We start from the raw sequence: 225,101 nt of genomic DNA, 5'->3' as shown, positions 1-225,101 counted from the left end.
GCGCGTACCATATCCTTCTGGGCGCGCACCTCCTGGGGGCTCAACGGCATCGTCGCCTTCAGCCGGTTCTCGGTGTACCAGACGATACGGCGATGGACGGCGGGCGAGACCAGAAAGACGAGGAAGGCCGCGGTCAGGAAGCCCAATCCGAACAAGAGAGCATATTCGATCACGGCGCGGCCATCGATTAAGGTTGATAAGGGTCAGCCGCGATGATTAAGCAGGCCTGGCATGCATGGCAAGGCCGCCGATGCGAGCGGCGGCCGATTCCTGCGGTTTTGCCGTCTCAGAAGGGGTTCCAGGTCGGCGCATTGGTGATTTTGAGATAACCGACATTGACGCCGAGGCGGGCGCCGACGCCGGTGCGGATCGGCACGATGAGCACGTCGTTGTTTTTAAGCAGCGTCATGCCGAAGCCCGCAATCACATAGGCCGAGCCGCTGACGCCGCCGAACCGGGCGTAGATGCCGTTGACAGAGGGCAGGTCGTAGACCAGCATCATCACGCGTGAACCCTGGCCGCCGTAATCGATGCCGAGGGAAGGCCCCTGCCAGTAGAGCGGATGTTCGCCGGCATTCTTGGTGTTCAGCTGGCCTTCGCCATAGGTAAGGCCGGCGATGAAGGCGCCGCCGCCTTCCTGTCCGAGAATATAGCCGTTCGGCAGGCCGTATTTCTGGAAAGCGCTCTCGACCACCTTGGCCAGACCACCGCTGGCGGAGCCGAAGAAGGAGTGGCCGGCATCGACGATTTCCTGCATCGTATACTTGCTGTTGTCCTGGGCGGCGGCCGGCCCGGCAACGATCAGAGAGGAGAAGACGAGGGCCGAAAGCAGCCTGCAGAAGCCGATGAATCGGCGCGGGAATCGAGGGCGCATGGTGTCATCCGTTCGTCGTTTGGCTGTGAGCGGCAAGCGCTCGCGGCGATTGATGCATTTTGCCCCGATGATCTTAACAATCGGTTTACCAAATATGGTGTCATTATGGCACCGAATACGATCGCAAACTTCGCGCAATTTCGAAGAAGCATATTACCGGGCGCGATGAACTTGCCGCCCCTCAGGAGACGATGATGTCCAAGAACCCCAATCTTACCCTGTCCGGCCCGGATCTGGCCGCGCTTCTCTGCAGCCGCGTTTGCCACGACGTCATCTCGCCCGTCGGCGCGATCAACAACGGCCTGGAACTGCTGGATGAGGGCGGCGCCGATTCCGATGCGATGGATCTGATCCGCACCAGCGCACTCAACGCTTCCGTCCGCCTGAAATTCGCACGCCTTGCTTTCGGCGCCTCCGGCTCCGTCGGCGCCTCGATCGATACCGGCGAGGCCGAGCGGGCCGCCAAGGATTTCGCGATCGCCGAAAAGAAGACCGAGGTGATCTGGAACGGGCCGCGCGCCATCGTCGCCAAGAACCGCGTCAAGCTGCTGCTCAATCTCTTCCTCGTCGCCTATTCCTCCATTCCGCGCGGCGGCGTGCTCGAGGTGACGCTCGAAAATCCCGAATTCGACGCTAAGTTCAAGCTCACGGCGAAAGGCAAGCTGATGCGCCTGCCGCCGAAATTCGTCGAGATCTCGACCGGCACGATCGAAGAGGCGATCGATGCTCATTCGATCCAGCCTTATTACACGGTGCTTCTGGCCGAGGAGTGCGGAATGACGCTCGATCACAGCGCAAGCCCGGACGAACTGGTGTTCACGGCGGTGGTTGCCGCGGTTTGATTTTGGTGCGCCGAAGGGCGCTTGGCGCCCGTCTGGTAACGATTCTTTAGCCTGATGGACCTATTCTCTTAGGTTGTAAGAGGCCCCTCGCTGCGACGAATGCGGGGGAAAAGGAGCGGCCATGCAAAGGTTCATGATCACCGATAATTCGGACATCGTCCGCAAGGTCGGCAAACGCATTCTCTCCGAACTCGACTTTCTCGTCAGCGAGGCCTCCACTGCCGCCGAGGCGTTGCAGCACTGCCAGACGGAGCTGCCGGAATATCTGCTCGTCGATTCCGGCATGGAAGGCGCGCTCGAACTCATCGCGGCCATCCGCGCCATGGACGGCGGCAAAGAGGTCAAGATCTATTACTGCGTCATCGAGGCCGATCTGAAGAAGCTGATGGCGGGCAAACGCGCCGGCGCCACCGATTTCCTGCTGAAGCCGTTCGATCGCAAGATCCTGACCGCCGTTTTCGGAAACCGCGCGATCGCTGCCTGAGCCCAGGCTTTTTCCTGCCGACCCTGGTTTGTTTTGGGAACCGATGCCGAAGGTGCAATCGGTTCGCGTGGCGCTACGCTCAATTTCCCGATCGACACAAGATAACGTCGGCCCGGTCCGAAAATCGTCTGCGTGATCATTGCGCATATGAAAACGAAAAATCCCGCCGAAAGGGGCGGGATCTTCGTCATCCGATAAGGGGGATCGGAAAATCAGGCGGTCTCGGCGTATTCGGTACCGTCAGGCTCGCGAAGAACGTAACCGCGGCCCCAGACCGTCTCGATGTAGTTGGCGCCGCCGGCGGCGTTGGCGAGCTTCTTGCGCAGCTTGCAGATGAAGACGTCGATGATCTTCAGTTCCGGTTCGTCCATGCCGCCGTAGAGGTGGTTCAGGAACATTTCCTTGGTGAGGGTGGTGCCCTTGCGGAGCGAAAGCAGCTCCAGCATCTGGTATTCCTTGCCCGTCAGGTGGACGCGCTGGCCGCCGACTTCGACGGTCTTGGCGTCGAGGTTGACGATGAGCTCGCCGGTCATGATGACCGACTGGGCGTGACCCTTGGAGCGGCGAACGATAGCGTGGATGCGGGCGACGAGCTCGTCCTTGTGGAACGGCTTGGTCATGTAGTCGTCGGCGCCGAAGCCGAGGCCGCGAACCTTGTCTTCGATGCCTGCCATGCCCGACAGGATGAGGATCGGTGTCTTGACCTTGGACAGCCGGAGAGTGCGGAGCACTTCATATCCGGACATGTCGGGCAGGTTCAGATCGAGAAGGATGATGTCGTAATCATACAGCTTGCCCAGATCGACGCCTTCTTCACCGAGATCGGTGGTATAAACATTAAAACTCTCTGATTTGAGCATCAATTCGATGCTCTGCGCCGTAGCGCTGTCATCCTCGATGAGAAGTACCCGCATAATTATCCCCTTTACCGCCGCCGAAAGGTGGTCTGGCCCCCTACACGCTACCCGAACAAGCTACGTGATTTGGAAGCTGCCACGAAATGGTTAACAAATTCTAATTCACTCTGGCAAGGAGTATCGAATTTATTAAATAATTTTTCCATTTCTCTGTTTTCCAATAGGAATCTCAAAAAGGCTTTCCTCAACTTTAACATTAGGAAACAGCGCTAAGTGATTCATCCGACTCGCCAATGAAAAGGTTCGAACTTCATGCCGTGGCATTTACCGACCCTTAAATCATCCGCTCTATCATTAACGATGCCCGTAAACGAAAGGTTACCAGCGGTAGGTTTTTGTTAATATCGCAGGAAATTTTTCAGCAAACCGTGTCAAAGCGGCGCGCAAGGGCGGTTTCAAGTTGAGCCGGGGTCTCGCATCACGGGAGTAATGCGTATGAAGTCGCGAGAAAGTCTCGTTCGTCTGAAAGAGTTTCAGGTGAACGAAAAACGACGTCAATTGCAGCAATTGCAGATGATGATGTCCGAATTCGAACGGATGACGAAGGATCTGGAGAGCCAGATCGTCGTCGAGGAAAAGAAGTCCGGTATATCAGACCCGAATCACTTCGCTTATCCGACCTTCGCCAAAGCCGCGCGTCAGCGGGCCGACAACCTGCAGGTTTCGATCAAGGAACTGAAGATGCAGGAAGAGGCGCTGGAACTGGCGCTCGAGGAGATGCAGGCGGAATATGCAAGGGCGACGGCGCTGGAAGAGCGTGACGGCAGCGCCCGGGCAAGGGCCTGAGACAAAAGACGGGCGCCGGCTTCGGCGCCTCGGGGATCGCCGTTGAAAAGCCATGTATGATGGGCGCGTTGTCCGTCATACATGGCTTTTGGTGTTTCCCGTGTTTTGCGCCTGTATGTCGCCGCTCCGCACGGCGACCGCTTCCGGCATCGCGAATCAGTTCACGACATCCTGCCATTCCGGGTGGCGTTGCGCCTGCGCTTTGAAGAAAGGGCAGAGCGGAATGATCTTCCAGCCGCCGGTGCGGGCAGCTTCCACCGCATGACGCGCCAATGCCTGGCCGACGCCCCTGCCGCGCAAGGCATCGGGCACCGCCGTATGGTCGATGATGACCAGCTTGGGAGAGGTGCGTGAATAGGTCATCTCCGCCTCGTGCCCCTCGACCTCGGCGGCATAACGGCCGCCGGAGGCGCCTTCCTCATTTCGAATGTCCATCGTCTTGCCTCGTACACAGATATTGTCGGCGCCGACGGTGACACGGCGGCGCGGCCATGCCAAGCCGGTGGAACAATTCCCGGGGGAGACGCAGTGTTCATGAAAAATGTCGGATCGGCGCGAGGTTCGCAGCAATGAGCGCGCTTTCGATCATCCGCCCCGCTCTTCTCGTGGCTGCGCCCTTTCTCCTGGCGCTCGGCCTCATCTTGCCGCTGGTCCGTTTCGAAACGCTGTATTTCTTCGATCAGACCCCGTCGCTCATCGAAATCGTCGTCTCGCTCTGGCAAGGCGGGGATGGGCTGCTGGCGGCGATCGTCGCGCTGGTCTCGATCGTGCTGCCGTTTCTGAAGATGATCGGGATTGCCGCGGAAGCGACGGCTGCCGGCGGCGGGGCCGGGAGCCTGTTTTATCGTCGCGTCGTGCCGCATTTGTCCAAGTGGTCAATGATGGACGTGCTGCTGGTCGCGATCGTCATTGCTGCGGCGAAGACAACGGGGTTGGCGGATGCCTTCACGCAGCCCGGCCTCTGGTGCTACGCGGCCTCGTCAATGATTTCGGGCCTTCTTCATTCCCTGATGGGAGATGCGTCCGGCCCGAAATAAATGTCGAGGATGGCGTGCGATCAGTGGCGGTATTGCTGGATGCGCGTGGTGCGCAGGCCGGCGAGGCCATGGCTGTTGATCGACGACTGCCAGGAAAGGAATTCTTCGACCGTGAGCGTATAACGCTCGCAGGCCTCTTCCAAGCTCAACAGGCCACCGCGAACAGCCGCGACAACCTCTGCCTTGCGGCGGATCACCCAGCGCCGCGTATTGGGCGGCGGAAGATCCGCGATCGTCAGGGGGCTGCCATCGGGGCCGATGACATATTTTACTCGGGGACGTATCATTTCGGTCATGGGACTCTCTACACAACGCAAGACCACGGAGGCCACTCTAGCCTGCCACATTTAAAAATTGCCTAAGCCCATCGTAAGACTTTGATAACAACTTTAGATGCCCCAGCGGCGATTTGGGACGATCGCCTGCCACTACGTCAATTTGTGACGGCTGCATGGGAGCCATGCGGAATAAATATTACCCGACCTTCCCGGAAAATTTTATAAGTCGCGCAAAATAAAAATGAGCGCCAGGCCTCGTCCCCGTTCCTCCCGCTGCATCAGTCCAGTTCGTGCCTTTGACGCTTCCCGTTCTTGGGAGGCGGGGCAAAAGCCGTTTCTGCCGATGCTCCCCGGCGCGAGCTTCCCGTCGCCGGCAGCGAGGCCGAACCGAGGCTCGCTCGGCAAGGATATGGAGATGAAGAAAAGTAAGCGTACAATCGACGATTGCGCTTGTGATGCTGGGTTTTCGCCCTTGCAGACCAATGCCGGCATGTCGGTGAACGACGGCAAGGCGCTGCTCGGGGATATGGCAAAGCTTGCCGGTTTCGATTTCTATCTGCTCTCAGCTTTCCCGCGCGGCGACCGCACGGCCTTCATCGAAAACCGCTTGATCAGCAACTGGCCGCAAAGCCTTTCCGGCGTGTATGAAGCGGCCGACCTCTTCTATTGCAGCAGGCTGGTGACGGCGATGAAACGGACCGTCATGCCGGTTTTCTGCGAGGAGGGCTCGTTTGCGGGCAGCGCCGCCAATCAGGAAAACCGCGGTCTCGACACGCTCTTTCAGATGCACGGGCTGAAGAATACCTTCGCGTTCACGCTGCACGACGCTGACCTGAAACAATACATTTTTGCCTTCTCAGGCTGCTCCCCCATGCCGACACGAGAGCAGGCAATGGCGCTGCTTTACGGCTGCACGGACCTTCTGGACAAGATCTCGCGCAGCCGCGGTCCGGAGGAAGGGCCGTCGGAGACACTCACGCGGCGCGAAATCGAATGCCTGCGCTGGTCGGCGGCGGGCAAGAGCAGCGATGAGATCGCGATCATTCTCGATCTCTTGCCGCATACGGTGGCGGGCTATTTGAAGAGCGCGATGCGCAAGCTCGATTCGGTCAACCGGATGCAGGCGGTCGCTAGGGCATTTCGCTACAGGTTGCTGTGAAGAGCGCGGGAGCGCTCGCAAATTTCTTATCTAAAAATGCATTTCGCCCAAACCGCTCAGCGGTTTGGGCGAAATGCATAAGACGACCGGTCATTCCGGAAAGTTTAGAAGCCTTTTCCGCGGGTCAGTTCCGACACGACGGTTCCGACAATGATGCGCATATCCATCATGATCGAAAAATTCTCGACGTAATAGAGATCGCTGGCGATACGGGCACGGGCCTTGGCCGGACGATCGGTCGGGCCGCGCAGGCCGCGCATCTGGGCGAGACCCGTCATGCCGGGACGCATGGCGTGGCGCTGGTGATATTCCGGTACGAGCTCTTCATAGAGCATGTCGCTGGCGCGCATGCCGATGGCATGGCAGCGCGGGCCGACGACCGACATGTCGCCCAGCAGCACGTTCAGGAGTTGCGGCAGCTCATCGATATTCGTGCGGCGCAGGATGGCGCCGATGCGGGTGATGCGCGGATCGTTCCTCACCGTCTGGGCAACGCCCGTGGCGTCGCAGAGGTCGGTGCGCATGGAGCGGAACTTGTAGACCTTGATGGCCTTGCAGTTCTTACCCCAGCGGGTCTGCTTGAAGAGCACCGGTCCCGGGCTGTCGAGCTTGATCAGCAAGGCGACGAGCAGGAGGAAAGGCGCGAGGACGAGGAGGGCGCTCAACGACGAAACGATGTCGAACGCCCGCTTCAGGGCAAGATCCATCCACGGCGCCTGCGGCGCATCGCTATGGATCACAGGGGTCTGGATCTTCAGGCTCGGCAGCTGGCGGCGGCTCGGCCGGAAGGACTCATTCGAAATGGTGTTGTTTAGTTCCGTGATGCTCAAGGATCGTACTCTGTTGTCTTCGAGGGGCGCGGCGGCAATAGGCGATCAATGGTTAACCCTGTCACCAGGGCTGCACTCAGGTGTTGGTAACCCTACTAAAACGGAAAAATGCGACAATTGTGTAATGGTGTCCAGTGAAATATCGCATCGCAACAAATCTTTCGCATCTGCGTTAAGTTGAGGCAAACTCATGATATTCCGTTAAGAATTGGAATTTCGTCAAGGTTTCTAGGCTCTTGGCGAGGGCTCCCGGGGGTGGTTCGACGTGCTGTTTCGGCACGTGACCGATACACGTTAACCGATATTTTTAACCGAATCCTAAGCGAAATTTTTTTGGCGAAGATGTCCGGTCGCCATCAACCTGTGTCACAATATGACAAAATCAAGGCGGATCGATAGCGTTCGGGGCGGAAGACGGAGCGAATCGCTTTCGCGCCGGGAATCACCCGGTTCATCCAGGCGTTGTAGATCACACTTTACGGCTGTCCGCGCTTCGAGCCGGCGAACAGCGGCTTCGAAGCGCGCGGAGGTCGGCAGCGCATCTACGAAGCATCGTGCGATGCGAGGCATTTGCCTGTTGTCGGTATTCAGCGTCTGCTCCGGGTGATTACGCCGGTTCGAGCACGCGTTTCCTGCCGCCCCAGGAAATGAAGTTCGGGTTGGCGAAGTCGAAATCGGCCGCCGGTCCCGTCTTGCCGTAGGTCAGCGGTGCGCCGTCGAGCGTCACCGTCGAGCCGCCGGCGGCGCGCAGCACGGCATCGCCGGCCGCGGTGTCCCATTCCATCGTGCGGGTGAAGCGGGGATAGACGTCGGCCTTGCCTTCCGCCAGCAGGCAGAATTTCAGCGAGGAGCCGATATTGGTGCATTTGGAGATCGCGTGGTGCGCAAGGAAGCTGCCGGTCTCCGGGCTGTTGTGGCGAAGGCTTGCGAGCGCCAGCCTGTCGTCCGGCTGTTCGCGCACGGTGATCGCCGCGCGCAGGCCGACCGTGAAATCCTCGGTGACGACAAGTCTTTCGGCGCGGCCGCATTCCCCGGAGAAGGCCAGCCCGAGCGCCGGGGCATAGACGATGCCGGCCACCGGGGCGCCGTTTTCGATATAGGCGATGTTGACGGTGAATTCCTGCCGTCCGTCGACGAATTCGCGCGTGCCGTCGAGAGGGTCGACCAGAAAGAAGCCACGGCCGCCGATATCGGGCACTTTGCCGGCGGCGACCGATTCTTCCGCGACGACCGGAATTTCGGGATAATCTCTCGCAAGATGGGTAAGGATGATGCGCTCGGCCTCCTCGTCGGCGACCGTGACCGGACTTGCGTCCGCCTTCATGGTAACGGGAAAGCCCTCGCGCAAGACCGTGATGATGGCCTTACCGGCTTCCAGCGCCGCCTTTTCGAATGTCCTGAGCATTGTCCTTTTGCCGTTTGCCACGCGGGCCGAGCACCCCGCTGTCGCTCGTCCGCAAACCATCCCTGTCACACCATATACTTGCCAGTCGTTTATATGGTGTTTCCCGTCGCGCTCCGCATCCCCACTCACGCACCCACGATGCTACCATAAGATCCCAGTCTTGTCAGACGAAGATGGCAGGCATTTGCTCGTGAAATGGCATTCGCAAAAGTCGCGGCTGCAGGGTCTGAATTTGCGCCATCTTCCAATTCAGTGGAATAGCTTACGCAGTAGACTGGCGGTGGAATCAGCGGCGACTTTTCGAAACGGTTAATCCGGTGGTCGTTTCTGGCTAAAAATACGCCCAACTTTGCTGTTTTTCTGTGGATTTTGATCCAAAATGCGCCATGTCGGCCTGTTTCAGCAAGAATCTGGCGGAGTAAATCCTTTTTGTCTTCACATTTTCAACGAAACCGCTATGCATGCGGCTTATGAGGTTGCCTGAAACGGGCAACTGAAGAACCAAAAAGAGATGCAGCATTTTCCGCTCGCATCCAGGGGAAAACGACATATGGAGTATTTCGTCCAGCAGCTCTTCAATGGGCTGACGCTTGGATCCATCTATGGCCTTGTGGCTATCGGCTATACGATGGTTTATGGCATTATCGGCATGATCAACTTCGCCCATGGCGACATCTTCATGCTCGGTGGTTTCGCCGCTCTTATCGTCTTCCTCGTCCTCACATCCATCTTCGCAGGTCTCCCGGTGGCAATTCTGCTGCTGGCGATGCTTGTCGTCGCGATGCTGATGACGAGTTTGTGGAATTGGACGATCGAGCGTATCGCATATCGTCCGCTGCGCGGTTCGTTCCGCCTGGCGCCGCTGATCACGGCCATCGGCATGTCGATCGTGCTGTCGAACTTCATCCAGGTGACGCAGGGTCCGCGCAACAAGCCGATCCCGCCGATGGTAAGCACGGTCTACCAGTTCGGCAACATCTCGGTGTCGCTGAAGCAGATCATCATCATCGTCATTACCGCGGTGCTGCTTGCGGCCTTCTGGTACATCGTCAATCGTACCGCGCTCGGCCGCGCCCAGCGTGCCACCGAACAGGATCGCAAGATGGCGGCGCTGCTCGGCGTCAATGTCGACCAGACGATCTCGATCACCTTCGTGATGGGTGCGGCACTGGCTGCCGTCGCCGGCACGATGTATCTGATGTATTATGGCGTCGCTTCGTTCGCCGACGGCTTCACCCCGGGCGTGAAGGCCTTTACCGCAGCCGTACTCGGCGGCATCGGCTCGCTGCCGGGCGCCGTTCTCGGCGGGCTGATGATCGGCCTCATCGAATCGCTGTGGTCGGCCTATTTCACCATCGCGTACAAGGATGTCGCGACCTTCGCGATCCTCGCTTTCGTGCTGATCTTCAAGCCGACGGGTATCCTCGGGCGGCCGGAAGTCGAGAAGGTATAACGTCATGGCAAACATCGAGAATTCTGCAGGCGAGCTCGACGCCGGGCTTGTCCGCAAAGGTCTTATGGAAGCGCTTTTTGCCGCTCTCCTGTCGCTCGGCATGTTCGTTCTCTATGTCGGCCTCAAGACCGACCAGAACATCAATAACGAGCTGATCATCGTCCAGCGCTGGGGACTGCTTGCGATCTTCGTCGCCGTCGCTGCGGTCGGCCGGTTCGTGATGGTCGTCTTCATCAAGCCGAATATCGACCGCCGCAAGCTCAGCAAGGCGCGAGAGGGCGATCTTCCCCTCTCGACCGAAAAGAACTTCTTCCATCAGCATTTCCTGAAGTTCGCGTTGCTCGCGCTGGTGCTTTATCCTGTCGTGATCGTGGCGCTCGTCGGTGCTCAGGGTTCGCTGAAGTGGGTCGACAATTTCGGGATCCAGATCCTGATTTACGTGATGCTTGCCTGGGGGCTGAACATCGTCGTGGGCCTCGCCGGCCTGCTCGATCTCGGTTACGTCGCGTTCTATGCCGTCGGCGCTTATTCCTATGCACTGCTGTCGAGCTATTTCGGCCTGTCCTTCTGGGTGCTGTTGCCGCTTTCCGGTATCTTCGCCGCGCTCTGGGGCGTCATCCTCGGCTTCCCGGTCCTGCGCCTGCGCGGCGATTACCTCGCCATCGTGACGCTTGCCTTCGGTGAAATCATCCGTCTTGTCCTCATCAACTGGACAGATGTCACCAAGGGAACGTTCGGGATCTCGAGCATTCCCAAGGCAACGCTTTTCGGCATTCCCTTCGATGCGACGGCCGGTGGCTTTGCCAAGCTCTTCCACCTGCCGATGTCTTCGGCCTATTACAAGATCTTCCTGTTCTATCTCATTCTGGCGCTCTGCATGCTGACGGCTTACGTCACCATCCGTCTGCGCCGGATGCCGATCGGCCGTGCCTGGGAAGCGCTGCGCGAAGATGAAATTGCCTGCCGTTCGCTCGGTATCAACACCGTGACGACCAAGCTCACCGCCTTCGCGACGGGGGCTATGTTCGGCGGCTTCGCCGGCTCGTTCTTCGCAGCGCGCCAGGGCTTCGTTTCGCCGGAATCCTTCGTCTTCCTGGAATCGGCCGTCATTCTCGCCATCGTCGTTCTCGGTGGCATGGGCTCGCTGACCGGGATCGCGATCGCTGCGATCGTCATGGTCGGCGGCACCGAGGCGCTACGCGAAATGGATTTCCTGAAAGAGATCTTCGGGCCTGACTTTACGCCGGAACTCTACCGCATGCTGCTTTTCGGCCTCGCCATGGTCGTCGTCATGCTGTTCAAGCCGCGCGGTTTTGTCGGCTCGCGTGAACCGACCGCCTTCCTCAAGGAGCGTAAGGCGGTATCCGGAAGCTTTACCAAGGAGGGCCACGGTTGATGAGCCCCGTTACCAACGCGATGTCGAGCGACACGCTTCTCAAAGTCGAGCACCTGTCGATGAAGTTCGGCGGCCTGATGGCCATCAACGACTTCTCTTTCGAGGCCAAGCGCGGCGATATCACCGCGCTGATCGGCCCGAACGGCGCCGGCAAAACCACCGTCTTCAACTGCATCACCGGCTTCTACAAGCCGACGATGGGCATGATCACGCTCAACCAGAAGAGCGGCAAGCAGTATCTGCTGGAGCGTCTGCCGGACTTTCGCATCACCAAGGAAGCGAAGGTGGCGCGCACCTTCCAGAACATCCGGCTGTTCTCCGGCCTGACGGTTCTCGAAAATCTGCTCGTCGCCCAGCACAACAAGCTGATGCAGGCATCGGGCTTTACCATCCTCGGCCTCCTCGGCATTGGTCCTTACAAGCGGGAGGCCGCAGGCGCAGTCGAACTCGCGCGTCATTGGCTTGAAAAGGCCGAATTGATCGACCGTGCCGATGATCCGGCGGGCGATCTGCCTTACGGCGCCCAGCGACGTCTCGAGATCGCGCGCGCCATGTGCACCGGGCCGGAATTGCTATGCCTGGACGAGCCGGCCGCGGGTCTCAACCCGCGGGAATCGGCCAAGCTCAATGAGCTTCTGCAAAGCATTCGCGCCGAAACCGGAACATCCATTCTGCTCATCGAGCACGACATGTCGGTGGTCATGGAAATCTCCGACCACGTCGTCGTCCTCGAATACGGGCAGAAGATTTCGGATGGCACGCCGGATCATGTGAAAAACGATCCGAAGGTCATCGCGGCCTATCTCGGTGTCGAGGATGAGGAAGTGGAAGAGGTGATCGCAACCGTCGAGCAGCTCGAAGGAGGCGCAAACTGATGGGCGATGCAGTAATGACGGGTCAACCGCTCCTTCAGGTGAATGGCGTCGAAACCTATTATGGCAACATTCGCGCGCTGGCCGGCATCGATGTCCAGGTCAACAAGGGTGAGATCGTCAGCCTCATCGGCGCCAACGGCGCCGGCAAGTCGACGCTGATGATGACGATCTGCGGCAGCCCGCAGGCCCGTACCGGCTCGGTCGTCTTCGAGGGCCGCGACATCACCAAGCTGCCGACCCACGAAATCGCCCGCCTGCGCATCGCGCAGTCGCCGGAAGGGCGCCGCATCTTCCCGCGCATGACGGTCATGGAAAACCTCCAGATGGGCGCGGGCCTCGACAACCTCAAATATTTTGCCGAGGACGTCGAAAAGATCTTCACGCTCTTCCCGCGTCTCAAGGAACGCCACGCCCAGCGCGGCGGAACGCTTTCGGGCGGCGAGCAGCAGATGCTGTCGATCGGCCGCGCGCTGATGGCCCGCCCGAAGCTGCTGCTTCTCGACGAACCCTCGCTCGGCCTTGCGCCGCTGATCGTCAAGGGCATTTTCGAGGCGATCCGAAAGCTCAACGAACAGGAAGGGCTCACCGTATTCCTCGTCGAGCAGAACGCATTCGCCGCCTTGAGGCTTTCGCATCGCGCTTATGTGATGGTGAACGGCAAGGTGACGATGAGCGGCTCCGGTAAGGAACTGCTCGCCAATCCGGAAGTCCGCGCCGCCTATCTCGAAGGCGGAAGACACTAGGTCGAAGGAGGAGTTTGATATGCAGGGACTTTTCTTCGAAAGTGACGACGGTGTGCGAGTGATCATTCGTGCTCTCGTCGTGCTCATCGGCTTCTGGACCGCCTGGCGGGCCGGCAAGGCGGTTGCTGACGGCTGGAACAATTATCCGCTGGTCGTCGTCTACACCTTCCTCCTGGCCTGGGCGATGCAGTTTCTGCACCACGCCCTGTTCAACGGGCCGATGCTCAGCGCTCTCTATTACACCATCGATTTCGTGACGCTGCTGGTCTTCTCGACTGCCGGCTTCCGCTTTCGCCGCACCAATCAGATGGTCAACAACTATTACTGGCTGTACGAAAAAACTTCCGCGTTTTCGTGGAAGGACAAACATTGACAGTCCGTTGAAACTAGGCATGAATTGCCTTCAGAGTGGAACAGCTTTCCTGGCGCAGTCAATGGTGGGTAATGCGCCGGGTCTTGGACCGGAACCCGCCCAAAAATTGGGAGTAACAATATGAAGAAGTCTCTTCTGTCGGCAGTGGCTCTGACGGCGATGGTCGCCTTCAGCGGCAACGCTTGGGCCGACGTCCTCATCGCTGTCGCCGGTCCGCTGACCGGCCCGAACGCCGCTTTCGGCGCTCAGCTTCAGAAGGGCGCCGAGCAGGCGGCCGCCGACATCAACGCTGCTGGCGGCATCAACGGCGAGCAGATCAAGATCGAGCTCGGCGACGACGTCTCCGACCCGAAGCAGGGTATTTCGGTCGCTAACAAATTCGTTGCCGACGGCGTCAAGTTCGTCATCGGTCACTTCAACTCGGGCGTTTCCATCCCGGCTTCGGAAGTTTATGCCGAAAACGGCATTCTCGAAATCACCCCGGCCGCTACCAACCCGAAGTTCACCGAGCGCGGCCTCTGGAACACGTTCCGCACCTGCGGCCGTGACGACCAGCAGGGCGCCATTGCCGGCAAGTATCTTGCCGACCACTTCAAGGACGCGAAGATCGCCGTCGTTCATGACAAGACCCCCTACGGTCAGGGCCTTGCCGACGAAACCAAGAAGGCCATGAATGCCGCTGGTCTCACGGAAGCCATGTACGAAGGCATCAATGTCGGCGACAAGGACTTCTCGGCCCTCATCGCCAAGATGAAGGAAGCCGGCGTCTCGATCATCTATTGGGGCGGCCTGCACACCGAAGCCGGCCTCATCATCCGTCAGGCTGCCGACCAGGGCCTGAAGGCAACGCTGGTTTCGGGCGATGGCATCGTTTCGAACGAACTGGCATCGATCGCCGGCGACGCCGTTGCCGGCACGCTGAACACCTTCGGCCCCGATCCGACGCTGAACCCGGCCAACAAGGAACTCGTCGAAAAGTTCAAGGCCGCCGGTTTCAATCCTGAAGCCTACACGCTCTATTCCTACGCTGCGATGCAGGCGATCGCCGGTGCCGCCAAGGCTGCCGGTTCGCTCGATCCTGAAGCCGTTGCTGCGGCCATGAAGGAAAAGGGTCCGTTCCCGACCGTTCTCGGCGACATCTCGTTCGACGAAAAGGGCGACCCGAAGATTCCTGGTTACATCATGTACGAATGGAAGAAGGGCGCGGACGGCAAGTACACCTACGTCCCGCAGGGCATGTAAGCCTTACTTCCTTTCCAGGAATATGATCATTGAAGCCCGGTTTCGACCGGGCTTCTTTTTTGGCGGCACTTCACCACCGCGCGGTGAGACGGCGCCGGCTTACACGGATGGCCAAGTGGATTCCGCTGCCTGATGTCGGCCGTGCGGCGGAGGTGACGCGAACCACGGAAGATCTTCCGCTATCCCTCACATCTCATGCAGAACATGCGTCGCCTTCACCGCGGCTGACGCCCGGTTTTCGACGCCGAGCTTCACGTAGATCTGCTCGAGGTGCTTGTTCACGGTGCGCGCCGACAGTCCCAGTATTTCGCCGATATCGCGGTTGGCTTTGCCCTTGGCGATCCAGAGCAGCACTTCGGATTCCCGTTGGGTGAGCGAGAAGCGCTGGCGCAGCACCTCGTCGTCGCTGCGCTGGCTGGCGGCGGTAAGGCGGAAGAGATATTCGTCCGGGCCGATCGCGCCGAGGAAGGCGAGTTGGAGCGCCGCCTGGCCGGCATGGGTGATCGAGATGATGCCGTCGCGCGCCGCTGCCATACGGTCGCGCATCCAGCCGGCGATATGGCGGACGACGATCTCCATGCCGTCGTCGCTGCCCATGGCGGCGTTGACCAGCCGTGTCGCCTGCGGCGTCGACCAGTGGATAGCGCCGTCGCCCTTGACCGCAAGCAGGTGGCGGCCGGCGGCGTCGAGCGCGACGCGGGCGCTCTGGGTCGAGCGGGCATTGCGCAGGTGAACGCGGATGCGCGCGCGCAGTTCGTCGATGTTGATCGGCTTGCTGAGGTAATCGACACCGCCGGATTCCAACGCATGCACGACATGCTCGGTCTCCGTCAGGCCGGTCATGAAGATGACCGGCACTTGGGCGACGGCGGCATTCGCCTTCAGCCTGCGGCAGGTCTCGAAGCCGTCCATGGCGGGCATGACGGCGTCGAGCAGAATGAGATCGGGCGTGATCCGCTCGACGATGCCAAGTGCTGCCGTGCCCGACGTGGCGATCAGCACGGAGAAGCCGGACTGTTCGAGCGCATCGGTCAGGAAACCCAGCGCCTCCGGCGAGTCGTCGACGAGCAGAACGATGTCGCGAGGGAGGGCCGGCTCAGCCAATGGATTCCACCTTTTCGTCGAAGTCGTGCAGGAAGGTCATGAAGCCGGCCAGATCGAAGGCGGCGACATAGGGTCGAAGAGCCTCGGTGAATGGCCGATTTGCCTCCACCTTGGCAAGGTCCGAAAGCTTGGCGTCGATGCCCCTGATGTAACCGATCTCGCCGAGCCGCAGCAATTCCTGCACATGGGCGGCACCCGGGCTCAGCATCGGCGCCTCGGTTTTTGCTGGAGGGGCGGGGGCGTCATCGGCATAGACCCAGTTCAGGCCGAGATGCAAGGCGAGCTTGTCGCGCAGCCGGCGGATGTCGACGGGTTTGCCGATCGCGTCATTATGGCTGTCGTCGCTGTCACTCAAAACCGTCGCATCGCCGATATTGGCGGAAAGCATCAGCACCGGCGCCGCCTGGCCGGCTTCCCGCAGGCGCGAGACGAGTTGCCAGCCGCTCATGCCGGGCATCAGGATATCGACGAGGAAAAGATCGGGCATGATGCCGTCGATCAGCGTCAGGCATTCGGCGCCGCCTGCCGCCGTCAGCACGATGAAATCGAGCGGCGCCAGGATTTCCCGCATCATCTCGCGGTGATCCTCGTTGTCGTCGACGACGACGATCGTGCGGCGTGGGCCGTCGTAACCGACGATGCGCTTTTCCTGCGGCGGGGCGGCGGCGCGCATGACGGCGGACAGCATCAGCCGCACACGGAAGGTCGAGCCTTCGTCCTTGGTGCTCGAAACCGCAATCTCACCGCCGAGCGTATTGGTCAGAAGCCGGGTGATGGTGAGGCCGAGACCGAGGCCCGGCATCGGCCGCACGCTGTCTGCCTCGCCGCGCTGGAAAGGCTCGTAGATGCGCGTCAGGTCCTTCTCGGCGATGCCGCGGCCGGTGTCGGCGACGGTGAAGGTCGCCACCTGGCTGCGATAGCCGACATCGAAGGTGACGCTGCCCCCGTCGGTGAATTTGATGGCGTTGGAGAGCAGGTTGACGAGGATCTGACGCAGGCGCTTCTCGTCGGTGCGGACGAATTGCGGCAAGGCCGGTGAGCGCTGATGGATGAAGGCAATCCCCTTGGCCTGTGCCTGCGGGCGGAAAAGCTCGACGATCTGGTCGAGGAAGTCCTGGATGTTGATCTCGTTGGAATAGACCTGCAGGCGGCCGGCCTCGATCTTGGAAATGTCGAGCAGACCGTCGATCAGGCCGGAGAGATGTTCGGCGCTGCGGCGGATGACCTTGATCGAGGATTGGCGCGGCGCCGGGATTGTCTCGTCGCGTTCGAGGATCTGGGCGTAGCCGAGCACGGCATTCAAAGGTGTACGCAGTTCATGGCTGAGGCCGACGACATAGCGGCTCTTGGCGCGGTTGGCGGCCTCGGCCGTCTCCTTGGCGTTCTGCAGGGCAGTGTCGGTCTTCTTATGGGCGGCGATTTCCTTGAGCAGCAGCGTGTTCTGGCGCGAGGATTCTTCCTCGGCGACGACGCGGCTGTCATGGGCGAGCACATAGAACCAGCAGACCACACCTGAAATCACCGAGAAGACGAAGAAGACGATGAGGATGGTGCGATTGACCACCTCCGCCGTCTCGGGAGAGGCGGAGGCGACTTGATGGGCGATCATCGCCAGGATTGCGCCGATGGCGGTCAGCGCCAGGGCGACGGCGATGCCGTAGCGGCCCAGGCGCGTCGTCAGCTTGCCGACCACGCTTTCCGGCAGCAGCGTCCTGGCGACGGTGCCGACCTGGGCGTTGAAGCGGGCCGCCGGCTTGCACATGTCATGGCAGCGGCTGTCGAGCGAGCAACAAAGCGAGCAGATCGGCGCGGCATAGGCCGGACACCACGCCATATCCTCCGGCTCGAAGGGATGCTCGCAGACGGAGCAGGTGATAGCAGTCAGGTTCTTCCAGCTCTGGCGCGGCTTGCGGGCGAGGTAGAATTTCCCTTTCGTCGCCCAGGCGAGCGCCGGCGTGGCGATGAGCGCGATGACGAGAGTGATATAAGGAGCGAGCGAGGCGGCCGTCTCGCCGAGGGCGCCGAAATGGGCGATCAGCGACACCGTCGCCGACAGCGTCATGGCGCCGAGGCCGACCGGGTTGATGTCGTAGAGATGGGCGCGCTTGAATTCGATGCCGGGAGGGGCGAGCCCGAGCGGCTTGTTGATGAAGAGATCGGCCGAGATGGTGCAGAGCCAGGCCATGGCGACGATCGAGAAGATGCCGAGCGTCTCCTCCAGCAGCCGGTAGATGCCGAGTTCCATCAGGAGCAGGGCGATTGCGACGTTGAAGACCAGCCAGATGACGCGGCCGGGATGGCTGTGGGTCAGCCGCGAGAAGAAGTTCGACCATGCGAGCGAGCCAGCATAGGCGTTCATCACGTTGATCTTGAGCTGCGAGACGACGACGAAGGCGGCCATCAGCAGCAGCGCCGCATTGTGCCAGGGAACCATGTAGCCGAAGGCGGTCAGATACATCTGCGCCGGGTCGGCGGCGCGGTCGAGAGGCACGCCCGAGGTGAAGGTCAGCACGACGAGAAACGAGCCGGCCAGCAGCTTCGGTGCGCCGATGATGACCCAGCCCGGCCCGGCGAGGAAAACGGCCAGGCGATGGCGCCATTTGCGCTGCGGGACCGGCGGCAGGAAGCGCAGGAAATCGGCCTGTTCGCCGATCTGCGACATCAGCGCCAGGATGACGGCGGAGGCGGCGCCGAATTCGAGCAGATCGAAGCCCGCGACGGTGCCGGGCGGACCCGAAGCGTGATGGATGCCGGCGAAGGCGCGCCAGAGATCGAACTTTTCCCAGTCCATGAAGGCGATGAAGATGAAGGGCAGGATGTTCAGTACGATCCAGAAGGGCTGGGTCATCAGCTGGAACTTGCTGATCAGCCGCACGCCATGCGTCACCAGCGGGATCACCATGACGGCGCTGATGATGTAGCCGATCCAGAGCGGAATGCCGAGGGTGAGCTCCAATGCGCCGGACATGATCGATGCCTCGATCGCAAACAGCATGAAGGTGAAGCTCGCATAGATCAGCGAGGTGATGGTCGAACCGATATAGCCGAAGCCGGCGCCGCGCGTCAGGAGATCGATGTCGACGCCGTGACGGATGGCGTATCGGCTGATCGGCAGGCCGATCGCCAGCATGGCGATCGAGGCGACGATGATCGCGTAGAAGGCGTTGGTGGTGCCGTAGGAAAGGGTGATCGCGGCGCCGATCGCTTCGAGCGCCAGGAAGGAGATCGCGCCGATCGCCGTCTGCGAGATGCGCTCGGAGGAGAAATGCCGGGCGCTCTTCGCGGTGAAGCGCAGCGCATAGTCTTCAAGCGTCTGGTTGGCGACCCAGCGATTATATTCGCGTCTCACCGGAATGATGCGTTGGCGCGCTGTCATGCCCTCTTTCCGGCACTCTCGTTGGGCTCATCTTCTGCACGGCAGTTTTGGCGGGATAAGCGGGAAAGGCAAGAGGTGGGGCACTGGCGGATTCGCAGAACAGTAATATTTTTGATACGGCTCTGTCACATGAGCGCTCTAACCCTCCCGCCGTTCGTTCAACCATTTCGGGTGCACACATGTCTGTTTCAAAACTTTGCCGCCTCAGCACAGCTCTCGTCTGCCTCCTTTCGATCGTGCCGTCGTTCGCCGCCGCCGAGCAGGCCGCGAAAGCGCCTTACGCCGAAACCGGAAATACCAACAAGCGCGGCGACGCCTGCTTCTCGACGGTGGACACCAACGCCGCCGTTCATCTTCTCTCCGGCTTCCTCGAAGTCTGGACCCCGCGCACGCCTTTCGTCGATGCCGGCGTAGAAGCCCCGGCCAAGGATAATTGCCCCGCCGTTGCCAAGACGGATTGGGACGGCATTCCCTTCAGCAAGACTGACGGCCAGATCGTCAACAAGCCAGTTCACGATGCGAACATCGCCTATGTCGTCAAGGCGACGCAGGCGCGGACGGCCGAGCAGGCGGTCGCCGCCTATCTCGACGATCGCCGCGGCAAGAATGCCAGCATCGTAGATGGCCTCGGCCCGCTGACGGACGCCTGGAAGGCCGGCTCCAAGCAGACGACCACGATCACCGAAGTGGCGGCCGATGCGACCACCGTCAAATATGACGACAAGGGCAACAATCGCGGTGCCGGCAGCAAGCCGGACACGGAAAACAAGACCGATGCCAACCCGGACATGGGCCTTGCCATCGACTTCATCAATGCGGCGAGCGGTGACGGCTCGACCGAGCCCGCCAAGCGCTATTTCAAATATGGCCGCCCCTACCGCTGGAGCCAGGACGTCTCGGTCGTTCCGACGCTGGAGCCCGCCAAGAGCGGCAAGCCGGTCGAAGACGGCGGTTTCCCGAGCGGACATACGGCGGAAGCCTGGCGTGATGCGCTCGCCATGGCCTATCTCGTGCCGCAGCGTTTCCAGGAAATGCTCACGCGCGCCAGCGAACTGGGCGAAGACCGCATCCTTGCCGGCATGCATTCTCCTCTCGACGTGATGGGCGGCCGCATGCTCGGCACCGCCACGGTCGTCTATAATCTCAACAAGGCCGACAATGCTGCCCTGAAGAGCGATGCTTACGCCCAGGCGCAGTCATGGCTGATCGCCAAGTCGGGTGTTGCGGATGCGGGTGCGCTCGAAGTCGCCGCCCATGCAGCGCCGCTTGCCGCAGACCGTTTCGCCGATCATGAGGCCAACCGCGCTTACGTGTTGCAGCGCCTGACCTACGGCCTGCCGACGATACATGCGACCGACCAGCCGGCCCGCGTGCCGCAGGGCGCCGAAGCGCTTCTCGAAACCCGTCTGCCTTATCTCGACGGCGAACAGCGCCGTGCGGTGCTCGGCACGACGGAGATCGCCTCGGGCTATCCGCTCCTCGACGACGCGGAAGGTTATGGCCGCCTCAACCTGTTTGCCGCCGCCGACGGCTACGGCGCCTTCGAACAGGATGTGACCGTGACGATGGATGCGGCAAAGGGCGGCTTCAATGCCATCGATACCTGGCGCAACGACATCGGCGGCAAGGGCAAACTGGTGAAGCGCGGCAGCGGCATTCTCGGGCTTTCGGGCGCCAACAGCTATGCCGGCGGCACCGTGCTGGAAGAGGGCGTGCTGGTGGCCGGCTCGCCTTCGGCCTTCGGGGCCGGCGGGCTGACGGTCAATGGCGGTTCGCTCATCGTGGCGGCCGACAAGCCGCTGACCGTGGGCGGCGACTATCAGCAGCTCGCCGGCGCCACGGCGAAGCCGACGCTCAATGCTGACGGCGCAGGCACGCTGTTCGTTGCAGGCAAGGCGACGCTCGCCGGCGATCTCGACGTGACGCTTGCCGATGATTTTGCCCCGGCACCCGGAACGAAGATCGAGATCGTGAAGGCAACGGCCGTGACCGGCACGTTCGGCAAGCTCACCGTCTCCGGCCGCAAGGCGACGCTCTCCTACGGCCCGACCTCGGTCACTCTGACGATCGACGAATAATTTCCGCCTCGAACCGGAAGGGCATCCTCTGCTGCGGGGGTGCCCTTCTTCTCTGCCTGCCCATTCGACCCCCGCGCCTACGTCATTTTGCGTATGTGTTTTTGCGCTGCAGCACCCGATAGTCCCCTCGGCAACAGTTAATTTCCGTTTCCGGCCTGTTGCGGAACAAAGAGGGGATCAACCATATGAATCTCAAATCCAGCTTTACCGGCGCCGCACTTGGCGCCGTCATGGCGGCTTCGGCCGTCTTCCACGGCGCGGTGGCCGCCGAAGACACGATCAAGGTCGGCGTGCTGCATTCGCTCTCGGGCACGATGGCGATTTCCGAAACCACGCTGAAAGACGCCATGCTGATGCTCATCGACGAGCAGAACAAGAAGGGCGGCCTTCTGGGCAAGAAGCTCGAAGCCGTCGTCGTCGATCCGGCCTCCGATTGGCCGCTCTTCGCCGAAAAGGCCCGCGAGCTGATCGAAAAGGACAAGGTCGCCGCCGTCTTCGGCTGCTGGACCTCGTCCTCGCGCAAATCCGTCCTGCCGGTTTTCGAAGAGCTGAACTCGCTGCTCTTCTACCCCGTGCAGTATGAAGGCGAAGAATCCTCGCGCAACATCTTCTATACGGGTGCTGCTCCGAACCAGCAGGCGATCCCGGCCGTCGACTACCTGATGAAGACCGAGGGCGTGAAGCGCTTCGTGCTCGAAGGCACCGACTACGTCTATCCCCGCACGACCAACAAGATCCTCGCGGCCTATCTCGAATCCAAGGGCATTCCGAAGGAAGACATTCTCGTCAACTACACGCCGTTCGGCTTCTCCGACTGGCAGACCGAGGTCGCCAAGATCAAGGAATTCGGCTCGGCCGGCAAGAAGACCGCCGTCGTCTCCACCATCAACGGTGACGCCAACGTTCCCTTCTACAAGGAACTCGGCAACCAGGGCATCAAGGCGACCGACATTCCCGTCGTTGCCTTCTCGGTCGGCGAAGAAGAGCTTGCCGGTCTCGATACCAAGCCGCTGGTCGGCCATCTCGCCGCCTGGAACTACTTCGAGTCTGTCGAAAGCCCGGCCAACAAGAAGTTCATCAAGGAATGGCATGCGTTCACCAAGAACGACAAGCGCGTGACGAACGACCCGATGGAAGCTGCCTATATCGGCTTCAACGCCTGGGTGAAGGCCGTGCAGGCCGCCGGCACCACGGATACCGATGCCGTTCTCGACAACATCATCGGCGTCACCGTTCCGAACCTCTCTGGCGGCTATGCCACCGTCATGCCGAACCACCACATCACCAAGCCGGTGCTGATCGGTGAAATCCAGGCCGACGGCCAGTTCGAAATCGTCCAGCAGACGCCCGCCGTCGTCGGTGACGAATGGTCCGACTACCTGCCCGACTCCAAGGACCTGATCTCCGATTGGCGCAAGCCTCTCTCCTGCGGCAACTTCAACGTTGCCACCGGCAAGTGCGGCGGCAAGGGTTCCTGAGGACCCGATCCGTTTGACAGCCTGAAGACTTCCGTCCGGAGCTGATCCGGGCGGAAGCTCCGTCCTTACCGCTGCGCCGCAAGGCCGACGACACTCGAGGCGAGAGAGCCGATGTTTCGCGCCATCAAGATTTTTCTTCTGACATTTTGCCTGATGCTTTCGGGCCTGACGTTTTCGGTGACCGGCCTGCGCGCCGAGGGCGACGTGCACGCTCTCGTCGATGCGCTCGGCGTCGGCGGCTTTCCCGAGCGCGATGCGGCCATCCGGGCGCTTGCTGCTTCCGGGGATTCGCATGTCAGCCAGATCCTGCAGCGCTTGAGCGACGGCCAGCTCTACGTCAATTCAGAGGGCGGTCCCGTTCTCGTTCAGGGCGGCACGGAGGACGAGCCCACCTATTCCGATCCGATCACCGGCGAGGCGGCTGCCGATGTCGACCCCGACATGATGTCTAAGGTCAAGATCAACAATTCCCTGCGCACCACGATCACGACGGTGATGAGCCAACTGACGCTTCTGAGCCCGGATCGCTCCGCGCGGCTCGCGGCGGCCGAGGGCATGCTGAGGGATGCCGATCCCGCCAATCTCGAACTCCTGAATTCGGCTCTTTCAGCCGAGAAGGACGGCGAGATCAAAAACACGATGGAAGCAGCGCGGGCCGTGATGGTGCTGAAGAGCGATGCCGGCATCGAGGAGAAGAGGGCCGCCATCGACATGATCGCCGCCCGCGGCGGCCGCGATGCGCTGACGATCCTGACGACGGCGATGGCGAATGCCCCTGACGATCTGAAGCCCGCGATCCAGACGGAAATCAATTCGATCAACCGCGACCTGGCGCTCTGGGACGTCGTCCAGAACGTCTGGTACGGCCTGTCGCTCGGCTCGGTGCTGCTGCTCGCCGCGATCGGCCTTGCCATCACCTTCGGCGTCATGGGCGTGATCAACATGGCGCATGGCGAGATGGTGATGATCGGCGCCTATACGACCTATGTCGTGCAGGAATATATCACCTCGGCCTTTCCGTCGCTTGCCGATTATTCGCTTGTTTTCGCGGTGCCGGCCGCCTTCGTCTTTACCGGTTTCGTCGGCCTCGTCATCGAGCGCGTCGTCATCCGTTATCTCTACGGCCGTCCGCTGGAAACGCTGCTCGCCACTTGGGGCGTGTCGCTGATCCTGCAACAGGCGATCCGCAGCTATTTCGGCCCGACCAACCGCGAGGTCCGCAATCCGAGCTGGATGTCCGGCGCCTTCGATTTCGGCGGGCTCGTCATTACCTGGAACCGGCTCTGGATCATCGTCTTCTCGATGGTGGTATTCGTGACGCTCCTGATGCTGCTCAAGCGCTCCGCCTTCGGCCTGCAGATGCGGGCGGTGACGCAGAACCGACGCATGGCCTCGTCTATGGGCATCCGCACCGGCTGGGTCGATGCCTTCACCTTCGCGCTCGGCTCCGGCATCGCCGGCATGGCCGGCGTGGCGCTCTCGCAGATCGACAACGTCTCGCCGAACCTCGGGCAGAATTACATCATCGACAGCTTCATGGTCGTCGTCTTCGGCGGTGTCGGCAATCTCTGGGGCACGCTGGTCGGCGCGCTGTCGCTCGGCGTCGTCAACAAGTTCCTCGAGCCCTTTGCCGGCGCCGTGCTCGGCAAGATCCTGGTGCTCGTCCTCATCATTCTCTTCATCCAGAAGCGTCCGCGCGGACTCTTCGCACTCAAAGGAAGGGCGGTGGAAGCATGATAACGGCCTTCCTTCTCCGGTCTCTCGATCGCAGGATCTCCATCGCCGTCGCCCTGCTGCTGGCGGTCGCCATTCTCGTGCCGGTGCTGAACCTTGCCACCGGCCCGACGCACCCGCTGCACGTGCCGACCTATATCATGGCGCTGTTCGGCAAGTACCTGACCTATGCGCTGCTGGCGCTGGCGCTCGATCTCGTCTGGGGCTTCTGCGGCATCCTTTCGCTCGGCCACGGCGCCTTCTTCGCGCTCGGCGGCTATGCGATGGGCATGTATCTGATGCGCCAGATCGGCTCGCGCGGCGTCTACGGCGATCCCATCCTGCCCGACTTCATGGTGTTCCTGAACTGGAAGGAACTGCCCTGGTTCTGGTACGGCTTCGACCAGTTCTGGTTCGCGGCGCTGATGGTGCTCGCCGTGCCCGGCCTGCTCGCCTTCGTCTTCGGCTGGTTCGCCTTCCGCTCGCGCGTCAACGGCGTCTATCTCTCGATCATCACCCAGGCGATGACCTATGCGCTGCTGCTTGCCTTCTTCCGCAACGACATGGGGTTCGGCGGCAATAACGGCATGACCGATTTCAAGGACATCCTCGGCTTCAACATCCAGGCCGATGGTACGCGCGCCAGCCTCTTTGCCGCGACCGCGATCTTCCTGGCGCTGTCGCTGACGATCGCCTCGGCAATCGTACGTTCGAAATTCGGCAAGGTGCTCGTCGGCGTGCGCGATGCGGAAAGCCGCACGCGCTTCCTCGGCTACCGCGTCGAGCATTTCAAGCTCTTCACCTTCGTCGTCTCGGCGATGATGGCGGGCATTGCAGGCGCGCTCTACGTGCCGCAGGTCGGCATCATCAATCCCGGCGAATTCGCGCCCGCCAACTCGATCGAAGTCGTCATCTGGACGGCGGTCGGCGGGCGCGGCACGCTGATTGGGCCGATCATCGGCGCGATCCTCGTCAACGGCGGCAAGACGATCTTTACCGGCCTCTTTCCGGAGTTCTGGCTGTTTGCGCTCGGCGGCCTCTTCGTCGCCGTGACGCTGCTCCTGCCGAAGGGCGTCGTCGGCACGATTTCGCACTATCTCGGCCGACGGAAGGCCGTCTCCGAGCCCGCGCCGTCACCTGCGCAGGAAGATAGCATCGAGCCGAAAATCCAGGCAGCGGAGTGAGCCCATGATCCCCGACGTCAAACCGACCAGCGTGCTCTATCTCAGCGGGGTCTCCGTTTCCTTCGACGGCTTCAAGGCGCTGAATTCGCTCTCGATCGTCATCGAGCCCGGCGAGCTTCGCGCCATCATCGGCCCGAACGGTGCCGGCAAGACGACGATGATGGATATCATCACCGGCAAGACCAGGCCCGACGAGGGCGAGGTGTTCTTCAACGGCACCGTTGACCTCACCAAGAAGGACGAGGCCGACATCGCCCAGCTCGGCATCGGCCGCAAATTCCAGAAGCCGACGGTCTTCGAAAGCCATACGGTCTGGGACAATCTGGAGCTGGCGCTGAACCGCCGCCGCTCGGTGTTCTCGACACTGTTCTACCGGCTTTCGGGGGAGGACAGGGCGCGCATCGAGGAAATCCTGGAAACCGTGAGGCTGACGCACCGGCGCGACGAACTGGCGGCCAATCTCTCGCACGGGCAGAAGCAGTGGCTGGAGATCGGCATGCTGCTCGCGCAGGAACCGAAACTCCTGCTCGTCGACGAGCCGGTGGCCGGCATGACGGATGCCGAGACGGCGGAAACGGCGATCCTGCTGAAGGATATCGCCAAGACCCGGTCTGTCGTGGTCGTCGAGCATGACATGGGCTTCATCCGCGACCTCGGCGTCAAGGTGACGTGCCTGGCGGAAGGCTCTGTGCTGGCGGAAGGCTCGATCGATTTCGTCAGCTCCGATCCGAAGGTGATCGAGAACTATCTGGGGCGGTGAGGGGATGATTGAACTCTTTGTTATCTCTGCGGGTTCGACCCCTCCCCAACCCCTCCCCACAAGGGGGAGGGGCTTAACCGAGCGGCTCGCTCACCGCCATAATTATCGGTTTTCCCGCGGTTGGATGGGAGGCAAGGCGGCAGCTCCGGGTCAGCCCCTCCCCCTTGTGGGGAGGGGTCGGGGAGGGGTTTTTGCAGCCGCAACGCGCCAGGAGACGGCATCATGCTGACAGTCGAAAACGCAAATCTGCATTATGGCGCTGCGCAGGCGCTGCGCGGTATCTCCATCAAGGCGGAGATGGGCAAGATCACCTGCGTGCTGGGCCGCAACGGCGTCGGCAAGAGTTCGCTTCTGCGCGCCGTCACCGGCCAGCATCCGCTGTCGGCCGGCACCGTCACCTTCAACGATACGAAGCTGAACGGCCTGCCGCCCTTTGCCCGCGCCAAGCAGGGCATCGGCTACGTGCCGCAGGGGCGTGAAATCTTTCCGCTGCTGACCGTCAAGGAAAATCTCGAAACCGGCTTCGCGCCGCTTGCCCGCCGCGACCGCAATATTCCCGACGATATCTTCAGTCTCTTTCCAGTGCTGAAGTCGATGCTGTCGCGTCGGGGCGGCGATCTTTCCGGCGGGCAGCAGCAACAGCTGGCGATCGGGCGCGCCATGGTGACGCGGCCGAAGATCCTCGTGCTCGACGAGCCGACCGAGGGCATCCAGCCGTCGATCATCAAGGATATCGGCCGGGCGATCCGTTATCTCCGCGATTCCACCGGCATGGCGATCCTGCTCGTCGAACAATATCTGGATTTCTGCCGGGAGCTTGCCGACTATGTCTACATCATGGATCGCGGCGAGATCGTGCATGAAGGGCTGGCGGAGACGCTGGATACGCCGGAAGCCCGCCGTCATCTGACCGTATGACGGGCAGATGCCGTATTTTGCGGCAGAGGCTGCGGCGGTTCGCCCATCTCCTGCACCTTCCAGGCGGCATGGGAATTGCTTGCTTTCCGTGATTCGCGCGATGAAATGAAAAGCGGTGGCGCGACCGAAAGGGACGATATGACGATTGCGGCGGCCAGCACGAGACCGCAAAGAGCGGAGGGGCGCGGGCATCTGGCGGCAAGGCTGCTCGACGGCCGCACGCGCCTCCGTGAACTCTATCAGGAGGGCGCGGCGAAGATCCGTCTGCCCGATACGTTCGATGCCTCGATGGAAGCCGTCATCATCAATACCGCGGGCGGGCTGACCGGTGGCGACCGGATGGATTGGAGCGTCGTTGCCGGCGCCGGCACGAAGATCGACGTGACCACCCAGGCCTGCGAGAAGATCTACAAGGCATCGGCTGGCACCGCCGAGGTGACGACCCGCATCGAAGTTGGGGCGGGAGCGCGCGTCGACTGGCTGCCGCAGGAAACGATCCTCTTCGACCGCGCCTCACTTTTCCGCCGGCTCGATGTCGATCTCGACGAGAGCGCCGAATTCCTGGCCGTCGAGGCGGTGCTGCTCGGCCGCAAGGCGATGGGCGAGGCGGTGGAGACGGGGCTTTTCCGCGACCGCTGGCGCATCCGCCGTTCGGGCCGGCTGATCCATGCCGAGGAACTGAAGCTTTCGGAAGGTATTTCGGCGCTGGCTGCGCGCCAGGCCGTGCTCGGCGGGCAGGTCGCCTTTGCGACGCTGCTCTATGCCGGGCCGCTTGCAGAGGCCTATCTCGGCAAAGTGCGGCCGTTCGTCGAAGGGCCGATGGGTGGCGCCAGCGCCTGGAACGACAAGCTCGTCGTGCGCCTTGCGGCAGCCGATGGCTTCTCGCTCAGAAAAATCCTGATCCCGGTCATTTCCACCTTGCGCAATGGTGCGCCTGTGCCGAAAGTCTGGAATCTATGAATTTAAGCACGAAGCAGATGGGTACGTAATGAACCTCACTCCGAGAGAAAAAGACAAGCTGCTGATATCGATGGCGGCGATGGTGGCGCGGCGGCGGCTGGAGCGTGGCGTCAAGCTGAACTATCCCGAGGCGATCGCGCTGATCAGCGATTTCGTCGTCGAAGGCGCCCGCGACGGCCGTCCGGTCGCCGAGCTGATGGAGGCCGGCGCCCATGTGATCGGCCGCGACCAGGTGATGGAAGGCGTTGCCGAGATGATCCATGACGTGCAGGTGGAGGCGACCTTCCCCGACGGCACCAAGCTCGTCACCGTGCACGAACCGATCCGGTAAGGAGAGAAAATGCTGGAACTCAGGCCCAATTGTGAGTGCTGCGATAGGGATTTGCCGCCGGAGAGTGCGGACGCGCGGATCTGCACCTATGAATGCACCTTCTGCGCCGATTGCGTGGACGGCGTGCTGAAAGGTCTCTGCCCGAATTGCGGCGGCAATCTCGTCGCCAGGCCCATCCGGCCGGCCGCCATGCTTGCCAAACATCCGGCATCGACAAAACGTGTGCTGAAGGCCGAGGGCTGCGCGCCCAAGGCGGCTTAAGGAGAATGAGATGATTCCGGGCGAAATCATTGCCGCAAGCGGCGACATCGAACTCAATGCCGGCGCGCCGACGGTGACGCTGGAGGTTTCCAATACCGGCGACCGGCCGGTGCAGGTCGGCAGCCACTATCACTTCGCCGAAACCAATGCCGGGCTTTCCTTCGACCGTGCGGCGGCGCAGGGCAAGCGGCTCGATATTCCGGCGGGAACGGCGGTGCGCTTCGAGCCGGGGCAGACGCGCTCGGTGACGCTGATCCCGCTTTCCGGCAAGCGTGAGGTCTATGGCTTCCGTCAGCTGGTGATGGGCAAGCTTTAACGGGAGGAACGCATGCGTTTGAAGATCTGCCTCTTCGGGGCGGCGATGCTGCTGGCTTCAAGTGCGGCCTCCGCCCAGGATATCGATTGCCAGAATCCGAAGACGCAGTCGGACATGACGTCCTGCGAGGTCGCGCGCCATGAGACTGCCGACAAGGCGCTGAACGAGCAATACAAGAAGACGCGCGCGGCCATGGTGGCGATCGACAAGGATCTCGACGGCGACATGAAGGGCGCGGAAAAGGCGCTGGTCAAGGCGCAGCGCGCCTGGATCGATTATCGCGACGCCCAATGCGACGCCTTCGGCTTCCAGGCCCGCGGCGGCACGATGGAGCCGATGCTGGTTGCCGGATGCCTGGCCGAAGAGACGGATAAACGCACGAAAGAGCTGAAAGAGCTCGCAGACACGATGGGCAACTAAGGTGATCAAAAAGATCGTAATCGTCGGCAATGGCGAGGTCGGGGAAGGGCAGGCAGGCATCATCGATGCCGCCGATTTCGTCATCCGCTTCAACGATTGCCGCTCCTACGGCGCCGGCGGCAGCCGCACGGATGCCGTTGCGGTCTGCAATACCGGCCGGCCTGCCAAGGCGATGCTCGGTTCGCCCGCGTGGCGCGCCCATCCCGGCATCGTCGCGGCGCGCGAAATCTGGAGCGTGCGCGACCCGAAAAAATTTGCCGCGATGCGGGCGCCGCTTGCCGTCTCGCATCCGGAGCTCGACGATTTCTGCGACGACTATACGGACGCGTTCGGCGCTTTCTGCGCTGATGCCGGCAAGACGCATGTCGTCATCGGCAAGACGGTCCACGAGGCCGTCGACGCCTCGCTTTCGGCCTTTGCGCCGGCGTCCTATGTGGTGCCGAGCAGCGGCATGATCGTCATCGCCGAGGTGCTGGACAAATATGCTGAGGCCGAGGTGATGCTGGCCGGCTTCGGTCACGCCGGCTGGGAATGGCACCCGTTTGCGGCCGAACGGCAGCTTGTCGACACCTATGTTGCCGCCGGCCGTCTCTCGCGGCTTGGCGAAAAAATGCTTTTCTCTTCCTCCCATGGAGCCTGATGGATGCCCTACAAGATCTCCCGCGCCGCTTATGCCGGCATGTTCGGACCGACCACCGGCGACAAGGTGCGCCTTGCCGATACGGAGCTTTTCATCGAGATCGAGAAGGATTTCACCACCTATGGCGAGGAGGTGAAGTTCGGCGGCGGCAAGGTGATCCGTGACGGCATGGGCCAGAGCCAGGTGACACGCGCGGACGGCGCGGTCGATACCGTCATCACCAATGCGGTAATCGTCGATCATTCGGGCATCTACAAGGCCGATATCGGGCTGAAGAACGGCCGCATCGTTGCGATCGGCAAGGCGGGCAATCCGGATATGCAGCCCGGCGTCAACATTATCGTCGGCCCGGGCACGGAGGCGATCGCCGCCGAAGGCAAGATCGTGACCGCAGGCGGCATGGACAGCCATATCCACTTCATCGCGCCGCAGCAGATCGAAGAAGCGCTGATGTCCGGCATGACCTGCATGCTCGGCGGCGGCACGGGGCCGGCGCATGGCACGCTCGCCACCACCTGCACGCCAGGCCCCTGGCATCTCGCCCGCATGATCGAGGCAGCGGACGCCTTCCCGATGAACCTTGCCTTTGCCGGCAAGGGCAACGCCTCGCTGCCGGGTGCGCTCACCGAAATGGTGCTGGCCGGCGCCACCTCGCTGAAACTGCACGAGGATTGGGGCACGACGCCTGGCGCCATCGATTGCTGCCTGTCGGTCGCCGACGAATACGACGTGCAGGTGATGATCCACACCGATACGCTGAACGAAAGCGGATTCGTCGAGGATACGATCGGCGCCATCAAGGGCCGCACCATCCATGCCTTCCACACGGAAGGGGCAGGCGGCGGCCATGCGCCCGATATCATCAAGATCTGCGGCCAGCCGAACGTCATTCCGTCGTCGACCAATCCGACGCGGCCCTATACGGTCAATACCATCGCCGAGCATCTCGACATGCTGATGGTCTGCCATCACTTGTCGCCGTCGATCCCCGAGGATATCGCCTTTGCCGAAAGCCGTATCCGCAAGGAGACGATCGCGGCGGAAGACATTCTCCACGATATCGGCGCGTTCTCGATCATCTCGTCGGACAGCCAGGCCATGGGTCGCGTCGGCGAGGTGGCGATCCGCACCTGGCAGACGGCCGACAAGATGAAACGCCAGCGCGGCCGGCTGAAAGAGGAAAAGGGCGATAACGACAATTTCCGTGTTCGCCGCTATATCGCCAAATACACGATCAATCCGGCGATCGCCCATGGCCTCAGCCATGAGATCGGTTCGGTCGAGATCGGCAAGCGCGCCGACCTCGTGCTCTGGAACCCGGCCTTCTTCGGCGTGAAGCCCGACATGGTGCTGCTCGGCGGCTCGATCGCGGCGGCCCCGATGGGCGATCCGAACGCCTCGATCCCGACGCCGCAGCCGGTGCACTACCGGCCGATGTTTGCCTCCTATGGCAAGAGCCTCACTAATTCCTCCGTCACCTTCGTCAGCCAGGCCTCGCTCGATGCCGGGCTGAAGGGCCGGCTCGGGGTCGCGAAGGAACTCGTCGCTGTGAAAAATACGCGCGGCGGCATCTCCAAGGCGTCGATGATCCACAATGACCTGACGCCGGAGATCGAAGTCGATCCGGAGACCTACGAAGTGAGGGCGAACGGCGAATTGCTGACCTGCGAACCGGCGACGGTGCTGCCGATGGCGCAGCGCTACTTCCTGTTCTAGGCGCTCGTTCCGTGCGCGTGGTCATGCGCTGGCTGTTGCGGATCGTGGTTCTGCTCGTGGTTCTGGCCGCGGGCGGGACCTTCATTCCCCGGCCGCTGATCGCCCCCGTGAAGGCGTCGTCCGAGGAGACGACGCACCGGATTCTGCTGCTGTCGGGATCGATCCATACCGATATTGCCATTCCGCTCGACGAAGAAACGCGCGCGGCCTTTTCCTTCCTCCATGGCAGCGGTTTTCCGCTCGGCCATCCGAATGCGGAATGGCTCGTCATCGGCTGGGGCGGCCGCGCCTTCTATCTGGAAACACCGAACTGGGCGGAGCTGAAGCCGCTGCCGGTGCTGCGGGCGCTGACGATCGATCGTTCGGTGCTGCATGTGGATCTTGCCGGTCATATCACCGAGCCGCAGCCCGGCATTGCGGCATTCGATATTGATGACGATCAGCTGGCGCGGCTGCGCAACTTCATCCTGGACAGCTTCATCCGCAATGAGGGCGAGATCGCGCCGATTCCGAATGCGGGTTACGGGGAGATCGACCGGTTTTTCGAAGCCAAGGGATACTTCAACGCCCTCTTCGGCTGCAACACCTGGACTGCCGCCGCGCTCCGCTCGGCGGGGCTCCGGACGGGTCTGTGGAATCCGCTTCCACAATCATTGCGATTATCTGTTGGTGTCTACAATTGATGCAGCCGCCGGCCGGTCTGCGCATAAACGAAATTGTGAACGGTACTCTCCATTCGGTTGTAAAAATCAGTGGGAAACCCCGTGTTTTCCCCAGGTAATCCATTCTGAAACAGCCTCACGGGCGAGGTTGAAAAAGATAATCAATATCAATTACCTAGATACTCCCATGCCCTGTTCGATTCAGGGATTGGACGTTTGCAGCCCCTGCTAGAAAAAATCTTCCAGCCGAATCGTCCAAAACCGCTCGAATTTTAACGAGTCGATTAAGACACCCGCAGCAATTGGGCTTCTATCAATGCCTCGAAGCGCCGGGCAGGAAGGTTGATTCTCATGAAAAACTGGATGTCACTGCAGGCCGATTTCGGCAATTTTCAATATCGCAGGAACGTCTATGTCTTTGCGTTGAAGATGAGCTTTCTTGCCGTCATTCTCTCCGGCGCCGTCATCGGGCTGACGATACCGCCGCTCGGCCTTCTCGGGCTGCTGCCGGTGACGCTTTCGCATGCGATCGGCTTCGGCGCCATTTTTTCCTGGTTGGTCGGCGGCACGGTTTCCGGCGTGCTGTCGCTGGCGGCCGGTTTTACGATGCGTGAGCTGACGCTGTCGCGGGCGGAGTTCGAAAAGCTCAGCCGCACCGATACGCTCTCCGGTCTCCTCAACCGGCGCGCCTTCACCGAGGCGCTCGATAATACCGAGGGCAACGCCTCGCTCGTCATTTTCGACGTCGACCGCTTCAAGACGATCAACGATCGCTTCGGCCATGCCTGTGGCGATGCCGTCATCACGGCGGTCTCATCCGTGCTGACCTCGGCCTTCGACGAATTGTGCGTCGTCGCGCGGCTTGGCGGCGAGGAATTCGGCGTCATCATCTCCGGCGAACCGCTGGAGGCGCGGCTGGAGCGGATCGAGGCCGTGCAGGCTGATATCGCCGGCAGGCCGATCGTGGCGGAGGGGCACCAGATCGCCATCACCATATCAGGCGGAGTGGCCGATCTCATCCCCGGACGTAACAAACAGCAGGTCTATGCTTCGGCAGACCGGGCGCTCTATCTCGCCAAGGCGCTCGGGCGCAATCGCGTCGTGCACGAGCGGGAAGGCTTGCATCATGCCTGGCACGGACTTGCCGAAAACGGTCAAGATGCCGAGGGCAGGGGGCTGGGCAGCGACAACGTGATGCAGGCCTACGGAATATAAAAGCCGACCTCCCAAACGGAAAACCATTGGTGCTTGCATCGGGAAAGGCTATTTTGCATGGTCGTCGTCTCATCAAAACGGACATATCATGCAGCGCGTCACCTCTTATCTTCCCGCCGGCACCCCTTCCTCCCATCCGACCGCCCAGGTCAAGCTGCCGCATGATCTGCGGCATCTGCGCCGCAAGCTCTTGCATCTGGAAAATGGCGAGATGGTCATGCTCGACCTCAAGGATCCGGTGCTTTTCGCCAATGGCGACCTGCTGGTGCGCGAAGACGGCGAACTGATTGAGATCCTTGCGGCCGACGAGAAGCTTTTCGAAATTCGCGGCCGTGACCGCACGCATCTGGTCGAGCTTGCCTGGCATCTCGGCAACCGCCATCTCGCGGCACAGATCGAGGAAGACCGCATCGTCATCCTGCGCGATCACGTCATCCGCAGCATGCTGCAGGGATTGGGCGCCACTGTCCTCGATATCGAGGAGCCCTTCCAGCCGGCACGCGGAGCCTATCATTCCCATGGCGGGCATTCACATGATCACGGGCATGCGGCTCATGACCACGGGCACAATCATAACGATGATCACGCACATGGCCATGACCACAAACATGATCACGGCCATGACCATGTGCATGGGCCGGGATGCAACCATGATCACGGGCGCGATCATGATCATGATCACGGGCATCACGGCCACAAGCACGACTGAGGCTCGATGACCGGGGATTCTGAGTTGCAGGCATTGCTGCGCCTGACGGCATGGCTCTCGCCAGCCTTTCCGATCGGCAGTTTTGCCTATTCGGGCGGGCTGGAGCGGGCGGTGGCCGATGAGCTCGTCACCGATGCGGCCTCGCTTGCGGGGTGGATCGGCACGCTGATCGGCCATGGCTCCGTCTGGAACGATGCCGTGCTTCTGGCTGAGAGCCACAGGCGCCAGGCGGATCCCGCGCGCCTAGCAGAGGTCATCGCACTCGCCGAGGCGCTTGCCGGATCGCGCGAGCGCCATCAGGAAACGATGCTGCTCGGTGAGGCCTTCCTGGCGGCGGCGCGGGCCTGGCCGGACGAGGTTTTCGAGAGGCTGCCCGGCAAGACCGCCTATCCCATCGCTGTCGGAGCGGTTGCAGGTGCGCATGGCATAAGGCCCGAGAAGGTGCTCGCGGTCTTTCTGCACGCCTATGCTTCGCAGGCGGTTTCGTCGGGCATCCGCCTCGGCGTCGCCGGTCAGAAGGACGGTGTTGCCGTGCTTGCCGGCCTTGAAGAGCAAATTGCGGAGGTCGCCCGGCAGGCGGCAGGCTCGACGCTCGACGATCTCGGTTCGGCGACGGTCCAGGCCGATATCGCCAGCCTGCGCCACGAGACCCAGGCGACGCGGCTTTTTCGGTCTTAAAGAACCAAATTATCCGCGCGGCTGCGTCATTTGACGGTGGCGCGCGCTGTCAGCGCCGCTATCATCGGTTCGATTGGAGTAACCACACATGAAATCAAGAAACGGACCCTTGCGTGTCGGCATCGGCGGGCCGGTCGGCTCGGGCAAGACGGCGCTGACCGAAAAGCTCTGCAAGGCGATGCGCGACGATTATTCCGTCGCCGTCGTCACCAACGACATCTACACGACCGAGGATGCCGAGGCGCTGGTGCGCATGCAGGCATTGCCTTCCGACCGTATCGTCGGCGTCGAGACGGGCGGCTGCCCGCATACCGCCATCCGCGAGGACGCGACGATCAATCTTCAGGCGATCGCCGGCCTCAACGAGCGTATCCCCGATCTCGACGTCGTCTTCATCGAATCCGGCGGAGACAATCTGGCGGCGACCTTTTCGCCCGACCTTGCCGACATCACCATCTATGTCATCTCGGTCTGCCAGGGCGAGGAAATCCCGCGCAAGGGCGGGCCCGGCATCACCCGCTCCGACCTGCTCGTCATCAATAAGAAAGACCTGGCGCCCCATGTCGGCGCCGATCTCGAGGTGATGGACCGGGACGCAACCCGCATGCGCGCAAGCCGCCCCTTCGTCTTTTCCGACATGAAGCGCGGCGACGGCGTCAGCTCGATCGTCAGTTTCCTGAGAGAGCAGGGTGGGCTCTAGATTTGTATGAACTTGGCCGGACTTGACCTCGTGCGGGCTAATTTTTCGGTCGGATAGGATTCCCCGATTTGAGGCACGTCTCCACGAAGACCGGCGCGGGCTGCGGGCGTATTTCCTTAACGAGCGCGTCATGACGTGAGGCGCTTCCCTCCCCCGCCATGGCGGAAAGCAGCATGAGGCAGCCGCGACAATCGCCGCGGCGCGGACACCCGGCCGAAATGCCGGTCTTGCCGTTCGGTTTGCACATGGTTCTTCTCCGGAAATGCTCGGCGATGCCGCGGGCGGAGCCTCGATCCTCCGCACGCAGCAACCTTTTCAGGCGGCCAGCTTCAGCGCGTCGGCAAGCTTGGCGAAGTCGCCGGCCGAAAGTCCGGGACGGACGGCGAAGTCAATGACGGCTTGGAAGATTTCCGGCGGCGCATTCTTCTTCATGCCGCCCAAGAGTGCCGCACGCTCCGCCGGATTGATCGCCGGAATCATGATGCGCATGAAAGCCATGCTCTTTTCCGGCGGCAGGGAGCCGATGATGTTCATCTCGATGCCGAGTATTTCCTCGTCGTTGAAGTAGCGCCACAGAAGAGGGCCGGTCACCGCCTCCTCCTCGTGCATATGTGCGAAATCGTCGGCGATGTAGGCAGCAAAGGCGAGATAGAGCTTGCGGCCGCAGGCGGACTTGTGCAGCGGCCAGGCCTTTTCCCAGGCCACGATCAATTCTTCCAGCTCGCGGAAGGCGGTGCGGTGGTCGTCGTGCTGCTCGTCCAGCGTGACGGTCGAGACGCATTTGGCGGCGAGCGCCACATGGATGTGGTCATCCTCGTGACTGACGTGGGAGGCGGCAAGCATCAGATAATGGCGCAGGTCGCCGATCAGGAAGACCGTCTCCTCGACATTCTGGAAATCGGCCGTGCCGAGGCGTCCGAGCAAGTCGCAGCCGGCCTTGCGCAGGCCCTTGTGTATTGCGCCATAGATGTCGTAACGGCCGTTGAGATCGGGGATGCTGGTAAGCGAGAATTCATGGCTCATGATGGTTTTCCTCTCGTTGGCCGGCGCCTCTCCATGTGCGCCGGGCTGATAGCAGTGAGATAACCGAGGCCTCTGCGAAGCGCTTCCTAAAACCATCCTAAGCACTTGGAACGATTGCTAAGAATATCCTAACTAACTATCATCGCCTGACATCGGGGGGACAAGCATTGCTGGGGCCGGAACTTGCGGAATTTATAGAGAGTCCCGTCATGATCCTGTTCGCGACGCGCGACGAGGCCGGCCGGCCGATGATCGGCCGCGGCTCGGGCGTGTGCGTCGACCGGCAGAGCGGGCATTTGCACTTTCTGGCCTCCCGCAGCCAATGGCCTGATGCCGTGGGCGAGGCGCTGGTGGGCCGGCCGATTGCCATGACCTATGTGCGGGCCGCCGATTACAAAGCCTGCCAGATCAAGGGCCGGATCCTCGCGGCGGGGCTGGCGGATGAGGCCCACCGGGCACGGGGCAAGGCCTATGTCGCAGAACAGCTCGCGCGGATGATGGCGCTTGGTGTCACCCGCATGCAGCTCTCCAGCACACTGTCGGACCGGGAGCTCGTCTGCCTGACGATCGAGCCGCAGGCGATCTTCGAGCAGACGCCGGGGCCGGGCGCGGGGCGCAGGCTGACGCCGGAAACTGCCGCATGATCCCGCTCGAAGGGCTGCGCGACAGTTTCGAGGGAGTCATTCCCTCCATCATCGCCACCGCCGATGCAGACGGAATGCCCAATATTTCCTATCTCTCGCACGTGCATTACGTCGACGAGACGCATGTCGCGCTATCCGACCAGTTCTTCTCCAAGACCGCTGCCAATGTGGCGCGCAACGGGCTTGCGACCGTGATGGTGGTCGACGGCTATAGCGGCCAGCAACACGTGCTCGACCTGGTATTCCTGCGTTCCGAGACGGAGGGCGAGATATTCGAGCGTGTGGCGGTCCATCTGGCAATCCTGGAAAGCCGGTTGAGCGGGATTATGAGGTTGCGCGCCGTCGACATCTACCGGGTGGAGGACTGCCGGGCCGTGCCGGCCGCCAATCCGCTGGTAGAGCCGGAGCCACTCTTTCTGCCCGACCTGATGGGCAAGGTGGCAAGGCTGACGACACGGATGTCGGACTGCAGCGATCCGGAAACGTTGCTTGACGTGACGCTTGAGGGTCTCGGCAAGCTCTTCGGCTATAACCATTCCATGGTGCTGGTGCCGGACGGCGAACGCGGCGGGCTGACGACGATCGCCAGCCGCGGCTACGACCAGTTCGGCTTCGGCGCCGAGGTTCCGGCTGGATGCGGCATTATCGGGCTTGCGGCCGAGCGGCGGCGCAATATGCGAATCACCGACTTGAGTCGCGGCCAGCGCTACATCCAGGCGGTGCGGGCCATGGCGGGCGTCGAGGATGCGGCGCCGATCCCCCTTCCGATGCTCGACAAGCCGCTCAGCCAGATTGCGCTGCCGCTCGTCGCGCGGGGAAGGCTCGTCGGCGTGCTGTTTTCGGAATCGACAGAGCGGTTCACCTTCCGCCATCGCGACGAGGAGGCGCTGATCGCCATCGCAGCGCATCTGGCGACCGCGCTCTCCTTCCTTTCGGAGGAACGCGAGCGGGCGGAGACAAACGGGCGCGAAAAGGTTGATGCATACGCTGGCCAGGCCGACAGCGTGCCCGCCGGCCGGCGCATCGCCGTGCGCTTCTATCCGCGCGACGGCTCGCTCTTCGTCGATGATGACTATCTCATCCGCGGCGTGCCGGGGCGGCTGCTCCTGCATTTCCTCGAGGACTATGTGCGTAGCGGCAAGCAGGATTTTCTCAACCGCGAGGTCCGCCGCGACCGGCGCCTGCAACTGCCGGATTTCAAGGACAATCTGGAGACTCGGCTGATCTTGCTGCGCCGACGACTGGAGGAAAAGGCAGGCCCGATCATGCTCGAGCGCGCCGACCGCGGCCGCCTGCGGCTCATCCTTGCCGGCCGTCCCGAGATTGAGGTGGTGGAAGACTGACCACGGCAGGCTTCCCATCCGCTCACAGTTTTCGGCATCATGCTCTGATGGTCAGACCTGCCGCAGCACATCGACGTTGCTGATTGCGATGGCCCGGCCGCGCACGGTGACCCCTGCCGTCTTCAATGTCGAAAAGGCCCGCGAGAGCGCTTCCGGAGCCAGGCCGAGCTTACGGGCAAGCAAGTCTTTCGGAAAGGGCAGTCGCAGCGAGGCGGCCTTCTCACCCTCCTCGAAAAAGGATCTCGTGCGGATCGCAAAGGCGGACGGTGGCGCAGGCACGCAAGGCTGCGACTTCGTCATGACTGAGCCCAGCCATGATGTCAGCCCCGGCAAGCATGGTCATTTCACGCGCGCCGAAAGTCGGCGTTCTCTCCATCCTCCGGCGATAGCGTGTCGTTCCGATTTCCCGTGCATGCCGGCTAAGACAAGGGAAAGAGAAAGCGGCGGGATTGATTTCGCTCAAATGCGGAGATGATCGATAAAACGAAACGGGCCGGGAGATCGTCTCGACCCGTTCGATTACTCGGCTTTGCTTACTCCGCCGCGAAGGGCGGCAGGCGCAGCACATTAGTGTCTTTAGCGCTCTTGCGCTTGCTTTCCGGCTTTTCGATCGCGGTCAGGCGCTCGTCCAGCGCGTCGATATCGCTGCTGTTCTCGCGGGTCACGCGGGTGAGATCCTCGCGCGACAGCGGCAGGTCTTCCTGGTCCTTTCTGCCGACCAGGCGGCCGAACATCCAGCCGAGCAGGCGGGAGAGATCGTCCATGATCAGGAAGAAGGAGGGCACGACGACGAGCGACAGCACGGTGGAGACGATGATGCCGCCGATCACGGCGATTGCCATCGGCGCGCGGAACGAGCCGCCTTCGCCGACGCCGAGCGCCGACGGCAGCATGCCGGCCGACATGGCGATCGAAGTCATGATGATCGGCCGGGCGCGCTTGCGGCCGGCTTCGACCATGGCTTCCACCCGGGGCATGCCCTGATGGCGCATCTCGATCGCGAAATCCACGAGCAGGATGGCGTTCTTGGTGACGATGCCCATCAGCATCAGAATGCCGATCATGACAGGCATGGACAGCGGGTTGCTGGTGATGATCAGGCCGGCCGCGACGCCGCCGATGGCAAGCGGCAGCGAGAACAGGATGGTGAAGGGCTGGATCACGTCCTTGAAGAGCAGGATCAGCACCGTCAGCACCAGCAGCAAGCCCATCAACATGGCGTTGACGAAGCTCTGCTGCATCTCGGTCTGCACCTTGGTATCGCCGCTTTCGGCAAGATGCACCGTCGCCGGGATCTTGGCGTCGTTGACGATCTGCCGGAACCGGGCCGAGGCCGTATCGAGCGCCACGCCCTGCGGCAGGTCGGAACCGATCGATACGACGCGGTAGCGATTGTTGCGCTTGATCGAGCTTACGCCTTCCGAATAATCGATATTGGCGACGCTCGAGAGCGGAACGGTGCCGCCGCTGGCGGTCTGGATCTTCAGCGCCCGGATGGCCGCAAGGTCGCGGCGCATGTCGAGCGCGGCCTGGACGCGGATCGGGATCTGGCGATCGTCGAGCGAGATCTTGGCGAGAGCCGCATCGACATCGCCGATGGTGGCGACGCGGATCGTCTCGGAGATCTGCTGCGGCGTGATGCCGAGGCGGGCGGCCTCGTCCTTGCGCGGGTAGACCTGCAGTTCCGGACGGGGCAGGGCGCCGTCGGCGCTGACATTGGCGAGCAGCGGATCGGCGCGGAGTTTCGATTCCAGAATGCCGACGGCGTCGTTCAGGTCCTTCTCGTTCTTGGAAAGGAAGTTGAAGGAGAGGTCGCGTTCGCCGCGGTCGTTGAGCTTCAGGATGTGGACGTCGGGAATGTCGCGCAGCTTGGCGAAGACTTCCTTTTCGATGTCCCATTGCGGGCGTTCACGGCCGTGGACTTCCACCTTCGGCAGCATCGGCCCGATGATGGGGATATCGCCGAGCACGTCGTTGACCACCTTCTTGACCAGCGACTGGTCGAGCTTGTGGAGCGCGAGCGTGATGGTCGCGCGGCGCAGCTCGAGGTCGCCCTTCGGCGACGCACCGCCGAGGACGAAGACGCTTTCGACGCCGTTGATGTCCTTGACCCTGTCGTAGATTGCATCGGTCGTCTTTTCGGTGTCGTCGAGCCGGGCATTGGGCGGCAGCTCGACGGAGAGAACGATGCGCGAGGCGTCTTCCGGCGGCAGGAAGCTGCCGGGAACCTTCATCAGCAGGAAAACGGAGCCGACGAGGAAGCCGATCGCGGCGAGCAGCGTCAGGTATCGCGAATATTTGTGCCCGGTCGTGCCGCGTATCAGGCGGGTGTAACCCTTCATCAGCAGGCTATCATTGTCGTGATGGTCTTCCATGCCGTCTTCGGCGCGCATGAGATAGGCGGCCATCATCGGGGTGATGAGGCGCGCCACCATCAGCGAGAAGAAGACGGAGAAGGCGACGGTCAGGCCGAACTGGATGAAGTATTGGCCCGGAATGCCCGGCATGAAGGAAACCGGCACGAAGACGGCGATGATCGTGAAGGTCGTGGCGATGACGGCGAGGCCGATTTCGTCGGCCGCCTCGATCGCCGCCCGATAGGGCGTCTTGCCCATCTTGATGTGGCGGGCGATGTTTTCGATTTCCACGATGGCGTCGTCGACGAGGATACCTGTCGCGAGCGTCAAGGCGAGGAAGCTGACGAGGTTCAGCGAGAAGCCCATCATGTCCATGACCCAGAAGGTCGGGATCGCGGAGAGCGGCAAGGCGATCGCCGAGATCAGCGTCGCGCGCCAGTTTCTCAGGAACAAGAGGACGACGATGACGGCGAGCAGCGCGCCTTCCAGCAGCGTGTGGATGGCGGCTTCGTAGTTGCCGTAGGTGAAATAGACCGAATCGTCGATCATCTCGATCTTCACGTTCGGATTTTCGCCCCGCACCTTGTCGAGGCTCTGCGCCACGGTTTCGGCGACGCTGACTTCGCTGGCGCCCTTCGAGCGGAAGACGCCGAAAGTGACGACGGGTGTATCGTTGAAGCGCGAGAAGGATTTCGGCTCCTCGTAAGTATCCTTGATGACGCCGAGATCAGACAGCTTGACGAAGCGGCCGTTCGGCAGCGCAATCGTCGTGTCTGCAAGTTCGGCGACGTTGCGGGCGTCGCCGAGAACGCGGATCGCCTGCTCGCTGCCCGCCACCTGGCCGCGGCCGGAGCCGAGATCGACGTTGGTGCCGCGCAATTGCTGGTTCACGCTTGCGGCGGTGATGCCGTAAGCGTCGAGCTTGCCGGGGGTGAGCTCGATGCGCACTTCGCGCTCCGCGCCGCCGTAACGGTCGACGCGGCCGATGCCGGCCTGGCCCTGCAGGGCGCGCTTGATCGTGTCGTCGACGAACCAGGAGAGTTCTTCGAGCGACATGTCGGGCGAGGAAACGGCGAAGGTCTGGATCGCCTGGCCCTCGACATCGACCTTGGTGACGATCGGTGCTTCGGCCGTCGCCGGCAGATCGCTGCGAATGCGGTCGATCGCATCCTTGACGTCCTGCACGGCCTGTTCCGTCGGCACTTCCATCCGGAACATGACGTTGGTCTGCGAACTGCCGTCCGTCACCGTCGACTGGATTTCATCGATGCCGGTGATGGAGGCGATCGCATCTTCGATCTCCTTCGTTACCTGCATTTCGAGTTCGGCCGGCGAAGCGCCGCTCTGCGTCACGCTGATCGAGACGAGCGGCACGTCGATGTTGGGGAAGCGCGTGATCGGCAGCTTGTCGAACGACTGCATGCCGATGAAGATCAGCAGGCAGAAGGCCAGGAGCGGCGCGATGGGATTTCGAATGGACCAGGCTGAAAAATTCATCGGATGGTCTCTTTAGTTGGAAGCCGCTGGCTGTTCACGCACCGGCGTGATGCGGTCGCCATCGCGGACATAGGCGCCCGCCTTGGCGACGACCTCGTCGCCGCTCTTCAATCCCTTGACGATCTCGACATAGCCGCCGTCCTGGATGCCGGTCTCGATCTTGGCGAATTTCACCACGCCATCCTCGACCTTGCGGGCCGACGAGCCTTCATTGCCCGTCAGCACCGCGGTCAAAGGCAGCGATACGCCCTCGGTCTCGCGGACGATGATTTCGGCGCTGCCATACATGCCGGAACGCGCCTTGCTGTCGTCGTCGATCGAGATATGGACGAGGCCGAGCCGGGTCGTCGGATCGACGGTCGGAGACACCAGGCGGACGGCGCCGGAAAGCTTTTCGCGGCTGCCGGAAAGCGAGATCGTCGCCTTCTGGCCGGCCATGATCCGGACGATGTCGCTCTCGGCGACTTCGGCCACGAGCTCGATATCGCCGTCGCGGATGATGGTGAACAGCGGATCGCCGGTGCCGGCGGCGATGGCGCCGACCTTGGCGTTCTTTGCCGCGACCGTGCCGGCAACCGGCGTCTTTACATCGGTGCGCGCGAGTTTCAGATCCGCATCGGCGATCTGGCTGTCGAAGACCTTGAGATCGGCTTCGGCGACCTCGATCGCCTGTTCGGCGGAGACGACGCGGGCATTGGCGGCGGCGGCGGTCGCATCAGCCTGTTCGACCTGGGCGGTGGAAACGGTGCCCTTCTTGCCCATTTCCTGGGAGCGGGCCTGCTGCTGCCTTGCCTGTTCGGCATTGGCCTGCGCTTCGATGAGCTGGGCGCGCAGCTGGGCGAGGCTTGCCTCGCCCTTGGCCTTCGTCGCCATCATCTGGCTCTTCTCCAGGACCAGCGCGTCGTCGTTCAGCGTCGCCAGCGTGCTTTCGGCCTGAACCTTGTCGCCGACATCGGCCTTCAGCACGCGGATCGACAGGCCTTCGACCTGAGGCTGGATATAGACTTCCTCGACGGGCCTGACCGTTCCCGTGCCGATGACACGGTCGACGAGAGTGCGATTGACAGCCGTGGTGACGACGATTGCCGGCAGGTTCTGCTGCGGCTGCGCCACCGGCGCTTCCTGCGAAAACGCGGTTGATGCAGCGAGGAACGCTGCGAAAAGGGTGGATACGCCTAGAATTCCGTTCGGCTTGCGTGCCATGCGTCTTGGTCCAATCTCGTCACAAGGTTAGCCGAACTCGCGCGTCTGTCATTCAGCTCGCGACCAGGCCACTGCCTTTACTGCATTCTCAGGGGTATCCGCACATCATTTGCCGCCTTCATCCCTCGCCGGCAAATCGGCTTCTAGTTGGTATCGATTTGCTCGATATGCAAGCCCGGCAGAAAACAATTCCCCATGAGCCGATAATAATTACCATCAGAACCTGAATCAATCATCGCCGGATGATGCGAACATGACGATGATTGATGCCGCTTCTCTCCCAATGACGTTTGACGCCGGATAAATGCGACAGCGACGACGCGTTTTTTCATTGCATTGGCAAGAAACGAGAAACGCGCGGAAAATCTCCCCGCGCGTTTCGCTTCGCATCCTGCCGTGCTTACTTGGAAGCGGCGTCGGTGATCTCGTGCGTCCAGGCGCCCGAGGGCTCCTTGCTGATGATCTTCTGGTCGAGCAGCGCCTTCGCCGTGCGGGCATAGAGCGCCTCGTCCAGCTTGCCGGAGCCGTCGCCGACCAGCTTGGCGACTTCGCCCATCATGCGCTTCTGGTGGTTCTCGTCCTGGCCGCCATTGTCCATGACGATCTCGGCGGCTTCATCGGGGTTTTCGGTCGCGTATTTCCAGCCCTTCATCGAGGCGCGGACGAACTTGACCATCTTTTCCTTGAAGGCCGGGTCCTTCAGCTTGTCCTCCATGGCGTAGAGGCCGTCTTCCAGCAGGTCGTTGCCCATCTCGGTGTAGTTGAAAACCGTCAGTTCTTCCGGCTTGAAGCCGGCATCGATTGCCTGCCAATATTCGTTATAGGTCATGACGGAGATGCAATCGGCCTGCTTCTGGACGAGCGGCTGCACGTCGAAGCTCTGCTTCAGCACGGTGACGCCGTTTGCGCCGCCGTCCGTGGAGAGGCCGAGCTTGTTCATCCAGGCGAAGAAGGGATATTCGTTGCCGAAGAACCAGACGCCGAGCGTGTGGCCCTTGAAGTCGGCCTCGGTTTTGACAGGGCCGTCCTTGCGGCAGATCATTTCCAGGCCGGACTTCTGGTAGGGCTGGGCGATGTTGACGAGCGGAACGCCCTTTTCGCGGGCAACCAGCGCGCCGCCCATCCAGTCGACGATGACATCGGCGCCGCCGCCGGCGATCACCTGCTCGGGAGCGATATCGGGGCCGCCCGGCTTGATCTCGACGTCGAGGCCTTCCTCCTTGTAAAAGCCCTTGTCCTTGGCGACATAGTAACCGCCGAACTGGCCCTGCGTGACCCACTTCAACTGCAGAACCACCTTGTCGGCAGCCATCGCATGGGCTGCGGCCAGCGACATCGCGCTTGCCATCATTGCAACCATCAATTTTTTCATTTTCTTGTCCTTACCCTCTGAAGTTATGCCCGGACCCCATTTGCGAAGCCCGCGCGCGCCTAGCCACCACGGATAGACGGATGCCAGAACGTCACCGCCCGTTCGGTCAGGGCGATGACGCCGTAGAAGATCGAGCCGGCCAGCGCCGCGACGGCGATTTCCGCCCAGACCATATCGACATTCATGCGGCCGATCTCGGTGGAGATGCGGAAGCCCATGCCGACGATCGGCGTCCCGAAGAATTCCGCAACGATGGCACCAATCAGCGCCAGCGTCGAGTTGATCTTCAGTGCGTTAAAAATGAAAGGCATGGCTGCCGGAAGCTTGAGCTTGAGCAGCGTCTGCCAGTCGCTCGATGCATAGGTGCGCATCAGGTCGCGCTCCATGCTGCCGGAGGCGGCAAGGCCGGCGACGGTGTTCACCAGCATCGGGAAGAAGGTCATGATGATGACGACGGCGGCCTTGGACGGCCAGTCGAAGCCGAACCACATGACCATGACCGGGGCGATGCCGATGATCGGCAGGGCCGACACCATGTTGCCGATCGGCAGGAGGCCGCGCCGCAGGAAGGCGATGCGGTCGGCCAGCACGGCGACGACGAAGCCGCTCAGGCAGCCGACGATATAACCGATCAGCACCGCCTTGAAGATCGTCTGCCTGACGTCGTCGCCGAGGATGGGCAAAGAGGCCATGATGCGCGTGCCGATGGCGCTGGGCGGCGGCAGCAGGATGAAGGGGACGCCGGCGCCGCGCGTGATCGCCTCCCAGAGGATGAGGATCCAGGCGCCGAAGATCGCCGGGATCAAGAGCTGGAGCGCCGACTTGCCGAAGGTGGTCGACGGCTGCAGTTTCGACAGTTCCGTAACGCATCGCCAGGCAAGCAGCCAGCAGGCGAAGAGCAGCAGGAAGAAAGCCCGCGTTGCCGTCGCCTCGTTGCCGGAAAGAGCCGAAAGCAGCATCCAGGCGGCGCCATGCGCGCCGATGAACAGCACGGTGGCGCGGTAGGCCGGCGGCTGCGGAGCAAAGGACAGGAGAGCCGCGGCCGCGACGATGATGAAAATCAGGCTCACTGTGCCGTCGTTCAAGGGGTGGGCCGCGCCCTCGGCCAGAAGCGGCAGGGCCATCAGAGCCGCGAGACAGAGAAGCAGGGCGGCCGTCGCCTGCCAGGAGAAAGTCAGATGTTTCATGCCGGCCTCCCGCCCATGGCGCGGTCGACGATCTTCGCCGCAAGGCCGACGATCGCAACCAGGATGCCCGCAAGCAGCGAGCCGGCGACGAGGGCCGCCCAGATATCGATGGTCTGGCTGTAATAGGAGCCGGCGAGCAGCTTCGAGCCGATTCCGGCAACGGCGCCGGTCGGCAGTTCGCCGACGATGGCGCCGACGAGACTTGCGGCGATCGCCACCTTCATCGAGGTGAAGAGGAAGGGGATCGAGGCCGGAACGCGCAGCTTCCAGAAGGTCTGCACTGGGCTGGCATTATAGGTGCGCATGAGGTCGAGATACATGATTTCGGGCGACCGCAGCCCCTTCACCATGCCGACGGCGACGGGAAAGAAGGAGAGGTAGGTGGAGATCAGCGCCTTGGAGACGAGGCGGGAGGCATCGGAATCGAGGTTCAGCAGATGCGCCAGCGCATTATCGCCGGTCAGCACATTGTAGGAGATGATGACGATCATCGGCGCGATGGCGAGGATCGGTATCGTCTGGCTGGCCACCAGCCAGGGCATCAGCGAGCGGTCCATGGCGCGGTTGTGGACAATCAGCACGGCAAGAAGAATGCCGAGCAGCATGCCGAAACCGAAGCCGAGCAGGGTGGAGGAGAGCGTCACCCAGCTGTGATAGACGAGGCTGCGATTGCTCGAAAGGCCGCGCAGGAACGTGTTCTCATAGACGTTCTGTGCGACCTGATGCGGCGCCGGCAGGATCGGCTTCGGCTGCGCGAGCGTCTTGCCGACGAATTCCATCGTCGTGGGCGTGACGCCGGCGCGGCTGTCCATGTCGCGCTGGAAGGGCGCGTTCATCAGCACGGCAGCGACATACCAGATGGCGATGAGGGCGAGCAGGATGGTGGTGACGGGGACGATCTTGTCCTTGAAAGTGTCTGGTTTCATGCTGCACGCTCCCTCAAGAATGGAGCGGCATGTTTCTCGATGGTGATGAATACGTAGTCAGGTCCATCAAGCACTTGGGCATTGTCGAAGCGGAGCACGTCGAAACCTTGGTTGCGCAAAAATGCGTCCCGGGCGAGATCATGCCGGCGACCGGCGGTCGTTTCGTGGCTGTCGCCGTCAACTTCGACGATGAGACGTGCCGACAGCCAGGCAAAGTCAGCGATATAGGGGCCGATCGGCGTTTCGCGCCGGAACCGGGCACCGTAGGGCCTGAGATCGCGAAGCATGTTCCACATCGCAGCCTCTGCCTTTGTGAGTTCACGGCGGAGGCGTTTTGCCCTTTCGCGGGTTTTAGGGGTGATGTTGGAATGTGGCATCTAAACCCCTCCCCAACCCCTCCCCACAAGGGGGAGGGGCAAGCCTGCGGCCCGCTTTGTCTTCCATAGCAAGGTCACAGCTTGTTGTAGCGTTGCGCCAGAAGATGAGGGATTGCTGCGAGCGCCAAAGCCCCTCCCCCTTGTGGGGAGGGGTTGGGGAGGGGTCTTTTCCAACAACACGCGCCTAAACCTCATGGCTATGCCCCGTCCTCAGCCCCTCGCGGACGCGATGGGCGATTTCCAGGAATTCGGGGGTGTCGCGGATGTCGAGCGGGCGTTCGGCCGGCAGGGTCGAGTCGATCACGTCGGTGACGCGGCCCGGGCGTGGCGACATCACCACGATCTTGGTCGAGAGGTAGACGGCCTCGGGAATGGAGTGAGTGACGAAGCAGATCGTCTTGTTGGTGCGGGCCCAGAGCTTCAGCAGCTCTTCGTTCAGATGGTCGCGGACGATTTCGTCCAATGCGCCGAAGGGCTCGTCCATCAGGAGCAGGTCGGCGTCGAAGGCGAGCGCGCGGGCGATCGAGGCGCGCTGCTGCATGCCGCCGGAAAGCTGCCAGGGGAATTTCTTCTCGAAGCCGGAGAGGCCGACCAGGTCGAGCGCTTCGGCGATCCGCCTCGTGCGGTCGGCGCCGCCATAACCCATGATTTCCAGCGGCAGGGCGATGTTGTTTTCGATGGTGCGCCAGGGATAGAGCGCCGGCGCCTGGAAGACATAACCGTAGGCGCGGGCCTTGCGGGCCTGCTCCGGCGTCATGCCGTTGATCAGAATCTCGCCCGACGTGCTCTTTTCGAGATCGGCGATGACCCGCAGGAAGGTCGTCTTGCCGCAGCCGGACGGGCCGATGAAAGAGACGAAATCGCCCTTGCGCACATCGAGATTGACATCGCTCAGCGCCTGCACCGGGCCGTCATTCGCCTGGTAGGTGAGACAGAGGTCCTTGGCGGATACGACGGAGGGTGCTTGCATCAATGCGACCGATCTTGTTTTCGCCGCCGGAAGGCGGATTGCATGGTACCATTGCCGCAGGCCCTGCCGGCGGCACAATTCATGGAGGAAGAGAATGGACGCGACATCAAAGCCCACCTGCCACATCGTTCGCCCCAATCACGCTTATGACGGCAAGCAGGGGCTCAGCTATTTCGAAGGGATCGCGGCCGAAACGGTCGGCGCCAAGGGCATCTGCATGCACCTCCTGACGATCCCGCCCGGCGTGCGGGCCAAGGCGCATCTGCATGAGGCGCATGAGACGGCGATCTACGTGCTCTCCGGCGAGGCCCATACCTGGTACGGCGACCGGCTGGAACATCACGTCATCACCCATGCCGGGGAACTGTTCTACATCCCGGCCGGCGTGCCGCATATGCCGGCGAACCTCAGCAGCACGCCCTGCACGGCGGTCATCGCGCGCACCGATCCGCACGAGCAGGAAAGCGTCGTGCTTCTGCCTGATTTGGACGCGCTGGTGCCGGCGTGAGGTCATTCGCATGGAGGCGTCGTTCCCCCGTTGATGGCCGTATCGTTACGCTCCATCGTCATACGCCGGTTGCCGGAATACCCGTGCGTTCCACCTTGCGCGGAGAAGTGATCTCCTTCCAGGTGGACAGCGCCTTGCTGACGGCCGTCACCGGTTCGCGCCTGACGAATTCGCCGTGGCCCTCGCGGGTCTTGATCGTGCTTTCCTCGATCGCGACGACGCCGCGCGTCAGCGTGTAGCGCGGCAGGCCGGTTACTTCCTTGCCTTCGAAGACGTTGTAGTCGATCGCCGACTGCTGGCTCTTGGACGAGATAACCTTCGAACGGTTCGGGTCCCAGACGACGATATCGGCGTCGGCGCCGACGAGGATCGCGCCCTTCTTCGGATAGATATTGAGGATCTTGGCGATGTTGGTCGAGGTGACGGCGACGAATTCGTTCATCGTCAGCCGGCCGGTGTTGACGCCGTTCGTCCACAGCATCGGCATGCGGTCTTCGAGGCCGCCGGTGCCGTTCGGGATCTTGGTGAAATCGCCGACGCCGAAACGCTTCTGCGCCGTCGTGAAAGCGCAATGGTCGGTCGCGACCACCTGCAGCGAGCCGGAAGCAAGACCGGCCCAGAGGCTGTCCTGATGCTGCTTGTTGCGGAAGGGAGGCGACATCACCCGGCGGGCGGCATGATCCCAGTCGGGATTGGAATATTCGCTCTCGTCGAGCGTCAGATGCTGGATCAGCGGTTCGCCATAGACGCGCATGCCCTTGGCGCGGGCGCGGCGGATCGCCTCGTGCGCCTGTTCGCAGGAAGTGTGGACGATATAGACGGGGCAGCCGGCCATGTCGGCGATCATGATGGCGCGGTTGGTAGCCTCGCCTTCGACTTCGGCCGGGCGGGAATAGGCATGCGCCTCGGGGCCGTTATTGCCTGCGGCCAGCAGCTTTGCCGACATCGAGGCGACGACGTCGCCGTTTTCGGCATGCACCAGCGGCAGCGCGCCGAGTTCGGCGCAGCGCTGGAACGAGGCAAACATCTCGTCATCGTCGACCATCAACGCGCCCTTATAGGCCATGAAGTGCTTGAAGGTATTGATGCCCTTGTCGCGGACGATAGTCTCCATCTCCTTGAAGACCTGCTCGCTCCACCAGGTAACCGCCATGTGGAAGGAATAGTCGCAATTGGCCCGCGTCGATTTGTTGTCCCACATGGTCAGCGCTTCGAGCAGCGACTGGCCGGGGGCGGGAAGGGCGAAATCGACGACCATGGTCGTGCCGCCGGAAAGCGCCGCACGCGTGCCGCTCTCGAAATCGTCGGAGGAATAGGTGCCCATGAAGGGCATTTCGAGATGGGTATGGGGGTCGATGCCGCCGGGCATGATGTAACAGCCGGAGGCGTCCAAGGTCTCGTCGCCCGAGAGGTTCGGACCGATCTCGACGATCTTGCCGCCGTCGATCTTGACGTCAGCCTTATAGGTGAGGTCGGCCGTGACGATGGTGCCGTTCTTGATGACTGTGGTCATGGCTGCTGCTCCTTTTCCTAGCTGTTATTGCTCAACTGCCATCGTGGGCGTGCCACTTCGCAGGAGCGCTGCGCCTTTGGCGACGAGGTCGTAAACCGCCTCCTCACTGAGTTCATCGGGCGTGTCATGCTCTTCCTCGTAATGCCAGTCGGGTTGGCCAATGACGTCAGCGCCGCCGACCGACAACGACCAAAAACCATCGCTTTCGCGAAAGTAGAAATCCTTGCCGTCGATCAGCCCGGTTGACTGTACGGGGCGGCTGCCTTTGGGGCGTTCGATCAATATGCCGGGCATGGAAGGGCCTAGTTCGATACGAACGATATCAATGGCTCCGGGCCGCCCAGCGACATAGTAGGTTTGGCGGTGGTCGCGGTCATCTGAAGCCAGCTGAACACCAGAGGGTTTATATCGCCAAAGGTTCGATATTTGCGGAAGCCTGATCCGCTCGCCTGCCGTGTTGATGCCGATGTAGCAGACCTGCGCGGCAGGAACGTCACCCCACGGACCTTCGTTCACCGGCGTCACATTGGCACTGGCCCATGCAAGGTCGTCGGCAGTTCGCTGATTGTTGAACTTAAAAGCATCAGCACAATCGATATAGGTCGTTGGCAGGTCTGACGCCATCACGCCACGATCTCCGCCGTCTCGACCACCGCATGGAACAGCACGTCGGCGCCCGCCGTCGCCCATTCCTTGGAGATTTCTTCCGCCTCGTTGTGGCTGAGGCCGCCGACGCAGGGGCACATGACCATCGTCGCAGGCGCCACCTTGGCGGCCCAGCAGGCGTCGTGGCCGGCGCCGGAGATGAGGTTCATGTGGCTGTAGCCGAGGCGTTCGGCGGCGGAGCGGACCGAGGTGACGAGTTTTTCGTCGAAGGTGACGGGGGCGAAATGGCCGATCGCCTCGATGGAACAGCCGACACCCAGCGCGTCGCAGATGCCAGGGGCCTCGGCCTCGATCTTTGCCCGCATGCGGTCGAGCTTGGCCTTGTCGGGCGAACGGATGTCGACCGTGAAGACGACCTTGCCCGGCAGCACGTTGCGGGAGTTCGGCGAGAAGAAGACCTGGCCGACGCCGCCGACGGCGCCCGGCTGTTCGCCCATGGCGACAGCCTGGACCATTTCCAGGATGCGCGACATGGCGAGACCGGCATTGACGCGCATGTTCATCGGTGTCGAGCCGGTATGGGCTTCCTTGCCGGTCAGCGTGAATTCCAGCCACCACAGCCCCTGACAGTGGGTGACGACGCCGATCTGCTTGTTCTCGGCTTCGAGGATCGGACCCTGCTCGATATGATATTCGAAATAGGCATGCATCTTGCGGGCGCCGACCTCTTCGTCGCCGACCCAGCCGATGCGCTTCAACTCGTCGCCGAAGAGGTTGCCCTCGGGGTCCCTGCGGTTATAGGCGAAGTCCAGGCTGTGCACGCCGGCAAAGACGCCCGACGCCAGCATGGCGGGCGCGAAGCGCGCGCCTTCCTCGTTCGTCCAGTTGGTGACGACGATCGGGTGCTTGGTCCTGATGCCGAGATCGTTCATCGTGCGCACGACTTCGAGCGCCGAAAGCACACCGAGAACGCCGTCATATTTGCCGCCGGTCGGCTGGGTGTCGAGATGGGAGCCGACATAGACCGGCAGGGCATCGGGATCGGTGCCGGGACGGGTGGCGAACATCGTGCCCATTTGGTCGACGCCCATCGTCAGGCCGGCTTCGTCGCACCATGTCTTGAAAAGGCTGCGGCCTTCGGCATCCGAATCCGTCAGCGTCTGGCGATTGTTGCCGCCGGCAACGCCGGGGCCGATCTTGGCCATGTCCATGAGACTGTCCCAGAGACGGTCGCCATTGACGCGCATGTTCTCGCCTGGTGCTGCCACCATTTTTTATGCCCTCACCTGTTTGCGGCAGTCATGCAAAGGGCATGCCCGCCTGTTCCCGTGGTCCATTCCCGCGCCTCTTATTGGTTTTGTCGAGCGCCGGAAAATCGCCAGTTGCCTTTGTTTTTCATCTGGCGGATATTTGACCGATTGGTAAACATTACAACTTCCACCGCCGGGCTCAAGACGAAAATCACGAAAATTGCCGATAAAAATGCGGGCAGTTGCTCAAGAAAACGGCAGAGGCCGCTTCTGCTGAAACTTGAGGGAAGAAGTTGAATTTCAAGGGGAAACAATAGCCGATGGCTATTCCGAGAGCAGCGAAGACCCTGAGGCGAACGCGAATCCAGGAGGAGAAGGAAGAGCAGATTCTGGAGGCGGCGCTCGACGTGTTTTCGGCACGCGGTTTTCGCGGCTCGACGATCGATCAGATCGCGGAAGTGGCCGGCATGTCGAAGCCCAATCTGCTCTATTATTTCCGCACCAAGGAAGCCATGCACCGGGCGCTGATCGACCGGGTGCTCTACACCTGGCTGGAGCCGCTGCGCGCCTTCGACGCCGAGGGCAATCCGGAAGAGGAAATCCGCAGCTACATCAGGCGCAAGCTGGAGATGGCGCGCGATTTTCCGCGCGAGAGCAGGCTTTTCGCCAATGAGGTGCTGCAGGGCGCGCCCCATATCGAGGACGAGCTGAAGGGGCCGCTGAAGGAATTGGTCGACGAGAAGGCGGAGGTCATCCGCGCCTGGACGAAATCAGGCAAGATCGCCGAATGCGACCCCTACCACCTGATTTTCTCGATCTGGTCGACGACGCAGCATTATGCGGATTTCGACGTCCAGGTGCGCGCCGTGCTGGGGCAGGAGCATGCCGGCGAAGGGCGCTTCGAGGATGCGGCGCGGTTTTTGGAGCAGCTCTTCATCGGCGGGCTGCGGCCGGAGGGCAGCTGACCGTTCTACCCTCTCTTGGGAAGCTGCACCCGGGCAAGGAGATCGGTGATGCCTTCGGTGGTATAGGGCTTCTGCAAGACCGGCGCGCCCGAGTGGCTGTTGGCCTGGGCGATGCCCTCGCCATAACCCGTGGCAAAAACGAAGGGCACGCCTGCGGCGGCCAATCGGTCGGCAATCCCAAAACTCGTCTCGTCTCCCAGATTGACATCGAGAAGCGCGAAATCGAAGGACTGGCCGGCCAGGATCTCCATCGCCTCGGCGACACTGGGCGCCGTCGTCACTTCGGCACCCAGGCGGCGCAGGATATCCTCCCCGTCCATGGCGATGATCAGGTTGTTTTCCACCAGCAGGATCTTCAAGCCCGAAAGCGGCTCCCGGTCGGCGGGAGCAGCCTTGCGTTCCGCAACGCCGGCAGGCGTCGCCTCCGGCAATAGGCTTGGGTCGACGGCGTTCACGTAGCGAGCCGGAATCAGGAAGTCCGCTTCCAGCCCTTCCTTGATGTAGCGGACTTCGGCCTTGCCGCCGAGGTCGTAGGGAATGGAGCGCCGGATGATCGTAGACCCGAATCCGTGGCGTTTCGGCTCGGAAACGGGCGGGCCGTCCTTTTCGCGCCAGCCGATGCGCAGATTGCCTTCATCGTCGCGATGCCAGCCGAGCGCGACCGTGCCGCTGCCGGCGCCGGAGAGGCTGCCGTATTTGGCGCTGTTGGTCATCAGCTCATGGAAGACGAGGGCGGCAGTGGAAAAGGCCTGCGGCTCCAGCAGCACGTCTTCGCCGGTCATCCGGAAGCGCTGCGCGTTTCTTCCGAGATAGGCCGCGGTTTCGGCCGATAATAATTGCCGCAGCGAAGCGGGCGCCCAGTGATCCCTCGTGATCTGGTCATGGGCACGGGCGAGCGATTGAATGCGGCCCTCGAGCTGGCGGACATAGTCGCCAAGGCCGACAGACGTCGTCTGCGACTGCCGGATGATGCCGGTGATGAGGCTCAATATGTTGCGGACACGATGATTGAGCTCGGCGATCAGCAGTTCCTGCCGCTCGTTCGCCATCTGGCGCGCCATGCTGGCTTCGTCGGTGAGGCGCAGCACCACCTCGATCAGCGTGACGCGGATGGTTTCCGCGACCCGGCGCTCCGCCTCGGTAAAGGGCAGGGAGCGGCCGCGCACCAGTTCAGACCAGGCTTCGAAACTCTTGCGCGGCGTCAGCCGCGGCCCGTTGGGGCCATATTCCACCGGCTTGTGCGGATCGCCGCCCCAGCGCACGGTGCGCACCAGTTCCTGACGGAACAGCACGACGTAATCGCGCGGCGAACGCGAGATCGGTATGGCGAGCATGCCTGCCACCGCATCGTCGATCTCGATATCCGGATAGGTTTCGCCGAGCCTGTCCACGGCATAGATGCGCCCACCGGCGTTGCGGTTGAGATGGCGGACGAGGGCCGAAAAGCCCCTCTCGTCCGGTCCGATGCCGGCAAGCGCCATCCGGCCGTTGATCCAGACGCCGATCCCGTCGGCGGGAACGGCGTCGGCGAGCGCTTCGATCAGCCAGGCCGGATCGTCGAGCAGGCTGGCATTATCAGCGACGGAGGTCAGAAGCCGGTCGGCGATGCGGCGCGCCTTGGTCTCGTAATCGAGCGCCAGCCGCCGCTCGCGGCTTTCCAGGCGCGAAGCGAACATCTGGCCGAAGAGCTCGGCGGTGGAGCGGCTTTGCGCCGACGGCAGGCGCGGGCCGTAATGATGGCAGGCAAACAGGCCCCAGAGCTTGCCGTCCACGACGATCGATATGGAGAGCGAGGCGCCGACCCCCATATTCTTCAGATATTCGATGTGGATCGGCGAGACCGAACGCAGGACCGACATGGAGAGATCGAGCGGCTGGCCCTGTTCGTCGAGCTGCGGAAGAACAGGCACGGGCACCGCCTCGATATCGGCGATGATGCGGAACAGGTTGCGCAGGTAAAGCGCGCGCGCCTGAACCGGAATGTCGGAGGCCGGGTAGTGCAGCCCGAGGAACGAGCCGATGCCGCTGCGGGCGGCTTCCGCCACGACCTCGCCTGAGCCGGCTTCATCGAAACGATAGACCATCACCCGGTCGAAGCCGGTCAGCGCGCGTGCCTGCCTCGCGCCCTCGCGGAAGAAAGCCTCCATCGTTTCCGTCTGGTCGAGGCGGGACATCATGCTGCGCATGGAGAGCGAGGGGGCGTTGCGCTTCTCTTCCTGGCAGCGTTCGCCTTCGAGGATGACCTGATTTTCGTTGAAATGCACCGCAAGGTCGAAGCGCGACTGATCGGGCATCAGGGCAATGTCGAAAATGCGTTCGACGACATCGGGACCGCGCAGCGTGGTCAGCTTGTTGCGGATCGTATGGAGCGCCTCCGGCGTGATCACGGAGGAAACGGGACGGCCGAGAGCGTCGGCCTGTTCCACCCCGAGAAACTCCGCGAGGTTGGTCGAGGCCCGCGTGACGATCCAGTCCGAAGATATCGCCAGCAGGAAGCCGAAGGGCTGGATGGCGCCGAGCTGGTGGATCGGCTCACGGTCGCAATTGGTGAGATCGACGGGTTCGCGCGCGCCGCTCATGGGACCGCTTCCAATTCGAGCTGCCCGGCCTTGAGGAAAAGATCGAAGATGCCGCGGGCGGCCGAAATGGCGGCGGAATCGTCGACGCCGCTTGCGTCAAGACGATCCATGAAGGTCCGCATCGCGCCTTTCGGTGCCTGCGGCGTGAGATAGCGGCTGGGCAGGTGATCGGGCACGGATCTGGTGAGCACGGCGCCGCCGAGTTTGGAGCCTTCGAGGACGTAGAGGGCGCCCCAGAGTGCTGCTTCGCCGTGTAGTGCCGGCGGCGGAAGGAGTTCGGGCAATCGGTCCCCAAGTTCGTGGATGTCGGCAAAGAGCAGCTGCGTGCGTTTTCGTTCCGGCCAGTCCGGCAGCAGGCGGATGATTCCGGCGTCTTCGAGCGCATTTTCCGCCGCCGGCACGACTCGGGCATGCGCGCGCAGGAATGTCCTATACTGGCCCGGGATGGAAAGGTCGAAAGTGCCGAAGAGCTTATCGACCTCGGCGTGGCAATCTGCCGTTTGTGCGCGGAGCACGCTGCGAAGGGACATACGGACCGTGTTCTAAGTCATAGGGCACAGGATGCCGGTGAAGCGGGGCGACAAACAAGCGATATATTGCAGAACTTCGGCTTTTCCAGAGAAACCCATAGAAAAACATGGGTTTCTCTTTTGTTTTTGTCTTGCTCGACGATGAAAGGAGCCTTCTCATTCGGCGGCGATGGTTTCGCTTTCGAGGGCGAAGCCCTCGTCGGCCCAGCCGGTCATCCCGCCGATCATCAGCTTGGCCTGGAGGCCGAGCTTGGCGAGGCGGAAAGCGGCCTTGTCGGCGCCGTTGCAGTGAGGGCCGGCGCAATAGACGACGAAGAGCGTATCGCTTGCCCATTCCGACATGCGGTGCGCCGTCATCTTGCCGTGCGGCAGGTTGATGGCGCCGGGCACATGCGACTGTGCAAACAGCGCCGGCGAGCGCACGTCGAGGAGAACGAAATCGACCTTGCCGGCGGCAAAGGCGGCGCGGACATCCGAGCAATCGGTTTCGAAGGCGAGCTTGGCGGCGTAATGGGCGACGGCGAGATCGGGTGTGGCGGCTGGGATTTCGGCGACGGGGCTTGGCATCGGTCTTTCCTTTCGTGCTGGATTGCCGCCTGGTATCGCCGATGCTAGAGCTTTGTGAAATTGGCCATTATGACTGACAGCGTAAAGATCATGCCAAACGCATCTCCGCCCCAGAAAGGACCGCTGGTCGCAGTGCTTGCCTATGACGGGCTCTGCACCTTCGAGTTCGGCATCGCCTATGAGGTCTTCGGCCTGCCGCGTCCGGAAATGGGCGAGGGTTGGTATCGCTTCTCGGTCTGCGGCATCGAGCCGGGGCCGCTTCGCGCCGCCGGCGGGTTGACGGTCGCGGTCGACAAGGGGCTTGAGGTGCTGGATGCGGCGGACCTGATCGTCGTGCCCGGCTGGCGGTCGATCGATGCGCCGGTGCCGGAGCCGCTCACTGAGGCGCTCCGGGCAGCGCATCAGCGGGGCGCGCGTATCATGTCGCTCTGCTCCGGCGTTGCGGTTCTCGCTGCGTCCGGATTGCTTGCCAACCGCAGGGCGACGACGCATTGGCGCTATGTCGCCTCGGTCGCCGCGCGTTATCCCGACATCACGCTCGATGCCGACGTTCTCTACATCGACGAGGGCAGCCTGCTGACGGCGGCCGGCAGTGCCGCCGGCATCGATCTCTGCCTGCATGTCGTGCGCGGCGATTTCGGCCCGGAGGCCGCCAACAGCGTCGCCCGCCGCCTCGTCGTGCCGCCGCATCGCGAAGGCGGGCAGGCGCAATTCATCAGCGCCCCGGTTCCGGAGGAGCGCGAGGGCATTCGCCTCGGCCCGCTGATCGAATGGATGCGCCAAAGCCTTTCGCAGGAACAGCCGATCAGCCTGCTTGCCAAAAGAGCGGGCATGAGCATGCGCACCTTCCAGCGCCGCTTCGAAGCGACGACCGGTCTCAGCGTCGGCGAATGGCTGCTGAAGGAGCGGCTGCGTCATGCCCGCGACCTGCTCGAAAAGGAACTTGCCGTCTCGCTCGACGACATCGCGATATCAAGCGGCTTCGGCACGCTGGCAACGATGCGACACCATTTCCGCAGGCGGCTGGGCACGAGCCCGCATGCCTATCGGAAGTCATTCGGCGGCTAGCGTCTGGAATTTTGATTCCAGTTATTGTTAGATGCATACTTAATTGGATCTGCGCCGATCCTCGGCACAAGGCCGAGGATGATGTCGCGGGTTTTGCGACGTTTGTCAGTTGCTTGAGGGCCCTTCCGTAAAAAGGGCGCCGCCACCTTCCGTCATGGACCCTAAAAACAGTAATCCCGTTCGATGCCGTCATAGCGGCCGGATTCCAGGCAGTAGTTCTAAAAAGCCGCCTCCTGAGCAGCAGAGGCAGGAATCGTTGCGGCCGAGTTTTTCGATCAGTTCGACATCGCCGTGAACGGTTCGCGAACCGGCTTGCCCCCCGGGATGCCGGTGGTTCCCGAGGAATGAGACCTGCCTGCCCATTCCTGCGACGCCCTATGGACCTCACGGATTCCGGAACTTGGTGCTTCCGGAACAGTTAGAGATTTCCAACAGGGACTGACAGGAGATCGTCGCGGTGCCAGACCGAAGCAGCAGCTGGTATGAAGAGGCCGTGATCTACAGCATCGATGTCGAGAAATTCGCCGATGGCAATGGCGACGGGATCGGCGACTTCATCGGCTTGGCCGACAAGCTGACTTATCTTTCAGAACTCGGGATCACGTGTATCTGGCTCCTGCCGTTTTATAGCAGCCCGGACCGCGACAACGGCTATGACGTCAGCGATTTTTATTCGGTCAACCCGAAGGTCGGAACGCTCGACGACTTCCTGACATTCCTGCACAGCGCCGGTGAACACGGCATTCGGGTGATCATCGATCTTGTAGTCAATCACACATCCGATCGGCATCCGTGGTTCCAGGCCGCCCGGCGGGACGACATGACGCGCTACCGGAATTACTATGTCTGGAGCGCTGATCCTCCACCCGTCGCCCCCGGCGCGAAATCGATTTTTCCGGGTGAAGTGAACAGCCTCTGGACCTATGACGAGGTGGCGAGAGCCTATTACTTTCATAGTTTCTATGAGTTTCAGCCCGAACTGAATGCTGCAAATCCGCACGTCCGCGAAGAAATATTGCGCATCGTGGACTACTGGATTGCGTTCGGCGTCAGCGGGTTCAGGCTCGATGCCGCCCCGCTCATCATAGCCGACAAAGGACTTGAACATGCCAATCCTCGAGATCCTCACGGCATCCTGAGGCAGATCGGCAGCTATTTACAAGGCCGACGGCCGGGCGGCGTACTGCTCGGAGAAGTCAATCTTCCGCCGGAGACTTCCGACGCTTTTTTTGGAGAAGGGGACCAGCTCCAGCTTCTGCTCAACTTCATGCTCGCCTGCTATCTCTTTGCCGGTTTTGCCAGGGAAGACGCGGCCTCGATCAATCAGGGACTGAGCTTGCTTCCGGAGCCGCCGCCGGGGTGCGGCTGGGTCAACTTCCTGCGCAATCTCGACGAACTCGATTTTTCCCGGGTCGCCGAGGATCTGAAGAAGAAGGTCTTCGACGTCTTCGCGCCGAAGGAAGAGATGCAGGTTTTCGGCCGCGGCATCCGGCGTCGCGTGGCGCCGATGCTGGAAGGCGACCAGCGGCGTATCGAACTTGCTTTCAGTATCATCTTTTCGTTGCGCGGCCCGCCTCTCATCGTCTACGGAGACGAGATCGGCATCGGCGAGGACCTTTCCCAGGCGGGACGCAACACGGTGCGAGTGCCGATGCAATGGTCGGCGGAGAAGAACGCCGGGTTCTCCAGCGCCAACGGCGGAAAACTGTGCCAGCCGGTCGTCACCGAGGGGCCGTTCTCCTACAAGAAGGTGAATGTCGCCGATCAATCGGGCGATCCCAACTCTCTGTTGAACAGGATCAAGCGCTTCATTTCTCTGCGCAGGAAACAGCCGATTTTCACCAGGGGCCGGCTGGTGCGGTTGAGCGCCGACGACCCGGCGGTTTTGGTCCATGGTTTTGAAGACGCGGGATCGCTCCTGTTGCTCGTCCATAATCTGGCAGATCGGCGGATCAAGACGGAAATCAATTTTGGCGGCATGCAGCCCAAGGGGTTTCGAGATTTGATCGGTAATGTCGAATACGAAGGGGTCGGCGAACCGTGTCTCGAGCTTGAACCCTATGCCTACCGCTGGTTCATCTCGGAGGGCAACGGATCATGACGCTCATCGGCTATCACGCGTCCCACGAACAATTTTCGCCCAGCGAGCTTCTGGAATATGTGCAGGCCGCAGAGGCTGCCGGTTTCAAGGCGATCATGTCGTCCGACCATCTGACGCCTTGGAGCGGGAAGCAGGGCCAGTCGGGCTTTGCCTGGGCTTGGCTGGGGGCAGCGCTCCAGGCCACGCCGTCTATTCCGTTCGGCATCATCACCGTTCCGATGGCGTGGCGTTATCACCCGGCAATTACCGCACAGGCGGGAGCCACGGTCGCGCAGATGTTCCCCGGGCGATTGCCGTGGATCGCTGTCGGCACCGGTCAGGCCATGAATGAGCACGTCACCGGCGAACGCTGGCCCTCCAAGCCGGAAAGAAACGAACGCCTGCGGGCGGCGGTCGAAATCATCCGCGACCTGTGGTCGGGGAAGCTCGTCAGCCGGATGGAGCCCATCAAAGTCGATCAGGCGCGGGTGCATACTCTTCCCCATGAGATTCCGCGGATCGTCGCCGGCGCGCTTTCTCCGAGTACGGCGGAGTGGGCGGGAGGTTGGGCGGATGCGCTCATCACCATCAATCAACCGCGCGACAAGCTCGGTGAAGTCGTCGATGCCTTTCGGCGCGGCGGCGGGGAGGGAAAGCCGCTCTACTTGCAGACACATATCTCCATTGCCGGCTCCGAAGAGGAAGCGAGGGCGAACGCCTTCGACCAGTGGCGCAGCAACGCGATTTCCGCCGCGATCTCGGAAACGCTTCGTTTACCGGAGGAGTTCGACGAAGCCTGTCTAAAGGTTCGGCCGGAAGATATGGACGAGCATGTGCGTATCTCGGCCGATCCGCAGCGGCATGTCGAATGGTTGAAGGCCGACGCCGCGATGGGGTTCGAGCAGATCTACGTTCACAATGTCGGGCGTAACCAGCGCGAGTTCATCGAAGTCTTTGGGCGCGAGGTATTGCCTTCCTTTCAGACCGGCGAGCCGAGTGCTTCATCCGATATCTCAGCGCGAGATGACTTGAAGGGCAGGCCGGATAGCTGACGAGGGCCTCAGCGCATGCTGCCGGCCGCCGCGCTCTCGCCGGAATATGGCTGCACCTTAAGGAGGTATCATGTTCAAGAAATATGCCTATGCCTGGATCACCGTCGGCTTCTTTCTATTCTCGCTCGCCGGCCATTGGCTGTTTGGCTGGTTCGCGTTCGTCGGCGAGCAGCAAAGCCACGGCCAGGCGCCCGATATCAATGCGTACCTGATGGAAATGAGCCGGGACACCTTTGAAAACTGGCAGTCCGAGTTCCTGCAATTGCTCTGGCAGGTCGTCGGTCTTGCCTATTTTCTCTATGTCGGCTCTCCCTCATCGAAGGAAAACGATGACCGCACGGAAGCCAAACTGGACGCGCTCATCCGACTGAATGGCGGAGAGAAGGCCGAAGCGATCATCGCCGAGATAGACAAACACTTCATGCGGACGGGTGGACATGCGGGACCACACGCCCATGAACTGGAGACGCGCAGAGGGCCTCAGAGGATTGGCGGCGCCAGCTGAATCGACGCCCCTGAGTTGCCGATCAAGTTCCGCTTGATAGCCATTCTGAGTGAGAGGCCAGCTCTTCAGCTCGCGAAATGCCGGCTTGCCAGTCCTTCATGGGCGCTGTTCGAGTTATCGCGGATGGCTCTGTCGTGGAGATCGCCTGCGCTACTCGGCGGCCGTGCGATGTTCCGAAGCGCTGCGGCCAAGCGACCCGGCACGCGCATTGATACCTGCCGGCAAAAGCGACGCCGCGGATCGAGTTTCTCCGCGGCGTTGAATTTCGTTACTCCGCCGCCTGGCGGGCCATCGGGTTGTTCGGGTGCGTCGTCCAGTTGGCATAGTTGGGGTCGACGGTGCGGCCGGTGCGTTTGTCCAGGGTGCCGGCGGCGAGCGGTTCCATGGTGATGCAGTTTTCGACCGGGCAGACGTTGACGCAGAGATTGCAGCCGACGCATTCCTCTTCGATCACCTCGAAATGGCGCAGGCCATTGACGACGTTGGTGATTGCCTGGTGAGAGGTGTCCTCGCAGGCGATGTGGCAGCGGCCGCATTTGATGCAGGCGTCCTGGTCGATCTTCGCCTTGGCGATGTAGTTGAGGTTCAGATACTGCCAGTCGGTGACGTTGGAGACGGCGCGGCCGGTGATGTCGTCGAGGCTGCGGTGGCCCTTTTCGTCCATCCAGTCGGAGAGGCCCGTTATCATCTCCTGCACGATCTTGAAGCCGTAGGTCATCGCCGCGGTGCAGACCTGGACGTTGCCGGCGCCGAGAACGAGGAATTCGGCCGCGTCCCGCCAGGTGGTGATGCCGCCGATGCCGGAGATCGGCAGGCCGTAGGTTTCGGGATCACGGGCGATCTCGGCCACCATGTTGAGCGCGATCGGCTTGACCGCCGGGCCGCAATAGCCGCCATGGCTGCCCTTGCCGCCGACCGTCGGGTTGGGGGCGAAGTTGTCGAGATCGACGGAGACGATCGAATTGATCGTGTTGATCAACGAGACGGCGTCGGTGCCGCCGGCCTTGGCGGCCCGCGCTGGGCGGCGGATATCGGTGATGTTGGGCGTCAGCTTGGTGATGACGGGCATGCGGGTGTATTGCTTGCACCAGCGCACGACCATTTCGATATATTCCGGCACCTGGCCGACGGCCGAGCCCATGCCGCGTTCAGACATGCCGTGCGGACAGCCGAAATTGAGTTCGATGCCGTCGGCGCCAGTCTCCTCGACCAGAGGCAGGATCGACTTCCACGCCTCTTCCTCGCAGGGCACCATGATCGAGGCGATCAGCGCCCGGTCCGGCCAGTTCATCTTCGCCTGCTTCATTTCGCGCAGGTTGGTGTAGAGGTCGCGGTCGGTGATGAGCTCGATATTGTTGAGGCCCAGCAGGCGGCGGTCGGCGCCGAAGATCGCGCCGTAGCGTGGGCCGTTGACGTTGACGACCGGCGGGCCTTCCTCGCCGAGCGTCTTCCAGACCACGCCGCCCCAGCCGGCCTTGAAGGCGCGCTCGACGTTATAGGCCTTGTCGGTCGGCGGCGCGGAGGCCAGCCAGAACGGGTTCGGGGATTTGATGCCGACGAAATTATTGCGGAGATCAGCCATTGTTCTCTCTCCCCTTCAAGCAACCGCGACAGCCGGAGCGGCGGCTGCGGTGAGGGTGCGATGGATGGATTCGGCCGCGTCGCGGCCATGGGCGACGGCCGAGACCGTGAGATCCTCGCCGCCGAAGACGCAGTCGCCGCCGGCCCAGACGTTGTCCAGCGAGGTGTGGCCTTCGGTGTCGACGGCGATGCGGCCGGATTCCATGCGCAGCGAACCGAGGCCCGCGGCGTCGAAGGTCTGGCCGATCGCCTTGAAGATCTGGTCGGCGGCGATCACGCCGGTTTCGCCGGTGCCGACGAGGCGGCCTTCGACGAGCTTGGTATATTCCACTTCGATCGCGGCGACCTTGCCGTCCTGCGACAGGATCGATTTCGGCGCCAGCCAGTGGCGGATGATCACGCCCTTGGAGCTTGCGAGATCCTGCTCGTATTCGGAGGCGTTCATGTGCTCCTTGCCGCGGCGGTAACAGATCGTCACCTCCTCGGCACCGAGAAGCTTTGCCTGCACCGCGGCGTCGATCGCCGTCATGCCGCCGCCGAGGACGACGACGCGCCGCCCGATGGCGATGTCGCCCTTGTCTTCGGCCTGGCGCAGCGTGGCGATGAAATCGACGGCATCGTCGACGCCGGCAAGGTTCTCGCCCTCGATGCGCAGCGCGTTGACGCCGGCAAGGCCGATGCCGAGGAAGACGGCGTCATATTGCGCCTGCAGGTCGGACAGCGAAAAATCGCGGCCGAGAAGGACGCCGTGCTTAACCTCGATGCCGCCGATCGAAAGCACATAGTCAACTTCCTGCTGGGCGAAATCGTCGACCGCCTTATAGGTGGCGATGCCGTATTCGTTGAGGCCGCCGGATTTTTCCCTGCCGTCATAAATCGTGACGCAATGACCCTTCACCGCCAGGCGATGGGCGGCGGCAAGGCCGGCCGGGCCGGCGCCGACGACGGCGATGTTCTTTCCGGTCGCCTCGGCCCTGACATAGAATTGCTTGCCGGCCTGCATGGCGGCATCGGTCGCATAACGCTGCAGGCGGCCGATCTCGACGGGCCGCTCTTCGGCCGTGTTGCGCACACAGGCCTGCTCGCAGAGATCTTCGGTGGGACAGACGCGGGCGCACATGCCGCCGAGAATGTTCTGATCGAAGATCGTCTTCGCCGAACCGATCGGATTGCCGGTCGAAATCTGGCGGATGAAGAGCGGAATGTCGATCGAGGTGGGACAGGCCGTCATGCACGGCGCGTCATAACAGAAATAACAGCGGTCGGCGGCGACCAGCGCCTCGTGATTGTCGAGGCGCGGATGAAGATCGGAAAAATTAGCCTCATACTCGGCGGGCGAAAGCCGGCCGGCATGAATCCCAGTTTCCAGTCGTTCCATTGAAGTTCCCTCATTTTTGGTAAACGGCCTGTGAGGGAAAGCGTAACTCAGGTTTAAAAATTTATCAAACGGTAAAATTTTGCCGATTCACTCTTGTTGTCGTTCATATAAGTATTTGTTTTCGTACGTGAAATTTATTCGATCCGGATCGATGGGAGAGCGGAGCGCGCGGCAGTGGGACGGCATCCGAAAAAAGATTCAAAAAAGTCGAATTTTTTTCCGCTCCGAGGGAACCAAATTCGGGCGTCGTCGTTATTGCGGTATCCGGATGGTGATCGCATCGACCCAACATGCGCGCCCCCAACCCACCATTCGGACGTACTCACGGTCCCCTCCCGGTGAGTGAAGACAGCCGGTGCGCCGCCCTCGCACCGGCTGTTTTTCATTGTCGTCCGTCTGCTCTCGAGGTTTTACACCCGCTTGAGAATCTCGAACTCGGTTTCGGGAATGGTCAGGCGATACTCGATGCGGCCCGGTACGAGGTTCAATTCCGCCTTGCCGTTGACCGAGGAGGGCACGACACGCTCCAGCACGGTGCGGCCGAAGCTGTTTTCGCTGAACTCGTGGACCTCGGACTGATCCCGCAGCACTTCGGCCCAAGCGACCTCGATCGCCCTCCTGTCGCCGATCATGGCTTCGCGGCAATTCAGCGTGATGGAAGCCGCACCGCCCGATATCGCGCCATAGGAGGCGGAGTTGACGATGAGTTCATGCAGGGCGAGCCCGAGATGCACGGCGGCATTCGGCGTCAGATGGGCGTTGATGCCGTAGATCGGCATGGAACCCGCCGTCTCCGGCCAATAGGGGGCGAACTGCTTTTCCGCGAGTTCGAAGAGGAAGGCGCCGCGCCAGCTCGAATCCGTAATCAGGTCCTGCGAGTTGGAGAGCGATTGCAGCCGTCCGCGGAACTTGAGGAGAAAGCTGTCGAGGGAGAGCGTGTTGCGCGCCGTTTGCGTGGCAATGCCCTGAATGATGGCGAGAAGGTTCTTCGAGCGGTGCGAGAGCTCGCGCAGCAGCGATTTCAGCACTTTCTCGCGATGCCGGCTTTCGGTGACCTCAGCCATGACCGACAGCAGCCCGTAAGTGCCGCTTTCGCCGGTGCGCTGGATCTTCAGCTCATAGGTACGCATTTCGCCGTCGACGTCGATCTCGACCTCGGCATTGTTGGGAATGCCGGTTTCCAGAACCTTGTGTTTTAGCACCGTCAGATATTGGCCATGGGCATTGCCGAACAGGGCGGCGTCGCTGCCGCCGGGCGCAAAGAGGGCTGCGAAATACGACGGCAGATTTTCGGCGTAGAAGATCGACAGCCGCGCGTCCTGGCAGAGGATCGATATCCCGGCGCTGCCGAGCGCACGCTCCATCATTGCGGCTTTGCCTTCGAATGCGAGAGGCATGCCGGACAACGGTTCAGTCGTACTCACTCGGCCGCCTTTCCTGTGACATCTCGAACGCCGCTGAAGGGAGCGCCATTCCAGAAACCGTCTGCCAAATCTAGAACAAAGCGCTGCAAAAACCGTTAAAGCCGCCGGAGCGTCCCGGCTGCACCGGAACGCCTGTCCTGGCGATTTGGTTCCGAAGGCCGGAAAATTGCGTTCAGGCGGCTACTTTGGTCGATTCATTGAAGAAAAGAGCCTGACTGATCAGTGCCTTGACCATGTCGGGGTTGAAGGGCTTGGTGACAAGGAAAGTGGGTTCGGGGCGCTCGCCGGTCAGAAGCCGTTCCGGGAAAGCCGTGATGAAGATCACCGGCACGCTCGACGTCTTGAGAATGTCGTTGACGGCGTCGATGCCGGAGCTGCCGTCGGCAAGCTGGATATCGGCCAGCACCATGCTCGGCTTGGTCTTGTTGTAGAGCGCAACGGCCTCGGCATGGGTGCGGGCGATGCCGGTGACGCGATGGCCGAGGCTTTCCACCATCTGCTCGATATCCATGGCGATCAGCGGTTCGTCTTCGATGATCATGATATCGGTTGCGACCTGGCGTGAAATTTCCTGCGAGGCCTTGTCGAGCAGGCGCATGACGTCCTGTTCGTCGAGTTCCAGGATTTCCGAGATTTCGGCGATGCGGAAATTCTCCACGGCGGCGAGGAGGAAGGCCTGGCGGGCGCCGGCCGATACCTTGGAAAGGTTGAGCGTGGCGCGCTGCTCCCAGGCATAGGGCGAAGTCGGCTCTGGAATCTGGATAGCGGTGGAACCAAACAGTTGCGTAAACAGTTTGTAGAGTGCGACCCGGTCATTCGCCGTATCCGGGAAAATCGACAGATCGGCGATGATGGCTTCAAGAACGGCGGCGACATAAGCGTCGCCTGAGGTTTGCGTTCCGGTCAGGGCGCGGGAATAGCGACGCAGATAAGGAAGGTGCGGCGCAATTCGAGTAGAAAGTGTCATAAAGGGCTCCCGTATGCAGGCCGGTCTTGGCTTCAATGAGCGGTTAACGCCGCCTTGATAAAAAAGTTCCGGAACGGCAGGAACTTTTTTTGTCGCGCCGCATTATCCCAGCCGACATAGAAAGAGCGTAGCATTTTGACCCATGCAGCGGTAGATGCCGGCGAGATTGATAGTAATATACTCAGTATCGATGGCATTGGCGGTGGCTGGAGACATGATTATTCCATGCGCGCCCTGCAACAGACAACGGTGAGAAGACGAGTTGATGACGACACGCAATAAAGAAGCAGCGGATCAGCGGAAGCTGGAGCTGCGGGCAAGCGATATCCTGGACCCGAACAACCAGATCGGCGTCAAGCTGCGGTCGCTCTATGCCGCCGCGCAGGATGAGGCGATCCCCGATCGTTTTCTCGATCTTCTCGAAAAGCTCGACCATGCCGAAATGATGGCTTCTGCCAAGATGGCCGAATAGGATCGCCCGCATGGAAGAAAAACTGCAACCCAGCTTCAAGCGGGAATTGCTGGCGGCCCTCCCTAGCCTTCGCGCTTTCGCCATTTCGCTGATCGGGCGGCACGATCGTGCCGACGATCTCGTCCAGGACACCATCATGAAGGCCTGGGCCAAGCAGGATCATTTCGAGATGGGCACCAATATGAAGGCCTGGCTCTTCACCATCCTGCGCAACGAACTCTACAGCCAGATGCGCAAGAGCGGCCGCGAGGTGCAGGACAGCGACGGGCTGTTCACGGAATCGATGGCGATGCACCCGTCGCAATACGGCGCCCTCGACCTGCAGGATTTCAAGAAGGCGCTCGACCAGTTGCCGCCGGACCAGCGCGAAGCGATCATCCTCGTCGGGGCCTCGGGCTTCTCCTATGAAGAGGCCGCCGAAATCTGCGGCTGCGCCGTCGGCACCATCAAGAGCCGCGTGAACCGCGCCCGGCAAAGGCTGCAGGAATTGCTGCAGATTTCAGGCGAGGCCGATTTCGGGCCGGATGCAACCTCGGCGCCGCTGACGTCGAAGGCTTTTGCGTTCTGAGAAGCGATTTTGCTTGTAAGGGAAGCCGGCTGCCTCTTGGCGCGCGCCGGCTTTTTCTTCATTGCACGGGGACGACGCTGTACGGCGGTCGTTATTCGAGGCACTACCTCTCCTCCCTCATTCCTGTGCCTGTCACAGGAATCCAGTGCGCCCAAGTCCTTGGGCGCGATAGACTTTTCCTTTGAAAGCATTTTCATTCACGGCGCAGACGCGCCGTGGCTGGATTCCTGTGACGAGCACAGGAATGAGGGAGGGTGGAGTCGACCTCATGCCCCCACTTTCCGCTGGTACGAACTCACGGCTTCTCATTCCGTGCAAGCACGAGGAGAGGTCGTGCCCTTCAATCCTCCTCGCGCTTAGACCCCACCAGATTGGCCGCGACGATGGCTGCCAGCACGCCAGCAGTCAGCAGCGGCTGGGCGCGGATGAGGCCGAGGCCGACCGTCGCCATGGATTCCAGCGCGGCGCGGCGATCGCGGGCGCGGCGGGCCTCGCGGGCGTTCATGATCGACATCACCACCAGCACGATGATTGCGAGCAGCAGCGCGCAGGCGGCGAGGAAGAGGGCGGCGCCGACCGGGCCGTAAATGCCGGCGAGCCAGATGGCGCCAGCGGCAACTGCCAGCGCATAGGCGGTGAGGAGGAAGAGCACGGCAATCGCGATGAACATGCCGTTGCGCTTGGTGCGTGCGATGGTTCGGTGCACGCTTGCCCCTGTCAGCAGGCTGATGATCGAAAAGAGCATCGCGTTTCCTCAGCGGCGGGCGAGGAAGGCGATAGCCAGGCCGACGGCGGCTGCGGCGCCGATCGTGGCGAGTGGATGCTTGCGCACGGTCTCGCGCATTTCGGTCGCGCCGCGCTCATAGCCGTGCTGCAATTCGCGCAGCAGCTCCTCACTGCGGCCGAGCAGGTCCTCGTAGCCGGCGCTTGCCTGGCTGCGGATCTTATCGCCCTGGTGGCGCGAGTTCTTGCCGACGAGGCGCGAGAGTTCGGCGAGCTCGCCGCGCAGCGCCTCGATCTGTTCCTCGATGCCGGCTTCGAAATTGTGGAAGGTGCCGTTGCGGCGGCTGCGGCTCGACTGGAAGATGGAATAGGTCATGGTTGTCTCCATTGGCTGGGGCGCGCGCAAGCCCGCCTCTTGTGCTCCAGGGGTCATGACCGTTGGTTGCATAGATAAGACCGCCCGGCATTGACCCAAATCACTGGCGACAACGTGTTGAGCGAGTAAAAAGTTCCGCTTGGGCGGCGGTCAGGGCCGGGAAAGAGCGCTGTGGGCGAGCACGAAAGGCGTGCCGTCGGCCGGCGCTTGATTGATGCGCAGCGCGCAGCCGAAGACCGAGAGCATGGTCTCGTCGGTCAGCACCTCACGAACGTTGCCGGCGGCGGCGAGCCGGCCGGATTTCATCAGCACGATGCGGTCGGCAAAAAGCGCCGTCAGGTTGAGATCGTGCATGACGGCGATGACGCCGCCGCCGCGTTCGCAGAAATCGCGGGCGAGCGTCATGATGGTCAGCTGGTGGCTGATATCGAGGCTCGAAACCGGCTCGTCGAGCAGCAACCAGCAGGGCTTGCCGTCGACGACGGGTTCGGAGATCTGGCAGAGCACGCGGGCCAGCTGCACGCGCTGTTGCTCGCCGCCGGAGAGTTCCTGGTAGAAACGGCCTTCGAAGCCGACGAGATCGACCGAGGCGAGAGCGGCGGCCGCGGTCTCATCGGCCTTGTCGGGATGCAGGTTCAGGCCCGAGGTCAGGCCAATGCGGACGATCTCGCGCACGGTGAAGGGAAAGGAGATGGTGCTTGCCTGCGGCAGCACGCCGCGAATGGCGGCAAGTTGCCAGGGTTTCAGTGCCTTTACCTCGCCTCCGCCGATGCGCACCGAGCCGTCATAGGCGAGCTCGCCCGATATCGCCTTCATCGTCGTCGTCTTGCCGGAGCCGTTCGGCCCCGCAATCGCCGTCAGCTCTCCGGCCCTTGCGGTGAAAGCGACGTCGCTGATGATCGATTTGCCGGAAAGGCGCACGGAGAGGCCGGACACTTCGATCATCTCAGTCACTCACAAGGTTGCTCAGAAGGCAAGGCGCGAACGCTGCTTCAGCAGGATCCACAGGAAGAACGGCCCGCCGACCGCCGCGGTGATGATGCCGATCGGCAGCTCGGCCGGGGCAACGAGGGTGCGGGCGAGCACGTCGGCGAAGATCAGCAGCGAGCCGCCGAGAAGGGCTGCGGCCGGCAGCAGGAAACGATGGTCCGGGCCGATCGCCATGCGCAGGATGTGCGGCACGACGATGCCGACGAAGCCGATGCCGCCGCTGACGGCGACGGAAGCGCCGGTCGCAGCCGCGACGCCTGTTATCGCGACATTCTTCAGCCGCTGCACCGGCACGCCCATATGAAAGGCAGCCGCTTCGCCGAGCGTGATGGCATTGAGGCCGCGCGCCATGAAGGGCAGGGCGGTGAAGGACAGGAGGATGATCGGGCTGGCGGCGGCGATCTTCGTCCATGTGGCGCCGGCAAGCGAGCCCATGCTCCAGAAGGTCAGGTCGCGCAGCTGCTGGTCGTTCGCCATGTAGATCAAGAGGCCGGTGAGCGCCAGCGCCAGCGCGCCGAGCGCGATGCCGGCAAGCAGCATCGTCGCCACCGAGGTCTGGCCATGCCGCGTCGCGATCCTGTAGAGCAGCAGCGTCGTGGCGAGACCGCCGCCGAAGGCGGCCGCCGGCAGGGCATAGATGCCGAAAAATGCCTGGAGGGGCGCTGCGAGACCGCCGCCGAGCACGATCATGGCGACCGCGCCGAAGCTTGCGCCGGAGGAGACGCCGACGAGGCCGGGATCGGCCAGCGGATTGCGGAACAGGCCCTGCATCACCGTGCCGGAAACGGCAAGCGAGGCGCCGATCAGGAAGCCGAGGATCGCGCGGGGCAGGCGGATATCGAAGATGATGATCCGGTCGCGGGTGCTGAGCGCGGTCTCGGAGCCGGCCATATTGGCGATGACGTCGAGGATCGAGGCATCCGAGGCGCCCGTCGTCACCGAAAACAGCATCGCGAAAATGGAGCCGGCCGCAAGCAGGGCAATCGCCAGCAGAGCGAGCCGCGTCCTGTCTCCTGCCTGCCTGATTTCACGCATCTTAGCCGCCCGGAATGGTCGCCTTTGCTCCGTCATGGCTTGCGGCAGGGCCATGATCAGCCCCCGTAGATCGCCGTGTTGAGGTCACGCACCGCGCTTGCCGTGCGCGGGCCGAAGCCGAGCAGGTAGACGCCGTCCATGTGGATGATCGCTTTCTTCTCGCCGGCTGGCGTCAGCGCGATTGCCGGCTGCGCCAGCAGATCCTCGTTCTTGGTGCCGGCGCCATCGCCGCGGTTCATCATCAGGATGATGTCGGGCTTGGCTTCGATGATCGCCTCATCCGTCAGCGGCTTATAGCCCGGAAATACGCCGACTGCGTTGACGGCGCCGGCAAGCTTGATCACGCCGTCGGCCGCCGTGCCGGTGCCCGATGCCATGATCCGGCCGTTCTGGGCGCTGAGGATGAAGAGAACGCGCTTGCGTTCGGCCTCCGGGCGCTTTTCGGCATCGGCGATCGCCGCGTCGAGATCGGCGGCGACCTTTTCTTCGAGCGCCTTCGCCTTGTCCGGCACGCCGAGCAGCGTGCCGACGCGGTCGATCTTGGCGATGATGCCGTCGCGGGTGAAGGTGTTCGGCACGGTCTCGAAAGGCACGCTGGCGTTCTTCAGCACGGCAAGCGCTTCCGGCGGGCCGGACCCTTCGACGGCGATGATCGCCGTCGGGTTCATGGCAAGAATGCCTTCCGGCGAGAGCGCGCGCATGTATCCGACGTTCGGCAGCTTCAGCGCCGCCTCCGGATAAAGGCTCGTGGTGTCGCGGGCGATCAGCCGGCTTTCCTCGCCGAGCGCATAGATGATCTCGGTAACGTCACCGCCGACCGAAACCAGGCGCGAGGTGTCGAGCTTCTTCTCCTCGGCATGGGCGGCGCTAGCGAAGGCAAAGCTTTTGCCGGCCGGCGCAGTCGGGATCAGCGGCAGCGCCATGACGGCTGCCGTCAGGGCCAGTTCCCAAAGGCGGACCCGGCGCAGGTTGTTACGCATCGTCATCGCTGTGATCCTTATGCGGCGGCACTTGTTGCCCGCGGCAGGTTTTCCATGATCTCGCGCCATTCGGCGCGCTCGTCGGAGCCTTCCTTCCGCTTGCCGAAGAACTGGATGATCATCTCGCCTTCGGCATTGTAAGCTTCCAGCGAGGTGACGTGGCCGTCCTTGGTCGGCTTGCGCACGGCCCAGGTCTCGGCGATGTGATCCTGGCGCAGATGCAGGTGGAAGGTCGGGTCCATGATGTTGATCCACGGTCCCATCGACTGCACGTTGAAGATCGGCCCGGAATGGATCTGGACGATGCCGTCATTGGCGACGAAGCACATGATCGGCAGGCCCGATTTGACCGAGGCATGCATCATCTCGGCCGTCGCGGTGCCGTCGAGCTTCCAGGCATAGTCGTCGCCGACTGTGCGGATGGCCGCCTGGCGGCCGATCTTCAGGCGCTTCAGCATGCCGAAGAATTCGTGGGTATCGGTGAGCTTGCTCCAGTTGTCGCGCAGTTCGTCGCGGCTGACATCGGCGGCTTCATCGGCTGTATTCGAGACCTCGGCCTCGACGAATTCCTGCGACTGGTCTTCGAGCTTCAGCTCGGCGACGATCGCGTGATAGGCCTCGATATCAGAGTTTGGGCGCAGGTGAATCTTGTGCACCGCGTTGCCTGCCTTGTCGAAATATTGCAGGCTGAGGCGCTCCTGGTCGCCATCCTTCTTGGAGACGGCGAAGCCATGCTGCCAGCGGCTCGGGAAGATGCGCAGGTCGATATTCTCGCCGAGAACGATCGCGCTCTGCACGCCTGATTTGATGTTTTCGAAGATGCCGATCTTTTCGTGCACGGCGCTTTCATTGCGCGACAGCGCCATCACCTCGCCGAGGCGTTCCACGCGCTCGAGAAGTTTCGCGGCGCTGCCGTCGATGCGGATGACGCTGATGCCGGTCTCGGCCGCGACGAGGGCTGCTTCGGAAATCTTCAGCTGGGCGGCGATATCGCGCTCGCGCATCTTCGGATTTTCGGCCCGAAACGCGCGGATTTCTGCTGGCGCCGGTCTTTTCTGCTCGGTCATGTCTTACCTACTTATTGGCCCTATTTATTGAGAATGAGTTTGCCCTGGCGGGTGATCTTCAGGCGGTAAACCAGCCCGTCGTGTCTGATCATGATCTCGTTCGTGCCGCGGAAAAGATCCGCGCTTTCGACGATCCGGTGCTGCGCCGCCGGCTCGGAGGGCAGCGGCGCATGCTTAAAAGTGTCTGGCTTTTCAACCATCATTTCGGCTGGCAATTCCGTGAGGCCGGGGATCAGAAGGTCTCCGGCTGCGTTTACAATTAACTTGACTTTCTTACTCATAGTTTTTTAAAGACGCAATAGAAGACTAACGCAGTCAAGTTTTTGAGATTGCTGATACGAAGCCGTCCGCCGACGGCTCGCGACAATGCGGAGAAGATGATGACGGGTAGGTTTGCGGCCGTTGCGGCCGGCTTGGTGATGACGGCTGCACGCGTAGCCCAGGCGCAGGAGGCGGCGCCCGCAGCCTCCCTCGATGTCGAACTCAACGCGCTGGCGCCCTCGCAGAAGGGCTGCATGATGACTTTCGTGGCGCTCAACAAGCTGCCCGCCGCCATCAACAAGGTTTCCTTCGAGCTTGCCTTCTTCAACGACAAGAATGCCGTCGACCGCATCACCGTCCTCGACTTCCGCGATCTGCCGCAGGGCAAGAAGCGCGTGCGCCAGTTCGACATGCCGAATGTCAAATGCGAGAGCGTGACCCGCATCCTCATCAACGACACGCCGGTCTGCGACGGGCCGGTCGCTGGCGAATGCATGAAGGGTCTCGTCACCCGCTCGCAGATCTCCGTTCCTTTCGAAGGATGAGAAGACGCCGGGGATGAACCCCGGCCGACATGTTTCCGGCTGTCCGAGGCGTAAAGAATGGCGATTTCAGCGAAATCCAGATCGAGACATGTGCTCATCGGGGAGGAGAGCGCCGACACCAGCCTGAACGACAACATGCCCGGCATGCACCCCGGCCACGAGCTTCCCGAACTGCGAAACGCGCAGCGGCAGCCGGCCGGCGAGACGGTCATCCACTACACGCGTTCTGCGCAGATATCCTCCTTTCCCGACCATCCGGAAGCCGAACCGGCCGCCCCCGCTTCCGCGCCGCCGATGGATGCGGCGGTGGAGAAGCAGGAGGATGAGAAGAAGCCGGTACGGCGGCGGGTGGCGCTGACGTGTGTCGGTTCGTTCTTTTTTCATGTCGCGCTGGCCGTAGTGCTGATCGTTGCCTTCCCGTACGTCCCGGAAGAAGCAATCGAGGAGGCCGGCGAAGCCGTCAGCGTCGTCATGTATGGTAATGCCGACGTCGACCAGACCGCTGCCGGCGAGACCGATGTGACAGTACAGGAAGAAATCATTCCAGAGGCGGTAGAGCCGGAGACAATCCAGCCGACCGAAGTCTCGCCCGCAGAAACTCAGGATCCGATCCAGCAAGCCCCGTCTCCAGAGGTAACGCGCGTTTCGCCGGAGACTGCGGCAGCGGTCGAGCCGGAGGTTCTCGTTTCGGAAGCTCCAGCGGAAACCGCTGTCGTACAGCCAATGTCGACGGTCGTTCCCGAGGAGCAGAAGCCTGCTGACGAGATGCCCCCGGAAGTTCAACCATCTGAGACGCTTCCTGTCGCCGCAGTCGAACCCGAGGAGGTCAAGCCCGTTGAGACGGCCGAACTGCAGCCGGAGCCGGACGTGCCGCAGGAAGTCGTGACGCCGAAGCCCAAACCGAAAGTGGTGACGCAGGAAAAGCAGAAGCCGGTGGAGAAAAAGCGTCCGCCGAAAAAGACATCGGGTTCGCAAGGCGAGGCCCAGCAGGATTCCGAGCGGGGCGTTATCGAGGGCGATCGTTCGGTTCAATCCGATCGTAATTCACCCGCCGCCGGCAACAACAATGGAATCGGAACTGCGGCCTTGGCCAATTATGACGGGAAGGTCCGCAGTCGCATTCGACGTGCGATCAGAAGCCCCGGTGGGGCCAAGGGAACTGTGGTCGTCAATTTTTCCGTGAATGGCAGCGGCGGCCTGACTTCCGTTCGCGTCGTAGGCGGATCCGGCATTGCTGAAATCGATCAGCTTGCCGTCAATGCTATCAGACGCGCCGCACCATTTGGCCCAACGCCCGGTGGGAATGGAAGGAATTTCAACTCGGTTGCGATCGAGGTTCAATAATATGATAAAAACAATCAACTTTATACTTTACTACAAAAATCAAGTTTAATAAGGTCCGTCCGCACACGCAGGAATCGTGTGACGATCAACCAGCGAACGGGTGGCATATGGCTCGCAAGGGCAAGAAGGGATCGAACCGGGAGGTCCGCGACAGCGCGGGCGAGGAGGCCAGCCAGGCATCCAACGGACGATCCAAACTGGGTGGCCGCAGTTTCCTCTATGTCGGCGGGCGTGACTGCCAGGTGGCGCATCTGCGCCAGATCGCCAGCAATTTCGGCGCCGAGCTCATTCATCACGATGGCGGCCTGCGCGAGGCGGTCTCCCGCATCGACACGCTGCTTCCCTCCGTCGACTGCGTGTTCTGCCCCATCGACTGTATCAGCCACGATGCCTGCCTGCGCGTGAAGACCGGCTGCAAGAAGTTCAGCAAGGCCTTCATCCCGCTTCGAAACGGCAGCAAGTCCAGCCTGGAACGTGCGCTGCAGACGATGAACGAACGAGACACTTCCCGATGAACGACCAGCGCCCCGACGGCTTCACCATGATCGGCCTGCACAAGCTCGCCGCCCATAGCGGCGACGGCCTCGTGCCCGAACTCTACGAACTGTTCCAGCAGCACACCGCACGCCAGCAGATCTATCAGAATGTGACGCTGTTCCCGACCTGGGAGGCGCGCATGCCTGGGGAGGCGGCCACGAGACCGCTTGGCGCGGCGGCGGCAAACGGCAATAATGTTCTCGCCTTTCCCTCGCCTGCTGCGAAGGCGGTCAAGAAGGCGTAAGGAGATTTCATGTATATCGCAATGAACCGCTTCAAGGTCGTAACCGGGACCGAGGGCGATTTCGAAACGGTCTGGCGCAATCGCGATTCCAGCCTGGCCGAGGTGCCCGGTTTCGTCGAATTCCGCCTGCTGCGCGGCAAGGCCAACGAAGAAGAGGGCTACACGCTCTATTCCTCGCACACGGTCTGGAAGAGCGATGAAGATTTTCAGAACTGGACGAAGTCCGAGAACTTTCGCGCGGCGCACCGCAATGCCGGAGACCGCAAGGCGATGTACAAGGGGCCGCCGGTTTTTGAGGGTTTTAACGTGGTCGAGGGCATATGAACGAAGTCCCCGATCGCATCGAGGTTCTGCCGGTCCTGCCGTCACTCGATATCGCCGAGACGCTCTCCTTCTATCGCGACAAACTCGGCTTTGCCAATGTCGTCTATGAGGCGCCGGATTATCTCATCCTGCGGCGCGACGATATGGAGCTGCATTTCTGGCGTACCGAGGATGTTAGTCTCTGCGAGAAGACCTCCGTCTATCTCCGCGGCGGCGGCATCGGCGCGCTTCATGCGGAATATCGGGAAAAGGGCGTCGAGCGCCTGACCGAAATGGAGGTGCGGCCGTGGAACATGGAGGAATTCTACATCCATGATCCGCATGGAAATCTCCTGCGCTTCGGCCGCATACCGCAGCCGCGCGGTTAGGTTCTGACGCGGAAGGCCGTACCTGCCGCCACGGCGAGCCAGCCGAGCATCATCGCCCAGCCGCCGGTCGGTGCGGCGTAGGGGAAGAGGCCGGAGCCGGAGAAGCGGAGCGTGACGAGATCGCCGGCAAAGAGCAGTGTTCCCACGATCATCAGGAAACCGGCCAGCCAGGCGGTTTTGAGCTTGGCGGTGCCGAGAGCCAAGGCCAGCAGGGCAGGGGCGTGGGCAAGGCACATGGCGGAGGCGGATGCCGCAAGATTGGCCTCGCCGCCGCCATGGGCGGCAAGGGCGGCGAGCGCCACGCCGGCGACACCGAACAGGCCGGCAAAGAGATAGAGCATCGGCTCCAGTCGCGCGTTGAGGCTCATGGTTCTTCCTTGTTCTGCATGTGATGGGCGAGGCGTTCGACCGGCGCCCAGATGAGATCGCGCAGTGCCTGGCTTGATATCGTCTCGTCGAGCGCGCGGCGGAAGCAGAGCAGCCATTCGTCCCGTTCGACGGGCCCGATCTCGGCAACGAAATGGCGGCTGCGCAGGCGCGGATGGCCGCGTTTGTCGGTATAGAGCGGCGGGCCGCCGAGATAACCGCTCATATATTCGTAGAATTTCTCTTCGCTGCCTTCCAGGCTCGGCGGGTGCACGGCGCGCACGTTGCTTGCCTCCGGCAGCGTATCCATCAGCGCATAGAAGCGGTGCGTCAGCGCCCGCACGGTGGGATCGCCGCCGATCGCTTCATATAGAGTGGTGACCTTCTCCGTCACGAAACCATCCCCGATATCATTCCCAGTCCTCGGCCTCTTCATGCACCTGATGGAAAATGATCGCAACTGTCATCAAGGCGCCGCGGCATTTCGCGCATAATGCCCGCGAGGCAGGGGTTCCAGCGATTCTTCTTGACAAAACCGTCCGGACGGTATCTTTTATCTCTCATGTCAAACGCTCACCATCGCAAGAAACAACCGGCTCTCGTGCGCCAGCAGTTGCTGGAGGTCGCCGCGCGTCTTGCCGCCAGCGAAGGCATGGCGGCTGTGACGCTCGATGCGGTCTCCGCCGCCTCCAGCGTCAGCAAGGGCGGCTTGCTGCATCACTTCCCGACGAAGAATGCGCTGCTCGACGCGCTGTTCGAGAGCCTGCTTGAAAGGTTCGATGCCGATATCGAGGAGTTGATGCGTGGCGATCCCGTGCCGCAGGGCCGTTTCACCCGCGCCTATCTCAGGGCGGTGTCCGGCCTCAAGGATCGTCCCGACGATTCCAGGGGTTGGACGCAGGTGACGATCGCGCTTCTCGCCGAACCCCGGCTCCGCCTTCGCTGGCGCCAATGGGTGCAGGCGCGGGCCGAGGAATATGTCGGCACCGATTCCTCGCTCGATGCGCAGATCGTGCGCTTCGCTGCCGACGGGCTGTGGTTCGCGGATACGCTGGAGAGCCATGATATCGCCGATGCGCTGAGGCGGAATCTCATCGACCGCCTCGTCGAATTGACCGGAAAGTAATCCAGGGGATACCGCCATGAGCCAGGCCGCCATCTACGGGCTGCTCTTTGCAGCCATCGTGCTCGAGGTCATCGGCACGACCGCGCTGCAATTGTCGCAGCAGTTCACCCGCATCGGGCCGACGGCACTCGTCGTCGCCTGCTATGCGGCGGCCTTCTATTGCCTGTCGCTTACGCTGAAGAGCATTCCCGTCGGCATCGCCTATGCGATTTGGAGCGCTTTGGGAATCGTGCTGATTTCCTCGGTCGGCCTGATTTTCTTCAAGCAGCGCCTCGACCTGCCGGCGATCGTCGGCCTCGGGCTGATCATATCGGGCGTTGTCGTGGTCAATCTGTTCTCGAAATCCGTTTCGCATTGATTTAATTGCGAAATTTTAGAGCGCGCCTCCGAAACTCACGAGAGAAATTTTCCCCTTTGTCAAACTCCTGACAAAGGGCTATGTGTTGCTTTGACGTGGAGGAGATCGAGGCGCACCCAGCGCCTTTTTCCAAAGCGCTTTGAATTCTGCTTTTCCCGCCTGCCGATACTTCCAGCTTCCAGAGGAGCACATCATGGCCATACGCACCGTCGTCTGGGGAGAGAATATCCACGAGACTACCAATGAGATCGTCCGGGGCATCTATCCCGAAGGCATGCACACGACGATCGCCAACGCGCTGAATACCGATCCCGCGATTTCCGCGACGACGGCGACGCTGCAGGAGCCGGAGCATGGGCTGAGCGAGGCCCGCCTTGCCGAAACCGACGTGCTGACCTGGTGGGGCCATAAGGATCACGGCGCCGTGTCCGACGACGTCGTCGAGCGCGTCGCCAAGCGCGTCTGGGAGGGCATGGGCCTTCTCATTCTGCATTCCGGCCATTTCTCGAAGATCTTCAAGCGGCTGATGGGCACGCCCTGCGCGCTGAAATGGCGCGAGGCGGGTGAGCGCGAGCGGCTGTGGACCATCAATCCGCGCCATCCGATCGCCGCCGGCATCGGCGAACATTTCGAGCTTGAGAACGAGGAAATGTATGGCGAGCAGTTTTCGGTGCCGGAGCCGCTCGAAACGGTGTTCATCTCCTGGTTCCAGGGCGGGGAAGTGTTCCGCTCGGGCCTGACGTGGCGGCGCGGCGCCGGCAACATCTTCTATTTCCGCCCCGGCCACGAGACCTATCCGACCTATCACGACGCCACGGTGCAGAAGGTGCTGATCAACGGCGTCAAGTGGGCCTATAACCCCGAGGGATCGTTGACTGGCATTACCGACGCTCCAAATGTGCCGGTAGAAAAGGCACTGGAGCCGATTGTCGAACGCGGCCCGAAACTGCACCAGGCCGGCGAAGCCGGTTACCGCTGAGGAGCATCCATGCGACTACTCGTTCTTGGCACGGGCGTGATGGCGAAAAACCAGCTCACCCACTTCAGCAAAATCGACGGCGTGACGGTGGTCGGCGCCGTCGACACCGATCCCGACCGGCTTTCCGCCTTTGCCGACAAGTTCGGCATCGAGAAGCGGTTCCTTTCTCTGGAGGAGGCGATCGCCTGGGGCGAATTCGATGCGGCGACGAACATCACGCCCGACCGCATCCATCATCCGACGACGCTGGCGCTGATTGCCGCCGGCAAGCATGTGCTCTGCGAGAAGCCGCTGGCGGAAAACTATGCGAAGGCGCTTGAGATGACGGAAGCGGCCGAAAAGGCCGGCGTCATCAACATGGTGAACCTCACCTACCGCAATGTCGCACCGCTGCAGCGCGCCCGTGAAATGGTGCTTGCCGGTGAGCTCGGTACGATCAAGCACGTCGAAGCCTCCTATCTGCAAAGCTGGCTCGTCTCACGTGCCTGGGGCGACTGGCGCACGGAATCGACCTGGCTGTGGCGGCTTTCCACCGGCCATGGCTCGAACGGCGTGCTCGGCGATGTCGGCATCCACATCCTCGATTTCGCCGCCTATGGCGCCGCCACCGACATCGATCATGTCTTTGCGCGGCTGAAGACCTTCAACAAGGCGCCGGGCGGCCAGATCGGCGAATATATGCTCGACGCCAATGACAGCTTCACCATGTCGGTCGATTTCGCCAACGGCGCGCTCGGCGTCATCCATGCCAGCCGCTGGGCGACGGGCCACCTGAACGAGCTGAAGCTGCGCATCTACGGCGAAAAGGGCAGCCTCGAGGTCATCCACCGCCCGGCCGGATCGGAACTGCGCGGCTGCCTTGGCGACGATGCCGAGACCGCCACCTGGAAGGAGATCGAGGTGGCGCCGGTGCCGACCAACTACCAGCGCTTCGCCGAAGCAGTGGCAAGCGGCATCCAGCCCGACCCGAACTTCCGTCACGCCGCCAACCTGCAGAAGGTGCTCGATCTCGCTATGGAGACCGAGCGCGAGCGACGCGAGCTGAAGGTCTGATGCGACGCTTGGGATAAGTGAACCGGGCTTCCGGCTGGCATGCGAAATGAAAGTATGATGATGTCGAACTGCCCACGGATCTCGTGGGCGGTTTTCTTTAAGCGGCGAGGTGGCTCCATGATTTGGATAGCGGGTGTGGTCGGACTGGCGATCGCTTATCTGATCGGCGCCATTCCCACGGGCTATCTGGCGGGAAAGCTGCTCAAAGGCATTGACATCCGGGAACATGGCTCCAAATCCACTGGCGCAACGAATGTGTTGCGGACTCTGGGCAAATGGCCGGCCTTGGTCGTGTTGCTGGTGGATGTGCTGAAAGGCGCGGCGGCGGTGGTCTTCGCCCGCTGGTTTTATCCCTGGTCTTATGGATGGCGGTACGAGATGTCGTCGACAGCGCTTGATTTGACGGGCTGGGTGTCTTGGGCCGTTTGTGCGGCCGGACTTGCCGTCTTGTTAGGTCACGGCCGTTCGATCTGGTTGAATTTCACAGGTGGCAAATCTGCTGCGACAGGGCTCGGCGTGCTGCTCGCCATATCATGGCCGGTCGGTTTAGGTGCGGCGACGGTTTTCGGCATCGGGCTTGCTGTGTTTCGGATTGTGTCGCTGAGTTCGATGCTGGCGGCGTTGACGGCGATCGTCCTCATTTTCAGCCTGGAGCAGCCGTTGGCCTACCGGTTTCTGGTGATGGCAGGCGGCCTTTATGTCGTCGTGCGTCATCATGCCAATATCAAGCGGCTGCTGGCGGGGATGGAGCCGCGAATAGGGCAAAGCAGTCCGGCAGCGAAAACGGGGTCGCAAGTTTAAGCCGCTCCTGCGCCTCCGCGGTGAGCGGAGCCGCTTCGGTCTGCGATGTTTTCGCGTTATGCTTCGGCATGGGCAGTTCGACGCTCTCCTTCGGTCCGTTCCTTTACGGTGACAGGAAGCCTGTGGCGGGAGGGCAAAGCCGTTGCGGCCGAGCGTAAGCGGCGCGAGTGAAGGTCTGATTTCGGCGTTTGAAACAACGAAGCCGCCATTCCGGCGGCTTTTTCGTATGTTGGATTTGCTTCAAAGATTTTCACGCTGATCAATACAAGAGGGCGAAGGCAAATCACATGAAAAGTCTTCTCACAAGCTGGCCGCTTTGGGCGCTTCTTTCCGCCTGCTTTGCAGCGCTCACTGCGATTTTTGCCAAGGTCGGCGTCGAGAATGTGAATTCCGACTTCGCAACCTTCGTTCGCACCATCGTCATTCTGCTGGCGGCAGGGATGATGGTCTATGTGACGGGCAATTGGCAGGAGCCGTCTTCGGTGTCGAGCAGGAGCTGGCTGTTTCTCATCCTCTCCGGCCTTGCCACCGGCGCATCCTGGATTTGCTATTTCCGGGCTTTGAAGCTCGGTGATGCGGCTCGTGTCGCACCGATCGACAAGCTCTCCGTCGTATTCGTGTCCGTCTTTGCCGTGCTGTTCCTGGGCGAACGTCTGTCGCTTCCGAACTGGCTTGGCGTCATCATGATCGCCGGAGGCGCCGTGCTCGTCGCCTACAGAGCCTAAACCGGCGAAAAAGGCCCCACCGAGGTGGGGCCGGAGGTGGCCGAGCCGCCGCAAGTGGTCCCGGCCGCTTGTTTATTCAATCACCTGCACGACGCGGTGGGTGCGGGGTTCGACGATCACACGGCGGTCGTTGATGACCGTGTAGGCGTATTTCGGGTTGTCAGGCACCGGTGTAACGACGACATCGGCCGGGAGCGGCTTGCCGACGACGATCGGCTGCTCGACGACCACGCGGGAGGTCGGGGCCGGCTGCTGCTGGACATAGGTAACGACCTCGCGCGGCGGCGGATCGACGACGGCGCCGGCGACACCGCCGGCCACGCCGCCAATGGCGGCACCCACGGGACCACCGACGATCGCGCCGGTGATGGCGCCGCCGGCGGCACCGGTAACAGCGCCGTCAGCCAGCGCGTTGGTGGCAAGCGATGAAAGCGCAAGAGCGCTGGAGACAAGTAGAATCTTGTACATTTTGCTTCTCCTTTGTTGGATTGCGTTTGGGTAACGACAACGCAAATCCGATGTTCCAGCTGGAGAATCACGCTTTGGAAGGCCGGTTCATATTCTGTGAGGCGGCTGAAGCATGCGTAGGGATGGGATTATTCCAGGCGCCGGCGGAAGAGCCAGGCGGCAGCGCTGAGGGTGACGGTGGCGATCAGCGCCAGCGGGATCGTCTGGTTCACCACCTCGCTCAAAGGGATATCCTTGAGGAAGACGCCTTTGACGATCACCAGGAAATAGCGCAGCGGGTTGATGAGCGTTATCGGTTGCAGCCAGGCCGGCATATTCTCGATCGGCGTGGCGAAGCCCGACAGCAGCATGGCCGGGACCATGAACAGGAAGGCGCCGAGGATCGCCTGCTGCTGTGTCATCGACAGTGCCGAGATGAACAGGCCGAGACCAGCGACCGAGCCGAGATAGAAGATCGCGCTGCCATAAAGCAGGAAGAGCGAGCCGCGCAGCGGCACTTCGAAGAGGAAGACGGCGGCGAGGATATAGACGGTGATGTGGAAGAGGCCGATCATCATCGGCGGGATCAGCTTGCCGATCAGGATCTCGTGCATGCGCAGCGGCGAGACCATCAGTTGGTCGAAGGTGCCGAGCTCGCGCTCGCGGGCGATCGACAAAGCCGTAACGATCAGGCCGATCAGCAGCGCGATGCTGGCGATCAGGTTCGGCACCATGAACCATTGATAGGTGAGGTTCGGGTTGAACCAGTTGCGCGGCACCGTCGAAACCATTTCGGCGCCCGTTCGCTTGCCGGCCGGGGTCTCGGCGGCAAGGGTGCCGCTGATCTGCGAGAGGTAGCCCGCGACGATCTGCGAGGCGTTGGAGCGGCGGCCGTCGAGCACGACCTGCAGGTCGGCCGGCGTTCCCGCCTCGATATTGCGCGAGAAATCCGGGCCGATCTCGACGGCGGCGATCACGGTCTGATTGTCGATTGCCACCTGGACCTGCGCCTGGCTCGCGGCGACTTCGATGTTGCGGAAAGTCGGCGAGCCGTCGATGCGCTCGATCAGTTCCTGGCCCCAATGGCCGCTGTCGCGGTTGAGGATCATGATGTCGACATTGCGGACTTCGAGCGTCGCGGCATAGGAAAAGACGAGAAGCTGGACGATCGGCGGGCCGATGAGGATGGCGCGGCCCTTGGGGTCGCGCAACACGGCGAGCAGTTCCTTGACGATCAGGGCGTAGAGCCTTGTCCATCCCATCTCAGCCGATCCTCTTTCTGGTGCTGCGGGCGGCCAGCACGAACATGATAGCGCCGATCGTCAGCATGACGGAGATTGCCTTCGCGAACATCGGCCAGATGTCGCCGGCGAGGAACACCGTCTGCAGGCTGGGGATCAGGTAGCGCGCCGGCACGATGAAGGTGATCCACTGGATGACCGCAGGCATGGAATTGATCTCGAACAGGAAGCCCGACAGCAGGAAGGCCGGCAGGAAGGCGGTGATCAGCGCCAGTTGCGAGGCGAGGAACTGGTTTTTCGTCGCCGTCGAGATCAACAGGCCCTGGCCGAGCGCCGGGATCAGGAAAGCGGCCGACAAGGCGTAAAGAGCCGCGACCGAGCCGCGGAACGGCACGCCGAAGAGAAAGACCGCCAGCAGCACGCAGAGCGTCATCGAGGTGAGGCCGAGCAGGAAATAGGGCAGGATCTTGCCGGCGAGCAGTTCGACCGCCGTCACCGGCGTCGCCATCATCGCCTCCATCGTGCCGCGCTCCCATTCACGGGCGACGACGAGCGAGGTGAGCAGCGTGCCGACAAGCGTCATGACGATGGCGATAGAGCCCGGCACGAGGAAATTGCGGCTGGTGAGTTCCGGATTGAACCAGAAACGCTGCTCGACCGTGATGGCAGGGCTGTGCGAGGCGACATCCGCCTGTCTCTGCTGTTCCCAGTTGGCGACGGCACCTTGCGCATAATTCTGCACGAAATTCGCCGTGTTCGGGTCGGAGCCGTCGACGATCACCTGGAGAGTGGGACGGTTGCCGGCGGTGTAGCGCGTGGTGAAATCGGCCGGGATGATGACGATGCCGCGCACCTTGCCGATCACGAGATCATCCTCGAACAGGCGCCGGTCACGGCTGATCGTCACATCGAAATAGCGCGAGGCCTGGAAACTCGCCGACAGGTCCTGCGTCAGCGGCGTCATCTCCTCGGTCACGAGGCCGATGCGGGTGCGGCTGGTATCGAGCGAGACGCCGTAGCCGAAGAGAAAGAGCAGGATCAGCGGCAGCACGAAGGCGATGAGGATGCTGCTCGGATCGCGGACCGCCTGGAAGCTTTCCTTGCGCACGAGGGCAAACAAACGCCGTAACCGGCCTGATGAGGCGCTCATGCCGCATCCTCCGCTTCCGACTGCTGCACCAGCGCGATGAAGGCATCCTCCATCGTCGGGTCCGGCTGCTCCCTGGTCGCGACCCGGGCCTTCAATTCGTCGGGCGAACCGAGCGCAATCGAGCGGCCGCGATAAATCAGCGAGATACGGTCGCAATATTCCGCCTCGTCCATGAAATGAGTGGTGACGAGCACGGTGACGCCTTTTTCCACCAGCGCGTTGATATGCGTCCAGAATTCGCGCCGGGTGATCGGATCGACGCCTGATGTCGGCTCGTCCAGGAAGAGGGCGCGCGGCTCGTGCATGACGGCGCAGGCAAGCGCCAGGCGCTGTTTGAGGCCGAGCGGCAGGTCCTTGGCGGCCTCGTTGGCATGGCGGCCGAAATCGAAGATCTCGGCCATCAGCTCGATGCGCTTGCGCTTATGCTGGCCGCGAAGGCCATAGACGCCGGCGAAGAATTCGAGGTTCTGCATGACGGTGAGATCGCCGTAGAGCGAGAATTTCTGCGCCATGTAGCCGAGCTGGTTGCGGGCTTCGGCGGCATCACGGCGGAGATCGAAACCGGCGACGCGGCCTTCGCCGCCGGTCGGCTTCAATAGGCCGCAGAGCATCTTGAAGGTGGTGGACTTGCCGGCGCCGTTCGGGCCGAGCAGGCCGAAGATCTCGCCGCGGCGGATATCGAAGCTGATGTCGTCGGCGGCGGTGAAATCGCCGAAGCGCTTGGTCAGGCCCCTGGCTTCGATCACCGGGCGGTCGCCCTCGGCCTTCGGCGGCTCCTGCGCCTCGGCGAGCCTGGAGCGGCCGCCGGGGCCACCGCCGAGCATGTCGACGAAGGCATCCTCGAAACGGGGCGGGGCCGGGGAAAGCGAGGCGCCATTGCCGGCCTTGCCGATATCGGGTGTCTTGCCGCTGGCTGCGACCAGGCGGATCGCCTCGCCCTGGATCACGCCGTCGATGACGCCATCGGCCTGCAGCAGCTCGGCGAGAACCTGCCGGCGGCGGCCGGTGACATCGGAGACCCGGAAGACGCGGCCGTCGACGCGCTCCGTCATCTCCTCCGGTTTTCCCGAGAAGAGCAGTTTCCCCTGGTTCAAGAGCAGCACATGGTCGCAGGCTTCGGCCTCGTCGAGATAGGCGGTCGACCAGAGCACGCCGATGCCTTCCTTCGTCAGGTTCTCGACCATCTTCCAGAGGTCGCGGCGCGAGATCGGGTCGACGCCGACGCCCGGCTCGTCGAGCAGCAGCAGGCGCGGCTTCTTCAGCAGCGCGCAGGCGAGGCCGAGCTTCTGTTTCATGCCGCCGGAAAGCTTTCCGGCGAGCCGGCCGGTGAAACGCTTGAGGTCGGTGAAGGTGAGCAATTCGTCGAAGGCGCCGGCGCGTTCGCTCTTCGGCAGGCCGCGCAGATCCGCATAGAGATCGAGGTTTTCCTGCACCGAGAGGTCCTCGTAGAGGCCGAAGCGCTGCGGCATGTAGCCGATCGCCGCCTGGATGCCGGCGGCATTCTTCCGGGTGTCGAAGCCCAGAACCTCCACCGTGCCGGCGTCCGGCAGCATCAGGCCGGTCATCAGGCGGATCAGCGTCGTCTTGCCGGCGCCGTCGGGGCCGACGAGGCCGGTGATCGCGCCGCCGCCGATGACGCCGGAGACGGCGTCGAGGGCCGGAGGCGCGTCGCTGAAACGCTTGGTGACGCCGTCGATCCGGACGAGCGGCTTGTCGTCCCGGCTGGTTTCGACGGTCGTCATTGTCCGCCTGCTGGCGCGGAAAGCCGCACGGTGACAGGCATGCCCTGGCGCAGGTCCGGGCCGGGCTTGTCGATGACGATCCTCAGGCGATAGACGAGATCGGTTCTCAGTTCCGGCGTCTCCACCGATTTCGGAGTGAATTCGGCGACGGGAGATATGAAGCCGATCGTGCCTTCATAGGGCTTGTCAGGCGCCATATCGGAGGCGACGGAGACCTTCATGCCCGGATGGATGCGGCCGAGATCGGGTTCGGCGACGTAGCTGCGCACCCAGACGGGCTCGGTGAGCGAGAGCACGAAGACGGTATCGGCCGGCGAGACGATCGCGCCGTTTTCCCGCACGCGCGAGAGGATGACGCCGTCGTTCGGCGCGCGCAGTTCGGTGTCGGCGAGCGAGGTGCGGGCCGAGGCGAGTGTGGCCTCGGCCGCCTTCAGCTGGGCATCGGCGGCGGCGATATCCTCGATGCGGGAGCCTTCCTGCAGCAGCTTCAGCGCCTCGCTGGCGGATTGCGAGCGGGCGGCGGCCATCGCCTTTGCGGCGGTCGCCTGATCGAGGCTCGCTTCGGAAATCGTGCCCTGCGGGCGAAGCTGGCGGGCGCGGTCATAAGCGAGGTTGGCATTCTGCAGATCCGCGAGGCTTTCGTCATAGGCGGCGCGCGCCTGGGCGATCTCGGTCGGCCGCGGGCCGGCCTTCAGTTTGTCGAGCGTTGCGCGAAGGGCTGCGGCATTGGCCTCGCCGGAGCGCATGGCAAATTCATAGGGCGCGGCGTCGAGCTTTGCCAAAACCGTTCCGCTCTTGACGACATCGCCCTCGTCGACACGGAGTTCGGAGAGGCGGCCGCTGACGCGAAAGCCGAGCGAGACTTGGCGGATATCGACATTGCCGTAGAGCACGAATTCACGCCGCGCCTCGGGCAGCCAGCCGAACCGCTCGGGCAGGCCGTACCACCAGGCGGCGCCCGCCGCAGCGAGGAGAAGGACGAGGAGGGGAAGGATGCGTTTCATGCCGCACCTCCTTTCGGCGGGCCGATGACATCGGCCAGTTCGGCGGCAAGGCCCCGCAGGATTTCCACCTGTTCCGGGCCGAATGTGTCCCATTCCATCTGGGCGAGCACGGAGGCATGGGCAAAGCGGAAGATGAGAATGCTGCCGACGAGATTGAAGGTGCGCAGGCGCACATGTTCCGACGCCGGGTCCTCGCTAAGGATGGCGCCGACCAGCCGCCGGCCCATTTCGATCATCGGCCGCATGATGCCCTGATAGACCCGCTTGAATGCCTCGGTCGGTTCCATCTGCTCGCGGATGAGGAAGCGGGCCCAGGGCTCGGATTCCTTGGCGACGAAGAGCGTTACCATGGTCTGGAGAATTTCGGTGAGGAAGAGGCGGGCCTCTGCCTCGCCGAGCGGCTCGCCGGCCGCGTCGAGCGCCATGAGATGTGCGCCGATGCGCGCCCTCATGCCGCTGACATGCGCGTCGATCTGCATCATCAGATATTCGGCGGTGGCGATGTAGAGGCCTTCCTTGCTGCCGAAATAATAAGGGATCGCCTGCAGGTTGACGCCGGCGGCTTCGGTCAGCTGGCGCGTCGAGGCGCCGTCGAAGCCGTAGCGCCCGAAGACGTCGAGGGCGGCGGTCAGCATCTTCTGGCGCGCGATCTCGGCGCGGGCGGAGGCTGGTGGGGTTTGGTTGTCGTTTTGCTTGGTCATGACGGTTTTATAGCACTGATCGATAAATCAGTCAATCGAATGATATATTGTAGTACAAGCCATCATTTGAACGAATGAAGAGGATCTCTTCGTTCGCACTCCGTTGCCTTTTGACGTTCTGGTTCTTTGCCTGGCGTCATCCTCGGCCTTGTGCCGAGGATCTGCTCCGGTCAATTAAGTGGCTGAAAATAAATGGGTTCCCCCAAACAATTATTGTGGTTAGATGCTCGGCACAAGGCCGAGCATGACGGAGGAAACTTCGTCAACAAACTAAAGGCGTCCGTCGGCCGGACGCCCTCTCTTCAATCGGTGCAATCGTGAAGTCTTCTCAAAGACCGAGAAAATAATCCCGGCTCGACGGGGCCTTGGCCGGAGCGAACCAGCGGCCCTGCCAGGTGGCCTTGGTATTGAGGAAGCCGCCGCCGGAATCTGCCTTTGGCGGCCGGCCCGTCTCGATCAGCGACTGGCGCAACTCCTCCTGCAGCTTGGCGCGCAGGACGTAGTGGTCGTAGATGTCGAGGATATGGATCGCATAGGCGACGGCGAGCGACTGGTTGCCGCGGATGACCAGCAGGTTCTCGTCGTTCTGGTAAGAAGCCTTGTAACCGAGATTGTGGCTGCCGGTGATGACGGTGCAGTTGTCGGGATGGAGCGGATCGATGACGACGATCTTGTCGTGGATGATCGCGTGGCCGGCGCTGAGCAGTTCTGGACGAAGGTCGCCGAACTGGGCGGAGATCGCCGCGGCCCGCACCATGGCGACGCGGCTGGCATCGCCGCCCGGCCACCAGATCGCCCGTTGGGGCAGATCCTCGGTCGTGCCGTCGGGCTTGGTATAGGTCGTGGGTTCGCCGGGTTTTGCCGGCGGCAGGGCTGCCGGATTGCTGATCGCGCCCTGGACGAGCAGTTCCGGCCGCTTGGCGGCAAGATCGGCCGCCTGGCCGATGACGTTCTGTTCGCCGCGCACACCGGGATAGAAGGTAAGGAACAGGATGGCGTCGTCGGCATGTTCCATCAGCGAATAGACGCGGCTGAGATCGACTGGTGTCGGTGAGGTCTTGTTCTTGGTCGGCGCCTTGGTGTTGGGCGAAAACAGGATTTCGACGGTGGTCTTGCCGTCCGCCAGCTTCACCGGCACGCTTAATGCGGCATTGGCCTGGCGCAGGGCCGTGCCCTGCACGCCTTTGCTCGGCGCAAAACCCTCGGCGGTCTTGCCATGGTTGGAAACGGTCAAGGGAACGCCCGGAGGCTGCGGATCGTCCCGCAGCAGCTTCCAATAGGCGAGGAAGCAGTCTGCGACCTTCTTGTCGTCGATCAGGATGACATTGTTGGACTGCGTGCAGAGGCCGGTTTCGGTCCAGTTGGTGCTGCCGGTCATGACGGTGCGGGCGACGCCGCCTTCGACATAGACGGCGAATTTATTGTGGCCGATGTGGCTGTTGTTGTTGAAGAGGCGATCCTGCACGCGGTCGGCAGAAGGCGCGGCGGCATGGAGGCCGATGCGCGCATCGTGATTGCCGGTATCCCAGACGACCGGTTTCCTCGGCGGCGCGTCGCCCTTCCTGTTGAGGTCGGTGGAGCCCGAGGTTGAGAGGATGACATGCGCCTTGCCCGCTTCGACGAGCGCCGTCAGCCGCCTGACCAGTTCCGGATCGTGCAGCTCGTAAAGCGCCAGATAGAGTTCGCCATTTCCCTTTTCGGCGCGGTCGATCAGCATCGTCAGGAAGCTCAGCACATCGGCCGTCAGGAACAGGCGGATCGGATCGTTCTCCTTGGGGATGTGCTCCTTCAGCGTCTTCAGCAGGCCTTCGGTGACGCGCATCGTCGGGCCGGGCGCGACATTCTCGGGCTTGACGCCCTGCACCTTTTCCAGCTGGCGCAGCAGGTTCTGCGTCGAAAGGATGCCGTTGGTATAGGTCGCCTTGATGGCGCCACCGCCCGGGAAATCATGGGTGACGTCGATGCTCCCCGTCTTGAAGGGCTCGTCCAGGATGAAGAGCTGCCGCTGCGGCCCATCGTATCGCGGCTTGCCGTTCTCGTCGCGATAGGGGGCGGTGCCGGAGGCGGGAACCTCTGCCCGGCCAGGCCCTGCCAGGCCGACCGGCGTAATCTCGTAATGGATTTTGAAATCGATCGGCCGAACGGTCGCCTCGTCGCGTGAGCGGCGCAGCGTCAGGTCGCGCCATTGATATTGCTGGATCGGCCAGACCGAGCTGTCCTGTTCCAGCCAGTCGGGATTGGACTGATCGGTGAAAGCGATCCAGGTCGGCAGGATTCGCCGGGCGCCGGCGTCCGGCCCGGTCTCGTGCACACGGGTGATCATGAAGCCGAGACAATCGGCAATCGGCCCATCCGCCGCCCAGGCGAGATAGGCGACTTCGCCATTGCACCATGCACCTGCCTTGGTAATCCTTCCCATGCACGCCTCCCCTCGTTGTTGCTGAGATCACGATTGCAGCCGCGGCAGCGACGAGTCCTCCACTCGCTGCGCACCGCGGACGAACCGACTCTATCGTCGGTTGCGCATGTCTTCGAATATATAGGCTGGCGATACTAAAGTAACGTGACATCGGTTACGCAGGCAGGACGAAAAAGATAAGCCTGGCGCCGATCGATGCGGAACGAAAAGCGCGCCATTTTTCTCGTTATGCGCTCATTTTTTGACACAAAACTGCCCAGCTCTTTCCGTATTGCCAGTTCGATGCGTATCCAAATCTATATTATCGCGCTCCTGCTGAGCGCCATCATGTGGTCGATCTCGTTCGATGCGGCGCGAGAATCCTATCATGCCGCCCAAAGCGCGGGATTGGTGCCGAACCTGCATATCAACAAGAAGCTGGATCGCATTCTCTAGACTGCGATCAGTGCCTAAAGCGCGTCGCTATCTTTCAGATTCGCTCCTTGCGCTTTAGGTCCTTGTTTTACGCATGTCGTTGCCGCAAAACCGCTGCACACTTTTGCGCGACATGCTTTAGTTATAGGGCGTCTCAAGCCCTTCCGGACAGAAAATCAAATTTCCTAAAATTTGACCGATCCGCTTAAAAGCCCTGCAAATACTGACGTGTAGAGTGTTCTCATGAAGGCGGCCGAAGCGTGGACAGACGCGGCGACCGCTTGGAGCTGGGCGGACCATATGCCCGCCGATCCGAAAACGGGGACTTCGACATGCAGAAAACTCTTGCCGCCATCGCCTTGACCTTGAGCATCACCGCGGCCGCCGGTCCGGCCTTCGCCATCGGGCCGGCGAGCCTTGGCCGCGACCTGATGTACACCTCGGCCATCGGCCATTCGCCGGAGGTTCCCCTGACGACGCGCGCCGGCTTCGTTCGCCCAGGCGTTCCCTTCGTGCTGCGCAGCCCGGCTGCGGTCGAGGGGGAGGGTTACAAGATCAATGCCTATTCGAAGAGCCTGACCATTGCCATCGACTATGTGCTTTCGAAGGCGGTCGGCGCTGTGCAGGCGGTCACGTTTCTCCGCTGACGCTCCGCGTCGACGGGAAGCAGTTCGAGAGATAAGCTAAGCGTTGAGCTCGGCATGGACGTCGAGATACCACTCGACGAAGGCCTTGACGCCGACATCCAGCGTCGTATCCGGCTTATATCCAGTCAGTGCCACGAGCAGATCGGGAGCGGCAAAGGTGCGCGGCACGTCGCCCTTCTGCATGGCCAGCATCTTGCGGATGGCAGGACGGCCGAGCGCCTTTTCCACCGTTTCGACGAAATCCATCAGGCTGACCGGCTGGCCGCCGCCGATATTGACGACGCGGAAGGGTGCCTGGCGCGACAGCGTTTCGACAGCGGCGTTATCGAGGCGGTTCTCCTCGCTGGGCGCAATGGCCGACAATCTGACGATCGCTTCGATAAGATCGTCGATATAGGTGAAGTCACGGCTCATATTGCCTTCGCCGTAGATCTCGATCGGCTGACCTTCGAGCATGTTCTTGGCGAATTTGAACAGCGCCATATCGGGCCGGCCCCACGGACCGTAGACAGTGAAGAAACGAAAGGCCGTCGTCGGAATCTTGTGCAGATGGGCGTAGCTGTGCGCCATCAGTTCCATCGATTTCTTCGTTGCGGCATAGATCGTCAGCGGCTCGTCGGCGCGGTCGGTCTCGTGGAAGGGAACGGTCGCATTGGCGCCATAGATCGATGATGTCGAGGCGAGCATCAGGTGGCGGATTTCGACGCGCCGCGCGATCTCCATGATGTTCCAGGAGCCTTCGACATTCGAATGAATATAGGCCTCGGGATTTTCCAGGCTGTAGCGCACGCCGGCCTGCGCGGCGAGATGGATCAGGATGTCGGGTTTGGCGGCGATGACTGCCGCCTCCAGCGCTTTGCGATCCTCGAGCATTGCGATGACGGGTTTGAAGGTCGGAAACTGGGAGAGTGCGGCATGGCGCATCTCCTTGAGCTTGACGTTGTAGTAGGGGGTCAGGCCGTCGAAGCCGGTGACCTCATGCCCTTCCTGCAGCAGGCGCCTGGCGAGATGAAAACCGATGAAGCCGGCCGTGCCTGTAATGAAGTAGCGCATTCCCACCTTTTTCTCGGCTCCCTGCCGACGGCAAAAAGCCGATTCCGTCTAAAGTGGCCCCCACTTACAAGATAAAAAGAGGGCGAGTCGATAGGCCGTTGAAAGATAGGGCCTGGAGCGCCGCCGCTGTCGTGGTTTCCGGACATTATGCTGCGTTGCACCATATGGGCTCGCATGTTATGGCGGCTGGTCTTATGCGAGCGGAACCAGGATCGATGAGAAACATAATTTATTGGGTTCTCTCGGCGTTTCTGACTGCGGCCATCGCGATCGTGTCGCTGCGCTATGTCACGAACTTCTGGCTGCTCTCCTTCATCTACAGCTTTCAGATTCACCTCGGCGTCATCTTCGTCGCCGCCGGCCTCGTCATCCTGGCCGTCAGGAGGCACGTTTACGGCCTTGCCCTTCTGCTCGCAGCCCTTCTTCTCACCGCCCACGGCATCATCATGCTGCGGGAATTTGCCGGGGAAGACAGGGGAGCGGACACGGCGCCGCTTTTCCGGCTGATGTCGTTCAACGTCGCGATCGACAATTGGAAAAACTCGACCGCCATCGCCGACATGGTGATCGCTTCGAATGCCGATGTCGTCAATCTGCTCGAAGCCAAGCCGCTGACATTCCATCTGCAACGATTGTTCAAGGTCTATCCCTATCATATCGGCTGCGATCACGGCAAAGACAGCTGTGATACGCTGTTGCTGTCGAAGCGACCCTTCGTGACCCGGCAGGTCGCCAGCATCGGCAGTCTCAGGAAAGACAGGCTGGCCGTCGCAAGCGTCGATTTCGGCGGGCAGACCGTCAATCTCGTGTCGGCGCACCTGACCAAGCCCTATTTCGACGATTACCAGGCGGAAGAGTTGGGAGATCTCGACAAGGCGCTTGGCTCGATCTCAGGTCCGCTGGTGCTGGCCGGCGATTTCAACGCGTCGTCGATCGCTCCCGGCATTCAGGCTTTCCTGCGCAAGCAGGATCTGAAGACGATGGCGCCGGAGCCGGCGACATGGCCGATCGCCGCCGGCCGGTTCGGGATCGCCATCGATCACATATTCGCGCGCACGCCGCTTCATCTGACGTCGCTGAAACGTCTCGATGACAATCTCGGCTCGAACCATTCAGGCCTGATCGCAGAATTCGTTCTCGATGGCGAAACGGCGTCGGCGCAATAAGCGAGCAAGTCAGAATCTGGTTCGGCCGCCCTTCCGGTCGATCATCTGAAAGTTCTTGCCGTCGGTCTTCACGCTGACGCAATCGGTCGACTTGTTGGGAAACCGGACGCACACCTGGCCATTGCTGATCTTGTAGCCATTCTTGTTGCCCTGGCGATATTCGTAGCCGTTGCTGCTTTCTTTCAGCTCCGACGTGCCGGGCAGGTGCTGGCGGATTTCCGACTCGCTGGCGGCTCGCATATTCGCCGTCTGGGCAAAGGCCATTGCCGGCAGCAGGATCGAAAGGCATCCGGCAAGGGCGGGCAGGGTACGCATCAGAGGACATCTCCTGTCAGGTCTGTCGGCATATTCATTCTATGAGAATCCCGAGAGGGAATTCAACAGGGATGGTGGCCATGCCGGAAGCTGTGGCGGACTGTCTCAGCCCGCCGGCCGTTCCGGCGCCTGGTTCACGTTCTTCCGAATTCGTCGACGATGCGGATGATATCGTCCTCGCCGAGATAGGAGCCTGTCTGCACCTCGATGAGTTCGAGGAGAATCTTGCCGGGATTGGCGAGGCGGTGAACTTCGCCGAGCGGGATATAGACGCTTTCGTTCTCGCGCAGCATCCGAACGGTCTCGCCGACCGTCACCTCGGCCGTCCCCTTGACGACGATCCAGTGCTCGGAGCGATGGTGGTGCTTCTGCAGCGAAAGCTTCTTGCCCGGCGTGACGAAGATGCGCTTCACCTGGAAGCGGTCGCCGTTGAGGATCGAGGTATAGCCGCCCCAGGGGCGGTAGGACGTCGGATGGGTTTCGGCGAATTTCGCGGTAGCGGAGGAAGAGGCCAGCATCTTGACCAATTGCCCGACATTCTGGCTGTCCTTGAGCGGTCCGACATAGACGGCGTCCTCGCTGGCGATGACGGCGACGTCTTCCATGCCCTGGACGGCCAGATGCACGCCATGGGTCATGACCAGCGAATTGCGGGTGTTGACGACGGTCGTGTTGGCTGCCGCGACATTGCCGTTGTCGTCGCGTTTGCCCGATTTCCAGACGGCGTCCCAGCTTCCCATGTCCGACCACCGGAATGGCGAGGGGACGACGGCGGCTTTGGAGGTCTTCTCCATGATTGCATAGTCGATGGAGATGTCGGGGCTCTTGGCGAAATGGTCGGCATCGAGGCGGGTGAAGTCGAGGTCGCGGCTTGCCTTGGAAACCGCCTTGCTTGCCGCCTTCAGCACATCGGGCGCATATTCCTGCAACTCGGCGATGAGTTCCGTCACCGGGAACATGAAGATGCCAGAATTCCAGTAGAAGCCGCCATCGGCGAGCATCTGCTCGGCTTTCTCAAGGGCAGGCTTCTCCACGAAGCGGGTGACCTTGTGGGCGCCGTTTTTGAGCGCCTCGCCGATCTCGATATAGCCATAACCGGTCGCCGGCTCGGTCGGGTTGATGCCGAAGGTGACGAGCTTGCCGTCGGCCGCGGCATCACGGGCGATGCGGATGCAATCGAAATAGCTCTTGTCGGCCAGGATCTCGTGGTCCGAGGCGAGCATCTGGATGATCGCATCCTTGCCGAAAAGCTCGGTGGCGAGCGTGGCTGCCGCGGCTACCGCCGCGGCGGTGTTGCGGGCCACCGGCTCGAGCAGCACAGCGGCGAGCGGAACGGCAAGCGCGCGGGCCTGCTCGGCCACCAGGAAGCGGAATTCCTCATTGGTGACGACGATCGGGGCTTCATAGAGCGCGGGATCGGACACGCGTTCGAGGGTGTCCTGGAACAGCGTCTTGTCGCCGACGAACTGGATGAATTGCTTCGGCGCAGTGGCACGGGAAAGCGGCCAGAGCCGCGTGCCTTTGCCGCCGGCCATGATCACGGGAACGATTTTCTGCGTCATAGGCGGTTTCCTCGAAATACGTGTTCGTCGCATGATTATTGGGCGCCTGCCCAGTCTCTTATTCGATTGAGCCCTGCATTCAGCAGGTCCAGGGCTGCGGTTTCGCTGCCGGCTTCCACGTAGCAGCGCATTTCAGGCGCATTGCCGGAAGGGCGGAAATGGATGATCCGGCCATCTCCGAGCGTGACCCTGAGGCCATCGATGTCGGATTTTGTCCCTAGCTTGCCTATCGGCCGCAGGAAAGCGGAAAGATTTTCATCCGAGGCGCGCAGATGCGCCATCAGCGCCGCGCTGGTCTCGACGGGGAAATTTTCCAGGCGGTCGGCGGCGGCAAAGGGCAGGCGATAGGAAGCGGCAATGGCGGAGAGCGGCTCTCCGCGAATGGCGGCGAGCGACAGGATCGCCAGCATCGGGATGAAGCAGTCGCGCGTCGGCAAGGCGCGAACGTTCCGGCCGTTGATGTCGAAGGAGGTGGCCGTCAGCAGCCCGCCATTGGCTTCGAAGCCCATGACATGATCTTGGCCCCCGGCCACGGCCTCTTCCATGCCCGCGATGACGAAGGGCGAGCCGACGCGGGTGCGCGTAACGGTAAAGGAGCCTGCGGCCTCGATGCCGGAATTGGAGGTGACGGGTGTCACCACCGTGCCGGCGCCAAGAAACTTGGCCGCCACGAGGCCGAGAAGATCGCCGCGCAGCGGCGTGCCGGTTTCGTCGGCGACCAGCGGCCGGTCGCCGTCGCCATCGGTCGAGACGATCGCATCGAACTTGTGATCGGAGACCCAGCGCTTCATCAGCGTGATGGTCTCCTCGGAAACGGCTTCGGTATCGACCGGGATGAAGCTTTCCGAACGGCCGAGAGCGGTGACTTCGGCGCCGTAATGGGAAAGAACATCGACCAGGAGATCACGGGCGACGGTGCTGTGCTGGTAGACGCCGATCCTCAGGCCCGACAGCGCGCCTTGCGGAAGCAGGGCCGTATTGCGTTCGAAAAAGAGCTGCCGGCAGATCGCCTCATGATCTTCCATCGCTGCCGGCGTCTGGACCACGGCTTCGCCGCTTTTCTCGATTTCGGCCGCCAAGGCGGTAATCGCAGCCTCGTCCGATTTGTCGATCTCGCCGTCGGGGCGGTAGAACTTGATTCCGTTGCGGTCCGCCGGAATATGAGAGCCTGTTATCATCAGGCAGGCGGCATTGCTTTCAAGGCCGTAAAGGGCAAGCGCCGGCGTCGGGACATTGCCGCAATCGAAGACCCGGAAGCCGAGCGCGGCAAGCGCGCCTGCGCAATTGCCCGAAATTTCGGGGCTGGAATCGCGAAAGTCGCGGCCGATCAGAATGACGTCGCCGGTCTGCGCCTTGCCGGTCTGCAGCAGATATTTGCCGAACGCCGTCGCATAAAGCGCAGAGGCGCGTCCCTTGAGATCGACTGAAAGTCCGCGAAGGCCGCTCGTGCCGAATTTCATTTGAAGAGATGTCTCCCGGTTTACAATCAAGGTTCTACTCAGGCCGCCTGCCGGCGTAAATACCGAAGCCGTCATATAGTTAAACACGAACGACGATGCCTCGGACAGCCTCTCGCAGTCTTCTCCCGCCGATCCTAAAGACGTAGACCCATTGCCGACAGGCATTGCAGCGTAAATCGATTTTGTTAGAACCGTATGTCCGTTGTTTCGTCATATGCGAAGGATTTGCCGGATGAGCGATACGTCAGTCAGTCTCGAAGAGAGCTGGAAGGCCGCCTTGGCGGGGGAGTTCTCAAGCCCCTACATGCAGCAGCTCAAATCCTTCCTCGTCGCGCAGAAGGAGATCGGCAAGCGGATATTCCCGAAAGGAAGCGAATATTTCCGCGCCCTCGATCTGACGCCGGTCTCCAAGGTCAAGGTCGTCATTCTCGGCCAGGACCCCTATCATGGGCTCGGGCAAGCCCATGGCTTGTGCTTCAGCGTGCGGCCGGGCGTGCGCATACCGCCCTCGCTCGTCAATATCTACAAGGAGATGGAGACGGACCTCGGTGTTGCGCCGGCGCGTCACGGTTTTCTCGAACATTGGGCACGGCAGGGCGTGCTGTTGCTGAACAGCGTGCTGACCGTCGAGGAGGGCCAGGCGGCCGCCCATCAAGGCAAGGGGTGGGAGCGCTTCACCGACGCCGTCATCCGCAAGGTCAACGACGAATGCGAATCCGTCGTCTTCATGCTCTGGGGCTCCTATGCCCAGCGCAAGGCCGCCTTCGTCGATACGGCGCGGCATCTGGTGCTCAAGGCGCCGCATCCTTCGCCGCTTTCGGCCCATAACGGCTTCTTCGGCTGCGGGCATTTCTCCAAAGCGAACGCCTTCCTGCAATCGCGCGGGCGCGAGCCGATCGACTGGCAACTGCCGGCCGATCCCCATACTTCCTAGTGAACGCAGATCGATCTTCGTTCACTAAAAGAAGACAATGCGTTTTGGTCCGCGGCTCTATCCGCAGGGGCTCGGAGCGCGCATTTATGATCCATCGAAAGCCCGCGAACGGCGGGCAAGAAAGGGGTCTCACATGCTCGATCAGATCAAGGGCCTGCACCACGTCACGTCGATGGCGGAGGACGCCCGTACCAACAACCAGTTCTTCACCCATGCGCTCGGCCTGCGCCGCGTCAAGAAGACGGTGAATTTCGACGCGCCCGATGTCTATCACCTCTACTACGGTGACGAGACCGGCGCGCCCGGCACGATCATGACCTATTTCCCGTTCCCGAAGATGGCGCAGGGCCGTCCCGGCACCGGCGAGGTCGGCACGACGGTGTTTTCCGTCCCGCAGGGCTCGCTCGGCTTCTGGAGCGACCGCTTCGCCGCGCTCGGCCTCGGCGGACTGAAGGCCGAGGAAAGCTTCGGCGAAAAGCGCCTGAACTTCTCCGGCCCGGATGGCGACGGCTTCGCCCTCGTCGAGGTCAAGGATGATGGCCGCCAGCCCTGGACGCATGGTGGCATCAGCGAGGACCACGCCATTCGCGGCTTCCACTCCGTCGCCATGCGGCTGAGAGACGAGGGCGCGACGGCCGAACTCCTGAAATTCATGGGGTACGAGGTGGGCGAGGAAAGGGATGGCGTCAAGCGGCTGATCAAGCCTGACGGCAACGGCGCGCATCTCATCGATCTCGAGACGATGCCGAATGTCGCTCGCGCGCTGCCCGGCGCCGGCTCCGTCCACCACGTCGCCTTCGCCGTCGAAAACCGCGCAAAGCAACTCGAAGTGCGCAAGGCGCTGATGGATACCGGTTATCAGGTCACGCCCGTCATCGACCGCGATTATTTCTGGGCGATCTATTTCCGCACGCCGGGCGGCGTGCTGTTCGAGGTCGCGACGAATGAACCCGGCTTCGACCGCGATGAGGATACGGCTCATCTCGGCGAAGCGCTGAGGCTGCCGCAGCAGCACGCTCATCTTCGCGCGCTGCTCGAGCAGCACCTGCAGCCGCTCGAGGGCTAGAGCGGTTCGATTTTCATTGAAGCGTAGAACCGCTCTACCTTTTGTTTTGACGCAATTCCCGGCAAAAGCGCTTCGCGCTTTGCCTGGAATTGCTCTAAGGAGAACCGACATGACCGAAACAGGATATGTGCACCTGCTGCATGCCGGTGCACCTGATAAACCCATGCTGGTCGTGCTGCACGGCACCGGCGGCGACGAGAACCAGTTCTTCGAATTCGGCCGGCGCCTGCTGCCGGAAGCGACTGTTCTCTCGCCGCGCGGCGATGTTTCAGAATACGGTGCGGCGCGCTTTTTCCGCCGGACGGGAGAGGGGGTCTACGATATGCCCGACCTTTCCCGCGCGACGGAGAAGATGGCCGCCTATGTCGAGGCGTTTGCCGGGGAATACCGGGCTTCCGCCATTCTCGGCCTCGGCTTTTCGAACGGCGCAAACATCCTCGCCAATGTGCTGATCGAGAAGGGTATCTTCGACGCCGCGGTTCTGATGCATCCGCTCATTCCGTTTCAACCCGAAGCCCGCTCGACGCTTGCGGGAAGAAAGGTACTGGTGACGGCCGGTGAGCGGGACCCGATCGCTCCCGTCCCGGTGACCGAGGCCCTGTCGCAACATCTGAAAGATCGCGGCGCGGAGGTCCGGACGGTTTGGCATCCCGGCGGCCATGAGATTGCGCCGCTCGAAATCGATGCGGTGCGCGAATTCTTCAGCGGCTATTGATGGAAGCGCGCCCATCGGCGTGAAATGATTGTGGGGCCGGCAAATGCCGGTCCCACAGCCTTTCTCGAATGATGGTCCTGCCGGCGGTCATCGACAGGACGCAGGCGCTCTAACCTTTTGGATTTACGCAATTCCCGGCAAAAGCGCTTCGCGCTTTGCCTGAGAAAACCGCTTCGCACTTTTCCTGGAATTGCTCTAAGGACGGGGAGGATATTTGCCCCTGATTGCCTTCATGTAAAAATTACCGGGCGATTCCGCCATCGTCAGACCGACGACGACCCCCTTTGGAACGCCTTCATATTCTCGTCTCTGACCGTTTGTCAGATAGACCCGTAGATGCCGGCTGTCTTCGTCGTAGGTAATCGCCTCGATCATTTTCGAATCAACCGCAGTTTCCACTTTGCACCCCGCAATTTTGGACCTGAGATTCTTGAATGCGGACGTGGTTCACGCTCGCAACGCAGCATCATTATGCGCCGCCACAGGGGCGTCAAGCACGATAAGCTTAAACGTTCATTTTTTTGTGATGGCTCTCTTTATAGTTGATTTTTGCAGCTTTTTCGCTGGCATCATCTGTGGAAATCCGATTGCCGGCAATTCTTCAAGCCGGAGAGCTAGTCGCCGGTACAGCTGCCGGCGGAACGGACAATATGGTTTAACCCCGGATTAACCAGCATATACCAAAATACAGCGCAATATTGACGGTGAAACCTTTCCGGAATGAACGAAGACAAGGGCGTTTCTCGGAGCATCGGTATCACCGTCACTGGCGGGTTTGCCCGAGCGCGCTTTCAGGCGGGAATGACAAGGATGGATGATTCTCGCGCCCCGGCAGCCGGACGCGCAGTGCCTGCGGCGAGCCTGACGCAGGTGGTGCAGCATGGCCAGGGATGAGCTTGTTCCGATGCGGCGGCGTTGCGGGTACAATGTCGATGGGGCCGTGATCAGGCCAATTTCTTCCTGAACACTGAGCCTCATGCCGGAATGGACAAGAAATGGATCGCTTCCGAAGAACCTCGCGTTCGGTCGGATCTCGTAAATGGGTTACATGTTTAACTATCTAGGGCCGTGGCGACAACAGATACCGATACTGGCCGGTAACCGAAAAGGACGCGCTCGGCTGACCTTTGCCGAGGGGGAATTCGCTGCGGTCTACGCAATGAGCGATATTCACGGCTGCTACAACGAACTCGTCGAGGTGCATCGCCGCATCGAGGAGGATGCCGCGCGCATAGCGGGGCCGAAACTCATCGTCACGCTCGGCGACTACGTCGATCGCGGGCCGGATTCGAGCGCGGTGCTGGAGTTCCTGAGCAAGGGGCCGCCGCCGGGGTTTCAGCGTTTGGTCCTCTGCGGCAATCACGATGCGGAACTGGTGAAGCTCTATCGCAAACCGGCGCGTATTTTCGAATGGCTGAGCTTTGCCGGAACCGAGACGCTGCAGTCATACGGCATCGACATCGAGCATCTGCTGCAGTCGGCGGCAGGAAACGAGGCGATCGCCCGCGTCATCCACAACATGATACCCGAGCGGCACATCCAGTTTCTGGAATCGCTGCCGATCATGCTGCGGATGGGAAGGGTCCTCTTCGTCCATGCGGGCGTCAAGCCGGGCATCGATCTCAAGAAACAGAAGGACGGCGACCTCATGTGGATCCGCCAGCCCTTCCTGGATGAAGGACCGCAGCTTCCTTTCCTGGTGATCCACGGGCACACGCCGGCGCGAATCCCGACATTCGGGCCGCAGCGCATCGGGATCGACACGGCAGTGTCGGCGACAGGCCGCTTGACCGTGCTGACGATCAAGGGCACGCGGGTCGGCATTCTTTAAAGCGCCTTGGAAACCACCGCCGTTTCTGCCGGCACGTTCCAAAAACGAACGCCGCGGGATTGATGCCCCGCGGCGTCCGAAAGTTCACGTATTGAAGCGGCTCTATCAGGCGTCCTGGTAGAGATTGGTGCCGATACCGGTATAGGTAAAGCCGTGTTTGCGGATCTCGTCGCTGCGATAGATGTTGCGCAGATCGACGAGGATCGGAGCGCGCATCGACTGCTTCAGGCGATTGAAATCAAGCGCACGGAACTGGTTCCATTCGGTGACGATGACGAGGGCATCGGCGTCGGCAGCGGCTTCGTAAGGGCCGTTCGCATATTCGATGTTCTCGATGACCTTGCGGGCATTGTCCATGCCCTCGGGATCATAGCCGACGACCTGGGCGCCGGCGTCCTGCAGCGTCTGGATGATGGCGATGGCCGGGCTGTCGCGCATGTCGTCGGTGTTCGGCTTGAAGGTCAGTCCGAGGATGGCGACCTTCTTGCCGCGAATGTCTCCGCCGACGGCCGAAATGACCTTGCGGCCCATCGCCCGCTTGCGGTTGTCGTTGATCGAAATCGTCGTTTCGATGAGACGGACCGGTGCGTCATAGTCCTGCGCCGTCTTGGCAAGGGCGAGCGTATCCTTGGGGAAGCACGAACCGCCGTAACCCGGACCGGCGTGCAGGAACTTGGAGCCGATACGGCCGTCGAGGCCGATGCCGCGCGAAACGTCCTGGACGTTTGCATCCACCCTTTCGCAGAGATCGGCGATCTCGTTGATGAAGGTGATCTTCATGGCCAGGAAGGCGTTGGCCGCATATTTGATGAGCTCGGAAGTGCGGCGGCTCGTGAAGACCAGGGGAGCCTGGTTGAGGTAAAGCGGACGATAGACTTCGGTCATGGTTTCGCGCGCCCGGTCGTCGTTCAGTCCGACGACGATGCGGTCGGGACGCTTGAAATCCTCGATCGCAGCGCCTTCGCGCAGGAATTCGGGATTGGAGACGACGGCGACGTCAGCCGAAGGATTGGTTTCCCGCACGATGCGCTCGACCTCGTCTCCGGTGCCGACCGGAACCGTCGACTTGGTGACGATCACGGTGAAGCCTTCCACATAGGTGGCGATCTCGCGTGCCGCCGCGTAGACGTAGGACAGGTCCGCATGGCCGTCGCCGCGCCGGGACGGCGTGCCGACAGCGATGAACACAACGTCGGCGCTACGCACGCTTTCGCCGACATCGGTCGAAAAGGACAGCCGGCCGGTGCTGGTGTTTTCGGCGACGAGTTGATCGAGACCCGGCTCATAGATCGGAATGCGGCCTTCGCGAAGGGCTTCGATCTTACTCAGATCCTTGTCCACGCAGATGACGTCGTGGCCGAAATCCGCAAAGCAAACGCCTGAAACGAGGCCGACATAGCCTGATCCAATCATCGTGATGCGCATAATTCCCTCAAATCATTAGAGTAGAACGTCATGCTGCGTCGCAGCATGGGGTCCGTCATACTGAATCTGGGCCAAAAGACAATATCGAAGATCGCTTGGTACCCACATCGGAAGTCGAGCTTTGGGCGTCGCTGCACGCTGCAGGCTATCCCGTCGACAGCAAAAACATAGGTTTGTGTGGGCGATATGACAAGTCGAGCCGTTCGTCAGAGCCGGCTCGACTTCAATCCCGGGAGGGGAGGAATCTGTGTATGGCTGCCTCGGCTGCTACAGCCGGTACCAGACGTAGGGGTCCGTTCCCGATTGAATCTTGTCCCAGCGCAGATCGGTATCGCGCCAGTTCTTGATGCTGCTTTGCCTGTTGTCGAGCACGAGGTCGCCCTTGTCGGTTCTGACCACGAGCACCGCATGTCCTTCGCCGGAGGGCGTATATGCCGTGGCGATCCGCAACGCGCGCGACGACCAGCCCATCGCCATCAGCCGGCTGCGCTTGGTCAATGCGAAATCTTCGCAGTCGCCGCTGCGCACGTTCACCTTCCAGACGTCGCCGTTCAGTTCGCTGCGGGAATCGTTCCGGCCGATCATCGTGCGGTTGACGGCGCTGTTCACGTCCTTCAGCTGCAGCATTTCCTTGTCCGTCAGCGCGACGACCGCCAAACCATTGTTGTCGCGGCATTCGGCAGGGTTCTGGGCGCAGAAGAGGACCTGGGCGAAGGGCGGGATGATCTTGCTTTTTTCGGAGATATAGCTGACCGCCGAATTGCCGTTCAGGCCGCGGGCAAGACCTGCGGGGCCGGCGGCAAATGCCGAGCAGGCATTCCCTGCCGTAAAGGCCAGGGTCAGAAGTGTAACAAATGTTTTCTTCATCTCTTAAATCCCCGTTCAGAACAACCGGTTGAGATCAGGCTTGCCTTTTTTCCCAGTCAATGGCATGGCGATTTAGTGATCTGCCAAGTATTGGCCGCAGAACGTCTGTCCCGTTTCTGCTGCTTGGAGGGAGCATAGACAGGCCTTGTCTCGATTGGCTTAAACCTTTCGCGACAATTTTAAACGATGTGGAATTCTGTTACACTTTAGCACGCAAGCGCTTGATATGCAATTTATGTTAGTACGTGCAAATTAACCGCTTTGGTTGCGCTGCTCCGATTGTCGCCTGTTCCGGTAAACGAAATCCGATGTTATCCAACCTCATCAACAGGCGGGTCTTGCGAGAGGTTCTCCTCTTCGTCTTCATCGGCCTCGTTATACTGACACTCATTCCGTTTGGCAGCGTTACGCCCTTTCCCTTCGCCTTCGCAGCGATCGCGATGTTTGCCCTCGCGATCATCTCGGCGCTGATCTTCGGGGAGCCGGAGCAAAGCAGGTGGGTTTTCAGTATCGCTTTGCTCGTGCTCGTCGTGGTGACGGGCTGGACGTTCGTCCAGACCATCGATCTGCCTTCGGATTGGCTGGCCAATCCCGCCTGGCGTGCCGCGCGTGATCTGGCGGGCGTGCAGTACGCCGCAATCTCTGTCGAGCCGGCCGACACGCTGGCGTCGATCCTCTGGGTGGCGCTGCCTTTCGTCACGTTCCTGACCGGCCTTCTCCTCTGCGACAACGACCAGCGCGCGAGGAAACTATTGGCCGCCCTCGGGCTTTCGGCGGGTGTGATCGCGGTTTTCGGTCTGCTGCAGTTTTCGATGTTTCCCAAGATCCTGATCGTCATCGAGAAACACGCCTACCTCGACAGCCTGACGGCGGTCTTCGTCAACCGCAATACCGCCGCGACCTTCCTTGGCGTTGGGACGCTGCTCATGCTGACCCTGGTGCGGGATATCTCGCGTTCGCTCTCGCATTATCCGGCTGGAGAGCCGGGCCGGAACACGCTTTTCGTGCGGTCGTGGATCTACATCCTGCTTTTGTGCGCCTGCTTCACCGCGCTGATGCTGAGCCGCTCGCGCGCCGGGATATTCGCGACCTTCGTCGCCGCGCTCATCTATGTCCCATGGCTTGTGGTCAATTGGAACGGCTCGACGCGTCGTCTGAAGCCAACGCCGAAATGGCGTTCGGTGTTGAAGCTCCTCTCGGCCGCCGGTTTGGTCGTGGTGTTGCCGGCGGTCTTTGCGGGCCAGGCGATTTTGCGGGCGCAGGAGCGGAGTCTCGCAGACGATGATCGATTCTGCATTCTGCCCGGCATATGGCGTGCCATTTCGGATCACTGGCTGACGGGAACGGGCCTCGGAACCTTCCGGACCGTCTTCTCGGCCTACCGCGATCCGGCTTGCGGAATTTTCGGGATATTCGACCGCGCGCACAATTTTTATCTCGAAGGATTTCTGGGTCTGGGAATCGTGTTCCCGGTCGCGGCACTGCTTGTCTTCACGGTGCTTGCAAGGGTGTTCCGGCGTGGGCTCGCTGACCGCCGGCGGCTGCGGCATTATGTTCTTCTCGGCATCGCGGCGACGGTGCTGGTCGCCCTCCACGCAGCAGTTGATTTCTCTCTGCAAATACCGGGGTTCGCCGTATTTTTCTCCGCCTTCCTCAGCGCGGTCGTCACGATAAGTCTGGGCCGCAGCCAGAAGGAGACGGACCGGCAATATTCGTGATTGCTAAGTAAAGCATTGGTTAAATGAATGGATTTTATGAAGGTTTTTCGAAAACGCCGATTGTTGCGGCGCAGCGGTGTTGACTCTCAAACGCAAGAGATTTTATAGCGAAGGGAGCCTTTAGATTATTTCCGGCATCAGCAGAGTCGGGTTGAGGCGGTTTTCGTTTGCTACAGGGCTCGGCGTTGCCGGGCTGCCACAGTTGGGGAAATGTTAATCGGCCTCCAGTGATTATTGATCGGGGATTGTCTTGTATTTTGTCAGATTGCGGGGCAGTAGCTTCGAGGGCGTCAACACGGGATATTCTATGAGTTGTTTTCCTGTCGGTAGTACACGCGTAGCCATTGTTGTAGCGCTAACCACTATATTGGCAAGCTGCACGGCCTTGCCAAGATCCGGTCCTGATCACAAAGACGTTGATCGAGATGCAGCGGTAAAGGTGACCACGGAGAAGCGGCGCGTCGGTATCGACTACGCTCTCGTCGATCTCAGCAAGAACGTCCTGCCGCATTTCACTTCTCCCCAGCCGACTTCCTTCAAAGGTTTCGGCGGCGGTCGAGGCGGAGCGCCTGAAATTCCGCTCGGTTACGGCGACGTCGTTCAGGTCGCCATCTTCGAAGCGCAGTCCGGCGGTCTCTTTATTCCCTCGGACGCTGGTAGCCGACCCGGCAATTACATCTCCCTGCCGGAGCAGACTATCGATAGAAACGGAACGATTACCATTCCTTATGCGGGCCGCGTTCCGGCCGCTGGTCGCCTGAAGGAGACCGTGGAGCAGGACGTCGAGGATCGCCTGGCGAGCCGCGCGATCGAGCCGCAGGTGGTCATCACGACGACGACGAACCGATCCAGTCAGGTTGCCGTGCTCGGCGATGTCAACAATCCCCAGAGGATCCAGATCAGCCCGGCCGGTGAGCGTGTTCTCGATGTCATTTCGGCCGCGGGCGGCTTGACGACCAACAATATCGAAACGAACGTGACGCTGCAGCGCCGCGGCAAGACGGCAACCGTCGCCTACAACACGCTGCTGAAAAACCCGGCGGAAAACATCTATGTCGCGCCGGATGATACGGTCTCCGTCGATCATGAGCGCCGCACATACCTGGCGCTGGGGGCTGCGGGCGTCAGCGGCCGCTTCGATTTCGAAGAGTCCGACCTCACCCTCGGGGAGGCGATCGCCAAGGCCGGCGGCCTGCGCGACGACCGTGCGGATCCGGCTCAGGTTCTGCTCTATCGCCTTGTTCCCAAGAAGACGCTTGCCGCGATGCATGTGGACACGACGAAGTTTGCAGGCGAGACGGTCCCGGTGATCATCCGCGCGAACCTTCGCGATCCGGCGACCTTGTTCGCCGCCCAGCAATTCAAGATGGAAGACAAGGATATTATCTATATTTCCAATTCGGACTCTGTTGAACTGGTCAAGTTCCTTGACATCGTGAACTCCGTATCGTCCACTGTTTCCGGAGTAACAGACGATGCCAACGATACCCGTAACGCGATACAGGATCTTGGAAATTGATTGAGATGGACGGCGTTGATCGCAACCGATCAACGCCGTCAAACTTATATTGATCAGCGGATTTGATGAAGGAAATCACTGATATGGCAAGGTCAAGTGTTTATCGTAAGCTTGCATATGGCGGGGTTTTCGTCGCGATGTTTTCCGGCATGACGTCGAGCGCCTTTGCGGCTGCTTGCCTTGGTCCGGCAAACCTGACTTCGGTCGATGTCAGCGGGTTTACGGCCAATCCTGCCGTTCTGCTGGATATGTCCGATCCGTTGGTTCTGTCATCACGTGTTCGCGCCCTGGTCGGGAGCAGCAACGATGCTCTGTCGCCGGTGATCGAGCAGGCCAAGAAAGCTGATGCCGCGCAGATGGCGGCGATCGGCTCCGGTCTCGGACGGGCGGCGAACAGTTGTCAGGTGTCGGACCCGCAATTCAAGCTGGCGATCGAAAAGGCGGTTGCTGAAGCTGCGAGCGCCGATCCCAATCTGGCGCCGCTGCTTGCGGCCTTTGCGAAGGTCCTTGCCGAAGGTGGGACCGCGGCGCTCGGCCCGGGTAGAAGCGCTGCCGCCGCCGCGCCCGGTATCGGCAATGATGGCTCAATTGGCCGGACGGGACCCGGATCGGACGACGGCACGCCATTCGATGGCGCCGAGACGACCGCGGGTACGCTGAAGGTTTCGAATGCGGGTGCCGATTCCGACTCGTCTTCGAGCACCACGACGGTTGTCAGCACGAATGGGGGAGGCCAGTCGTCCACTGACACCACGGAGTCAACGAGTCAGAGCGTGCCGGTCACACAATAGCTGGAATTGCCTGTAGATCTTAGCGCTTGACGCCTTTGTTGGAGATCGAAATTGCTATCGCCAGATAAACTTACGCCGCGTATCGACCCCTCCCGCGATACCGGAAACGATGCTGATTTCATCGATTTCGACAAGCTCATCGCAATTGCCCGCCGCCAGTGGCGGGTCGTTGCTGCGAGTGCTTTCGCCTTCGCCATTCTCGGCGTGGTTTATGTCCTGACATCGGTTCCGGTCTATACCGCCGACACGAGCGTGCTGATCGACCGCAGCGACAATCAGGTGATCAATCAGCTTGCGGCTTTCGGTCAGCTCGACGACGATGAGGGCACCGTCCTCAGCCAGGTCGAGCTTTTGAAGTCCGACACGATCGCCTATGCCGTGGTCGATAAGCTGAAGCTCGTCGACGATCCGGTATTCAACGCACAGCAGAATTCGCTTTTCTCAGTCGCGACACTGAAATCCCTGGTGAATTTCAAGTCGTGGTTTGCCGATGACGCCGCCGTCGCGCCCGATGCGGAGTTGAAGCGACGCTGGGCCGCGGAAACCGTGGCAGGCAACATCGATGTCGAACGTGTTGGCAAATCCTACGTTCTCGATGTCAGCTATACCTCGCAATCACCCGACATGGCGCGGCAGATTGCAGCTGCCATCGCCGATGTTTATCTGGTTGACAAGCTCAATTCGAAATATGAGGCGACACGCCGGGCCGGCGAATGGCTGCAGCAGCGTATCGAAGAGCTCCGTCAGCAGGCGCTGGACACCGACCTCGCCGTTCAGAAGTTCCGCAGCGAACACGGACTTGTCGAGGCCGGATCCGGTACGTTGCTCAGCGAGCAGCAGCTTTCCGAGCTGAACAGCCAGTTGATCAATGCGCAGGCCGCAACGGCGCAGTCCGAGGCAAAATATGCGCGCATCAAGTCGATCATCGATGCGAAGCAGACCGATGCGATCGTCACCGACGTGCTCGACAGCTCCATTTCGAACGATCTGCGCAAGAAATATCTGGAAGCTTCGAAGCTGGAGACGGAAATCGAAGCGCGGCTTGGTCCCGATCACGTTCAGGCGGTTCGCCTTCGCGCGGAAATGGCGGAATATCGGCGGCTCATGTTCGATGAGCTGAACCGTATCGCCGAGAGCTATCAAAGCGAGCTGCAGGTCGCGAGATCGCGGGAAGACTCGCTGCGGGCGAGTGTCGACCAGGCGACGGGTGTGGCCGCGTCGGCCGGTGAAACGCAGGTACAGCTTCGCGAACTCGAGCGGACGCGCGATACTTACAAGAACCTCTATCAGAGTTTCCTGACGCGCTACCAAGAGGCCATTCAGCAGCAGAGCTTCCCGATTACAGCTGCTCGTATCATCACGATGGCGGAGACGCCGACGAAGCCGAGCGCTCCGAAGAGAAGTCTCGTCGTCGCTTTTGCGATGTTCCTTGGATGCGCCTTCGGAAGCGGGATTGCAGCTTTCCGGGAGTTCCGGGATCGCTTCTTCCGCACGGGTGATGACGTCAAGGAAGTGCTCGACGTCGAATCTCTCGGTGTCATGCCGCTGGTCGAGAATAACTTCGATGACCCGTCGCTCGTCGATCCAAACAATCCGCGAAGCATAGCGAGGGGTGGCAAGACCACGACCTATGTCGAGGAGCATCCGCTGTCGGCATTTGCCGAGACGCTTCGAAGCGCGAAAATCGCGATCGATATCAGCGCGGCCGACCAGCGTTGCAAGGTCATCGGTGTCGTGTCGAGTTTGCCCGGCGAGGGCAAATCGACGACGGCTATTAATTTTGCCAAGCTTTTGGCAATGCAGGGCGCGCGTTGCCTGCTGATCGACGGGGATATGCGAAACCCCGGCGCGACGCGAGCCATTGGCCGCCATGCGGAAGCCGGCTTGCTCGAAGCAATCGTCGACAACCGCCCGCTCAAGGATCTCATCCTTCTCGATCCGAAGACGAAGCTCGCATTCCTGCCGACGGTGGCACGCTATCGCGTTCCACATTCTTCGGAACTGCTTGCATCACGTGGCATGGAACTGCTGCTTGAAACGGCGCGTCAGAGCTTCGACTACATTATCGTCGACTTGCCTCCTTTGGCTCCCGTCGTCGATGCGCGTGCCATCAATTCGAGGCTCGATGCGGTTGTCTTCGTGATCGAGTGGGGTAAGACGTCTCGAAAAGTGGTTCAATCGACATTGTTGTCCGAGCCGGACCTTTATACGAAATGCGTCGGTGCAATCCTGACCAAGGTCGATCCAGCGCAGATGAAGCTTTATCGGACATTCGGCTCGAGCGAGTATTATTATAAGCGCTATTCGCGCTACTACACCGAAAGCTGATGTTCGGCAGCCGGTCCGTTTCGGTCACCAGGATCGTTTTCGTTGTCGCCACCGCCGTCTTTGCGGTATTGGCCGGTAGGGAACTGTACGCTTCTATAAGAGCGGCCAGCATCTCGATCGTCGCCGAAAGGATCGAGCGCGGCGAGACCGTGGCGGATGACGTGACGGCCAAATATGCGGTGCGGACCATCGGCATGGTCGAGGGGCATTATTGCCGATCCGACATTGTCGGCGCCGGCGTAACGCTCGTTCTGGCGCAGCTCGACCGACAGAATGTCAATGTCAACTACGACGCCTGGGCTGCTGCTGCATCGGGCGCCCGCCGCTATCTACAGCATGCGCTTTCCTGCATGCCGACAAACAGCAATTTTTGGCTTCGTCTGGCGGCCGTTCAGTCTGTGATTGCCGAAGAGCCGCTTTCGGTTGCGAACATGATGAAACGTTCCGTGGCACTCGCGCCCTACGACGAGTCGATGGTTCTCACCCGGTTTTATTTCTGGAACGATTTCACAGGTGGAACGCTGTCGGCAGCAAAGAGCGCGCTCGACAGCGATCTCACGGCGATGCTGAAGCTTGGCGATCGTTGCAGGGTTAACGCCGCCATCAAAGAGGTCAGCCCGCAGCTTCGTCCAATCTTCGATAGAACCTGGGCGAGTGTTGGAACAGGAGCGACGGCGCGATTCCAGCAACGCTGCGGCAAGTGAGCATTTCCAGCGGCACTTCCTTAACTCTCAAGAGCAACGCCCGCCGTCTGTGCGGCGGGCGTTGCCTCATGATCGCTCTTGCTGATTAGACGCTGGCGCCGGAGACGACGTCCGTGCCGGTGATGTTGAGCGTCAGAACGCCGACATCCGTATGGCCTTCGCCATCGGAGATCTTGTAGTATTCGATGGTCTCCTTGACCTGGGCGCCCGGAGCGATGTCCGACGTCAGTTCGTAGGTGAATTCGCCATTCGCCTGAACGTGGAAGGTGCCATAGGTGCCGGCAATGTCGGTGACGGCGCCGGCGGCGGCAGCGACGCTCGTGCCGTCGAACTGACGCAGGAACAGATGGCCGTTATCGCCGGGAATGTCGTTGTCGAGAACATTGCCGCCGATGGGGCTGCCTTCGGTGAAGCTGTAGGCATCGTCGACTGCGATCGGCTTGACCTGGGTGACGCCCTGAATATTGAGGGTGAACAGGCCGACGTCGGTGTGACCGGCTCCGTCCGAGATCTTGTAGGAGACCTTCTCCTGGAGGATTTCGCCATTGGTGAAGCCCACCTTGGCAGCCTCGCTCAGAACGTAGGTGTAGCTGCCGTCCGGCTTGACGAAGAAGGTGCCGTAGTCGCCCTGGATCTGGGTGACCTGGCTGTTGCCCTGCTTGGCGCCAACGCTCTGTTGGTCGAAGAAACGAAGGAACAGGTTGCCGTCAGATGTATCATTGGCAAGCAGATTTCCAGAAATAACATCGGTTTCCAGAAATGTTGCTGTATCGTCGGTTGCGTGAATAGCCATTGTTCTCTCTCCGTGAATTGTTATTCGCTGGTCAATACTGACCCGGGCGAGATGGCCGATTAAGGATACGTTAATACATCGAGTCAAGGAGATAATTAACAATGAGTGAACATTTTTGGGTATGTTGTGTAATAATTACACACCCTGAATGCGTATAAGGTGATGAACCGCTTGGATATTATTGCATTAATAATAAGTGAATATGCAGAAGCGTAGATGCAGGAACGCTTTTCTTTAGGCGGAAGGGTTTTTATTCATGTGACATTTATAAGAATATAGATGTTCGCCTTTAGGAGGATGGAGATTGAGCATAACCACTTTGGGTTATCGCTTTTTTGGAACAGGCTTCTATCCGTCGCGCCGGTCGTGTCAAAATAATCGGCCGAGTTCCGTGGTTCCAAAAACAAGGTAAACGTTTCCGTTTCCGCAATTGCGGCGGCTGAACCTGATTGAGAAACGTGGAGATTAGATGGGCGCGTTCTTCTTGAGAAGAAATTGCTGCACTGCGAAATGTCCCGTCTATTATAATTTTATGCTCGAGACCCAAGAATTACGACGAGATATCATGCATTTTAGTGTTTCATTTTAGTAGGCAGAGAGAGGTCCGCGGTTAGAAGCTTTTCCAATATCTATGGAGAGCGCCCGCATGACCGTCTACTACGTGAATTCAGCAACGGGATCCGACCACAATAACGGAACCAGCGAGGGTTCGGCTTTTGCGACGCTGTCCGCCGTGGAATCCTTGAGGCTGAACCCGGGTGACAGCGTGCTGCTTGCTGCGGGAAGCGTGTTCAACGAACAATTCGACTTGAAATACTCCGGTAGTGTCACTGCTCCAATCACGATCGGCAGCTACGGTGTCGGCGATGCACCGGTCATTCACAGCAGCAATGACGGCATCCACGGGTCGAAGGCTTCCAATATCGTTATCGAGAACATCAAGATCGCGGATACCGGCGCAAATGCGATATATGCAGGCAATGTATCGAACTGGGTCGTGCGCAATGTCGAGGTGACGAATACCGGCCTCGCCGGTAAGCCCGGTTCGGTCAGCTTCCAAAGCAGCTGGAACATCACGATCGAGAACAGCACGCTTACCGGCGTGCGTTCCGACGGGATCTGGATGGATAAGGTCAACGGCGTCACCCTGATCAACAATACCATCACCAATAGTCGCGGCAGTGCAGCGGATGCCGTCCAACTCAACGACAGCAGCAATATCCTGATCCAGGGCAACCACCTGGACCAGACGGAAAGCAACAGCGCCAAGGGCGTGCTGGTGTTGGTGCGCGCCCAGAATGCTGTCATCGAGGACAATACGTTGGTCGGCGGCGGTTTCGGGTTGAGCGCCCAGGCCGGCACTAATATCGCCATCCATGACAATGATATCTCGGGATACGGTGGCTACACCTGGTCCTACGGCATCGGACTCGGCGATCAAGGCGACGCTAAGAATTACGATATCAGTGGAAACTATCTTCACGACGGCGTGTACGGCGTTCTGGTCAGCGCTGTCGGTAATCCCGGCTACGTCCGCGAGAATATCGACATCCATGATAACGTTTTCGATGATCTGTCCTCGTCGGCGCTGAAGGTGGACAAGCCTGCATCGGGCTCCTTCTATGACAATATCATCGACAGCGACGTAGCGACCCTGACGATGCCTGCGACGATTGCTGCTCAGAACACCTTCTCCATCGGCGAAAACAAGACGCTCGAACAAGCGCAGGCCGAACTCGACAGTGCGACCGGCGGCACGCCATCAGGCTCGGAGCAAACACCTGCTGCACCGACCCCCGAGTTGTCTGTCGAAACGCCGGCGCAGCCGCAGGTAAGCGCCCCGGCGCCCACGACCGAAGTGCAGACCCCGGCCGTACCCGCCGTCGTCGGTCCTAAAATCGTCGCAGCCCATGACAGCCTGAGGATCGCGAGCGATACGGGCGGCGCCTATCATGGCAATCTTCTCGAAAACGACAGTGCGAGCAACGGAACGGTGCTGCTTCGCCGCTTCGGCGACAGTGCGGTGGACAAGCATGGCCTGACGCTGACCGGGAAATACGGCGTCATCCACGTGGAGAGCGACGGCGATTACACCTACACGCTCGATGCGGCGAAACTCGACGGTCTCAGCGGCAAAGTCAGCGAGTCCTTCCAGTACAAGATCTCCGATGGCGCTTCGCACATCGATACGGACAGCTTGAGTGTGTTCATCAATGTGGATGCATTCCACAGCAGCCAGACGTCGCATCTGCTGGTTTGAAGCAGGGCATGCCAGGCGGGCTATCGTAGGTCGCCCGGAAGCGTGCCGCGGTTCCGGGATGACGGCATACGAAAAACAAAGAGCTGAAGCGCATCGCCGGAATCAAGTTTGACGCGACGTGCTTTCGCCGGTCGTCTTCGGCCGGCCATCGTCTCATTTTTGCCACTTGATGGCCGGGGTTGCCGCCCGGTCGGCGCCGAAAGGTGGAAGAGGGGCTGGATGACGAAATGTTTCCGTCATCACACGCGCCCAAACTATAGATTGAAACTATAGTTAACACCCCAGTAAACGCCGTGTCCGTGCACGTCATGCGTTTAAACTTGTGAACCGTTATTGGGCGATTTTGCGATTTTCACTTGCTTGGATCGGTCTGTTTAGCGTAGCGTTAATCTCGGACCCCCTGAAATCGCTCGCTATAAATTTGTATTTTTGGTCATTTTTCAGTGGGATTCATGTAATAAAGCTGTGGGCTTGTACGCGGAGATCCGGCACCGCTGCCGGGGTCCGAGGGCAACTGTGTCAATGAGCCGGGCTTGACGAACCCGTAGCTGCAACGTTTGCAGGCGTATTGGCTTGTGTGCGATGCCGCAGGAGAGGATTAATTGGTGTTTCAGAATTCAGCAGCTGATATCAGCGAGCCATCCAAAGCCTTGCGCAAATGCAAGGGTGGTCTTGTCTTCATCGGAATAGCAAGCGCGCTCGTCAATATCCTTTATCTCACAAGTTCATTTTTTATGCTTGAGGTATATGACCGGGTCATCCCCAGCAAAAGCATACCCACGCTGGCGGCCTTGGCTATACTTGCGTTAACGCTCTATGCCTTTCAGGGCGCGTTCGAAGTCCTGCGCAGCAGGATGCTCGTGCGCGTGGCGGGTGCGCTCGACGAGATGATGAACGGGCGCGTGTTCCGGGCGCTGATCAGGGCGCCGCTGAAGGTCAAGATCGGGGGCGACGGGCTTCAGCCGCTGCGCGATTTCGATCAGATCAGAACCTTCCTGTCCGGCATGGGCCCGACGGCGATGTTCGACCTGCCCTGGCTGCCCTTCTATCTCGTGATCTGCTTCCTGTTCCATCCGGCGATCGGCTATATCGCCATCGGCGGCGCGCTCATTCTCGCCATCCTGACCTTCCTCACCAATCAGGGAACGCGGACGCTTTCGAAAAAGCAATCCGAAGCCGCCAACATGCGCAATGCCTTCGCGCAGACCTCGATCCGCAATTCCGAGGTCATTCATGCCATGGGCATGGCGGGCACCATGTCTGAAATCTGGGACCGCAAGAACCAGGAATACCGGACTATCAACCGGCAGGCATCGGATGTCGGCAACGGATATGCGACCCTGTCGAAGATTTTCCGTATCGCGCTCCAGTCGGCGACGCTCGCAACCGGGGCGATCCTGGTCATTCAGGGGCAGGCTTCCTCCGGCATCATCATTGCCGGCTCCATCCTGACGTCTCGCGCTCTGGCGCCCGTGGAAGCAGCGATTGGAAACTGGCGCGGCTTCGTGTCCGCCCAGCAGAGCTGGGCACGGCTTTCGAACCTCTTGAAAACCATTCCTGAGGTTCCGGCTCCGCTGGCGCTTGCCGCACCCTCCAAGCAGGTCACGGTCGAGGGACTGGCGAGCGGACCGCCGGCCGGTCAGCGCCTCGTCATTTCCGACATCAGCTTCGGCCTGAGGGCAGGGAGCGCGCTTGGGGTCATCGGTTACAGCGCCTCGGGCAAATCCTCCTTGGCGCGGGCGATGATGGGCGTCTGGCCGACCTTCAGAGGCTCCATCCGTCTCGACGGCGCCGCGCTGGACCAGTGGGATGGCGATGCGCTCGGCCGCCATATCGGTTATCTCCCGCAGGACGTGGAGCTTTTCTCGGGCACTGTTGCGCAGAACATCTGCCGTTTCGCCAAGGAGATGTCGCCCGAGGCCGTCGTTGCCGCGGCGCGTGCGGCGCGGGTTCACGATCTCATCCTGCGGCTGCCGAACGGTTATGAAACCGAAATCGGCGACGGGGGGGCGGCGCTTTCGGCTGGCCAGAGACAGCGTATTGCGCTTGCAAGAGCGCTTTACGGCGAGCCCTTCCTCGTCGTGCTCGACGAACCGAACTCCAATCTCGACGAAGAAGGCGAACGGGCGCTGAGCGCCGCGATCATGAGCGTGCGCGCGCGTGGCGGCATCGTCGTCGTCATCGCCCATCGATCCGGCGTTCTGGCGGTGTGCGACTTCGTGCTGATGATGCAGGAGGGCCGGATGATCGCCTTCGGTCCCAAGGAGGAAGTTCTCGCGCGGGTCAGCCGGCCGGAACCGGCGGCAGCGGCGGCGGCCGCAGCACGCACGCCGATTGCCGATCGCGTCGCTCAGCTCAAGGTCGTCGTCGACGGCATGAATGCGGCCGAATAGGCCGGAAGGAGTCTCTTGAACAAAGTCATCAGTGAATCGAAACGCTCCCTCAACCGCCATGTCGCGATTGTCGGTGCCCTGTCCATCGCCCTCGTATGCGGTATCGGCGGTTGGGCGGCAACGACGGAGCTTTCGAGCGCCGTCATCGGCGAAGGCGTGGTCGTCGTCGATGGCGATGTCAAGAAGGTCCAGCATCTCACGGGCGGCATCGTCTCGGAACTCCTCGTCGCCGAGAATGATCATGTGTCGGCCGGACAGGTGCTGATACGGCTCGATGGAACGAAGACGAAAGCCGAGCTTTCGATCGTCGAGAGCACGCTCGCGCAGCTCTACGCCCGCCGCGCACGGCTGAAGGCGGAGCGGATCGGCGCCGATTCCTTCAAGGTCCAGGAAGATATCGGCGACCTGACATCCAGGGCGGCCGCACGGGATCTGCTCGATGGCGAGACGAAACTGTTCGACAGCCGCAGATCGGCGCTGATCGGAATGAAGAGCCAGCTGGCATCACGCAAGGATCAGCTGGCCGAGCAGATCAAGGGATTGGTCGTTCAGATCAACGCGACCAATGACTCCCTCGGCCTGATCGAGCAGGAGCTCGAGGGCATCGATGCTCTCTACAAGAAGGGGCTGGTCACGCTGCAGCGTCTGAACAACCTCAAGCGTGCACGCGCCGACCTCCAGGGCAATAGCGGCCAGCAGATCGCCGCGAAGGCGGAGGCCGAGGGCAAAGCGATCGAGATCGATCGCCAGTCGATTCAGCTGGACGAGGATCGTCGTTCGGAGATCGCAAAGGACCTGACCGACGTCGAGGCGCAGATCGCCGAATATGAAGAGCGGCGCGGAACGGCGGTCGACCAGCTCCGCCGTCTCGATATTACCGCACCGCTCAGCGGACGTATTCACGAGCTTGCGATTCACACGGTCAACGGCGTCGTCAATCCCGGCGAGACGCTGATGCTGGTCGTTCCGGAAAACGAGGATCTTACGGTCGAGGCGAAAGTTGCGACCCGCGATATCGACCAGGTTCACGTCGGCCAATCCGTCGATGTCCGCTTCAGCGCCTTCGATCAGCGCACGACGCCCGATGTGGCCGGCGAGATCACGTCCATCGCGCCCGATATCGTCAAGGATGAGCGCTCGGGCATCAGCTATTATCCTCTTCGGGTCAAGCCGAAGGCTGAAAGCATCGCCAAGCTGAAGTCGATCAAGCTCTACCCGGGCATGCCGGCCGAAGTCTTCATCAAGATCGGCGACAGGACTGTCATTTCCTATCTGACGAAACCGCTGACCGACCAGATGCAGCACGTCTTCCGCGAGGAGTGACCCGGCTGCGTTGATCCGTCGGATTGGAGCACGAGGTTCTTTGGCCGCTTAAGTTTTGTTTTTACGCAATTCCAGGAAAACCGCTTCACACTTTTCCTGGAATTGCTCTCAAGAAACACGAGCGGCCATTTCCATGACATTGTCTCAAGCCTGCCGTAAGCTGGCTTGGATCGAGCGGTACGTCCTTGCTGCCGCGTGACGTATCGGTTCCACCGAGATATGGTCTCTCCATGAGATGTTTGAGGTTTTGGCGCGCCGTGCCGGTTGAGAGATGGCAGGCTTATGGACTTGTTCTGTTTTTGGCATGTCTCGTGGCGCTCTCGATGCCCAAGAGCGGCTCCGCGGAGAACCTTCCGCCATTGAAGATCGTCGCCTTCGGAACATCCCTGACGGCGCGCGGCGGATGGCAGCCTGCTCTTCAGGCGCAGCTCGCAGCCTGCCTGCAAAGGCCGGTGGAGGTCGACAGCGTTGCGAAAAGCGGCGAAACGACGCTATGGGCGATGACTGAGGTCGACCGCGTCGTTGCGGGGCTGCCGGATATCGTCCTGATCGAGCTTTACGCCAACGACGCGACGCTGCATCGGTTCGTCTCGCTTGCGCAAAGCCGAAAAAATATCGGCCAGATCCTCGACACGCTTCGCCAGCGCCTGCCGCGCGCACGGATTATCGTCATGGCGATGAATCCGTTTTCAGGAATGCGGGGACTGATCCGGCCCTTTGTCGGAAGCTATATCTCGGCGCATCGGGAGGAAGCGGAAAAACGCGGCCTGGAATTTATCGACCACCGGCCGAACTGGGAGCGCCTGACGTCGGACGATCTGGCTGCGGCCATTCCCGATGGCGCTCATCCCCAGCCTGAGATTGCGTCCAAAATCATCGTGCCCGAACTTGTCGAACGGATCGCCGGGCGCAAATGCGGAGAATGAAATCCATCTCTCCTGCCGGTGGCTTCTAGAGCAATTCCGGACGTAAAACCGCTGCACACTTTTGCTGGAATTGCTTTAGCTCAGACTTCGGCGAGATAGCCTTTCAGGTAGTTGACCAGTGAAGCTCTTCCGGCTTCCGACGGATCTTCCTCGGCGGGGCTGTTCAGGTCTTCGAGGAGGTAGTTTTTGAGTTCCTCATCGGTATGGGCGATATAGATGCCCGGCCGGCCCTCGAGCTGGCTTACCGTGGCAAGCTGATGATCGTTGCGGTGTTCGCCGAGGGACGCCTGGCGGGGAACGAGAATGATGGGTTTGCCGAACCGCTTTGCCGTGAGGACGGTTCCGATGCCGGCATGGGAGACGATGACCGTGGCGTCGCGAAAGACCTTGTCGAAGTCCGCGGGCTCGATGTTCTTGATCCATTTCATGTTCTGCGGCGTGTAACTGCCCTTGCCGATCTGGGCCAGAACCGGTTTGGTCAATTCCTTGGCGAAGGCGTCGACGGCCTTGATGAGACGATCGAAGGGCAGCTGCGTTCCGACGGTAACGAGGATCAAAGGACGGCTCCTGCATAGTGGGGGCCATCGGGCCGGGACAGATGTTGCCATTGCGTGAGCCAGAGCGTGGCGATATGGCCGGCCAGTTTTCCCGACAGGGAGAGTTTTTCGACATTGGCGACGCTGTCGATCCAGATCGTCCGCTTGCCCATCAGCTTGCCGGCGAGCAGGCAAAAGAGCCCGGGTGCGGCACCCGTCGAGATGACGACATCGGGCCTCTGTTTGATGACGATCGCGAAGGCGCTGAAAAAGCAGCGGATCGACATGGTGATCGAGTCACGGCTGCAGTCGGGAAGGACCAGTCCATCCCGAATGTCATATTTGGCAAGCAGCCCAGGGATGGTCGTTGCGAAGACGATATCGCAGCCCTCGAATGCACCGCGCATGGCCATCAGTTGCTCCCAATGGCCGCCTCCCGAGGAGGCCGCGAGAACCTTCAATTTCTTCTCAGCCATATCAAGGCATCCCCCATGTTGTACCGACGATAAGAGCGTAAGACCGTTCCACCGAAACCGTGGCTCCATCGTGGCAGTTCAATGGATTTCCAATATTACCGACCGATACCCGAAGCTTGAGGATCATGTGGAAACTCTCGATTCGAAACAATGTTTCATCCGACATATTCACGCATGCCTGGCCGCAGGCCGATTTTTAATGGGCCGCATTGGGCTTATATTCCTGGTAGGCATGTCCGAGAATCCCGTTGACCATGCCGGCGCCGCGCAGCAGATGGGTGAGGGCGCGCATGCCCCAGTAGGGTGAAATCAGGATTGCGGGCAGCATGGCGACGCCGAGCATCACTCTCGTGGCGCCATAGGCCGCGCGATAGATCCGGCGCTTGAGGTTGCCATGCAGGACCTCGCTGACCGCGAAGGTATTGCCGAGCCGGTATTGTCTCTGCAGCACCCATTTCCAGGTCATCCGGCTGGCGGGAACGATATCATGGACCAGCGCCTTGTCAGCCCAGAAGACCTTCATGCCGCGGCGCACAGCCTGGTTGAAGAAAAGATAGTCAGTACCGCCAGTGTAGCGCATTTTCTCTTCGAAACGCAGGTTCCATGAGCGGATCAGGGGATAATCGAACATGACGTTGTTGGAGGCGGCGTAATAAATGCGTTGCCCGTCACTGTTCTTCTTGCGTTCGAAAACCCTCGCCTTGATGAAATATTCCGGCGGGTTTTCGGGATAGACAGGTTGAACGGGGCCGTAGACGCAATCGGCGCGGTTCTTCTCACGGGTCTCCAGCATCGCATCCAGCCAGCCATCGACCGGCCATTCATCATCGTCGAGAAAGCAGAAGAGGTCGGTGCCGGGAGGCGCCGAATCCATCGCGCGGTTGCGCGCAAAGGGTATGCCCTGGTTCTGCTCGACGACGTAGATCAGGTCGTAGGCGCCGGTCTGCCCGAAGCTTTCCACCGTGGCCCTTGCGCTGCCGGCCGCATCATTGTCGACGATCACCATGGTGAGACGATAGGGGCGGGCGGGATGCCTGATCTGGCGCGTCATCACGTCGAGCAGCTTGGCGATCCCGTCCAGGCGCCGGTAGGTCAGCACGCCGACGGCGATGTTCAATGGTGCCGTGCCCGCCTGGCCGGCGCCGGACTGCGCGAAACTATCCTGCTGGTTCATGACTGGCCCTTCCGCAGCATATTTCCCAGGCGCTTGCGCGCCGCCATCAAGGCCACTTCGGTCGCGGCATCCTCGCCGAACGGGCCGCCGGCGACCGTGTTGCGCGCTTCGCTGTGAAGCTTGAACAGCGACGTGGTCTGGGCAATGCCGCCGGCCACCAGGCTCTTGCCAAGCGCCTGCAGACCGTCATAGCGACGGGCCAGTTCCAGCCCGGTCGCGATCATGATCCGCGGACGCAGCGTCTTGGCCCTGTTCGTGCCGGTGTAGCGGTTCGATGCATGAATGCGTTGAAACGTCAGCGGCGTCTCGATGATCGCGCCGCGACCGAGATAGGCGGCGGCGAATTTGATATAATTGTCGCTGAGAACGACATCCCTAGCGACCGACATCGGCAGGATTTGAGCCAGCAGATCGCGGCGGAAGCTCAAGCCCGACGTCGGCACCGGAAGCGAGGGGAAACCGCCCTTGCGCAGCGTTTCCCGCTTGTCGAACAGCGTCACCTGCAGCTCGGTGGCAGGCTGATCGGCTTCATTTGTCGTCACGCGGTCGAAGCACCAGTCGATCTCGTTGCGATCGTAGATCTCGGCGATGCGCTCGAGTTTGCCGGGCAGAAACGCGTCGTCGGCATCGAGGAGGAAAAGGATATCGCCGCTCGCGGCGGCAAAGCCGGCATTGAAGCTTGAGGCCTGGCCGCCGTTTTCCTTCAGCACGGAACGGATCTGCTCGCCGTAGGAAGCAAGGATTTCCCTGGAATCATCCGTGGAGCCATCGTCGACGACGATCACTTCGAAGTCGGGATAGGTCTGCGACAGAACGCTGTCGATGCATGGGCGCAGGAACTGCCCATAGTTGAAATTGTTGATCAGCACCGAGAGTTTCAAATTACCGCCTCCTGGGCCAATCGATCACCGCGCCAGCGGCGCGTATCGGCGAATCCCGGCGCGATAGCCGCGCATGTAGTAGTATTTCCAAATCGCCCAGAAACGCTTCTTCGATTGCGGCAGGAGATAAAGCATGGCTGCCCGCAGCGCCCATTGTGCGCTTTCGATCCAGGTCGGTAAAGGAACACCGCTGATCCTCACGCCTTCCGGCACTTCGTCCGGAAAGAGCGCCGGCATGCCGTAGCCGAGCCGCTCGCCGCGTTTCTGCACCCAATCCTCGGTCACGCTCGACGCCGGAATCCAGTGGTGAACCACGGCTTCAGCGCATCGATAGGATTTGGCGCCGCTCGCGGCCAGACGGATGATGATTTCAGCATCTTCACCCATGGCGAACATCTTTCCCGGGAGAGGGCCGATATCCTCCCGGTAGCGTACGCTGGTTCCAAGCAGTTCTCGCCGAACGATCGTGTTCGGGCCCCAGACCTTCGTCGGGTCGCACGGCCCGCTTTGTGTTTCATCGACGATCGCAAAGGTGGAGCCCATCGGGATCCAGTCGATGAAGCGGTCCTTCGGCTCCTTTTCCCAATCGGGGACGATCCTGCCGCCGAAGACGCCAAAACCCGGATGGGCGACGGCGCAGTCGACGATTGCTTGCAGCCAGTTCGGCTCGGCACGGATATCGTCGTCGGTGAAGACGATGAGATCACCCTTGACCCGATCCAGAGCCATGTTCAGCGCGCCCGATTTTCCCGGCTTGCGCTGCTGCAGGACGATGATCGGAAGCTTCTCGCTGTAGGAGTTCAAAAGATCGAACGTATCGTCATTGCTGTTGTTGTCGACAGCGATCAATTCCCATCGATCATAGGGAAGCTCCTGGCTCACCAAGGAATCCAGCGTATGGCGCAGCCGGCGGCTCGCGCCATTATAGGATGAAAAGAGCACGCTGACGAATAGATCCGACATCAGTGACCAACCCTCTTGGTGAAGTCGAAAGCGAAAAGCCTCATGTTTTGACTGCCTGTGCGATGTTCGAGCGGATCGGGTTTACGCGGGGTTAGACCGCGTCTTGCCAAAGAATTCGCGCCTGTGACCGTCGCCGAGCATCCTCAGCTTACGAAAATTGCGCAACCAGCGCCGCGGCTTGGAAAGCGCGCCGCGATTGAGGAAATACTGCCGCAGCAGGCTCGGCGCCCGGCTGTGCGAGCCGCCATGGGCGACCCGGTAGACGGCGCCCCGGAAGGGGAGTTTCGTCAGCGGCGCTCCGCGCTGGGCAAGAATGTTGGCAATGCGGACATGGCTGCCCAGCATCGACTTGATCCAGTCGAGCGACGCGTCTTCGAAGCGCTGCGGCAGTTGATAAAGATCGGCGCGAATGATCAGCGAGGTGCCGCAGAGATGGCTGAAGTCATCGTGACCCAGCAGGAAATTGCCGCCATCGTCCCAGATGTAGCCGTGGTCGATGGTCCAGCCGTTGGCGTTCTGGTTTTCCGAAACGTACTGGACGATCCGGGAGCTGACGAAATCATCATCGTCGACGATCATGAAAAAGCGGCTGTCGGCAGCGGCCAACATCCCGCTCAGGACGCGTCGGCCCTTGTCGGCGCGGAAGGCGTCGAGGAAGTCTTCCTTGCTGCCCTTACCGAGCTCATGCATGTCGTTCGGCGGAAAGGTCACACGCACTGCGGAGAATTTCTCCGGCAGATCCGGCAGGTCAGCCCCTTCGTTCGCCACGATGATGCCGCGCCAATCGCCATTGGTCTGATTGGAGATGGAGGCCACGGTCTGGCTGAGATTTGCCTTCAGCTTGCTCCAATCGCGCGCGTTGTCCTGATGTCGGACCGGGATGATGAAGGTGACAAGTGGCATCGAATTCCCCCTCAAGCCCGCAGGCCCACAGCTTCTTTCTCAGCGACACGCCCCTTGGACGCCTGCTGACGCGCCCACTCGATCCCGTCTTCGAGCGAGGTCGCCTTGTAGGAAAGGTCCGTTCCGCCGGAAAACGCATTCATGAAGCGGCGGATCTTTCCATAGCTGTTGTCGAGCACCGCATGCGGGCGGCCGAGCAGCAGTGAGCAGATATGGACGTGCAGGCGATCGGTCACGATCGCGCGGGCACGTGAGATCTGGCTGATGCCGCGCTCGAAGCGGTTGTGCGCTGCGGCGTCCAGCCTGCGCAAGGCGACTTCGCTCGGCTTCAATGCGAGATAGGCCGAAGCGACGCCCAGCTTCTTGGCAATATCCACCTTCCGTTTCGACTCGGTAATCCAGTCTTCCACAGGAATATCGGAAGGGATCTTGCGATCGCCGCCGCCGACCCGTTCCGCATCCTCACGCAGCATGGCGAGGACGGGGATCTGCGTCGCCCTTTCGGCAAGCGGGCCGATGGCGAAAGCCATGTCGGGGCATAGCCGAACGGTGCAGTCGAAGTGCTTTTCGGAAAACTCCTTCGACTCTTCGTCGCGCACGAGCAGCACGAAATTCTTGTGGCGCCCGATGGCCCGCTTGGACTGCTCGATCCGCTCGGCCGAGCTGTAGTGGATCGACTGCGGGAACTGGACGATCTGCCGATCCGGGAAACGCTCCATGATCATTTCGCGGAAATCCTGGTGGGCAACCCAGATATCGCCGAAATTGCCGCCGCCGTGAATGAAGATCGGGCCCGTGGGAACCCGCCGCTTCAGTTCGTCGGCGGAGAAGTCGTAGAGCCTGGAAACATAGTCCGGGCGTTTGCCGAAGCGATCCTTGAGATAGGCCATCTCACCCAGCCAGATTGCCGAGTCGCCGCAATTTCGGATGTCGGGGAAGTCGAGAATCGCAAGCGGTTCATCGCGCGAGACATAGTCCTTCAGGCAATCATGGATCATGCCGTTGAGTTTTGAGATCAGCTCCGATCTGGATTGGCTGGTCATTCTGCCTCTCTTGTTGATGTTCGTTTCGCTTCAGGCCGATTTGGGTACGGCAATACGTTTTGCTTTTGACAGGAACTTGACAACGATACGCTGAACTTCGGTTTCCGGGCCGCTGGGCCTCTTCATCGCAACCCAGAGAACAAAGCTCGAGCCGACATAGATGATGCCGCCGGTGACGACGAGGAAGCCAAGATACACCGCCAGGTGCAGCTTGTCGGCAGGCATGCTGACGACATGCGACAATCCCCAGACGCTGGCGGCCATCAAGGCGACGCTGGCAAGCGCGCGGAAGTTGGCTGCGAGCTGCTGGAAGAACGGCAGATCGATCAGGCGCTTGACGAGAAGCATGTTGACCACGGTGGAAATCAGGCCCGTCAACACGCGTGCATAAACGACGCCCGGAAGCCCGGCCATCATAAGACCGGCGATGATGATGGGAATGCGGACCACCAGCATCTGCGTGTCGCGGATGAAAAGCATCTTGGTATGGCCCTTCGCCATGCCGAGCGGCTGGACGAGCGAGCCGAGGGTCTGCAGGGCGAAGACCGAGGCAAGCGCCTGGACGATGAAGATCGCCGGAACCCACTTCTCTCCCAGGGCAAGCCTCATCATCGGATCGGCCACGACAGCCATGCCGATCCCGGCCGGGAGCGCTACGGCCGCCAGCAGCGCCTGCGCGCGCTGATAGGCTGCGATCAGCCGGACCGGGTCGTTGCGGACCTTGGAAAAGCCCGGATAAATCGTCTGGTTCAACGGCGCGGTGGCTTCGCGCGTCGGCAGCGTCGAGAGCGTGTTGCCGACCGTATAATGACCAAGCTGCGTGGCGCCGAGCATCTTGCCGATCAGCAGATATTCGATCCGCCAGTTCAGGGTGTTGACGATCTGTCCGGCCGTCAGCCACACCGAGAACGAAAACAGTTCACGTGCATGCCGAAAGGTGATGCGTGGCCAGAACGGCAGGACGGTGTAGGAAACGATGATATTGGTCACCTGATAGGCGAGGGTGCCGATCACGAGGGCCCAATAACTCTGATAGATCGCCGCAATTCCCACCGTGACGATGAAGCCGACCAGCTTCTGCGAGACGTTGAGGACGAATTCCTGCCAAAAGATCAGATCGCGCTGGAGCATGACACGGCGCGGATTGGCAAGACCGCTCAAGAGCAGGCTGAAACTCAAGGCGAGCATGACGCTCGTCAGCCGCGGCTCGTTGTAAAACTCGGCGATCGGATAGGACGCGGCGGCAAACAGCAGCGCCAATATCGCGCTTCTCGTCACGCTCAACGTCCAGACCGCGCTGAAGTGCGTTTCGCTGGGGGACTCGTGGCGGATGAGCGCCTGATTGAGCGAGAGTTCTGTGACCGAACTCAGGATGACCTGGATCGTCGTTGCAATGGCGACGAGACCGAAATCAGCCGGTACGAGATACCAGGCGAGCACAAAGGTGCTGAGTGCCGAGAGCCCGTTGACGATGGCGCGGGACAGGCTCAGCCACATGCTGCCCTGGATCAGTCGATCGGTAACACTGCTCATGGGCGAACGGCTCCTGAGGTCCGGGATGTTGACCATTCAAGCGGGCCGCAGGCCCAACCAGAGTGATACTTGCCCTTGCGGGAGCAGAGAGTGTTGGTAGCGTCGGAAAGCATCATGCCTTCTTGCCTCGTCAGGAACCCGGTTAGCGTCATCAAAGGGCGCTTGCCGCTTTCTTGGAAAAATCTTGCTTCAGCCGATCCAGTTCGACCAGCATTTTCTCGTGCGCTCTTACCATCGACGCGTCGGAGCTGAGCTGTCCCGGCTTTTCAGCCACCCGCTGCAGGGTCTTGACCGTCGAGCCGAAGACATAGTTGCCGGTCAGCTGCCGGATGCGGCGGTGACGGAACGTGATGTTCTTCAGCAGGTATGTGTTTTTCCGCACCAGCGACGCGCCTGCTTCGACGAGGTTGGACGGGCCGATCGGATCGAAATCGATTTCCAGATCGAGCGCACTCGCCCAATCATACCACTTGGCGCGGTTGCCCGGCGCGATCGGCCGGATCGCCCGCCACGGAACGCGCAGCGCATCCGATATGATGCAGCCATGCATCGCTTCGGAGACGACCTTCTGCGATGCGCTGATTTCGGTCAGAACCTTTTCCACCGACCAGCGGGGATCGATATAGTGGATGCCGGCGAGGTCGCAGACCTTGTCCCAGCTGCCGTACATGGCGCTTTCATAATGCGGCATGAAGGAGACGGGGTAGCGCTTCTCGACGCTTTTCGCATCCCAGCAGCTGCGCGTGAGGATGCCCGAATCACCGATAGCATAACTCGGGTCGATGCCGAGGACTTCGGCGGTCTTCTTTCCGCGCACGAAATAGAAGGTCCAGTTGCCGTCGACCTTCGGCGGGTTGGTGTAGCCGCCATAACCCGAGCCGAAGACGATCTTCTGCATTTTCGGGTCGAAATTGTCGTAGAGGATCGAGCCGATGCCGAGAAACAGCTGGCTTTCGTCCTCGTCGAAGAAGCCGGGCAGCAGGCGCTCCCAAAGCCAATGGTTCAGCTCGTCGCCGAAATTCTCGTGTTTCCCACGATAGGCAAACATCTTCATCGTGCTTCTCCAGTCGGCAAATGCGTCACGATCTGCGTGACCGTTTCGTCCTCGCGGGCCATGCGTCCGTAACGCGAAATGATCTTGATATCGCTGCGGATTATCTTTGCCGGGTTGCCGGCCACGAGCGAGCGCGCGGGCACGCTCTTGGTCACCACCGAGCCGGAGCCGATGACGCATTCGTCGCCGATTTCGACGCCGGGCAGGATGATGCTGCGCGCGCCGATGAAGCAGCGCTTGCCGATCCTGGTGTGAAGGTAGAGCCCGCGTGTGAGGTCGTGGGTCAGGATGGCGGCTTCAAAGGCGACATAGGTTTCGGCGCCGATGTGCAATCCCTTCGGATTGGTCTTGTCGAAGCGCACGCTCAAGGAAAAGCTGGCGGTGGGATCGATGTCCATACCCCAGAATTTCGTGTAATAGAGCCACTTGGCCTTAACGATCCCGTTCCGCAGCGGCCGAAATACGTTCAGCCCCCACTTCGGCTTCTTTCCTGTCTGCACCATCAAGTCCGACCCCGGCTGGCAAATTCGTCTAGAACGGAACTGTAATAGTCCTCTAGCATCCCCGTTTGACGACGTATGTCGAAACGCTCGGCCACCAGAAGCGGTGCCCGCGCGCTGAAGGCTGTCCACAGAGCCTGGTCGTTGAGCAGCTTTCCAACCGCTTCCGCCATGCCCGCGACATCCCGCTCCTCCACGAGATAACCAGTTTTCCCCTCTTCGATCGCTTCGCCCACGCCTCCCGAGCGAAATGCGACAACCGGAGTACCGACGGCTTCGGCTTCCAGATTGGCGAGGCCGAATGCTTCCGCGTGACCATTGTCGAGGGTCACGCTGCCATGAAGATAGAGTTCCGCACTGGCGAGCAGATCTCTGATCTCAGTCTGAGACAGATTTTCATGGATCGTGACGCTTGGCAAGGAACGGCGCGCCAAGGCCTCGATTTCCTCCTTCAATGGTCCCTGTCCGACCATGACGAATTCAACCGGGGTGCCGGCGGCCGCCACGCGTGAAAGCGCGTCGATCATGAAGCGGTGGCCCTTATAGTCGACGAAACGGGCGATGGAAACCACCAATCCCTTTTTTCGGGGACGAGGCTCCATTTTGAAGAGATCGAGATCGATGCCGATATGATGGCGATAGACGCGATCGGCGCGGAAGCCGAGCGCCAGCAGCCGGTCGCGGATGAAGTCGGAAACGGCGATATTCCAGCTGTTCCAGCCGGCCATTTCGCTGCGGCCCTTGGCGAAGAAACGCACCTGATTGAAGCCGCCCGGCTTTTTCGGATCGCCGCGATAGGTGGCGTCGAAGCCGTGGAAGGTCGTGACCAGCGGCTTGCCGGCGGCGCGCGCGAGCGGACCGATGACATAGCCGTTCTTGCCGAAATGGGCATGGACGAGATCGGCGTTGCCAATCGCGGGAAACAGGAAGGGCAGGCCGATCTGCGGGATTTTCAGAAGCAGTTCGCCGGCCCGCGCGACCGGAGACCGGCGGATGTCATGAACCGGGACAGTGGATTTTTTCGTATGGGCGGAAGAGATTCGCGAACCGGCAAGAATTTCAGCTTCGAACGAACGAAATGCCACCGCCTGGTTGAGAACAAATGCCTGGCTGGCAGGCAAAAATTTTTCCACATAAATAACGGCTTTTCTCATGAATCTGTTCGCGTCTCCGCTTTCTTGGCGATCACATTGCCTCTATTGCCCGCTTGATGCCATCAACCGAACTTCTCGGATCGTTGTTTTCGTCGTAAAGATTTACGCGCTTCGTGCATGCCGCGCCGGGATCGGTGTCCTTCTCGTCAAGCTCGCCATATTTCTCCGACATGCCCCAAACGGTGGCACCTTTCAAGTCACCGCGCTCGGCGGCGACGGTGATGACGTCGCCGAAAACCTCGGCATAGGAGGCCGGCGTGAAGCCTTTGTCGCGTTTCAGGAAGTGGCAGGACGCATCGAGTTCGGTGATGAAAACGCCGACACCCATATCCTTCAGCGCCGCGCAGAAACGGCCCATTCCTTCCGGATCGATCCGGTCGAGGCCGGGGCGGAAATGCGATTGCAGCCCGACGGCGCCGATCGGCGTCTTCCTGGCGACCAGATCCTCGACGATCTTCAAAACGCGCGTGCGCTTCTGTTCGAACACGTCGGATTTTTTCTCCAGATGCGTTTCGTTGAGCACCAGCGTCGCGCCGGGATTGGCCTCGTGCGCCATGTCGAAGCTCATACGAATGTAGTCGTCGCCAAGAAGGCGTCGGAAAACACAATCCCGCAGGTCCGGCGCATCATATTCCAACGGCTCGTTCACCACATCCCAAGCATCGATCGACCTCTTATAGCGAGTGACAACCTGTTTTATGTGACGGTTCATCGCCGTCCGAATCGTCTGCGCATCGGTGATGGCGGACACCCAGTCCGGGACGCGATACCAGATCAGCGTGTGTCCATAAACCCGCATATTGTTTTTGCGTGCAAAGGCGACGATCCGGTCGGCGGGGCCGAAGGAGAAAACGCCGGGCCGCTTTTCCGTCGCATTCCACTTCAGCTCGTTTCGCGGCGTGATCGAATTGACGTTGGCGATGTAGATCTGCGACGCGACCGGATCGTTGATATCCCCGGCATCGATCGCCGAGCCGAATCGGAAGGATTTCCCGTCGGCAAGGGCGCGCAGCCCGGCAGGCGGCGCCATTTGCGCCAGCGCCTGGCCCGCGCGAGCATACAACAGGGCGAGCGGAACGGAGGCGAGGAAACGTCTTCTATTCACTCTTTCTCTCACTGTTTGCTGTTTTCACGTCTGCGGTGGCGTGCGAGGGGCCGGTTCGCCGGCGCCGATCCATCCGCGGTTCGAGTTCAAATCAATGGAATAATGCAACTTCAAATATACTTCTGCCGTGAGCGGCAAAGGCAGTATTTTCTAGACTTTTCAATATATTCCAAGATATAAACCGCTGCGTAGGGAGCTCGTAATGGAAGATTGGTTCAGCTATCTCATGAGCTATTTTCATATCGCATTTCAAAATGCCGCTTTTTTTATGGCGATTGCCCGAAACGACTTATCCCATCTCGACGATCGCCAGTTCGCGGGCCTCGTTTTCGGCGTCGCCGGCATCATTCTCGTCCTGCTCGTCGCGCTCGTCAGAGCCTCGCGGCGGTTGCAGCGATCGGCTGCCGTCATTCGCTCGCTGAACGACGATCTTGCGCAGGTCACGCAGGACCTCAATGTCGAGCGTGTCTGGCGCCTGGCGGGCGGCGACGCCACCGAGCGGCCGGATCCCGACAGTTTGACGGAGCTTTATAAGATCCTCGCCAGGCATCACAACGATGCGAGCCGCATGGCCTGATCGCCAGGACTATGGCCTCGGTTCCGGGTTTTTCGCCTCTGCCGCGCCGGGAGGCTCGGCCGTCGGTTCCGATTGGGCTTCGGCGGTCTCGCCTTTGGGGTCCGGCGAGGGAAGCCATATTCTCTCGGAGAAATAATTTCTCGTCCTTTTCTGCGGGGGCGAGGTCGGGTCCAGCGAGAGGGTGAAGTTGTAGCGCCCTTCATTCAGCACTTCGCGGGTGAAGCTGATATTGGCGCCGAAACCGTCTTCCTTGACGTCCCTCAGATTCTTGATCGCGTTCAGCGTTTCGTGGAAATCGAGCCATTGCGGCTGGCGCAGCATGATTTCGAAAATCCGCAGGATGGCGGGATCGAGCTGGCCGTTTTGATCGGTCTGAGGATTGATGATCTTCACGCGCATATTGTTGATCGTGCCGCTGGCGTCGCCGCGGACGATGACGAAGGTGGAATTGGCAAGCTGATCCTTCTCCCGCTTGCCGCTGTGCTCGAAAAAGCATTCGTAGGTATCGGCGTTGAAGCTTGCCGCCGCCCAATCGCTGGTTTGAATGCCCGCATCGCGCAACGCCGCGCACATTGCCGGCCCGGAGATCCGCCATGTGCGCAGAAAGGCCGACGCGGTCTGCACCATCGGCGCTTCGGTCGCGTGCAGCGGAAGCTTGAAGGCGGCCGGCGGCGCCGGGCGGGGAAAGGCCTTGGGGGGAGGCGGCTTCACCTCTTCCGGGAAGAGATCGAAGCCGAAGTAATGTCCGGCCTCCTTCAGGTGTTTCATGTCGTTGGAAAGAAGTACCGTTCCCATGACCAGCGAGAGGGAAATCGCCAGCAGCAGCCAGAAAACCACGGGAATCCGCGGTTTTTTCACCGGCTGTTTCGCATATGCGGGCGATGTATCGGGCAAGCTTGTCTTCTCCGGTACGCGAGAAGGGTTTCGATCGGCTGTCTAAATCCAGCAGTATACAGTTATCCGTTAAATATCTTTGGTTTCGTGTCGGCAATTGGGCATCTTTTCCCCTCGCGATCGGGCAGGACGCGCTACAGATTGCCGTGGCGAGGCTTCAGCACCATTTCAATCAAGAATCTTCAATACCGCTGCCGACAATTGCAACGGGAGATAGAGGATACCCCGAACTTCCTGGCGGCGAGCAGTCAGCCATTGCGATGGTTTTGATTGTCGTTCCCATAGATTTCGCTCGAATATTATTGTATTTGTTTCAGATATATAAAGGTCATCTCCCGATTTTAGATGAATAGCGCATCACAGATTCCGTTCTAAATTCCATTAAAACTCCAGTTTCGCGTAATAGGTTTGTTTTTTCGCGACGTAACTATAGATTATATTTTGATTTCTTTGTCGCTTGGGCGGTTTTATCGATTTTCATCAAATTTTCGACGTATTTTTCTATAGGGTCCGGTGCAATCGCAGAGCAGAAAGGAGAGGCATATTGTCTATCGAGTTAGACGCAACCACCTACGTTCACGCCAAACCGACGACCGCGCACTCCTACATTTTGCCGACGGTGCTGGATGTGTTGGAGACCCATTTCGACGGTACTCTGGAAAATGACGTTTTTGATTTGGGATGCGGGACCGGCGGGGCGGCGGCGGCTCTTTCGGAAAAAGGGTATGATGTCGTCGGCGTCGATCCTTCCAACGACGGCATCACCAAGGCCAATATCAACTATCCCCAGCTGCCGCTGAATGTCGGCTCGGCCTATGACGATCTTTCCAGCGAATACGGCAAATTCAATGCCGTCATCAGTCTCGAGGTCGTCGAGCATGTCTACGATCCAAAGGCATTCACCTCGACCATGTACGATCTCGTCAAGCCGGGCGGTATCGCCGTGATGTCGACGCCCTATCACGGCTACCTGAAGAATCTCGCTTTGGCTGCGGTGGGGAAAATGGACGATCACTTCATGCCGTTGAAGGATCACGGACATATCAAGTTCTGGTCGAAAAGCACCTTGAGCACGCTGCTGATGGACAGCGGCTTCGACAATATCCGTTTCGAATATGTCGGCAGGATTCCCGCCTTCGCCAAGTCGATGATCGCTATCGCCCAAAGGCCTGTTTAGGTCGGCATCCGATTACGCGCAGCGCGGCGTCGCTGCGAGGGGTGCCAGTGCATCTGGCGCCTGAAGCCTGTCGCGATCTTCGCCTGTTACGCTTTAGTCTTTGGTTTTGCGCAGGTCTTCGGCGCAAAACGCCCGGCATGCTTCGGGCTGAAGTGACCTCCACTGTAATAATCCACAGGTTGTTTTTTACTGTGTTGAGCGGTGAAAAAATTCCTTACTAAAATATTTACTTTTAGTTGCATTATCGCTTAAACTCTCCATTATACAGCGGGGCGTGCTGATACAGCGGGAGAGTTGTTCACATGAAGGCTAAATCGCCGAATTCAATCGACGTCTATGTTGGCAACCGCGTGCGCGTTCGGCGAAAGACGCTCGGGATGACCCAGCACGGTCTGGCCGAACTTCTCGGTATTACCTTCCAGCAGATCCAGAAATATGAAAAGGGAACGAACCGGATAGGCGCCAGCCGATTGCAGCGCATATCCGAGATCCTTCGCGTGCCGATCGGCTTCTTCTTCGAGAACAGCGGCTCCGGGCCGATCGAAGGCGAAACGAGCGAGTTGAACAAGTTCTTGTCCTCCAAGGAGGGCCTGGCGCTCAACAAGGCTTTCATCGCGATCGAGGACCCGAACATCCGGCAAAAGCTGGTGGCGCTGGCCAAGAGCCTGGCGGTGGCGGGATTGTCCGACATCGACGGTGAATTGCAGGATCCGGTTGTGAACGGCTGAGGATGGATCGTGCTTCACCTGCAGACATTTGGCGATCTGCGGTTGATCGAGACGAATGGCGATCCGGTTCGCTATCCGATCAAGGGCCTGTTGATGATGGCCCATCTCTATACCGGCCCGAGCCGCGAACTCAGCCGTTATGAACTGGCCCAGTTCCTGTGGAACGATGTCGAGCCCGAGCAGGCGCGGCTCAACTTGCGCAAACTGCTTTCGCGCATTCGCGAGACAGATGGCGGCCGCGCCGAGATAGCCTTCGATTTCACGGCCGCCACCGTTCGTCTCAATACGCAGGCGGTTTCCAGCGACCTCGATATCTTCCGCGCCGGCGGTGTGCCTCTTGAGAGGCTGAACGCGATCGCCGAACTGACGCAGCGCGGCTTCATTGGAAACATCAAGCCGGCGACCAAGCCGATCGATGCCTGGATCAGGGCGCAGCGGGACATCCAGGCGCTGCAATTGCGGCAGGCTTTGCTGGATGCGCTGCCTGATATGCATAATCCCGGGGACGCGCGCATCATTTCCAGCGCCGCCCTGCAGATCCTCGAACGCGACCCGAATGACGAGCAGGTCAGGGCATTGCTGCACCAGCTGTCGGGCGGATCTTCGGTCAGCGAGCGGCTTCGCAACGGCGAGGCCACTGCAAGAGTAGAGGTGAAGCGTTCCGAGTCCGGCGGCGAGGCGCCCGGCGATGCGTCCGGCGATACTGGGCGCATATCGGCGCTGCCCCTGATCCTGCCTCGCCTTGTGCTGCTTCCCCCGACATCGAAACATGCCGATGCCGGGCTTGCTCTTGCGAACGCGCTCATCGAAGACGTCACGATCGAACTCTGCGCGCTGCGGAACGTTTCCATCGTCGCGCCGCATACGGCAGGACAGATCCGCCGCGACTCCGAGAAGGCGGCCGTCGTCGCCCGGCATTCGATCACCTATCTCCTGGATACACGCTTCTCCGAAGAGGGATTGTTCGCCCAACTGATCTACTTCCCGACGGACGAGATCATCTGGGCCAACCGCTTTGCGATGACGCCCAATACGCTGCCGCGGCAGAGACGGCTGATCGCGCAGCAGCTGACCTTGTCGGTGGCGAGCGAACTGGCAGAAAACGAGGAGGAACGGCTCCGTTTCGAAGCCAACCCGCAAGCCTATCATTCCTATCTCGTCGGCTCGAGCCTGATGAGCAAGCTGACCTTGCCGCATATCCGGCGGGCAAGGAAGGCGTTCAAACAATCGCTGTCGCACAAGCCGGATTTTTCGCCGTCCTTCACCGGGCTGGCGAGAACCTTCACCAGCGAATGGCTGGTGACGGCGCAGGGCAACGATGAGCTGCTGCATCTGGCCGAGCAGCATGCGCTTCGCGCCATCGAGCGGGATCCGTCATCGGCGGCGGGGCATCGCGAGCTCGGCGTCACCAAACTCTATCTCGGCGATGTCGATGCGAGCGTCGCGGCATTGGATCTGGCGGAAGAACTCAGCCCGCATTTCGCCGATGTCATCTACAGCCATGCCGACACGCTCGTGCATGCATCGCGCCCCGGCGATGCGCTCGACAAGATCACGAGAGCGATTTCGCTCAATCCGATCGCACCCGACGCCTATCTCTGGTGTGCGGCAGGAGCGAGCTTCTTCCTGGAGCAATACGAGCAGGCCATCGCCTATGTCGAGGCGATGAAAGACAAGGCGCCGGCCCACCGCATCGCGGCGGCCAGTTGCGCAATGATCGGCGATCGAAAGCGGGCGCTATTCCATCGGCAGCGCGCCGAAAGCATCAACCCGGTGTTCGACGTCGAGAAGTGGCTCGCCATCGTTCCTTTCAAGGAACAGTGGCAAAAAGAGCTTTATCGGGAGGGCCTGTTGAGGGCTGGTTTTTAACAATCACTTAGGGGCATTACATGGCAAAGGCAGTCATTATCGGAATACCCGGCGAGACAGGGCTCTGGCTTGCCGATCTCGATGCGGGCACGATCAAGCCTCTCAATCCGACGGGAGATCTGGCGACCGTGAACGACCTGCGCAAAACGGGCGGCACCTTCGTCAACAACGTCGACCTCGCGGTCGCCGTTTCGTCGGTGCAGGTCGCCCTTTCCGGCCATGTCGACGGCTGAGCCGGCGTTCTGACACATCGGCAGCGGATCATATATTCCGACAGGATCATTTCGCCGCGGGAAACCCTTTCCCGCGTCGAGCCCTTGTTGGCCGGGTTCGGCATCACGAGGGTCGCGCGCCATACCGGACTGGACGATATCGGCATCCCCGTCTGGTGCGCCTATGCCCCGAACTCCCGGTCGATCGTGATCGCCCAGGGAAAGGGCCTGACCGATCTCGACGCCAAGGTATCCACGATCATGGAAGCCCTCGAGCGGGCCGTTGCCGGCGAACCCTCCGTCGAGCGCGTCCGCGGCTCGGCTTCCGCTCTGCAGGAGAGGGGCTCTTCGGTCGACAGGCTGGATTGCCTGATCGCGCTCCATAAGCCCGATCTCGGGCCGGACGAGGAGACCGAATGGGTTGCCGGCCGCAATATCCTCACGGGCGACACGATCCATATCCCCTTCGAAGCGGTGGTGCTCGACCGCACGCGCGACGCGCGGTACTGGATGTCGTCGGATGGGCTGGCGTCGGGAAACAATCTCGAAGAGGCGATCTTTCATGGCGTGCTGGAGCGCATCGAGCGTGACGCCCATGTGCTGTGGCAGGTGGGTGCTGAGGCGCATCGTTATTCCCGCTGCGTCGATCCCCGAGGTTTCGAGGATAGCGCGCTGACCGGGCTGATCGACAAGATCGAAGCGTCGGGCTTGGCGCTCAGGCTTTTCGACATCACCAGCGACATTGCGATCCCGTGTTTCACCGCCATGCTCGGCCCTGGTGATATCCATGGCGAAAGGGATATCCGCCTGGTCGAGGTGACAGGCGGCACGGGCGCGCATCCCTCTCCCGTTCGGGCGGCCATCCGGGCGGTGACGGAGGCGGTGCAGTCGCGGCTCACCTATATCAGCGGCGCCCGGGACGATATTTCTCCGGCCACTTTCACGGGATGCTTGCCGCTGTCCTTGCGGCGGGCTTTCGATGCGGTTGCCGTGCCGCCCGCCGCCGGCGATAGCGGGAGCCGGCAGGATTTGCCGCTCCTGTTGCAGCATGTGCTCGAGACCCTGCGAAACAGGGGAATCGCTTCGGTCGTGGTCGTGCGCCTCAGCGACGAGACGCTTCCCTTCAGCGTCGTAAAGGTCGTCATTCCCGAGCTCGAAAATCCGGAGGGTGAGCGCGCCCGGCGTTTTGGAACGAGGGCGTTTGCGAGGGCGATCGGGTTTTGAAGATCATTTTTGCAGGTCCCAGTCTTCCCGACGCGGCTTTGCTTGCCGGCGAGGGAATAGCCGTGCTGCCGCCAGCCACGCAGGGCGACGTGCTGGCCGCGGTGGAAGAGGGCGCCAACGTCATCGGCCTGATCGACGGCGGCTTCGAATATGTGGCGCCGGTCTGGCACAAGGAAATTCTCCACGCCCTGTCGCTCGGGGTGATCGTCATGGGGGCGGCGAGCATGGGGGCGCTGCGGGCGGCCGAATGCCATCCGTTCGGCATGATCGGGATCGGCCGGATCTTCGAAGACTATCGCACCGGCCGGCTCGTCGACGATGCCGCCGTCGCGCTCACGCATGCCCCGAGTGCGCTCGGCAGCAAGCCGCTGACGATCCCGCTCGTCAATGTCAACGCGACGCTCGATGCGATGGAGGGCAGCGGGCTGCTGACACGCGGAGCGCGCGAGCGCATCGAGCAGGCGGCAGCCGCGATTTTCTTCAAGAAACGGACGTGGCGGGCGATCGTCGAGCAATGCGCCGATCTGGCCGAGCCGGAGCGCCCGCGGCTGCTGGCGTCCCTCGTGGCGCATTCCGTCGATCAAAAGCGCATCGATGCCCTGGAATTGCTGAAAGCCGTACAGGAGGCCGAGGACGCCCGCTCCACGGCCGTTCCGCGCTGGAAGCTCCGCGAAACCTCGTTCCGGACTCGACCTGTGCTTTGAGCCCGAATGTGACAATCGTCACCGAGGGTTGTGTCACGCTTTTTTCACGGGCTGGAACGTGTCCGCCGGCGTATTGTGCCTTGAATTCGTGGGAGAATGGGGCATGGGCGTGACATCGGCTGCTAGGATAGACACAGACCAAGGGGCGGAAGATGGTCTGGACGAACTCGTCGCGCTTGCGCGGATGATCGCGTATGCGCGGCAGGTCGCTCAGGACGTTAAACTGCAGTTCGCGACGCATTGCCTCGATCTCGCGCTCGAGGCGGTGAAACAGGAAGTGGGGGAGGGCTTGACCCGGGATCTGGCCGAGTTGAGCTCCCCCGTTCCGCAAATGAGCGTGAGAAGCCACTAAACGGTTGCTGCCATCGATCTGAACAACCCCGAAGGTCGTCCGACTTTCGGGGTTTTTCGTGCGTGGAGATAAGCGGGCTGGTGAGAGATGTCGGTCGAATGAGCCGCGCTGGCGGCGGAGCCGTCTCTGCGCGGGTTCAAGCGGCTGTGGTGCTTCCCTCAGCGACGCCTCCATCAGGGAAGCGGTTGCGGGATCACCGTCCGCCCGTCCCCTGGACGAGCGGCTGCCTTGCCGCGGATCGGCGACCTCAGTGGGTCAGGTTGCGCTTCTGCGCCAGAAGCAAAATGTAATCGTCGGCGATATCCGCGATGGCCATTGCGACTTCCGCCGGATCGCACCCATCGACCTTGGTGTTTGCAATGAACTGATAAACCGCCTTCTCGATCTGCTTGCGGCAGATCATGACGCGCTCATCGTAACCAAATTCCGGAATCTGCGATGCTAAATCACTCATCTGGTCGGCTCCCTCACTACTTACAGTGACCATGACACAAATTATAAGTTGAGCAAGCAAATGCTTTATGACGGATTGATTCGGCTGCCGAGTGCGACCATTTCGACACAGGTTGGATCCCGGTGCGGAGCATGCCGGCGTGCTGAATTGGCAGGGCCTAACGCCGCTGAGATATATCGGTCGTCTCAAGTGCATGGATCGTCGAAAGAGGGCGGGTCGTATCGGCGTCCCGGTCGAGCCCGGCGCGATCGTATCCGAGGGTGGTGCAACGCACCGAATACTGCCTGGCGGATCGCCGATACCTCTGGTGTAACGATTTGATTTATCTCGACATCTCTGCGGCGTCATGCTGACGGTGCCTGCCCTGGATCGATGTCCTTCGGCGTGCGAGCCCCGGAGGCCGTTCACCGGCCCGCCGTGATGCCGTCGTCACCAATGCCGGCGGCCTGCTGGCAGCGCCGTGAGGCCGATGCGGAAAAGGGTTTTTGGCGGGTATTTTCGCTCTCGGGAAGGAGACGATTGGCCTCTTCCAAACGGCAGTAAATCTGAGCAAAAATTGTGCATGGAGATAAAAATTTTATCAAAAGGTAAAATTAACGATTTCATATAGAAGTTGTATTTAAATATCAATTATAAGATGATTAAACTTTAGACACTTGATGATCAGTATATGTATTTCAGTCGAATATTGGATAGATATTCATCTGCATTAACGATCAATAATATCCATATGATGACAGTGACTGCGGTCACAACTTCAAATCTGGATTTTGACTCTCTGGGTTACGAATGATATGGTGGGAGATATTTCACTATGTCTGATGTACTTCAGCTCCGTGCCTGATGGCGAGGGATCGCATCGCCGCAATCTGCCTTGAAACAAAATGAGGACCCGCCGGGGTGGTTGGCGGGTCCTCAATTAGGAATTTTGCACTGTGCACATGTGTGATGACAGTAAAAATCCACTTTGTCGAACATCATTATTGGTGTGATTGCAGTTTATTGTGCATAACTTCTGTTTATTCGATATTCATTTCCGTGTTGCTTCCTGATTTCGAGCGGTTGCCAACATCACTCTGCGGAGAGTGCAGCCAATATTTCGTAGGCCGCGGAGACGCGCTCTTCGTTGGGATAGTTCTTGTTGGCGAGCATGACGATGCCGAGACGCTTTTCGGGGATGAAGGCGACATAGGCGCCGAAGCCGTTGGTCGAGCCGGTTTTGTTGATCCATACGTCTTCGCGCGGTTTCATCGCCGGCTTCAGCTCGGAGACGGAAGTCGTCTTGAGCATCGCGGGTGAATTGCCCTCCAGCAGGGTCTTCAGGGCAGGCGGATAGGAATATTGCTCCCAGATGAGATCCTGGGTCATCGCGCCGGCATTGAAATAGCCGGTATGGGTATGGGCGATCGCCTGCTCAAGTTTCCCGTCGAGCTTGACCAGGCCCATATTCGCACCGACGAAGCGGATCATGTCCCTTGCGGTGGATCTGACGCCGTAGGCTTCCGATGAAAGCAAGCCGGGGCCCATGCGGGCCGGCTCGCCGCTGCGTTTGTAGCCCTGGGCATAGTCCGCCATCCGCGATTTCGGCACATCGATGAAGGTGCTTTTCAGGCCGAGCGAGGGGAAGAGTTGCTTTTCCACCAGGCTCGTGAAATCGCCGCCCATGCTTTTTGCCGTGATATAGCCGAGCATGCCGATGCTTGGATTGGCGTAGCTCCGGTGGCTTCCCGCCTCATAGGAGGGTTGCCAGGCCTGGAAATAGGCCATCAGCTGTTTTTCGTTTGTGACCTCGTCGGGAACCTGCAGCGGAAATCCGCCCGCCGTGTGGGTGCCGAGGTTCATCAGGAGGACATCGCCGAACGGCTTTCCCTTCATCGCGGGAAGATATTTGCTCACCCTGTCGGACAGGGAAAGATCGCCGTTCGCTTCCGCGAAGGTTGTCAGCGTCACCGTGAAGGTCTTGCTGATCGAGCCGAGTTCGAACAGGGTTTCCGGCCCGACGGGTTTGCCCGTATCCTTCGACGCGACGCCGTAATTGACGATGTGATCCTGCCCGTCGACGGTGATGGCGACGGCCATGCCCGGTATGGCGTGTTTTTTCATGAGCGGCTTGATCGCGGCGTCCGTGATCGCCCTCACTTTCGCCTCGTCGGCGGCAAGGCCGCTCGCGCAAGCACATGCGGAGATCAGAACGGTCGATAAAATTTTTATCCCAAGGCTTTTCATTTCGTCATCCTCCAGATCAGCAGTGCGCAAGGCGCATGTGGATGGCGTTTATCGGCGCTGTTTTGCGATCACAAACGATGATATCTCGCAGCAGATACAAGAAATTCTAGGGCTCGATATGGTCCGGCAATTCCTCCCGTTGAACGGCTTGAGGGCCTTCGAAGCTTCGGCACGGCATCTGAGCTTCACCCGCGCGGCGATCGAGCTGTGCGTGACCCAGGCTGCCGTCAGCCAGCAGGTGAAGGGTCTCGAGAAGCGACTGGGAGTATCGCTGTTCCAGCGTCTTCCCCGCGGCCTGAAGATCACGGCGGAAGGCGAAGCGCTGCTGCCGACGGTGACCGCTTCCTTCGATCAGATGGCGACGACGCTTGACAGGATCGAGGCCGGGCAGGTCAGGGAATTGCTGTTTCTCGGCGTGGTCGGCACCTTCGCGGTCGGCTGGCTGCTGCCGCGGCTCTCGGATTTCCAGGGCCGCCACCCCTTCATCGATGTCAGGGTTTCCACCAACAACAACCGCGTCGATCCGGCCGCAGAGGGACTGGATTTCGCCATCCGCTTCGGCAGCGGCTCGTGGCACGGCACGGAGGCGACGCGCCTGTTCGACGCTCCGCTCTCGCCTCTTTGCGTTCCCAAGCTCGCGGAGGATATCCGGTCGCCGGCGGATCTTGCCGGGGTGACGCTTCTTCGCAGCTATCGGGCGGATGAGTGGAGCGCATGGTTTCGGGCGGCCGGTGTGCCGCCGGCCGCACAGGTGAATGCCGGCATCGTCTTCGATTCCTCGGTCGGCATGATGGAGGCCGCACTCCAGGGGCTGGGGATCGCGCTCGCGCCGCCGTCGATGTTCTCAAGGCACCTTGCCTCGGGCGCGATCGTGCAGCCGTTTCCGACGACCATATCGCTCGGAAGCTATTGGCTGACGCGCCTGCAATCGCGGCCGGTCACGGCTGGTATGCGCGCGTTTTCGGACTGGTTATTTTCCAACCTCTGATGAAGGTGGCGTGTCGGAGCGCCCGCTCGCGTGAGCGCTCCGATGGGCATCCTATTTCTGAATGCAGGTGTCGACGGTATCCTTGGTGCATTCGTCGAGCCCGGTGAAGACGGGGTCTTCGACCGGCTTGCCGGCGATCAGGTCCATCATGACCGAGGGAGCCTTGTAGCCCATTTCGAACGGCCGCTGGCCGACGAGCGCGGTAACGAGGCCCTCCTTGGCGATGGCCACTTCGTCGCCGATCGTATCGGCGGCGCCGATGACGAACTCGTTCTTGCCGATCTTGTCTGCCATCGGCTTGAACAGGTCGCGATAGGGCTGGGGTGCGCCGAACAGCGGCCAGCCGCCCATGATGCCGAAGGCGTCGAGATCGGGGTTGGCGGCGAGGATGTCGGTCATCGCCTGAACGCCCTTGGCGCCGTCGTCATTGGTGAAGACGGGGCAGCCGGCGACCTCAGTCCAGCCGCCTTCGCCCTTCAGCGCGGGGAGATCCTTCTGGCCGCTCAGCGTGTCACGCATGCCTTGCGCGCGGCGCAGAATGTTGTCTGCGCCGGGGTTGCCTTCGATGGTGCAGATCTTGCCGCCGTTCGGCTTGGCCTTCTTGATGTATTCGCCGATCTTCGCACCCATCAGGTAATTGTCCGTGCCGAGATAGGTCTTGCGCAGCGCCGCATCCTCCGCCGCAAGATCGGCATCGAGCGTCATGACCGGAACGCTCGGATTGGCCGTCTTCAGCGTCTGGGCGATCAGCTTGGCGTTAGACGGCGAGATGGCGATGGCGGCTGTATCCGCTTTGCCGAGCATATCCTGGACGATCTGCGCCTCGCCGGCTTCATCGGAGGTCGATGCCGGGCCGGTGTAGAAGCATTCATATTCGGCGGATGCGTTTTCCTTGTTCCACTTCTGGCAGCCCTGGTTGATCGCCTCGAAGAACGGGTTGTCGAGGCCCTTCACGACGATGACCAGCTGCTTCTTGGCGGCCATGGCCTCACCTGCCGTAATCGCCAGCACTGCAGCGGCTGTAAGCAATAATGCCTTCCTCATAGCTTCCTCCCTTGTGAAAGACGGGCGCCTTCGCCCGCCTGCAATCAACCGGGATACCAGACGATGCGAGGCTCCTCCCCTGAACGCCGGTATTCCCAGGCTGAATCGATGAGCTTTTCCAAATCGTAGACGGGGCGCCAGTCCAGCAGGTATTTCGCCTTGCTGTTGTCAATCCAGTTCGAGTGATACTGGCTTGGTATGTCGACGGAGCCGAGCCCGCGCGTGCGGGCGAGATAGGCGGCGACTTCGCCATAATCCACGGGGCGATCCATCGAGATGTTGAAGAGCTGCCCCTTGGCGCGCGGATTGTCGATCGCCTTGAGGATCGCCGAGACGAGATCGTCGACATGAACGAAATTGCGCTTCAGCGGGCGCCCGTCGGCGTCGCGCAGCAGCGGCACTGTGCCGTCACGCGCATAACGCTCGGCATCGGCCGGCGGGACGAGGGTTTTCCAGTCCGGTCCGCCGAAGACATCGTCGCCGAAGGAGAGCGTGAACTTGAAATCGTCCTTCTCCATGATCCAGGGCGCGCGCAGGCAGCAGGTGTCGATGCCGTATTGGATGGCGAACTGCTCGAGCATCACCTCTTCGAGCACCTTGGAGAGCGCGTAGCAGCCGGGATAGGCGCGGTGCGGCGTGGCTTCCGTGATTGGCCCGTCATGCCGATAGAAGAAATGGCCGATGCCGGCATCGCCGCCGATGAGGATGAACTGGCTGGCCGTCGGGCTCGTGCGGAAGGCTTCGAGCAGCCAGAAGAGGCCCTTGACGGTGACATCCATGACGTCATCGGGCGTTTCCTTGCAGGTGGCGAGATGCAGGACGTGGGTAACGCCTTCCATCGCGGCTGCGACGACGCCGCTGTCTGCGATCGAGCCTTTGATCACTTCGATGCGGTCGGTCTCATCGAGCACACGGTTATGGCAAAGCGCGCGAATGCGCGCTTTGGAAAACCCCGGCTCGTCAAGCAGCCCAGCCACGAAGCGCCGCCCGACCTTGCCCGTAGCCCCGGTGACAAGGATCAGCATGCTCTTTCTCCCAGTAACAGCTAATATCCACCCGTTTCCGGCGTCAATCCGTATTTTCCCGAGAAAGTAGATTTTCGCGTCGGCGGGCCGGTTGCGCGGACAATTGATTGACGGTTCTTCAAGCTTTTGCGTAAATGAGCACAATCGCTTTTCCGGGAGGAGATCGGCAAAGCGGGATCGCAGGCGTCTGGCGGCCAGCGGGCCGCGACGGCAAGCCTGCGGATTCCTGGGAGGGTGGTCGGCTGGTTGCGGTTCTCGAACTCACCAATATCTCGAAACACTTCGGCGCCATCCAGGCCGTGAACGACGTGTCGTTTTCGCTCGAAGCCGGCCAGGTCGTCGGCCTGATGGGCGATAACGGCGCAGGAAAAAGCACGCTGGTCAAGATGATCGCCGGCAACTTCCGGCCGAGCGAAGGCACGATGCGCCTCGACGGCAAGGAAATCGTCATGCACCGCCCGGTCGAGGCGCGCCAGCACGGCATAGAAATCGTCCATCAGGATCTGGCGCTCTGCAACAATCTGACGGCGGCGGCGAACGTCTTCCTCGGGCGGGAGCTGCGCCGCGGCATCGGCCCTCTGAAGGTGCTCGATTACAAGACGATGTATCGCCGCGCCGGCGAGATCTTCAAGGAGCTGAAATCGGAAACGCGCCCACGCGATCTCGTCAAGCAGATGTCGGGCGGCCAGCGGCAGGCGGTGGCGATCGCCCGCACCATGCTCTCGGAAGCGAAGATCGTGCTGATGGATGAGCCGACGGCCGCGATTTCCGTCCGCCAGGTGGCGGAGGTGCTCAACCTGATCCGCGAGCTGCGCGACCGGGGCATCGCGGTCGTCTTGATCAGCCACCGCATGCCCGACGTGTTCACCGTCGCCGACCGGGTCATCGTCATGCGCCGGGGCAGGAAAGTTGCCGACAAATCGATCGCGGCGAGTTCGCCGGAGGAAGTCACGGGTCTCATAACAGGCGCCATCGAACAGGTTTGATCGGCGCCGCTGTTTCTATCAGGAGAATGCCCCTAGCGGGAGAAACGAAGGTCGACGATGGCAACTACCCTTGAGCAGACGATTGCACAGAGAGAGCGAAGCCGGCTTTCGGAATTTGTCGGCAGCCAGACTTTCTGGGTGCTGATCGCCGTCGTGCTTGCCTGCATCTTCCTCTCCTTCGCCACCGATTCCTTTGCGACGGCGAAGAACCTCTACAACATCACCCGCAACGTCACCTTCGTCGCGATCATCGCGCTCGGCATGACGCTCGTCATCATCACCGGCGGCATCGACCTCTCGGTGGGATCGGTGCTCTGCCTCTGCAGCATGGTGCTGGCGGTGACCATGAATGCCGGCTACAGCATCGAAATCGGCATTGCGGCGGCGATCGGCACCGCACTCGTGGTCGGCGCCTTCAACGGCGTGATGATCGCCTATCTCGATTTCCCGCCCTTCGTGGTGACGCTCGGCATGCTGTCGATTGCGCGAAGCCTCGCCATGGTCGCATCGAACAACACCGTCGTCTTCCAGTTCGGTCCCGACCACGACCAGCTGCTGGCGCTCGGCGGCGGCGCCTGGTTCCTCGGCATCGCCAATCCGGTTCTCTACATGATCATCCTGGCGCTCCTGACCGGCTTCGTGCTGCGCTGGACGCGCTTCGGCCGCTATATCTTTGCCATCGGCGGCAATGAACACGCCGCGACGCTGACCGGCGTGCCCGTGCGCACCATCAAGGTCGTCGTCTACATGATCTCGGCGCTGTCTGCCGGCATTGCCGGCATCGTGCAGACCGGCTGGCTCGGCGCCGTCACCACCAATATCGGCGCCGGCATGGAGCTCCAGGTCATCGCCGCCGCCGTCATCGGCGGCGCCAACCTCGCCGGCGGCGTCGGCACCGCCTTCGGGGCGCTGGTGGGAGCGGCGCTGATCGAGGTGATCCGCAACAGCCTCGGCCTGCTCGGCATCAACGCTTTCTGGCAGGGGACATTTATCGGCGGGGCGATCGTGCTGGCGGTGCTGTTCGATCGCATACGGAATTTTAGGCAGAGCGAGTAGGCGACGGCTCGCCGAAAGCGGTCGCGGCGCCCGATCGTTTCGGTCAAACGACGTATATTGTCTTGCGCAGACTGGCCTTATAAGCAGTTCATATTTTGGGGGCAGGGCCATTCGATCGCGCAATGTGCGGCGATCGCCCGTTTGGGTTTGGACTGAGATGATTTCATTTGCGGATGCCGGAAAGGCGGACAATCTCCGTTTTGGAGATCTGGTCATTGATGAAGCCTGCATGTTCGCCCATCGCAATGGACAGACGATCCAGTTCACCAGAAACGAACGCGCTTTGCTGCTGGCTTTCACCGGCAATCCGCGCCGTCTCATGAGCCGCAACCGTCTGCTGGATGAGATCGCCCAGCCGGGATCGGATGCGTCCGACCGCAATATCGATTTTCTGGTCAACAGATTGCGGTTGAAGCTCGGCGACAACGCCAAGTCCCCCATCTACATCGCGACCCAATATGGCGAGGGCTATGTCTGGATCGCCACCCCGTCCCGACCCGGCCCGATCGATGCCTTCCTGATCATCGCCCCCAGCTTCGAGCTGCAGAAACATCCGCTGCGCCAGCAAGGCCTGTCGCTGATGGACAGGCTGCGGGACAGGATCGCGCCGGCGATCGGCGCCGGCCGCAAGGTCGTCGTTACGGAGAGAAACATTCTCGCCGCCTATGACAAGGCGCGCTATCTCTTGCAGGTGAGCTTTCATGCCGATGCCGGTTTGCATGGAGATAGCGGCCGTCTCAATTGTGCGGCCACGCTGCGGGAAATGCCCTCGAAGCGCATCGTTAAAGCTTTTCGCCTGCATCTCGATGCCGGGGACGATATGTCCTTCATCAACGAGGCGGCGCGCCTCTCCGAAGGCCTTGCCGCAGCCTTGCAGCAGGCCCTGAAAGATGCTTCCGACGGGCTCGGCGTACCCAGCGATGAAACGCCTGAGGTACGGCTCAAAAGCGCCTCACGCCTGCTGTCCACCTCGAATCCGAAATGGCTGGCCAGCGGCGAGCGGCTTGCCAGCAGCCGCGAGCAGGATCCCTTCGATGCCGACGCCGCGATCCAGTGGTGCATGCACCTCTTCGCGCGCCTTGTCCTGACCAATCCGTTCGGGGATCGCATCAGCCTGGAAGAGCGCGATCGCATCGAAAGCGAGATCGAAGACACCGTGCTGGAGTGCCTGCCCGAAATCGATGACAAGCCGCTGTTGATGCTGGGGGCCGCCAAGCTTCTTTATTTCATCAATCGCGGCCATCTCGAACTTGCCGCGGAACTTGCCGAACGTGCCCTGACCCGCACGCAGGATTCCACCCCGGGCCTGCCCATTCTCGGGCAGCTCAGCTATGCACGCGGACGTTTCGACGAAGCGGTCGCCTTCTTCGATCAGGGCATCAGAACGGCCGAGGCGGGCACGGAGTTCCATCGCCATCTCAGGGTCTTGAAGTGCATCGCCATGCTGGCTGCGGGCCATAGCCCCTCTTCGGCGGCCGAGGCCACCGACATATCAAACCTCGGATCGGACTGCCCGCCGCAGATCGCTCTCATGATCGGTTGGATGGCGGCTCAGCCGGATCGGAAACTGCTGGAAGCCTCGGAACGGGTGCTTGCCGGCCTCGGGCCTGATCACGCTGCCGCGGCGATCGAATATCTCTACTTTACCTCCGCGCGCCACGTTACCTCGCAAGAGGGGCGCGCAAACGTCATGCGCAACATGATCGCGCATGTCTCGCGCCTGTACGGCAGACGGGTCATTCCTGATTTCGTCCTGCGCAGCATCGGTTCCGCCGCCGGCGCCTGACCGTTATCTCTCCTTTCAGCCTTTCCCGCGCCGACCGGCGCGCTCGCACCCATGCCGGTTTTTGCGGCCTCAAATATTGAACAAACAATCCTCTGATAGCAGCGACCGCCGTTGCCCCTGACGGTCACGTCCCTCCTGAAGACGAGGACCAAGGGCAACGGCTGATTGAATGATCAACAGCGCGGCGCGTTCAGCCAGACGCCGCGCGCAATCTTTATTGAGGGGGCCATACTCACATGCCAATTCCAGTCAGTCGTATTCGACACGGTGCCGTTCTCTGCGCGGTGCTCCTGACAGCAGGAAGCCTCCTGCAGGGGTGCGAGCAAATGTATCGGGATATTGAGCTGAGAAAGCAGGACGAAAAATTCATGAAAGACATGATGAACCAGGCATTTGGGCAGAGTGAATCAAATGGGAGTTCGATGAAGACCTCCACACCGGCGCCCACATCGAAGCCGACGCCCGCACCTGCACCCACACCCGCAACGCCGGTTGACCCGAACGCCATACCGCTCTGAAACCGGTGTCGTTGAACAGCGCGAGGCAGCGGTTCTTTGAACGGCTCGCCTTGCGCGATAAGTGACTGAACAGCCGGAATTGTACGGCGGCCTACGCTCCCGGCGGGCGATACCGGATCGACTTCGCCTTTTCCAAGGCCTGGATCGTCTCCTCGACGTCGAGCAGGACGGTGGTCTCGAAAGAGCTGAGCGCGCCGCCTGCGCCGATGGCAAGGGCGACGGCCGCCATCGATACGTTGTCGGGCGCCTCCCACAGGTTCCACCCGTCATGCTCGCCGAAGGCGTACCAGAACCCATGGAGTTTGCCGCCGACGGATTCGATGTAGCTGCGCGCCGCCTCCCGGCGATCCTCGGGGCTTTCGATCATGCGCGCCCAGGTCTCGGGCGTGTAACTGAAGCGTGTGAGATACATGGCCATGGTCTGCTTCCTCCGCCAGACCAATCCAGTAAACGCTGAAGCCGGGAGGAAGGCCAGTCATTCAATGTGCGTATCAGGCTCATTTGCCTCAGGTCGCCAGCGGCTGTTCCACCACGGTTTCCGGCGCTCCTGACCACACGTTGATGATCGAGGTCAGCCCTCCGGGGGCGATGCAAACCGGCTGGCATCGAACGGGCCTGCGGCGGCGACCGGAACGTCCTCACCTGAGGTCGCGACACGAGCCTCACGATGAACCGTGCGGGGGGAAACGCGCGGCGCGCTCAACTCCATCGTCGCGCCGGGAGAATGCAGCGCCCATTTCATCAGCGCCGCGTCGGACGTCGATTCAAGGAAATCGGCTTCCTCCCAGGAAGCGGTCATGGGCAGGGAGGCGATCATATCGGCGCCCTGCCTGGATGCCTCCCGTTCAACGATGAGGGGATGGAAGCGGGCGTGGGCTGGCAATGCAGGCGGCCGTCTCTCCGGAAGTGCTGAAATCGGGTCGATCGAGGCCGTCTGCAGTTTGTCATCCGTGCCCGCGTCGCTGCCAAGGGCAGGCGGGCGCATCGCCGGTATCGGAATCGGCAAGGATGACAGTTCGGGAGCGGAGGGTTTCTCATCCCGCTCGGCCGCGCCGGTCTGCAGCGCCAGCGCATTCAATGCCCGGCTTTTCGGCGTCGGCAGAAGCGCTGTCACGAGCTTGCTGTCTGCGGTGCCGGCGCTCGGCGTGGCCGGCGCTCCCGCGTCTTCGTCTTCTCCGGCAGTGCTGGCGATCTGGATCGAGGTGGAGCTGACGCGCTTCTTGTGGCTGGCAACCGCCTGATTGTATCCCGGCAGCGGCCGGCCATCGGCCGGAAGATGCATCGTCTGCCCATTCGGGAATATGCGCGCGAGCTCCTGCCTGCTCATGCGGGGCCAGGCCCGGACATTGCCGACGTCGAGATGCACGAAGGGCGATCCCGAGGTCGGATAATATCCGACACCGCCGACCTGCATCTGCATGGCCGTTGCCCGCAGCGTCGCAAGCTTCACGCCGGGGACGTAAAAATCCATCGCCTTGCCCAGCATGTGCTGGCTCTTCTTGGCGACGCCGGTGCTGCGCGAGCGGTTGCGGAGCATGTTGTTGGTGGCAGGGGAACGATAGGCGGAGACGACGTGGATGTAATCCCTGCCGCCGCTCTTCTTATACACTTCCCAGACCAGGTCGAGCAGCCGTGGATCCATCCGGGTCGGCTCGTTCCTTCGCCAGTCGCGCAGAAACCGATTGATCTGGGCAAGACCTTTTGGATCGAACTTTCCATTGCGCTTGTAGGTAATCGTGGCCTTCTCGCCCGTATGGGTAAAGAACAGCTTGAGGGCGCGATCTTCGGCTGAGGCGAGGGAGGCAGAGCCGACGAGGGCCGGGAGTGCAATCAGAGCCGGGAGAATGGCCTGCGCTGCAAAACGTTTTGTGCGCGAGAGGAGCGTGGCAACTCGGCCCGACAAACTTTGCACTGGATACTTCAACACGAACACACCCGTCCTACACGAAACGTTTGGCGACGGGCGGGTACGCCGCATCCATCAGGTTTAGTAAAGCCAGCTTATGGTCAATAAATTGCTAACGAGGGGATGTGGAAGCGGGCCAAGCGTCCGGTTTCAAGATAACCTGCCAGATCGAACCGTAACGGTGATTGATGGCGGCGGTTACATTGGAAGTGCGCGCAATCTCGTGCCCTTGTTGATGGGCACCTCATGCATTGAGGGTGGTGCAAGCAAACGAGTGATCTGCAGGATCTCAGGCCATCGCCAGACGAGCACGGAAGCTACCTGGTTCATAGGCGTTTTCTGATAGGCGGGCGCCAATATGAAACCATGCAGCCCAGCCGATCTTAGCGCCGCACGTTCCGCCGGGTTCTTGAGGACACGGCCATCGCCTGAAACGAACATCCATTCGTCGTTAGAGCGGCGCAAGAAATCGATCCACATCCTTCGAGTGGCGGCCATTTGGGAGGCCAGATACATCGCGAATGTGAATCGCGTTATGGCCGTCGTGATGAATGAACCCGTGCAGGGTGCTGGCTAAAATCGGAGACGTGCAATTGTCGAAGAAGACGTTCACGCCGCTAGCCGCTGCTCCATCATGGCTTCGAATTCCACCGCATGCCGAACGGAAGCCTCGCTCACGTCGTAGGCTTTCGCTGCACCACGGATGCCGCCTTCTTGTTCCGCAGCTGCTGCGAGCACAGCGGTTGGCACACTGGAGGCGGCGTCGATCGGCTGGCCGAACGAGCGCGTGGGATCTACGATGACGTTGAGCCGCCGTCCGCCGGGCCACCAGATAAGCGGATTTCCATCGGAGCCGAAGTCGACGGTTTTCAGGATCGGATCAAGAATGCCATTGAATACGAATTGGCGCCGGAAGAGGTTCAGCAGATGCTCACGCTGCTCACCATCCTCGTCCTTCTGAATGATGTGAAGGAAGATTTCCCGGCCATCTGTGCGAAAGCGATTTGTCGATAGCGGTCGGGCCTCGCCAATTACCTCTTTGGCTGTGTCGATCGCCGCCCGCACCTTGATTGCCGACACGCCGGCCGCGATGAAAGCATCGGCAACACGAGCCTCCATGAGATCGCGAAAACCAAGGAAAACGCGCTCGTCTCCGAGCGAGATTTCCGGCGTCCATAGAGGCGGATAGAACTTGTTTCCAATGCGGTGGCCGCGCAGCCACCGTGAGAGCTTGCCGGGCGAGATGCGCAACAGCCTGCCAGCTTCCGCTGGGGTGTAGAGGCCGACACCGATCAAGTTCTCTGTTTCCATGGCGCTATAGTCCATTCAGTTGATTCCCTGTCAACGCCTTCAGAGAAGATGTTCGTCTAATTTGGTTGTAGGGGTCGCGTTTCATCAGGGCCGCAACTTTCGTTACTGGGACGAACGGGCTGAGGGAAGAGCAGCCTACAGACACAGAAAGACCTCGATGCCCGGATAAGTTAGGTCGTGTTTGTGAGCGACATAAATAAATGCAGACGCGCAGGCTGAAAATTTCATCGCTTGAATCCCGCACTCTCTGATAGGCCGGTGCCGTTATAGAGGGCAACAATTACGTCGCCCCGCGCTGGCTCTGCATGATCCAGCTGTCGTTCTCACTACCGATCAACTAGGATTCCCAACTTTCGCTCATGCCCGAAATGGCTTAGCAACTACAACGGCGCCATCGAGCTTTCAGATCCTAATAGGAGGACGCGTTGATACTCTCCTTTGTCGTCATTGCTCGGAATACTTCTTCGCGGTTACGCGCAACCGATCGCTGAACTCGTAAATCTGATCTAGGCTATCGACAATCAGTCGCTCTTCATTGTCACCGTCGAATAGCCCGATATACTTGACCGAGCGATTAAACCATAAACGGGCGAGCGGCTTTCGATTGTTATTGTCGATGAGTATGCCGCAGTACGTTTTCTGGTCACGCATCACCACGCGCTTTGGGCTGATCGTATCTCGAACAATGGCTTTGACGATCATATAGCCTTCACGTTCCTCTTCTGTGGTGACGACCTCAGGTTCGTCTTCAACAGGAGTATCTATTTTTTCAATCACTTCTTCGGTATCGGCAAGCGCGCTGGAAAGGCGACTCTTCACGGTATCCATGATGACTTCACGGAATGCCGTTCTCACCACTCCGCTGAGCATCTCCTTCACCTGCGCAGTCATTCGTCCTTCGTAGACGCCGCCGGATGCGATTCGCACGAATTCCTCGGTGGGCTCTTCGATGAGTTTGGCTATCACCTGCTTGACGCCGGAGGTATACTTGAGGCGTTCGGCCGTCGCGAGGATGGCGGCCACGTCGAAGGCAGACTTCTCGAATTTGCGGAGTTCCGTGACGATGCCGGCGTTAAAATCCGTCACGTCGAAAATGAAAAATGGCCTCGTATCGAGTTTGTTAGGCGCCTCCAGATCGGTGTAGAAGTTGAATGTCCGTCCGTTGGTAAGGATAGCGAATTTCGCGTTGGTAACGCTGAAATAGCGGTAGAGCTGATCCAAATGTTTCTTATCGAGCGCCACCGATATCGGCTTGCATTCGATTAGGATGCGAATTTCGTTGTCGATCTTGATGGCGTAATCGACCTTTTCACCCTTCTTTCCGACGGCGTCAGCAGTAAATTCGGGCACAACTTCTGTTGGGTCGAAGACGTCATATCCAAGGGCTCGCAAGAATGGTAACACAACAGCAGTCTTGACTGCCTCCTCGGTTGCCATTGTGCTCGAATGCGACTTTATGCGCTCCGATATGGCGCGCAGGCTTTCTTCAATTGTGTTCATGAGTCCCTCACCCGTTATTCGAGCAGATTTGCCGAAGCGTAGGCATTCGTCAATCGTCGGTCAGAATGAAATCTCCGATTCATTAATTTATAGATGATGCACCCCAGCCCATCAGGTTTACCGCGTTACGTGCGCGTGCCGGCAGCCGTACGCGGAGAAGTGGCCTTCGATCCTGTTTGGAATGAATTTGGTTGGCGTTTCAGGAGGGCAGGGTGATGCGGAGCGAAGCCGAAAAGAGTGGCGGTGCCGGCGTTATCTCATGACGCTTCGCGAAAGTTTTGAGCAATAGGATCGTTGTTTTCGTACCCGGTGAATACTGACGCACGGGTGTTAGACAGATCGAGGTATTTTGTCGCTGTTGTTGAGCGTGCTCAAGGCCTTCTCGACCTATGAAATATGGCGCACCCGACAGGATTCGAACCTGTGACCTTTGGAATCGGAATCCAACACTCTATCCAGCTGAGCTACGGGTGCATGCCGAGGGCGGTTTGAATCGCCTGTCCGATGGGTGGTTCTTAGCCTAGCTTGCGGCTGGCTTCAATCGGGAAATTCTCAGAAATACGGGTGCTTGCGGTTTGGCGGGGATTTTTGTCCGTCAGGCCGGCGGCCGAGGGCTTGGCGCGTCGTTCGGTTTGCGGGTTGGAGCGTGTTTGCGCTCCGGCTTTGGCTTGATGCGGCTGCGAAAGCAGATCCTGTATACAAAACAGAAGAGCCGATTTTCGGTCGCTTAAAAACCTCTCTTCCACTGGAGATGAGAGAAATCAGTCAGTTATCTCTGACAAGGAGGTTTTTAAGAAGGGTCAACATTTTAAAAAATGGATGGGAGGGGCAAAGGGCTTCGTCGGTTTGCGCATTTTTGAAAATGTTGGGCCTCCTTAAAAACGTCCTTCCAAACCTCCTTGCCGGGCGAAATCATCGGGTGGAGAGCCCACAGGCACAAAAAACTCCGCCGGCCTTGCGGGCGGCGGAGTGGGGTTTTCGTAGGCGATGACCTTGCTGCGGTCAGATCTGCATGGCGCCGGGGCCGGGGATGGCTTTGGGCGGCACCTTGCCGAGGATGATCATGCCGAGCACCTCGTCCTTGGTCACGTCCTCGGTGCGGGCGTGGCCGACGACCTGGCCGTTCTTCATCACCGAGACGCGGTCGGCGAGGTCGAAGACGTCGTGGATGTCGTGGCTGATGAGGAAGATGCCGATGCCTTCCTTCTTCAGCTGCTTGATCAGCTCGCCGACCTGCGCCGTCTCCTGGGGGCCGAGTGCCGCCGTCGGCTCGTCCATGATCAGGATGCGGGCGTTGAAGAGGATCGCGCGGGCGATCGCCACCGATTGCCGCTGTCCGCCCGAGAGCGCCTTCACCGGCTCCTTGAAGCGCTTGAAGTTGGGGTTGAGCCGCCCCATCACTTCGCGGGCCGAGGCTTCCATCGCGACGTCGTCGAGCGTGCCCCAGCGGGTCTTCAGCTCGCGGCCGAGATAGAGGTTGGCGGCGGCGTCGACATTATCGGCGACGGCGAGGGTCTGGTAGATCGTCTCGATGCCGTATTTCTTGGCATCGCGCGGATTGCGAATGTCGGCCGGCTCGCCATTGATCAGGATATCGCCCGAGTCGCGCTTGTAGGCGCCGGAGAGGATCTTGATCAGCGTCGACTTGCCGGCGCCGTTATGGCCGAGAAGGGCGACGACTTCGCCGGGGTAGAGATCGACCGAGGCATTGTCCACGGCATGGATGCCGCCGAAGGAGATCGAGATGTTTTTCAGTTCCACGAGGGGAGTGCGTTGATCAGCCATGTCTAGGGCTCCTCTCACTTGGCACGGGAGCGGTATACGGTGTCGAGCCAGACCGCGACGACGAGGACGGTGCCGACGACGACGCTCTGCAGCGGCGTATCGACATGGGCGAGAACCATGCCCGACTGCAGCGACTGCATGACGAGCGCGCCGAGCATGGCGCCGGCGATGGTGCCGGTGCCGCCTGCGAGCGACGTTCCGCCGATGACGGCGGCGGCGATGGTGTAGAGCTCGTCGAGCGTGCCCTGCGCATTGGTGGCGGCGTTGAGGCGGGCGGTGGAGATCGCCGCCGCGACGGCTGCCAGAATGCCCATCAGCGCGAAGATGCGCACCGTGACCCAGCGGGTCTTGATGCCGGCGAGTTCGGCCGCCTCAGGGTTGCCGCCGATCGCGAAGACGTAGCGGCCGAAGCGCAGGCGGGTGGCGATGAAGGTCATGATGATGCCGACGATGATGGCGATCAGCACCGGCACGGCGATGCCGTAGGGAATGTCCAGGCCGGTTTCGGGCCAGGGGATATTGTTGGTCTCGGCATATTTCTTGGCGATGTTGATCGGCCAGTAATAGCTGTTGGCGATCCAGACGGCGCCGAGGATCAGCACGCAGCTGAGTGTCGCGAGGAAATATTCGGCCCACATTGGCCGGCGCGGGAAGCCGAAGCGGCGGCGCTGGCGGCGCGAGCCGACGATGCTGGCGACGACGAAGAGGCAGGCGGCGATGCCGACGACCCAGCTCCAGGTGGCGCCGATCGAGCCCTCTGCGCCTCCGCCCATGATGCGGAAGGTCTGGTCCATGGGCGCCACCGTCTGGCCGCTGGTGACGAGCCAGGTGGCGCCGCGCCAGACGAGCAGGCCGCCGAGGGTGACGATGAAGGAGGGAACGTTCAGGAAGGCGATGATGATGCCCTGGAAGGCGCCGATCAGGCAGCCGGCGATGATGCCGACCAGCAGCGTGATCGCCCAGGTGAAGGGGCTGTCGAAGCCGAGATATTGCGGCAGGATCTGCGCCTGGGTGACGCCCATGATCATGCCGCAGAGGCCGAGCACGGAGCCGACCGACAGGTCGATGTTGCGGGTGACGATGATCAGCACCATGCCCGTCGTCATGATCGCGATGTCAGTCGTCTGGACCGAGAGGTTCCAGAGATTGCGCGGGGTCAGGAACAGGCCGCCGGTGATGATGTGGAAACCGATCCAGATGATGATGAGCGCGCCGATCATGCCGAGCAGACGCGTATCGATCTCCGTTGCGCGGAAGAAGCGGGCCACCGGATTGGCTTCCGCCGTTCGCGGTCCGCTCGAAGTCGTTGATTTTACCATTTCGGCCATGGGTTTGCCGTTCCCCAATTTTGTTTGGACGGGTGCGCCGGCGTGCCAGAGGCCGCCATCGGCGTCATTCGTCTGTCTTCAACTGACCATCGCGATGCTTCCGGAAGCCGGCCGCATCGCTTTGCGGCATCGGTCCGGCAGGGAATGAAAGGCCGCGATGGTGCGGCGAGGCGGCGAAAACCTGGTCGTCGGAGTTCTCGTCCGCACCCGGCGCCGCAGCGGTGTTTCGCTGCGGCGCCGGTCATTTCAGTTCAGTCCTGGTTTACTTGCAGGCAGCGACCGTGTCGGCCTTGACGCCCTGGCAAGCTTCAGCCTTGGAGATCCAGCCGGCGTCGATGACGACGTTCAGGTTGTCCTTGGTGATCGCCAGCGGCTTCAGGAAGACCGAGTTCATTTCGACGCCCTTCGGGCCGCCCTTGAAGGTCTGGGCGCCGTCGATCTTGCTCATGTCCTTGCCGCCGGCGAGGTCGAGAGCGATTTCAGCGGCGCGCTTGCCGAGTTCGCGGCTGTCCTTCCAGACGGAAACCGTCTGCGTGCCGAGAGCGATGCGGTTCAGAGCCGCCTTGTCGCCGTCCTGGCCGGAAACCGGAACGGAGCCGGCGAGGCCCTGGGCGTCGAGCGCTGCGATCGCGCCGCCGGCCGTGCCGTCGTTGGAGGCGACGACGGCGTCAACCTTGTTGTTGTTGGCGGTCAGGAACTGCTCCATGTTGCGCTGAGCATTCTCCGGCAGCCAGCCGTCGGTATAGGCTTCGCCCACATTCTTGATCTTGCCGGCGTCGATGGCGGCCTTCAGCACTTCCTGCTGGCCCGAGAACAGGAAGTCCGCGTTCGGGTCGGAGGACGAGCCCTTGATGAAGACGTAGTTGCCTTCCGGCTTGACCTTGAAGACGCCCTCGGCCTGCAGGCGGCCGACTTCCTTGTTGTCGAAGGTGATGTAGAAGGCGGCCGGGTTTTCGATCAGGCGGTCGTAGCCGACGACTGGGATGCCTTCGGCAGCGGCCTTTTCGATGGCCGGGCCGATCGCGTCGGAATCCTGGGCGAGGATGATCAGCGCGTTGGCGCCCTGCGAGATCAGCGATTCGACGTCGGTGAGCTGCTTTGCGGCCGAGGACTGCGCGTCAGCGGAAATATATTTGGCGCCCTTGGCTTCGAGAGCCTTCTTGATGGCGGCTTCGTCGGTCTTCCAACGCTCTTCCTGGAAATTCGACCAGGAAACGCCGACGACGAGATCGGCAGCCATGGCGGCAGTATGCACGGAAACGAGGATGGCAGCGCCGGCCATCAGTTTCAAAATAGACTTCATAATGTCCTCCCGAGTGAGTTGCGACCGGCCCAGCCCATGCTTCCTCCGGCCACCGCGATAAGCCTGTCGAGAAGGTTCGGATTTTTTTCTCGACAGTCGAGAAATTTGATGTCAGAGATTTTTTCAACTGTCAACTCTGCACTACCGGCTTAATTCGCTTGCGCCGAGGCGGCCGGAGATGCAGTGGAAATCACGGGTAGGGCTAGCAGGAGGAGAGGGCGGCATTCATGCTGACCAAGTCGAGCACGGAGCTGGTCCGGCAGAGAAACAGCGTGCTCGTGCTGTCCGTGCTGCGCCGCCACGGCGCGCTCGCCCATACCGAGATCTCCGACCATACCGGCCTTTCCTCGGCCACCATCTCGGCGATCACGGCCGACCTGGAAAAGGCCCAGATCATCGAAAAATCCGAGCAGCAGGCGGCGAGCGGCCGCGGGCGTCCGCGCGTGCTTCTGCGCCAGCGGCGCGACTGCGGCTATCTCATCGTCGTCATCATCTCCTCCGATGCCGTGCAATATTCACTGGTCGATTATGCCGGCAAGCTGATCGACCGCTTCAGCGAGGAGCGCTCGCATGATCCTTCGGGGGCTGCCCGTTTCGTGGCAGGGGTGCGCGCCGGGCTTTCGCGGATTCTCGACCGTTCCCGGATCGGCCAGGAAAAAGTGCTGCTGATTTCGATCAGCAGCAAGGGGCTGGTCGATTCGGCCGAGCCGGTGCTCCTCTGGTCGCCGATCTTCGGCAGCGACCGGATCGATTTCGAATCGGCGCTCAGGCCGGACTGGCAGGCCAAGGTGATCCTCGACAACGAGACGCTGCTGGTTGCCGCAGCGCTGGGGGCGCGCGAGGAGATTGCCAAGGGCGCCGATTTCCGTTCGCTCGCGGCGCTCTCGCTCGGCCACAGCATCGGCCTCGGCATCGTTCGGCGCGGCGGGCCGACCGGCCAGGTCTCGGCGCCGAATTTCGGCCACATGCTGCACATGGCCAATGGCGGGCTCTGCCGCTGCGGCACACGCGGCTGCATCGAAGCCTATGCCGGTTTCTACGCCATCCTGCGCAGCGCCTTCGAAGTGCCGCTCGATACGATCCCGGCGAAATTCGTGCCGGTGGCGGAGCTCGACAAGATCGCCGTGAAAGCCCGCCAGGGCCACCGCACCTCCGCCTTCGCCTTCCGCCAGGCGGGCCTTGCGCTCGGCAACGGCCTGTCGCGCATGCTGAGCCTGACGGAACGCATGCCGATCGCCATCACCGGCCCGGGCACGCGGTATTACGACCTGCTGCGCCAGGGCATCGAAGAGGGGCTGGGGCAGTCGCATATCGTGCGCATGGAGGGCATGCCGGAGATCCGCGTGGTCGCCGAGGAGCAGATCCTGGTTTTCGAGGGGCATCTGAACCGGGCGCTGTCGGTGATCGACCAGGATATCGTGGTCTCGGGGATTCAGGGCGGGGAGTAGGGCCAAAACCCCTCCCCAACCCCTCCCCACAAGGGGGAGGGACTAACGCGTGGCAACCAACTGCACCTAGCATCGAGCCTTCTGCGGATGAAACCTTGGAATGGAAGGCAACGGGCACGGCAGGTTGGCCCCTCCCCCTTGTGGGGAGGGGTTGGGGAGGGGTCTTCAATACATTTTGTCATCAAACGCGAAATGGCCGGGCGTTTGCCCGGCCATCTCATGCATGGCTTCCGGTCGGGAGAGGACCGTCAGCCGATCTTGATGAGCCTGCCTTCCTTGACGGACTGGACGGCGGCGTCGGCGAGGGCCAGCGCTGCGAGGCCGTCGGCGCCGGAGGGCGAGATCTTCGTGCCCTTTTCGATCGCGGCGATGAAGGCGGCGATCTCGTTGGCATAGGCTTCGGTGTAGCGGGTCATGAAGAAATCATGCAGCGGCGGGCGGGTGTAGCCGTCGCCGTTGGCGACTTCGATCGAGACCGGGCGCTGGTTTTCGGCGGCCGCCATGCCCTTTGCGCCATGCACTTCGATGCGCTGGTCGTAGCCATAGGTGGCGCGGCGGGAATTGGAGATGACGGCCTGCTTGCCGGATTTGGTCTGCAGGATGACCGAGACGCTGTCGTAATCGCCGGCTTCGCCGATCGCCTTGTCGACCAGCACGGCGGCGGTCGCCAGCACCGAGACCGGCTCTTCGCCGAGCAGGAAGCGGGCCATGTCGAAATCATGGATCGTCATGTCGCGGAAGATGCCGCCCGAGCGCTTGATGTAATCGACCGGCGGGGCGCCGGGATCGCGCGAGGTGATCGTCACCATTTCGACATCGCCGATCTTGCCGTCGTCGATGACCTTGCGCACCGCCATGAAATGCGGATCGAAGCGGCGGTTGAAGCCGACCATCAGCTTGGCGCCGGTTTCTTCCACCACCTTGATGCAGGCCTTGACGCGGGCGACGTCGAGATCGATCGGCTTTTCGCAGAAGATCGCCTTGCCGGCGCGGGCGAAGCGCTCGATCAGGTCGGCATGGGTATCCGTCGGCGTGCAGATGACGACGGCGTCGATATCTTTGGCGGCTTCGATCGCCTCGATGGTGCGCACTTCGCAGCCATAGGCGGAAGCGATGGCTTCGGCCGCCTGCGGAAAGGCGTCCGCGACGGCGACGAGCGTCGCATTGGCGTCGCCGCTGACAGCCTTCGCATGAACCTTGCCGATGCGGCCGGCGCCGAGAAGACCAAATCTTACAGTCATTGCAACCTCCGTTGAATTCGGAACAAATAAACCGAATTGTCAAAAATCTGGAATTTTCATTCCATCATCTGTGTGCCGCGTCAAGCCCGCGGCTCTTTCACATTTGCAAGATTCGAACTAAAGGACTGTGCGACATATGCGACCCGCGGGGCACGAATGCAACTGATCGATCCGAACCATCCGGCATATCGCCGCCTCTGGGTGCGCATAGCCATCGTTGCGGTCTGCTTCGCCTGGGCCACGGTCGAATTCGTCACCGGCGATCCCTTCTGGGGCGTGATCTCCGGCGGGGCCGGCGCCTATGCCCTCTATGTCCTGTTCTGGACCTTCGATCCGAAGCCGCCGGAGACGGCGGCAATCGTCCCGCCCGATGATACGGACGGGGACGAGCCTGAAGCAGATGAAGGGAAGAAGGCCGAATGATCGAAGCGTGGCGCGATCTTTCCGATCGCGCCACGCTTGACGTCCTTGTTCGATATGATCGCAAAACCGACGTGCGGTTTCGCGCTCGGTCAGCCCGATCCCGGGCTTATTCCCGTCCTGTCAGAGTGACAGTTCCCTGGCATTCGCGTCGATCTTTTCGCAGGCATCCCCGAATGGATCGGGCATCGGCACCAGCGGCGAAACGCCGAGCAGGAGCAGCGCTTTCAAATGGGACCAGCCGCCGCCCAGCAACGGCGCAAAGGAGGTCATCACGATGCGCTCCTTGCCATAGAGACGCTGGTACTCCGCGAAATTGCAGAAGTTCTCGTGATTGCCGTTCTTCAGATGGAAGGACTCGGCCGCAGCGCCTTCGGCAAGGATCGCTTCGTGCGTATCGAGCATGACGGCATAATAGTCGATCGATACGTCGGCGGCGGGTGTGGCCGGTGCGATCGTCGTGCCGTTCACGAGATCCTTCACCTGGATCAGAATGCCGTTCAGGTACAGTGCATGGCCGGGCGAGAGATAGAGATCCGAATGGGGTGCGTGCCCGTCGAGTGCATGGCGGGAAACGCGGATCGGCACGACGTCCTTCTGCCAGCGCGCGCCGCTCTTCTTGAAGCTTTGGCGGCCGACCCACTTGACCGGACGGGTGCTGCCGTCAGGAAGGGTAATGCGATCGCCGATGCTGAGGTTCTCGACAGGCTTCTCACCGCAATCCGTGAGGATCGCCGTTCCCCGCAGGAAGCAATTCGGGCCGCTGCTGCTGCCGCTCCCGCCGCCACTGGAGCCACCGCCTCCGCCTGAGCCACCGCCTGAGCCTCCGTGTCCACCGGAGCCGCCCCGTCCCCAAAGCCGCCCCAGGGCGTTGGCCGGAGAGGTGGAAATTGTTGTGACCAAGGCCGCCACACCGGCAAGACGAGCACCGGTGGCTGCGGCTACTCCTAGAAAATGTCTGCGCGCTGTGTTGCGTGGCAGCTTCGGATCTTCCGTAGATGACATGTCGGCGATCTCCTGAAAACATTTAAACCGCCCCATGCTACACCGGGTTGTATCGGGCTCAATTTCGCTAATCAGCGCTACGGCCTACCGAAAAGGGCGTAGGCATGGTCTATCCGGGTCCCGAAATACGCTGTCACCGGCATCAAAAAAGCGGAAGATTTATCTGCTACCCATACGCGAAAGAATCAAAATGGGTACGATGGGCGCCGATTGAATCGCAGAAGAACAGGCCATATAGCGATTCGCGAATCGAGCCGGAAACGGCGGCTCTGCCAAAGCTTGGGAATGTTTGCCGGCCTTCGCGCGTCAGCTCTGCGGCAGGCGGCGCATCGCCTCGTCGATCAGCAGATTGGCGATCATCATGCGCCGGTTGGCATTGTCGCGGAAAGGCTCTGCGACGCCGTCAGGATGATTGGCCTTGGCAAAGGCGCGCCGCTTCTCGTTCAGCGTCTGCTGGGTATCGGCGGCGGCGATCGCCAGCTCCGCGGCAATCTCTTCCGGAGCGATGCGGGCGAGATGGTCCGGCATGACGGGTTCCGGCTCCGGCGGCGGCGCCTCCTCGGCGGCAGGGCCGGCACCCAGATTGTCGAAATAGGCCTGGCCGACGCGCTGCGAGGCGGCCGAGACACCTTCCATGACATCGAAGGCGAGGCCGGTGGCAAAGCCGGATATGCGGTGGGCCGGCGGCGCCTCGGCGTCTTCGGCCGGTTCTTCCTCCGCCTTCAGCCGCTCGAGCACTGATTGAAACACCGATTGTCCGAACAGCATGCGCCTTCCTCTCGAAGCGATTAGAGCCCGGCAGGATGGCGCAGGGCTTGCGGGGTCAAATCGATGGAGCCTTTAGCCCGCCTGCTTCCGGCTCTCCTCGAGGATGATGTCGTAGAGCAGCCTCGCGCTCGGCGGCAGCGCGCGCTCCCTTGCGGTGATCAGGCTGTAGGGCTTGACGTTAATGTCGAAATCGATCGGCAGCATGCGCACATCGGAGGCATGCGAACCCTGGCTCGCCAGGAAATGGGCGACGTCGACGGCGACGGGAGCGATCGCATCGGTTCCGCAGACGATGGCGCAGGTGAGCAGCAGCGACGAGGTGTTGACGATGTTTTCGGGCAGCGCCACCCCGCGCGACAGGAAAATGTCCTCGATCGTGCGGCGCAGCAGCGTGCCGGGCGGCTGGAAGACCCAATCGTAGTCCCTGATGTCGGCAAGGCTGCTCAGCTTCTGCTTCAGGAGCGGATGGCGCTTGCGCACGATCAGGCAGGCCCGTTCGATGCCGATCTCGGTCACCTCGAAGAGGCGCGGGTTGAGATCGTCGGGAATGCGGCTGATGATGAAATCGTGGCGGGCGGCGAGCAGTTCGCGGGCCAGCACGTTGCTGGTCTCCACCTGGATGTTGATCTCGATGCCGGGATAGGCCTTGCGCACCTTGTTGATCGCCGGCACCACGAGGCTCATGGCCGGCGCCGTGACCGCGCCGATGAAGACCGCGCCGCCCTTGCCGCTCTTCAATTCGCCGATCTCGCGGCTCGCTTCGCGCAGCTCCAGAAGGATCTTGCGCGCGCGTCTGGCAAGGGCCGCACCGAAGGTCGTCAGCACCACGCCGCGGGCCACGCGCTCATAGAGCTGGGTCTTGGTGATCGATTCCATTTCGGACAGCATGCGCGACGCGGCGGGCTGCGAAATGTTCAGCACTTCCGCAGCTGCGGAAATCTGTCCGCTATCTTCGATTGCGACGATCATGCGCAGGTGATTCAGCTTAAGCCCTGCACGTAAAAGGCTGTCATCGCCGAAGTTATCGCTGTGGATATCGACGTGGTCCATCGAAAGTGGCTCCGAGACAATCGTCATGGTTGCAGCCTCCCCACTGCGCTCCATCAAAAGTAATACTTTTTAACGATATACCAAAATTGTTATGCACTTTACCAGTTATTCTATTTGACAGTTATAGGAATCCATACCAGTTTGCCGCCGTGTGCTGGTTGGCACTCAACACGTGTGAGATCGTGGAGGAGACCTACTTCGTTTCTCACAATCTGAAGTAACTATCCAATACGGAACCTGCCACAGTTTCGGGGCGGACGATTTTTTGTCCGCCAATCTTTAACAAGGGAGAGAGAAATGAAATCCATTATCTCATTGATGGCTGCGGCTGCCTTCGGCGTCGCTTCGTTCGTTATGCCGGCTATGGCGCAGGACAAGGGGCTCGTGGGCATCGCGATGCCGACGAAGTCTTCCGCTCGCTGGATCGACGACGGCAACAACATCGTCAAGCAGCTCGAAGCCGCCGGCTACAAGACCGACCTGCAGTATGCTGACGACGATATTCCGAACCAGCTTTCGCAGATCGAAAACATGGTCACGAAGGGCGCCAAGGTTCTCGTCATCGCTTCGATCGACGGTACGACGCTTTCCGACGTTCTCCAGAAGGCTCACGACGCCGGCATCAAGGTCATCGCTTACGACCGCCTGATCCGCGATTCGGGCAACGTCGACTACTACGCCACCTTCGACAACTTCCAGGTCGGCGTTCTCCAGGCTGGTTCCATCGTTGACGCCCTCGGCCTCAAGGATGGCAAGGGCCCGTTCAACATCGAACTCTTCGGCGGTTCGCCGGACGACAACAACGCCTTCTTCTTCTACGATGGCGCAATGTCCGTCCTGCAGCCCTACATCGACTCGGGTAAGCTCGTCGTGAAGTCCGGCCAGACCGGCATGGACAAGGTCGGCACGCTGCGTTGGGATGCTGCTACGGCCCAGGCCCGCATGGACAACCTGCTCTCGGCCAACTACACCGACGCCAAGGTCAATGCCGTCCTGTCTCCCTATGACGGCCTCTCGATCGGCATCATCTCCTCGCTGAAGGGCGTCGGCTACGGTTCGGCTGACCAGCCGCTTCCGGTCGTTTCCGGCCAGGACGCTGAAATCCCGTCGGTCAAGTCGATCATCGCAGGCGAGCAGCACTCGACGGTCTTCAAGGACACCCGCGAACTCGCCAAGGTCACCGTTGCCATGGTCGATGCCGTGATGTCCGGCAAGGAGCCCGAGGTCAACGACACGAAGACCTACGACAACGGCGTCAAGGTCGTTCCGTCCTATCTGCTGAAGCCGGTTGCCGTCGACAAGACCAACTACAAGCAGATCCTCGTCGACAGCGGTTACTACACCGAAGACAAGCTGAAGTAAGTTAAGCTGGAGGCCGGAGCCCGCGCTTGCGGGTTCCGGCCTTCGATTTTATGATCGCCAGGCCGCTCGGCGGCTCAAGGCGCTGGAACTTTGACTATGGACAACACCATCCTAGAAATGCGGAGCATCACCAAGACGTTCCCGGGCGTCAAGGCGCTGGAGAACGTGAACCTCAAGGTTCGCAAGGGTGAAATTCACGCATTGGTAGGCGAAAACGGGGCCGGTAAATCGACCCTGATGAAAGTGCTATCAGGCGTCTATCCCACGGGAAGCTATGAAGGCGACATCGTCTATGAAGGCGAGACGCGCCACTTCAGGGTCCTGAAGGACTCCGAAGAAATCGGCATCGTCATCATCCACCAGGAACTGGCGCTCGTGCCGCTGCTGTCGATCGGCGAAAACATCTTCCTCGGCAACGAGAACGCCAAGAGCGGCATCATCAGCTGGGAAGAGACGTATAACCGCACGAAGCAGCTCCTCCAGAAGGTGGGCCTGCGCGAATCCCCGAACACGCTGGTGACCGATATCGGCGTCGGCAAGCAGCAGCTCGTCGAAATCGCCAAGGCGCTGTCGAAGAGCGTGAAGCTGCTCATCCTCGACGAGCCCACAGCCTCTCTCAACGAGAAGGATTCCGATGCGCTGCTCAATCTGCTGATCGAGTTCCGCAATCAGGGTATCACCTCGATCATCATTTCCCATAAGCTGAACGAGATCCGCAAGGTCGCCGACCAGATCACGGTCCTGCGCGACGGCATGACCGTCAAGACGCTCGACTGTCACGCCGACGAGATCAGCGAAGACATCATCATCAAGAACATGGTGGGCCGCGACCTCGCCGACCGTTATCCGCCGCGCTCCGTGCCGATCGGCGAGACGATCTTCGAAGTGAAGAACTGGAACGCCTATCACCAGCATCACCGCGACCGCCAGGTGCTGCACGACATCAACGTCAACGTCCGCAAGGGCGAGGTCGTCGGCATCGCCGGCCTGATGGGTGCCGGCCGCACCGAATTCGCCATGAGCGTCTTCGGCAAGTCCTACGGGCACAAGATCAGCGGCGAAGTCTTCGTCGACGGCAAGCCGGTCGACGTCAGCACCGTGCGCAGGGCGATCGATGCGGGTCTTGCCTATGTCACCGAGGACCGCAAACAGCTCGGCCTCGTGCTCAACGACACGATCCTGCACAATACGACGCTCGCCAATCTCGAAGGCATTTCGAACAACAGCATCATCGACGACATCAAGGAGATGAAGGTCGCGACCGATTACCGGTCGAAGCTGCGCATTCGCTCGCACGGCATCTTCCAGGAAACGGTCAATCTTTCCGGCGGCAACCAGCAAAAGGTGGTTCTGTCGAAGTGGCTGTTCTCCGATCCCGAGATTTTGATCCTCGACGAGCCTACCCGAGGCATCGACGTTGGCGCAAAGTACGAAATCTATACTATCATCAACCAGCTTGCCGCCGATGGAAAGGGCGTTCTGATGATCTCATCGGAAATGCCCGAACTGCTTGGCACTTGTGACCGCATCTACGTGATGAACGAAGGACGCATCGTCGCCGAACTGCCGAAGGGAGAAGCAAGCCAGGAAACCATCATGCGCGCTATCATGCGCTCAGGGGAGAAGAGACAATGACTCCGGTCAACCCGACAACCGAGGAAAGCAACGTCGTTTCCGTTGCCGATTACATCCGCGGCAACATTCGCGAATACGGCATGCTCATCGCGCTCGTCGCGATCATGGTATTCTTCCAGTTCTACACCGGCGGTATTCTCTTCAAGCCGGTCAACCTGACGAACCTCGTTCTGCAGAATTCGTTCATCGTCATCATGGCGCTCGGCATGCTGCTCGTCATCGTGGCGGGGCATATCGACCTTTCGGTCGGTTCGATCGTCGCCTTCGTCGGCGCGCTCGCGGCCATCTTCACCGTCTCATGGGGCATGAATTTCTGGCTCGCCGGATTGATTTGTCTCATCGTCGGCGGCTTTATCGGCGCGGCGCAGGGCTATTTCATCGCCTATCACCGCATCCCGTCCTTCATCGTGACACTCGCCGGCATGCTCGTCTTCCGCGGCCTGACGCTGACGGTGCTGAACGGCAAGAACATCGGCCCGTTCCCGAAGGAATTCCAGGTCATTAGCACCGGCTTCCTGCCGGGCGACATGATCGACCTGTTCGGCACGCCCGTCCAGTCGACGTCGCTGATCCTGACGGTCATCCTGCCGGTCATCCTCTTCTACCTCGCCTGGCGCCGCCGCAAGGTGAATGAGAGCCACGGCATCGACGTCGAGCCGATGGGCTTCTTCGTCGTCCAGAATCTGATCGTTTCGGTCGCCATTCTGGCGCTCGGCTACCTCCTGTCCAGCTACAGGGGCCTGCCGAACGTTCTCGTCGTCATGCTGGTGCTGATCGCGATCTACGCCTTCGTCACCAAACGCACGACGATCGGCCGCCGCATCTATGCCATGGGCGGCAACGAAAAGGCGACGAAGCTTTCGGGCATCAACACGCAGCGCCTCAGCTTCTACACCTTCGTCAACATGGGCGTGCTTGCAGGCCTTGCCGGCATGATCGTCGCGCTCCGCCTGAACTCGGCAACGCCGAAGGCCGGCGTCGGCTTCGAGCTCGACGTGATCGCGGCCTGCTTCATCGGCGGCGCCTCGGCATCCGGCGGCGTCGGCAAGATCACCGGCGCGGTCATCGGCGCATTCATCATGGGCGTCATGAACAACGGCATGTCGATCGTCGGCCTCGGCATCGACTTCCAGCAGATGGTCAAGGGTGCGGTGCTTCTCGCTGCCGTGTTCTTCGACGTCTACAACAAGAACAAGGGCTGAGCGCCTCAAGGCGCCGGTCCAGGCATTCGCAGTCATATGAAAGTTGGATTCCGGCTCCTGATGGAGCCGGACAGGCGGAGCTTTTCCTGACTTCGCCGGAACGAGAAGGATCGAAGTCGTGCTTATTTCGCAAATCAAGGGTGCCAACGGAGAGATCGTCGTCGCCGTGCGCGAGCAGGGCGGCGCTGCCAGGTCGGTCAAGAATGCCGGCAGCGTCTATGCGCTGGCGATGGAAGCGGCTGATGGCGGCAAGTCGCTTGCCTCGGTCATCGAAGCTCATGGTTACGGCGATGCCGTCGATCTGGAGAAGGCCTATGCGGAAGGCCGCTTCCTTCCGCCGATCACCCATCCCGATGCCGCCCACCTGCATCTGACGGGCACCGGCCTGACGCATCTCGGCTCTGCCGCCACCCGCGATTCCATGCATAAGAAGACCACCGAGGCGGCCGAGGAAACGCTGACCGACTCGATGAAGATGTTCAAGATGGGCCTGGAGAACGGCAAGCCGAAGGCTGGCGAAAAGGGCGTGCAGCCCGAATGGTTCTACAAGGGCAACGGCCATGGAGCCGCAGCTCCCGGTGCGCCGCTGGTCTCGCCCTCCTTCGCGCTCGATGGTGGCGAAGAGCCTGAAATGGCCGGCATCTACGTGATTGCCAAGGACGGCTCGCCCTTCCGCATCGGCTTTGCGCTGTCGAACGAATTTTCCGATCACGTCACCGAACGGATCAACTACCTCTTCCTCGCCCATTCGAAGCTGCGCCCGGCAAGCTTCGGCCCGGAAATCCGCGTCGGCGCGGCACCGGAAGATATCCGCGGCACCTCGCGCATCAAGCGCGGCGACAAGGTGATCTTCGAAAAGCCGTTCCTGTCGGGCGAGGCGAACATGTCGCACACCTTCGCGAACCTCGAATATCACCATTTCAAATATGGCCTCTTCCGTGTTCCCGGCGATGTCCATGTCCATATGTTCGGTACGGCGACGCTTTCCTTTGCCGACGGCATCAAGACGGAAGAGGGCGACCTCTTCGAGATCGAGGTCGCCGAATTCGGCCTGCCGCTGCGCAATCCGCTGAAGGTGGCGGCCGAAGAAGAGATCGCCGTCAAGCAGCTCTGATTTTCGAGGCCTGGCTGCCTGCGTGGCCGGGCCGTGATGTAAACGGTAAAGGAGGCTTGTTGAGCCCATGACCATTTATCAAAACCTGATCGCCGGCGAATGGGTCGGCACGGACGCGACGAAGAACATCAACCCGTCCGATACGAACGAGGTCGTCGGCCTCTATGCCAATGGCAGCGCCGAAGACACGAAAAACGCGATTGCCGCCGCCAAGGCTGCCTTTCCGGCCTGGTCGCGCTCGGGCATCTGGGAACGCCACGTCATCCTGAAGAAGGCCGGCGACGAGATCATGGCGCGCAAGGACGAACTCGGCGCGCTGCTCGCCCGCGAGGAAGGCAAGACCTTGCCTGAGGCGACCGGCGAAGTCATCCGCGCCTCGCAGATCTTCGAATTCTTCGCTGGCGAAGCCCTGCGGCTGGCCGGCGAGGTCATCCCGTCCGTTCGCCCGAACATCGGCGTCGAAATCACCCGCGAAGGCCTCGGCGTCATCGGCATCATCACGCCATGGAACTTCCCGATCGCGATCCCTGCCTGGAAGATCGCCCCGGCGCTTGCCTACGGCAACACCATCGTCTTCAAGCCGGCCGAACTGGTGCCGGCCTGTTCCTGGGCGATCGTCGATATCCTGAACCGCGCCGGACTGCCGAAGGGCGTCCTGAACCTCGTCATGGGCAAGGGCTCGGTCGTCGGCCAGGCCATGCTCGAAAGCCCCGACGTTCACGGCATCACCTTTACCGGTTCCACCGGCACCGGCCGTCGCGTCGCCGCCGCTTCCATCGAGCATAACCGCAAGTTCCAGCTGGAGATGGGCGGCAAGAACCCGATGGTCGTGCTCGACGATGCCGATCTCAACGTCGCCGTCGAAGCGGCCGCCAATTCCGGCTTCTTCTCGACCGGCCAGCGCTGCACCGCTTCCTCGCGCCTGATCGTCACCGAAGGCATCCACGACAAGTTCGTCGCGGCGCTCACCGACAAGCTGAAGACGCTGGTTGTCGACAACGCGCTCAAGGCCGGCACCCATATCGGTCCGGTCGTCGACGAGCGGCAGTTGAAGACCGATACCGACTATATCGAGATCGGCAAAAAGGAAGGCGCCAAGCTTGCCTTCGGCGGCGAGGTCATTTCGCGCGAGACGCCCGGCTTCTATCTGCAGCCGACGCTGTTCACCGAAGCGACCAACCAGATGCGCATTTCGCGTGAAGAGATCTTCGGACCGGTGGTCTCGGTTATCCGCGCTAAGGATTACGACGAGGCGCTTGCCATCGCCAACGACACGCCGTTCGGCCTTTCGGCCGGCATCGCCACGACCAGCCTGAAGCACGCGACGCATTTCAAGCGCAATTCCGAAGCCGGCATGGTGATGGTCAACCTGCCGACGGCAGGCGTCGATTTCCACGTTCCGTTCGGCGGCCGCAAGGGTTCGTCCTATGGCCCGCGCGAGCAGGGCAAGTACGCCGCCGAATTCTACACAACCGTCAAGACCGCCTACACGCTGGCTTGAGACAAGCGCGATGACCCGGACCGTACGAGGCGGTCCGGGAATATGCTGAAGGACAGAGATTATGAAAAAGAAAGCGGAATGGCCGCGCAGGCTGAGGTCGCAGGAATGGTACGGCGGCACGAGCCGCGACGTGATTTATCATCGCGGCTGGCTCAAGAACCAGGGTTATCCGCACGACCTGTTCGACGGACGGCCTGTCATCGGCATCCTCAACACCTGGTCGGATATGACCCCGTGCAACGGTCATCTGAGAGAACTCGCCGAGAAGGTGAAGGCGGGTGTCTGGGAGGCCGGCGGCTTCCCGCTCGAAGTGCCGGTGTTCTCGGCATCCGAAAACACCTTCCGCCCGACCGCGATGATGTACCGCAACCTTGCGGCGCTCGCCGTTGAGGAAGCGATCCGCGGCCAGCCGATGGACGGCTGCGTGCTGCTCGTCGGCTGCGACAAGACCACGCCGTCGCTCTTGATGGGTGCGGCCTCCTGCGACCTGCCGTCGATCGTCGTCACCGGTGGACCGATGCTGAACGGCTATTTCCGCGGCGAGCGCGTCGGCTCCGGCACGCATCTGTGGAAGTTCTCCGAAATGGTGAAGGCCGGCGAGATGACGCAGGCCGAATTCCTCGAGGCGGAAGCTTCGATGAGCCGTTCGTCGGGCACCTGCAATACGATGGGCACGGCCTCGACGATGGCTTCCATGGCCGAAGCGCTCGGCATGGCGCTATCGGGCAATGCCGCGATCCCGGGCGTCGATTCCCGCCGCAAGGTCATGGCGCAGCTCACCGGCCGCCGTATCGTGCAGATGGTCAAGGACGACCTGAAGCCTTCGGAGATCATGACGAAGCAGGCCTTCGAGAACGCCATCCGCACCAATGCGGCGATCGGCGGATCGACCAACGCCGTCATCCATCTGCTGGCGATCGCCGGCCGCGTCGGTATCGATCTGACGCTCGACGATTGGGACCGCTGTGGCCGCGACGTTCCGACGATCGTCAACCTGATGCCGTCGGGCAAGTACCTGATGGAAGAGTTTTTCTATGCCGGCGGCCTGCCCGTCGTGCTGAAGCGCCTCGGCGAGGCCGGCCTCCTGCACAAGGATGCGCTGACGGTCTCCGGCGAAACCGTCTGGGATGAGGTCAAGGAGGTCATCAACTGGAACGAAGACGTCATCCTGCCTGCTGAAAAGGCGCTGACTTCTTCGGGCGGCATCGTCGTGCTGCGCGGCAACCTCGCGCCGAAGGGCGCGGTGCTGAAGCCTTCGGCCGCTTCGCCGCATCTCCTGGTGCACCGGGGCAGGGCCGTCGTGTTCGAGGATATCGACGACTACAAGGCCAAGATCAACGACGACAATCTCGACATCGACGAGACCTGCGTCATGGTCATGAAGAACTGCGGCCCGAAGGGCTATCCCGGCATGGCCGAGGTCGGCAACATGGGCCTGCCGCCGAAGGTGCTGAAGAAGGGCATTCTCGACATGGTGCGTATATCGGACGCGCGCATGTCGGGAACGGCCTACGGCACCGTCGTGCTGCACACCTCGCCGGAAGCCGCCGTCGGCGGACCGCTGGCGGTCGTCAAGAATGGCGACATCATCGAGCTCGACGTGCCGAACCGCCGCCTGCATCTCGACATATCAGACGAGGAACTGGCGCGCCGTCTCGCCGAATGGCAGCCGAACCATGACCTGCCGACGTCGGGCTATGCCTTCCTGCATCAGCAGCATGTCGAAGGCGCCGACACCGGCGCCGACCTCGACTTCCTCAAGGGATGTCGCGGAAACGCAGTCGGCAAGGACAGCCACTGAGCGGACGTATTCGAGATTGGAATCGTTGAAAAGGCGGGGCGAGAGCCCCGCTTTTTTGTTGCACTTGGAAAATGACGCTATATTCTGTACAAGTGTACAGGAAAGATGGTCATGTCGAAAGTGGTCGGCGCAGCCGAGTTCAAGGCGAAATGTCTGAACCTTATCGATCAGATGCGCAGTGACGATGAATCCATCGTCATCACCAAGCGCGGCAAGCCGGTTGCCGTGCTTTCCCCGGCGCGAAACACAGGCGAACGCAAGAGCATCATCGGCGCGATGAAGGGCAGCGTGTTGCGCTATGACGATCCTCTCTCTCCGGCCGTTGAGCCGGAGGATTGGGACGCGCTCCGTTGATCGTCATCGATACGCATATCCTCGTCTGGGCAATGCAGGACGACGCTCGGCTCGGTTCACAGGCCCGGCGCATGATCGACGAGATGGCCGGGAAAAGCCGGATTCTGATTTCGGCGATTACACCTTGGGAAATCGCGATGCTCGTGCAGAAGGGGCGCTTGGCGCTGGGCGACGATGTCGGGCGATGGATCGACACCGCTCTGTCGCTGCCCGGACTTCAGCTCGCGCCGATCGAGCCTTCCATCGCGGTAGACAGCGTTCGGCTGCCCGGCGAGTTTCACGCCGACCCCGCGGACCGCATCATCGCCGCCACAGCCCGGTTTCATCGCATACCTTTGCTGACGGCGGATCAGGCGATCCTCAGTTATGGAGCGCGGGGTCATCTCCAGGTCGTTGCGGCTGGATAGACATGGCTTCCCGGCGTTGCTCAGCTCTGGCTCTGGCTTTGCATCTGGCCGCTGTCCTCTACCTTCACGGTGACCGACAGCGTTTCGCCCGGCGTGCCGATGCGCATGCCTGAGATCGGGGCGGCGTCGCGGTAGCAGAGGCCGGAGGCGACGCGGACATATCGTTCATCCGGGCAGATTTCATTGGCCGGGTCGAAGCCGACCCAACCGAGGCCGGGAATATGGGCTTCGGCCCAGGCATGGGTCGCCGCCTGTTCGACCTTCTCTTCCATCATCAGGTAGCCGGAGACATAACGCGCCGGCACCTGCAGGGCGCGGGCGGCGGCAACGAAGATGTGCGCATGGTCCTGGCAGACTCCGCTCTTCTTCTCCAGCGCCTGTTCCGCCGTGGTCGCAGTGTCGCTGGTGCCGGGCTTGTAATCGACCGTCTCGTGGATTGCGGCCATCAGCGCATGCATGCGGCCGAGTTCGTTGTCGCCGCTGACGCCTTTGATCAGTTCCTTCACCAGCTTGCCGCCCTTGGTGAGCGGCGTCTCGCGCAGGAAAAGCCAGAGCGGGCAGAAGCCGGTATGCGGGCCGGTGACGCCGTTGAGATCCGCGGTTTCGACCTCGCCTTCGGCAAGAATGCGCGTCACCTGCTGCTCGCCTTCCAGCGAGACCAGGTTGACGTGGTTGCCGTACTGGTCGTCATACTCCACTTCGGGCGTGGCGCCCTCGACCTTCAGCGACCAGGCGAGCACCTTCTGGCCTGATGTGGCCGGCGGCGTCAGCCTCAGCCGTTGCAGGGAGAATTTCGCCGGTTCGTCGTAGCGGTATTCGGTGAGGTGGCTGATCTTCAGTCTCATATCGTGATCCGCTTAAACGTAGAACCGGTAGCCATCGGAAATTTCCATGCCGAGCTGGTTGTTGCGCGAGACGAAATCCTCCAGGAACTCATGCAGGCCCTGATCCATGATATCGCGGATCGCCCGCGTCTGCAGCGTGGTGCGGATCGCCTCGGCCGTATCGTGGGCGGGTAGCCGCGCCTCATAATCCTGGGCGAGGTAGCCGAGGTTGCTGACGATTTTTTCGTAGCAATAGGCGAGCGAGCGCGGCATCTGCACATTGAGCGTCAGGAAGTCGGCAATGTTCATCGCCCGGTACTCGCCGTCATAGGCCCAGCTATAGGCGCGGTGCGCCGAGACCGAGCGCAGGATCGATTCCCACTGGACGTTGTCGAGCGAGGAGCCGACCGCCGAGACGGAGGGCAGCAGCACGTAATATTTCACGTCGAGGATGCGGCTCGTATTGTCCGCCCGCTCGATGAAGGTGCCGATGCGGGCGAAGTTATAGAGCTCGTTGCGCAGTGTCGAGCCATGGAAGGCGCCGCGGATGAGGCCGGCGCGGCGCTTGATGACGTCGATCACTTCAGGCAGGTCGGCGGCCTTGACGCGCTTTTCGAGCAGCGCCTTCAGCTCGATCCAGCATTCGTTGGTCGCTTCCCAGGTTTCGCGCGTCAGCGCGGTGCGCACCATGCGGGCATTGTTGCGGCCGAAGTCGATGCAGGACATGACGCTCGACGGATTGGAACGATCGCGCAGGAGATAATCGATCGCGTCGGCATTGGTGAGCTTGGCGTGGCCCTCGTCATAGGCCTCGCGCACGCCGGCACTTTGCAGCACGCCGTCCCAGTTGTCGTCGCCGGCGCTGCTGCGGGTGAGCGACATGCGCAGCCCGGCATCGACCAAACGGGCGATATTTTCGGCGCGCTCGATGTAACGAAACATCCAGTAGAGGCCGTTTGCGGTTCTTCCGAGCATCAGTCCTCCAGTACCCAGGTGTCTTTGGTGCCGCCGCCCTGGCTGGAATTGACCACCAGCGAGCCCTGCTTCAGCGCCACGCGGGTCAACCCGCCCGGAATGATCTGCACCTTGTCGGAGACGAGCACATAGGGACGAAGGTCCACATGGCGCGGCGCGATCCCCTTGTTGACGAGGATCGGCACGGTGGAGAGCGACAGCGTCGGCTGGGCGATGTAGTTGTTCGGCTTGGCCTTCAGCTTCTCGGCGAAATCGGCGCGCTCCTTCTTCGATGCCGTCGGTCCCACAAGCATGCCGTAACCGCCGGAGCCGTGCACTTCCTTGACGACGAGCTCTTCGAGGTGCTCCAGCACGTATTTCAGGCTCGATGCTTCCGAACAGCGCCAGGTCGGCACGTTCTCGAGCAGCGCCTTGCTGCCGGTGTAGAATTCGACGATCTCCGGCATGTAGGAATAGATCGCCTTGTCGTCGCAAATGCCGGTGCCGGGCGCATTGGCGATGGTGATGTTGCCGGAACGATAGACATCCATGATGCCGGGGATGCCGAGCGCGGAATCGGCCCGGAAGGTCAGCGGATCGAGGAAATCGTCGTCGACGCGGCGGTAGAGCACGTCGATCGCCTCGTAGCCGCGGGTCGTGCGCATCTTCACCTTGCCGTCGATGACGCGCAGATCCGAGCCTTCGACCAGCTCGACGCCCATCATGTCGGCGAGGAAGGAATGCTCGTAATAGGCCGAATTGTAGATGCCCGGCGTCAGCACCGCGACGCGCGGCTTGCCGGTGCAGCCGGGAGGGGCGAGCGAGGCGAGGCTCTGGCGAAGCAGATAGGGATAGTCCTCGACGCGCTGCACCTTGTTCTCATGGAAGAGTTCCGGGAACATCTGCATCATGGTTTCCCGGTTTTCCAGCATGTAGCTGACGCCGGAAGGCGTGCGGGCATTGTCCTCCAGCACGTAGAACTGGTCCTCGCCCGTTCGTACGATGTCGGTGCCGACGATATGGGTATAGACGCCGCCGGGCGGGCGGAAGCCGATCATCTCGGACAGGAAGGCGACGTTGTTCTCGATCAGCTCGCGCGGGACGCGGCCGGCGCGGATGATCTCCTGCTTGTGATAGATATCATCCAGGAAGGCATTGAGCGCGATCACCCGCTGCTCGATGCCCTGGGCGAGCTTGCGCCATTCGCGGGCGGAGATGATGCGGGGAATGATGTCGAAGGGGATGAGTTTTTCGGAACTGTCGGCGTGGCCGTAGACCGCGAAGGTGATGCCGGTCTTCCGGAAAATGTTTTCCGCATCGCGGGACTTGGCAATCAGATGCGACCGGTCTTGGCTGTTGTACCACTCAAAATATTTTTCATAAGGCGGGCGAGGACTCTCGTCCCCAGTGATCATTTCATCAAATGCCAAAGGTGCGGCTCCCCTTTTTTGTTCATTTGAATACAACGCAAATTGCAATGCAAGAACCATGCGCATTTCGAGGAAAAGATTTTGCGGTGCGGGAAAGGGGCGGAATTTCGGGCGTTTGAAGGGAGACGGTACGGTTGGCGGATGGTCGCTCGCCCGGGATTGCGTAAAATATGAGCAGGTGATGGGTTTTCGCCCAGGGGAGCACGGCCTTCCCGCGCCCAAGGACTTGGGCGCACTGGATTCCTGTGACGGGCACAGGAATGAGGGAGAGTATGGGGTAGCGCCTGCGAATCCTCGCTGCGGTAGCATACTGCGAGTTTCCGACGGGCTCGTTCGTCATATTGAAAATATCATCTTCCGGCTCGTTGGTTGTCCCACCCATCAACGAAATTTCAAGTAAGCATCAACGCTTCGCCTTTGACTGCGCCCGCAGCGTGCCGCTATCAGCACGGCAACGCTTTGTCTTCCGAGATGCCCCATGTCCCTCGACCGCCTTGCCCCCGCTCTCTTCGTTCTGCTCTGGTCCACGGGCTGGGTGGTTGCGAAATATGCGGCGCTGCATTCCGAGCCCTTCACCTTTCTTTCGATACGCTATGGGCTGTCGGCTTTTGCCTTCCTGGCGCTCTGCCTGGTGATGCGGGCGCAATGGCCGAAGAGCCGGGCGACGTGGCTGCGCGCCATCTATTCCGGCTTCTTCCTGCACGGCTTCTATCTCGCCGGCCTGTGGTGGGCGATCGCCAATGGCGTGCCGGCCGGCATCTCCGGCATCATCGCGGCGCTGCAGCCGCTGCTGACGGCGATGGCGGCTCCCTTTCTCGTCGGTGAGCGGTTGCAACAGACGCAGAAGCTTGGCCTCGGGCTCGGTTTCGTCGGCATTGCCATTGCCATTTCGCCGAAGCTTTTCGATCCGGCGGCGGCCGATCTCAGCCATGCCGCTCTGCCGCTGGCGATCAACCTCATCGCCATGGGCTCCGTCACCTACGGCACGCTTTACCAGAAGAAACACCTGCAGTCCGGCGACCTCAGGAGCATTGCGACGCTGCAATATGTCGGCGCTCTGATCCTCACACTGCCGCTGTCGCTGATCTTCGAACACCAGCATTTCGACGCTTCGGCTCAAGCCTACGGCGCACTCATCTGGTCGGTCTTCGGCCTGTCGATGGGCGGTGTCGGGCTGCTGCTCTATCTCATCCGCCGCGGGCAGGTCTCGCGCGCCGCCTCTCTCATCTACTTGATGCCGCCCGCCGTCGCGCTTGAAGCCTTCATCGCTTTCGGGGAGCCGCTGACGCTGCCGTTGATTCTGGGCACGGTTGTTGTCGTGACCGGCGTCTACCTGACGAACCGCAGGATCGGTCAGCAGGCACAGGCGAGCGCATAGGCCGATGGCTGCGCCAAGGTCGTCGAACAACCGGATGGCCTGAACTTTCAGGCTTCTTTCAGCCTGAGGGTGAAAGGCAAGTAGGTTATTACAGACTGAAGCATTCGGGTCGCCGGCGATTGCCGACGACCTCATATCCCGAGCGCTAGGTCTCTCAGGAAGCAACGATCAGTTGCGGGGCTGCAGCAGCGCCAAGACAACCGTTGACGCAGCCAGGAGCGCCGTAACAGTCAACGGTCCCACAGCGCCGTAGTGGTCGACGATATAGCCGCCAAAAACCGCGCCGATACTGATGGCCACCTGAAAAGAGACGACCATCAGGCTGCCCGCCGCCTCCAGAGCGTCGGGGGCCGCGCGGGAAAGATTGGTCGGCAGCACGACCGGCGCCATGCCGAAGGCAAAACCCCAAAGCGCAACGAGCGCGAAGGCGACGCCGGTGTGAGCGCCCCAAAGCACCAGAGCGAGTGCGGCAAACGCCATCAATACCGCCGTGACAGCGAGCGCTATGCGGATGCTCGCGTCGGCCATCCGGCCGCCGGCAACATTGCCGATCACCGAGGCGATGCCGAACCCGAGCAGCGCCAGGGCGATCGATCTGGTTTCAAGGAGCGTCACTCGTTCGAGAAAGGGGCGCACATAAACCGACCCGGCAAAATGCCCGGTCATCAGCAAAAGGATGGCAAGCATTCCCAGCTGAATGCCGCCCCGTCGTGTCAGCCGGAAGACATCGGCGAGACTGTTGCTCGTGTTTGCCGGGAGCGTCGGCAAGCTGAGCACCTGCAGCAGCATGGCAAGCGCGGCAAGCCCGGCTGTCATCGCCATGGCGCTGCGCCATCCCAGCCAGTCGCTGATCAAAGCCCCCATCGACGGTGCAGCGATCGTGGCGAGCGATACGCCGAGGGTGACGATAGCCATGCCCCGACCTGTCGCATTGGCGCCGACCAGCCTCGCCACGATGGCCACTGAAAGCGCCCAAAAGCCGCTCAGCGCGATGCCCAACCCGGCCCGGCCCAACAACAACAGCCAAAAATCGGTCGCCAACGATGCAAGAATATTGGAGCCGACCGCCAACGCACTGAGACCGACCAGCACCGCCTTGCGATTCAGTCTGCCGATGAGAACATTGCTCAACAGGGCGGCCACGGCGCCGACGGAAGCGGTGGCGGTGACGACCTGTCCGGCCGTTCCCTCGGAAATGCCGAGATCGCGCGCCATGGGCGTCAACAGGCCCGCCGGCAGGAACTCAGCGGATACCAGCGCAAAGCTGGTGGCCGCCATCGAAACAACGGCAAACCAGGTCGCCGCGTTCCACGCGGATGGTTCAGCCGCCTCCAGGCCAATTGTGGTCCCGTCGAACTGCGATGTTGTGTCCGTCATTTGAAGCATCTCCTATGTTCGGAGACACTTCATAGGCGAAGTTTTCAGGATGATATGTGTCTTAAAATCCGAAATCCATATCCATTCGTCCGGAACTTGTGCGGCGCACAATCCCCGGTGAAACGTTGGTGACGCGCTTGAAGGCGCGCGCGAAAGACGCCTCGGACTCATAGCCCAGCCGGGAAGCAACCTCGGCAACCGACATGCCGCCTTGCGCCAACAAATCGCGGGCAAGCTGCATGCGCAGACGGGCGAGGTAATGCGCCGCGCCTTCTCCCAAGATAGCGCTGAAGCGCTCGGCGAAGATCGAGCGCGACTGGCCTGCCACACCAGCGAGGCTTTCGAGGGTCCAGTTATGGCCGGGGTCCCTGTGCATGGCTGCCAGCACACGACCGATGTGCGGATCGCGGATGGCGGCGAGCCAGCCGGTGGTCGAGGCTCCGCTGCAGTTGACCCAGCAGCGGATAAGCCGCGCCGCGAGCAAATCCGCCATACGCGACAAGACCGTTGCGCTTCCCATCCGGGGCTGTGTCGCTTCCGCCGACATGGCGGCCAGCAGGGGGCCTACGATCGAGTCATTGCCGGCGACATCGCAGCCCTTGATGATCGGCGGCATCAGGGCGATCAAAGGGTTAAGCGCATGGGCGCCCAAAGTCATCGAGCCGCAGAAGAGGGTGCTGGTGGCGCCCGTTCCTTCGCGCAAGACGTCGCAGACGTTGCTGCCCAATTTCGTTATCTGGCAGCTTTTAAGCGAGTCGCCCTCAACGTCCGGCGCGCTCGCCAATCGATGTGCGATGCCTTGCGGCAGCAGCACCAGATCGCCATCGTTCAACTCCTGCCATCCTTGGACTTCGGTATGGATCCAGCACGGACCTTGGCTGACGAAGTGAAAACGAAGCAGCTGTTGTTGCGGAAAGGCGATGCTCCATGGATGCCGGAGTTCGCAGCGTCCATAGTTCACTCCGCTCAAGCGAAAGTCCTGCAGTACTTCGCTCAGGGCATCCATTGGGATAGTTGACGGCGACAACGGTCGGGACGGATGGTCAAGCATAGAACCAATTTAGGTCTCAAGCGTCCGGCATTCAAGCGGACCGGCTTCGCTGCGCGGTCCTTTGTCGGCGGGTGAGCGATAACGGGCTGCTCAACCAGCCAGCGGCCGTATCTCTCGAATAAGATCGATGAGCAGACGCAACGCGGTTGGGACCTGCCGACGGCTAGAATAATATGCGTGAAACCCGCTGCCCATCGAAGCCCAATCGTCGAGCACGACCGTCAGCGCGCCCGTCTCGATGTGCGAACGAAGGACCGGCTCGGCGCCATAGATAATACCGACCCCACTCAGTCCCAAGCCGATCGAGGCATGACTTGCATCGACGGTAAGAGGTCCGGGTGCAGCGATCGCGACCGTCTTTTCGCCCTGCTCGAACTCCCATTGGTAAATCTGGCCGTTTCCCAGTCGGATTCGGACACAGCGGTGCTCCAGCAGATCATGCGGCGTAAGGGGTGTTCCATGGCGTTCGAGATATTCGGGTGACGCGGCCGCCAGCCAGCGAATGTCTGGCGAAAGACGCTGGGCGATCATGTCCTCCGGCACCGTGCCGCCGTAGCGGATGCCAGCGTCGAAGCCGCCGTCTGTCACATCGATCAGGCGGTTGCTGACGCTGATGTCAACCTCGACCTCAGGATAGCGTTCGACGAAAGCCGGCATCACCGGGTCGAGCACTAGCGGCACCGCATCTTCGAGGACGTTAATTCTCACCCGACCGGCCGGCGAATCGCGGAATCTGTTCAGGTTTTCCGCTGCTTCACTCACGGCCGCCAGCGGTCCTTCGATCGACGCTTTGAGTTCTTCTCCGGCCGCCGTAAGGGTGACGCTACGCGTGGTTCTGTTCAACAATCGGACGCCGCGTCGCGCTTCAAGAGCCGTGATGGCATGACTTAGGGCAGAGGTCGTAACACTCATTTCCAGGGCGGCGCGCCGAAAGCTGCGATGCTTGGCGATCGCCAGAAAGTAGAGAAAGTCCGCTAGATCGGTTCGGTTCAACGGCATGGCTCTGACTACCACATTGTTGAGTACCGTTCATCTGTTCATTGCACGCGCGGGCGCTAATCCAGATCGATCCGACGAGCTAAATCTGTGTCGTCGCTCCACAGGCGACCGATTGGATACGCTCGTGAAGGAGCCTGGTCAGAAATCCCGAGATGAAAAGGTGAGCCCTATGATACTGGAAGAGACGTTTACGCTTGCCAACGGCGTGGCAATCCCCAAGCTGGGTCTCGGCACCTGGCGAATTCCTGATGCCGAGACCGCGCGGGTCGTCCGCGACGCGATCGAGCTCGGCTACAGCCATATCGATACCGCTCAAGCTTACGGAAATGAGCATGGCGTTGGTGAAGGTCTGCACAGAAGCGGCGCTTCCCGCGACCAAATCTTCGTAACGACGAAGCTCGCCGCCGAGTGCAAGCGCTACGGCGATGCCAAGGAGCGTATCGACAAGTCGCTTCGGGAGCTTGGGCTGGACCATGTCGACCTGATGCTGATCCACAGTCCGCAGCCGTGGGCGCAATTCAGGGAGGGCGAGCATTTCTTCGAAGGCAATCTCGAAGCATGGCGCGCGCTCGAAGAGGCCTATCGTGAGGGCAAACTCCGCGCAATTGGGGTCTCCAATTTCGAGCGGGCGGACTTGGACAACCTGCTCGACAACGGGGCCGTCGCGCCGATGGTCAACCAAGTCCTCGCCCATGCGGGCAACACGCCGCTGGATCTGATCGAATATTCGCAGTCCAAGGGCATGCTGGTCGAAGCGTACTCGCCGGTCGCCCACGGCGCGGTGCTCAACAATTCCGACCTGCGCGCGTTGGCCGAGAAATATGGCGTCAGTATTGCGCAGCTCTGCATCCGCTACTGCCTCCAGCTCGGCCTGCTTCCCCTGCCGAAGACGGTCACCGCCGCACACATGCGCGAGAATGCTGCGGCCGATTTCATGATTTCCGACGCAGACATGCAGGCGCTCAAGGGCACTGAGAACAACACCGATTATGGCGAAGCCAATACCTTCCCGGTATTCGGCAAGAAGCGGCGAGTCGCCGACGCGGGCAGGGAGGGCTAAACCCATGAATCCGGTCTACGACTTCAAGGGTCAGGTGGCACTCGTGACGGGTGCGGCCAAGGGCATGGGGCTGGCTGCTACGCGCGCCTTTGCCGAGAATGGCGCATCGGTGGTGCTGGCCGATCTCGATGGCGACCTCGCCGATCGCGAAGCGCGGCGGATCGTCACCGAGGGCGGCGGTACTGCGATCGGTATGGCTTGCGATGTCGCCGATGAGGCGCAGGTCGCAGCGCTCGTCGACCGCACGGTCGACGAATATGGCCGCCTCGATATGGCCTTCAATAACGCCGGCATCCAAGTGCCCCCGTCCGACGCTGCCGATGAGCCGCTCGACAGCTTCGAACGGGTCACCGCCATCAATCAACGCGGGGTGTGGGCATGCATGAAGCACGAACTGCGCGTCATGCGCGGGCAAGGCTCCGGCGCGATCGTCAACTGCTCTTCGCTCGGCGGCCTGGTCGGCCTGCCCGGACGCGCCGCCTATCACGGGACCAAGCATGCGGTGATCGGAATGACCCGAAGTGCCGGCGTCGAATATGCGCCACGCGGCATCCGCATCAACGCAGTCTGCCCCGGTGTCATCGACACGCCGATGGTACAGGAGATGCTGGATGGGCAGTCCGATGCGATGGCTGAGATCATGAAACAACAGCCGATCGGTCGGCTCGGACGTGCGCAAGAGGTCGCCGCTGCCGTACTTTGGTTATGCAGCCCAGCGGCGAGCTTCATCATCGGCGTCGCGCTGCCCGTCGACGGCGGCTTCACGGCGCACTGATTCCGCCAGGCTCCTGCCACCGCTGCGAATGAAAGGCCGGGCATCCTATCAGATGCTCCGGCCTCCCAATATTCAAGACCGAAAGTTCGGCCTTTTCTCCTTTAAATCAATCGGCGCTCAGGCGCGTTCGCGGCGCTGGCCACCGTTGCGGGAGCCGGAGCCGCCGCGGCGGTTGCCGCCGTTGCCGTCGCGGCGCTGTTCGCCGCCCTGGGCCTGCTGGGGACCGCGGTCTTCGCCGTGCTTGCGGGCCGGGCGGCCGTGGGCGTGGCGGCCGTTGCCGCGGTGATGGCCGCTCGGCTCGCCATTGGCGTGATGGCCGTTGGGACCGTTATGCGCGGGACGCTGCGGCTTTGCCGGGCGGAAGTCGGAAGTTGAGGCCAGATCGTTGTCGGGGCCGAAATCCGGGGCCGCTTCGCCGCGGCGCTGGCCGCGGAAGTCCTCGTTGCGGCCGGGGCGTTCGGGCCGCGGACGGCGCTCGCGGCGTTCTTCGCCGCCATTGGCGCGGACTTCGCTGCCGCTGGCGCGAGTTTCGCTGCCTTCGCCTTCACGGCGCGGGCGGCGTTCCGGGCGGCTGCCGCGATGCTCCGAGCGGTTCTGATCGCCACGGCCTTCGCCGCGACCCTGACCTTCGCGACCCTGGCCCCCACCGCGATTGCGGTTGTTGCCATTGCCGTTGCCGCGGCGCGGGCCGCTGGCGCTGACATGTGCCGGCGGTTCGCCGCTTGCGACCGTGATGTCGATGCCCATCAGGCGCTCGATATCGCGCAGCAGCTTGGCTTCATCGGGGGCGCAGAAGGCAATCGCGATGCCGTCGCGGCCGGCGCGCGCCGTGCGGCCGATGCGATGGACATAGGCGTCCGGCACTTCGGGCAGGTCGTAATTGTAGACATGGCTGACGGCCGGAATGTCGATGCCGCGGGCGGCGACGTCGGTCGCGATCAGCGTCTTGATGCTGCCGTCGCGGAAGGCCTTCAGCGCCCGCTCGCGCTGACCCTGGCTCTTGTTGCCATGGATCGAGGCGACGGAATAGCCGATATTGTCGAGATGCTTCATCAGCTTCTCCGCACCATGCTTGGTGCGCAGGAAGACGATGGCGCGGCCGTCCGGATTTTCGGTCAGCGACTTGCGCAGCAGTTCGGTCTTGTCGTTCTTGCCGCCGACGAAATGGACGTACTGCTCGACCTTGTCGGCAGCCTTGCCCGGAGGCGTGACTTCGACCTTGACGGGATCGACGAGATATTCGCCGGCGAGATCGGCGATCGCCTTCGGCATGGTGGCCGAAAACAGCATGGTCTGGCGCTTCTTCGGCACCAGCTTGGCGATCTTGCGCAGGTCATGCACGAAGCCGAGGTCGAGCATCTGGTCGGCCTCGTCGAGCACGAGATAACGCACCGTCGTCAGCGTGATGGCGCGGCGGTTGACGAGGTCCAGCAGACGGCCGGGGGTGGCGACCAGGATGTCGGTGCCCTTTTCGAGCTGCAGCTGCTGCTTGTTGATCGACACGCCGCCGACGACGACATTGATGCGCAGCGGCGACTTGCGGATGAACTTCTTCAGGTTCTCGGCGATCTGGTTCACCAGCTCGCGGGTCGGCGCCAGGATCAGCGTCCGCGTCGTGCGGTTGTCGGGGCGGCGCTCGTCAGCGAGCAGCTTTTCGATGAGCGGCAGGCCGAAGGCGGCGGTCTTGCCGGTGCCGGTCTGGGCAAGGCCGATCAGATCGCGGCCCGATATGAGGAGAGGAATGGACTGTTCCTGGATCGGCGTCGGCGTTTCGATGCCGAGCTGGAACAAGGTGGCGACGATCGGCTTGGAGACACCAAGCGATTCAAAATTAGTCAAGGCATAACCTTTCGGGGCGCCACAACGACTAGCGCCGGAACGCACCATGCGATCCGGTTTCATTCTGGCGTCAAGAACCCCGCGTGAAGTGGGAACTTGCAAGTTGGAAAAAGCTTTCCAGCGCTTCTGGCCGCTCATTGGGAGTGCGGCGCTTTATCGAAATGCGCTTTTGTCCCTTCTTCCTGCGTTTCGTATTTTCTAGCAGGGGCACGCTCACGCGGCGGCCGGAAGGGTGAAAGCTGAGCCGCATTTGGGCTAGTTCGCGGGAAAAGTCAAGTGCAGTGCACAAAAAGCGTTAACCCGGATCCTACGACGGCATTCTCAGGACAAAGCTTTCCGATGCGCTTTCGGCGCCGTTGACGAGGATGGCGATGCGGTGTTCACCGGGATAATAGCGCCGTGTCGTGATCGGCCGCATGGCGTGGCGGCGCCCGATCGCGTGGCTTTGGCCGGGGGCGAGCGTGATCGTCTTGCATTTGAAGACCTTGGGCGAGAGCGAGCCGTCGGCCTTCATGTGGTGAATGGCGTAGTCGATCATCAGCGAGTGGTCGGTTTCGCCTGAATTGGTCAGGCGGATTTCGAAATCCAGCCCTTCGCCGAACATCACCTCGCCGTTCAGAAGGTGCAGCTCGCATGTCAGCGCGGCAGCCGCGCCGAAACCGAAATTGGCAAGCGCCTGCGCATGGCCTTTCTTGAGCAGCGTGCGAGAGGCATGTTTCAGCAGCCGGCGCCGCTCGGCTGATGCGCCCTCGATGTGGCCGGCGATGAAGGCGGCGACCAGATCCGGGTGATCCTTGGCGATGTCGTTCAGGCTGTTGGCGACGGAGCGGCGCACGTAATCCTCCGGGTCATCCATCAGCGCGGTCAGGATGGGCAGGATCGGGCCAGGGTCTTTCACGAGCTGCGGCAGGCGCATGGCCCAGGGCAGGCGCGGCCGCGTCCCCTCGCTCGCCAGCCGGCGCACATGATGGTCGGGATCGCCGGCCCAGCCGGAAATGATGGCGAGCGCGCGCTGCTGGTCGCGATGGATGAATTGCCGGATGCCGAACTCGGCGGTGAAATGCGGCGTCAGCGCCTTGAGGAGATCAAGGCCGAGATCGAAATGATCAAGGCCGCGTGCGGCGATGAACTGGTTGACCGGCAGCAGCATCCAGCCGGACAGTCCAGGTCTGCCCGCTGCAGGCAGGCTCGCCTTCAGGATGGCGGCCGCTTCGGGGAAATCGCCGGGAAGGGTGGCAAACAGCGCATCGCGGATCAGCGCCGAACGTTCCATCAGTTCCAGGGCTGCAAGGCCGCCGGTCGCGAGGCTTACGAAGTGCTCTCTATCGAAGGAAGGCGCATTTGCGGCGATACGATCGGCCATGTCGCCGACCAGCGCCTCGTGCAGCAGGTTCTTGAGCGGTTCCGGCATTGGTCCTCCCTGAGTGGAGGAGGATTGGACCGGCGCCGCCGGGAGGTCAAGCGGCGCCGCATTCGGGTTTTCTATTCAGGGCAGACTTTGACGCGGTAGGGCTCGCCCCAGCGGTCGTGCCGCCATTCGATATGGCAATAGGACGGCCGGTAATAGGTTCCGTAGACGGGATAGGGACGATAGACGGGGTAGGCCGGATAAACCGGGTAGGCGGGGCGGGCGGCTTCCGACAGCAGGGCTCCGCCGACGACGCCGGCGGCAAGGCCGCCCCAGAAGGCGTCGCGCGGACGGGCATCGGCAGTGGTGGCAGTGGCGAGCGAGGCGCCGGCAAAGGTCAGCGCGATCAGGCCCGTCGCCATGGTCTTATGAAGAACGGACATGGTATCTTCCTTGATTTGGACTGGCTTCTATAAAGCCACCCCCAGACTCCGCCCGGATCGCGGCGGAGCGATGGCCGCACAAGGGCACTCCGGATTAAATTTTGGTCATGATTTCAACGGCTGCCCAGAGTAAAACGGATCGCGGCCGGCCGGATTTGCCGGCGATGATGGCATGCTTCGGGTTTCGCGCAGAAAATGCGGCCTCTTCAGCCCGATAATCCGGCGTGTAAAATTCCGCCCTCGAAATTTATGGTTAAAACCTTGTTAAAAGCCTTGGCGTTATAGTCTTTGTAGTTGATATTTCATTCATTGCGGGAGCGACGATTTCTTGAAATCAGCCGGGGACATTCTGGAATTGGCTTGCCGCCGGATCGCCGATCTGGACACCCCGGCCTATGTCAAGAACAGCGAGTTGCGCTATGTCGCCGTCAACGAGGCCTATGCCGATTTCCTGGGCCGGGAGATTTCCGATTTCATCGGCAGACGCAGCCGCGAGCTCTTCGACCGCCCCGAGGAAGAGGATCGCGAGGATAAGGAACGCCGCGCGCTGGTGTTCGGCACCGAAGAAAACGCCATCTGCTTCGATGCCGCGGGCCTTGGCCACGAGCGAATCCAGATCGAAAGCTTCTCGCCGTCGCCGGAGCGGATCTATGTGCTCGGCATCTTTGAAGCCCGCGAGCGCCGCGCCGCTGCCAATAGGGAGATCGTCGGCAGCGCTCGGGCTGTAAACGATTCCGGGACGGCAAAGGATCTCGGGATTGCGGGCGACCCTGGGATTGCCGCCGATTTCGCTGAGGTGCGCGCGGCGCTGGAAAAGCTGGACCATCCGGTCGGCATCTTTGCGGCAGACGGCCGGCCGCTGGTCGTCAATGCCGCCTATCGCGACGGTGCGAGCCCTGCGCCCGCCGGCGACTCGGCCTGGGGAGAGAGCGTCAACGAACTCGACGTTCTCAGCACCGTCCTGGAGGACCTGCCGGTGGCGGTCTTCGTCCGCGACGACAAGCATCGCCTGGTCTATGCCAACAAATATTATGAGACCTTCAGCGGCCGCTCCCGCTCGGAGTATCTGGGAATGACCGAACACGAAATGTTCGGGCCGGAGGGTGCTGAGCCGATCTACCAGGAAAACCTGCTGGCGCTCAGGGAGGGCATTTCGGTGGAGCTCGAGAGCTGGATGCCGAGCAGCAGCGGCCATGTCTATCCCGTCATCTCTCGCGTCAGCCGCGTCATGACGGCGGATGGGCGAACCTATGTCGTCGGCTCCTTTTCCGATATTTCGCCGCTCAAGGAGCGCGAGAAGGCGCTGATCGCGTCGCGCAAGCAGGAAGAAGTGCTGCATCGGGATATCGAGAGCATCCTGCGTTCGCTGCCGGTCGGCGTGCTGATCCTCGATAACGACCACCGGATTCTCTACGTCAACGACGCATTCTACAGCATCTGGGAACTGCCGCTCGACGATCCTTTCGACGGCCGACCCTTCATCGACGTCATCCGCCGCAACTACGAGCTCGGCCGCTACGACGGAACACAGACGCCGGAAGAGATCTACGCCTTCCGCAAGCACCTGTTCGAGGCCGAAGAGCCGGAGCCGATCGAACTCGGCTGGGCGGGCGCCAAATCCGTGATCTTCGACAGCCGCCGCATCTCCAACGACCGCATCCTGCTGACCTATGCCGATATCTCGGCAGTGCGCGAGCGTGAAAAGGAAATCCACGAGACGCGCGCCGCCCTCGAGCGGCTCGGCGAGATGATGCGCGATGCGACGCACGCCATGTCGCAGGGGCTTGCGATCGTCCAGGACGGCATCATCAAGATGTCCAACGAGGCGATGGCCGATATCCTGCAGATCCCGCCGCACTATATCGAGGCCGGCCAGGGCTGGCTCGGCATGTTCGAATTCTGCGCGGCGCGCGGCGATTTCCACGATGCGGCGGATGAGATCCTGCAGGAGTGGCGCGCCAATATCGCCGCCAGGCAGCCGATTTCCACCGTCTTCCATGTCGGCGGCGAGCGCTGGGTGAACATGGATGCGACCGTCAGCCGGGGACAGCATTGGGTGGCGCTGTTCACCGACGTCACCGACCTCAAGAGCCGCGAGGAGGAACTGCGCGAACTCCTGTCGCGCGCCGAAGCCGCCGACCGCGCCAAATCCGAATTCCTCGCCAATATGAGCCACGAGATCCGCACGCCGATGAACGGCGTGCTCGGGATGGCGGAACTGCTTGCCAAGACCAATCTCGACACGCGCCAGAAGACCTTCATCGACATCATCGTCAAGTCGGGCAATGCGCTGCTGACCATTATCAACGACATCCTCGACTTCTCGAAGATCGATGCCGGGCAAATGAAACTGCGCAGAGCCGCCTTCGACATCATCGAAGCGGTGGAGGATGTGGCGACGCTCCTCTCCTCGCATGCCGCCGAGAAGAATATCGAGCTTTTGGTGCGGGCTGCACCCGACCTGCCGGCCGCGGTGATCGGAGACGCCGGGCGTTTCCGCCAGATCGTCACCAATCTCGTCGGCAACGCCGTCAAGTTCACCGAGCGCGGCCATGTTTTCGTCGATGTCGGCTTCCAGCCGGCCGCCGGCGGCGAGATCCTGGCGACGATCCGCATCGAGGACACGGGGATCGGCATTCCGAGGGAAAAGCTCGAATCGGTCTTCGACAAATTTTCGCAGGTCGACGCCTCCTCGACCCGGCGGCATGAAGGAACCGGGCTCGGCCTTGCGATCACCGCCGGCCTCGTCGACCTCTTCGGCGGCTATATCAATGTCGAGAGCGAATGGGGCAAGGGCTCGGTCTTCACGGTCAATCTGCCCTTTGCGGTGGCGGCTGCCCGCCTCGAGCCGAAGCCGCTGCCGATCAACGTGCAGGGCGCGCGCATCCTCGTCGTCGACGACAATGAGGTGAACCGCCGCATCCTCACCGAGCAGCTTTCGCTCTGGGGCTTCGACGGCGTGGCCGCCGAGGGCGGCGGCACGGGTCTCGCGATCCTGGAAGCGGCGGCCAATCTCGGCGTTACCGTCGATGCCGTCGTGCTCGACTACCACATGCCCGATATGAACGGCGCCGATGTCGCCCGCCGGCTGCGCGCCGATCCCCGCTTCGTCGAGCTGCCGATCATTTTCCTCACCTCGATGGATATTTCGGGCACGGAAAAGGAATTCGCGGCGCTGAACGGCCATGCGCATCTGATGAAGCCGGCGCGCGCCAACGTGCTGCGCAATACCGTGGTCGAAGTGGTGCGCGCCCGGCGCGTCAAGCAGGCTTCGGAAGCCGAGATCGCCCGGCTGCAGGCGGAAGCGGCCGTGCCGGCGCCGGTGCCTGCGCCAGCCCCTGAGCCGCAGAAGCGGGCGGCCGAATTCGTCGACGTGCTGGTTGCCGAAGACAACGAGGTCAACCAGATCGTCTTTACCCAGATCCTGCAGGGAACGGGGCTTTCCTTCCTGGTCGTCAACAACGGCCAGGAGGCGGTCGCCGCCTGGGAGGGCCACACGCCGCGCATCATCATGATGGACGTCTCGATGCCCGTCATGAACGGCCACGAAGCGACCCGGACGATCCGCGAAAGGGAAAAGGGGCAGGGCCATCGGGTGCCGATCATCGGCGTCACCGCCCATGCGCTCGAAAGCGACCGCGAGGCCTGCCTCGACGCCGGCATGGACGATTACATGTCGAAGCCGATCAGCCCCGAACTGCTGGAGGAGAAGATCCGGCAATGGCTCGGCAAGGACGAGTTGCAGCCGGAGCGCACGAGTTACTGATCTTTGTGGGAAAACAGGACGATCACGAACGGCCGTCGTATTTGGCCGTAAGGCGAATGGCGACATCCCCAATGGGCTTGAGGCGGCCTGCTTCGGCATCGGCGATCCCCTGAGCAATTGCCAGATCGAGCGCTATCGGCCGGTCTTTCCGCTTCGATTTCACGCATTCGTCCACATGGCTTTCAGGTTGCCATTCAGGATTCTTGCTGTTCGCCATATCCGCTCCTTTTCGGAAATTATCGCGCGAAGCGATAGCGGTTGGCAATATTGGTGATTGAAGCAACAAGCCTTATTCGCAGGACGCCTTGACACCGCAAAGCATTTCGCGCTTGCCGGCGAAGCCTTTGCGGCGTTCGACGGCAAAGCCGGCGGCGATGAGGTTGCGGCGCACGAAGCCGGCTGCGGCGTAGGTTGCGAAGGTGCCGTCGGCGGCGGTCTTTTCGGCGACCTCGCGCATCAGCTCTTCCGACCACATGTCGCCGTTGCGCGAGGGCGCGAAGCCATCGAGATACCAGGCGTCAAAGCCGGGCTTTGCCGCGGCGACGCCGTCGAGTGCCGCGCCGCAGACGACGCTGAGCCGCGTCTGGGCATCGAGGTCGAGCGAGACGATGCCGGCAGGCGTTTGCGGCCAGGCCGCCGTCAGCGCCTCGCGTTCCGCATCGATTTCCGGCCAGTGCGACAGCGCCCGGCCGATCTCTTCGCCGCGCATCGGGTGGAGTTCGAAGGAGATGAAATGCAGGTGCTGGCCGTGTTCACGGTGAAGCTTCCATTGCCGCCAGGTCTCGGCGAAGTTCAGGCCGGTGCCGAAGCCGAGCTCGCCGATCACGAATTCCTGCCGCCCGTTCCAGCGCTCCGGCAGGCCGTTGCCGGCGAGGAAGACATGGCCGCATTCCAGCCGGCCATCGGTCTGGCAATAAAAATGATCGCCAAAGGCGGTGGAATAAGGCATATCGCCGTCGCGCCATTCGAGCGGCTGCGGCGCGCCCGCGCCAATCTGATCTGGGTTCACCTCTGTCATGGAAAAAGCCGATAGTCCTCAGCCGGCGTCCGGTCAATCTTCTTGCGATTTGCTCATCGTCGGCGGCGGCATCATGGGGCTCTGGGCGGCCGTCCATGCCGAACGCCGGGGCATCAGCACCATCCTCGCCGATGCCGGCAGCCTGGGGGCAGGGGCGAGCGGCGGGCTGCTCGGTGCGCTGATGCCGCATATGCCGGACCGGTGGTCGCAGAAGAAGCAGTTTCAGTTCGACGCGCTGGTCTCGATCGAAACCGAAATCACGGCGCTTGAAGCAGCAACCGGGCTTTCGGCCGGTTACAGCAGGTCCGGACGGCTGATCCCGCTGCCGAAACCGCATCTCAACCGCATCGCGCGCGGCCACTCCGAGGATGCCGAACGCCATTGGAGGGCAGGCGAGCGCCGCTTCCACTGGCACGTGCTCGACAGGCCGCCGACGGAAGGTTGGGTCGAGGCCTCCGCCGGCGAGAGCGGTTTCGTGTATGACACGCTAGCTGCCCGCGTCGCGCCGCGCTCTTTGATCGCGGCACTGATCGCCTTCCTGCGGCGGGCAAAACATGTGCGCATCAAGGAACATGCTGTTATCGCCGATCTCGATCCGGATCGCGGTACGGCCGAGACGGGCGGCGAAACCATCACTTTCGGCCGCTGCATCCTGGCCGCCGGCCACCAGTCCTTTCCTCTGCTCGATGGGCTGACGCCAGGCTTGAAGCAGCCGCTCGGCCAGCCGGTCAAAGGGCAGGCGGCGCTGTTGAAGGCGGATGTCGACCCGGCGCTGCCGACGATCTTTCTCGATGGGCTCTATGTCGTCGCGCATGAGGGCGGGCATGCGGCGATCGGCAGCACCAGCGAGAACCGTTTCGAAGATCCCTTCTCGACCGATGCCCAGCTCGACGCGCTGATCGCGGCGGCGCGGGCGATCGTGCCGGCGCTTCGCGATGCGCCCGTCGTCGAGCGCTGGGCGGGGCTTCGGCCGAAGGCGATCGACCGCGATCCGATGATCGGCCGCCATCCCGACCATCCCCGCCTGATCGCACTGACCGGCGGCTTCAAGGTCAGCTTCGGGCTCGCCCACCGGCTGGCGGAGGCGGCGATCTGTATCGCAGGCGATACAGATTGTGGATTTTCGCTGCCGGAAAGCTTTGACATCTCAAGTCATATCGCCGTCGCTTCACGTTAAACGTGAACTGGATGCAACTTCGTTTCGTTATTCTGTCATGCAAATCACCTATCTGCTTGCGCATCGGCAGCGCCTGAAGTCACCGGCGCTCACTTCCTTGATGGAGGAAATTGCATGCGCTATGCCATTTGCTTCACGCCCCCGGCGAGCGACCCGCTGTCGCTCGTGGCCGCCAATTGGCTTGGCCGAAACGTGTTTTCAGGCGAGATGGTAGAGCCGCCGGCCGTTCGCGGCCTCGGCATTCACGAAATCGCCTTTCATACGGCCGTGCCGCGGCGCTATGGTTTTCACGGTGTTTTGAAAGCGCCGTTCCACCTGTCTCCCGACATGTCGGAGTCGCAACTCTTGCGCGATCTGATGCGCTTCTCCGGAACCATGCTTCCTTTCCGGCTGCCGCGTCTCGAAATCGCCCGGCTCGGCAATTTCTACAGCCTGCTGCCAAACACTCCCTGCGAGCAGATCCAGTATCTCGCCTCGGCGATCGTGCAGGAATTCGACCGTTTCCGCGCGCCGCTGAGCGAGGCCGAGATCGAGCGGAGCGACCCGGACGATCTCTCGGCCGCGCAGTTCGCCAATCTCCACCGCTGGGGCAACCCTTATGTGATGGAGGAATTCCGCTTTCATATGCCGGTGACGGGGCCGGTCAATGTCGTGGACATGCCGCGGATCGAGCCGGCGCTGCGGACGATCTTCGGGCCTGCGCTCGGCGAACCGGTGCTGATCTCCAATGTGGCGCTGATGATCGAAGAGGGCACGGGCGGCCCGTTCCGGGTTCACTCGCTTCACCCGATGGGCAAGGTCAGCGCGCGCAAGATCGCCTGAGCATACGGACGCGCTAAGGATTTGTTCCATAACGGGAAAAATCCGTCGCGCAGTTTCCGTCTCGACATTCCGGCTGCGGATGATACCGTTCCTCGTCTTTTCAGAAGGTGATTTAATGGTATCCGAGACCTATCCGCGCAATCTCGTCGGCTACGGGCGTCAGACGCCCGATCCGAAATGGCCGGGCGAGGCACGCATCGCCGTGCAGTTTGTCATCAATTATGAAGAGGGCGGCGAAAGCTGCATCCTCGAAGGCGACACGGCCTCCGAAAACCTGCTGTCGGAAATCGTCGGCGCGGCCGCATGGCCGGGGCAGCGCAACCTCAACATGGAATCGATCTACGAATATGGTTCGCGCGCCGGTTTCTGGCGGCTGTGGCGGCTGTTCACCGGTCTCAAGGTGCAGGCGACCGTCTATGGCGTGACGCTGGCCATGGCCCGCAATCCCGAGGCCGTCGCCGCGATGAAGGAAGCCGGCTGGGAGATCGCCAGCCACGGCTACCGCTGGCTGGAATACAAGGATTTTCCCGAGGATCTGGAGCGCAAGCATATTCTCGAAGCCGTGCGCCTGCACACCGAACTCACCGGTGAGCGGCCCTACGGCATGTACCAGGGCAAACCATCAGACAATACGCTGCGGCTGGTGCAGGAAGAGGGCGGTTTCCTCTATTCCTCCGATTCCTACGCCGACGACCTGCCTTACTGGGTGAAGGGCGTCGACGGGAAACCCTTCCTGATCATCCCCTACACGCTCGAAACCAACGACATGCGCTTCGCGACGCCGCAGGGCTTCAACTCCGGCGACCAGTTCTTTACCTATCTCAAGGATGCATTCGACACTCTCTATGAGGAAGGCAAGGATGGCAGCCCGAAGATGATGTCGATCGGCCTGCATTGCCGCCTGGTCGGGCGCCCCGGCCGCGCTGCCGCGCTGAAACGCTTCATCGAATATGTACAGAAGCACGACAAGGTCTGGATTCCGCGCCGCATCGAGATCGCGGAGCACTGGCACAAGCACCATCAGCCGGATGCGCTCTGATGCAGTCGCGCCAGGATTTCGTTTCCCGCTTCGGCGGCGTCTTCGAGCATTCGCCTTTCATCGCCGAGCGGGCCTATGACGCCGGCGGCGTGAAGGAGCCGTTGACGGCATCGGGCGTGCATGCGGCCCTTGCCGCTATCTTCCGCGCGGCGAGCGGCGAGGAGCGGCTCGGTGTGCTCTGCGCCCATCCCGATCTTGCCGGGCGCCTCGCCATATCAGGCGAGCTCACCGAGGACAGCCGCAAGGAGCAGGCCGGCGCCGGCCTCGACCGCCTGAGCCCGGCCGAACATGCCCGCTTCACCGAACTTAATTCGGCCTATGTCGAAAAATTCGGCTTTCCCTTCATCATCGCCGTCAAGGGACTGGATAAGGGCGATATCCTCGCGGCCTTCGAGGCGCGGATCGGCAATGGCCGGGATGAGGAATTGGCGACCGCGGCTGCCCAGGTCGAGCGGATCGCGCTGCTGCGCCTGACATCGATGCTGCCGGAGGCCGAATGAAAGAGCGGCGCGCGATCGACTATCTCAATGAGATGTATGAGGCGGCGTCCGAAGCGCTGTCTTTCGTCGGCGGAATGGATGGGGCGGCCTTCGCCGGGGACAAGCTCACCTTCAAGGCGGTGGCCTTCTGCCACTTCACCATCGGCGCCGCGGCCTCCCGCCTGCTGGTGACGCATCCGGAATTTGCGACCGAGCACCCCGACCTGCCGTGGACGAAAATCTGCGGCACGGGCAATCGTATTCTCGAAGACGTCTTCGACCTCGATCCCGTCGACATGTGGGAGGCGACCTATCGCACGCTGCCGGAGCTTCTTTCCGCGATCGATGCCATCCGCAATTGGCACGCCCAGGGTGAGTGAAGCCATGTCCGAATTTCTCGACATCCGCCCGCTCACCCGCTCCGCCTTCGCTCCCTTCGGCGAAGTGATCGAGGCCGATCCGGCCTCGATGCGGTTCATCAATGGCGGCACGACGGAGCGCTTCCATGCGCTCGCCGCAGCCGAAGCGACGGGTGAGGGCGCGCGCGTCATCATCAATCTCTTCCGTGGCCAGCCGCGCAGCTTTCCCTACGCGGTCGACATGATGGAGCGCCATCCCTTCGGCAGCCAGAGTTTCTCGCCGGTTTCGGGCCGCCCTTTCCTCGTCGTCGTCTCCGAGGACGAGAACGGACGTCCCGGCCGGCCGCAAGTGTTTCTGGCGCACGGGGATCAGGGCGTGAACTACCGCCGCAACGTCTGGCATCATCCGCTGATGGCGCTCGGCGAACCCTCGGATTTCCTGGTCGTCGACCGCGACGGGCCGGGCAATAATCTGGAGGAATTCTTCTTCGAGACCCCCTTCATCATCAGAGAGCCAACCCTATGAGCGGACTGACCACACATGTTCTCGACACCGCTCTCGGCAAGCCGGCCGAAGGGCTGAGGATCGACCTTTTCCGGATCGACGGCGAAATGCGCAGGCATCTGACGACGGTCGAGACCAATGCCGACGGCCGGGTCGATGGCGGCCCCATCCTCGCCGGTGAAAATTTCCACGTCGGGACCTATGAACTGGTCTTTCACGCCGGCGATTATCTCAGGTGCATCGGCACGCCGCTGCCGCATCCGGCCTTCCTCGACCTCGTGCCGATCCGTTTCGGCGTCGCCGATGTCACGGCGCATTACCACGTGCCCTTGCTGCTTTCGCCCTATGGCTATTCCACTTATAGAGGAAGCTGAATGAGGTTTGCCGCGATCGCCGACATTCACGGCAACCATCTGGCGCTTGAGGCGGTGCTTGCGGATATTCGGGCGCAGGGCATCGAGGAGATCGTCAATCTCGGCGATTTCTTCAGCGGCCCGCTGGAGGCCGGCCGGACGGCCGACATGCTGATGCCGCTCGGCCTGACCTCGGTGCGCGGCAATCACGACCGCTATCTCATCGAGCAGGACCCGGCCTTGATGCATGCTTCGGATGCCGTCGCTTACCGGCAACTGACGCCGTCCCATCTCGATTGGCTGCGCAGCCTGCCGTTCGATAGCGTCTATTGCGGCGAGGCCTATCTCTGCCACGCGACGCCGAAGGACGACAATCTCTACTGGCTGGAATCCGTGTCGCCGGAAGGGCATGTCTTCCTGAAGCCGATCGAAGCGATCGAGGCGCTTGCCGAAGGCATCGACCTGCCGCTGATCCTCTGCGGCCACAGCCATGTGCCGCGCGCCGTCCGCCTTTCCGACGGCCGCCTGATCGTCAATCCCGGCAGCGTCGGCTGCCCCGCCTATGACGATGTCCTGCCCTACTATCACAAGGTCGAAGCCGGCCATCCGCTGGCGAGCTATGCCATCCTGGAAAAGACGGCGGCGGGATGGACATGGCAGTTCCGAACCGTTGCCTATGACCATATGGCGATGTCGGCACTGGCCGCCGAAAGGGGCCGTGCCGACTGGGCGAGCGCGCTGGCGACAGGCTGGGTGCGCTAACTCGGACCTGCCTGCGCCGGACTATTCCTTCTTCGGCGCCTGAGGGGCGATCGGCGTTGCCGGGGCTGCGGCTGGTGCTGCCGGCTTTGCCGGAGCCGTGGCCGGGATTGCGGGCCTTGCCGGAGGGGCGGCCGGCTTTGCCGGCTTTGCGCCATCGAGATTTCCAAGGAGGGCCGAAATGGCGTTGTCGCCGTCGAAGCCCGCTTCCTGCAACAGCTTGTCGAGGATCGGCTTGTTGGCCTGGTAGGCGAGCAACTGGCCGGCCAGCCCTTCGCCCATGCCGATGCCGCCTTCTCCGTTCGCGCCGTTTCCGCGGCCGAGCATGCCGCCGGTGTCGAAGATCCTGATGTCGGAGATCTTCTCGATCGGCTTGACCGCCTCGGCGAGCGCCTCGGGAATGATGCGGATACGCTCGCGGGTGATCTCGAACTCGATGATGGTCTGGCTGAGCTTGTTGCGGGCTTCGTTGAGAAGCGCCTCGCTTTCAGCCTGAGCCCTGCCGGTTTCGAGGATGCCCTTGGCCTTGATGATCGCCGCATCCGCTTCGGCGGTCGCAAGCGTCTTGATGGCTTCCGCCTGGTCGATCGCAGCCTGCTTCTCGGCCTCCGCGCCGACGGTGACGGCGGTGGCTTCGGTTTCGGCGGTCTTGCGCGCATCGATCACGGCGATCTGCTTTTCGCGCTCGGCAATTTCGATGGCCTTGGCGGTGCCGACCTTTTCCTCTGCCGCGATCGCGCGGGCGCGGGCCATTTCGGCAGTCGCCTTCGCCTCGGATTCTTCGCGGCTCTTGTTGGCGACGGCGATGGCGCTTTCCTGGGCGACGATCTGGAGGTCGCGCTTGGCTTCGGTATCGCGCTGCTGGACGGCGCGGGCGGCATCGATGTTGGCGCTTTCGCGGGCCTGCTTGGCGGCTGCCTCTCGCTCGGCGATCGCCTGTTCGGAGGCGATGCGGGCTTCCTCCTCGGCGCGTTTGGCCGCCTGTTCCTGCTGCGCGGTTTCGGCGCGCGTCGCGGCGGATTTGTTGGCGATGTCGCGTTCCTGGTTGAGCTCGGCTTCGCGCTTCGTCCGCTCGATCGCCAGCGACTGCTGGCGGGCTTCCAGATCCTTCTGGGCGATGGCGACTTCGGTGTCGCGGACGATTTCGTTTCGCTCCTTCTTGCGGCCCTCGGTGATGCGGGTCAGCGCCGCAAGACCCTGGGCGTCGAAGAAGTTGTTGGCGTTGAAATGCTTGATGTCGGTCTGGTCGAGGCGGGTGAGCGACACGGATTCGAGCTCGAGACCGTTGGACTGGAGGTCGGCGCCGACGGCTTCTTGCACGGCCTTGACGAAATCCATGCGCTGTTCCTGCAGCGCGTCGAGGTTCATGGTCGCCGCCACCGAGCGGAGGCCGTCGACGAATTTCGCCTCGATCAGAATGCGAAGCGCCTCGGCGTCATTGGTGCGGTTGCCGAGCGTCTGGGCGGCAAGGGCAATCGACGAGGCATCGGGTTTGACGCGCACGTAGAACTCGGCGCCGATGTCGACGCGCATACGGTCCTTAGTGATCAGCGCATCGCCCTCGCCGCGGCGAACCTCGAGCCGCAGGGTTTTCAGGTTCACCCTGGCGGTTGAGTGAAAAATCGGCAGGACGACGGAACCGCCGTCGAGCACGACCTTCTGGCCGCCGAGGCCGGTGCGCACATAGGCCTCGTCGCGGCTGGAGCGCGTATAGAGAGAGGCGAGGACAAAGCCGATGCCGAAGATCAGAACGATGCCGATGCCGGCCGGTAGAATAATGTCATACATCATGGCTGCTCCCTGAAAGATTGATTGTCCGCTGCGGCGGGATCCGCCAGCGCGGGAATGGCGATAAATACATCTGCCTTGCGATCGACGAGGAGAACCTCGGTGCCGACCTTGAGAGGGCCCTGGTCCCTGGCAGCCTTGGCTCTCAGCACGTGCCAGTTTCCATGCTGGTCCTTGACGCGGACGCGTCCGGGCAGTCCCTGGTCGAGCGGGCCGAGCGACACTTCGGCGGTCCGGCCGATCAGCGCGTCGAGATCGACGGCATAGGTCTCGTCGTGCGGCACGATCCGCGCCACGGTCCGGCTCGACGCCCTGACCATGGGAACCGTGACCAGGATGGCGGGAATGGCGGCGACAATGGCGGGAAGCGGCGCCCAGAAGGCGTTGGCGACGGCCTGTATGGCAAAGCCGGTCATGGCGAAGAAGCCGAGCGCCAGCATGATGAGGATGAGCAGGGGAACGCCGCCGACATTGAGCCAGGACAAGTAGCCCGAGAGGCCGTCATGGCCATGGAAATCCGGTTTTCCCAGAAATTCCATGATCGAAAAACCCATGACGGTCGCAAGCATTTCGATTGCGGTCAGGCCTGCGAGCACGGCGGCGGCGATGGCGAAGGGAGCACATTCGGGGGCGAAGAGAAGTGCCATCGGCGTTACCGGTTATCCGCCTTGAAGCGCGCGAGGCGCGCCTCGATCGCCTGTTCGCGGTGCAGCCGGTCGAGCTCGTCCAGTTCGGAACTGTTGATATGCTCGTCTGATGGAACGCCGGTCAGCCGCGAGACCGCCGCGGCGGCGCGGGCCGCACCGGCGCCCGGCGTGGGCCTGGCGTGGCCGGCTGCCGCCTGTTCGGGATGCTGGGCGATGCTGCGCTTGAAATCGGCAAGGCGGGCGTCGGCCTCGCGGCGCGTTGCAAGCACGGCCTGCAGGGCTTTCTGGCCCTCGTCCACCTGCTCTTTGGCATCGGCCAGCGCCTTGTCGAGCGCGGCGATCTGGGATTCGAGATCGATCTGGCGGGCGACGCCGGCCTTTGCCAGGTCGTCGCGCCCGGAGGAGACGGCGAGGCGGATCTTTTCGTCGAGCGCGTTCATGTCCTCGACGATTTCGTCCCTGCGGCTCTGGATGCGGTATTCCTCGGCGCGCGCCTTGCCGATATCGGTGCGGGCCTCGTCCGCCGCCGCGTCGATCTCGCGGATCGCCTGTTCGATGACGGCGATCTTGTTGACGCCTTCCGCCTTGTCGACCGCCGCATTCGCGATGCCCGCGATCAGGCGACCCATGCGTGAAAGAATGCCTTCATTCGTCATGTTTTCCTCCATCCGAGCGGAATTCGGCGTGACGCCGATGTGAATCTCGTAATGATTGTGGCCGGCAACGAGATAGGCCGGAAAAATGCTCTCCCATCCCCGGGAATAACCGGCGACGTCGAAGGGCACGGCAACGCGTCCCTGCACTGTGGCGATCGTCAGGTCCGAGGGGCCTTTGATGGCGAAGAGCTTGTCATCGAGCGGCAGCTGCGGCGGATCGGCGATCACGCCGCGATTGGCGGCGAAATCGCGAAGGCCGAGCGTGACCAGCCGCGCCGGCAGGCCCGTCTGTTCGCGAACGGTTTCATAGGCAAGCTCATGCAGGACGACGAGATTGGCGCCCGCCTTGTCGTCGATGATCTCAGTGAGGATGTCGATCATCCTGCGATAGGCGGCAATGGTGTCGTCAAGCGCCTGCCGGGCCTGATCATCCGGCGCCAGCGTGTAGCGCAGCAGCGATGGGTGAGATGTCTTACCTATGTTCGCCATAGTATAAAACATAAAGCACCGCTTTTGTGCTTTCAAGAGGTGGCGCTAAAAATACAACCTGGTTGTAAAGGAGAGAGGCCTGGAAGGAGCGCTTGCCAAGCAACTCGAAAGAAACGGCGTTCGACATAGTTTCCGGAATACATTGCTGATGGAAGAACCGGCGGCCGATCGGCTCCGCTTCCTATCCGGCGGCCGTTTGCGCCTCACGAATACCGGCGCGGATACGGTTGACGGTGGTCCATACGAGAAGCAGAGCCACCACGGCCCAAAGCCACGAGGTCCAAGCTGCAAACGTACCGCCAACGGCGATAAAGATGCCGAGCGCGCCGAACAGCACCGCACGGTCGCTCTTGCCCAGCGGCCCGTCGTAACGCCGGCTTGCACCGACCGTTTGACCCAGGACGCCGGCAAATTCCGTCAGCGCCGAGAGGAATATGACGGCCATGACCGGCATCAGATCGTTCGGATCGATGAACGCAAACGGCAAATAAAGGGCGGCATCCGATATGACGTCACTGATCTCGTTGAGATAGGCGCCTAAAATGCTCTTCTGCCCATGTTCGCGCGCGAGCATGCCGTCAATGGCATTGAGGCCCATGCGCAGGAGAAACCATACGGGCACCAAGAAAAACCAATGCGGCAGCGGGGCGACGCTCAGAAAAAGCCCAAGTGCAACCGAGACGGCGGCAGCAACCGAAGTCACCTGATTGGCGGTAACCCCTCGCGCCGCCAGGGAACGCACCAGAGGGCGGAGAATATCCTGAAATCGGGACTTCAATTGGTAAACGGACATGCTACCTCAGTGGAGTTTCGTGGCATGGTAATAGTCTATCGGCTCGGACGTGCGGATCGTCGTACTTATGAGGAAAGTCCCACTCCATGTCGGTCTTCTCAAGGACTTACATTTGCAGCTAGACTTTTGCAATAAAAGCAAATCACTGTTGCCGCCAATGGTTGCAACTCATCCATCGATCAGAATTGGAGAAGACCGTGCTGCAAACTGCCGATAGCGTGCAACCGTCCTCGACGGCCAGACCAGTGCGTGAATCCGAATTTGTCTCGCATGACGGCACTCGGCTGTTTTATCGGACCTGGCCTGCGACCGGCGCTGCAGCCAAGGGCGCGATCATTCTTCTCCATCGCGGCCATGAGCACAGCGGCCGCGTCGCCCATCTCCCCGCCGAACTCGGCCTCGATGATTTTGCCTTCTACGCCTGGGACGCGCGCGGCCACGGGCGTTCGCCGGGAGAGCGCGGCTATTCGCCATCCTTTGCCGCCTCGGCGCGTGATCTCGATTGCTTCGTCCGCCATGTCAGCGAGACAAGCGGTACTGCGGTCGAAGACATCGCCGTCATTGCGCAGAGCGTCGGCGCGGTTCTTGCCAGCACCTGGGTGCACGACTATGCGCCGCCGATCCGTGCGCTCGTGCTGGCCTCACCGGCCTTCAGCGTCAAGCTCTACGTGCCGTTTGCCAGGGAAGGCATTGCGCTCTGGGAAAAGCTCAAGGGAACGTTCTTCGTCAATTCCTATGTCAAGGCGAGGTTTCTGACGCATGATCCCGAGCGCATCGCCTCCTTTGAAGCCGACCCATTGATATCTAGGCCGATCGCCTCCAACATTCTGTTGCAGCTCTATGAGGCGGCAGCCCGCGTCGTCAGCGACGCCCGCGCCATCACCGTTCCGACCCAGTTGCTGATCTCCGGCAGCGACTGGGTGGTGCGGCATGCGCCGCAGCACCGGTTCTACGAAAATCTCGGCAGCCGCATCAAGGAACGGCATGTGCTCGCCGGCTTCTACCACGACACGCTTGGCGAAAGGGACCGGGCGATTGCGCTCGCCGAGATTCGCCGTTTCGTCGAAGCGCGTTTCGCCGAACCCCGGGCGCGTGCCGACCTTCTCACCGCACATGTCCAGGGCTATACCAAGGACGAGGCCGACCGCCTCGCAAGTCCTCTGGACGCCGCATCCCCGCGCGGCATCTACTGGGCGCTCAGCCGTCTCAACATCAGGCTCGGCGCGCTGGTGTCCGAAGGCATAAAGACCGGCGTCAAGACCGGTTTCGATTCCGGCTCGACGCTCGATTACGTCTATGAGAACGAGCCGCGGGGGCTCGGTCCCGGTGGGCGGTTGATCGACAAGGTGTTCCTCGAGGCGATCGGCTGGCGCGGCATCAGGCAGCGCAAGCTGCACTTGCAGGAACTGATCGACCACGGGCTTCAGCGCCTGAAGGCGGCCGGCCGCAGCACCCATATGCTCGACATCGCGGCCGGGCAAGGCCGTTATGTCCTCGATGCTATCGAAACGGCTGCCGTGCGTCCCGATAGCGCGCGGCTGCAGGATTATTCCCCGATCAATGTCGAGGCCGGCCGCAACAGCATCGCCGCGCGTGGACTGGGTGATTTCGTGAGCTTCCGTCAGCAGGATGCCTTTGACGGCGAGGGGCTGGCTGCGATCACGCCGGCTCCGGATCTGGCGATCGTCTCCGGCCTGTATGAACTCTTTTCCGACAATGCGATGATCGCCGCTTCGCTCGATGGGATCGCCCGCGCGATGCAGCCCGGTGGTCTGCTCGTCTACACCAACCAGCCATGGCATCCGCAATTGGAGATGATTGCCCGCGCGCTCACTTCCCACCGTGGCGGCCAGGCATGGGTGATGCGGCGGCGGACGCAAGAAGAAATGGACCAACTCGTCGCCGCGGCCGGTTTCCGCAAGATCGAACAGCGCATCGACCAGTGGGGCATTTTCACCGTCTCGCTGGCGGAGAGAGTTTGAGGGCAAAGCCGTTGGAGCAGGCACGTTCTCCTCTTTCCCGGACAGCGCCGGTTCTGAAGCGGGCCGCACTCTGGCTCGCCTTCCTGGCGCCGTTCTTCTACCTGACCTATGGCGGCGCCAACTGGCTGGCGTCGCAACGCGCGCATGTGCCGAACATCGCCTTCGCATGGGAAGGCGCCATTCCGTTCTTGGGATGGACGATCATTCCATACTGGTCGATCAACCTGTTCTACGGGCTCTGCCTGTTCATCAACACCACGCCGCGCGACGTGGATAGGCTCGCGAGGCGTTATCTGACGATCCAGTTGATCGCGGTTGCCTGCTTTATCGCGTTTCCTCTCGAAGCAATCTTCGTGCGGCCGGCAACGAGCGGCCTGCCCGGTTTCATGTTTGCCGTCCTCGGCGGCTTCGACAAGCCGTTCAACCAGGCGCCGTCGCTGCATATCGCGCTGCTGGTGGTGATCTGGGACCATCTGCGCGGCCGGCTGCCGGGGAGGATACGGCTTCTCTGGCATTTCTGGTGCTTCCTCATCGGCGCCTCCGTGCTGACGACGTGGCAGCATCACGTCATGGACATACCGACCGGCGTGCTGCTCGGCCTGTTTGCCGCCTGGCTTTTCCCGCGCGATGCCGGTTCGCCTCTTGCGAATTTTGCTTTGAGCGACGATGCGAAGTCGCGCCGTCTCGGTATCTATTATCTATGCGGCGCCCTCGCATTTCTCGGCCTTGCAGCGCTCTTTACTCCTCTATCGGCCGCAGCGCTTCTGTTGCTCTGGCCGGCCGTTGCGCTGGCGATCGTCGCAGTCGGATATTTCGGCGCCGGTCCGCAAATCTTCCAGAAACGCCTCGATGGCCGGGCGGCACTTGCCAGCCGCTGGCTGCTGGCACCCTACCGGCTCGGCGCTCTCATCAACGTTTGGCTCTGGACCCGGAAAATGCCGTCATCGGTGGCGATCGCTGACGGCGTCCATCTCGGCCGTTTTCCGCGTCGCCACGAGGCCGACCGTTTTGCCACGGTGATCGACCTCACCGGCGAGTTTCAGCGCCCGAGCGGGACATCAACGCGCTGGTGCAGTTTTCCGACCCTTGATCTGACAGGCCTGGACAAGATCCAGACGCTCGCCGCGGCGAACCTCATCGAGGCTGCGCGCCACCAGGGACCGATCCTCGTCTGCTGCGCGCTCGGTTTCCAGCGCAGCGCCGGCGTCATCGTGCGTTGGCTGCTCATCAGTCGGCGCTGCGAAACTCCGGCCGAAGCGCTGCGGCTGATCGAACGGGCGGGGCGGCGGGTTCATCTGCCCGAGGAAAGCATCCATGCCGTGACGGAGGGCTTGCAATGACGCAGTGGAATGCCACGGCCTCGGCGGCTGCGCGAAATCTCGGCCGCAATTCAATCGTCTGCGGGCTGACGGCGCTGTTGCCGCTGATTATCGGCCCGATCACCCAGGGATATCGAGGCTTCGCTCCAGCGCTCGGCTGGCTCTTGATGCTGGTTTTCTGCGGGATCGTCCTTGCGCTGGCGATCCATCTCCTCTTCGATGCGCTGCTGTTCCGCCTCGCGTCGAGCCATGAGACGGAGGTCGCCGGTCTTGCCGCCGTCGACGACCTGCTGTCCCGGATGCAGCTTCGCAAGCCCGACGGGACACCGCCTGGCCTCGAAAGACGAATTGCCGGATCGCGCCGCATCGTCTGGCGGCAGCGTTTTGCGCTCGCCATCAGTCTCGTGATTTTCGCGATCCTTCTGTTCACTGCGAGCGACGGCCAGCCGCTGCCGACTTCTCTCAGCCTCGCCCTGATATGATCGAGGCGTTTACGTCGTTGATGTCGCGCTTGCCGCAAAGCGCCATGGTGATGTCCATCTCCTTGCGGATGATGTCGAGTGCCAGCGTGACGCCGTCCTTGCCCATGGCACCGAGGCCATAGAGGAAGGGGCGGCCGATATAGGTGCCCTTGGCGCCGAGCGCTACGGCCTTCAAGACGTCCTGGCCGGAGCGGATGCCGCCGTCGAGATGGACTTCGATGCGGTCGCCGACGGCGTCGACGATTGAAGGCAGCATGCTGATCGAGGAGGGGGCGCCGTCGAGCTGGCGGCCGCCATGATTGGAGACGACGATTGCATCGGCGCCGGTGTCGGCGGCGGCCCTCGCGTCTTCCGGATCGAGCACGCCCTTGATGATCAGCGGTCCGCCCCATTGCTCCTTGATCCAGGCGACATCGGCCCAGGAGAGCCGGGGGTCGAACTGCGCGTGCGTCCATGCGGCGAGCGAAGTGATACTGGAGACATTTTTGGCGTGGCCGATGATATTGCCGAAGGTGCGGCGCTTGGTCTGCAGCATATCCAGGCACCAGAAGGGCCGGGTCGCCATCTGCCAGAGATGTTTCGGGGTGAATCTCGGCGGCGCCGACAGGCCGTTGCGCAGGTCCTTGTGGCGCTGGCCGAGGATCTGCAGATCGGCCGTCAGCACCAGCGCCGAGCATCTGGCGGCCTTGGCGCGGTTGATCAGCCCGAGGACGAAATCCTTGTCCCTCATCACGTAGAGCTGGAACCAGAAGGGGCGTGTCGTCACCGAGGCGACGTCCTCGATCGAGCAGATGCTCATCGTCGAGAGCGTGAAGGGAACGCCGAATTCTTCCGCCGCGCGCGCCGCCAGCATCTCGCCGTCGGCATGCTGCATACCGGTCAGGCCGGTCGGCGCCAGCGCCACGGGCATGGACACTTTCTGGCCGATCATCGTCGTTTCCAGCGTGCGGTTGGTCATGTCCACCAGCACGCGCTGGCGCAGCTTGATCTCACCGAAATCGCTCTCATTCGCCTGATAGGTGGATTCCGTCCAGGCACCCGAATCCGCATAGTCGAAGAACATTTTCGGCACGCGGCGCCGCGCGAGTTTTTTCAGATCGGCGATGGTGAGCGGAGTAGCCATGAATGGGACCTTCACATCTGAACGTGGCTACCCCGGCGTAACATAAATCAGGAAGGACGTTATGAGAAATTTCGAAGGCGCCCGTCGACAACAATGGAGTCGTTACTTTTCCCAAGGTATATCGCGCAGGTCACTCGCTCCATCCATGATGCGCACGATGCGAACGTCTTCGCTATCAAAAGAGTAGAGCACGAGCCACGTTTCGACCACCAGCACCCGGGCGTCCTCAGCAATCTCCGGTCGTTTTGGACCCATTTGCGGGTGCCGGCTCAAAGAGGAAATGCGCTGTTCGATACGGGCGATGATGGTATCGGCCATTGTCTGGCCGCTGCTGCCGGCGATCCACAACCAAATGTCCAGCATGTCCGAGCGGGCTCGGCTCGAATAAAAAACTGCGGCCATCGATCAGGCTTTGGATGCGCCAAACCGCCGGCGCCCTTCGGCCTTTACAGCATCGATATCCAAAGGAGCGAAATCTCCGCTCTGAATTCCTTCATGCCATGCATCCCGCAGCCGTTCGACCTCGCGAATTTTTGCATCGTCGCACTCTTCAAGCAGCCGCAGGGCTTCGCTCACGACGTCGCTCGAAGAGCTGTAACCGCCGGAATCGATCTTTCTCTTGATGTAGCTCGCCAGTTCATCCGGCAATGAAACGGTCAGATCCATAGCTTTTCTCCTCATGGAACTATGGGAAGAATGATCGATTTTTGCAAGTCTGCCTAAAGGGCCTTTTTCAAAGCGACGCCCGCCACGTAAGTCTCCGCGATCGACCGGTCGTCGCCCATCGTCTGCATCAGGAAGAGTTCCTCGGGCAGGGTCTTCACCGTTTCCATCTTCAGCGCCATGGCCGGGGTCGCTGCTGCATCGAGGACGACGAGGTCGGCTTCGGTGCCGGGGTCCAGCGTGCCGATCCGGTCGGCGAGCGACAGCGCCTCGGCATTGCCGCGGGTCATCAGGTAGTAGCTTTCCAGCGGGTTCAGCCGTTCGCCGAGCAGCTGCTGGATCTTGTAGGCCTCGTCCATGGTCTTCAGCATGGAATAGCTGGATCCACCGCCGATATCCGTGGCGACGCCGATGCGGACCGGCTTTTCGCGGCGCGCCAGCGCCTTCAGCGGAAACAGGCCGGAGCCGAGGAAGAGGTTCGAGGTCGGGCAGTGGATGGCGACGGAGCCGGTCTCGCTCATGACATCGGCTTCGCGCTCGGAGAGATGGATGGCATGGCCGAAGAGGCTTTTCGGCCCGAGCAGGCCGTAGCGGGCATAGATGTCGGTATAGTCGATCGCGTCGGGATAGAGCTCGCAGGTGAATTTGATCTCGTCGTGGTTTTCCGAAAGATGCGTCTGGATGTGCAGGTCGGGAAACTCGCGGGCAAGCGCCGATGTCGCCTCCATCTGCGCCGGCGTCGAGGTGATGGCGAAGCGCGGGGTGATGGCGACGTGGTTGCGGCCCTTGCCGTGCCAGTCCGCTATCACCTGGCGGGTTTCGTCATAACCCATTTCGGGCGTGTCGAGCAGGCCCTGCGGGGCGTTGCGGTCCATCATCACCTTGCCGCCGACCATGCGCATGTTGCGCTTCATCGCCTCGGCGAAGAAGGCGTCGGCCGAGGTCTTGTGCACGGAGCAGTAGGCGACCGCCGTCGTCGTGCCGTGGCGGATCAGTTCGTCGTAAAAGTGCGTGGCGATCCTTTCAGCATGCGCGCTTTCGACGAAGCGGCATTCCTCGGGGAAAGTGTAGGTGTTCAGCCATTCGAGCAGGTTGGCGGCATAGGAGGCGATCACCTGCATCTGCGGAAAATGCAGGTGCATGTCGATGAAGCCGGGCATGATCAGATGCGGGCGGTGGTCAATCTCGGCCGTGCCTTCGGCGGCTTTCGCCTTGACGTCGGCATAGGGGCCGACCGCGGCGATCAGCCCGTCCTCGATCAAAAGGCCGCCATCCTCCTCGTAGAGATAACTCTGGCTGTCGGCAAGACTCAGCGGTGCGCGATGGAAAGAGAGGAGGCGGCCGCGGAGAAGTGTCGTCGTCATTGTTTCTTGCCTTCCACTGCGCTTTCGAACCAGGCGACGAGCAGCCTGCGTTCGTCCGGTGTAATATCAGTCACGTTGCCGGGCGGCATGGCATGGCTGCGGCCTGCCTGTATATAGATTTCTCGGGCATGGGCGGCAATTTCCGCGTCGTTTTCGAGCATCACGCCCTTCGGCGGCCGCACGACGCCTTCATAGGCGGGCTCGGCGGCATGGCACATGGAACAGCGCGTCGAGACCAGTTGTTTGACGGCAGGAAAGTGCGGATTTCCGGCGAATTGCTGGAAGGCGGGCGCCACCGCCGCCGCATCCGTCTCGCCCGTCAGCTGCTTCGGCACGGTCGAAAGCCACATGATCAGGATGAAGAGGATGACGGTGACGATCCAGGTCCAGGTCGGCCGGCCTTTCCGTGCATGGGTGGTGTTGAACCAGTGGCGGATGGTGACGCCCATCAGGAAGACCAGTGCCGCGATCACCCAGTTGAACGCCGTGCCGAAGGCCAGCGGATAATGGTTCGACAGCATGAAGAAGATGACGGGCAGCGTCAGGTAATTGTTGTGCAGCGAGCGCTGCTTGGCGATCTGCCCGTATTTTGGATCGGGCGTACGCCCGGCGATGAGATCGGCGACGACGATCTTCTGGTTCGGGATGATGATCATGAAGACGTTGGCCGACATGATCGTCGCGGTGAAAGCGCCGAGATGCAGGAAGGCGGCGCGGCCGGTGAAAAGCTGCGTGTAGCCCCAGGCCATGAAGACGAGCACGACATAGAGCACCGCCATCAGTCCCCAGGTGTTGCGGCCAAGCGGGGATTTGCAGAAGAGGTCGTAGACGATCCAGCCGAAGGCGAGCGACGCCAGCGAGATCGCGATGGCGACGGACGGGCTGATATCGAGCACATGCCGGTCGATCAGGAAGAGGTCAGCGCCGCCGTAATAGACGATGCAGAGCATCAGGAAGCCGGAGATCCAGGTGAAATAGCTCTCATATTTGAACCAGGTCAGATGTTCCGGCATCTGAGCCGGCGCCACCAGATACTTCTGGATATGATAGAAGCCGCCGCCATGAACCTGCCATTCCTCGCCATAGGCGCCGGGCGGCAGATGCGGGCGTTTCACCAGTCCGAGGTCGAGCGCGATGAAATAGAAGGACGAGCCGATCCAGGCGATCGCGGTGACGACATGGAACCAGCGCGCCGCAAAGGCCAGCCATTCCCATGCTATGGCATATTCATACATCGAGTTCCCCTATCTTCCTCCGACTCGTGACATTGCGGAAATTTTGGCGGGGAGGGAAGAGGAGATTGAAGAACCGCACATGCCCGTCGGTTTTCGCGACGGTGGCAGCCCAAGGGAACAGTGGAATGATCAACGGAACGCGCCGCCGATCTGCCGCCCCGTGCCTAAAAGCTGCCGAGAAGCCGTGCATTATTACTGTTTCATACTGGATCTGCTAAATTAGCCGATCTTGAAACTATGATGAGCGGATACAGTTAGGTTTGCGGGCCGCCGGAATGAAATAATAAGAACCGTTAGATATCGGCGGCGCATTCATCGACGGAGAGATGCCCATGCGCAGCATTCTGACGTGTGTGATGATGGCATACGCATCGTTGGCGATGGCTCACGACGCACCTTCGGGGTGGAGTTATGACCCCTATTGTTGCAACGGCGACAGTCATAATGGCGATTGCCAGATGATTCCGTCGAAAAGCGTGGCGGTGACGCCAAATGGATATCGTGTGACGCTGCTGCCGGGCGACCACCGGCTTGTCACGCATGCTCACGTCTTTCTGCTGCCGATGACGAAGGCGATGCAGTCCGGCGACGGCGATTACCACCTCTGTCTGTTCCCCAACGAGAACACCCCGCGCTGCTTCTACGCGCCGGAAATGGGATTTTGAAGCCAAACCGGCACAGCCGGTCTGGATGATGGCTTTTTCCTGGTGAGGTTGCCGGGCGCGGGATGCTTTAAACTGCGGCCGTTTTCATCTCTTCGAGGATCCAGTTGCGGAAAGCCTTGATTTTCGGCACGTTGCGGCGGTTTTCGGGATAGACGAGCCAGTAGGCCTTGCCGTCGCTGCGGGTCAGTTCGAAAGGCTGGTAGAGCCGGCCGAGCGCGATCTCGGCGGCATAGAAAGCCGGATTGAGGATGGCGACGCCGTGGCCGGCCATCGCCGCATCGGCTTCCACCGCCTGCGAGCCGAGCTGGTTGCGCGGGCGCCGGTCTAGATCCGTCTCCGTGACACCGGCCGCCTCGAACCATTGTTTCCACCAGACATCGCCGGCATCGAAGAGATCGAATTTCAGGAGATCGCGCGGCTCCCTGATGCCGCCTGCCGATTCCGCCAGCTTCGGGCTCAGCATCGGCGTGAACTCCAGGCCCATCAGCCGGTGCAGCGCCAGCCCCGGCCAGTTGCCGTCGCCCCAGCGGATGCCGACGTCGATCTGTTCACGGCCGAAGTCGATGATGTCGGAGGTCGCCTGAAAGCGCACCGCGATCGCCGGATGCTTCAGATGAAAGGAGCCGAGGCGCGGCGCCAGCCATTTCGAAGCAAAGGTGTGGGTGGAACTGATGGCGAGCGTGCCTTCGACGCTGTCGCGCGCCGTCGCCATCGCATCGTGCAGCATGGCGAAGGCTTCCGTCACTTTCGGCGCCAGCCGTTCGCCGGTCTCCGTCAGCGCGATCTGGCGGGGGCGGCGCAGGAAGAGCGGCTCGCCGACATTCTCCTCCAGCAATTTGATCTGGTAGCTGACGGCCGTCTGCGTCATGCCGAGCTCGTCGCCCGCCTTGGTGAAACTGCCGAGCCGGGCGGCGGCCTCGAAGACGCGCAGCGCATTCAGGGGGAATTGTTTCGACAGTTTCATGGATAAGTTCTCTTGATGCAGGCAGACGGTCGTTCGATTGGAATTGCAGCATTTTTGGCGGCAAACTGCAACTCATACCATCAAACGGACGAGGTGATGTCATGGATTGCCAAGCTATCGAAGAGAGCCGGCCGCGGCAGGAAATCGGCACTTTCCGGCGCCTTGCCGGCTGGCTGGCGGGAGGCGTTGATCGTTTCTGCCGTCTGCCCCGGCTCGATCTCAACGCGACGCCGGACCGCGTCAAGCGCGATCTCGGTTTCCTCGACGGGCGCGATCCCTATTACGAGGACGAGCGCATGCGGTAGGCCGCAAGTGCCGTCAGGATTTCGGCGGCGGTCATGGCGGCGATCACTTCGGGTCGTTTGTCCCTGACCGCCGAGCCGCCGATCGGCAGCGTCAACCGCTCGATCCAGCCACGCTCGCCACCGCCTTCGCGGGAAAGCCAGCTTGCGAAGGTGGCGCGCTTGGTCGCCGAGCCGATCATGCCGGTATAGGCGAGGTCGGTTCTCTCAAGCGCCTCGCGGGCGATGAGGAAATCAAGCGCGTGGTCATGGGTCAGGATGACGACCGCGCCGCCTGAGGGAATATCCTTCACCAGCGCTTCCGGCATCGGAACGAGCCGGGTCTGGGTTCCATCCGGCAGGTTGGCGAGTTCCTCTTGCCTGGTTTCGACGACCGTCACCGACAGAGGCAGCGGCGCAAGGGCTGCCGCCAGCGCCCGGCCGACATGGCCGGCTCCGAAGAGCAGCACCTCGGGCAAATGCTCGATTTCGCCGGCGAGCCTGGCTTCAAGCTCCTCTTTCAGCGCCTGTGTCAGCCGCCGAAACCGCAACTCAGTGCGTCCGCCGCAGCATTGGCCGATCTCGGGGCCGAGCGGGATGTCCATGGTGGGTATGCCGCCGGTTCCGGCCAACATCTCCCGCGCGTTGTGGATCGCCATGAACTCGAACTGTCCACCGCCGATCGTGCCCCAGAGGGCGTTCGCCGAAACGAGCATGAAGGCGCCGGCCTCGCGCGGGGTGGAGCCTTGCGTGCCGGTGATGTCGACGAGGATTGCGTTGGGGTGGGTGGCGAGGAAGGTGGGGAGGTTGGTCATGGGTGGACGGCCGATGGGTATGTGGGCGTGGCACCCCCCTCTGTCCGGCAGGACAGAGGGGGGTGCCACTCACTCCGCCGGTCCTGCCCAAACAACAAATCAGCCGGACGCATCCTACACCCGCTTCATCCGCTCCACCGCCATCAGCACGCGTTCCGGCGTCGCGGGTGCATCGAGCCTTGGGCAGACCTTGTAGTCCGCCACGCTCGCCACCGCCATCGACAGTGCTTCCAGCACCGAGATCGCCAGCATGAAGGGCGGTTCGCCGACGGCCTTGGAGCGGCCGATGGTGGCTTCGGCATTCTCCGACCATTCGGCAAGCCGGACGTTGAAGATCTTCGGGCGGTCGGAGGCGAGGGGGATCTTGTAGGTGGATGGTGCGTGAGTGCGCAGGCGGCCCTTGTCGTCCCAGCATAGCTCTTCCGTCGTCAGCCAGCCCAGGCCCTGGACGAAGGCGCCTTCGACCTGGCCGAGGTCGATCGCCGGGTTCAGCGAGCGGCCGACGTCATGGAGGATGTCTGTTCGGTCGATCAGATATTCGCCGGTCAGGGTGTCGATCGAGACCTCGGTGCAGGCGGCGCCATAGGCGAAATAATAGAAGGGCGTACCGCGGCCGGCCTTGCGGTCCCAGTGGATCTTCGGCGTCTTGTAGAAGCCGGCGGCGGAAAGCTGGACGCGGGCGAAATAGGCCTGCTTGATGAAATCGGGGAAGGCGATCTCGTTCTCGCCGACGCGCACCCGGTTCGGCAGGAAGACGACGTCGGAGGGGGCCACATTCCATTTTTCCGTGGCAAAGGCCACCAACCGTTCCTTGATCTGGCGGGCGGCATCATAGGCGGCCATGCCGTTCAGGTCCGAGCCGGAGGAGGCGGCGGTGGCCGAGGTGTTCGGCACCTTGGCAGTCGTCGTCGCGGTGATTTTCACTCTGTCGATATCGACCTGGAAACTGTCGGCCAGTATCTGCGCCACCTTGGTATAGAGGCCCTGGCCCATTTCGGTGCCGCCGTGGTTCAGGTGGATCGAGCCATCCTGATAGATGTGAACGAGGGCGCCGGCCTGGTTGAAGGCGGTCATGGTGAAGGAGATGCCGAATTTGACCGGCGTCAGCGCGATGCCTTTCCTGATGTAGCGGCTGTCGCGGTTGAAGCCGATGATGGCGTTGCGCCGCGCCCGGTATTCGGCCGTTTCCTCCAGCTCCTCGACGACCCGGGCGATGATGTTGTCCTCGACCTCCTGATGGTAGGGCGTCAGCGTGCGCCCGGAACCCGGCTGTCCGTAGAAATTCAGCTTGCGGATATCGAGCGGGTCCTTGCCGAGGGCATAGGCGATCTCCTCGATGACGCGCTCTGCGCCGAGCATGCCCTGCGGCCCACCGAAGCCGCGGAAGGCGGTGTTGGAGACGGTGTGCGTCTTCAAGGGCTTCGAGACCAGGTTCACATGCGGGTAAAAGTAGCTGGAATCGGCATGGAAGAGAGCGCGGTCGGTGACTGGTCCCGAGAGGTCGGAGGAGAAGCCGCAGCGCGCCGCGTAAGTCGCGTCGACCGCGTGGATGCGGCCTTCTGCATCGAAGCCCACTTCGTAATCGACGAGGAAATCGTGGCGCTTGCCGGTGGCGCTCATATCCTCGTCACGGTCGGGGCGGAATTTGATGGCGCGGCCGAGCTTCTTGGCGGCGAGGGCGGCAAGAGCGGCGAACTGGCTGCCCTGCGTTTCCTTGCCGCCGAAGCCGCCGCCCATGCGGCGCACGTTGACGGTCACGGCGTTGGAGGGGATATCGAGCACGTGGCCGACGATATGCTGGATCTCGCTCGGATGCTGCGTCGAGGACCAGACGGTCACTTCGTCGTCCTCGCCGGGGATCGCCACGGCGATATGGCCTTCGAGGTAGAAATGCTCCTGTCCGCCGATGCGCATCTGGCCTTTCAGGCGCATGGCGGCGTTCGGCATTTCCGTTTCGGGCTCGCCGCGATGGAGCGTCATCGGGGTAATGACGAGAGGGCTGCCGTTGGCGAGCGCGCCGTCGATATCGCTCCAATGCGGGAGGTCGCGATAGTCGATCTTCGCGAGCCGCGCAGCGCGACGGGCGGCGTCGCGCGTCTCGGCGATGACGGCAAAGATCGGCTGGCCGTGGAACTGCACCAAAGTTTCGGCAAGCAGCGGCTCGTCATGGCTGCCGTTGGAGCTGGTGTCGTTGATGCCGGGCACGTCCTTGCCGGTGAAGACCCAGACGACGCCGGGATGGGCGGCGACCGCGGAAAGGTCGATGCTGAGGATTTCGGCATGCGCCCGGTCGGAGAGGCCGAGTGCGCCGTGCAGCAAGCCCGCGGGTTCGGGGATGTCGTCGATGTAGTCGGCGGTTCCGGTGACGTGTTTGTGCGCGGAATCATGGCGCAGCGAGCCGTGCATGGGGCCTGAGATGACGACTTTGGGGTCTTCGAAGGTGGACTTGTCCATTAGATCAGTCCTCCGCGAAGGGAGTTAGGAAATGCGGCTACTTCGCACTCCCTCATTCCTGTGCTTGTCACAGGAATCCAGCCACGGCGCGTCTGCGCCGTGAATGATTCATATGCTGACGGAGAAGGGTTTCCTGCGCCCAAGGACTTGGGCGCGCTGGATTCCTGTGACAAGCACAGGAATGAGGGAGAGGAGGAGGCCGCGACTATTCCCATCAATGCTTGCATTCCGGGCGTTCTGATCAATGTCTCCATCACGCCACCTCCTCGAACCGCTTGAGCTCCGCCGGCGCGCCCACCGTTTCCAGATAGAACCGCGTCAGCAAATTCTTCGCCGTCAATTGCCGGTATTCCGCCGTGGCGCGCCAGTCGGTGAGTGGTTGGAAATCGGTGTCGAAGGCGGGGCGGGCGGCTTCGATGGTGGCTTCCGTCCAGGGCTTGCCGATCAGTTCGGCCTCCACCGTGCGAGCGCGTTTCGGCGTTGCGGCCATGCCGCCGAAAGCGATGCGGATGTCGGTGATCGTCTCGGCATCGTCGAGCGTCAGCAGGAAGGCGCCGAGCACGGCGGTGATGTCCTCGTCGCGGCGTTTGGTGATCTTGTAGGCGGCAAAGCGGCTGGCCTTGGGGTAGGGCACGAAGACGCTTTCGACGAACTCGCCGGGTTTCCGGTCCTGCCTGCCATAGGCGATGAAAAAGTCTTCGAGCGGTATTTTGCGCTGACCTTCAAGGGAGCGCAGCGTCAGCGTCGCGCCGAGGGCGATCAGCGGCGGCGGGCTGTCGCCGATCGGCGAGCCGTTGGCGATGTTGCCGCCGATCGTGCCCATGTTGCGCACCTGTTCGCCGCCGATGCGATCGATCAGCCGCCCGAACGCCGGGATCTTTTTCGAGATCGCGGCAAAGGCGCCGGTATAGCTGACGCCGGCGCCGATGGTGATGCCGTCGTCGTTTTCGATGATCGACTGCAATTCGCTCAGGTGATTGATGAAGACGACGGGGCTCAGCCGCCGCATCTGCTTCGTCACCCAGAGGCCGACATCGGTCGAGCCGGCGACGACGGTCGCGTCCGGCTCCTGCGAGAGGATTTCGGCCAGTGCCTGGACCGAAGCCGGCACGATCAGCCTGTCTTCGCCGCTCCCGATCCTGATGGTGCCGCTCGCCTGCATGGCCCAGAGCCGCGCGACGATTTCCGAGCGCGTCCGCTCCAGCGGATCGAAGAGGGCGCTCGGCCGCATCTGGCTGACCTGCTCGGCCGCCTTGACGATGGGTTCGTAGCCGGTGCAGCGACAGAGATTGCCTTGCAGGGCCTTTTCGATCTCGCGGCGGCTCGGCTTCTCCTTCGTCAGCCACAGCCCGTAGAGCGACATGACGAAGCCCGGGGTGCAGAAGCCGCATTGCGAGCCGTGGCAATCGACCAGCGCCTGCTGCACCGGATGCAGGGCGCCGTCCCGGCCGGCGAGATGCTCGACCGTCACCACATGAGTGGCGTGCAGCGAGCCCATGAAACGGATGCAGGCATTGACGGATTCATAGGTGAGCTTGCCATCGGCGAGCCTGCCGACGAGCACGGTGCAGGCGCCGCAATCGCCTTCGGCGCATCCTTCCTTGGTGCCCGTCAGGCGCCGCTTCAACCGCAGAAAATCGAGAAGCGTCTCGGTCGGCCTGACATCGGAGAGGGCGATGTCCTCGCCATTCAGGATGAAGCGGATGCTGTCGTTCATGATATTCCCGGTTGTTTTTTCCAAATGGTTAAGCTGCCGTCCAGCCACCGTCAATCGAGATATGCGTTCCCGTCACCTGGCGGGCGGCGTCGCTTGCGAGATAGAGCGACAGCGCGCCGATCTCCTCGGCCTTGACGAATTCACGCGTCGGCTGCGCCTTGAGGATGACCTCGCTCTTCACCTGCTCCTCGGTCATGCCGCGGGCTTTGGCGGTATCGGGTATCTGCTTTTCGACGAGCGGCGTCAGCACATAGCCGGGGCAGATGGCGTTGACCGTCACACCGAATTCGGCAAGCTCAAGCGCCGCCGTCTTCGTTAGGCCTAATATACCATGTTTCGCTGCCACATAGGCGGATTTGAAAGGAGAGGCGACGAGCCCGTGGGCCGAGGCGATGTTGATGATGCGGCCATGCTTCCTGGCCTTCATCAGCGGGATAGCCGCGCGCATGGTGTGAAAGGAGCTCGACAGATTGATGGCGATGATCTGGTCCCACTTCTCGATCGGGAAATCCTCGATCTTCTCGACATGCTGGATGCCGGCATTGTTGACCAGCACATCGACGCTGCCGAAAGTCTTTGCGGCGGTTTCGATCAGGTCGGCGATCTCGGCGGGCTTGGTCATGTCGGCCGGATGGTAGATCGCCCGACCTTTCGACACTGATTCAATCCGCGCCACGATCGCGTTGATTTCATCGGCATTTCCGAAGCCGTTGATGACGACGTTGTCGCCGGTTTCGGCAAAGGCGGTGGCGATCGCAAGGCCGATGCCGCTGGTGGAGCCGGTGACGACGACTGATCTGCTCATGCTGTTTTCTCCTGACATCGCGATGCTGCGTTGCAACGTTTCGGGCGAGGTTATGCCCAAAGCCGGCAGGCTGGCAATTCCGCTTTATTCGCTTTTCTCGCCCGCATCCGTGTCCTATTGATTTGTCACGATAATCAACGTGCTTGGGAGGAACTTCATGAGCGGATATGTTCTGGCGATCGATCAGGGAACGACGTCGACGCGGGCGATCGTTTTTGATGGCGACATGCAGGTCGTCGGCAAGGGCCAGAAGGAATTCACCCAGATCTATCCGCGCTCCGGCTGGGTCGAGCACAATCCTGAGGAGATCTGGGACTCGGTCGTCTCCACCGTCAAGATGGCGCTGCGCGAAGCCAAGGTGACGGCGAAGGATATCGCTGCGCTCGGCATCACCAATCAGCGCGAGACGGTGGTCGTCTGGGAGCGCGAGACGGGGCGGCCGATCCAGAACGCCATCGTCTGGCAGGACCGGCGCACGGCAAGCTATTGCGACAATCTCAAGCGGCAGGATCTGGAGCGGGTTTTCACCAAGAAGACCGGCCTCATCCTCGATCCCTATTTCTCGGGAACCAAGCTCTCCTGGATGCTCGCCAATGTGAAGGGTGCGCGGGCGCGTGCGGCGAGGGGCGATCTCTGCTTCGGCACGATCGATACTTTCCTGATCTGGCGGCTGACCGGCGGCAAGAGCTTCGTGACTGACGCCACCAACGCCTCACGCACGCTGATGTACAACATCGCCGAAAACGCCTGGGACGAGGATCTGCTCGATATTCTGAGGGTGCCGGCCGCCATGCTGCCGGAGGTCAAGGATTGCGCCGCAGATTTCGGCACGGTCGACCCTGATATCTTCGGCGCTGCCATCCCGATCCTCGGTGTTGCCGGCGACCAGCAGGCGGCGACCATCGGCCAGGCCTGCTTTGCGCCCGGCATGCTGAAATCGACCTACGGCACCGGCTGTTTCGCGCTGCTCAATACCGGCGCCGACATGGTGCGCTCGAAAAACCGGCTGCTGACCACCATCGCCTACCGCCTGAACGGCGAGACGACCTATGCGCTGGAAGGGTCTATCTTCATCGCGGGTGCGGCCGTGCAGTGGCTGCGCGACGGGCTCGGCATTATCGGCAGCGCCGCCGAGACCAATGCACTTGCCGAAAAGGCCGATGCGACGCAGGAGATCTATCTCGTACCCGCCTTCACCGGCCTCGGCGCGCCCTATTGGGATGCCAAGGCGCGCGGCGCGATCTTCGGGCTGACACGCAACAGCGGCCCGGCGGAGCTTTCCCGCGCTGCGCTCGAAGCCGTCTGCTACCAGACCCGCGATCTGCTCGACGCCATGCAGAAAGACTGGAAGAACGGTGCCGAGGATACGGTGCTGCGCGTCGACGGCGGCATGGTCGCCTCCGACTGGACGATGCAGCGCCTCGCCGACCTGCTCGACGCCCCGGTCGACCGCCCGGTGATCCTGGAGACGACGGCGCTGGGGGCAGCCTGGCTCGCCGGCAGCCGGGCAGGGGTGTGGCCCGACAGGGACGGCTTTTCGGCGACGTGGAAACGGGATAGGCGCTTCGAGCCCGACATGGACGAGAAGGTGCGGACGGCAAAGCTCAAGGGCTGGAAGAATGCGGTCAAGCGGACGCTGAGCGAGGGGTGAGGGCAGCGCCACGGCAAGTTTTGAGCTGAACGTGTACGGCCGCCCGTCTATAATTTTTTAATGCGGCCTGTCGGGTAAGCGGTTACTCCTTCGTCATTCGGAAAGAGGAGTCACCGATGCTTTATGCAATCCTTTGTTACGCCCATGAGGAAACCGTCTTCGCCTGGAGCAAGGAGGAAGAGGCTGCCGTCATGGAGAAGCTTTACGCCGTGCAGGAGCCGCTGGCCAAAGCCGGCAAGCTCGGGCCTGTCGGCCGGCTGATGCCGACGACGGCTGCGACCACCGTGCGCAAGGGCAAGGACGAGGCCCTCGTCATCGACGGGCCTTTCGCGGAAACGAAAGAGGCGCTTCTCGGCTTTTACGTGGTCGACTTCGAGACGCTGGAGGAGGCTGTCGCCTTCTCGAAACAGCTATCGGCGGTCAATCCCGGCTCCACCTCTTACGAAATTCGGCCTTTCTACGTGTTCAGGCCGGGAGATGCTGCATCATGACCGACATTGCCTGGATCGACCTCGCGCTTGCCTCTGCCCGCCCCAAGGCGCTCGGCGCGCTGCTGCGCTATTTCCGCGATCTTGATACCGCGGAAGAGGCGTTCCAGGAGGCGTGCCTGAGGGCGATCCGGACCTGGCCGGAGAAAGGCCCGCCGCGCGATCCGACGGCCTGGCTGATCTTCGTCGGGCGCAACAGCGGCATTGATGCCGTGCGCAAGCGCTCGAAGCTGCAGGCTCTGCCGGACGAGGAGACGATTTCCGATACCGAGGACGCCGAAAGCGATATCGTCGAACGGCTCGACGATTCCAACTATCGCGACGATATCCTGCGGCTTCTCTTCATCTGCTGCCATCCCGATCTGCCGGCGACCCAGCAGATCGCGCTGGCGCTGCGCATCGTTTCCGGCCTTTCGGTGACGCAGATCGCCCGCGCCTTCCTGGTGTCCGAAAGCGCCATGGAGCAGCGCATCACCCGCGCCAAGGCCCGCGTCGCCAAGGCGGGCGTGCCTTTCGAAACGCCGAGCCCCGAGGAGAGGGCGGAGCGGCTTTCGATCGTCAGCACGATGATCTATCTGATCTTCAACGAGGGCTACAGCCAGGCCGATCCCAAGCATGAGGCGGTGGCCTTCAGCGACGAGGCGATCCGGCTGGCGCGGCTGATGCTGCATATGTTTGCGTCCGAGCCGGAACTGATGGGGCTGCTTGCGCTGATGCTTCTGCAGATCTCGCGCCGGCCGGCGCGCTTCAGCGCCGAGGGCGAGATCGTGCTGCTCGAGGATCAGGACCGCTCGCTCTGGAACCAGCCCTTCATCAACGAGGCCCTGGCGCTGCTCGACAAGGCGCTGCGTCACCGCCGGCCCGGCCCCTATCAGATACAGGCGGCCATCGCCGCGGTCCATTCCCGGGCAAAACGGGCTGAAGATACCGACTGGGTCGAGATCGACCTGCTCTACCGCGCATTGGAGCGCATCCAGCCGTCACCCGTCGTCACGCTCAATCGGGCGGTGGTGATTTCGAAATTGCAGGGGCCGCAGGATGCGCTGGATCTCGTCGATCCGCTCGGCGAGAAGCTCGACGGCTATTTCTATTATCACGGCCTGCGCGGCAATCTATTGAAGCAGCTCGGGCGCAACAGCCAGGCGCGCGAGGCCTTCGATCGCGCCATTGCGCTTGCCCATTCGGCGGCGGAGGCAGCCCATATCCGCCGGCAGATCGACAAGATGCAGGAAGAGGCCGCACAGCCGGTCGCAAAATAATTTTGGCTGCTGTCGGAACGCCGAACGTCGATACGTCCTTGTAACAACCTGATACGAAACAGGTTTCATTCAAACGGAGAGATGTTGAAATGACCGCCAGCACGCAGCATGAACTCGTCCTCGTTCGCGAATTCGACGCCCCGCGCGAGAAGATCTACAAGGCATGGACCGATCCCGACCTCTTGAAAGAGTGGTTCGTGCCGCGCCCCTGGAGCGTGGCGGAAGCGACGCTCGACGTCCGCCCCGGCGGCTCAAACGTCATCGTCATGGCCGATCCCGAGGGCAACCGCTATCCGAACCGCGGGGTCTATCTCGAGATCGTCGAGAACGAAAAGATCGTCTTCACCGATGCCTATAGCAGTGCCTGGGTGCCTGCCGAAAAACCGTTCTTTACGGGCATCATCCTGCTCGAAGAACTCGGCAACGGCAGGACGAAATATACGGCGAAGGCGCTGCACTGGCGCGCCGAGGATAAGGAAGCGCATGAGAAGATGGGCTTCCATGAGGGATGGGGCAAGGCGGCGGATCAACTGGCGGAACTGCTGGCGAGGATGTGAGCGGCAAGGACGGCATTGCGAGGGCTGTGCCGTCCCTATGCTTCAAGTGTGGCGCGAGGCGGTTTTGAGGATGATTCCGCTGAGGCTTCGAAGTCGTTGAATTCGGATTCGAATTGGTGATTGGGGTGCGCCGTTTGCGCTGAATTTTGTCCTGTGCTTTTCACGCTACTCTATGCCAATCTGTCGGCATGAAAGGGTACGTCTACATCCTCGCATCCGCACGCAACGGCACGCTCTATACCGGCGTGACGCGTGACCTTGCAGGTCGATTATACGAGCATCAGAACGAACTGACGCCGGGGTTTACGTCGAAATACGGGGTCAAGACTTTGGTTTGGTTCGAGCAGTATGATTTGCTGACGACTGCGATCACGCGTGAGAAGACGATCAAGAAATGGCCGCGGCAGTGGAAGCTCAATCTGATCGAGCGGGAGAATCCTGAGTGGGAGGATATTTCGTTTCACCTTCTTGGTCTGTAATGAGATGAGTCCTTCGTCGCGCGGACGCGCGACTGCTGGATTCCTGTGACGAGCACAGGAATGAGGGAGTTCTTGGCATTCGCGGAGTTCAACAACAACTGTTTACGCAGTTCAGCATCTGACAAGAGCGCTCTGAATGATACGGGATATGGGTGGCGAGGTGCACACCACTTGCTCCCTCATTCCTTTGCCTGTCACAGGAATCCAGCAGCGCCATGTCTATGGCGCAGAGACTCTTTGCCGTCGTAGGATGTTCGCTCGATTAGATGTGGCTGAAGACGCCCATCGCCCCAAGGCATCCCGCCGCCATCAAGATTCTCGAACATTCCGTTCCAGAGTTTGTATTTGCGTTCCCTTTTGGCGATCCTTATCTCCGGGTGGAATTCAACGGGATGCCGACAATGGAACTGGGGCTTTATACCTTTGCGGACGTCAATCCCAATCCCTCCCGCAGCAAGGGAGCGGAGGGGGCCGAGCGGCTGAAGCATCTGATCGAGGAGATCGAGCTTGCCGATCAGGTGGGGCTCGATGTCTTCGGGCTCGGAGAACATCACCGGCCGGATTATGCGGCGTCCGCTCCCGCGGTGGCGTTGGCGGCGGCGGCCGTGAAAACGAAAAACATCCGGCTGACGAGCGCCGTTACCGTGCTCTCTTCCGATGATCCGGTGCGGGTCTTTCAGCAGTTTTCGACACTCGACCTGATTTCCAATGGCCGGGCTGAAATCATGGCGGGGCGCGGCTCCTTCATCGAGTCCTTCCCGCTGTTCGGCTATAACCTCGAAGATTACGACCAGCTTTTCGAGGAGAAGCTCGATCTGCTGCTGGCGCTGCGCGATAGTGAGGTCGTGGAGTGGAAGGGCGAGCTGCGCGCGCCGATCAACGGGCGTGGCGTCTATCCCCGGCCGCTGCAGGATCAGCTGCCGCTCTGGGTCGCCGTCGGCGGCACGCCGCAGTCGTTGGCGCGCGCCGGCGCTCTCGGCCTGCCGGTGGCGCTTGCCATCATCGGCGGCGAGCCCCGCCGTTTCGCGCCGCTCTTCGATCTCTATCGCGAGGCGGCGCGCCGGGCAGGGCAGGACCAGGCGAAGCTGAAGACCAGCATCAACGTCCATGGCTTCATCGCTGACACGACGCAAGCGGCGGCCGAACAGTTCTACGGGCCGCAGGCCGAAGTGATGAACCGTATCGGCCGCGAGCGTGGCTGGGGACCGACCAGCCGGGCGCATTTCGACATGTCGCGCGGGCCGAGCGGCGCGCTCTTCGTCGGCGATCCCGAGACGGTGGCCGAAAAGATCGTCGCCCATCACGCGCTGTTCAAGAATGATCGCTTCCTGCTGCAGATGGCGATCGGCCTGATGCCGCATGATCAGATCATGCGCGGCATCGAGCTCTACGGCACGAAAGTGGCGCCGATCGTCAGAAAGGCGTTGACTGAAAAGGGCGAAGGGGTGAAAGCCTCAGCCTGAGGCGGCCGCGGCCGCCCTGTGGCCATGGGCGGAAGAGACGAATGGTTATCGCAAACGACGACGAACTGGTGAAGCTCAAGGAGATCGGCCGCATCTGCGCCAATGCCATCCAGGTGATGGCGGCGGCGATGGAGCCTGGCATGACGACGCTGGAACTCGACCAGATCGGCCGCAAGGTGCTCGAAGATGCGGGCGCGCGCTCGGCGCCGGAGTTCTGCTACCAGTTTCCGGGCGCGACCTGCATCAGCATCAACGAGGAAATTGCCCACGGTATTCCCGGCCCGCGCGTCATCCGCGCCGGCGATCTCATCAATATCGACGTCTCGGCCGAAAAGGACGGCTTCTTCGCCGATACCGGCGCCTCCTTCGGGGTGCCGCCGGTCAAGCCGAAGATCGAACGGCTCTGCCGCGACGGCAAGCGGGCGCTCTGGGTCGGGCTCAACCAGGTGAAATCGGGCGAACCACTGGCAAAGATCGGCACTGCCGTCGGCGCCTTCGCGCAGAAGAACCGCTATACGCTGGTCGCAAACCTCGCGAGCCACGGTGTCGGCCGCTCGCTGCATGAGGAGCCGGCCGAACTCTCGACCTGGCCGGACCCTTCGGAAAAACGCATCATGACGGATGGCCTCGTCTTCACCGTCGAACCCTTCCTGTCGCTCGGCGCGACGTGGGCCGAGGGCGGCGACGATGCCTGGACGCTCTATGCGGATCCGAAGGCGCCGACCGTGCAATTCGAGCATACCGTGGTTGCGACGCGGAATGGGCCGGTGATTTTGACGCTGCCGGATGTGCAGGTGTAGGGCTGGGTTCGGTTTTAGGGGTACCTCGCCCTTTGAGGTTGGCGTCTTGGGGACGCTTGTGCGGAGCGCTCACTTCTCCTCCCTCATTCCCTTCCTCGGTCCTTGCCCGAGGGATGTCACAGGAATGAGCGACTATCTGGGTTGTCAAGTTGCATATTCGAACTCTCTTCTCGCATCTCGTGCTTTTGCATTGAGAATGACCAGGAGTTTTCGAGCCAGCGCAATACGGACGACCATCTTCGGCTTGCCCTGACTTTGCAACCGTTGCTGGAAGGCGGCCAGATGCGGATCGTGTCTGGCTGCGATGGCGCCAACGAGGAACAGGATGGCGCGCGGTCCGGAGCGCCCGCCGCGCACCGGCCGATGCCCGGCTCTCTTGCCGCTGTCGTTGGCAATCGGCGCAAGGCCGGCCAACTTAGCGATCGCCTTGTTGGAGATCCGGCCAATTTCGGGCAGTTCGGCCATCAACCGGGCAACGGTGCGATCGGCCACGCCCTTGACCGAGCGGAAGGCCCGGTTGAGGCACGCCCAGAGCGGATCGTCGTCAATCATCGAGGCAATCTCGCCTTCGAGGCTGCGGCTCTGGCGCACCAGAAGCGCGATCACTTCGTTGAGGCTTGCCACGCTCTGCTGATCGCGGGCAGCACTCCGGCGCTGCCGCTGGACGGTCAGGTCATTGGTGACCTGGGACAGCCGTGTCATCAGCGCCGACAGCCGTATCTGCTCGGCTTTCGGCGGCGGCAGGGCAGACAGCCGTTTGGCTTCGGCATAATGGGCGATCACCGCCGCATCGATGCGGTCGGTCTTTTCCAGAAAGCCCATGGCCTCGGCAAAGCGGCGCACATGGCGCGGATTGGCGAGCGCACAGGCGATCCCCATCTCCCACAACAACAGGAAGGCCGTCCGCTCGTAGCCGCCCGACGCCTCCATGACGACCAGCTCGACATTCTCGGCCCGGCACAGCGCAGCAAGCGCGCCGATGCCGGCCGCATCGTTGCTGAAACGCTCAAACGTTCCGGACGGGCGGATATACGCATCCAGCCAGCCCTTCGAAACATCCACTCCACATATAACTCTGTTCACGGTAACCTGCCTTGTGCGTGCGATTGGAACCAAGCGACTATTCGGTCGTGCGTGACGATGACGAAGATCCCAGGCTCATCCACGGTTGTAACCGGAGGGGGGACGGGCGACTTCGTCACGCCTCTGGTCGGGTGGCCACCCGACCAGAGGCTCAATCGCTTCCATCGCACGAAATCGCTAACGTGCAGATACAAGGGGGG

At 61.5% G+C, this 225,101-nt stretch carries 219 protein-coding genes, 1 tRNA gene and 1 pseudogene (1 of these 221 running past the window's edge); 113 read left to right on the top strand and 108 right to left on the bottom strand.

The features are described 5' to 3' along the window. Window positions 1-173, bottom strand: the start of a protein-coding gene (locus tag QD408_RS07470) for a hypothetical protein (RefSeq protein ID WP_414138847.1). 988 nt of this gene lie to the left of the window's left edge; the window shows 173 of its 1,161 coding nt (coding positions 1-173); the start codon lies at window positions 171-173; its stop codon lies beyond the left edge, outside the window. Between the two features lie 113 nt (window positions 174-286). Continuing rightward, window positions 287-874 carry a DUF1134 domain-containing protein gene (locus QD408_RS07465; RefSeq protein ID WP_414138846.1) on the bottom strand — a complete coding sequence of 196 codons (588 nt, stop codon included), beginning with the start codon at window positions 872-874 and terminating at the stop codon, window positions 287-289. Window positions 875-1,068: 194 nt separating this feature from the next. Here QD408_RS07465 and chpT point away from each other — a divergent pair, with 194 nt between their 5' ends. Further along, window positions 1,069-1,716, top strand: coding sequence for a histidine phosphotransferase ChpT (gene chpT / locus QD408_RS07460; RefSeq protein WP_414138845.1), 648 nt, complete (start codon window positions 1,069-1,071; stop codon window positions 1,714-1,716). 121 nt (window positions 1,717-1,837) lie between these two features. After that, a complete protein-coding gene (locus tag QD408_RS07455) occupies window positions 1,838-2,200 on the top strand; it encodes a response regulator (RefSeq protein ID WP_088684811.1) in 363 nt (120 codons plus the stop codon). Between the two features lie 212 nt (window positions 2,201-2,412). Here QD408_RS07455 and ctrA read toward each other — a convergent pair whose 3' ends face one another. Beyond that, entirely contained in the window at window positions 2,413-3,114 is a 702-nt protein-coding gene (ctrA, locus tag QD408_RS07450; RefSeq protein ID WP_007533606.1) for a response regulator transcription factor CtrA, read from the bottom strand. Window positions 3,115-3,552: 438 nt separating this feature from the next. Here ctrA and QD408_RS07445 point away from each other — a divergent pair, with 438 nt between their 5' ends. Then, window positions 3,553-3,903: a flagellar export protein FliJ gene (locus tag QD408_RS07445; protein WP_088684810.1), complete on the top strand. Its 351-nt coding sequence runs from the start codon at window positions 3,553-3,555 to the stop codon at window positions 3,901-3,903. 156 nt (window positions 3,904-4,059) lie between these two features. Here the strand turns inward: QD408_RS07445 and QD408_RS07440 are convergent, their stop codons facing one another. After that, the gene (locus QD408_RS07440; RefSeq protein ID WP_414138844.1) at window positions 4,060-4,338 is read right to left on the bottom strand and encodes a GNAT family N-acetyltransferase; all 279 of its coding nucleotides are present in this window, start codon (window positions 4,336-4,338) and stop codon (window positions 4,060-4,062) included. A 56-nt stretch (window positions 4,339-4,394) separates the two neighbouring features. On the opposite strand from QD408_RS07440, the gene QD408_RS07435 reads away from it, so the two are divergent. Next, entirely contained in the window at window positions 4,395-4,940 is a 546-nt protein-coding gene (locus tag QD408_RS07435; RefSeq protein ID WP_414138843.1) for a paraquat-inducible protein A, read from the top strand. Window positions 4,941-4,960: 20 nt separating this feature from the next. On the opposite strand, the gene QD408_RS07430 is transcribed toward QD408_RS07435, so the two are convergent. Then, window positions 4,961-5,236, bottom strand: a complete 276-nt coding sequence (locus QD408_RS07430) for a DUF1153 domain-containing protein (protein ID WP_007533628.1) — start codon at window positions 5,234-5,236, stop codon at window positions 4,961-4,963. Window positions 5,237-5,633: 397 nt separating this feature from the next. Between QD408_RS07430 and QD408_RS07425 the strand changes: the two genes are divergently transcribed. Then, on the top strand, window positions 5,634-6,377 hold the full coding sequence (locus QD408_RS07425) for a LuxR C-terminal-related transcriptional regulator (RefSeq protein WP_414138842.1): 744 nt from the start codon (window positions 5,634-5,636) through the stop codon (window positions 6,375-6,377). Between the two features lie 104 nt (window positions 6,378-6,481). On the opposite strand, the gene QD408_RS07420 is transcribed toward QD408_RS07425, so the two are convergent. Together QD408_RS07420 and cysQ are read right to left on the bottom strand one after the other, a co-directional pair. Further along, a complete protein-coding gene (locus QD408_RS07420) occupies window positions 6,482-7,207 on the bottom strand; it encodes a sugar transferase (RefSeq protein WP_414138841.1) in 726 nt (241 codons plus the stop codon). A 607-nt stretch (window positions 7,208-7,814) separates the two neighbouring features. Continuing rightward, window positions 7,815-8,612, bottom strand: a complete 798-nt coding sequence (gene cysQ / locus QD408_RS07415) for a 3'(2'),5'-bisphosphate nucleotidase CysQ (RefSeq protein WP_414138840.1) — start codon at window positions 8,610-8,612, stop codon at window positions 7,815-7,817. Between the two features lie 550 nt (window positions 8,613-9,162). Between cysQ and QD408_RS07410 the strand changes: the two genes are divergently transcribed. From QD408_RS07410 to QD408_RS07385, 6 genes are all read left to right on the top strand, one after another. Then, window positions 9,163-10,065: a branched-chain amino acid ABC transporter permease gene (locus tag QD408_RS07410; RefSeq protein ID WP_088684804.1), complete on the top strand. Its 903-nt coding sequence runs from the start codon at window positions 9,163-9,165 to the stop codon at window positions 10,063-10,065. Between the two features lie 4 nt (window positions 10,066-10,069). Next, the gene (gene livM / locus QD408_RS07405) at window positions 10,070-11,461 is read left to right on the top strand and encodes a high-affinity branched-chain amino acid ABC transporter permease LivM (protein WP_088684803.1); all 1,392 of its coding nucleotides are present in this window, start codon (window positions 10,070-10,072) and stop codon (window positions 11,459-11,461) included. Next, entirely contained in the window at window positions 11,461-12,336 is an 876-nt protein-coding gene (locus QD408_RS07400; protein WP_414138839.1) for an ABC transporter ATP-binding protein, read from the top strand. The genes livM and QD408_RS07400 overlap by 1 nt, the downstream gene beginning before the upstream one ends. Beyond that, window positions 12,336-13,079 (top strand): ABC transporter ATP-binding protein, encoded by a 744-nt coding sequence (locus tag QD408_RS07395; RefSeq protein ID WP_414138838.1) that lies wholly within the window; start codon window positions 12,336-12,338, stop codon window positions 13,077-13,079. Before QD408_RS07400 ends, QD408_RS07395 begins: the two co-directional genes overlap by 1 nt. Before the next feature lie 19 nt (window positions 13,080-13,098). Continuing rightward, window positions 13,099-13,452 carry a DUF6867 family protein gene (locus QD408_RS07390; protein ID WP_414138837.1) on the top strand — a complete coding sequence of 118 codons (354 nt, stop codon included), beginning with the start codon at window positions 13,099-13,101 and terminating at the stop codon, window positions 13,450-13,452. 120 nt (window positions 13,453-13,572) lie between these two features. After that, window positions 13,573-14,694 (top strand): branched-chain amino acid ABC transporter substrate-binding protein, encoded by a 1,122-nt coding sequence (locus QD408_RS07385; RefSeq protein WP_088684800.1) that lies wholly within the window; start codon window positions 13,573-13,575, stop codon window positions 14,692-14,694. 186 nt (window positions 14,695-14,880) lie between these two features. On the opposite strand, the gene QD408_RS07380 is transcribed toward QD408_RS07385, so the two are convergent. Together QD408_RS07380 and QD408_RS07375 are read right to left on the bottom strand one after the other, a co-directional pair. After that, on the bottom strand, window positions 14,881-15,798 hold the full coding sequence (locus tag QD408_RS07380) for a response regulator transcription factor (RefSeq protein ID WP_088684799.1): 918 nt from the start codon (window positions 15,796-15,798) through the stop codon (window positions 14,881-14,883). Continuing rightward, a complete protein-coding gene (locus QD408_RS07375) occupies window positions 15,791-19,174 on the bottom strand; it encodes an ATP-binding protein (RefSeq protein WP_414138836.1) in 3,384 nt (1,127 codons plus the stop codon). Before QD408_RS07375 ends, QD408_RS07380 begins: the two co-directional genes overlap by 8 nt. A gap of 179 nt (window positions 19,175-19,353) precedes the next feature. Here QD408_RS07375 and QD408_RS07370 point away from each other — a divergent pair, with 179 nt between their 5' ends. The 18 genes from QD408_RS07370 to ureG all read left to right on the top strand — a co-directional run bounded on the left by QD408_RS07370 (window position 19,354) and on the right by ureG (window position 35,913). After that, the gene (locus QD408_RS07370; protein ID WP_414138835.1) at window positions 19,354-21,252 is read left to right on the top strand and encodes a phosphatase PAP2 family protein; all 1,899 of its coding nucleotides are present in this window, start codon (window positions 19,354-19,356) and stop codon (window positions 21,250-21,252) included. A 185-nt stretch (window positions 21,253-21,437) separates the two neighbouring features. Next, window positions 21,438-22,730 carry an urea ABC transporter substrate-binding protein gene (gene urtA, locus QD408_RS07365; RefSeq protein ID WP_414138834.1) on the top strand — a complete coding sequence of 431 codons (1,293 nt, stop codon included), beginning with the start codon at window positions 21,438-21,440 and terminating at the stop codon, window positions 22,728-22,730. A gap of 111 nt (window positions 22,731-22,841) precedes the next feature. Further along, a complete protein-coding gene (urtB, locus tag QD408_RS07360) occupies window positions 22,842-24,467 on the top strand; it encodes an urea ABC transporter permease subunit UrtB (protein WP_414138833.1) in 1,626 nt (541 codons plus the stop codon). Then, window positions 24,464-25,627 carry an urea ABC transporter permease subunit UrtC gene (gene urtC, locus QD408_RS07355; protein ID WP_414138832.1) on the top strand — a complete coding sequence of 388 codons (1,164 nt, stop codon included), beginning with the start codon at window positions 24,464-24,466 and terminating at the stop codon, window positions 25,625-25,627. Before urtB ends, urtC begins: the two co-directional genes overlap by 4 nt. 4 nt (window positions 25,628-25,631) lie before the next feature. Next, window positions 25,632-26,387, top strand: a complete 756-nt coding sequence (gene urtD / locus QD408_RS07350; protein WP_088684793.1) for an urea ABC transporter ATP-binding protein UrtD — start codon at window positions 25,632-25,634, stop codon at window positions 26,385-26,387. 222 nt (window positions 26,388-26,609) lie between these two features. Further along, window positions 26,610-27,305, top strand: coding sequence for an urea ABC transporter ATP-binding subunit UrtE (gene urtE, locus QD408_RS07345; protein ID WP_414138831.1), 696 nt, complete (start codon window positions 26,610-26,612; stop codon window positions 27,303-27,305). Between the two features lie 138 nt (window positions 27,306-27,443). Next, a complete protein-coding gene (locus QD408_RS07340; protein ID WP_414138830.1) occupies window positions 27,444-28,265 on the top strand; it encodes an urease accessory protein UreD in 822 nt (273 codons plus the stop codon). Between the two features lie 28 nt (window positions 28,266-28,293). Beyond that, the gene (locus QD408_RS07335; protein WP_064695492.1) at window positions 28,294-28,596 is read left to right on the top strand and encodes an urease subunit gamma; all 303 of its coding nucleotides are present in this window, start codon (window positions 28,294-28,296) and stop codon (window positions 28,594-28,596) included. Window positions 28,597-28,605: 9 nt separating this feature from the next. Further along, a complete protein-coding gene (locus QD408_RS07330) occupies window positions 28,606-28,857 on the top strand; it encodes a DUF1272 domain-containing protein (RefSeq protein ID WP_088684791.1) in 252 nt (83 codons plus the stop codon). Window positions 28,858-28,867: 10 nt separating this feature from the next. Further along, window positions 28,868-29,173, top strand: coding sequence for an urease subunit beta (locus QD408_RS07325; RefSeq protein ID WP_088684790.1), 306 nt, complete (start codon window positions 28,868-28,870; stop codon window positions 29,171-29,173). A gap of 12 nt (window positions 29,174-29,185) precedes the next feature. Then, window positions 29,186-29,593: a lysozyme inhibitor LprI family protein gene (locus tag QD408_RS07320; protein ID WP_414138829.1), complete on the top strand. Its 408-nt coding sequence runs from the start codon at window positions 29,186-29,188 to the stop codon at window positions 29,591-29,593. A 1-nt stretch (window position 29,594) separates the two neighbouring features. Further along, entirely contained in the window at window positions 29,595-30,233 is a 639-nt protein-coding gene (locus tag QD408_RS07315; protein WP_414138828.1) for a Urease operon accessory protein, read from the top strand. A gap of 3 nt (window positions 30,234-30,236) precedes the next feature. After that, window positions 30,237-31,949, top strand: a complete 1,713-nt coding sequence (gene ureC, locus QD408_RS07310; RefSeq protein WP_414138827.1) for an urease subunit alpha — start codon at window positions 30,237-30,239, stop codon at window positions 31,947-31,949. Between the two features lie 11 nt (window positions 31,950-31,960). Continuing rightward, window positions 31,961-32,632 carry a TIGR02117 family protein gene (locus QD408_RS07305; RefSeq protein WP_414138826.1) on the top strand — a complete coding sequence of 224 codons (672 nt, stop codon included), beginning with the start codon at window positions 31,961-31,963 and terminating at the stop codon, window positions 32,630-32,632. Window positions 32,633-32,962: 330 nt separating this feature from the next. Beyond that, complete coding sequence (locus QD408_RS07300) at window positions 32,963-33,826, top strand: GGDEF domain-containing protein (protein WP_414138825.1); 864 nt, start codon at window positions 32,963-32,965, stop codon at window positions 33,824-33,826. A gap of 88 nt (window positions 33,827-33,914) precedes the next feature. Beyond that, entirely contained in the window at window positions 33,915-34,535 is a 621-nt protein-coding gene (gene ureE, locus QD408_RS07295) for an urease accessory protein UreE (RefSeq protein ID WP_088684784.1), read from the top strand. 6 nt (window positions 34,536-34,541) lie between these two features. Then, on the top strand, window positions 34,542-35,213 hold the full coding sequence (locus QD408_RS07290; RefSeq protein ID WP_088684783.1) for an urease accessory protein UreF: 672 nt from the start codon (window positions 34,542-34,544) through the stop codon (window positions 35,211-35,213). Window positions 35,214-35,301: 88 nt separating this feature from the next. Next, window positions 35,302-35,913: an urease accessory protein UreG gene (gene ureG / locus QD408_RS07285; RefSeq protein ID WP_008534592.1), complete on the top strand. Its 612-nt coding sequence runs from the start codon at window positions 35,302-35,304 to the stop codon at window positions 35,911-35,913. 315 nt (window positions 35,914-36,228) lie between these two features. Here the strand turns inward: ureG and QD408_RS07280 are convergent, their stop codons facing one another. Beyond that, on the bottom strand, window positions 36,229-36,936 hold the full coding sequence (locus QD408_RS07280; RefSeq protein WP_088684782.1) for a hypothetical protein: 708 nt from the start codon (window positions 36,934-36,936) through the stop codon (window positions 36,229-36,231). 209 nt (window positions 36,937-37,145) lie between these two features. Between QD408_RS07280 and QD408_RS07275 the strand changes: the two genes are divergently transcribed. Then, complete coding sequence (locus QD408_RS07275) at window positions 37,146-37,580, top strand: hypothetical protein (protein WP_245313624.1); 435 nt, start codon at window positions 37,146-37,148, stop codon at window positions 37,578-37,580. Then, complete coding sequence (locus QD408_RS07270; protein ID WP_088684780.1) at window positions 37,577-38,923, top strand: GAF domain-containing protein; 1,347 nt, start codon at window positions 37,577-37,579, stop codon at window positions 38,921-38,923. Before QD408_RS07275 ends, QD408_RS07270 begins: the two co-directional genes overlap by 4 nt. Window positions 38,924-38,974: 51 nt before the next feature. On the opposite strand, the pseudogene QD408_RS07265 reads toward QD408_RS07270, so the two are convergent. The 8 genes and pseudogenes from QD408_RS07265 to QD408_RS07230 form a co-directional block, all read right to left on the bottom strand. Then, window positions 38,975-39,136, bottom strand: a pseudogene (locus QD408_RS07265) (helix-turn-helix domain-containing protein); the annotation flags it as partial. Between the two features lie 320 nt (window positions 39,137-39,456). Continuing rightward, on the bottom strand, window positions 39,457-42,777 hold the full coding sequence (locus tag QD408_RS07260) for an efflux RND transporter permease subunit (protein ID WP_414138824.1): 3,321 nt from the start codon (window positions 42,775-42,777) through the stop codon (window positions 39,457-39,459). A gap of 12 nt (window positions 42,778-42,789) precedes the next feature. Further along, a complete protein-coding gene (locus tag QD408_RS07255; RefSeq protein ID WP_414138823.1) occupies window positions 42,790-43,980 on the bottom strand; it encodes an efflux RND transporter periplasmic adaptor subunit in 1,191 nt (396 codons plus the stop codon). A 400-nt stretch (window positions 43,981-44,380) separates the two neighbouring features. After that, on the bottom strand, window positions 44,381-45,352 hold the full coding sequence (locus QD408_RS07250; RefSeq protein WP_088684777.1) for an ABC transporter substrate-binding protein: 972 nt from the start codon (window positions 45,350-45,352) through the stop codon (window positions 44,381-44,383). A 59-nt stretch (window positions 45,353-45,411) separates the two neighbouring features. Further along, a complete protein-coding gene (locus QD408_RS07245) occupies window positions 45,412-46,539 on the bottom strand; it encodes an ABC transporter permease (RefSeq protein ID WP_414138822.1) in 1,128 nt (375 codons plus the stop codon). Continuing rightward, complete coding sequence (locus QD408_RS07240) at window positions 46,536-47,465, bottom strand: ABC transporter permease (protein WP_414138821.1); 930 nt, start codon at window positions 47,463-47,465, stop codon at window positions 46,536-46,538. The genes QD408_RS07245 and QD408_RS07240 overlap by 4 nt, the downstream gene beginning before the upstream one ends. After that, window positions 47,462-47,842 carry an endonuclease domain-containing protein gene (locus tag QD408_RS07235; RefSeq protein ID WP_414138820.1) on the bottom strand — a complete coding sequence of 127 codons (381 nt, stop codon included), beginning with the start codon at window positions 47,840-47,842 and terminating at the stop codon, window positions 47,462-47,464. Before QD408_RS07235 ends, QD408_RS07240 begins: the two co-directional genes overlap by 4 nt. A 184-nt stretch (window positions 47,843-48,026) precedes the next feature. Further along, window positions 48,027-48,812: an ABC transporter ATP-binding protein gene (locus QD408_RS07230; protein ID WP_414138819.1), complete on the bottom strand. Its 786-nt coding sequence runs from the start codon at window positions 48,810-48,812 to the stop codon at window positions 48,027-48,029. 94 nt (window positions 48,813-48,906) lie between these two features. Between QD408_RS07230 and QD408_RS07225 the strand changes: the two genes are divergently transcribed. Beyond that, on the top strand, window positions 48,907-49,320 hold the full coding sequence (locus tag QD408_RS07225) for a cupin domain-containing protein (RefSeq protein WP_088684772.1): 414 nt from the start codon (window positions 48,907-48,909) through the stop codon (window positions 49,318-49,320). 58 nt (window positions 49,321-49,378) lie between these two features. Here the strand turns inward: QD408_RS07225 and hydA are convergent, their stop codons facing one another. The 3 genes from hydA to QD408_RS07210 are packed head-to-tail and all read right to left on the bottom strand — an operon-like array spanning window position 49,379 to window position 52,710. Beyond that, a complete protein-coding gene (hydA, locus tag QD408_RS07220) occupies window positions 49,379-50,833 on the bottom strand; it encodes a dihydropyrimidinase (protein WP_414138818.1) in 1,455 nt (484 codons plus the stop codon). A 24-nt stretch (window positions 50,834-50,857) separates the two neighbouring features. Then, complete coding sequence (locus QD408_RS07215; protein ID WP_414138817.1) at window positions 50,858-51,460, bottom strand: hypothetical protein; 603 nt, start codon at window positions 51,458-51,460, stop codon at window positions 50,858-50,860. Beyond that, a complete protein-coding gene (locus QD408_RS07210; protein WP_414138816.1) occupies window positions 51,457-52,710 on the bottom strand; it encodes a Zn-dependent hydrolase in 1,254 nt (417 codons plus the stop codon). The genes QD408_RS07215 and QD408_RS07210 overlap by 4 nt, the downstream gene beginning before the upstream one ends. A 299-nt stretch (window positions 52,711-53,009) precedes the next feature. Here QD408_RS07210 and QD408_RS07205 point away from each other — a divergent pair, with 299 nt between their 5' ends. Then, entirely contained in the window at window positions 53,010-53,654 is a 645-nt protein-coding gene (locus QD408_RS07205) for a TetR family transcriptional regulator C-terminal domain-containing protein (protein ID WP_088684768.1), read from the top strand. A 5-nt stretch (window positions 53,655-53,659) separates the two neighbouring features. Here QD408_RS07205 and QD408_RS07200 read toward each other — a convergent pair whose 3' ends face one another. From QD408_RS07200 to QD408_RS07190, 3 genes are all read right to left on the bottom strand, one after another. After that, window positions 53,660-56,233 (bottom strand): HWE histidine kinase domain-containing protein, encoded by a 2,574-nt coding sequence (locus tag QD408_RS07200; protein ID WP_414138815.1) that lies wholly within the window; start codon window positions 56,231-56,233, stop codon window positions 53,660-53,662. Beyond that, window positions 56,230-56,763, bottom strand: coding sequence for a biliverdin-producing heme oxygenase (locus tag QD408_RS07195; RefSeq protein WP_414138814.1), 534 nt, complete (start codon window positions 56,761-56,763; stop codon window positions 56,230-56,232). Before QD408_RS07195 ends, QD408_RS07200 begins: the two co-directional genes overlap by 4 nt. 156 nt (window positions 56,764-56,919) lie before the next feature. Then, on the bottom strand, window positions 56,920-57,330 hold the full coding sequence (locus QD408_RS07190) for a rhodanese-like domain-containing protein (RefSeq protein WP_414138813.1): 411 nt from the start codon (window positions 57,328-57,330) through the stop codon (window positions 56,920-56,922). A gap of 69 nt (window positions 57,331-57,399) precedes the next feature. Here QD408_RS07190 and ftrA point away from each other — a divergent pair, with 69 nt between their 5' ends. From ftrA to QD408_RS07170, 4 genes are all read left to right on the top strand, one after another. Further along, complete coding sequence (gene ftrA, locus QD408_RS07185; RefSeq protein ID WP_414138812.1) at window positions 57,400-58,398, top strand: transcriptional regulator FtrA; 999 nt, start codon at window positions 57,400-57,402, stop codon at window positions 58,396-58,398. A gap of 493 nt (window positions 58,399-58,891) precedes the next feature. Continuing rightward, entirely contained in the window at window positions 58,892-60,499 is a 1,608-nt protein-coding gene (locus QD408_RS07180) for an alpha-amylase family protein (protein WP_414138811.1), read from the top strand. Beyond that, window positions 60,496-61,530: a TIGR03885 family FMN-dependent LLM class oxidoreductase gene (locus tag QD408_RS07175; protein WP_414138810.1), complete on the top strand. Its 1,035-nt coding sequence runs from the start codon at window positions 60,496-60,498 to the stop codon at window positions 61,528-61,530. The genes QD408_RS07180 and QD408_RS07175 overlap by 4 nt, the downstream gene beginning before the upstream one ends. 70 nt (window positions 61,531-61,600) lie before the next feature. After that, on the top strand, window positions 61,601-62,035 hold the full coding sequence (locus tag QD408_RS07170; protein ID WP_414138809.1) for a DUF6766 family protein: 435 nt from the start codon (window positions 61,601-61,603) through the stop codon (window positions 62,033-62,035). Between the two features lie 268 nt (window positions 62,036-62,303). On the opposite strand, the gene preA is transcribed toward QD408_RS07170, so the two are convergent. From preA to QD408_RS07150, 4 genes are all read right to left on the bottom strand, one after another. Continuing rightward, a complete protein-coding gene (gene preA, locus QD408_RS07165; RefSeq protein ID WP_414138808.1) occupies window positions 62,304-63,617 on the bottom strand; it encodes an NAD-dependent dihydropyrimidine dehydrogenase subunit PreA in 1,314 nt (437 codons plus the stop codon). Window positions 63,618-63,632: 15 nt separating this feature from the next. Continuing rightward, entirely contained in the window at window positions 63,633-64,994 is a 1,362-nt protein-coding gene (locus tag QD408_RS07160) for an NAD(P)-dependent oxidoreductase (protein WP_414138807.1), read from the bottom strand. Between the two features lie 410 nt (window positions 64,995-65,404). Then, complete coding sequence (locus QD408_RS07155; protein ID WP_190237518.1) at window positions 65,405-66,400, bottom strand: sensor histidine kinase; 996 nt, start codon at window positions 66,398-66,400, stop codon at window positions 65,405-65,407. 190 nt (window positions 66,401-66,590) lie between these two features. Continuing rightward, window positions 66,591-67,385 carry a response regulator gene (locus QD408_RS07150; protein ID WP_088684759.1) on the bottom strand — a complete coding sequence of 265 codons (795 nt, stop codon included), beginning with the start codon at window positions 67,383-67,385 and terminating at the stop codon, window positions 66,591-66,593. A gap of 265 nt (window positions 67,386-67,650) precedes the next feature. Here QD408_RS07150 and QD408_RS07145 point away from each other — a divergent pair, with 265 nt between their 5' ends. Together QD408_RS07145 and QD408_RS07140 are read left to right on the top strand one after the other, a co-directional pair. Next, entirely contained in the window at window positions 67,651-67,857 is a 207-nt protein-coding gene (locus QD408_RS07145; RefSeq protein WP_088684758.1) for a NepR family anti-sigma factor, read from the top strand. A gap of 10 nt (window positions 67,858-67,867) precedes the next feature. Further along, the gene (locus QD408_RS07140; protein WP_011426507.1) at window positions 67,868-68,425 is read left to right on the top strand and encodes an RNA polymerase sigma factor; all 558 of its coding nucleotides are present in this window, start codon (window positions 67,868-67,870) and stop codon (window positions 68,423-68,425) included. Window positions 68,426-68,765: 340 nt separating this feature from the next. On the opposite strand, the gene QD408_RS07135 is transcribed toward QD408_RS07140, so the two are convergent. The 7 genes from QD408_RS07135 to hemP form a co-directional block, all read right to left on the bottom strand. Next, window positions 68,766-69,170: a hypothetical protein gene (locus tag QD408_RS07135; protein WP_414138806.1), complete on the bottom strand. Its 405-nt coding sequence runs from the start codon at window positions 69,168-69,170 to the stop codon at window positions 68,766-68,768. Window positions 69,171-69,179: 9 nt separating this feature from the next. Continuing rightward, window positions 69,180-69,524 carry a glycine zipper domain-containing protein gene (locus QD408_RS07130; RefSeq protein WP_414138805.1) on the bottom strand — a complete coding sequence of 115 codons (345 nt, stop codon included), beginning with the start codon at window positions 69,522-69,524 and terminating at the stop codon, window positions 69,180-69,182. A gap of 150 nt (window positions 69,525-69,674) precedes the next feature. After that, the gene (locus QD408_RS07125) at window positions 69,675-70,469 is read right to left on the bottom strand and encodes a heme ABC transporter ATP-binding protein (RefSeq protein ID WP_414138804.1); all 795 of its coding nucleotides are present in this window, start codon (window positions 70,467-70,469) and stop codon (window positions 69,675-69,677) included. 21 nt (window positions 70,470-70,490) lie between these two features. Next, complete coding sequence (locus QD408_RS07120) at window positions 70,491-71,603, bottom strand: FecCD family ABC transporter permease (protein ID WP_414138803.1); 1,113 nt, start codon at window positions 71,601-71,603, stop codon at window positions 70,491-70,493. A 2-nt stretch (window positions 71,604-71,605) separates the two neighbouring features. Next, window positions 71,606-72,535, bottom strand: coding sequence for a heme/hemin ABC transporter substrate-binding protein (locus QD408_RS07115; RefSeq protein WP_414138802.1), 930 nt, complete (start codon window positions 72,533-72,535; stop codon window positions 71,606-71,608). Between the two features lie 11 nt (window positions 72,536-72,546). Next, on the bottom strand, window positions 72,547-73,596 hold the full coding sequence (locus tag QD408_RS07110; protein WP_088684752.1) for a hemin-degrading factor: 1,050 nt from the start codon (window positions 73,594-73,596) through the stop codon (window positions 72,547-72,549). Between the two features lie 20 nt (window positions 73,597-73,616). Next, window positions 73,617-73,799 carry a hemin uptake protein HemP gene (hemP, locus tag QD408_RS07105; protein ID WP_064706159.1) on the bottom strand — a complete coding sequence of 61 codons (183 nt, stop codon included), beginning with the start codon at window positions 73,797-73,799 and terminating at the stop codon, window positions 73,617-73,619. 177 nt (window positions 73,800-73,976) lie between these two features. Between hemP and QD408_RS07100 the strand changes: the two genes are divergently transcribed. The 6 genes from QD408_RS07100 to QD408_RS07075 all read left to right on the top strand — a co-directional run bounded on the left by QD408_RS07100 (window position 73,977) and on the right by QD408_RS07075 (window position 77,219). After that, the gene (locus tag QD408_RS07100) at window positions 73,977-74,402 is read left to right on the top strand and encodes a hypothetical protein (protein ID WP_088684751.1); all 426 of its coding nucleotides are present in this window, start codon (window positions 73,977-73,979) and stop codon (window positions 74,400-74,402) included. Window positions 74,403-74,459: 57 nt separating this feature from the next. Then, window positions 74,460-75,746, top strand: a complete 1,287-nt coding sequence (locus QD408_RS07095; protein ID WP_414138801.1) for a TonB family protein — start codon at window positions 74,460-74,462, stop codon at window positions 75,744-75,746. 107 nt (window positions 75,747-75,853) lie between these two features. After that, window positions 75,854-76,261 carry a DUF2325 domain-containing protein gene (locus QD408_RS07090; RefSeq protein ID WP_414138800.1) on the top strand — a complete coding sequence of 136 codons (408 nt, stop codon included), beginning with the start codon at window positions 75,854-75,856 and terminating at the stop codon, window positions 76,259-76,261. Then, a complete protein-coding gene (locus QD408_RS07085) occupies window positions 76,258-76,527 on the top strand; it encodes a hypothetical protein (RefSeq protein WP_414138799.1) in 270 nt (89 codons plus the stop codon). The genes QD408_RS07090 and QD408_RS07085 overlap by 4 nt, the downstream gene beginning before the upstream one ends. A gap of 9 nt (window positions 76,528-76,536) precedes the next feature. Further along, window positions 76,537-76,851, top strand: coding sequence for an antibiotic biosynthesis monooxygenase family protein (locus tag QD408_RS07080; protein ID WP_414138798.1), 315 nt, complete (start codon window positions 76,537-76,539; stop codon window positions 76,849-76,851). Further along, window positions 76,848-77,219, top strand: coding sequence for a bleomycin resistance protein (locus QD408_RS07075; protein WP_414138797.1), 372 nt, complete (start codon window positions 76,848-76,850; stop codon window positions 77,217-77,219). The genes QD408_RS07080 and QD408_RS07075 overlap by 4 nt, the downstream gene beginning before the upstream one ends. Here QD408_RS07075 and QD408_RS07070 read toward each other — a convergent pair. Then, entirely contained in the window at window positions 77,216-77,587 is a 372-nt protein-coding gene (locus QD408_RS07070; RefSeq protein ID WP_414138796.1) for a DUF423 domain-containing protein, read from the bottom strand. The two genes, QD408_RS07075 and QD408_RS07070, sit on opposite strands and share 4 nt — an antisense overlap. After that, the gene (locus QD408_RS07065; protein WP_088684891.1) at window positions 77,584-77,979 is read right to left on the bottom strand and encodes a group II truncated hemoglobin; all 396 of its coding nucleotides are present in this window, start codon (window positions 77,977-77,979) and stop codon (window positions 77,584-77,586) included. The genes QD408_RS07070 and QD408_RS07065 overlap by 4 nt, the downstream gene beginning before the upstream one ends. A gap of 168 nt (window positions 77,980-78,147) precedes the next feature. Between QD408_RS07065 and QD408_RS07060 the strand changes: the two genes are divergently transcribed. From QD408_RS07060 to QD408_RS07035, 6 genes are all read left to right on the top strand, one after another. Further along, entirely contained in the window at window positions 78,148-78,711 is a 564-nt protein-coding gene (locus tag QD408_RS07060; protein WP_414138795.1) for a TetR/AcrR family transcriptional regulator, read from the top strand. Window positions 78,712-78,742: 31 nt separating this feature from the next. Further along, window positions 78,743-79,069, top strand: coding sequence for a DMT family transporter (locus tag QD408_RS07055; RefSeq protein WP_414138856.1), 327 nt, complete (start codon window positions 78,743-78,745; stop codon window positions 79,067-79,069). A 193-nt stretch (window positions 79,070-79,262) separates the two neighbouring features. After that, window positions 79,263-80,048: a ThuA domain-containing protein gene (locus tag QD408_RS07050; RefSeq protein WP_414138794.1), complete on the top strand. Its 786-nt coding sequence runs from the start codon at window positions 79,263-79,265 to the stop codon at window positions 80,046-80,048. A 9-nt stretch (window positions 80,049-80,057) separates the two neighbouring features. After that, window positions 80,058-81,101 (top strand): Gfo/Idh/MocA family protein, encoded by a 1,044-nt coding sequence (locus tag QD408_RS07045; RefSeq protein ID WP_414138793.1) that lies wholly within the window; start codon window positions 80,058-80,060, stop codon window positions 81,099-81,101. A gap of 117 nt (window positions 81,102-81,218) precedes the next feature. Next, entirely contained in the window at window positions 81,219-81,902 is a 684-nt protein-coding gene (gene plsY, locus QD408_RS07040; protein ID WP_414138792.1) for a glycerol-3-phosphate 1-O-acyltransferase PlsY, read from the top strand. 287 nt (window positions 81,903-82,189) lie between these two features. After that, entirely contained in the window at window positions 82,190-82,627 is a 438-nt protein-coding gene (locus QD408_RS07035) for an EamA family transporter (RefSeq protein WP_414138791.1), read from the top strand. 72 nt (window positions 82,628-82,699) lie between these two features. Here QD408_RS07035 and QD408_RS07030 read toward each other — a convergent pair whose 3' ends face one another. From QD408_RS07030 to QD408_RS07000, 7 genes are all read right to left on the bottom strand, one after another. After that, window positions 82,700-83,095, bottom strand: coding sequence for a DUF1236 domain-containing protein (locus QD408_RS07030; RefSeq protein WP_088684740.1), 396 nt, complete (start codon window positions 83,093-83,095; stop codon window positions 82,700-82,702). 128 nt (window positions 83,096-83,223) lie between these two features. After that, the gene (locus tag QD408_RS07025; RefSeq protein ID WP_414138790.1) at window positions 83,224-84,336 is read right to left on the bottom strand and encodes an ABC transporter permease; all 1,113 of its coding nucleotides are present in this window, start codon (window positions 84,334-84,336) and stop codon (window positions 83,224-83,226) included. A gap of 1 nt (window position 84,337) precedes the next feature. Continuing rightward, window positions 84,338-85,465, bottom strand: coding sequence for an ABC transporter permease (locus QD408_RS07020; protein WP_414138789.1), 1,128 nt, complete (start codon window positions 85,463-85,465; stop codon window positions 84,338-84,340). Beyond that, window positions 85,462-87,207 (bottom strand): ATP-binding cassette domain-containing protein, encoded by a 1,746-nt coding sequence (locus tag QD408_RS07015; RefSeq protein WP_414138788.1) that lies wholly within the window; start codon window positions 87,205-87,207, stop codon window positions 85,462-85,464. Before QD408_RS07015 ends, QD408_RS07020 begins: the two co-directional genes overlap by 4 nt. After that, window positions 87,204-88,211, bottom strand: a complete 1,008-nt coding sequence (gene hlyD / locus QD408_RS07010; RefSeq protein WP_414138787.1) for a secretion protein HlyD — start codon at window positions 88,209-88,211, stop codon at window positions 87,204-87,206. The genes QD408_RS07015 and hlyD overlap by 4 nt, the downstream gene beginning before the upstream one ends. After that, on the bottom strand, window positions 88,208-88,912 hold the full coding sequence (locus tag QD408_RS07005; RefSeq protein WP_414138786.1) for a CerR family C-terminal domain-containing protein: 705 nt from the start codon (window positions 88,910-88,912) through the stop codon (window positions 88,208-88,210). The genes hlyD and QD408_RS07005 overlap by 4 nt, the downstream gene beginning before the upstream one ends. A gap of 328 nt (window positions 88,913-89,240) precedes the next feature. Next, window positions 89,241-91,331: a phospholipase D-like domain-containing protein gene (locus QD408_RS07000; RefSeq protein ID WP_414138785.1), complete on the bottom strand. Its 2,091-nt coding sequence runs from the start codon at window positions 91,329-91,331 to the stop codon at window positions 89,241-89,243. Window positions 91,332-91,526: 195 nt separating this feature from the next. Between QD408_RS07000 and QD408_RS06995 the strand changes: the two genes are divergently transcribed. Both QD408_RS06995 and QD408_RS06990 read left to right on the top strand, forming a co-directional pair. Continuing rightward, window positions 91,527-91,766 carry a hypothetical protein gene (locus QD408_RS06995; protein WP_414138857.1) on the top strand — a complete coding sequence of 80 codons (240 nt, stop codon included), beginning with the start codon at window positions 91,527-91,529 and terminating at the stop codon, window positions 91,764-91,766. Between the two features lie 239 nt (window positions 91,767-92,005). Next, a complete protein-coding gene (locus QD408_RS06990; protein ID WP_414138784.1) occupies window positions 92,006-92,392 on the top strand; it encodes a hypothetical protein in 387 nt (128 codons plus the stop codon). 36 nt (window positions 92,393-92,428) lie between these two features. On the opposite strand, the gene QD408_RS06985 is transcribed toward QD408_RS06990, so the two are convergent. Beyond that, window positions 92,429-93,445 carry an NAD-dependent epimerase gene (locus QD408_RS06985; RefSeq protein WP_088684731.1) on the bottom strand — a complete coding sequence of 339 codons (1,017 nt, stop codon included), beginning with the start codon at window positions 93,443-93,445 and terminating at the stop codon, window positions 92,429-92,431. Window positions 93,446-93,660: 215 nt separating this feature from the next. On the opposite strand from QD408_RS06985, the gene QD408_RS06980 reads away from it, so the two are divergent. Then, window positions 93,661-94,611, top strand: a complete 951-nt coding sequence (locus tag QD408_RS06980) for an endonuclease/exonuclease/phosphatase family protein (RefSeq protein WP_414138783.1) — start codon at window positions 93,661-93,663, stop codon at window positions 94,609-94,611. Window positions 94,612-94,620: 9 nt separating this feature from the next. Here QD408_RS06980 and QD408_RS06975 read toward each other — a convergent pair whose 3' ends face one another. The 3 genes from QD408_RS06975 to QD408_RS06965 form a co-directional block, all read right to left on the bottom strand. Then, window positions 94,621-94,926, bottom strand: a complete 306-nt coding sequence (locus tag QD408_RS06975) for a hypothetical protein (RefSeq protein ID WP_088684729.1) — start codon at window positions 94,924-94,926, stop codon at window positions 94,621-94,623. 134 nt (window positions 94,927-95,060) lie between these two features. Further along, window positions 95,061-96,488 (bottom strand): mannose-1-phosphate guanylyltransferase/mannose-6-phosphate isomerase, encoded by a 1,428-nt coding sequence (locus tag QD408_RS06970; RefSeq protein ID WP_088684728.1) that lies wholly within the window; start codon window positions 96,486-96,488, stop codon window positions 95,061-95,063. Window positions 96,489-96,523: 35 nt separating this feature from the next. Next, window positions 96,524-97,948 carry a phosphomannomutase gene (locus tag QD408_RS06965; RefSeq protein ID WP_414138782.1) on the bottom strand — a complete coding sequence of 475 codons (1,425 nt, stop codon included), beginning with the start codon at window positions 97,946-97,948 and terminating at the stop codon, window positions 96,524-96,526. A gap of 232 nt (window positions 97,949-98,180) precedes the next feature. Between QD408_RS06965 and ung the strand changes: the two genes are divergently transcribed. From ung to QD408_RS06950, 3 genes are all read left to right on the top strand, one after another. Next, window positions 98,181-98,882, top strand: a complete 702-nt coding sequence (ung, locus tag QD408_RS06960; protein ID WP_414138781.1) for a uracil-DNA glycosylase — start codon at window positions 98,181-98,183, stop codon at window positions 98,880-98,882. A gap of 133 nt (window positions 98,883-99,015) precedes the next feature. Continuing rightward, entirely contained in the window at window positions 99,016-99,948 is a 933-nt protein-coding gene (locus QD408_RS06955; protein WP_414138780.1) for a VOC family protein, read from the top strand. Window positions 99,949-100,057: 109 nt separating this feature from the next. Further along, complete coding sequence (locus QD408_RS06950) at window positions 100,058-100,663, top strand: alpha/beta hydrolase (protein ID WP_088684724.1); 606 nt, start codon at window positions 100,058-100,060, stop codon at window positions 100,661-100,663. A gap of 195 nt (window positions 100,664-100,858) precedes the next feature. Here QD408_RS06950 and QD408_RS06945 read toward each other — a convergent pair whose 3' ends face one another. Then, complete coding sequence (locus QD408_RS06945) at window positions 100,859-101,038, bottom strand: KTSC domain-containing protein (RefSeq protein WP_245313627.1); 180 nt, start codon at window positions 101,036-101,038, stop codon at window positions 100,859-100,861. A 664-nt stretch (window positions 101,039-101,702) separates the two neighbouring features. Between QD408_RS06945 and QD408_RS06940 the strand changes: the two genes are divergently transcribed. Continuing rightward, window positions 101,703-102,494, top strand: coding sequence for a metallophosphoesterase (locus QD408_RS06940; protein WP_414138779.1), 792 nt, complete (start codon window positions 101,703-101,705; stop codon window positions 102,492-102,494). A gap of 105 nt (window positions 102,495-102,599) precedes the next feature. On the opposite strand, the gene QD408_RS06935 is transcribed toward QD408_RS06940, so the two are convergent. Both QD408_RS06935 and QD408_RS06930 read right to left on the bottom strand, forming a co-directional pair. Next, a complete protein-coding gene (locus tag QD408_RS06935; protein ID WP_088684721.1) occupies window positions 102,600-103,919 on the bottom strand; it encodes a UDP-glucose dehydrogenase family protein in 1,320 nt (439 codons plus the stop codon). 267 nt (window positions 103,920-104,186) lie between these two features. Further along, the gene (locus tag QD408_RS06930) at window positions 104,187-104,786 is read right to left on the bottom strand and encodes a transglutaminase-like cysteine peptidase (protein ID WP_414138778.1); all 600 of its coding nucleotides are present in this window, start codon (window positions 104,784-104,786) and stop codon (window positions 104,187-104,189) included. 308 nt (window positions 104,787-105,094) lie between these two features. On the opposite strand from QD408_RS06930, the gene QD408_RS06925 reads away from it, so the two are divergent. The 5 genes from QD408_RS06925 (at window position 105,095) to QD408_RS06905 (ending at window position 111,846) form a co-directional block, all read left to right on the top strand. Further along, window positions 105,095-106,504 carry an O-antigen ligase family protein gene (locus QD408_RS06925; RefSeq protein WP_414138777.1) on the top strand — a complete coding sequence of 470 codons (1,410 nt, stop codon included), beginning with the start codon at window positions 105,095-105,097 and terminating at the stop codon, window positions 106,502-106,504. Between the two features lie 307 nt (window positions 106,505-106,811). Further along, window positions 106,812-108,023 (top strand): polysaccharide biosynthesis/export family protein, encoded by a 1,212-nt coding sequence (locus QD408_RS06920; RefSeq protein ID WP_414138855.1) that lies wholly within the window; start codon window positions 106,812-106,814, stop codon window positions 108,021-108,023. A gap of 83 nt (window positions 108,024-108,106) precedes the next feature. Then, on the top strand, window positions 108,107-108,814 hold the full coding sequence (locus tag QD408_RS06915; protein ID WP_088684717.1) for a sugar transporter: 708 nt from the start codon (window positions 108,107-108,109) through the stop codon (window positions 108,812-108,814). Window positions 108,815-108,865: 51 nt separating this feature from the next. Continuing rightward, window positions 108,866-111,142 (top strand): polysaccharide biosynthesis tyrosine autokinase, encoded by a 2,277-nt coding sequence (locus tag QD408_RS06910; protein ID WP_088684716.1) that lies wholly within the window; start codon window positions 108,866-108,868, stop codon window positions 111,140-111,142. Then, window positions 111,142-111,846, top strand: coding sequence for a hypothetical protein (locus QD408_RS06905; protein ID WP_414138776.1), 705 nt, complete (start codon window positions 111,142-111,144; stop codon window positions 111,844-111,846). The genes QD408_RS06910 and QD408_RS06905 overlap by 1 nt, the downstream gene beginning before the upstream one ends. Window positions 111,847-111,931: 85 nt before the next feature. On the opposite strand, the gene QD408_RS06900 is transcribed toward QD408_RS06905, so the two are convergent. After that, on the bottom strand, window positions 111,932-112,657 hold the full coding sequence (locus QD408_RS06900) for an Ig-like domain-containing protein (protein WP_280950460.1): 726 nt from the start codon (window positions 112,655-112,657) through the stop codon (window positions 111,932-111,934). 628 nt (window positions 112,658-113,285) lie between these two features. Here QD408_RS06900 and QD408_RS06895 point away from each other — a divergent pair. The 4 genes from QD408_RS06895 (at window position 113,286) to QD408_RS06880 (ending at window position 119,541) form a co-directional block, all read left to right on the top strand. Then, window positions 113,286-114,899: a right-handed parallel beta-helix repeat-containing protein gene (locus tag QD408_RS06895; protein ID WP_414138854.1), complete on the top strand. Its 1,614-nt coding sequence runs from the start codon at window positions 113,286-113,288 to the stop codon at window positions 114,897-114,899. 605 nt (window positions 114,900-115,504) lie between these two features. After that, a complete protein-coding gene (locus tag QD408_RS06890; RefSeq protein WP_088684888.1) occupies window positions 115,505-117,292 on the top strand; it encodes a type I secretion system permease/ATPase in 1,788 nt (595 codons plus the stop codon). Window positions 117,293-117,307: 15 nt separating this feature from the next. Further along, on the top strand, window positions 117,308-118,615 hold the full coding sequence (locus tag QD408_RS06885; protein ID WP_088684712.1) for an HlyD family type I secretion periplasmic adaptor subunit: 1,308 nt from the start codon (window positions 117,308-117,310) through the stop codon (window positions 118,613-118,615). A gap of 230 nt (window positions 118,616-118,845) precedes the next feature. Continuing rightward, window positions 118,846-119,541, top strand: a complete 696-nt coding sequence (locus QD408_RS06880) for an SGNH/GDSL hydrolase family protein (RefSeq protein ID WP_414138775.1) — start codon at window positions 118,846-118,848, stop codon at window positions 119,539-119,541. An 80-nt stretch (window positions 119,542-119,621) separates the two neighbouring features. Here the strand turns inward: QD408_RS06880 and QD408_RS06875 are convergent, their stop codons facing one another. The 12 genes from QD408_RS06875 to QD408_RS06820 form a co-directional block, all read right to left on the bottom strand. After that, window positions 119,622-120,098 (bottom strand): glycosyltransferase, encoded by a 477-nt coding sequence (locus QD408_RS06875; protein ID WP_088684709.1) that lies wholly within the window; start codon window positions 120,096-120,098, stop codon window positions 119,622-119,624. After that, a complete protein-coding gene (locus QD408_RS06870) occupies window positions 120,095-120,553 on the bottom strand; it encodes a glucuronosyltransferase (RefSeq protein WP_414138774.1) in 459 nt (152 codons plus the stop codon). The genes QD408_RS06875 and QD408_RS06870 overlap by 4 nt, the downstream gene beginning before the upstream one ends. A 196-nt stretch (window positions 120,554-120,749) precedes the next feature. Then, window positions 120,750-121,727 carry a glycosyltransferase family 2 protein gene (locus QD408_RS06865; RefSeq protein ID WP_414138773.1) on the bottom strand — a complete coding sequence of 326 codons (978 nt, stop codon included), beginning with the start codon at window positions 121,725-121,727 and terminating at the stop codon, window positions 120,750-120,752. Beyond that, window positions 121,724-122,608 (bottom strand): glycosyltransferase family 2 protein, encoded by an 885-nt coding sequence (locus QD408_RS06860; RefSeq protein WP_414138772.1) that lies wholly within the window; start codon window positions 122,606-122,608, stop codon window positions 121,724-121,726. The genes QD408_RS06865 and QD408_RS06860 overlap by 4 nt, the downstream gene beginning before the upstream one ends. Before the next feature lie 24 nt (window positions 122,609-122,632). After that, on the bottom strand, window positions 122,633-123,571 hold the full coding sequence (locus QD408_RS06855) for a glycosyltransferase (protein WP_414138771.1): 939 nt from the start codon (window positions 123,569-123,571) through the stop codon (window positions 122,633-122,635). An 81-nt stretch (window positions 123,572-123,652) separates the two neighbouring features. Next, the gene (locus QD408_RS06850; protein WP_088684704.1) at window positions 123,653-124,474 is read right to left on the bottom strand and encodes a galactosyl transferase; all 822 of its coding nucleotides are present in this window, start codon (window positions 124,472-124,474) and stop codon (window positions 123,653-123,655) included. 11 nt (window positions 124,475-124,485) lie between these two features. Further along, on the bottom strand, window positions 124,486-125,517 hold the full coding sequence (locus QD408_RS06845; protein ID WP_088684703.1) for a polysaccharide pyruvyl transferase family protein: 1,032 nt from the start codon (window positions 125,515-125,517) through the stop codon (window positions 124,486-124,488). A gap of 30 nt (window positions 125,518-125,547) precedes the next feature. Further along, window positions 125,548-127,050 carry a lipopolysaccharide biosynthesis protein gene (locus QD408_RS06840; RefSeq protein ID WP_414138770.1) on the bottom strand — a complete coding sequence of 501 codons (1,503 nt, stop codon included), beginning with the start codon at window positions 127,048-127,050 and terminating at the stop codon, window positions 125,548-125,550. 151 nt (window positions 127,051-127,201) lie between these two features. Beyond that, window positions 127,202-128,104, bottom strand: a complete 903-nt coding sequence (pssM, locus tag QD408_RS06835; protein ID WP_088684701.1) for an exopolysaccharide glucosyl ketal-pyruvate-transferase — start codon at window positions 128,102-128,104, stop codon at window positions 127,202-127,204. Next, the gene (locus QD408_RS06830; protein ID WP_088684700.1) at window positions 128,101-128,607 is read right to left on the bottom strand and encodes an acyltransferase; all 507 of its coding nucleotides are present in this window, start codon (window positions 128,605-128,607) and stop codon (window positions 128,101-128,103) included. The genes pssM and QD408_RS06830 overlap by 4 nt, the downstream gene beginning before the upstream one ends. Then, entirely contained in the window at window positions 128,607-129,758 is a 1,152-nt protein-coding gene (locus QD408_RS06825) for a glycosyltransferase (RefSeq protein WP_088684699.1), read from the bottom strand. The genes QD408_RS06830 and QD408_RS06825 overlap by 1 nt, the downstream gene beginning before the upstream one ends. A 31-nt stretch (window positions 129,759-129,789) precedes the next feature. Then, the gene (locus QD408_RS06820) at window positions 129,790-130,863 is read right to left on the bottom strand and encodes an endo-1,4-beta-xylanase (RefSeq protein WP_414138769.1); all 1,074 of its coding nucleotides are present in this window, start codon (window positions 130,861-130,863) and stop codon (window positions 129,790-129,792) included. Between the two features lie 202 nt (window positions 130,864-131,065). On the opposite strand from QD408_RS06820, the gene QD408_RS06815 reads away from it, so the two are divergent. Beyond that, complete coding sequence (locus QD408_RS06815) at window positions 131,066-131,440, top strand: DUF948 domain-containing protein (protein WP_414138768.1); 375 nt, start codon at window positions 131,066-131,068, stop codon at window positions 131,438-131,440. Between the two features lie 9 nt (window positions 131,441-131,449). Here the strand turns inward: QD408_RS06815 and QD408_RS06810 are convergent, their stop codons facing one another. Continuing rightward, window positions 131,450-132,334 (bottom strand): DUF6030 family protein, encoded by an 885-nt coding sequence (locus QD408_RS06810; RefSeq protein ID WP_414138767.1) that lies wholly within the window; start codon window positions 132,332-132,334, stop codon window positions 131,450-131,452. Window positions 132,335-132,878: 544 nt separating this feature from the next. On the opposite strand from QD408_RS06810, the gene QD408_RS06805 reads away from it, so the two are divergent. The 7 genes from QD408_RS06805 to QD408_RS06775 all read left to right on the top strand — a co-directional run bounded on the left by QD408_RS06805 (window position 132,879) and on the right by QD408_RS06775 (window position 138,600). After that, on the top strand, window positions 132,879-133,511 hold the full coding sequence (locus QD408_RS06805) for a class I SAM-dependent methyltransferase (RefSeq protein WP_088684695.1): 633 nt from the start codon (window positions 132,879-132,881) through the stop codon (window positions 133,509-133,511). Between the two features lie 302 nt (window positions 133,512-133,813). Then, window positions 133,814-134,239 (top strand): helix-turn-helix domain-containing protein, encoded by a 426-nt coding sequence (locus QD408_RS06800; RefSeq protein ID WP_088684694.1) that lies wholly within the window; start codon window positions 133,814-133,816, stop codon window positions 134,237-134,239. 9 nt (window positions 134,240-134,248) lie between these two features. Beyond that, the gene (locus QD408_RS06795; RefSeq protein ID WP_414138766.1) at window positions 134,249-136,108 is read left to right on the top strand and encodes a peptide antibiotic resistance protein; all 1,860 of its coding nucleotides are present in this window, start codon (window positions 134,249-134,251) and stop codon (window positions 136,106-136,108) included. A 20-nt stretch (window positions 136,109-136,128) separates the two neighbouring features. Then, complete coding sequence (locus QD408_RS06790; RefSeq protein WP_088684692.1) at window positions 136,129-136,341, top strand: hypothetical protein; 213 nt, start codon at window positions 136,129-136,131, stop codon at window positions 136,339-136,341. 48 nt (window positions 136,342-136,389) lie between these two features. After that, window positions 136,390-137,544 (top strand): YcaO-like family protein, encoded by a 1,155-nt coding sequence (locus QD408_RS06785; RefSeq protein WP_414138853.1) that lies wholly within the window; start codon window positions 136,390-136,392, stop codon window positions 137,542-137,544. Beyond that, window positions 137,541-138,248, top strand: coding sequence for a TfuA-like protein (locus QD408_RS06780; RefSeq protein ID WP_414138765.1), 708 nt, complete (start codon window positions 137,541-137,543; stop codon window positions 138,246-138,248). The genes QD408_RS06785 and QD408_RS06780 overlap by 4 nt, the downstream gene beginning before the upstream one ends. 103 nt (window positions 138,249-138,351) lie before the next feature. Further along, window positions 138,352-138,600, top strand: coding sequence for a hypothetical protein (locus QD408_RS06775; RefSeq protein ID WP_088684689.1), 249 nt, complete (start codon window positions 138,352-138,354; stop codon window positions 138,598-138,600). A 247-nt stretch (window positions 138,601-138,847) separates the two neighbouring features. Here QD408_RS06775 and QD408_RS06770 read toward each other — a convergent pair whose 3' ends face one another. Next, window positions 138,848-139,054 (bottom strand): hypothetical protein, encoded by a 207-nt coding sequence (locus tag QD408_RS06770; protein ID WP_088672922.1) that lies wholly within the window; start codon window positions 139,052-139,054, stop codon window positions 138,848-138,850. 1,071 nt (window positions 139,055-140,125) lie between these two features. Then, window positions 140,126-141,280, bottom strand: coding sequence for a class C beta-lactamase (ampC, locus tag QD408_RS06765; RefSeq protein WP_414138764.1), 1,155 nt, complete (start codon window positions 141,278-141,280; stop codon window positions 140,126-140,128). A gap of 118 nt (window positions 141,281-141,398) precedes the next feature. On the opposite strand from ampC, the gene QD408_RS06760 reads away from it, so the two are divergent. Beyond that, window positions 141,399-142,268 (top strand): LysR family transcriptional regulator, encoded by an 870-nt coding sequence (locus tag QD408_RS06760; protein WP_414138763.1) that lies wholly within the window; start codon window positions 141,399-141,401, stop codon window positions 142,266-142,268. A gap of 51 nt (window positions 142,269-142,319) precedes the next feature. Here the strand turns inward: QD408_RS06760 and QD408_RS06755 are convergent, their stop codons facing one another. Together QD408_RS06755 and QD408_RS06750 are read right to left on the bottom strand one after the other, a co-directional pair. Next, window positions 142,320-143,312: a substrate-binding domain-containing protein gene (locus QD408_RS06755; protein WP_088684687.1), complete on the bottom strand. Its 993-nt coding sequence runs from the start codon at window positions 143,310-143,312 to the stop codon at window positions 142,320-142,322. Window positions 143,313-143,356: 44 nt separating this feature from the next. Further along, window positions 143,357-144,337, bottom strand: coding sequence for an NAD-dependent epimerase/dehydratase family protein (locus tag QD408_RS06750; RefSeq protein ID WP_088684686.1), 981 nt, complete (start codon window positions 144,335-144,337; stop codon window positions 143,357-143,359). Window positions 144,338-144,471: 134 nt separating this feature from the next. Between QD408_RS06750 and QD408_RS06745 the strand changes: the two genes are divergently transcribed. The 3 genes from QD408_RS06745 (at window position 144,472) to QD408_RS06735 (ending at window position 148,165) form a co-directional block, all read left to right on the top strand. After that, window positions 144,472-145,323, top strand: a complete 852-nt coding sequence (locus QD408_RS06745) for an ATP-binding cassette domain-containing protein (protein ID WP_414138762.1) — start codon at window positions 144,472-144,474, stop codon at window positions 145,321-145,323. Between the two features lie 57 nt (window positions 145,324-145,380). Beyond that, window positions 145,381-146,379 carry an ABC transporter permease gene (locus QD408_RS06740; protein ID WP_088684685.1) on the top strand — a complete coding sequence of 333 codons (999 nt, stop codon included), beginning with the start codon at window positions 145,381-145,383 and terminating at the stop codon, window positions 146,377-146,379. A 229-nt stretch (window positions 146,380-146,608) separates the two neighbouring features. Then, the gene (locus QD408_RS06735) at window positions 146,609-148,165 is read left to right on the top strand and encodes a winged helix-turn-helix domain-containing protein (protein ID WP_414138761.1); all 1,557 of its coding nucleotides are present in this window, start codon (window positions 146,609-146,611) and stop codon (window positions 148,163-148,165) included. A 609-nt stretch (window positions 148,166-148,774) separates the two neighbouring features. On the opposite strand, the gene QD408_RS06730 is transcribed toward QD408_RS06735, so the two are convergent. The 9 genes from QD408_RS06730 to xylF form a co-directional block, all read right to left on the bottom strand. Beyond that, entirely contained in the window at window positions 148,775-149,101 is a 327-nt protein-coding gene (locus QD408_RS06730) for a GYD domain-containing protein (RefSeq protein WP_414138760.1), read from the bottom strand. A gap of 153 nt (window positions 149,102-149,254) precedes the next feature. Beyond that, complete coding sequence (locus QD408_RS06725; protein ID WP_414138759.1) at window positions 149,255-150,661, bottom strand: DUF882 domain-containing protein; 1,407 nt, start codon at window positions 150,659-150,661, stop codon at window positions 149,255-149,257. Between the two features lie 126 nt (window positions 150,662-150,787). Continuing rightward, window positions 150,788-151,030, bottom strand: a complete 243-nt coding sequence (locus QD408_RS06720; RefSeq protein ID WP_414138852.1) for a hypothetical protein — start codon at window positions 151,028-151,030, stop codon at window positions 150,788-150,790. A 168-nt stretch (window positions 151,031-151,198) separates the two neighbouring features. Further along, a complete protein-coding gene (locus tag QD408_RS06715) occupies window positions 151,199-151,915 on the bottom strand; it encodes a hypothetical protein (RefSeq protein WP_414138758.1) in 717 nt (238 codons plus the stop codon). A gap of 429 nt (window positions 151,916-152,344) precedes the next feature. Beyond that, window positions 152,345-153,400, bottom strand: coding sequence for a type I restriction endonuclease (locus QD408_RS06710; RefSeq protein ID WP_414138757.1), 1,056 nt, complete (start codon window positions 153,398-153,400; stop codon window positions 152,345-152,347). A 397-nt stretch (window positions 153,401-153,797) separates the two neighbouring features. Next, window positions 153,798-153,874 (bottom strand) — tRNA-Arg (locus tag QD408_RS06705). Between the two features lie 528 nt (window positions 153,875-154,402). Continuing rightward, window positions 154,403-155,185, bottom strand: a complete 783-nt coding sequence (locus tag QD408_RS06700) for an ATP-binding cassette domain-containing protein (protein WP_088672941.1) — start codon at window positions 155,183-155,185, stop codon at window positions 154,403-154,405. Between the two features lie 14 nt (window positions 155,186-155,199). Then, window positions 155,200-156,513, bottom strand: a complete 1,314-nt coding sequence (locus QD408_RS06695) for a sugar ABC transporter permease (protein ID WP_088684680.1) — start codon at window positions 156,511-156,513, stop codon at window positions 155,200-155,202. Between the two features lie 262 nt (window positions 156,514-156,775). Then, window positions 156,776-157,816, bottom strand: a complete 1,041-nt coding sequence (xylF, locus tag QD408_RS06690; protein ID WP_088684679.1) for a D-xylose ABC transporter substrate-binding protein — start codon at window positions 157,814-157,816, stop codon at window positions 156,776-156,778. A 227-nt stretch (window positions 157,817-158,043) separates the two neighbouring features. On the opposite strand from xylF, the gene QD408_RS06685 reads away from it, so the two are divergent. Then, complete coding sequence (locus QD408_RS06685) at window positions 158,044-159,264, top strand: ROK family protein (RefSeq protein ID WP_414138756.1); 1,221 nt, start codon at window positions 158,044-158,046, stop codon at window positions 159,262-159,264. A 248-nt stretch (window positions 159,265-159,512) separates the two neighbouring features. On the opposite strand, the gene iolG is transcribed toward QD408_RS06685, so the two are convergent. After that, window positions 159,513-160,505 (bottom strand): inositol 2-dehydrogenase, encoded by a 993-nt coding sequence (gene iolG, locus QD408_RS06680; protein ID WP_414138755.1) that lies wholly within the window; start codon window positions 160,503-160,505, stop codon window positions 159,513-159,515. A 156-nt stretch (window positions 160,506-160,661) separates the two neighbouring features. Here iolG and QD408_RS06675 point away from each other — a divergent pair, with 156 nt between their 5' ends. Further along, window positions 160,662-160,928, top strand: a complete 267-nt coding sequence (locus tag QD408_RS06675; protein WP_088684676.1) for a hypothetical protein — start codon at window positions 160,662-160,664, stop codon at window positions 160,926-160,928. Between the two features lie 120 nt (window positions 160,929-161,048). Here the strand turns inward: QD408_RS06675 and QD408_RS06670 are convergent, their stop codons facing one another. The 3 genes from QD408_RS06670 to QD408_RS06660 form a co-directional block, all read right to left on the bottom strand. Next, a complete protein-coding gene (locus QD408_RS06670; protein ID WP_088684675.1) occupies window positions 161,049-161,930 on the bottom strand; it encodes a Hint domain-containing protein in 882 nt (293 codons plus the stop codon). 306 nt (window positions 161,931-162,236) lie between these two features. After that, on the bottom strand, window positions 162,237-162,698 hold the full coding sequence (locus QD408_RS06665; RefSeq protein ID WP_088684674.1) for a hypothetical protein: 462 nt from the start codon (window positions 162,696-162,698) through the stop codon (window positions 162,237-162,239). 72 nt (window positions 162,699-162,770) lie between these two features. After that, complete coding sequence (locus QD408_RS06660; RefSeq protein ID WP_088684673.1) at window positions 162,771-163,775, bottom strand: LysR family transcriptional regulator; 1,005 nt, start codon at window positions 163,773-163,775, stop codon at window positions 162,771-162,773. Window positions 163,776-164,045: 270 nt separating this feature from the next. On the opposite strand from QD408_RS06660, the gene chvE reads away from it, so the two are divergent. The 8 genes from chvE (at window position 164,046) to QD408_RS06620 (ending at window position 173,124) form a co-directional block, all read left to right on the top strand. Next, complete coding sequence (gene chvE / locus QD408_RS06655; protein ID WP_088684672.1) at window positions 164,046-165,110, top strand: multiple monosaccharide ABC transporter substrate-binding protein; 1,065 nt, start codon at window positions 164,046-164,048, stop codon at window positions 165,108-165,110. A 96-nt stretch (window positions 165,111-165,206) separates the two neighbouring features. Next, entirely contained in the window at window positions 165,207-166,745 is a 1,539-nt protein-coding gene (gene mmsA / locus QD408_RS06650; protein WP_088684671.1) for a multiple monosaccharide ABC transporter ATP-binding protein, read from the top strand. Beyond that, window positions 166,742-167,947: a multiple monosaccharide ABC transporter permease gene (mmsB, locus tag QD408_RS06645; RefSeq protein WP_088684670.1), complete on the top strand. Its 1,206-nt coding sequence runs from the start codon at window positions 166,742-166,744 to the stop codon at window positions 167,945-167,947. Before mmsA ends, mmsB begins: the two co-directional genes overlap by 4 nt. 118 nt (window positions 167,948-168,065) lie before the next feature. Then, complete coding sequence (gene araD1 / locus QD408_RS06640) at window positions 168,066-169,061, top strand: AraD1 family protein (RefSeq protein ID WP_414138754.1); 996 nt, start codon at window positions 168,066-168,068, stop codon at window positions 169,059-169,061. A gap of 67 nt (window positions 169,062-169,128) precedes the next feature. Beyond that, window positions 169,129-170,562 carry an aldehyde dehydrogenase family protein gene (locus QD408_RS06635; RefSeq protein WP_414138753.1) on the top strand — a complete coding sequence of 478 codons (1,434 nt, stop codon included), beginning with the start codon at window positions 169,129-169,131 and terminating at the stop codon, window positions 170,560-170,562. Window positions 170,563-170,623: 61 nt separating this feature from the next. Beyond that, window positions 170,624-172,363, top strand: coding sequence for an L-arabinonate dehydratase (gene araD, locus QD408_RS06630; protein WP_414138752.1), 1,740 nt, complete (start codon window positions 170,624-170,626; stop codon window positions 172,361-172,363). Between the two features lie 111 nt (window positions 172,364-172,474). Then, window positions 172,475-172,717, top strand: a complete 243-nt coding sequence (locus QD408_RS06625; protein ID WP_414138751.1) for a type II toxin-antitoxin system Phd/YefM family antitoxin — start codon at window positions 172,475-172,477, stop codon at window positions 172,715-172,717. Then, complete coding sequence (locus tag QD408_RS06620) at window positions 172,714-173,124, top strand: type II toxin-antitoxin system VapC family toxin (RefSeq protein ID WP_414138750.1); 411 nt, start codon at window positions 172,714-172,716, stop codon at window positions 173,122-173,124. Before QD408_RS06625 ends, QD408_RS06620 begins: the two co-directional genes overlap by 4 nt. Before the next feature lie 20 nt (window positions 173,125-173,144). Here QD408_RS06620 and QD408_RS06615 read toward each other — a convergent pair whose 3' ends face one another. Genes QD408_RS06615 through QD408_RS06605 form a run of 3 tightly spaced genes read right to left on the bottom strand, consistent with a single transcriptional unit; the run spans window position 173,145 to window position 176,332 of the window. Beyond that, the gene (locus QD408_RS06615) at window positions 173,145-173,969 is read right to left on the bottom strand and encodes a transglutaminase family protein (protein WP_088684664.1); all 825 of its coding nucleotides are present in this window, start codon (window positions 173,967-173,969) and stop codon (window positions 173,145-173,147) included. Window positions 173,970-173,981: 12 nt separating this feature from the next. Next, on the bottom strand, window positions 173,982-174,923 hold the full coding sequence (locus QD408_RS06610; protein WP_414138749.1) for an alpha-E domain-containing protein: 942 nt from the start codon (window positions 174,921-174,923) through the stop codon (window positions 173,982-173,984). Next, window positions 174,923-176,332: a circularly permuted type 2 ATP-grasp protein gene (locus QD408_RS06605; RefSeq protein ID WP_049736073.1), complete on the bottom strand. Its 1,410-nt coding sequence runs from the start codon at window positions 176,330-176,332 to the stop codon at window positions 174,923-174,925. The genes QD408_RS06610 and QD408_RS06605 overlap by 1 nt, the downstream gene beginning before the upstream one ends. Window positions 176,333-176,810: 478 nt before the next feature. On the opposite strand from QD408_RS06605, the gene QD408_RS06600 reads away from it, so the two are divergent. Then, window positions 176,811-177,710 (top strand): DMT family transporter, encoded by a 900-nt coding sequence (locus tag QD408_RS06600; RefSeq protein WP_414138748.1) that lies wholly within the window; start codon window positions 176,811-176,813, stop codon window positions 177,708-177,710. A gap of 168 nt (window positions 177,711-177,878) precedes the next feature. Here QD408_RS06600 and QD408_RS06595 read toward each other — a convergent pair whose 3' ends face one another. The 3 genes from QD408_RS06595 to QD408_RS06585 all read right to left on the bottom strand — a co-directional run bounded on the left by QD408_RS06595 (window position 177,879) and on the right by QD408_RS06585 (window position 181,137). Continuing rightward, window positions 177,879-179,087 carry an MFS transporter gene (locus tag QD408_RS06595; protein ID WP_414138747.1) on the bottom strand — a complete coding sequence of 403 codons (1,209 nt, stop codon included), beginning with the start codon at window positions 179,085-179,087 and terminating at the stop codon, window positions 177,879-177,881. A 61-nt stretch (window positions 179,088-179,148) separates the two neighbouring features. Beyond that, window positions 179,149-180,138: an AraC family transcriptional regulator gene (locus QD408_RS06590; protein ID WP_088684660.1), complete on the bottom strand. Its 990-nt coding sequence runs from the start codon at window positions 180,136-180,138 to the stop codon at window positions 179,149-179,151. Window positions 180,139-180,228: 90 nt separating this feature from the next. Next, window positions 180,229-181,137, bottom strand: coding sequence for a LysR family transcriptional regulator (locus QD408_RS06585; protein ID WP_414138746.1), 909 nt, complete (start codon window positions 181,135-181,137; stop codon window positions 180,229-180,231). Between QD408_RS06585 and QD408_RS06580 the strand changes: the two genes are divergently transcribed. Both QD408_RS06580 and QD408_RS06575 read left to right on the top strand, forming a co-directional pair. Beyond that, a complete protein-coding gene (locus QD408_RS06580) occupies window positions 181,136-182,197 on the top strand; it encodes an aldo/keto reductase (RefSeq protein ID WP_414138745.1) in 1,062 nt (353 codons plus the stop codon). The two genes, QD408_RS06585 and QD408_RS06580, sit on opposite strands and share 2 nt — an antisense overlap. A gap of 4 nt (window positions 182,198-182,201) precedes the next feature. Further along, the gene (locus QD408_RS06575; protein WP_414138744.1) at window positions 182,202-182,972 is read left to right on the top strand and encodes a glucose 1-dehydrogenase; all 771 of its coding nucleotides are present in this window, start codon (window positions 182,202-182,204) and stop codon (window positions 182,970-182,972) included. 117 nt (window positions 182,973-183,089) lie between these two features. On the opposite strand, the gene QD408_RS06570 is transcribed toward QD408_RS06575, so the two are convergent. The 3 genes from QD408_RS06570 to QD408_RS06560 form a co-directional block, all read right to left on the bottom strand. Next, window positions 183,090-184,859 (bottom strand): DEAD/DEAH box helicase, encoded by a 1,770-nt coding sequence (locus QD408_RS06570; protein WP_414138851.1) that lies wholly within the window; start codon window positions 184,857-184,859, stop codon window positions 183,090-183,092. Between the two features lie 259 nt (window positions 184,860-185,118). Continuing rightward, a complete protein-coding gene (locus QD408_RS06565) occupies window positions 185,119-186,222 on the bottom strand; it encodes a DNA alkylation repair protein (protein WP_414138743.1) in 1,104 nt (367 codons plus the stop codon). A gap of 71 nt (window positions 186,223-186,293) precedes the next feature. After that, window positions 186,294-186,602, bottom strand: a complete 309-nt coding sequence (locus tag QD408_RS06560) for a hypothetical protein (RefSeq protein WP_414138742.1) — start codon at window positions 186,600-186,602, stop codon at window positions 186,294-186,296. A gap of 328 nt (window positions 186,603-186,930) precedes the next feature. Between QD408_RS06560 and QD408_RS06555 the strand changes: the two genes are divergently transcribed. After that, window positions 186,931-190,368 carry a response regulator gene (locus QD408_RS06555; RefSeq protein ID WP_414138741.1) on the top strand — a complete coding sequence of 1,146 codons (3,438 nt, stop codon included), beginning with the start codon at window positions 186,931-186,933 and terminating at the stop codon, window positions 190,366-190,368. Between the two features lie 22 nt (window positions 190,369-190,390). Here the strand turns inward: QD408_RS06555 and QD408_RS06550 are convergent, their stop codons facing one another. Then, entirely contained in the window at window positions 190,391-190,585 is a 195-nt protein-coding gene (locus QD408_RS06550; RefSeq protein ID WP_414138740.1) for a type II toxin-antitoxin system ParD family antitoxin, read from the bottom strand. Between the two features lie 72 nt (window positions 190,586-190,657). Then, window positions 190,658-191,386 (bottom strand): tRNA (5-methylaminomethyl-2-thiouridine)(34)-methyltransferase MnmD, encoded by a 729-nt coding sequence (gene mnmD, locus QD408_RS06545; RefSeq protein WP_414138739.1) that lies wholly within the window; start codon window positions 191,384-191,386, stop codon window positions 190,658-190,660. Here mnmD and QD408_RS06540 point away from each other — a divergent pair. The 8 genes from QD408_RS06540 (at window position 191,385) to QD408_RS06505 (ending at window position 196,882) form a co-directional block, all read left to right on the top strand. After that, entirely contained in the window at window positions 191,385-192,563 is a 1,179-nt protein-coding gene (locus QD408_RS06540; RefSeq protein WP_414138738.1) for an NAD(P)/FAD-dependent oxidoreductase, read from the top strand. The two genes, mnmD and QD408_RS06540, sit on opposite strands and share 2 nt — an antisense overlap. Before the next feature lie 114 nt (window positions 192,564-192,677). Continuing rightward, entirely contained in the window at window positions 192,678-193,385 is a 708-nt protein-coding gene (locus QD408_RS06535; protein ID WP_414138737.1) for a DUF1045 domain-containing protein, read from the top strand. 115 nt (window positions 193,386-193,500) lie between these two features. Continuing rightward, window positions 193,501-194,424: an allantoinase PuuE gene (gene puuE / locus QD408_RS06530; RefSeq protein ID WP_414138736.1), complete on the top strand. Its 924-nt coding sequence runs from the start codon at window positions 193,501-193,503 to the stop codon at window positions 194,422-194,424. After that, window positions 194,424-194,924, top strand: a complete 501-nt coding sequence (uraD, locus tag QD408_RS06525) for a 2-oxo-4-hydroxy-4-carboxy-5-ureidoimidazoline decarboxylase (RefSeq protein WP_414138735.1) — start codon at window positions 194,424-194,426, stop codon at window positions 194,922-194,924. The genes puuE and uraD overlap by 1 nt, the downstream gene beginning before the upstream one ends. Then, on the top strand, window positions 194,921-195,283 hold the full coding sequence (locus QD408_RS06520) for a DUF86 domain-containing protein (RefSeq protein ID WP_088684650.1): 363 nt from the start codon (window positions 194,921-194,923) through the stop codon (window positions 195,281-195,283). The genes uraD and QD408_RS06520 overlap by 4 nt, the downstream gene beginning before the upstream one ends. Window positions 195,284-195,287: 4 nt before the next feature. Next, a complete protein-coding gene (locus tag QD408_RS06515; RefSeq protein ID WP_414138734.1) occupies window positions 195,288-195,788 on the top strand; it encodes an ureidoglycolate lyase in 501 nt (166 codons plus the stop codon). Continuing rightward, window positions 195,785-196,141, top strand: a complete 357-nt coding sequence (gene uraH / locus QD408_RS06510; protein WP_088684648.1) for a hydroxyisourate hydrolase — start codon at window positions 195,785-195,787, stop codon at window positions 196,139-196,141. The genes QD408_RS06515 and uraH overlap by 4 nt, the downstream gene beginning before the upstream one ends. Further along, on the top strand, window positions 196,142-196,882 hold the full coding sequence (locus QD408_RS06505) for a metallophosphoesterase family protein (protein WP_414138733.1): 741 nt from the start codon (window positions 196,142-196,144) through the stop codon (window positions 196,880-196,882). Window positions 196,883-196,903: 21 nt separating this feature from the next. Here QD408_RS06505 and QD408_RS06500 read toward each other — a convergent pair whose 3' ends face one another. The 4 genes from QD408_RS06500 to QD408_RS06485 form a co-directional block, all read right to left on the bottom strand. Next, window positions 196,904-198,670, bottom strand: coding sequence for a flotillin family protein (locus QD408_RS06500; protein WP_088684646.1), 1,767 nt, complete (start codon window positions 198,668-198,670; stop codon window positions 196,904-196,906). Continuing rightward, complete coding sequence (locus QD408_RS06495; protein WP_088684645.1) at window positions 198,667-199,314, bottom strand: OB-fold-containig protein; 648 nt, start codon at window positions 199,312-199,314, stop codon at window positions 198,667-198,669. The genes QD408_RS06500 and QD408_RS06495 overlap by 4 nt, the downstream gene beginning before the upstream one ends. Before the next feature lie 5 nt (window positions 199,315-199,319). Next, the gene (locus tag QD408_RS06490; RefSeq protein ID WP_414138732.1) at window positions 199,320-200,459 is read right to left on the bottom strand and encodes a PspA/IM30 family protein; all 1,140 of its coding nucleotides are present in this window, start codon (window positions 200,457-200,459) and stop codon (window positions 199,320-199,322) included. Window positions 200,460-200,640: 181 nt separating this feature from the next. Next, window positions 200,641-201,252, bottom strand: a complete 612-nt coding sequence (locus QD408_RS06485; protein ID WP_414138731.1) for a CDP-alcohol phosphatidyltransferase family protein — start codon at window positions 201,250-201,252, stop codon at window positions 200,641-200,643. A 197-nt stretch (window positions 201,253-201,449) separates the two neighbouring features. Here QD408_RS06485 and QD408_RS06480 point away from each other — a divergent pair, with 197 nt between their 5' ends. From QD408_RS06480 to QD408_RS06470, 3 genes are read left to right on the top strand one after another with little or no spacing between them, the layout of a single operon-like run. Then, the gene (locus tag QD408_RS06480) at window positions 201,450-203,234 is read left to right on the top strand and encodes a bifunctional alpha/beta hydrolase/class I SAM-dependent methyltransferase (RefSeq protein ID WP_414138730.1); all 1,785 of its coding nucleotides are present in this window, start codon (window positions 201,450-201,452) and stop codon (window positions 203,232-203,234) included. 11 nt (window positions 203,235-203,245) lie between these two features. Next, entirely contained in the window at window positions 203,246-204,574 is a 1,329-nt protein-coding gene (locus QD408_RS06475) for a phosphatase PAP2/dual specificity phosphatase family protein (RefSeq protein ID WP_414138729.1), read from the top strand. Further along, window positions 204,571-205,035, top strand: coding sequence for a hypothetical protein (locus QD408_RS06470; RefSeq protein ID WP_414138728.1), 465 nt, complete (start codon window positions 204,571-204,573; stop codon window positions 205,033-205,035). The genes QD408_RS06475 and QD408_RS06470 overlap by 4 nt, the downstream gene beginning before the upstream one ends. On the opposite strand, the gene QD408_RS06465 is transcribed toward QD408_RS06470, so the two are convergent. The 5 genes from QD408_RS06465 to QD408_RS06445 all read right to left on the bottom strand — a co-directional run bounded on the left by QD408_RS06465 (window position 205,016) and on the right by QD408_RS06445 (window position 209,420). After that, the gene (locus QD408_RS06465) at window positions 205,016-206,158 is read right to left on the bottom strand and encodes an L-lactate dehydrogenase (RefSeq protein WP_414138727.1); all 1,143 of its coding nucleotides are present in this window, start codon (window positions 206,156-206,158) and stop codon (window positions 205,016-205,018) included. The genes QD408_RS06470 and QD408_RS06465 overlap by 20 nt on opposite strands. 102 nt (window positions 206,159-206,260) lie before the next feature. Next, complete coding sequence (locus QD408_RS06460) at window positions 206,261-206,560, bottom strand: type II toxin-antitoxin system RelE/ParE family toxin (protein WP_414138726.1); 300 nt, start codon at window positions 206,558-206,560, stop codon at window positions 206,261-206,263. 3 nt (window positions 206,561-206,563) lie between these two features. Next, window positions 206,564-206,824, bottom strand: a complete 261-nt coding sequence (locus QD408_RS06455) for a type II toxin-antitoxin system ParD family antitoxin (RefSeq protein ID WP_414138725.1) — start codon at window positions 206,822-206,824, stop codon at window positions 206,564-206,566. 53 nt (window positions 206,825-206,877) lie between these two features. After that, on the bottom strand, window positions 206,878-208,185 hold the full coding sequence (guaD, locus tag QD408_RS06450; protein WP_414138724.1) for a guanine deaminase: 1,308 nt from the start codon (window positions 208,183-208,185) through the stop codon (window positions 206,878-206,880). After that, window positions 208,182-209,420: a urate hydroxylase PuuD gene (locus tag QD408_RS06445; protein WP_414138723.1), complete on the bottom strand. Its 1,239-nt coding sequence runs from the start codon at window positions 209,418-209,420 to the stop codon at window positions 208,182-208,184. Before QD408_RS06445 ends, guaD begins: the two co-directional genes overlap by 4 nt. A 332-nt stretch (window positions 209,421-209,752) precedes the next feature. Here QD408_RS06445 and QD408_RS06440 point away from each other — a divergent pair, with 332 nt between their 5' ends. Continuing rightward, window positions 209,753-210,085 carry a hypothetical protein gene (locus tag QD408_RS06440; RefSeq protein ID WP_088684634.1) on the top strand — a complete coding sequence of 111 codons (333 nt, stop codon included), beginning with the start codon at window positions 209,753-209,755 and terminating at the stop codon, window positions 210,083-210,085. 67 nt (window positions 210,086-210,152) lie between these two features. On the opposite strand, the gene gcvA is transcribed toward QD408_RS06440, so the two are convergent. Further along, window positions 210,153-211,049, bottom strand: coding sequence for a transcriptional regulator GcvA (gcvA, locus tag QD408_RS06435; RefSeq protein WP_088684633.1), 897 nt, complete (start codon window positions 211,047-211,049; stop codon window positions 210,153-210,155). A gap of 101 nt (window positions 211,050-211,150) precedes the next feature. Here gcvA and QD408_RS06430 point away from each other — a divergent pair, with 101 nt between their 5' ends. After that, window positions 211,151-211,354 carry a hypothetical protein gene (locus QD408_RS06430; RefSeq protein WP_414138722.1) on the top strand — a complete coding sequence of 68 codons (204 nt, stop codon included), beginning with the start codon at window positions 211,151-211,153 and terminating at the stop codon, window positions 211,352-211,354. Here QD408_RS06430 and xdhC read toward each other — a convergent pair. From xdhC to QD408_RS06410, 4 genes are all read right to left on the bottom strand, one after another. Continuing rightward, window positions 211,330-212,145, bottom strand: a complete 816-nt coding sequence (gene xdhC / locus QD408_RS06425; RefSeq protein WP_414138721.1) for a xanthine dehydrogenase accessory protein XdhC — start codon at window positions 212,143-212,145, stop codon at window positions 211,330-211,332. The genes QD408_RS06430 and xdhC overlap by 25 nt on opposite strands. 114 nt (window positions 212,146-212,259) lie before the next feature. Next, window positions 212,260-214,599, bottom strand: coding sequence for a xanthine dehydrogenase molybdopterin binding subunit (xdhB, locus tag QD408_RS06420; RefSeq protein ID WP_414138720.1), 2,340 nt, complete (start codon window positions 214,597-214,599; stop codon window positions 212,260-212,262). A gap of 253 nt (window positions 214,600-214,852) precedes the next feature. Further along, a complete protein-coding gene (xdhA, locus tag QD408_RS06415) occupies window positions 214,853-216,316 on the bottom strand; it encodes a xanthine dehydrogenase small subunit (protein ID WP_414138719.1) in 1,464 nt (487 codons plus the stop codon). A gap of 28 nt (window positions 216,317-216,344) precedes the next feature. Continuing rightward, entirely contained in the window at window positions 216,345-217,121 is a 777-nt protein-coding gene (locus QD408_RS06410) for a 3-hydroxybutyrate dehydrogenase (RefSeq protein WP_414138718.1), read from the bottom strand. Window positions 217,122-217,278: 157 nt separating this feature from the next. On the opposite strand from QD408_RS06410, the gene glpK reads away from it, so the two are divergent. The 7 genes from glpK to map all read left to right on the top strand — a co-directional run bounded on the left by glpK (window position 217,279) and on the right by map (window position 223,818). Further along, window positions 217,279-218,772, top strand: coding sequence for a glycerol kinase GlpK (glpK, locus tag QD408_RS06405; RefSeq protein WP_414138717.1), 1,494 nt, complete (start codon window positions 217,279-217,281; stop codon window positions 218,770-218,772). A 116-nt stretch (window positions 218,773-218,888) separates the two neighbouring features. Beyond that, window positions 218,889-219,263, top strand: coding sequence for a YciI family protein (locus tag QD408_RS06400; RefSeq protein ID WP_088684626.1), 375 nt, complete (start codon window positions 218,889-218,891; stop codon window positions 219,261-219,263). Further along, on the top strand, window positions 219,260-220,519 hold the full coding sequence (locus tag QD408_RS06395) for an RNA polymerase sigma factor (protein ID WP_414138716.1): 1,260 nt from the start codon (window positions 219,260-219,262) through the stop codon (window positions 220,517-220,519). The genes QD408_RS06400 and QD408_RS06395 overlap by 4 nt, the downstream gene beginning before the upstream one ends. 89 nt (window positions 220,520-220,608) lie before the next feature. Next, complete coding sequence (locus QD408_RS06390; RefSeq protein WP_088684624.1) at window positions 220,609-221,076, top strand: SRPBCC family protein; 468 nt, start codon at window positions 220,609-220,611, stop codon at window positions 221,074-221,076. Between the two features lie 188 nt (window positions 221,077-221,264). Then, window positions 221,265-221,555 (top strand): GIY-YIG nuclease family protein, encoded by a 291-nt coding sequence (locus QD408_RS06385; protein ID WP_414138715.1) that lies wholly within the window; start codon window positions 221,265-221,267, stop codon window positions 221,553-221,555. Window positions 221,556-221,956: 401 nt separating this feature from the next. Beyond that, window positions 221,957-223,018 (top strand): LLM class flavin-dependent oxidoreductase, encoded by a 1,062-nt coding sequence (locus tag QD408_RS06380; protein ID WP_414138714.1) that lies wholly within the window; start codon window positions 221,957-221,959, stop codon window positions 223,016-223,018. 41 nt (window positions 223,019-223,059) lie between these two features. Continuing rightward, window positions 223,060-223,818: a type I methionyl aminopeptidase gene (gene map, locus QD408_RS06375; RefSeq protein ID WP_088684622.1), complete on the top strand. Its 759-nt coding sequence runs from the start codon at window positions 223,060-223,062 to the stop codon at window positions 223,816-223,818. A gap of 144 nt (window positions 223,819-223,962) precedes the next feature. Here the strand turns inward: map and QD408_RS06370 are convergent, their stop codons facing one another. After that, window positions 223,963-224,901 (bottom strand): IS110 family transposase, encoded by a 939-nt coding sequence (locus tag QD408_RS06370; protein ID WP_414138713.1) that lies wholly within the window; start codon window positions 224,899-224,901, stop codon window positions 223,963-223,965. Between the last annotated feature and the right edge of the window lie 200 nt (window positions 224,902-225,101).

This window comes from Rhizobium sp. BR 249, from assembly GCF_047445895.1.
Taxonomy (GTDB): Bacteria; Pseudomonadota; Alphaproteobacteria; order Rhizobiales; family Rhizobiaceae; genus Rhizobium.
The sequence above is the reverse complement of the archived record's forward strand: the minus strand, read 5'-3'. Positions and strand labels throughout refer to the sequence as shown.

Excerpts from the sequence above, each read along its gene's own strand:
- QD408_RS07465 (WP_414138846.1), bottom strand. The coding sequence starts at position 874 with ATGCGCCCTCGATTCCCGCGCCGATTCATCGGCTTCTGCAGGCTGCTT.
- chpT (WP_414138845.1), top strand. The coding sequence starts at position 1,069 with ATGTCCAAGAACCCCAATCTTACCCTGTCCGGCCCGGATCTGGCCGCG.
- QD408_RS07455 (WP_088684811.1), top strand. The coding sequence starts at position 1,838 with ATGCAAAGGTTCATGATCACCGATAATTCGGACATCGTCCGCAAGGTC.
- ctrA (WP_007533606.1), bottom strand. The coding sequence starts at position 3,114 with ATGCGGGTACTTCTCATCGAGGATGACAGCGCTACGGCGCAGAGCATC.
- QD408_RS07445 (WP_088684810.1), top strand. The coding sequence starts at position 3,553 with ATGAAGTCGCGAGAAAGTCTCGTTCGTCTGAAAGAGTTTCAGGTGAAC.
- QD408_RS07440 (WP_414138844.1), bottom strand. The coding sequence starts at position 4,338 with ATGGACATTCGAAATGAGGAAGGCGCCTCCGGCGGCCGTTATGCCGCC.
- QD408_RS07435 (WP_414138843.1), top strand. The coding sequence starts at position 4,395 with ATGCCAAGCCGGTGGAACAATTCCCGGGGGAGACGCAGTGTTCATGAA.
- QD408_RS07430 (WP_007533628.1), bottom strand. The coding sequence starts at position 5,236 with ATGACCGAAATGATACGTCCCCGAGTAAAATATGTCATCGGCCCCGAT.
- QD408_RS07425 (WP_414138842.1), top strand. The coding sequence starts at position 5,634 with ATGAAGAAAAGTAAGCGTACAATCGACGATTGCGCTTGTGATGCTGGG.
- cysQ (WP_414138840.1), bottom strand. The coding sequence starts at position 8,612 with ATGCTCAGGACATTCGAAAAGGCGGCGCTGGAAGCCGGTAAGGCCATC.
- QD408_RS07410 (WP_088684804.1), top strand. The coding sequence starts at position 9,163 with ATGGAGTATTTCGTCCAGCAGCTCTTCAATGGGCTGACGCTTGGATCC.
- livM (WP_088684803.1), top strand. The coding sequence starts at position 10,070 with ATGGCAAACATCGAGAATTCTGCAGGCGAGCTCGACGCCGGGCTTGTC.
- QD408_RS07400 (WP_414138839.1), top strand. The coding sequence starts at position 11,461 with ATGAGCCCCGTTACCAACGCGATGTCGAGCGACACGCTTCTCAAAGTC.
- QD408_RS07395 (WP_414138838.1), top strand. The coding sequence starts at position 12,336 with ATGGGCGATGCAGTAATGACGGGTCAACCGCTCCTTCAGGTGAATGGC.
- QD408_RS07390 (WP_414138837.1), top strand. The coding sequence starts at position 13,099 with ATGCAGGGACTTTTCTTCGAAAGTGACGACGGTGTGCGAGTGATCATT.
- QD408_RS07385 (WP_088684800.1), top strand. The coding sequence starts at position 13,573 with ATGAAGAAGTCTCTTCTGTCGGCAGTGGCTCTGACGGCGATGGTCGCC.
- QD408_RS07375 (WP_414138836.1), bottom strand. The coding sequence starts at position 19,174 with ATGACAGCGCGCCAACGCATCATTCCGGTGAGACGCGAATATAATCGC.
- QD408_RS07370 (WP_414138835.1), top strand. The coding sequence starts at position 19,354 with ATGTCTGTTTCAAAACTTTGCCGCCTCAGCACAGCTCTCGTCTGCCTC.
- urtA (WP_414138834.1), top strand. The coding sequence starts at position 21,438 with ATGAATCTCAAATCCAGCTTTACCGGCGCCGCACTTGGCGCCGTCATG.
- urtB (WP_414138833.1), top strand. The coding sequence starts at position 22,842 with ATGTTTCGCGCCATCAAGATTTTTCTTCTGACATTTTGCCTGATGCTT.
- urtC (WP_414138832.1), top strand. The coding sequence starts at position 24,464 with ATGATAACGGCCTTCCTTCTCCGGTCTCTCGATCGCAGGATCTCCATC.
- urtD (WP_088684793.1), top strand. The coding sequence starts at position 25,632 with ATGATCCCCGACGTCAAACCGACCAGCGTGCTCTATCTCAGCGGGGTC.
- urtE (WP_414138831.1), top strand. The coding sequence starts at position 26,610 with ATGCTGACAGTCGAAAACGCAAATCTGCATTATGGCGCTGCGCAGGCG.
- QD408_RS07340 (WP_414138830.1), top strand. The coding sequence starts at position 27,444 with ATGACGATTGCGGCGGCCAGCACGAGACCGCAAAGAGCGGAGGGGCGC.
- QD408_RS07335 (WP_064695492.1), top strand. The coding sequence starts at position 28,294 with ATGAACCTCACTCCGAGAGAAAAAGACAAGCTGCTGATATCGATGGCG.
- QD408_RS07330 (WP_088684791.1), top strand. The coding sequence starts at position 28,606 with ATGCTGGAACTCAGGCCCAATTGTGAGTGCTGCGATAGGGATTTGCCG.
- QD408_RS07325 (WP_088684790.1), top strand. The coding sequence starts at position 28,868 with ATGATTCCGGGCGAAATCATTGCCGCAAGCGGCGACATCGAACTCAAT.
- QD408_RS07320 (WP_414138829.1), top strand. The coding sequence starts at position 29,186 with ATGCGTTTGAAGATCTGCCTCTTCGGGGCGGCGATGCTGCTGGCTTCA.
- ureC (WP_414138827.1), top strand. The coding sequence starts at position 30,237 with ATGCCCTACAAGATCTCCCGCGCCGCTTATGCCGGCATGTTCGGACCG.
- QD408_RS07300 (WP_414138825.1), top strand. The coding sequence starts at position 32,963 with ATGAAAAACTGGATGTCACTGCAGGCCGATTTCGGCAATTTTCAATAT.
- ureE (WP_088684784.1), top strand. The coding sequence starts at position 33,915 with ATGCAGCGCGTCACCTCTTATCTTCCCGCCGGCACCCCTTCCTCCCAT.
- QD408_RS07290 (WP_088684783.1), top strand. The coding sequence starts at position 34,542 with ATGACCGGGGATTCTGAGTTGCAGGCATTGCTGCGCCTGACGGCATGG.
- ureG (WP_008534592.1), top strand. The coding sequence starts at position 35,302 with ATGAAATCAAGAAACGGACCCTTGCGTGTCGGCATCGGCGGGCCGGTC.
- QD408_RS07280 (WP_088684782.1), bottom strand. The coding sequence starts at position 36,936 with ATGAGCCATGAATTCTCGCTTACCAGCATCCCCGATCTCAACGGCCGT.
- QD408_RS07275 (WP_245313624.1), top strand. The coding sequence starts at position 37,146 with ATGATCCTGTTCGCGACGCGCGACGAGGCCGGCCGGCCGATGATCGGC.
- QD408_RS07270 (WP_088684780.1), top strand. The coding sequence starts at position 37,577 with ATGATCCCGCTCGAAGGGCTGCGCGACAGTTTCGAGGGAGTCATTCCC.
- QD408_RS07260 (WP_414138824.1), bottom strand. The coding sequence starts at position 42,777 with ATGAATTTTTCAGCCTGGTCCATTCGAAATCCCATCGCGCCGCTCCTG.
- QD408_RS07255 (WP_414138823.1), bottom strand. The coding sequence starts at position 43,980 with ATGGCACGCAAGCCGAACGGAATTCTAGGCGTATCCACCCTTTTCGCA.
- QD408_RS07250 (WP_088684777.1), bottom strand. The coding sequence starts at position 45,352 with ATGAAAAAATTGATGGTTGCAATGATGGCAAGCGCGATGTCGCTGGCC.
- QD408_RS07245 (WP_414138822.1), bottom strand. The coding sequence starts at position 46,539 with ATGAAACATCTGACTTTCTCCTGGCAGGCGACGGCCGCCCTGCTTCTC.
- QD408_RS07240 (WP_414138821.1), bottom strand. The coding sequence starts at position 47,465 with ATGAAACCAGACACTTTCAAGGACAAGATCGTCCCCGTCACCACCATC.
- QD408_RS07235 (WP_414138820.1), bottom strand. The coding sequence starts at position 47,842 with ATGCCACATTCCAACATCACCCCTAAAACCCGCGAAAGGGCAAAACGC.
- QD408_RS07230 (WP_414138819.1), bottom strand. The coding sequence starts at position 48,812 with ATGCAAGCACCCTCCGTCGTATCCGCCAAGGACCTCTGTCTCACCTAC.
- QD408_RS07225 (WP_088684772.1), top strand. The coding sequence starts at position 48,907 with ATGGACGCGACATCAAAGCCCACCTGCCACATCGTTCGCCCCAATCAC.
- hydA (WP_414138818.1), bottom strand. The coding sequence starts at position 50,833 with ATGACCACAGTCATCAAGAACGGCACCATCGTCACGGCCGACCTCACC.
- QD408_RS07210 (WP_414138816.1), bottom strand. The coding sequence starts at position 52,710 with ATGGTGGCAGCACCAGGCGAGAACATGCGCGTCAATGGCGACCGTCTC.
- QD408_RS07205 (WP_088684768.1), top strand. The coding sequence starts at position 53,010 with ATGGCTATTCCGAGAGCAGCGAAGACCCTGAGGCGAACGCGAATCCAG.
- QD408_RS07200 (WP_414138815.1), bottom strand. The coding sequence starts at position 56,233 with ATGAGCGGCGCGCGCGAACCCGTCGATCTCACCAATTGCGACCGTGAG.
- QD408_RS07195 (WP_414138814.1), bottom strand. The coding sequence starts at position 56,763 with ATGTCCCTTCGCAGCGTGCTCCGCGCACAAACGGCAGATTGCCACGCC.
- QD408_RS07190 (WP_414138813.1), bottom strand. The coding sequence starts at position 57,330 with ATGCCAAGCCCCGTCGCCGAAATCCCAGCCGCCACACCCGATCTCGCC.
- ftrA (WP_414138812.1), top strand. The coding sequence starts at position 57,400 with ATGACTGACAGCGTAAAGATCATGCCAAACGCATCTCCGCCCCAGAAA.
- QD408_RS07175 (WP_414138810.1), top strand. The coding sequence starts at position 60,496 with ATGACGCTCATCGGCTATCACGCGTCCCACGAACAATTTTCGCCCAGC.
- QD408_RS07170 (WP_414138809.1), top strand. The coding sequence starts at position 61,601 with ATGTTCAAGAAATATGCCTATGCCTGGATCACCGTCGGCTTCTTTCTA.
- preA (WP_414138808.1), bottom strand. The coding sequence starts at position 63,617 with ATGGCTGATCTCCGCAATAATTTCGTCGGCATCAAATCCCCGAACCCG.
- QD408_RS07160 (WP_414138807.1), bottom strand. The coding sequence starts at position 64,994 with ATGGAACGACTGGAAACTGGGATTCATGCCGGCCGGCTTTCGCCCGCC.
- QD408_RS07150 (WP_088684759.1), bottom strand. The coding sequence starts at position 67,385 with ATGACACTTTCTACTCGAATTGCGCCGCACCTTCCTTATCTGCGTCGC.
- QD408_RS07145 (WP_088684758.1), top strand. The coding sequence starts at position 67,651 with ATGACGACACGCAATAAAGAAGCAGCGGATCAGCGGAAGCTGGAGCTG.
- QD408_RS07140 (WP_011426507.1), top strand. The coding sequence starts at position 67,868 with ATGGAAGAAAAACTGCAACCCAGCTTCAAGCGGGAATTGCTGGCGGCC.
- QD408_RS07135 (WP_414138806.1), bottom strand. The coding sequence starts at position 69,170 with ATGCTCTTTTCGATCATCAGCCTGCTGACAGGGGCAAGCGTGCACCGA.
- QD408_RS07130 (WP_414138805.1), bottom strand. The coding sequence starts at position 69,524 with ATGACCTATTCCATCTTCCAGTCGAGCCGCAGCCGCCGCAACGGCACC.
- QD408_RS07125 (WP_414138804.1), bottom strand. The coding sequence starts at position 70,469 with ATGATCGAAGTGTCCGGCCTCTCCGTGCGCCTTTCCGGCAAATCGATC.
- QD408_RS07120 (WP_414138803.1), bottom strand. The coding sequence starts at position 71,603 with ATGGCCCTGCCGCAAGCCATGACGGAGCAAAGGCGACCATTCCGGGCG.
- QD408_RS07115 (WP_414138802.1), bottom strand. The coding sequence starts at position 72,535 with ATGACGATGCGTAACAACCTGCGCCGGGTCCGCCTTTGGGAACTGGCC.
- QD408_RS07110 (WP_088684752.1), bottom strand. The coding sequence starts at position 73,596 with ATGACCGAGCAGAAAAGACCGGCGCCAGCAGAAATCCGCGCGTTTCGG.
- hemP (WP_064706159.1), bottom strand. The coding sequence starts at position 73,799 with ATGATGGTTGAAAAGCCAGACACTTTTAAGCATGCGCCGCTGCCCTCC.
- QD408_RS07100 (WP_088684751.1), top strand. The coding sequence starts at position 73,977 with ATGACGGGTAGGTTTGCGGCCGTTGCGGCCGGCTTGGTGATGACGGCT.
- QD408_RS07095 (WP_414138801.1), top strand. The coding sequence starts at position 74,460 with ATGGCGATTTCAGCGAAATCCAGATCGAGACATGTGCTCATCGGGGAG.
- QD408_RS07090 (WP_414138800.1), top strand. The coding sequence starts at position 75,854 with ATGGCTCGCAAGGGCAAGAAGGGATCGAACCGGGAGGTCCGCGACAGC.
- QD408_RS07085 (WP_414138799.1), top strand. The coding sequence starts at position 76,258 with ATGAACGACCAGCGCCCCGACGGCTTCACCATGATCGGCCTGCACAAG.
- QD408_RS07080 (WP_414138798.1), top strand. The coding sequence starts at position 76,537 with ATGTATATCGCAATGAACCGCTTCAAGGTCGTAACCGGGACCGAGGGC.
- QD408_RS07075 (WP_414138797.1), top strand. The coding sequence starts at position 76,848 with ATGAACGAAGTCCCCGATCGCATCGAGGTTCTGCCGGTCCTGCCGTCA.
- QD408_RS07070 (WP_414138796.1), bottom strand. The coding sequence starts at position 77,587 with ATGAGCCTCAACGCGCGACTGGAGCCGATGCTCTATCTCTTTGCCGGC.
- QD408_RS07060 (WP_414138795.1), top strand. The coding sequence starts at position 78,148 with ATGTCAAACGCTCACCATCGCAAGAAACAACCGGCTCTCGTGCGCCAG.
- QD408_RS07050 (WP_414138794.1), top strand. The coding sequence starts at position 79,263 with ATGGCCATACGCACCGTCGTCTGGGGAGAGAATATCCACGAGACTACC.
- QD408_RS07045 (WP_414138793.1), top strand. The coding sequence starts at position 80,058 with ATGCGACTACTCGTTCTTGGCACGGGCGTGATGGCGAAAAACCAGCTC.
- plsY (WP_414138792.1), top strand. The coding sequence starts at position 81,219 with ATGATTTGGATAGCGGGTGTGGTCGGACTGGCGATCGCTTATCTGATC.
- QD408_RS07035 (WP_414138791.1), top strand. The coding sequence starts at position 82,190 with ATGAAAAGTCTTCTCACAAGCTGGCCGCTTTGGGCGCTTCTTTCCGCC.
- QD408_RS07030 (WP_088684740.1), bottom strand. The coding sequence starts at position 83,095 with ATGTACAAGATTCTACTTGTCTCCAGCGCTCTTGCGCTTTCATCGCTT.
- QD408_RS07025 (WP_414138790.1), bottom strand. The coding sequence starts at position 84,336 with ATGGGATGGACAAGGCTCTACGCCCTGATCGTCAAGGAACTGCTCGCC.
- QD408_RS07020 (WP_414138789.1), bottom strand. The coding sequence starts at position 85,465 with ATGAGCGCCTCATCAGGCCGGTTACGGCGTTTGTTTGCCCTCGTGCGC.
- QD408_RS07015 (WP_414138788.1), bottom strand. The coding sequence starts at position 87,207 with ATGACGACCGTCGAAACCAGCCGGGACGACAAGCCGCTCGTCCGGATC.
- hlyD (WP_414138787.1), bottom strand. The coding sequence starts at position 88,211 with ATGAAACGCATCCTTCCCCTCCTCGTCCTTCTCCTCGCTGCGGCGGGC.
- QD408_RS07005 (WP_414138786.1), bottom strand. The coding sequence starts at position 88,912 with ATGACCAAGCAAAACGACAACCAAACCCCACCAGCCTCCGCCCGCGCC.
- QD408_RS07000 (WP_414138785.1), bottom strand. The coding sequence starts at position 91,331 with ATGGGAAGGATTACCAAGGCAGGTGCATGGTGCAATGGCGAAGTCGCC.
- QD408_RS06995 (WP_414138857.1), top strand. The coding sequence starts at position 91,527 with ATGCGGAACGAAAAGCGCGCCATTTTTCTCGTTATGCGCTCATTTTTT.
- QD408_RS06985 (WP_088684731.1), bottom strand. The coding sequence starts at position 93,445 with ATGCGCTACTTCATTACAGGCACGGCCGGCTTCATCGGTTTTCATCTC.
- QD408_RS06980 (WP_414138783.1), top strand. The coding sequence starts at position 93,661 with ATGAGAAACATAATTTATTGGGTTCTCTCGGCGTTTCTGACTGCGGCC.
- QD408_RS06975 (WP_088684729.1), bottom strand. The coding sequence starts at position 94,926 with ATGCGTACCCTGCCCGCCCTTGCCGGATGCCTTTCGATCCTGCTGCCG.
- QD408_RS06970 (WP_088684728.1), bottom strand. The coding sequence starts at position 96,488 with ATGACGCAGAAAATCGTTCCCGTGATCATGGCCGGCGGCAAAGGCACG.
- QD408_RS06965 (WP_414138782.1), bottom strand. The coding sequence starts at position 97,948 with ATGAAATTCGGCACGAGCGGCCTTCGCGGACTTTCAGTCGATCTCAAG.
- ung (WP_414138781.1), top strand. The coding sequence starts at position 98,181 with ATGAGCGATACGTCAGTCAGTCTCGAAGAGAGCTGGAAGGCCGCCTTG.
- QD408_RS06955 (WP_414138780.1), top strand. The coding sequence starts at position 99,016 with ATGCTCGATCAGATCAAGGGCCTGCACCACGTCACGTCGATGGCGGAG.
- QD408_RS06950 (WP_088684724.1), top strand. The coding sequence starts at position 100,058 with ATGACCGAAACAGGATATGTGCACCTGCTGCATGCCGGTGCACCTGAT.
- QD408_RS06945 (WP_245313627.1), bottom strand. The coding sequence starts at position 101,038 with ATGATCGAGGCGATTACCTACGACGAAGACAGCCGGCATCTACGGGTC.
- QD408_RS06940 (WP_414138779.1), top strand. The coding sequence starts at position 101,703 with ATGGGTTACATGTTTAACTATCTAGGGCCGTGGCGACAACAGATACCG.
- QD408_RS06935 (WP_088684721.1), bottom strand. The coding sequence starts at position 103,919 with ATGCGCATCACGATGATTGGATCAGGCTATGTCGGCCTCGTTTCAGGC.
- QD408_RS06930 (WP_414138778.1), bottom strand. The coding sequence starts at position 104,786 with ATGAAGAAAACATTTGTTACACTTCTGACCCTGGCCTTTACGGCAGGG.
- QD408_RS06925 (WP_414138777.1), top strand. The coding sequence starts at position 105,095 with ATGTTATCCAACCTCATCAACAGGCGGGTCTTGCGAGAGGTTCTCCTC.
- QD408_RS06920 (WP_414138855.1), top strand. The coding sequence starts at position 106,812 with ATGAGTTGTTTTCCTGTCGGTAGTACACGCGTAGCCATTGTTGTAGCG.
- QD408_RS06915 (WP_088684717.1), top strand. The coding sequence starts at position 108,107 with ATGGCAAGGTCAAGTGTTTATCGTAAGCTTGCATATGGCGGGGTTTTC.
- QD408_RS06905 (WP_414138776.1), top strand. The coding sequence starts at position 111,142 with ATGTTCGGCAGCCGGTCCGTTTCGGTCACCAGGATCGTTTTCGTTGTC.
- QD408_RS06895 (WP_414138854.1), top strand. The coding sequence starts at position 113,286 with ATGACCGTCTACTACGTGAATTCAGCAACGGGATCCGACCACAATAAC.
- QD408_RS06880 (WP_414138775.1), top strand. The coding sequence starts at position 118,846 with ATGAGATGTTTGAGGTTTTGGCGCGCCGTGCCGGTTGAGAGATGGCAG.
- QD408_RS06870 (WP_414138774.1), bottom strand. The coding sequence starts at position 120,553 with ATGGCTGAGAAGAAATTGAAGGTTCTCGCGGCCTCCTCGGGAGGCGGC.
- QD408_RS06865 (WP_414138773.1), bottom strand. The coding sequence starts at position 121,727 with ATGAACCAGCAGGATAGTTTCGCGCAGTCCGGCGCCGGCCAGGCGGGC.
- QD408_RS06855 (WP_414138771.1), bottom strand. The coding sequence starts at position 123,571 with ATGTCGGATCTATTCGTCAGCGTGCTCTTTTCATCCTATAATGGCGCG.
- QD408_RS06850 (WP_088684704.1), bottom strand. The coding sequence starts at position 124,474 with ATGCCACTTGTCACCTTCATCATCCCGGTCCGACATCAGGACAACGCG.
- QD408_RS06845 (WP_088684703.1), bottom strand. The coding sequence starts at position 125,517 with ATGACCAGCCAATCCAGATCGGAGCTGATCTCAAAACTCAACGGCATG.
- QD408_RS06840 (WP_414138770.1), bottom strand. The coding sequence starts at position 127,050 with ATGAGCAGTGTTACCGATCGACTGATCCAGGGCAGCATGTGGCTGAGC.
- pssM (WP_088684701.1), bottom strand. The coding sequence starts at position 128,104 with ATGAAGATGTTTGCCTATCGTGGGAAACACGAGAATTTCGGCGACGAG.
- QD408_RS06830 (WP_088684700.1), bottom strand. The coding sequence starts at position 128,607 with ATGGTGCAGACAGGAAAGAAGCCGAAGTGGGGGCTGAACGTATTTCGG.
- QD408_RS06825 (WP_088684699.1), bottom strand. The coding sequence starts at position 129,758 with ATGAGAAAAGCCGTTATTTATGTGGAAAAATTTTTGCCTGCCAGCCAG.
- QD408_RS06815 (WP_414138768.1), top strand. The coding sequence starts at position 131,066 with ATGGAAGATTGGTTCAGCTATCTCATGAGCTATTTTCATATCGCATTT.
- QD408_RS06800 (WP_088684694.1), top strand. The coding sequence starts at position 133,814 with ATGAAGGCTAAATCGCCGAATTCAATCGACGTCTATGTTGGCAACCGC.
- QD408_RS06790 (WP_088684692.1), top strand. The coding sequence starts at position 136,129 with ATGGCAAAGGCAGTCATTATCGGAATACCCGGCGAGACAGGGCTCTGG.
- QD408_RS06775 (WP_088684689.1), top strand. The coding sequence starts at position 138,352 with ATGGGCGTGACATCGGCTGCTAGGATAGACACAGACCAAGGGGCGGAA.
- QD408_RS06770 (WP_088672922.1), bottom strand. The coding sequence starts at position 139,054 with ATGAGTGATTTAGCATCGCAGATTCCGGAATTTGGTTACGATGAGCGC.
- ampC (WP_414138764.1), bottom strand. The coding sequence starts at position 141,280 with ATGAAAAGCCTTGGGATAAAAATTTTATCGACCGTTCTGATCTCCGCA.
- QD408_RS06760 (WP_414138763.1), top strand. The coding sequence starts at position 141,399 with ATGGTCCGGCAATTCCTCCCGTTGAACGGCTTGAGGGCCTTCGAAGCT.
- QD408_RS06755 (WP_088684687.1), bottom strand. The coding sequence starts at position 143,312 with ATGAGGAAGGCATTATTGCTTACAGCCGCTGCAGTGCTGGCGATTACG.
- QD408_RS06750 (WP_088684686.1), bottom strand. The coding sequence starts at position 144,337 with ATGCTGATCCTTGTCACCGGGGCTACGGGCAAGGTCGGGCGGCGCTTC.
- QD408_RS06745 (WP_414138762.1), top strand. The coding sequence starts at position 144,472 with ATGAGCACAATCGCTTTTCCGGGAGGAGATCGGCAAAGCGGGATCGCA.
- QD408_RS06740 (WP_088684685.1), top strand. The coding sequence starts at position 145,381 with ATGGCAACTACCCTTGAGCAGACGATTGCACAGAGAGAGCGAAGCCGG.
- QD408_RS06735 (WP_414138761.1), top strand. The coding sequence starts at position 146,609 with ATGTTCGCCCATCGCAATGGACAGACGATCCAGTTCACCAGAAACGAA.
- QD408_RS06730 (WP_414138760.1), bottom strand. The coding sequence starts at position 149,101 with ATGGCCATGTATCTCACACGCTTCAGTTACACGCCCGAGACCTGGGCG.
- QD408_RS06725 (WP_414138759.1), bottom strand. The coding sequence starts at position 150,661 with ATGCGGCGTACCCGCCCGTCGCCAAACGTTTCGTGTAGGACGGGTGTG.
- QD408_RS06720 (WP_414138852.1), bottom strand. The coding sequence starts at position 151,030 with ATGTTCGTTTCAGGCGATGGCCGTGTCCTCAAGAACCCGGCGGAACGT.
- QD408_RS06715 (WP_414138758.1), bottom strand. The coding sequence starts at position 151,915 with ATGGACTATAGCGCCATGGAAACAGAGAACTTGATCGGTGTCGGCCTC.
- QD408_RS06710 (WP_414138757.1), bottom strand. The coding sequence starts at position 153,400 with ATGAACACAATTGAAGAAAGCCTGCGCGCCATATCGGAGCGCATAAAG.
- QD408_RS06700 (WP_088672941.1), bottom strand. The coding sequence starts at position 155,185 with ATGGCTGATCAACGCACTCCCCTCGTGGAACTGAAAAACATCTCGATC.
- QD408_RS06695 (WP_088684680.1), bottom strand. The coding sequence starts at position 156,513 with ATGGCCGAAATGGTAAAATCAACGACTTCGAGCGGACCGCGAACGGCG.
- xylF (WP_088684679.1), bottom strand. The coding sequence starts at position 157,816 with ATGAAGTCTATTTTGAAACTGATGGCCGGCGCTGCCATCCTCGTTTCC.
- QD408_RS06685 (WP_414138756.1), top strand. The coding sequence starts at position 158,044 with ATGCTGACCAAGTCGAGCACGGAGCTGGTCCGGCAGAGAAACAGCGTG.
- iolG (WP_414138755.1), bottom strand. The coding sequence starts at position 160,505 with ATGACTGTAAGATTTGGTCTTCTCGGCGCCGGCCGCATCGGCAAGGTT.
- QD408_RS06675 (WP_088684676.1), top strand. The coding sequence starts at position 160,662 with ATGCAACTGATCGATCCGAACCATCCGGCATATCGCCGCCTCTGGGTG.
- QD408_RS06670 (WP_088684675.1), bottom strand. The coding sequence starts at position 161,930 with ATGTCATCTACGGAAGATCCGAAGCTGCCACGCAACACAGCGCGCAGA.
- QD408_RS06665 (WP_088684674.1), bottom strand. The coding sequence starts at position 162,698 with ATGCTGTTCGGACAATCGGTGTTTCAATCAGTGCTCGAGCGGCTGAAG.
- QD408_RS06660 (WP_088684673.1), bottom strand. The coding sequence starts at position 163,775 with ATGACGATTGTCTCGGAGCCACTTTCGATGGACCACGTCGATATCCAC.
- chvE (WP_088684672.1), top strand. The coding sequence starts at position 164,046 with ATGAAATCCATTATCTCATTGATGGCTGCGGCTGCCTTCGGCGTCGCT.
- mmsA (WP_088684671.1), top strand. The coding sequence starts at position 165,207 with ATGGACAACACCATCCTAGAAATGCGGAGCATCACCAAGACGTTCCCG.
- mmsB (WP_088684670.1), top strand. The coding sequence starts at position 166,742 with ATGACTCCGGTCAACCCGACAACCGAGGAAAGCAACGTCGTTTCCGTT.
- QD408_RS06635 (WP_414138753.1), top strand. The coding sequence starts at position 169,129 with ATGACCATTTATCAAAACCTGATCGCCGGCGAATGGGTCGGCACGGAC.
- araD (WP_414138752.1), top strand. The coding sequence starts at position 170,624 with ATGAAAAAGAAAGCGGAATGGCCGCGCAGGCTGAGGTCGCAGGAATGG.
- QD408_RS06625 (WP_414138751.1), top strand. The coding sequence starts at position 172,475 with ATGTCGAAAGTGGTCGGCGCAGCCGAGTTCAAGGCGAAATGTCTGAAC.
- QD408_RS06615 (WP_088684664.1), bottom strand. The coding sequence starts at position 173,969 with ATGAGACTGAAGATCAGCCACCTCACCGAATACCGCTACGACGAACCG.
- QD408_RS06610 (WP_414138749.1), bottom strand. The coding sequence starts at position 174,923 with ATGCTCGGAAGAACCGCAAACGGCCTCTACTGGATGTTTCGTTACATC.
- QD408_RS06600 (WP_414138748.1), top strand. The coding sequence starts at position 176,811 with ATGTCCCTCGACCGCCTTGCCCCCGCTCTCTTCGTTCTGCTCTGGTCC.
- QD408_RS06595 (WP_414138747.1), bottom strand. The coding sequence starts at position 179,087 with ATGACGGACACAACATCGCAGTTCGACGGGACCACAATTGGCCTGGAG.
- QD408_RS06590 (WP_088684660.1), bottom strand. The coding sequence starts at position 180,138 with ATGCTTGACCATCCGTCCCGACCGTTGTCGCCGTCAACTATCCCAATG.
- QD408_RS06580 (WP_414138745.1), top strand. The coding sequence starts at position 181,136 with ATGGCTCTGACTACCACATTGTTGAGTACCGTTCATCTGTTCATTGCA.
- QD408_RS06585 (WP_414138746.1), bottom strand. The coding sequence starts at position 181,137 with ATGCCGTTGAACCGAACCGATCTAGCGGACTTTCTCTACTTTCTGGCG.
- QD408_RS06575 (WP_414138744.1), top strand. The coding sequence starts at position 182,202 with ATGAATCCGGTCTACGACTTCAAGGGTCAGGTGGCACTCGTGACGGGT.
- QD408_RS06570 (WP_414138851.1), bottom strand. The coding sequence starts at position 184,859 with ATGGTGCGTTCCGGCGCTAGTCGTTGTGGCGCCCCGAAAGGTTATGCC.
- QD408_RS06565 (WP_414138743.1), bottom strand. The coding sequence starts at position 186,222 with ATGCCGGAACCGCTCAAGAACCTGCTGCACGAGGCGCTGGTCGGCGAC.
- QD408_RS06560 (WP_414138742.1), bottom strand. The coding sequence starts at position 186,602 with ATGTCCGTTCTTCATAAGACCATGGCGACGGGCCTGATCGCGCTGACC.
- QD408_RS06550 (WP_414138740.1), bottom strand. The coding sequence starts at position 190,585 with ATGGCGAACAGCAAGAATCCTGAATGGCAACCTGAAAGCCATGTGGAC.
- QD408_RS06540 (WP_414138738.1), top strand. The coding sequence starts at position 191,385 with ATGGAAAAAGCCGATAGTCCTCAGCCGGCGTCCGGTCAATCTTCTTGC.
- mnmD (WP_414138739.1), bottom strand. The coding sequence starts at position 191,386 with ATGACAGAGGTGAACCCAGATCAGATTGGCGCGGGCGCGCCGCAGCCG.
- QD408_RS06535 (WP_414138737.1), top strand. The coding sequence starts at position 192,678 with ATGCGCTATGCCATTTGCTTCACGCCCCCGGCGAGCGACCCGCTGTCG.
- puuE (WP_414138736.1), top strand. The coding sequence starts at position 193,501 with ATGGTATCCGAGACCTATCCGCGCAATCTCGTCGGCTACGGGCGTCAG.
- uraD (WP_414138735.1), top strand. The coding sequence starts at position 194,424 with ATGCAGTCGCGCCAGGATTTCGTTTCCCGCTTCGGCGGCGTCTTCGAG.
- QD408_RS06520 (WP_088684650.1), top strand. The coding sequence starts at position 194,921 with ATGAAAGAGCGGCGCGCGATCGACTATCTCAATGAGATGTATGAGGCG.
- QD408_RS06515 (WP_414138734.1), top strand. The coding sequence starts at position 195,288 with ATGTCCGAATTTCTCGACATCCGCCCGCTCACCCGCTCCGCCTTCGCT.
- uraH (WP_088684648.1), top strand. The coding sequence starts at position 195,785 with ATGAGCGGACTGACCACACATGTTCTCGACACCGCTCTCGGCAAGCCG.
- QD408_RS06505 (WP_414138733.1), top strand. The coding sequence starts at position 196,142 with ATGAGGTTTGCCGCGATCGCCGACATTCACGGCAACCATCTGGCGCTT.
- QD408_RS06500 (WP_088684646.1), bottom strand. The coding sequence starts at position 198,670 with ATGATGTATGACATTATTCTACCGGCCGGCATCGGCATCGTTCTGATC.
- QD408_RS06495 (WP_088684645.1), bottom strand. The coding sequence starts at position 199,314 with ATGGCACTTCTCTTCGCCCCCGAATGTGCTCCCTTCGCCATCGCCGCC.
- QD408_RS06490 (WP_414138732.1), bottom strand. The coding sequence starts at position 200,459 with ATGGCGAACATAGGTAAGACATCTCACCCATCGCTGCTGCGCTACACG.
- QD408_RS06485 (WP_414138731.1), bottom strand. The coding sequence starts at position 201,252 with ATGTCCGTTTACCAATTGAAGTCCCGATTTCAGGATATTCTCCGCCCT.
- QD408_RS06470 (WP_414138728.1), top strand. The coding sequence starts at position 204,571 with ATGACGCAGTGGAATGCCACGGCCTCGGCGGCTGCGCGAAATCTCGGC.
- QD408_RS06465 (WP_414138727.1), bottom strand. The coding sequence starts at position 206,158 with ATGGCTACTCCGCTCACCATCGCCGATCTGAAAAAACTCGCGCGGCGC.
- QD408_RS06460 (WP_414138726.1), bottom strand. The coding sequence starts at position 206,560 with ATGGCCGCAGTTTTTTATTCGAGCCGAGCCCGCTCGGACATGCTGGAC.
- QD408_RS06455 (WP_414138725.1), bottom strand. The coding sequence starts at position 206,824 with ATGGATCTGACCGTTTCATTGCCGGATGAACTGGCGAGCTACATCAAG.
- guaD (WP_414138724.1), bottom strand. The coding sequence starts at position 208,185 with ATGACGACGACACTTCTCCGCGGCCGCCTCCTCTCTTTCCATCGCGCA.
- QD408_RS06445 (WP_414138723.1), bottom strand. The coding sequence starts at position 209,420 with ATGTATGAATATGCCATAGCATGGGAATGGCTGGCCTTTGCGGCGCGC.
- QD408_RS06440 (WP_088684634.1), top strand. The coding sequence starts at position 209,753 with ATGCGCAGCATTCTGACGTGTGTGATGATGGCATACGCATCGTTGGCG.
- gcvA (WP_088684633.1), bottom strand. The coding sequence starts at position 211,049 with ATGAAACTGTCGAAACAATTCCCCCTGAATGCGCTGCGCGTCTTCGAG.
- QD408_RS06430 (WP_414138722.1), top strand. The coding sequence starts at position 211,151 with ATGGATTGCCAAGCTATCGAAGAGAGCCGGCCGCGGCAGGAAATCGGC.
- xdhC (WP_414138721.1), bottom strand. The coding sequence starts at position 212,145 with ATGACCAACCTCCCCACCTTCCTCGCCACCCACCCCAACGCAATCCTC.
- xdhB (WP_414138720.1), bottom strand. The coding sequence starts at position 214,599 with ATGGACAAGTCCACCTTCGAAGACCCCAAAGTCGTCATCTCAGGCCCC.
- xdhA (WP_414138719.1), bottom strand. The coding sequence starts at position 216,316 with ATGAACGACAGCATCCGCTTCATCCTGAATGGCGAGGACATCGCCCTC.
- QD408_RS06410 (WP_414138718.1), bottom strand. The coding sequence starts at position 217,121 with ATGAGCAGATCAGTCGTCGTCACCGGCTCCACCAGCGGCATCGGCCTT.
- glpK (WP_414138717.1), top strand. The coding sequence starts at position 217,279 with ATGAGCGGATATGTTCTGGCGATCGATCAGGGAACGACGTCGACGCGG.
- QD408_RS06400 (WP_088684626.1), top strand. The coding sequence starts at position 218,889 with ATGCTTTATGCAATCCTTTGTTACGCCCATGAGGAAACCGTCTTCGCC.
- QD408_RS06395 (WP_414138716.1), top strand. The coding sequence starts at position 219,260 with ATGACCGACATTGCCTGGATCGACCTCGCGCTTGCCTCTGCCCGCCCC.
- QD408_RS06390 (WP_088684624.1), top strand. The coding sequence starts at position 220,609 with ATGACCGCCAGCACGCAGCATGAACTCGTCCTCGTTCGCGAATTCGAC.
- QD408_RS06385 (WP_414138715.1), top strand. The coding sequence starts at position 221,265 with ATGAAAGGGTACGTCTACATCCTCGCATCCGCACGCAACGGCACGCTC.
- QD408_RS06380 (WP_414138714.1), top strand. The coding sequence starts at position 221,957 with ATGGAACTGGGGCTTTATACCTTTGCGGACGTCAATCCCAATCCCTCC.
- map (WP_088684622.1), top strand. The coding sequence starts at position 223,060 with ATGGTTATCGCAAACGACGACGAACTGGTGAAGCTCAAGGAGATCGGC.